Here is a 226694-nt window from a genome sequence, read left to right on the forward strand (position 1 = left end):
TAGAGGTTGTTGTCGATGGCGGCCAGCGCCGCCAGGAAGACGATGATCCCCCAGCCGGCCTCCTTCCACACCGCCTGGGAGGTGATCAGCAGCGCGAAGGTGTGCGGGTTGGTCATGAAGTCCCAGGTGCCCACGTTGTGCTGGCGCAGGAACTGGTTGAGCACGCCGGCGCCGCCGAGCATCTGCTGGAAGATGGTGACGGTCAGCACCCAGGAGAAGAAGTGCGGCAGGTAGACCACCGACTGCACGAAGTTGCGCAGCCGCTCGTTCATCACGGTGTTGAGCAGCAGCGCCAGCACCACCGGGATCGGGAAGAACAGCACCAGCTGGACCAGGCTGAGGAACAGCGTGTTGCGCAGCGCCCCCCAGAACAGCGGGTCCTGGAACAGCATCCGGAACTGGTCCAGGCCGGCCCAGCTGCTGTGCCAGACACCGACCAGCGGGTCGTAGTACTGGAAGGCCGTGACCAGGCCGAACAGTGGTGCGTAGTTGAAGACCAGCAGCAGCACCACAGCCGGGAGGGTCATCAGGATCAGGGACTTGTCACGCCTGAGCCTGATCCGCCAACTCAGTTTGGCGGACACCGGTCGGGTGCCGTCCTCCGCTGTCTTGCGCCGGCCCTTGCCGGGCTTGGTGGCGACTGTTGCTGCCACTGGCTCTTCCTCTCTCCGCCGGATCCGCCGGGTCCGCCGACTATTGCCCGGTTCCGTACTTCGCCATGACGTTGTCCGAGTACCACTGCACCAGCTGGGTGCCGCCGCTGGACTTCCAGGCGGAGATGGCGGCCTGCACGTCGGACACCTTCTTGATGCCGTGGTAGCAGTCCTTGATGGTGTCCTCGACGGCCTGGGCGGCGTCGGCGGTCGCGAAGCGCTGCGGCACGGTGATGTTCATGTTGAGGAACACCGGCTTGTACACGTGCTGGGAGGCGGCGGCCTGCCAGGCGGCGTAGTCCTTGGTGACCTGGTCCGCGCCCGGGTTGCTGATCACCGCGCGGCAGGTGGCCAGGAAGGGGTAGGTCTGCTGCTGGACGTACTTCTTGCCGTCGTCGGTGGCGGTGGGCACGCCGTTGACCATGGTGTAGTGGGTGCCCTCGACCCCGTAGTTGACCATGGTGTACTCGGCCGAACCGAACGGGGCGGCCAGGTAGTTGGCGACCGCGAGCAGCTCCTCGATCTGGTCCTTCTTCAGCTTGGCGTTGAAGTAGCTGACCTCGGCGGTGTTGGTGCCGAGGAACACGCCGGGGGTGGACTTGCCGTCCGCGGCGAAGACCCCGAAGGCGCCCCGGCGGTAGTTCTTGTTGGCGGCGACCCCGGCCTGGGCGTCGGTGAGGGACCAGGAGCCCATGCCGTCACCGGCGATCAGCGTCTTGCCGGCGTAGAAACGGGTCTTGCCGTCGTTGTTGTTGCCGGCCAGCGCGTCCGGGTGCATGGAGCCGGACTTGGCCAGCTTGTAGTGCCAGTCCAGCGCCTCCAGTATCTGCGGGGTGTCGTACTTGTGGACCAGCTTGCCGTCGGTGACGGTGAACTTGTTCGGCACCCCGAAGTAGGGGAACAGGTAGGTCCAGACGTCGTCGAAGGCCCAGACCCCGCCCTTGGCGTTGGTCAGCTCCTTGCCCAGGTTGAACAGGTCGTCGGCGGAGGTCACCTGGTCGGCGGTGATGCCCTTGGCCCCGAGGACGTCCTGGCGGAAGAAGGTGGTGCCGGCCAGCGCGAAGCCGCTGGAGAAGGACGGGATGCCGTAGATCTTGTCCTCCCAGGCCCCGTCGGCCCAGGCCCCGGTGGGGATGGCGGCGAGGTTGGGGTACTGCTTGATGTTGTCGCCGGACAGGTACGGCGTGAGGTCGGCCAGCTGGGTGCCGACCAGTTCGCCGACGTTGAAGTTGGGGTTCCACCAGGTGGGCAGCTGGATCCAGTCCGGGAGCTTCTTGGCCGCCGTCATGGTCGGGACGATGGTGGCGTAGTTGACGCCGTCGGCGGGCTTCATCGTCAGGGTGACGCCCAGGGCCTTGTTCATGGCCTGGTAGAAGGAGTTGCCGGGGTTGGGCACGGTGCCCCAGAGCGGGGTGACCGCGGTGTAGCTGCCGCCCTTGCCGGGGACGCCGGAGACCGTCCTGGTCTGGGTCGCCGGGTAGCTGAGGAAGCCGGGGTCGGTCGACGAACCCGCCGCGCCGTTGACCGAGGGGATGTCCGCCTTGAGCGAGTTGTTGGCGACATAGCTCGGCAGTGCGGCCTGCAGGCCGGTCTTGGTACTGGTCCCGCCCTTGCTGCTGGCGCTGCTGCTGCCGCAGGCGGTGAGCAGGGGGGCGGCTACCGCCGCACCGGCCACCGCGGCGGCGGAGCTGAGCAGGGATCTGCGGTTCATCTGGAAGCTCATGGTGGGGCGGCCCTTCGCCTTTGAGGTCCGATGCGTGATGGCTCGAAAAGTCTGCGAAGCCAGATGTTGAAGCGCTTCGACGTTGCCGTGAGACTAACGACGCGTTACCGATTGAACAAGGGGCTGAACAAACCTATTTTCGACGACCGCTGCGGCCTGCGAATGCTTCGTCAACTCACCATCACTGCAGGTCAGATGCGTAGTCCCAGCTCTCGCAGCAAGCTGTGCGCCGGCTGTCCGCGCCGACCGGAGAAAGTCCGGGCACCACAGTTGACACACGCCCGGCCTCGTGCCACTTTCGAAACGCTTCACCACTGCGGCCGTGCCGCCCCTCTCCCAGACACCTCCCAAGGGGTTCACCACGTGAGTTCCACGTCCCTGCCCACCGAGCCGCTGCCCGCCGCCGCACCCGACCGGTTCCCCTTCCGCGACCCGGCGCTCCCGGTCCGTGAACGGGTCGCGGACCTGCTGTCACGGCTCACCCTGGACGAGCGCGTCGCGATGCTGCACCAGTACTCCCCCGAGGTACCGCGCCTCGGCCTGGCCTCCTTCCGTACCGGCACCGAGACCCTGCACGGCGTCGCCTGGCTGGGCCCGGCCACCACCTTTCCGCAGGCCGTGGGTCTGGGAGCGACCTGGGACGAGGAGCTGGTGCACCAGGTGGCCACCGCCACCTCGATCGAGCAGCGGGCCTTCCACTACCACCGCCCGCCGGTCGTCGGCACCGGCCGCAACAGCCTGCAGGGCTGGGCCCCGGTGGTGAACCTGCTGCGCGATCCGCGCTGGGGCCGCAACGAGGAGGGCTACTCCGAGGACCCGGTGCACTCGGCCCGGCTCGGCGACGCCTTCTGCCGCGGCATGGCCGGCGACGATCCGACCTACCTGCGCACCGCCCCGATCCTCAAGCACTTCCTCGGCTACAACAACGAGGACGACCGCTACACCACCTCCTCCGGGCTGCGGCCCCGGGTGCTGCACGAGTACGACCTCGCCGCCTTCCGCCCGGCCGTCGCCAACGGCTCGGCCACCGGGGTGATGGTCGCCTACAACCTGGTCAACGGCCGTCCCTGCCACGTCAGTCCGCTGATCGAGGCGGAGCTGCGGCGCTGGGCCGAGCCGACCGGCCAGGAGCTGTTCGTCGTCAGCGACGCCGAGGCCCCCTCCAACCTGGTCGACCTCGAGCACTACTTCGAGGACCACGCCGAGTCGCACGCCGCCGCCCTCAAGGCCGGCATCGACAGCTTCACCGACCACGGCGAGGACACCGCGACCACCTTCGGACGGCTGAAGGAGGCCCTGCGGCGCGGCCTGATCAGCGAGGACGACGTGGACACTGCGGTCCGGCGGCAGCTGTCGATACGCTTCCGCCTGGGCGAGTTCGACCCGCAGCTGGACCCCTACGCCGGCATCGGCTGGGACGTCGTCGACGCCCCCGAGCACCGCGCGCTGGCGCTGCGCGCCGCCACCGAGTCGATCGTGCTGCTCAAGAACGGGGGCGCCGGTGAGCGCCCGCTGCTGCCGCTGACCGGGGACGGCGTCCGCCGCGTCGCCGTCATCGGCCCGCTGGCCGACACCCTCTTCGAGGACTGGTACAGCGGCACCATGCCCTACCAGGTCACCGTCGCCGCCGGGCTGAGCGCCGCGGTGGCCGCCCAGGGCGGCGAGGTGGTCCTGGTCGAGGGCGTGGACCGGATCGCGCTGCGCGCCGTGAGCACCGGCGCCCTGCTCGCGGCACCGCTGTTCGACCCCTCCGGGCCGCTGCAGGCCGCCGACACCGAGGCCCAGGAGCAGAGCGACGAGGCCGGGTTCGACCTGTTCGACTGGGGCAGCGGCGTCCTGACGCTGCGTAACGTCCGCACCGGACGCTACGTCAGCCTCAAGGACGAGGACCGCACCCTGGCCGCCGACCAGCTCCAGCCCAACGGCTGGGACGTGCACGAGACCTTCCGGCTGGAGCCGCAGCCGGACGGCACCGAGGTGCTGCGCAACATCCACAGCGGCCGGTACGCCGTCGTCGACGCGGCCACCGGCCGGGTCGTGCTCAGCGCCGACTCCCCGGAGCAGGCCGAGCGCTGGCGGCGCAGCACCGTCCGCGACGGCACCGCCGAGGCCGTGGCCGCCGCGGCCGCCGCCGACACCGCGGTCGTCGTCCTCGGCAACGACCCGCACATCAACGGCCGGGAGACCCAGGACCGCGAGGGCATCACCCTGCCCCCCGCCCAGGACGCCCTGCTGCGCGCCGTCGCCGCGGCCCGGCCGCAGACCGCGCTGCTGGTGATGAGCAGCTACCCCTACGCCGTGGACTGGGCCGAGGAGCAGCTGCCGGCCGTGGTGTGGACCTCGCACGGCGGCCAGGAGACCGGCCGGGCCGTCGCCTCGGTGCTGCTGGGCTCGGCCGAGCCGGCCGGACGGCTGCAGCAGACCTGGTACCGGGCCGAGGACGAGCTGCCCGGGCGGCTGGACTACGACATCATCAAGGCCGGCTGGACCTACCAGTACCACCGCGCCGCCCCGCTCTATCCCTTCGGCCACGGCCTGTCCTACACCAGCTTCGGCTACTCCGACCTGCGGCTGTCCGCCCCGGTCATGGAGCAGGACGGCTCTGTGGAGGTCGGCGTGACGCTGGCCAACACCGGGGGGCGCGACGGCACCGAGACGGTCCAGCTCTACGCCCGCGCCCTGGACGCCCGCTACCAGGCGCCCCGGCTGAAGCTGGTCGACTTCGCCAAGGTCCGGCTGGCGGCAGGGGAGAGCAGGGAACTGCGCTTCACCGTGCCGGCCTCGGCCCTGGCCCACTGGGACGTGGTCGGCGGCGGCTTCACCACCGACCCCGGCGGCTACGAGCTGCTGGTCGGCCACAGCGCCGAGGCCCTCGCGCTGACCGCGCCGCTCGCCGTGAGCGGCCCGGCCCCCGAGCCCCGCGTGGCCGTCGACCGGCGGATCCCGGCCGCCGACTTCGACGACTACGCGGACCTGGTCCTGGTGGACGCCGACCGCACCGACGGCGACGCGCTCACCCCCGCACCGGGCGGCACCGGAGAACTGGTCTTCCGGCGCACCGCGCTGGACGGGGCGACCGGTCTGCGGGTCGAGGTCTCCCGCACCGAGCCCGGCGAGGCGCTGCTGGAGCTGTGGGCCGGCGCCCCCGGTTCCGGCATCCTGCTGGCCTCCGTCCCGGTCCCCGCCACCGGCGGCCGCTACGCCTGGACCACGGTCGAGGTGCCGCTGCTCCGGCAGCTGGACGGGGTGCGCGACCTGCACCTGGTACTGACCGGCGAGCAGCGCCTGGCGGCCTTCACCCTGATCGGGTGACCCCTGGTTCCGGGAGCGGGGGAGGTGCCTCCCCCCGGTCCCGGCGGGCCGTCCGCCTCTGAGGGTGGGCGGGCGGCCCCTTCCCCCACCCACGCGTGACCGAATTCGAGGGAGAATTCATGCGCATCCCCACCCGCACCACCCGTACCAGCCGTAAGGGCCGCGCCGCCCGCGCCGGCCTGTCCCTGGCCGTGGCGGCCTCGGCGCTGATGCTGACGGCGACCGACGCCAGCGCGGCGACGTACACCTCCTCCGACCAGTGGGCCTCGTACACCAGCGGCAGCTACACCATCTACAACGACGAGTGGGGCAGCGGCTACGGCTCGCAGACCCTGTGGGCCAACTCCTACGCCGACTGGGGCGTCAGCTCCACCCAGCCGTCGACCTCCGGGGTGAAGTCCTACGCCAACGTCAGCCGCAGCTTCGGCACCGCGCTGAACTCGCTGTCCAGCGCCACCAGCACCTTCGCCACCACCCTGCCCAGCACCGGCAACTGGGAGTCGGCGTACGACATCTGGCTGAACGGCAGCTCGGTGGAGGTGATGCTGTGGATGGACAAGAACGGCGACGTGGGACCGCTCGGCTCCTCCGTCGGCAACCTCACCCTGGACGGGAAGACCTGGACCGTCTACGTCGGCAGCAACGGCACCAACCCGGTGTACTCGTTCGTGCTCTCCTCGAACGTGACCTCGGGGACGGTGAACATCCTCAACATCCTGAAGTGGATGCAGAACACCAAGGGCTACGTCAGCAACCCCACGCTGTCCACGGTCCAGTTCGGCTTCGAGATCAGCGGGACCGGCAACACCGCGCAGAACTTCGCCGTCACCAACTACTCGGCGACGGCCTCCTGACGCAACGGCAGGACTGAACGACTGAACGGGCGGGGCCGGGCTCTCGGGGGGAGTCCGGCCCCGCCGCCGTTCACAGCGCCACGTCGCGGCCCTTCCCGTCCACCGTCAACGCCGACTCCCGCACCGCGCCCGCGGCGTCGCGCCAGCGCAGCCGCAGCGCCGTCGGTCGCGGCGCGACCAGCCGTATCGCGACCGGCGCGCCGTCGCTCCAGCCGAGCCGTTGCACGGTGACGCCGCCGCGGGCGCGCAGTCCGTGGACCTCGCCGGAGGGCCAGGCCGGCGGCAGGGCCGGTAGCAGGTCGAGGGCGCCGTCGTGGGACTGCAGCAGCATCTCGGCGATCCCGGCGACCACGCCGAGGTTGCCGTCGATCTGGAACGGCGGGTGGGCGCACAGCAGCGACTCGTACACCCCGCCGGTCTCGCCCCGGTCCGCGCTCACCGGCCGCAGCATCACCCCGAGCAGCCGGTGGGCCGACGCACCGTCACCGAGCCTGGCCCACAGGGCGGTCTTCCAGGCGGTCGACCAGCCGGTGCTCTCGTCGCCGCGCTGCTCCAGGCTGCGGCGGGCGGCCTCGCGCAGGCCCGGAGCGGTGAGGCTGCGGCCCGGGTGGACGCCGAGCAGATGCGAGAGGTGGCGGTGGTGCGGCTCGGTCTCCTCCCGTTCGGTGTGCCACTCCAGCAGCCGGCCCCGGGCATCGGCGCGCAGCGGACGCAGCCGCGGCAGCGCGGTCCGGATCCGCTCCAGCAGGTCCGGATCGGCGCCGTCCCCGGCGGCCTGCGCCGACTCCAGCAGGAACCCGAAGAGCTCGCGCAGCAGGGTCCCGTCCATGGTGGTGGACAGGTCGACCGAGGCGGGTCCCTCGGGGGTGGCGAAGCGGTTCTCCGGGGAGGTGGCCGGAGCGGTGACCAGGAAGCCCTCCTCGTCCTCGGTCAGCAGGTCCAGGGCGAACCGGGCCGCGCCCGCCGCGACCGGCCAGCCGGTGCCGCGCAGGAACTCCTGGTCGCGGCCGAACTCCCAGTGCTCGGCCAGGTGCAGCGCCAGCCAGACCCCGCCCATCGGCCACTGCGACCACATCGGATCGCCGCTGCCCTCACCGACCGGCCAGCTGCCGCGCCAGAGGTCGGTGTTGTGGTGGCAGGCCCAGCCGTCCGCGCCGTAGAGGTCGGCGGCGACACCGCGGCCGGCCTCGGCGAGATCCGCGACCAGACGCAGCAGCGGCTCGTGGCACTCCGGCAGCGCCGCGGTCTCGGCGGCCCAGTAGTTCATCTGGGTGTTGATGTTGACCGTGTAGTCGCAGTTCCAGGGCGGGGTGACCTGGTCGTTCCAGAGCCCCTGCAGATGGGCCGGCTGGGCCAGCGGTCCGGGGCGGGAGCAGGCCAGCAGCAGGTAGCGGCCGAAGTCGAACAGCAGCGGGACGAGCTGCTCGTCCACCGCTCCGGACGCCCGGGCGTGCAGCCTGGCGTCGAGCGGGAGCGCGCTGTCCCCGGGGGCGTCCAGCCGCAGCCGCACCCGGTCCATCCGCTCCGCGTGCTCGGCGCAGTGCTCGGCGCGCAGCTGCTCCCAGGGGCGTGCGTAGGCGGCCGCGATCCCGGCCGCGGCCGCCGCCAGGCACTGCTCCTCGCTGCGCACCGGATCCCGGTCCCAGCCCTCGAAGCCGGTGCGCGCGTCGACGAACAGGGTCAGCGCCCGGACCCCGCGCAGCAGCAGCCGCTGCCCCTGCGGTTCGACCGTGCCATCACCCTCGACCCGCACCCGGGCCAGGGCGGCGGCGCGCAGCGCATGGTCCTCGTGCTCGACCAGCGGCCGGCCCTGGGCGTCCTGGCCGACCCGGGACGGCGCGGCCAGCAGCAATGCCAGCCCGTCGGCGCCCCAGGGCCGGACCGACTGCCGCAGCTGCGGGCTGTCCCAGCCCAACTCTCCGTTCAGACCGCCGGGTTCGTCGCTCTCCAGCCGGACCAGCAGCAGCCCGGTGCCGACGCTCGCCAGCACCTCCTGCCGCACCCGGCCCCAGCCCGCCCGGGCCACACCCTCACGGAGCATCAGCTCCCGGCCGTGGTACTCCCCCTGATCGTCCGTCAACCTCAGAACCAGGTCGCCGACCGGCTGGAAGGCCTCGGCCGACCGCCCCTGCACCGCCTGCAGCCGCCGTCCGGCATCGACGAAGCGTCCGGCCCGCAGGTCCGCCCTGACCGCGTCGAGCAGCCCGTCCGGCACCTGCGGCGGCTGCACCCGCCGGGGCCCGGACCAGAAGGTCTCCTCGTTGACGGACCAGCGGCACCCGCCGGGCTCCCCCCACACCATGGCGCCGAGCCGGCCGTTCCCCACCGGGAAGCCCTCGACCCAGCGCCGCGCCGGCCGCTCGAACCACATCGGCGAATCGCCGAACCGCCCCATGGACACACCTGTTCCCCAGCGTCAGCTCCCCAGCCGCCGACGATCATGCCACACCGGTCGGCCCCTCCGGCTCGGTCGGCTCCTCCTGGGACGCCTCCTGGGACGCCTCCTGCGGCGTCTCCTGCGCCGGGGCCGCGGCGGCGACGGCCGCGGTGCGGCGGTTGACCACCGCGGCGGCCGCGGTCGCGCTGGCGGCGAAGGCCAGCAGGACGGTCACCGAGCGGTCCAGCCGGTGCCGGGTGAGGTGGTCCACCGAGTAGCGCCCCGGACCGGCCAGTCCCAGCCCGGCCGCCACGAAGCCGAGGAAGGCCGGGTACTCGTAGCCGCCGCCGTGGGCGAAGAAGCCCGCGGGGGCGTGCACGGCCACCGCCCCCGCCATCGCCCCGGCCGCGGCCGCCCCCGCAGCGGGGGTGGACAGGCCCAGCGCCAGCAGCGCGCCGCCGCCGGCCTCGCCCAGACCGGCCGCGATCGCACTCGGCCGTCCGGGGGTGAAGCCCATGTGCTCCATGGCCTTGGAGGTGCCCTCGATCCCGCCGCCGCCGAACCAGCCGAGCAGCTTCTGCGAGCCGTGGGCGAAGAGCACGCCGCCGGTGCCCAGGCGCAGCACCAGCAGTCCGAGGTCCTTGCGGTCGATGAGGTGCATGGAACGGCCTTTCCGGGGACGGGTGGATTTCTCCCCAGTCTGCTGGGACCCGGCCGCCCGCGCGCGGCGTCGTACCTCCGGACGCGCTACGACGCTGCCGGCACCGCCGCCACGGCGATCGGCTTGGCCAGGCAGACGCTCAGCGGGCTGTCCCGGTAGAAGCCGAACTTCTCCGTGGGCAGGTAGCCCTCGGAGGCGTAGAGCGCCAGCGCCTCGGGCTGCTCGGTGCCGGTCTCCAGGACCAGCCGCAGCCGACCGGCCCGGCCGGCCTCCTGCTCCAGGAACCGCAGCATGGCCCTGGCCAGCCCGCGCCCCCGGGCGGAGGGCACCGTGTACATCCGCTTGAGCTCGGCGTCGCCGTCCGCGAGACCGGGCTCGCCGGCCTCGCGGGCCCGCCAGGCCCCCGTCCCCACCGGGGTGCCGTCGGCGTCGTACACCACCGCGAACAGGCCCTGCGGCGGGTCGAACTGGGCCGGGTCGACCGGGCTCAGGTCGACGTCGCCGTAGCGTCGCACGTACTCCTGCTGGACCTCCGCGATGAGGCGCTGGGCGTCGGGATGGGCGTAGCCCACGGCTCGAATGTCCATTCGGAAATGGTAATCGGGCCGCTCAGAGCGCTGTGAACCGCTCCACCAGGGCCGTGCGTCCGAACATCTCGGCGGTGGCGGCGGCCGAGGGCTGTCCCGCGTGCGGATCGGCTCCGCCGGCCAGCAGCGCCTCTATCACCGCGTCCTCGCCCTTGAACACGGCACCGGCCAGCGGGGTCTGCCCGCGGTCGTTGGCACGGTTGGCGTCCGCGCCCCGCTCCAGCAGGGTCCGCACCGCCTCGGCATGGCCGTGGTAGGCGGCGAGCATCACCAGGGTGTCGCCCCGGTCGTTGCAGAGGTCGGCGGGGGCTCCGGCGTCCACGTAGGCCGCCAGTGCGGGGGCGTCCCCCGCTCTGGCCGCGTCGAAGACCCGCGCGGCCAGCTCGACCAGCTCGGGGTCGACCGCGCCGCCGTCGGCAGTGCCACCGTCCACAGACTCGTTCATTCCGCTTCTCCTCGGTCGTCGCTCCGGACCCGCACGCACGACAGTGCGAGCGACGCCATTCTGCCGGGTCCGGGCGCTCCGCACGCCCCTCCCCGCGTCCCACGATGCGGTCGGATTCCGGGCTGCCGACACCCGAACGGGCGAACATCCAGCGCGCCGCACATAACCGGGCCGGAGCGGCGGACAGCATCAGCTCGGGAAGGCCAATGCGCAGCTCAGCGGGGTGCTTGGTTGCGGCTTCGAGAAGAATCCACCCATTTGCTCCTATCCATCATCTATTACTTTTTGTCACCATAAGGGTGCTGAATGTGATCGGATCCTGACTGACACCCGCCATCCCACGGCGTCGTCCCGACACCCGTCCCCGCACTTCGAGGAGCCCACCGTGATCCTCTCCATCTCCGGAGTCGTCCTGCTCGGCATCATCGCCTTCCTGTTCTTCCGCAAGGACGGCATGAAGATCTCGCATGCGCTGGTCTGCGCGTTGTTCGGCTTCTACCTGGCAGGGACCGCCATCGCCCCGAGCATCAAGGCCGGCGGCCAGAGCCTGGCCAGCCTGCTCGGCGGCATCAAGTTCTGACCGAGGCCCCGACCGCCCCCGCCGCCGAACCGCGCCCCTGCCTGCCCCTTGCCGGAGAGACACCGATGACCCTGAACGACCACCTCACCCGGGGGCGCGAGTTCGCACGCACCGCCGGCGACCACGCCGCCGACATGTTCGGTCCGCTGATCACCATCGGCCGCGGCCTGCGCGCACACGGGCGCTGGACCAAGAACTGGTGGGGCAATCTGCCCAAGGACCGCCGCGGTCCGGCCGTGCTGCTCGCCATCGCCGTCCTCGCCGCCGTCGCCCTGCTCCCCTACGGCCCGCTGCTGGCCCTGCTGACCCTGATGGGCAGCGCGGCCTGGGCGGGCCGCGACCGTTCCCCGGCCCCCGAACCGGCACCGGACACCAGCCAGCTGAAGCTGGGCGCCATCTACACCGCGCTCACCCCCTACCTGGTGCACGAGTCCGACCCCAGCCCGATGTACAGCCACGGCGGGGACTTCAAGGCCGCCTTCAACTCCTGGGAGTTCGACGGCGAGGGCCGGCTGGCCGCACTGGACCTGCGCTACCCCGCCTACTTCACCGACACCGAGCCGCACGCCAGGGCCCGTATCGAACACGTGGTGCACAGCAAGGCCGGCCGCAGCCGCGAATACCGCTTCACCTGGGACGAGGAGACCAACCACCTCCAGGTCGCCGCCCTGGCCCCGCTGCCCACCGACATCACCGCGCAGCCCTACGTCACCGCCAACGGCGAGATCGTGCTCGGGTTCACCGACACCACCAGCACCAACCGGATGATCCCGGTGCGCCAGGGCTCCGGCACCGCGCACCAGCCCCCGGTGCTCTGGCGCACCGGCCCCCGCTCCAGCGAGCCGCACCTGCTGGCGCTGGGCACCCACGGCCACGGCACCTCCACCCTGCTGCGCTCGCTGGCCCTGCAGGCGCTGCCGCACGGCGACATCGTGGTCATCGACGGCGCCGGCACCGGCGAGCACGCCTGCCTGGTGGGACGCCCCGGCGTGCACACCGTCGAGACCAGCCTGCACGGCGCACTGGCCGCCCTGGAGTGGGCCGTGCACGAGACCCAGCGCCGGCTGGACGCCCACAACCTGGCCAAGCGCACCGGCGAGGCGCCGCCCGCCGACACCGTCCGGCCGCTGTGGCTGCTGCTGGACCATCCGGCCGAGCTGAGCGAGCTGGCCCAGGCCGAGAACCGCCCGGACCCGCAGGACCTGCTGGAGTTCCCGCTGCGGCACGGCCGCACCGCCCACGTCACCGTGGTGGTCGCGGACCGCCTGGAGGCGCTGGACCGGATCAAGCCGACGGTGCGGTCGGCCACCCGCGCCCGGGTGGTGCTGGGCGCGCTCGACCCCGACCTCGCCCCGGAGGCCCTCGGCGTTCCGCTGGACATCACCCCCTCCAGCCACACCCCGGCCGGACGCGGCTACGCCAGGCTCGGCACCAATCCGCCGGTACGGATCCAGGTCCCGGCCGCGCCGGACCCGCTGGACGAGGAGACCCCGGCGGACCAGCGCGACGCGGTGATCGCCCTGCTGCCGCATGCCGACAGCCGCACCGAGGCCGCGGCGGCGCCGGTGCTGGCCAAGACGCCCCTCGACAGCACGCCGCCGCCGATCCCGGCCTCGCTGGACCAGGACCGCCCGGCCCCCGCAGCGGAGAGCCCCGAGGAGCGCACCGGCGAGATCACCCAGCCCATCACCACGGCGCTGCCACTGCTCTGACTGCTGCTCAAGAATTGCTGCTCAGGACTGCTGCTCACCCTTCGGGCCCCGGCCACGCCGGGGCCCGCCGCGTTCAGGCTGCCGCCATCCGCTCCTCGGCCCGCGCCGCGGCGGAGAGCGCCTGTATCGTCGCCGCCCAGTGGTGGTCCTCGATCGCGTCGACCATCAGCGGATGTTCACGGACGGCGCGCAGCGCCTGCTCGTGCGCCGCGCGCAGGCGGCGGTACTCCTCCTGCCGCGGCAGCGGCCACTGCGCCACCGGGCTGTCCGGCCCCGCCAGCACGAAGGCACGCGAAGCCGCCTCGCTGGCCCAGACCTGACGCTGGGCACGGAGGAGTTCCTGCGGGAACCTGCTCGCCGACATGGCACAGAGTCTCGCAGCAGGGACTGACAACCAGCCTTGAAGAGAATGAACGTCGGCTGAGGATCTGTCACCGGTCCCCTTACACGTGCTCCAGGCTGCATACTTCTCGCAGCTTCACCCCGGACCGATGGAGCGCCCGTGACCAGCCGCCGTCTGCCGCGCCACCCCTTCCTGGACCATCCGGGACCGCTCGCCTTCGCGCACCGGGGCGGCGCCCTCGGCGGTCCGGAGAACTCCATGGCGGCCTTCGCCCGCGCGGTCGCACTCGGCTACCGCTATCTGGAGACCGACGTCCACGCCACCGCCGACGGCGTCCTGGTCGCCTTCCACGACAGCCGCCTGGACCGGGTCACCGACAGCTCCGGCGCCGTCGCCGCGCTGCCCTGGCGCACCGTCTCGGCCGCGCGCATCGCCGGACGCGAGCCGATCCCGCGCCTGGACGAACTCCTCGCCGCCTTCCCCGAGGCCCGCTTCAGCATCGACGTCAAGGCGCCCGGTGCGGTCCGGCCGCTGGCCGACACCATCCGCAGGACCGCCGCCTGGGACCGGGTCTGCGTCGGCTCCTTCTCCGACGGCCGGCTCGCCGCGGTCCGCGCCGCCGCCGGACCCCGGCTGGCCGTGGCGCTCTCCCCGCGCGGGGTGCTGGGCCTGCGACTGCGCTCGCTCAGCGGCCCGGTCCCGGTGGACCGGCTGCTCGGGGCCGCCGCCCGCAGGCAGACGGTCTGCGTCCAGGTCCCGGTGCGCTGGCCGGCCTCCGGGGTGCCGGTGGTCGACCGCCCCTTCCTGCGCGCGGCCCACGGACTGGGCCTCCAGGTCCATGTCTGGACCGTCGACCGGGCCGAGGAGATGCACGAACTGCTGGACCTCGGCGTGGACGGGATCATGGCGGACCGGGTCGACGTCCTGCGCGACGTACTGATCGAGCGCGGTGCCTGGCCCGGGCAGCCCGGCCCGGTCCAGGTCGGCGGCGGCCGGTAGTGTACGCCGGGAAATCCACACCGGCACCGTGACGGCACGCAAAAAGTCGGCAACTGAGGGTGATATTCACGTTGAGATGTGACAATTCGGGCAGGTGTGGGTACAAACAGGGGCGGCACGACGGAAGACGTATCTCCCGAACGGGAATCTTCGACGGTTGCCGCACGTTGCACCAACCGACGAAGACAGCGACATCCAGTCCTGTGGGCCATAAGCCCGGGAGGCACGATTCATGAGTGAGCGAGCTCTCCGCGGCACGCGACTCGGGGCCACCAGCTACGAGACCGACCGCGGCATCGACCTGGCCCCGCGCCAGACCGTCGAGTACGCATGTACGAACGGGCACCGCTTCGAGGTCCCGTTCTCCGTAGAGGCCGAGATCCCGACCGTGTGGGAGTGCCGCTTCTGCGGCAGCGAGGCACTACTGCTCGACGGCGACGAACCAGAGGAAAAGAAGGCCAAGCCCGCCCGTACGCATTGGGACATGCTGATGGAGCGGCGTACCCGTGAGGAACTGGAGGAGGTGCTCGCCGAACGGCTCGCAGTCCTGCGGTCCGGCGGTATGAACATCGCCGTCCACCCCCGCGACAACCGCAAGTCCGCCTGACCCGTCCGGGGCGGCACGGCAGGGCCCGGGTCGCAGCGCCACCACCAGGTGCTGCGTCCCGGGCCCTGCCGTGTGTCCGGGTCCTGCAACTGAACCGCTGCGGGCAAGTTGCAGCACCCTAGGGGCGCGGGGAACTGCGCGACCAACCACCTACTGCCGGCACCTGAACCTAGTGCAGCTGATCCCGGGACCCGCCGTACCCGTAGGGATCGTCCCGCTTGCGCAGCGGATCCTCGGCCGGATCCACCACCTCGCCCTGCACCACCTTGCCGTCAGGCCGATGGATCCGGAGCTGCTCCTGGAGCCGGAAGGCGTCCCCCAGCGGAGTCCCGGGCCGCCGCAGCCACCGTTCCGGCAGCCTGCGCAGCACCCCCGCGGTGGGCGGGAAGAGACAGCCGAGGGCCAGCAGCTCGGAGAGGATCCCCGGGAGCACCAGCAGCAGCCCGCCGGCGATGGTGACCGCGGTGCGGGTCTCCTTGGCGATCGGGTCCCCGCCCTCGGCCGGGTACACCCCGCCCCGCAGCCCCGCCGTGGTGGCCCGCAACGCCTTCAGGCCGGCCCGCTTGATCACCCAGCCGCCCAGCAGCGCCGAGACCACCAGGTAGCAGAGCACCCCGAACCCGCCGATCACCCCGGCCAGCAGGATCAGCAGCCAGATCTCCAGCACCACCCAGGCCGCGACCGCCAGCGGCAGGTACCGGCGCAGCCCGCGCGGGCGGGGACGGACGATCCCGGGGTCGGGTCCTACCTGGCTCACGGCGCTGTCCATTCCTTCGGGCTCGCATGCTGATACACCCTGGTCAACGTACGGGCCCGGACGCTCGTTCCGCCGCAGCGCCGCGCCGCCCGCCCGCGCCGCACCCGGAGCTACGCCTCCCGGTCGGGGGTGGGGGCCGGGATCCGCCCCAGCCTGCTGTTGACGCCCCAGGAGGTGACCCGGCCCAGTGCCTCCACCACGATCTTGTTGCTCATCTTGCTGGCGCCGAACTCGCGCTCGACGAAGGTGATCGGCACCTCGGTGACCTTGAAGCCGGCCCGCACCGCGCGCCAGGCCAGGTCGACCTGGAAGCAGTAGCCCTGGGACGCGACCTCGCTCATGCCCAGGCCCAGCAGGGTCTGCTTGCGGAAGGCCCGGTAGCCGCCGGTGACGTCGCGGATCGGCACCCGCAGCATCAGCCGCGAGTAGAGGCTGCCGCCGCGGGAGAGGAACTCGCGGCTCTTCGGCCAGTTGACCACCTCGCCGCCGGTGACCCAGCGCGAGCCCAGCACCAGGTCGGCGCCGCGCAGCGCGGTCAGCAGCCGCGGCAGCTGCTCCGGCTGGTGCGAGCCGTCGGCGTCCATCTCCACCAGGACGTCGTAGCCGTTGTCGATGCCCCAGCGGAAGCCGGCCAGGTAGGCGGCGCCCAGGCCCTCCTTGCCCTTGCGGTGCAGCACCTGGAGGTTGGGGTCCGAGCCGGCCAGCTCGTCGGCGGCCCGGCCGGTCCCGTCCGGGCTGTTGTCGTCGGCCACCAGGATGTGCGCCTCGGGCACGGCGGCGCGCACCCGGGAGGTGATCCGCCCGATGTTCTCGATCTCGTTGTACGTCGGGATGATCACCAGGATCTTGCCCAGGTCACCGAAGGTCCGGTGGACCTCAGTGGTGCTGTCCGTCACGGACCGGCCCCTTTGTCAGCAGCGTCATTGGTTCGGTGTTCGTCAGTCGGTGCGGGTACTGCGGCGCCGGCGCGCGGTGGAGATGCCGACCGCGGCGCCGACCGCGAGCAGTCCCGCTATGGAGAGAACCCATTCCGGTGCCGCACCGACACGGTCCGCCACGGTGAGGGTGTCCCGGAGAGGCACGTCCGCCTCCAGTTCGGCCGCAGTCGCCAGCTCGCTCCGCTGCTCGACGCTGCCGTCCGGTTCGATCACCGCGCTGATCCCGCTGGTGGCGGCGATCACCACGGCCCGGCCGTGCTCGACGGCCCGCAGCCGCGACATGGCGAACTGCTGGTCGGGCTGGTCGGTGTGCTCGTAGGTGGCGTTGTTCGTCTGCACCACCAGGACCCGGCCGCCCTTGCTGACCGCGTCGTCGACGATGCCGTCGTAGGCCACCTCGAAGCAGATGACGTCGCCGATCCTGGCGGGGCCGACCTGGAGGATTCCGGTGCTGGTGCCCTTGGCGAAGTCACGGGCGACCCGCTGCAGCCGGGTGATGTACTTCGAGAGCACCGAGCGGAACGGCACGTACTCGCCGAAGGGCACCGGGTGCTGCTTGGTGTAGTGCGCACCGGGCCCCGGCACGGCCGCGGTCGACGGCGCCCAGACGATGCCCTCGTTCTGCACGTGCTGCGCGTCCGGACCGTCCACCAGGGCGCCGACCAGGATCGGGACCCCGATGGCGTCGACCGCCTGCTGGATGGCGGCGTAGGCCTCGGGGGTGGTGTAGGGGTTGACGTCGGAGGAGTTCTCCGGCCAGATCACCAGCTGCGGCTTGGCCTTCTTGCCCTCCGCCACCTGCTGCGCCAGCGCCAGGGTGGCCTGGACGTGGTTCTGCAGCACCTGCATCGGACGGCCCAGGAAGTCCATCCCGGCGTGCGGGACATTGCCCTGGATCACCGCGATCTCGGCGCTGGCCGGACCCCCGGCGGTGGTCCCCGCGGTCGGGATCGGCACCGCGTAGCCGACCACTCCGGCGGCCGCGCCCAGCGCCACCGCGGCCAGGGCCCGCAGCCGCCAGCGGCCGTCGGAGCCGCGCCGGGCCACCGCGAGCACCGCGGCGGCCAGCAGCGCCCCGCTCAGCGCCACCGCGAAGGTCACCAGCGGCGCCCCGCCGATGGCGGCGAGCGGGGTGTACGGGGAGGAGGTGTTGGCGAAGGCCAGCCGTCCCCAGGGGAAACCGCCCAGCGGCACCCGGTCCCTGGCCCACTCCTGGGTCACCCACAGGCAGGCGGTCCACAGCGGCCAGCCCGGCAGCCGGGAGGTGACCGCCTGGCCCGCGGCCATCGCCGCAAGGAACAGCGACTCGAACAGGGCCAGCAGCAGCCAGGCGTCCGGGCCGATGACATTGAGCCAGAACAGCAGCCAGATCAGGAAGGGCGCGCCGAAGGCGAACCCGGTCCAGGCGGCCTGCCGTGCGGTCCGCCGGTGCGTCAGCAGGGCCAGCCCGGCCACCGCGAGCAACGACAGCGGCCACAGTCCGTACGGCGGGAAGGACAGCGCCAGCAGCACACCGCAGAGCATGGCCAGCCCGGTGCGCGGCAGCCCGGCGCGGACGGCCGCCAGCCGGCGGCGGAGCCGGGACGGAGCAGCCGCGTCGGCGCCCTCGGCGGCCTCGGGCCGGTCCGGGACGGCGACAGCGCCTCCGGGGTCGACTGCTTGGGCCACGGGCGCCACACTCACTCACGCTCGGAGTTACGGTTTCGCGCCGTGCGTCGGAACACACGGCGTGCGACGACGGTACAGCGTGAAAACGGGCCGTCGGCGCCCAGGGCGACCCGTGGCGCCTCTTACCTACCCAAGTTGTTATCCGGCCTGCTCACTCGCCCTCCCAACGTGGCACCACATGCAGGGGTTCCACGCAGAGCACATTGACCGGGCCGGTCGCGCTGGTGCGCTGCAGCAGCGCGAACTCGCTGCCGGGCACATCGGCGCAGGCGTTCGGGTCGGTACTGGCCGGAAACGTCTGCACGACCGTGTAGCGGGCCTGCCCGGACCAGCAGTCGACCTGCCGCGCACCGCCGACGGTCGCCGGGACCACCTGGGCGGTCACGCAGTCGCCCCGCCCGGGGACGGCCATGGCCCCGTCGGCCGCCGGCGTGGTCCGGTCGGCGTTCAGATGGGTGCCGGCGTAGCTCAGCCCGGCCACCGCCAGGGCGCCCAGCAGCATTGCGATCACCACCCGGGCGGTGGTCCAGTAGCGGTCCTCGCCGTCCGGGGACGCAGCAGCGGACATCGCGGTCACCCCGTTCACATGGGCGTCTGTGCATCCCAGTGTCCCGCTCGACGGGGGCCGGCGCCCGGCACGGGGCATGCCGACGGGCGCGGCCCGAACGCTCTTCGGTCCGACCCGGGGCCCGCTGGATGCGGATCGACCGAAGGCCGTTGTCTACTGAGCGTCCGAGCCGTGCCCGGGTCGCACCTGCCGACCGGACCCGGTTGGCCTGCCGGCGCCCGCGCTCCCCGGACCTCGAGCCACTGGACCTGGCTGCCTGTCGGCATCCGGGGACGCCGCACTGTGGCCCAGTCGTGGTTCCGGGTTTTGCGTGGGGGGAGTTCCGATCGGTCGGTCCTGCGGAGGATTCCGGAAGGTGGACGCGGCCGAACCTACTCGCCGACGCCGGTCCGGTGTCAACCGCCCCCCGACCTGCCAAAACATGGTAAAGATGCAGGTCAGAGCGGATGAAACGGGGCCGCAGCGGCGCCCGGGACACCCGCCGTTCGGCGGTATCCGGACACCGGTGACCACTCGGACGGCGGAGCAGGACGGCTCAGCAGGGCCGGGGCGGAGTCCTCAGCCGGCCAGATGGGCGGTCCGGCCGCGCACCACGGTCGCCAGGCAGTGCGGCACCGGGCCGCCCGGGGTGAGGTCGGGCAGGCCAGGCACCCCCGAACGGGGGTCGGTGGACCAGTTGGCCACCCGCTCGTCGGGGGCCTGCACCACCAGGTCGGTCGGCGCCCAGACGGCGTAGCTGGCCGGCGCGCCCGGCACCAGCACCCCGGCGTCGTCGCGTCCCAGCGCCCGCCAGCCGCCGCGGGTATGCGCGGTGAAGGCGGCGCGCACCGAGACCCGGTGTTCGGGGGTGCGGTGGAAGGCGGCCGCGCGGACGGTGCCCCAGGGGTCCAGAGGGGTGACCGGGGCGTCCGAGCCGAAGGCCAGCGGCACCCCGGCCCTGACCATCGCCGCGAACGGGTTCATCGCCCGGGCCCGCTCGGCGCCCAGCCGGGTGGCGTACATCCCCTCCGCGCCGCCCCAGGCGGCGTCGAAGGCCGGCTGCACCGACGCGGTCAGGCCCAGGTCGGCGAAGGCCGCGACGGCGTCGGCGTCCAGCAGTTCGGCGTGCTCCACCCGGTGCCGCAGCGCCCGGACCGCGGCGATGCCGAGCTTGCCGGCCGCCGCGCGCACCCCCTCGACCACGGCCGCCAGCGCGGCGTCGCCGATGGCGTGGAAGCCGGCCTGCATCCCGGCCTCGGTGCAGGCGGTGACATGGCCGGCGATCTGATCGGCCGTCAGATAGGCGGCGCCGTCCAGGTCCGCGGCGTCGCTGTAGGGGTGGTGCAGGCAGGCGGTGTGCGAGCCGACCGCACCGTCCACGAAGAGGTCGCCGCCGGCGCCGACCGCGCCCAGCCGGCGGGCGGTGTCCACGGCGCCCAGCTCGCCCCAGTAGCCGAAGACCTCAGGGCGGGCCGCCGCTTCGGCACCGCCGCCGGCCAGGGCGAGCAGCGCGGTCAGGTCCTCGGGCGAGGAGATGTCGGGGCCGGCGCACTCGTGCACCGCGCCGATGCCGAGCTCGGCGGCCCGGCGCAGCATCGCCCGCTGCGCGGCGTCGCGCTGCTGCGGGGTCTGCCGGGCCAACGCGACCCGGCGCACGGCATGGTGCGCGGCACGGCTGAGCGGCGCGTCGGCGTCGTACCCGGCGTGCGCGGCCAGTTCCGCGCCGACGAGTGCTCTGAGCGCCGTGGAGGCCAGTGCGGAGTGGACGTCGGTGCGGGAGAGGTAGACGGCGGCGCCCTCGCAGGCGCGGTCCAGCTCGGCCAGGGTCGGCGGACGACCCTCCGGCCAGCCGGTCTCGTCCCAGCCGTGCCCCATCAGCACGCCGCGCTCGCGGTCCGCCGCGGGCTGGGCCCGGACGAAGGCGGTGATCCGGCGCAGCGCCTCGGCCAGGTCCGGGCAGCCGGTGAGGTCCAGCCCGGTCAGCGCCAACCCGGTGGCGGTGGCGTGCACATGGGCGTCCACGAAGGCCGGGGTGACCAGCGCGCCGTCCAGGTCCACCACCAGGTCCGCGTCCCTGGCGTAGCTCTCGGCCGCGCCGTCCGAGCCCACCCAGGCGACCTGCCCGTCCTGCACCAGCAGCGCACTGGCGAACGGGTCGGCCGGGCTGTAGACGTCGCCGCCGCGCAGCAGGACGGTGCGTACGGCGGGCTCTTCGGGGGCGGGGAGGGCGGGGGCTGGGTGCATGGCATCAGTCTGCCCGACCGGGATGTGCGGGTTTGCGCCACCCCGGCCCCGCCCTATCCCAGCCGCGGCGGACGGGCCTCGTACGGGGTGCTGAGCACCACGGTGGTACGGGTGGAGACGCCCGCGGCGGAGCGGATCCGGGCCAGCAGGTGCTCCAGGTCGCCGGGGGCGGAGACCCGGATCTTCAGGATGTAGTTCTCGTCACCGGCCACGCTGTGGCAGGCCTCGATCTCCTCCAGCGCGGCCAGCCGGTCCGGGACGTCGTCCGGTGCGCTGGGGTCGAAGGGCTTGACCGAGATGAACGCGGTCAGCGGCAGACCGACGGACTCCGGGTCGACGATCGCGGCGTAGCCGCGGATCACCCCGCGCTGCTCCAGGCGGCGCACCCGCTGGTGCACCGCCGAGGTGGACAGGCCGGTGGCCTTGCCCAGGTCGGTGTAGCTCATCCGCCCGTCGGCGACGAGCAGCTGCACGATCTGACGATCCAGTTCCTCCACGAGACGCGAGGCTATCCGAACCGGGGGGCGAACGCCGACGGGCTGGACCGCCCGGGTGTGACGAAGGCCACAGTGACCTGCACGAGGGAAGGTCCCCGGCAGGGTTAGCCGCATATCCCGCTGGGAAGTTCTGCCTGTGACTCCTCCGTGATTCCGTCGGTGCTCCGTCGTTGCGGCGCACCGGACGCGGGAGGGGTGCACCAGTCGGCGATCGGAGCCCCGCTCACAGCCGGGCCGTCGCCTTCCTTCATCGAGGGGGATCACATGTCTGCCACTGATGAGCTGACTCCTGCCGTCGATCCGGCGCCCGAGGCGCTGCCGGGCATCGACCCCGGAGACGGTGAGACCTGGGACATCCTGCGGCTCCGCTGCCCGGAGTGCGACCGCCCGATCGCCCTGCTCGGCGACGAGGAGCGGTTCCCCCAGCACGCGACGCTGCCGACCGCCTGGCACCCCTTCTCCCCCGCCGTCTGCGCCGGTTCGGGCCGTCCCGTGGACGACGCCGACGACCTCGAGGACGAGCCGGACTTCGACCCGGAGCCCTCGCTGGAGGCCCTGCTGGCGCTGCCGCCGGAGCTGGACTGGCGCCGCCAGCCGTTCTCCCACGTCGGCGGCCCCGGATCGCGGCCGGTACGGGTCAGGATCCCCGCCCAGCGGCAGCGCTGAGGGCCGGTCAGGCCCCGGTCAGCCTGCGTCCGATCACCATGCGCTGGATCTGGTTGGTGCCCTCCACGATCTGCAGCACCTTGGCCTCGCGCATGTAGCGCTCGACCGGGTGGTCGGCGGTGTAGCCGTAGCCGCCGAGCACCTGGACCGCGTCGGTGGTGACCCGCATCGCGGCGTCGGTGCAGAACAGCTTGGCCATCGCGGCCTCCTTGCCGAAGGCGAGTCCGGCGTCACGGCGCCGGGCCGCCGACAGGTAGAGCGCCCGGCCGGCCTCCACCGCCGTCGCCATGTCCGCGAGCATGAAGGACAGCCCCTGGAACTCGGCGATCGGGCGGCCGAACTGGGTCCTGGTCCTGGCGTACTCCACGGCGTAATCGAGTGCCGCCCTGGCGACGCCGACCGCGCAGGCGGCGATGCCCAGGCGGCCGGAGTCCAGCGCGGACAGGGCGATGGAGAAGCCCTGCCCCTCGTCGCCGATCAGCCGCTCGGCCGGCACCTCGGCCCCGTCGAAGTGCACCTGGGCGGTCGGCGACCCCTTGAGGCCCATCTTGCGCTCCGGGGCGTCGGCCGAGACACCGGCCGTGTCCGCGGGGATCAGCAGCACGCTGATGCCGGCCGCGCCCGGACCGCCGGTGCGGACCATGGTGCTGTAGAAGTCGGCGACCCCGCCGTGGGTGATCCAGGCCTTGGTCCCGGAGACCCGGTAGTGGTCGCCCTCGCGCACCGCCCGGGTGGTCAGCGCGGCGGCGTCGGAGCCGGACTGCGGCTCGGAGAGGCAGTAGGCGCCCAGCAGTTCGCCGCCCAGCAGGTCCGGCAGCCAGTCCTGCTTCTGCTGCTCGCTGCCGAAGGTGGCCAGCGCGTGGCAGGCGAGGGTGTGCACGCTGACGCCCATGCCGACGGTGAGCCGTCCGGCCGCCAGCTCCTCCAGCACCTGCAGGTACACCTCGTAGGGCTGCCCGCCGCCGCCGTACTCCTCGGGGTAGGGCAGGCCCAGCAGTCCGGACCGGCCCAGCAGCCGCACCGCCTCGCGCGGGAAGCGGCCCTCGGCCTCCTCCTCGGCGGCGGCCGGGGCCAGCTCGCGGTCGACCAGCTCACGGGTCAGCGCCAGCAGGTCGGCGGCCTCCTCGCTGGGGAGCTGACGGTCCATCGTCTTCACGGGACGGATCGGCTGACTCATGGTGGGATCGTGCCTCCTGCATCCTGCACTCCGCGACCGGAGCGCCGCCGGGATCGCGGGGCGTGCCGGCCGGTCGGGACGGCGTCCACCGGGTCTCAGTGAACGTGCGTTAACCTGCGCCGAGGTGAGTATGCCCCATTCCCGGCCCGGCGTCACCAGCACCGGACCTCGGCCCTCCAGCGGCCCTCCAGCGACCTTCCGCGTCGGCGGCGTCGACATGTCGCCACGACCCGACGGCGACCGGAAGCATGGCCGGACACATACCGCCCGGTCGGTAACGTTGGGTAATCATCCGAGCCGGGGGGCCATGACCTGACTCCCAGCCAATTCACCTGCGGTCCACCGGAGGCGTCGTCGGATCGGGCCGGAGGCACAGGCCCGACCCAGGGCCTCCATAGGCTCTTGACCTGCTGCCTCGACAGCAACTACGTTCTTCTCAACGCAGAGCGGAACTCGCCTGCGCCCCCTGAGAGTACCGGTCGGCCGTTGTTCCCACCACGGTCGCCAGGAGTGATCGCCAGCCCTGCTGGGTTGCTCGGAAGCCGTTCCCCCGTGGCTTCCGAGCAGCTCAGTAGGGTTGGCGATACTCATTCCCGGCCCCGGAACGGTCACCCGCCGTCACTCCGCCGCCCGGACCGCCGTACCGCCCGGCCGGGCCGCGTGAAGATCACTCAGAGTGATCCGGGGCCCCCGGTGCGAGCGTTTCCGGCCACGCATACCGCTCCCCCGCCCCTGCCGACCCTTCCGGCACCCTTCCGGATCAGCACCGCACCGGTACGATGCCCACAGGCGCGGATGCGACATCTACGCGCCGACGGATCGTCATGGAGCTTTGACCGTCCGGGTCTTCCAAAGGGGGGACGGCCCGCGGCCCGCGCTCGGTGACCGGCACAGCCGCGCACAGCAGGGGGACTGACCGGTGGGGACTGAGGACACTGAGGGCAGGCGAACCCGCAGCCTGGCCGACCGAGCCTGGCTTCGCGCCATGGACGCCTACATCGCGGGGGCCTACACCCGCGCCGAGGAGGAGTTCCGCTCCGCCGTGCGGATCGACCCGGGCATGGCCGACGCCTGGCTCGGGCTGCACGCCCTGCGCTCCGAGACCTCGGCCGCCCTGCTGGCCATGCACCGCCACCGGGACCGCTTCGGCGAGCAGCGCCGGCTCCACCGCCGTCCGCTGAGCTCCTGGTACTGGCTCGGCTGGTGGGTGCAGCCGGTGCTGGAGGACGCCAGGGACCTCGCCCTGGCGCACGCCTCGCACTGGCTCGACGGCCGGCACCTGACCGAGCTGGAGCAGGCGCTGGCCGACTGCCCGCCGCGCGAGCAGGACCGCTCGGTGCGGTTCCTGCACGCCTGCCGCTCCTATCTGCTGAAGGACTGGGAGCAGCTGATCCGGGACACCGACAGCCTGCTCGACGACCCGCTGCTGGGCATCGAGGCAGGGCTGTTCGGCGGCATGGCCAGGGTCCGCCTGGACATGTGCGGCCAGGCCGAGCTCCCGCTGGCCGGCTCGCTGGCGCGGTGCCGCTCGGAGCAGCCGCAGCGCAAGGAGCTGCGCTACTGGCTGGCCCGGGCCTACGAGGGCGGCGGGCGCAGCGCGGCGGCGCTGTCGCTGTACCGGGCGGTGCACCGGGTCGACCCCGGCTTCATGGACACCGCCGCCAGGCTGGCCGCGATCACCGCCGAGGACGGCGTGGACCCGGCGATGCTGGAGGCCCCGGCCCCGCCCACCCCGCAGCGCCCCCGCCACGCCAGCGGAGGCGGCCAGGGACAGCCGGACCCGCTGGGGTCGCCGGGCGGCGAGGGCCCGTTCGAACCCACCTTCTTCGACGCCTACGCCGAGGGCCCCGAGGTCGTCGCCGGGCTGGACGGCGACGGCGGCGACCCGCTCGACGGGCCGTACACCACGGGCCTGTTGGACGGGGACGAGAGCGGAGCCGAGGGCTTCGGCGAGGGCGACTTCGGCAGCGGCGAGCTCGGCGGCACGGACCTCGGCGACTTCGGCGGCGGAGCCGGTCCGCTGCCGGTCGATCCCGACGGCCCCCCGGGCCCCGAGCGGCGCGGGGAGGACCCCGAGGGGCGGGAGGACCGGGACACCGAGCTGAGCGCCGGCGCCCGGCACCGCGCGGCCCAGTCCGCGGCCCCGCTGCCGCCCGGGACGATGGCCCAGCCGGACCGGCCGCGGCTGGAGGCGGCGCTGGCCGAGCTGGACCGGATGGTCGGCATGGAACCGGTCAAACGCCAGGTGCTGGCGCTGTCCGCGCAGCTGCGGATGGCCCAGCTCCGCTCCGACCAGGGCCTGCCGGTGCAGCCGCCCAAGCGCCACTTCGTCTTCTCCGGGCCCTCCGGAACCGGTAAGACCACGGTGGCGCGGATCCTCGGCCGGGTCTTCTACGCGCTGGGGCTGCTCTCCGGCGACCATCTGGTGGAGGCCCAACGGGCGGACCTGGTCGGCGAGTTCCTCGGCCAGACCGCGGTCAAGGCCAATGAGCTGATCGACTCGGCGCTGGACGGGGTGCTGTTCATCGACGAGGCGTACAGCCTCGCCAACTCCGGCTACAGCAAGGGTGACGCCTACGGCGACGAGGCGCTGCAGGTGCTGCTGAAGCGCGCCGAGGACAACCGGGACCGGCTGGTGGTGATCCTGGCCGGCTACCCCGAGGGCATGAACCGGCTGCTGGCCGCCAACCCCGGGCTGAACTCCCGCTTCACCAGCCGGGTGGACTTCCCGAGCTACCGTCCGGTGGAGCTGGCGGCGATCGGCCAGGCGCTGGCCGAGGGCGACGGGGACTTCTGGGACGAGGAGGCCCTGGAGGAGCTGCGCTCCATCTGCACCCATGTGGTGCGGGAGGGCTGGATCGACGACCTGGGCAACGGCCGCTTCATGCGGACCCTCTACGAGAAGTCCTGCGCCTACCGCGATCTCCGCCTGTCGGTTCTGACCGATCCGCCGACCCGTCAGGACCTGGCCACATTGCGGCTTCCTGATGTGCTTCAGGCTTATGGGGAGCTCATTGAGGGGCGGAGCTAGGTTCGGCTTTCGGGTGCGGGAGGTGCGTGGTTGGTCGCGCAGTTCCCCGCGCCCCTGGGGGCTGCAACTGGCTCAGTTGCAAACGTGTAGGGGCGCGGGGAACTGCGCGACAAGCCATGCACCACCGCAGCTCCCCCGCCCCACAGAAACCACCCTCCGCGGGGGGCTCCGGCTACGCCGCCTTCAGGGCTTCCCGCAGCGGAATCCTCGCCCCGCTGCGCAGCACCGCATTGCGGTAGATGCGTCCGGCGAACCGCAGCAGCAGCACGCTGAAGGCGATCGCCAGCACCAGTGAGAGCAGCATCTGCCACAGCGGAGCGACCCCCATCGCGATCCGCATCGGCATCAGCACCGGCGCGCACGGCGGGACCATCGACAGCCACTCCACCAGCGAGCTCTCCGGGTTGGAGGGCACCACCGAGATGCCGACCACCCAGGCCAGGATCAGCGGTGCCGTCGCCGGCAGCACCAGCCCGCCGACGTCCTCCTGCCGGGACACCGTGGCCCCCAGCGCGGCGAACACCAGCGCGTAGAGCGCGAAGCCGACCCCGTACCAGACCAGCGCCCAGGCCACGGTGCCGACCGAACTCCCCAGGGACAGGTTGAGCGCCCCGGTGGCGAGGCCGACCCCCACCCCGAGCACCGCCGGGACCAGCATCTGGATCAGTCCCAGCAGCCCGGTGCCGAACACCTTGCCGGCCAGCAACTGCCAGGGGCGCAACGTGGAGAGCAGCAGCTCGACCACCCGGCTGGACTTCTCCTCGACCACGCCCTGGGCAACCGACTGCCCGACGAACATCAGCGTCATGTACAGCAGCAGCGCCGCGCCGATGGCGATGGTGAGCCGCTGCCCGTTCTGCGCCTTGGCCGGCTGCAGCTCGGTCACCTGGACCTTGGTGGAGGCCACCGCCTGGCCGACGGTGGCCGGGTTGCCACCCAGCTTGGTGATCTGGTCGTTCAGCGCCGTCTGCTGGTCCACCACCTGGAAGAGCTGGTTCAGCGGGGTGCTGAGTGTCTTCTTCACCGTGGCCTGGATCCCCTGCGGACCGCTCTCGGCCAGCACCGCCACGTCGCCGGACTTCACCTGGTCCACCCCGGTGGCATGGTCGGCGACCGTGCTGACGGTGACCTTCTGGCCCAGCTGCGCGGCGGTGGCCTGCAGCGTCGGGGCCAGCGCGGCGTCCTGCTGCACCACCGCGATCCTGGTGGGGCCGCTGGAGAGGTTGGCGTAGTGGGAGATCAGCGGGATGGCGACGGCAGCGGCCGCGGTGATCCCGAGCAGGATCAGAAAGGCCTTGCTGCGGATCCGGACGGTGATCTCGCGCACCGCCACCAGTCTGATCGCCTCGCGCGAGCCGATCCTGAGCTTGTCGGGCGTCATCATGCCGCCGCCTCCTCGGGCTTGTCCTGGGCGCTGACCACGTGCCGGAACAGCTCGGTCAGCGACGGCAGCCGCCGGGCGAACTCCCGTACCGGCCCGGTGGCCATCGCGGCGCGCAGCACCGCCTGGTCGTCCGCGTCCTGACCGAGGGTCAGCACGGTGCGGGCGCCCTCGTGGCGGACCACGGTGATGCCGGGCAGGCCGTCCGCCCAGCCCGGCGGCGCCTGCGGGGCCTCCACCACCAGTTCCTCGGTACCGCCGGCGCGCAGCTCGGCCACGGTGCCGACGGCGACCATGGAGCCGGCCCGGACGATGCCGACCCGGTCGGAGATCCGCTCGACCAGGTCCAGCTGGTGGCTGGAGAAGATGACCGGGACGCCGTCGGCGCACTTCTCCCGCAGCACCTCGCTCATCACGTCCACCGCGACCGGGTCCAGCCCGGAGAACGGCTCGTCCAGGACCAGGATCTCGGGGTGGTGCACCAGCGCCGCCGCGAGCTGCACCCGCTGCTGGTTGCCCAGGCTGAGCTTCTGCACCTCGTCGCCCATCCGCCCGGCCACGCCCAGCCGCTCGGTCCACTCGGCGGTGGCCCGTACCGCGTCCGCCTTGGTCAGGCCGTGCAGCCTGGCCAGGTACTGCAGCTGCTCGCCGACCTTCATCCGCGGGTAGAGGCCGCGCTCCTCCGGCATGTAGCCGATCCTGCTGCGGGTCTCCAGGGTCACCGGGACGCCGTCCCAGCGCACCTCGCCCGCGTCCGCCGCGAGCACGCCCAGTGCGATCCGCATGGTCGTGGTCTTGCCGGCGCCGTTGCTGCCGACAAAGCCGAAGATCTCCCCGGCCCGCACCTCGAAGGTCATCCCGCTCAGCGCGACGGTGTCCCCGTAGCGCTTGGAGACGCCGTCGACCTCCAGTCTTCGATCGCTCATACTGTTCCTCTCCCCCGTTCCTATGAACTGATCATCCACCAGCTGTGGGCCTGAGGATAGGACATTCGAGTGCCGGTCGAGCCGATGGGCCCGACCGTCAGACCCGGACCTCGCCGACCAGTTCCTCCAGCACGTCCTCCATGGTCACCAGGCCCAGCGGCAGCCCGTCCCGGCCGACCACGCCGGCCAGGTGGGAGGTGGCCCGGCGCATCGCGGCCAGGGCGTCGTCCAGCGGGGTGCTCTCCGGCAGGGTGATCAGCCGGCGCCACAGCTCCTGCGGGACCGGGGTCTCCCGGTCCTCCAGCTCCAGCACGTCCTTGACGTGCAGGTAGCCCAGGAAGGCGCCGTTGCCGCCGACCACCGGGAAGCGGGAGAAGCCGGTGCGCACCGCCAGCTCCTCCATCTGCCGGGCGGTGACCGAGGTGTCCACGCTGACCAGCCGGTCCGGCGCCATCAGCACCTCGCTGACCGGCCTCCGGCCCAGTTCCAGGGCGTCCTCCAGGCGCTCCTGCGCGGTGCTGCCGAGCAGCCCGGCCTCGCGCGAGTCCTGCAGCAGGTGGGCCAGTTGCTCACTGGTGAACGTCGACTCCACCTCGTCCCTGATCTCCACACCGAGCAGCCGCAGCAGCAGGTTGGCGAAGGCGTTCAGGAAGCGGATCACCGGACCCAGCACCCGGGCCAGTCCCGCCAGCGGCGGCCCCAGCCACAGCGCGGCCCGCTCGGGGCCGGCCAGGGCGATGTTCTTGGGCACCATCTCGCCCACCACCATGTGCAGGAACACCACCACGGCCAGGGCGATGACGTAGGCCAGCGGATGCGTCAGCTCCGTCGGCACGCCGAGCACGTGGAACGGCCCCTCCAGCAGATGGGCGATCACCGGTTCGGCCAGCGCGCCCAGCAGCAGCGAGCAGATGGTGATGCCGAGTTGGGCGGCGGCCATCATCGCCGAGACGTGCTCCAGCGCGTGCACCACGGTGCGGGCCCGGCGGTCGCCGGCCTCGGCCAGCGGCTGGACCTGGCTGCGGCGCACCGACACCAGGGCGAACTCGGCGCCGACGAAGAAGGCGTTGCCGAGCAGCAGCAGCACCGAGAAGCCGATCTGCAGTACCGCGCTCATCGCTGCTCCTCCCGCCTGCGGCCGGTCCACTCGCCGCCGTCGCCGGTGCGCACCAGCAGCACCGCCTCGGTCCGGTGCCGGTCCATGCCCAGCACGGTCAGCCGCCAGCCCGGCAGCTCCGCGCTGTCGCCCCGCTCCGGGAGCCGCCCGAGCAGGTCGGCGACCAGCCCGGCGATGGTCTCGTAGGGGCCGTCGGGGGCGTCCAGGCCGATCGCCTCCAGCTGGTCCACCCGGCAGCGGCCGTCGACCTCCCAGGCCGGGTGCCCGTCCACCGGCGGCAGCGGGCGCAGCTCCGGGTGCTCGCCGGTGTCGTGCTCGTCCAGCACCTCGCCGACCATCTCCTCGACCACGTCCTCCAGGGTGGCCACCCCGGCGGTGCCGCCGTACTCGTCGACCACCACCGCCATCGGGTGCTGCCGGCGCAGCAGTTCCAGCAGCCGCTCGGCCGGCAGCGTCTCCGGGACCAGCAGCGGATCCGACATCAGCACGGCCACCGTGGTGTCCGGGCGCCGTTCGGCCGGGACGGCCAGGGCGTCCTTGAGCGTGACGATGCCGGTGACCTCGTCGATGCTGTGCTGGTACACCGGGAAGCGGGACTGCCCGGTGACCCTGGTGAGGTTGAGCACGTCGGCGGCGGTGGCCGACTCCTGCAGCGCGGCGACGTCGACCCGGGGGGTCATCACGCTCTCCGCGGTCAGCTCGCCCAGGCCCAGGGTGCGCACGAACAGGTCGGCGGTGTCCTCCTCCAGGGCGCCCTCGCTGGCGGAGTGGCGGGCCAGTGCCACCAGCTCCTCGGCGCTGCGCGCGGAGGCCAGCTCCTCGGCCGGCTCCATGCCCAGCGCCCGGACCAGGCGGTTGGCGGCGCCGTTGAGCAGCAGGATGACGGGGCGGCAGACAGTGGAGAACAGCCGCTGCGGTCCGGCCACGGCCCGGGCGACCTGCACCGGACGGGAGATGGCCCAGTTCTTGGGGACCAGCTCGCCGACCACCATCTGCACCACCGTGGCCAGCAGCATGCCGACCACCACGGCGGTCGGGTGGACCGCTCCGCCGGGCAGGCCGATCGAGGTCAGCGGACCGTTGAGCAGCTTCGCCAGCGACGGGTTGGCGAGCATGCCGACCAGCAGCGAGGTGACGGTGATGCCGAGCTGGGCGCCGGACAGCTCGAAGGAGAGGGTGCGCAGCGAGCGCTGCACGCCCCGCGCCCTGCGGTCGCCGCCTGCGGCGGCCCGGGCGACCTCCCCGCGGTCCACGGTGACCAGGGCGAACTCGGCGGCGACGAAGAGGCCGTTGGCGAGGATCAGCAGCAGGGCCACGCCCAGCAGCAGCCAGGCGGAGGTCACAGCGTTGCGCCCCTTCGGTGGTCAACGGCCGTCGGGGCGTACGTACTGGGAGGTTCCATCGGGGAGCTATCGTCTCCAGGCTCGCGAGCGGTCACATGGTGTCCGTCAAGGATGCCCGATCGGGCGGCGGTCACCTATTCGACGCGGCGTGCGGTGCCGTAGAGGTCGACGCAGGCCCGCAGCTCCCGGGCCGCCCGCACGGCCTGCCGCAGCCCGGAGCCCGGCTGGATCGCCACCACCGCCAGGGTGCTGCCGTCGGAGAGGTCGAGCAGCACCCAGGGGTCGCCGCGGCGCAGGTTGACGCCCAGGATCTCGGCCCAGTCGAGCCGGCGCCTGCGGACGAAGTTCACCACGGTGAGCCCCTGCGGGTCCGCCCGCGCCGCCGGACGCGCCAGCACCACGAGCACCAGCGCGAACAGCAGTCCGCACACCGCGATCCCGACCCGGTCGTGGCGGTGCCAGTCGTCCGGGCCGAGCGCGGCGACGGTGCAGAAGAAGCCCAGGCTCAGCACCGCCAGCCCCAGCAGCACCACGCGGGTGAGCACCGGCCGCCAGACCGTGGGCAGTCGGGGCGGGATCGCCAGGGTGCGGCTGGGGTGGGCGGTCATGCGGACCCCCTGGATGCGGCTGGGTGGGGCTCGGGGACTAGAGCCGGCAGGCGTGGATGTTGGTGACCAGGATGGCGCGGGCACCGATGGCCCACAGGTCGTCCATGATGCGCTGAGCCTCCTTGCGGAGCACCATCGACCGCACGGCGACCCAGCCCTCGCTGTGCAGCGGCGAGACCGTGGGCGACTCCAGGCCGGGGGTGAGCGCGACCGCCTCCGCGACGCGCTCGGCACGGATGTCGTAGTCCATCATCACGTACCGACGGGCCACCAGCACACCCTGCAGACGCCGCAGGAACTGGTCGGCGCGGGGGTCGTCACCGGCGTCGGTGGGACGGATCACCACCGCGTCGGAGACCAGGATCGGCTCGCCGAAGACCTCCATCCCGGCGTTGCGCAGGCTGGTGCCGGTCTCCACCACGTCGGCGATCACATCGGCGACGCCGAGCTGCACCGCGGTCTCCACCGCGCCGTCCAACTTGGTGAGGGCGCCGGGGGTGACCCCGTTGTCGGCGAGGTGCTGGGCGACCAGGCCGGTGTAGGAGGTGGCGATCCGGCGGCCCTCCAGGTCCTTGACGCCGGTGGCCACCCCGGCCGGACCGGCGAAGCGGAAGGTGGACCCGGCGAAGCCCAGCGCCAGCACCTCCTCGGCGTCGGCGCCGGAGTCCAGCAGCAGGTCGCGGCCGGTGATGCCGATGTCGAGGCGGCCCGAACCGACGTAGATGGCGATGTCGCGGGGGCGCAGGAAGAAGAACTCGACCTGGTTCTCCGGGTCGACGAGGACGAGCTCCTTGGAGTCCTTGCGCTGCCGGTAGCCCGCCTCATGCAGCATCGCGGACGCCGGCTCGGAGAGGGACCCCTTGTTGGGAACGGCGATACGCAGCATGGGAACGGTGCCTTTCGGATCGGATCAGTGGATGCGGTTCGGGATGCGGTTCTGGATGCGGACATGAAAGGAGCGGGGCACCGGATGTGCTCGGTGCCCCGCTCCCGTACTGCTCAAGGGCGGGGGTTACAGATGGGCGTAGACGTCCTGCAGGGTGAGGCCGCGGGCGACCATCATCACCTGGAGGTGGTAGAGCAGCTGGGAGATCTCCTCAGCGGTCCGCTCGTCGGACTCGTGCTCGGCCGCCATCCACACCTCGGCGGCCTCTTCGACCACCTTCTTGCCGATCGCGTGCACGCCCAGGCCCACCAGCTCCGCGGTACGCGAGCCCGGCTCGCCGGATACGGCCTTCTGCTGGAGCTCGGTGAAGAGCTCCTCGAATGTCTTCTGCGCCATGATGGCTCCCACCCTACGGGGTCGGCCGACCGGTCCGCGTCGCCGTCCCAGGGAACGGACGGCCAACCCCGGGTACTCCAATCTTTCGGGGGGCGACCCCCCGCACCCCCACGTGAACAATTCAGTGCTTGATGGTCGCGATCTGCCGCAGCAGCACCGCCGTGGACAGCGCCGCGCTGGTGGCCTCGAAGCCCTTGTCCTCCTTGGAGCCGGGCAGCCCGGCGCGGTCCACCGCCTGCTGCTCGTCGTCGCAGGTCAGCAGGCCGAAGCCGATGGGGACGCCGGTGTCGACGGAGACCTGGGTGAGCCCCATGGTCGCCGCCTCGCACACATAGTCGAAGTGGGGGGTACCGCCCCTGATGACGACGCCGAGGGCGACCACGGCGTTGAAGCCGCGCGCCGCCAGGCCCCTGGCCACCACCGGCAGCTCGAAGCTGCCCGGGACCCGGAACAGCTCCGGCTCCTCGACGCCGTACTCCTTCAGGGCCCGCTGCGCGCCGTCGATCAGGCCGTCCATGACCTTCTCGTGCCACAGCGACGCGATCACCGCGACCCGCAGCCCCCGGCAGTCCTGCACGCTCAGTACGGGTGCGCCCTCGCCGCTCATCTTCCTGGTTCTCCTCTGTCGGTGTTCCGGTGGTGCGGGTTACGCGAGCCAGGGCAGCTCGTGCCCCATCCGGTCGCGCTTGGTGGTCAGGTACCGCAGGTTGTGCTCGCCGGCCTGGACCGCGACGGCCTCGCGGCCGCTGACGACCAGTCCGAAGCGCTCCAGCGCGGTGTGCTTCTCCGGGTTGTTGGTGAGCAGCCGCAGCGACTTCACCCCCAGGTCCTCCAGCATCCGCGCGGCGGCCTCGTAGTCGCGGGCGTCCGCCGGCAGGCCCAGGTCCAGGTTGGCGTCGACGGTGTCCCGTCCGGCCTCCTGGAGCTGGTAGGCGCGCAGCTTGGGCAGCAGCCCGATGCCGCGTCCCTCGTGGCCGCGCAGGTAGATCAGCACACCGCGGCCTTCGGCGCTTATCCGGTCCAGCGCGGCGTTCAGCTGCGGGCCGCAGTCGCAGCGCTGCGAGCCGAAGACGTCCCCGGTCAGGCACTCGGAGTGGACCCGGACCAGTACGTCCTCGCCGTCGGCGAGCCGTCCGTCACCGCCCAGGCCGCCGGCCACCAGGGCGATGTGCTCGATGCCGTCCGGCTCGCTGCGGTAGCCGAGCGCGGTGAAGGGGCCGTGGGCGGTGGGCAGGGCGGTGACCGAGTCGCGGGTGACCGACCGCTCGGTCCGCCGCCGGTAGGCGATCAGGTCCTCGATGGAGATGATCGCCAGGCCGTGCCGGCGGGCGAAGGGCACCAGGTCGGGCAGCCGGGCCATGGTGCCGTCGTCGTTGACCACCTCGGCGATGGCCCCGGCGGGCGCCAGCCCGGCCAGCCGGGCCAGGTCGACGGCGGCCTCGGTGTGGCCGGGGCGCTCCAGCACCCCGCCGTCCCTGGCGCGCAGCGGGAAGACGTGGCCGGGCCGGGTCAGGTCGCCGGGCTGGGTGCCGGCGGTGGCCAGCAGCCGCACGGTACGGGCCCGGTCGGCGGCGGAGATGCCGGTGCTGACCCCGTCGCGGGCGTCCACCGAGACGGCGTAGGCGGTGCCCTTGCGGTCCTCGTTGACGGCGGTCATCGGGGGCAGGTGCAGCCGGTCCAGCTCGTCGCCGGTCATCGGCACGCACACCACGCCGGAGCTGTAGCGGATGGTGAAGGCCATCACCTCGGGGGTGGCGGCGCCGGCCGCGAAGACGATGTCGCCCTCGTTCTCGCGGTCCTCGTCGTCGACGACCACGACCGGGCGGCCGGCGGCGATCTCCTTGATGGCGAACTCGACCGAGTCCAGGGTGAGGTCTTCGTAGAGCTCGCCGTGGTAGAGCGTCAGTTCGGTGGTGCCGCTCATGCTGTTGCCCCTTCCAGGACCGGGGTTCCCGGCTGCGGCGTGCGGGTGCGCAGCCACCAGGACCGCATCCCGGCGATCACCAGGACGAAGTAGACGATGTAGATCAGGCCCGAGAAGGCCAGTCCGCTGTTGAAGGCCAGCGGCACCCCGACCAGGTCGACGGCCAGCCAGGCGAACCAGAACTCCACCCAGCCCCGGCCCTGGGCGACCATCGCCGCCAGGGTGCCGGTGAACAGGTAGGCGTCCTGCCAGGGCGCCCAGGACAGGTTGTAGGCCTGGAACAGCAGCGCCACGCCGACGGTGCCGACGGCGGTGCCGACCACCAGCCAGGCCCGCTCGGTCCAGGTCGCGAAGCGGATCACCAGTTCGCCGTGGTCGCGGCGGCCGCGCTGCCACTGCAGCCAGCCCCACAGCGACACCACGATGACCACCACCTGCTTGCCGACGCCGCCGCTGAGGTGCGCCGAGGCGTAGGCGGCGACCAGCACCAGGCCGGACAGCAGCTGCACCGGCCAGCTCAGCACCGAGCGGCGCCAGCCCAGCGCCAGCGCGCCCAGGCCCAGCAGGTTGCCGATCATGTCGGACCACTTGATGTGCTCGCCGAACACCACGAACGCCTGGCTGTTGAGGTCGTCGACCAGGCTGCTCATGCGGGGTCACCCTGCGGCGCGACCCGGTCGCCCAGCAGCCGCTCCACGTACTTGGCGAGGACGTCCACCTCCAGGTTGACCGTCTCGCCGATCTGCTTGGCCCCCAGCGTGGTGTGGCTGAGCGTGGCCGGGATCAGGCTGACGGTGAAGCTGTCGGCGGCGGCCTCGACCACGGTCAGGCTGACCCCGTCCACGGTGATCGAACCCTTGTCCACCAGGTAGCGGGAGAGCGCGGCGGGGAGGCTGAAGCGCAGCACCTCCCACTGCGGGCCGCCGTCCGCGCCGAGCTCCCCGGGGCTGCGGGAGAGCAGCACCGCGGTGCCGTCCACATGGCCCTGGACCAGGTGGCCGCCCAGCCGGGCGCCCAGCGCCATGGCCCGCTCCAGGTTCACCCGGGAGCCGGGCGCCAGCGCCCCCAGGCTCGACCTGTGCAGCGTCTCGGCCATCACGTCAGCGCTGAACTCACCCGGTACGGAAGCGAGTTGGGCGTCGGTGTCGAGCACGGTGAGGCAGACGCCGTTGACCGCGATGGACTGGCCCTCGCGGGCGTCCTGGGTGGTCACCGGACCGCGCAGGCGAATGCGCGAGGAGTCCCCCAGGTCCTCGACCGAGAGGACCTCACCCAGCTCTTCGATGATTCCCGTGAACATTTCAGCTCTCCTCGACACGGACCGGCAGGCGCAGCGCGCGGACGTCCACGGAGAACAGCTGATCAACAGCTTCTGTTCCGACATCAAAAATGCCCACCGGGTCCTCCTCGCGCTGTCTGGCGCGGGCTCCGGGGGCACTGAGGGAGAGAATTGCGGGCGAAAAGCAACGGGCAGGGGCGGCGCGGGAGGCAGTGGAAGCGCCCGGGGAACCCGGAGGCCTGCACTGGTGCGCAGCACGAGCCCGACGCCCGCAGCGCACTGCCTCCCATCCGGACTTTCACCGTCGGTCCAGGAGTTTCACCTGGTCAACCGACCGCTGGAAGCGGCCGGGTCGCGGACTGTAACCGCCGGTTCGGAATTACACCGACCCCGGAGTGCGCAAACGTCGTAACTTGTGCTCTCAGTCTGCCACGGTCCGGCCACGTTTTGGCAAGACCGCCCGCTCCGCGGACATGTGGCCTCCGTCACCCCGACCTGGCGTTTCGTCTCGCGGCGGCTCAGCGCTCCCCGGGCCGGACCAGGCCGGACTCGTAGGCCAGCACCACGAGTTGGGCCCGGTCGCGGGCGCCCAGCTTCAGCAGGGCGCGGCTGACATGGGTCTTCACGGTGAGCGGGCTGACCGCCAGCTCCTCGGCGATGTCGTCGTTGGAACCGCCGCGGGCGACCAGGGCGACTATCTCCCGTTCCCGGTCGGTGAGCGCCGACAGGGTCGCCGGACTGGGGGTGGGCCTGCGGTCCGGCTGCTCCAGGAAGCGGGCGATCAGGCCCTGGGTGGCCACCGGGGAGAGCAGCGCCTCGCCCCTGGCCACCACCCGGATCGCGTCCAGCAGGTCCTCGGGTTCGGTGCCCTTGCCCAGGAAGCCGCTGGCCCCGGCCCGCAGCGCCTGGAAGACGTACTCGTTGACCTCGAAGGTGGTCAGCACCAGCACCCGGACCCCGGCCAGGTCCTCGTCGGCGGTGATGGCCTTGGTGGCGGCCAGGCCGTCCATGTCGGGCATCCGGATGTCCATCAGCACCACGTCGGCGCGGGCCTCCCGGGCCAGCGCCACGGCCTGCCGCCCGGTCGCGGCCTCGGCCACCACCTCCAGGTCGGGAGCCGAGTCGACCAGGACCTTGAGACCGGCCCTGACCAGGATCTGGTCGTCCGCGAGCAGTACCTTGATCGTCATTTTGCTCCATGTGCGGCAGGGCTCGGCTTCGGCTGTGCGGCGTCCACGGGTCCGGCCCCGTTCGCGGCGCGACGGCCGACGGCCGCACGGGGCAGCGGCAGGTCCACGCTCACCCGGAAACCGCCGGCCGGGCCGGGGCCGGCCAGGAAGCTGCCGCCCACCGAGGCGGCCCGCTCGCGCATGCCGATCAGGCCGTGACCGGTCCCGGGGCCGGGCTCGCCCGGTCCCGGGCCGTCGTCCTCGACCTCGATGTGCAGCAGGTCCCTGCGGTAGGCGAGGTGCAGCCGGGCCGCCGAGGTGCCGGCGTGCTTGCGGACGTTGGTCAGGGACTCCTGGACCACCCGGTAGGCGGTGAGGTCCACGGTGGCCGGCAGGCTGCGCGGCTGGCCCTCGTCCAGCCGGCTGACCCGCAGGCCGGCCCGGTCGAAGCTCTCCAGCAGCTCCGGCAGCCGGTCCAGCCCGGGCGTCGGCTCGTGCGGGGCGTCCTCGGCCTCGTCGCCCTGGCGCAGCACCGTCACGGTGGCGCTCAGCTCGGCCAGGGCGGACCGTCCGGCCTCCCTGACGTGCGCCAGCGCCTCACGGGCCTGGTCCGGGCTGCTGGTCAGCAGGTGCGAGGCGACCCCGGCCTGGACGTTGATCAGGGCGATGTGGTGCCCGACGATGTCGTGCAGCTCCCGGGCGATCCGCATCCGCTCCTCGGCGACCCGGCGGCGGGCCTCCTCCTCGCGGGTGTGCTCGGCCCTGCGGGCCCGCTCCTCTATCGCCGCGACGAACGCCCTGCGGTTGCGCACCGCCTCGCCGACGGCGATGGCCAGCGCGGTCCAGACGAAGGCTATGGCGTTGACCGGCTCGTCCCAGGCCTCCACCGAGAGCCGCATGCTGGTGCCGCCGAGGATGAGCACCGTGATCGCACCGATGGTCAGCGCCAGCCTGCGCTCCACCGCCGAGGAGACGGTGTAGACGGCGATGCCCGAGCCCAGCAGGATCGGGCCGCGGACCGGGCCCACCATCATGAAGCCGAGCGTGCCCAGGGCGCTGACGATCAGCACGCCCACCGGGTAGCGGCGCCGCCAGGCCAGCGGGGCGAAGACCGGGATCCCGGCGATCATCAGCACCAGGGAGGGGTCGAGGTCCGACCACTCCTCGGGGTGCTGGTTGGAGATCGGCCAGAGGATGGTGATCACGTACAGCACGACCGCCAGCACCCCGTCGGCCCAGTACGGGTGCCTGCGCACGAACGCGCGGCAGCGTCGGTAGGTGGTGTGCATGCACTCACGGTAGCCGGACGGACGGCAACGGGAGCACCCGCCGGGTTCCGTCAGCCCTCCCGGTGCCGGGCGATCGGGGCCGCGGCGGCCGAGGTGAGCGCCACCAGGTCGGCCGGCGCGAGCTCGACCTCCAGGCCGCGGCGCCCGGCCGAGACGTAGACGCTGTCGTGCGCCAGCGCGCTGCCGTCCACCACGGTGCGCAGTCGGCGGCGCTGCCCCAGCGGAGAGATCCCGCCGAGGACGTAGCCGGTGGCCCGCTCGGCGGCGGCCGGGTCGGCCATCGCCGCGTGCTTGCCGCCGACGGCGGCGGCCAGCGCCTTGAGGTCCAGTTTGGCGGCGACCGGGACGACGCCGACCGTCAGCACGCCGTCCACCTCGGCGAGCAGCGTCTTGAAGACCCGGTCCTGGCTCACCCCCATGGCCTCGGCGGCCTCCTCGCCGTAGGAGGCGGCGGCCGGATCGTGCTCGTAGGAGTGCACGGTGAAGGCCACCCCCGCCGCGTCCAGTGCCACCGTGGCCGGAGTGCCCTGGCCCCCGCGCTTCGGCTTCTTCGCCATGACCCGCCGCTCCCCTGACGATCTTTCCGCTGTCCTGGGGACGACCCTAGACTGCGGAGCATGACCCGACGAATCGCCACCAACACCGCGGTCGACCGCGAGGCCCTGCTGGAGTTCCTGCGGCCGCGCCACCGCGGTCTGCTGATCACCACCCGCACCGACGGGAGCCCGCAGGCCTCGCCGGTGTCCTGCGGGGTGGACCAGGAGGGCCGGATCGTGGTCTCCACCTATCCGCAGCGGGCCAAGGCGAAAAACGCCCGGCGCGACCCCAGGGTCTCGATCGTGGTGCTGTCCGAGGACTTCGACGGACCCTGGGTGCAGGTCGACGGCCGCGCCGAGGTGATCGACGCGACCGAGGACGTGGAGCCGCTGGTGGACTACTACCGCTGCATCGCGGGCGAGCACCCGGACTGGGACGAGTACCGGGGGGCCATGCTGAAGCAGGGCAAATCGCTGGTTCGGATCACTCCGGAGCGGTGGAGCCCTGTCGCTACCGGGGGGTTCCCGGCGGAGGTCGCTTAGCGGGTGCGGCGTGTGCCTGGTTGCTGTTCGCGCAGTTCCCCGCGCCCCTGAAGACCCCAGGGGCGCGGGGAACTGCGCGACAAACCACTGCGGACCCGCACCGTCAGTTCAATGCATCAGCCATCGCGACAACCACCGGCCCCAGCAAGGGAAGCACCACGTTGGAGAGGGCGTAGACGATCGTGTAGGCCATCAGCGGTGTGGTGTTCCCCGCCGCCTGCTGGATAGCAGTGATCGCCGGGGTGCTGCACTGCTGGCCGGCCACCGAGCCCAGGGCCAGCGGCGCCGGGAGCTTCATCAGCTTCCAGGCCACGAACATCGACACGCAGGCCGGGATCAGCGTCACCAGCAGACCGGCGATCGCCAGCGAGACCCCGTACTGCTTGATCAGGTCCACCGCCTGCGGGCCGGAGCTGAGGCCGACCGCGCAGATGAAGGTGGCCAGCCCCAGGTCCTTGACCACCTGCGCCGCCGCCGGGTGGTACTGGCCGAAGGTGGGCCTCCTGGCGCGGAGCCAGCCGAAGACCAGGCCGGTGAGCAGGCAGCCGCCGCCGGTCCCCAGTGACAGCGGCACGCTGCCCAGGGTGATGGTGATCTTCCCGATCAGCATGCCCAGCACGATGCCGACCGAGATGAAGACCAGGTCGGCCTTGACCCCCGGGTCGATCCTGAAGCCGACCCTGGGCACGAAGTCGGCCAGGTCCCGTTTGGTCCCGGACATGTGCAGGGTGTCGCCGGTGTTGATGGTGGTCCCCGGCTGGACCGGCAGCGGGTGGTCCATCCTGGTGATCCCGGTGAGGAAGACGCCGTGGCGCTCCTCCGGGGGGATCGCCGCGCGCAGTTCGCCGATGGTCCGGCCGGAGCCCTCCTTGGCGGTGAGGACGACGTCGGCGGTCTCCAGGTCCACGTCCACACCGGTCGGCGGGGCGACCTCGGGTCCGATCCTCCTGTCGCCGCCGACCAGGCGCTCGCGCGGGCCCACCAGCAGCACGATGTCGCCGAGCACCAGCTCGGTGTCCGGGGTCAGCTCGATCGCCTCGCCGCCGCGGCGGACCCGTTCCACGGTGACGTCCTCGCCCAGGGCCGCCTCGATGGCGCCGACGGTGCTGCCGTCCGCGTAGACCACCTGGTGCGCCCGGCCCACCAGGCCCGGCAGCGCGGGGGCGGTGCCCTCGGCGTCGGAGCCGCCGCCGAGCTTGATCCACAGCTTCTCCGCCTCCTCGCGGACGTTGATCCGCATCAGCGAGGGGAAGATCTGGCTGGTCATCAGCACGATGGTGATCAGGCCGACGATGTAGGAGATCGAGTAGGCGGTGCCCACGTTGGCCTGCAGCGTCTTGATCTGGTCGGCCGGCAGTTTGAGCTTGCCGATGGCGTCGGTGGCGGTGCCGACCACCGCCGACTCGGTGGCCCCGCCCGCCATCAGCCCGGCCGCGGTGCCCTGGTCCAGATTGAGCGAGACCGTGGCCACCGCGGTGACGGCGAGGACGGTGACCGCCTCGATCAGGGTGAAGACCCCGTAGCGCAGACTGGAGCGGTTCAGGCTGGCGAAGAAGGACGGGCCGCTCATGTAGCCGAGGGTGAAGATGAACAGCGCGAAGGCGATGTTCTTCACCTCGTCGTTGAGCGCGACCCCGATGGTGCCGATGAAGATGGCGACGATCAGGGTTCCGGCCACACCGCCCAGGGAGATCTTCCAGAGCTTGATCCGGCCGATGGCGAATCCCAGCGCCAGGCAGACGAACAGCTGGATCTCGGGGGTGTGCTTGAAAAGGTGCTTGATCCACTCCACCGCTGGAGTATTGCCGCAAAAGCGGACAAAAGGCGGGAGCCGCGCCGGTAGGCCCGCACCCGTCCCCCGCTAGCATGAGAGCGTGTTCGACTGGACGGAGTCCCCGCCACAGGAGTTGGGCGTGGCGCCGGAGCTGCTCGACGGCGCGCTGCGGCTGGTTCGGGAGCGCGGCGGGACCGCGCAGCTGGTGGTGCTGAAGGACGGCGCGGTCCTGCTCGACCGCACCTTCGGCTGCGCCCCCGACGACCTGTTCTGGACCTTCTCGGCGAGCAAGCCCTTCATCGCCCTGCTGGTCCATCTGCTGGCCCAGCGCGGCCGGTTGTCCCTGGACGATCCGGTGGCCCGCTCCTGGCCGGGCTTCGCCGCCCGGGGCAAGGACCAGGTGACCGTACGTCAGGTGCTGCAGCACCGCTCGGGGCTGTCCTCGGCCCGCGGCATGCTGGGCGACGCGCTGGCGATGGCGGACTGGGACCGTTCGCTGCGCGCGCTGGAGCGGGCCCGGCTGCAGCGGCCGCCCGGCAGCGCACCGGCCTACCAGGCCATCGCCTACGGCTTCATCCTGGGCGAGGTGGTCCGCCGGGTGAGCGGGACCCCGCCGGCCCAGCTGCTGCGCCGGGAGTTCCTGGACCCGCTCGGCCTCGACGACCTGCACCTGGGGCTGCCGGACGAGCTGTGGCACCGTCATGTTCCGCTGCGCGGCAGCGGTCCCGGCGGGCGGGCCACCCAGGGCATCGTCAACCGCAGGGCGACCCGCCGGGCGGTGATCCCGGCGGCCGGGGTCTCGGCGACCGCCCGCGACCTGGCCCGGTTCTACCAGGTGCTGCTGGACGGGGGCGTCGGCACCGGCGTCGGCGGACCCGCGGGCGTGCGGGTCCTGGCCGAGGAGACCGTGCTGGAGGCCCGGCGCCGCTCGACCGCCGAGGGCGAGATGGACCTGCGGATCAAGCGGCCGGTGCGCTGGGCCCAGGGCTTCCAGCTCGGCGGCTTCAGCGCGCATCCGGTGGGCCGACCGGTGATGGGACGGCTGAGCAGCGAGGCGGCCTTCGGCCACAACGGCAGCAGCTGCTGCATCGGCTGGGCCGATCCGAGCCGGGGCCTGGTCTTCGCCTACCTCACCGATGTGCTCCCCCGGCGCCGGGAGGGCGCCCGCCACTTCAGCACGGTCGCCGACGCGCTGCTGACCGCCTGCGACGCGGGCCGCGACGCGCACTGACCGGGCCCTCCGGACGGTTCAGCCGAGGTCGGTGCCCAGGACCGAGCCCAGCCCCTGCGCGTCGGGGCGGCGCGCCAGGCGACGGTCCAGCGCCTGGGTCCAGTGGGTGCGGGCGTGGGCGTCCATGGTGGCGAGCCGTTCCTGCAGGGCGGCGGCCTGCTCCGGGGTGCACAGCCAGGCGAGCCGCTCGAACAGGGCCCGCAGCCGGCGCTGCACCTGGATGGAGTCGGCGGCGAAGTGCCGGATCTCGTCGGTGCCGACGCAGACGTAGTCGGTCCAGGTGCGCACCGGATGGCAGAGCAGGGTGTCGCCGCTCAGGGCGACGTCGGTGGGGACCAGCGGGATCAGCATCACCAGCAGGTCCTCGATGTGGTCCAGCGCCTGCACGGCGCGGGCCGGATCGTTGATCGCCGGCGAGAGCGCCTTGAGCGCGATGTCGACCAGGGTGCGCAGCGCCCCGCCCGGGTCGGCGTCCGGGCTGTAGCACTCGGCGAACAGCAGGCAGTCCAGCAGTTGCCGCGGTCTGACCCGGTCCCTCGGCCCGTGCACCAGGAACACGGCGCTGCGCAGGGCCACGAAGTCGCCCGGGTAGGCGCACAGTTCCAGGCCGACGCCCCAGCGGGCGGCCAGTCTGCGCAGCCGGGGCCCGTTCCAGGCCAGCAGGATCTGGCCGGTGCGCGGAGCCGCCTCCAGGGCGATCTCCAGGGCGGCCGCCTGCGCCTCGGGGTCCTGCGGCGGCAGCGGGCCCGCGGTCGCGGGGGCCATCCGCCGCACCGCACGGTGTCCCTGCCGGCCGACCCAGCGCAGCAGCGCGTTGGAGTTGAGGATCAGCACGATCCTGGTGACCAGGACGAAGAACAGCCCGGCCGAGAGGATCGTCAGCCCGACCGCGAACAGGGTGGAGAGCACCGGCCGGTAGTCCTGCTGACGGACCGCCAGCCGGATGGCGATCAGCAGCGAGTACAGGAAGGTGGCCATGAAGGTGCCCATGGACCAGCGCATCACCCGGTCCTGCTGGAGCATCGGCACCACCCGTACCGAGAGCTGGGTGGCGCCGAACTGCATGGCCAGGGTGATCGCGGTGAACACCAGGCCGGTGAGGGTGATCATGCCGCCGGCGATGCTGCCCAGCAGCGTGGTCATGCTGCCGGTGTCCAGCACCGGGAAGAGCTTCTCGCCGTACTCGCGCTCGGCCTGGTGCACCGCGCGGTCCAGCGCGGGCAGTGCCCAGGACAGCACCAGCGCGGCGCCCAGCAGGCCCATCGGCACGCTCCAGATCCGGCGCTGGCGCAGCCGCCTGCGGGTCGCGCGCCAGCCGGCGCCGGTGCGCCGGGCCGTACCGGGCCGGTTCACCGCGGCTCGTCGTAGCCGGTGGTGCCCTCGTCCAGCAGGGCGTTCGACTCGGCCCGCAGATGGGCCGGGGCCAGGGCGCGCAGCACATGGAACCCGGTGAGCACCACGATGGTGCCCAGGGCGATACCGCCGAGCTCGAAGTTCTTGCTGATGTCCAGGGTGACTCCGCCGATGCCGACGATCACCCCGGCCGCGACCGGCACCAGGTTGACCGGGTTGGACAGGTCGATCCGGTTCCGGACCCAGATCTGCGCTCCCAGCAGCCCGATCATGCCGTAGAGCACCACGGTGATCCCGCCGAGCACCCCGCCCGGGATCGCGGCCACCACCGCCCCGAACTTGGGGCACAGTCCGAACAGCAGCGCGAAGCAGGCCGCGGCCCAGTAGGCGGCGGTGGAGTAGATCCGGGTGGCGGCCATGACGCCGATGTTCTCGGCGTAGGTGGTGGTGGCCGGGCCGCCCAGGGCGGTGGAGAGCACGGTGGCCGCGCCGTCGGCGGCGATGGCCGTCCCCAGCTCGTCGTCCAGCGGGTCGCCGGTCATCTCGCCGACCGCCTTCACATGCCCGGCGTTCTCGGCGATCAGCGCGATCACGACCGGCAGGGCCACCACGATCGCGGAGGCGCTGAAGCTGGGGCCGTGGAAGTGCGGCAGCCCGGCCCAGGAGGCCTTGCCGACGGCGGACAGGTCCAGCCGCCAATGGTCCGTCAGCTTCCCGGCGGAGTCCACCGAGTGGATCCTCCCGAAGATCCGGTCCAGGCTCCAGGAGAGCAGGTAGCCGAAGACCAGCCCCAGGAAGATGGCGATCCGCGACCAGAAGCCGCGCAGCGCCACCAGCGCGAACCCGGTGAACAGCATGGTCGCCAGCGCGGTCCACTGGTCCTGCGGCCAGTAGGTGCCCGCGGTCACCGGTGCCAGGTTGAAGCCGATCAGCATCACCACCGAGCCGGTCACCACCGGCGGCAGCACCGCGTGGATCACCCGCGCCCCCAGCGTCCGCACCACCAGGCCGCAGACCAGCAGCAGCGCGCCCACCGACAGCAGCGACCCGGTGACCGTCGCCGTGGAGCCGCCCTGCCCCCGGATCACCGCCGCCACCCCGACGAAGGACAGGCTGCTGCCCAGGTAGCTGGGCACCCGCCCCCGCGTGGCCAGCAGGAACAGCACGGTGGCGACGCCCGACATCATGATCGCCAGATTGGGGTCGAGCCCCATCAGCACCGGGGCGACGAAGCTGGCCCCGAACATGGCGACCACATGCTGCGCCCCGAGCCCGACCGTCCGCCCCCAGCTCAACCGCTCGTCCGGCTTCACCACGGCCCCCGGCAGCGGCGGCCGCCCGCCGTTGTGCAGCTTCCACCCGAGACCCACGTCCATCCCGCGCTCCCTGCACCCGTGCCGAACACACCCAGACCGCGCTCACGCTAGGCGCGCCGGGGCGGCGCCGCGGCGACCGTGACGGCGTGTCAGCGCAGGCGGAAGCCGATCGGCCCAAGCGCGGTCCGGCGCCCTACCCGGCAGCGGCCTCCCGCTCGGTGCGGGCCGCGGTGTAGACGACCGTCACCCGCGGGTCGTCGACCCGGCCGCCCTCGCTGTCGACGATCGCGGCGAGCCGGGTCAGGAACTCCTCGCGGGCCGGCGGGGCCAGTTCGGCGATGTTGGGGAACGTCGACCAGAGGTCGCGGGCGGACTGCGCGGTCAGGATCTGGCTCCACTCGACGACCTGGACGGCGACGTCCTCGAACCAGCCGCCGGCGGTCAGCTGCCGCCGCCAGCGGTCGGTGTCCAGGGCGTAGGAGCGGCTGTCGCGGTAGCCGGGTTCGGCCGGCAGCAGGTCGTGGTAGACGTCGTCCAGCCGGTCCCGGAACACCGTCGGCCGGCTGGTGTCGCCGAAGTCGGTCCACCAGGCGGCCAGCCATCCACCGGGCCGGACCAGCTCGCCGATCCTCCCGGTCGAGCCGACCGGGTCCAGCCAGTGCAGCGCCGACGCCACCACCGCCAGGTCGAAGCCGCCCGGCAGTTCGGCGGTCTCGAAGTCGGAGACCACCACCTCCAGCCGGTCGGACCCGTGGTCGGCGGTCAGGATCGCGGCCAGGCTCCGGCCCGGTTCGACCGCGACCACCTCCGCCCCGGCGGCCAGCAGCCGCCCGGTCGCCAGCCCGGCACCCGCGCCGATCTCCAGGACCCGCGCACCGGGCCGCAGCCCGCAACGCCCGCCCAGCAGCTCGAACACCGCCTCCGGATACGGCGGCCGCCCCCGCCGGTAGGTGCTCGCAGCGGCATTGAACGACATCCGGCGCCCCGCAGGCACCGCATCAGCTCCAGTCGACACCGCGTCAGTCTGCCACCCCTGCGGCGCACGGCAGCAGGGTCCGGCCGGCCGCCGACTCAACCGATCGGTTGAGTGGGTCAGCCGGGCGGTGGGGTGCGCGGATCAGCCGTGGGGACGGGTGATCGGTCGATGTGGGGGCGGGGGTGCCCGGGCCAGTCTGAAGGCATCCGATCGACACGCGATGGACGCCGAAACGAGGGACCGAGATGAACGCCACCGCACCCGCCCCCGACTCCGAACTGCTGGAGCACCCCGAGACCCGTACCGCGCTGCGCCGGCTGACGCTGCTGGTGCGCGGCTACCTGACCGTCAGCGTGGTCACCCTGGTCGCGATCGTGCTGCTGCGCAACCACAGCGGGGTGGTGAACTCGGCGGTCTGGATCCGGGGCACCATCGTGGTCGCCAGCGCGCTGGTCACCACCCTGCTCGCCGCCCGGGCCGCACGCGGCTCGCGCGGGGCCTACCGGCGGCTGCGGATCATCTCCGCGGTGATGGTGGTCGCCATCGTGGCGATCATCGCGGCGCCGGGGCCGTTCCCGCTGTGGATGAAGGCCGACCAGGCCATGTGCGGACTGGCCCTGATCGGGGTGGCCGTCGTCGCCAACGGTGCGCGGCTGCGCTCGCTGTTCGCGGACGGCGGCGCCGCCACCGCCCAGCGCGGTTAGATTGTTGCGGCAGCAGATGACCCAGAACCGGAGGGCCCGGATGACCAGTCGGACGACAGGCATCCGGGCCTATCCACGTGAGCCGCGCTGGTCCCCGGTGCTGACCGTGGTGCCCTATGTGCTGCTGGCCGTGCTGGCCGGGTTCCGGATCTTCGACGGACGGCCGCCGGCCGGGGTGCTGCGGATCGACCTGGCGCTGTGCGCCCTGGCTGCGGCCTGGATCCTGTGGATGTTCACCCTGCATCCGCGGTGGACCGGACGGCCCCGGATGATGGCGCTGTTCTTCACCGGGCTGGTGCTGGTCATGGGCGCCCTGGTGCTGCGGGACGCCTCCTTCGGGATCTTCGCCCTGGTCGGCTACCCGTACGCGTTCGTGCTGCTGCCCTGGCCCGGGCGGCTGGCCGGGGTGGCCGCGGTGGCGGTGCTGGCAGGTACCGCGCAGGCGGCCGGCATCCCAAGGTCCAGCGCGCTGGGCCTGACCGCCACCGGCCTGATCATCGCCGTGAACGTGCTGGCCATGTGCGGGCTGGCCTGGAGCGACCAGAGCAGCAGCGAGCAGTCCGAGCAGCGCCGCCAGGCCCTGGAGGAACTGGCGGCGGCCAACCGGAAGTTGGAGGCGACCCTGGCCGACAACGAGGGCCTGCACGCCCAACTGCTGGCGCGGGCACGGGAGACCGGGGTCCGCGACGAACGGCGGCGGATGGCCCGCGAGATCCACGACACGCTGGCCCAGGGCCTCACCGGCATCGTCACCCAGTTGCAGGCCGCCGAGCACGCCGAGAGCGACCCGGTGGCCCGCGCGCGGCACATCGCCGCCGCCAAGGGGCTGGCCAGGGAGAGCCTGTCCGAGGCCCGGCGCTCGGTGGACGCGCTGCGACCGGAGCCGCTGGAGACCGCGCGGCTCAGCGGGGCGCTGGCCGACGTGGCCGGCCGCTGGTCCGAGCTGAACGGCGTCAGGGTCGAAGTGACCACCACCGGGACGGCCCTGCCGCTGGCGCCGGAGACCGAGTTGACGCTGCTGCGCACCGCGCAGGAGGCGCTGGCCAACATCGCCAAGCACGCCCGCGCGGGCCGGGTCGGGGTGACCCTCTCCTACCTGGGCGAGCAGGTCGCCCTGGACGTGCGCGACGACGGCACCGGCTTCGACCCGGCCCGGCTCGACCTGGAGCCGGCCGAGACCCGGAACGGGGGCTTCGGACTGGTGGCCATGCGCCAGCGGATCGAGGCCCTGAACGGAACCCTGCAGATCGAGTCGGAACCGGGAGCGGGGACCGGCGTCTCCGCCTGCGTCCCCGTCGCACCCACCGAGGTGCCGGCATGAACGGAGATCCGAGGATGAACCGCACCGAGACCGGCGCCCCGATCCGGCTGCTGATCGTGGACGACCACCCGGTGGTCCGCGACGGCCTGATCGGCATGTTCGCCGCCGACCCCGGCTTCGAGGTGCTCGGCGAGGCCGGCGACGGCGCCGAGGCGGTGCGGCTGGCCCAGGAGCTGGGCCCCGACGTGGTCCTGATGGACCTTCGGATGCCCGGTACGGACGGCCTGACCGCGATCACCGAGCTGGCCCGGCGCGGCATCCCGGTCCGGGTCCTGGTCCTGACGACCTATGACACCGACAGCTACGTCCTGCCCGCCATCGAGGCCGGGGCCACCGGATACCTGCTCAAGGACGCCCCGCGGGAGGAACTGCTGCGTGCGGTCAGGGCGGCGGCGGCCGGTCAGGCCGTGCTCTCCCCCGCCGTGGCCGCCACCCTGATGAACCGGGTGCGCACCCCGGAGACCGGGCCGCTGAGCCAGCGGGAGCTGGAGGTGCTGCAACTGGTGGCGGCCGGACGGACCAACCGGCAGGCGGCGGCCGGGCTGTTCATCACCGAGGCCACCGTCAAGACCCATCTGCTGAACATCTACGCCAAGCTCGGCGTCGGCGACCGCGCCGCCGCGGTGGCCGAGGGCTACAACGGCGGTCTGCTCACCCCGACCCGTCCGGGCCGCTGATCGTCTCAGTTCGTGCAGGGACGCCGGTAGGGCCGGACCCCCACCCGGGGCCGACCCTACCGGTCTGCGCTGGGGCTCCCCCACCCGGGAGCCGCACAGGGCCACCGCAGTCGAGCGCCGTCCCCAGCCCCCTGAGCGAGGGTGAGGGACAGGACACGGCAGCTGCGGTCCAGCGACGACTGCGAGGGGTTCGGGAGCCGCTCCTCACTCCTCCGCCTGCCGCCGAGAACTACTCTGCACTGCGCCCGTTACGGGAAAGCTGCCAAAACATGTCGTACGCCTACCGATCGGGATCTACTCATGGCCGGCAGGTTTCGCGGCGCCGACGGATGCCGGCAGCCCCCGACACGCGATCCGTCGAGCTCAGCCGGGGAACGCCGTGCCGGTCAGCTTCTCGGACAGCTCCCAGAGCCGCCGGGCCAGCTCCGGGTCACGGGCCGCTTCGACGGGTTCCTCCTCGCGCGGACGCTCCCCGCTGCGCCCGCCGGGGCCGACGTAGCTGCCGCCGGGCAGGTCCTGGGTGGCGGCGTAGAGCGTGGGCAGCGCGCCGTACGCGGGTTCCCGCTGGCCGACCAGACGGATGCCCAGACCGATGAAGCCCGACTGCAGCCGGCCCATGGACCGGGTCAGCCCGGTGGCGGCCACGCCGGGGTGCGTGCTCAGGGCCAGCACCTCGCTGCCGGCGGCCGCCAGCCGGCGCTGGAGCTCCAGGGTGAACAGCAGGTTGGCCAGCTTGGACTGGCTGTAGGCGCGCCAGGGCCGGTAGGGCCGCCGCTCCCAGTTGAGGTCGTCCAGGTCGATCCGTCCGTTCCGGGCCAGCCCCGAGGAGACCGTGACGACCCGTCCGACGATGTGCGGCAGCAGCAGATTGGTGAGCGCGAAGTGGCCCAGGTGGTTGGTGCCGATCTGCAGTTCGAAGCCGTCGGCGGTACGGCCCTGCGGGACGGCCATGATCCCGGCGTTGTTGACCAGCAGGTCCAGCGGTCCGCTCCAGGCCCCGGCGAAGGCCCGGACCGAGGCCAGATCGCCGAGGTCCAGGGCGCGCACCTCGGTCTCGCCATCGATCCGGTCGGCGACCGCGCGGCCCTTCTCCGGATCGCGCACCGCCAGGACGACCTGGGCCCCGGCGGCTGCCAGACCACGGGCGGTGTCCGCGCCGAGTCCGCCGGAGGCCCCGGTCACCACGGCCGTTCGGCCGTAGAGGTCGGGCAGGTGGGCTGGGGTCCAGGTCTCGGTGGCCATGGGCGGGCTCCTTCACGAGCGGTTCGGCCGGGAGCGGTGCGGGGTGCGGCGGGGCGGTGACCGCCGCTGTTCCCACTATCGGCAGGTGTCGGCCCCGGCGGGAGGGGGCGCGCGACACTCGTGGATGTTCGGCCGCGAGCCCTGCGACGCCCGGCGGTCAGCGGCTAGCGCTCGGCCTCCGCCCGCTCGGCCCGCTCGGTGCGCTCGGCGCTCGCGCTGCCCAGCCCCAGCGGGCGCCCCAGCGCGAGGATGTTCTCGTCCAGCCGCTGCAGATGGCGCAGCACCCGGGCGGTCACCACCGCGTCCCGCGCGCCCTGGGGTCCCGGGGCGGCCGGATCCGCCGGGGGCGCGAACCTGGGTGCGGCGCTGCTCAGGCGGCCGCGGGTGCCGCCCTCGCTGCGGACGAAGTCGCTGAGGACGCCGAGGTTGGCGTCCAACTGCCCGCCGGCCTCGATCAGCCGGGGGTCGCCGGTCAGCACGGTGGGGACGAAGCCGGCCGTGGCCGCGAGGCTGCGGGCGTGGTAGGCGCAGGTCTCCAGCAGGCCGAGGACGTACCGGGCCTGGCGGCGGCGGTTGCGCAGCGGGCTGGCCGGATGGGTCAGCGGCTGCAGTGAGGCCCGCAGCTTGTCCAGGGCGGTGTCCAACTCCCGGGCCGCGTCCAGCAGGTCGTCCCCCGGCGGATGGCCGCCCAGCGCGGCGACGCTCAGCGCCAGCGAGGACCGCAGCCGCTCGAACACGTCCAGCAGCAGGTCGTCGGTGCGGCTGCGGGTGTCGGTGGGCAGGACGACCACCGCGGCGATCAGCCCGCAGGCCGCGCCGAGCAGTGTCTCCTCGATCCGTAGCAGCAGCACCGAGGCGCTGTAGGTGTGCAGCAGGGTGTAGAGCAGCCCGAGCATCGCCGTGACGAAGAACGACATCAGCATGTACGACAGCGGCGCGGTGAAGAACATCCCGAAGATGAACAGGATGACCAGCGCGAACGCGATCCAGGTGTTGCCGCCGACCAGCGCGGCCAGGCCGATGCCGGCCACCACCCCGCCGATGGTCCCGGCCAGCCTGCGGTAGCCCTTCACCAGGATCTCGCCGGTGGAGGAGGTGTTCAGGAACACCACCCAGCAGGTGAGCACGGCCCAGTACCAGCGCTGTGTGGAGAGCAGTTCGCCGCCCAGGATGGCCAGCGCGGAGCCCACGGTGACCTGGAAGGCGGTCCTGGTGCTGGGTCGGTCCAGGCCCACCCGCTCCTCGGAGCGGTCCTCGTCGGCCTGCAGCGAGACGTCCTCGGCCTCCAGTTCCTCGGTGGAGCGGGTGGTCTCCGGCTCGTCCTCGGGCTCGTCGGACGTGCCGAGGGCCAGCCGCAGCCCGAGCACGGCCCGGGCCAGTTCGCCCATGGCCCGGTGGACGTCCTGGTCGGCCGGGTCGGCGTCGGGCAGGCCGACGCCGTCGCGGTACTTCAGCAGCCGTTCGACGGAGGCGCCGGCCGACTCGTCCTGCGCGGCCGAGGTGGACCGGACCACCATGCGGCGCAGCGCCGCCAGGTCACGCACCATCGGGCGGGCCTCGTCGTCCGGCTCCGGACGCTCCGAGCCCTGCGGGCGCTCCGAGCGCTCCAAGCGCTCCGGGGCTCCCGGCAGCAGCGGTGCGGGCAGCGTCATCGGCAGGTGCAGCCCCAGGGTGATGTCCTGGGCCCGGGGCTGCTGCAGCAGTGCCTTGAGCAGCAGCACGCTCAGCCGTTCCCCGGCGATCTCGGCCTCGGCGATCCGGCGCTGGATCAGCGAGGCGGTGCGCGGGTCGGCGGCGCCGTTCTCCAGCCTGGCCTGGATCATCAGCGCGCACTGGTGCAGCCGCGCGGTCCGGGTGTGCAGCCGCTGCGCCGCCTGGGCCTCGGTGCGGGATCCCGGCGCGGCCCCGGCCACCTCGGTGAGCGCGTCCACCAGATCGGCCAGGCGCGCCCGGAAGGCCCGCCGCAACCGCTGCAGGGTGCGCTGCGGCGTGGCTCTGACCAGCCCGAACCTGACGCACGCGGAGGCGCAGAAGGCGACCGTCATCACCCCGTACATCCGCGGCAGCACGGCCGGGGTGACATGGGTGAACTGGGAGACGAAGAACAGTTGGAAGCCGATCAGCCCCATGCCGGTGCCCCGGGAGCCGAACCGGCGGATGTAGACGGCCGAGAAGATCAGGACCAGGAACACCAGGTCGGAGGCGACCCGGTAGCGGTAGAGCTCGGCGCCCAGGCCGACCACCACCAGTGCGGCCAGGTAGCCCAGCCCCAGGGTGACCGCCTGCTCCCTCGGGGTGGGGTCGCTGACCGCGAACGAGGCCACCATCCCGGTCAGCGCCCCGGCCACCAGCAGCGGGACCGGGGTGCCGAAGGCCGACAGCACCGCCAGCGTGAGCAGGATGGCCCCGACCGTGGTGAGCGCGTTGAGCAGCCGGATCAGGCCGGGATCGGAGGCGCTGTACCGGTCCCACAGCTCGTCCCACGCCCGGCGGGCCGCTCGCATACGATCCCCTGGATTGGTGTCGTGACCGTCTCCTGGATCATGGTGCTCTTCGTCGGGCAAAGCGGTCAAACCGCGGCCGCCGACGCAGCGCTCCGTCGGCGGCCGGTCCGTCAGAGCCGGGCCAGGCCGGTGTAGATGCCCAGCCGGTCGGCCGCAGCGTCCGGCGGGGTGTCCGGACGCCAGTGCGGGGCGATGACCAGGCCGGGGTCCAGCAGCGTCAGGCCGTCGAAGAAGCGGGCGACGTCGTCCCTGGTCCGCAGGTGGATACCGGCGGCGGCCGGGTCGTAGCTGCGTTCGGCGCGCTCGGCCTGCTCCGGGGTGACCAGGTCCCCGCTGCCGTGGCTGAGCACCAGCAGGCTCCCGACGGGCAGCGCCCCCACCAGCTGCTTGACGATGCCGTACGGGTCCTCGTCGTCGCTGATGAAGTGCAGGATCGCGACCAGCATCAGGGCGACCGGCTCGGTGAAGTCGAGCAGGTCGCGTACGCCGGGGGCGGCCAGCAGGGCCTCGGGGTCGCGCAGGTCGGCCCGGGTGACGCTGGTCGCGCCGTGGCCGCTCCCGCTCATCAGCGCGCGGGCGTGCGCCAGCACGATGGGGTCGTTGTCGACGTAGGCGACCCGGGCGGACGAATCGACGGCCTGGGCCACCTCGTGGGTGTTGCCGGCGGTCGGGATGCCGGTGCCGATGTCCAGGAACTGGCGGACCCCCAGGGCGGCCGCGGCGCGCACCGCCCGGCCCAGGAAGGCCCGGTTGGCCTTGGCCCCGGCGACCGTCTCCGGGACGGCCGCGCTCAGCTGTTCGGCCACCAGCCGGTCCGCGGCGAAGTTGTCCTTGCCGCCGATCAGTGCGTTGTAGATGCGCGCGGGGTGGGCTATCTCCGGGTGGAGTTCGGCCGAGGGCGCGCACTCCCCGGCCCCCGCCGTCATCCAGCTGCTGTCCTCGGCCACTGGGCTCCCCCACCTTTCGTGGTCACTCCGATCAGCGTACGACCTGACACCACTGGACAAAGTGACATCCCGTCATTTGAAGGAAGCTCTTATCCGTCGGCTCATCCGTTGATCCGTCGACGAACACCGCTCCTAGGATGACCACCATGGCTGATATCGCACTGCTCACCGGTCGGACCATGCCCCGCGAGGTGCCGGAGAACGGCCTGCTGGTCGCCGAGCTGGCCCGGCTGGGCCTCACTGTGGAGATCCACCCCTGGGACGAGCCCCTGGACTGGGGTCAGTACGGGCTCGCCGTGGTGCGCACGACCTGGGACTACTGGGCCCGGCGGGAGGAGTTCACCGCCTGGGCCGAGCGGACGGCGAAGCTGACCACCCTGCGCAATCCGGTCGAGGTGCTGCTCTGGAACAGCCACAAGGGCTACCTGGTGGAACTGGCGGCGGCCGGCGTACCGGTGCTGCCGACCCGGCTGGTGCCGCGGGGTGCCTCCGACACCGAGCGGGCCCGGGCGCTCGTCGCGTTCGGCGCCGGCGAGGTGGTGCTGAAGCCGGCCGTGTCGGCGGGTGCGCGCGGCGCCCTGCGGTCCTTCGCCGACGACCGGGCCGCGGCGGCCCACCTGGCCGAGCTGACCGGGCACGGCGACGCCCTGGTGCAGCCGTTCGCCGAGTCGGTGCTCGCCCGCGGGGAGACCTCGCTGGTCCACTTCGACGGCACCTTCAGCCACGCCGTCCGCAAGGTCCCCGCGGCCGGCGAGTACCGCATCCACCTGCACCACGGCGGATCGGTGCAGCCGCACACCCCGGACGCCGCCGAACTGGCCGTCGCCGCTGCTGCCCTCGCCGCGGCCCCGGCTGCAACCAGCTACGCCCGGGTCGACCTGGTCCAGCTGCCGGACGGCCCGGCGGTGATGGAGCTGGAGCTGATCGAGCCGGAACTGTTCCTGGCCGCGGACCCGGAGGCGGCGGGCCGCTACGCCGGGGTCCTGGCCGACCTGCTCGGGCGGGGCTGAACCGCTCGGGCGGGGACCACCGGACCATCCTCACCGGACTCCGCCGTCGTGTCGGACGCATCCGTCGGCATCCCGCACTACCGTGAAAGCATGCCGCATAGCGCCACATCCACCCGTTTGTCCGCCCTCGCCCACCGTCTCCGCCCGGTCACGGTCCGGGCGGCGGTCCGCGTCGCGATCCAGGGCGGGGCGCTCACAGCCGGTGCGGCACTGGTCCTGACCGGCTGCGGCGCCGGGGGCGGTGCCGGCCACCACATCAGTGCGGACTCCCGGGCCTCCGGATCAGCTTCGGCGGCCGGAAGCCCGAGCAGGACCGGAAGCCCGTCGCCGTCCGGGCCGACCGCCCGGCCGTCCAGGTCCGCCGCGGCCCCCGGAGCGTCCCCGGCCGCCCCGGCGTCCTCGGCCGCCGGCACCGCGGCGGCCTGCACCAACGCCTCGAAGCTCGCCGGCTGGTCCGACCGGCGGCTGGCCATGCTGACGATCGCGGTGCCGGCGTCCGAGGACGCCGTCGGCAGCGTCGCCCCGGAGGTGGCCGCCGGCGCCGGCGGCGTCCTGCTGTTCGGCTCCTCGGCCCCGTCCGGGCTGGGCGCCGACCTCACCGCGCTGAAGAAGCAGGTGCCCGGCGGGATCGGACTGCTGGTGATGACCGACGAGGAGGGCGGCGCCATCCAGCGGATGGACAACCTGGTCGGCTCGCTGCCCTGGCCCGGCTGGATGGGAGCGCACTGGACCCCCGACCAGATCCGGCAGGCGGCGGCGCGGGTCGGCGCCAGGATGGCGGCGGCCCAGGTCAACATGGACCTGGCCCCGGTCGCCGACGTCGACGGCAGCGGCGAGGTCCCCGGCCGGGGGAACCCGGACGGGCTGCGCTCCTTCAGCGGCGACCCCGCTGTGGCGGCCCGGGACACCGTCGCCTTCATGAACGGCCTGCGCTCGGCCGGCGTCGTCCCGGTCCTGAAGCACTTCCCCGGGCTCGGCGGCTCCACGGTCAACTCCGACTTCGCCCCGGCACACACCGTGCCCTGGTCCGCCGAGCTGAACGGCGGCCTGACCCCGTTCAGCACCGCGATCGCCGCGGGCGCCCCGGCGGTGATGATGTCCAACGACTCCGTCCCCGGTCTCACCACCCTGCCGGCCGGGCTCTCCGCCACCATGATCGGCACCGAACTTCGCGGACGGCTCGGCTTCCACGGGCTGGTCCTCACCGACTCGCTGAGCGCCGGTGCCGTCTCCGGAGCCGGCTACAGCATGCCGCAGGCGGCCGTGCAGGCGCTGCGGGCCGGAGCGGACATGGTGATGTTTGACCTCGGCCCCACGGTCCAGGCGCAGACCTCCGCCATCGCCTCGGCGGAGGTCGCGGCGGTGGCGGACGGGCGCCTGCCGCGCACCCGCCTGCTCGCCGCCGCGACCTCGGTTCTGGCGGCCCGTCAGGTCGACCTCTGCCGGGGCTGAGCACCGGGGCTCTCCGCCTCCGCCAGCCCGATCCGGTCGTGCAGCCGCCGCAGCGGGGCGGGTGCGTACCAGGCCCGGTCGCCGAGCAGCCGCAGCACCGCGGGGACCAGGACACCGCGCACCAGCACCGCGTCCAGCAGCACCGCCAGCCCGGTGCCGATGCCGAACATCTGCAGGAAGCTGATGCTGCTGGTCCCGAAGGCGAAGAAGCTGACGGCGAGCAGCCCGGCCGCCGTGGAGACGATCCGTCCGGTGCGGGACAGGCCCTCGGTGACGGCCTCGCCGGGGGCGGCGCCGGCGTCGTGCATCTCCTTGATCCGGCTGGTGACGAAGACCTCGTAGTCCATGGAGAGGCCGAAGGCGACGCAGAACATCAGCACCGTCATGGAGGTGTCCATGGGCTGGGCGGTGAAGCCCAGCAGCCCGGCGAGGTGGCCGTCCTGGAAGATCCACACCATCGCGCCGAGCGCGGCGCTGAGGCTGATCGCGTTGAGCAGCAGGGCGCGCAGCGGCTGCAGCACGCTCCCGGTGAACAGGAAGAGCAGCACGAAGGTGGTGGCCGCGACCATCCCGACGGCGTAGGGGAGGCGGCTGCCGATGGTGTGCTTGGCATCGACCAGGACGGCCGCGTCACCGCCGACGTAGCTGCGGACCCCGGCCACCGGCGCCGGCACCGCCCGCACCGCGTCGACCAGGTTCTGGGCCGCGGTCGAGTGCGGGTCGTCGGTGGTGGCGAGGGTGAGCCGCTGCGCGGAGGCGGTGCCGTAGCCGGCCGGGACCGGGACGCCGGCGACGGGCGCTCCGTCGTGGAAGGTCCCGGCGCTGGAGCTGACGCTGCCGACGCCGGGGAGCCGGGACAGCGTCCGGGCGTAGGCGTCCAGGTGGGCGCCGTCGACCGGGCCGTCGGTGACCACCTGCAGCGCGGTGGTGTCATTGCCGGGGAAGTGCGCCGCCAGTACGTCCGCGACCTGGCGGCTGGGCGCACTGGTCGGCAGGACCCTCTGGTCCGGGGTTCCGAACGCGACCCCAAGCAGCGGCGCGGCACCGAGCAGCAGCACCGCGAGCACCGGCAGCGCCCACCGGACCGGCCTGCGCATCACCGCGGCGGCCAGCCGCCCCCAGCGCGGTGAGGCCGCGCCCGGGGCGGTGCGGGGCCAGGGCAGCCGTCCGGCGTTGACGCGCGGACCGAGGACCGCGAGCAGCGCCGGGACCACGATCAGGGCGGCCAGTGCGGCGATGGCTACCACGCCGATGCCGGCGTAGGCGAAGGAGCGCAGGAAGAACGGCGGGAAGACCAGCAGCGCGGCGAGCGCGGTGGCCACCGTCGCGGCCGAGAAGAGGATGGTGCGCCCGGCCGTGCGCACCGTGGCGACCAGCGCCTCCGGGGTCTCCCGGCCCGCGGCCAGCTCCTCCCGGAAGCGGCTGACCAGCAGCAGCGCGTAGTCGATGCCGAGGCCCAGGCCGAGGGCGGTGGTGAGGTTGATGGCGAAGACGGACACACTGGTGACGCTGCCGAGCAGGTCCAGCTCGGCGAAGGTGCCCAGGATCGCGATCACGCCGATGACCAGCGGCAGCAGCGCGGCGACCAGGCTGCCGAAGGCCAGCACCAGGAGAAGCAGCGTCACCGGTACGGCGATGCCCTCGGCGAGCGCGAGGTCCTTGGTGACCTGGCTGGAGACGTCGTTGTTGACGCCCCGGTGACCGCCGGCCTGGACGCTGAGGCCGTCGTGGACCCCGGCGTAGCGGGAGATCAGGGCCTTGGCGGTCTTGGACGCCTGCTGTTCGCTGCCGTCGACGTGCGCGACGATCAGCGCTGCGGTGCCGTCGTCGCTGCGCAGCGCCGCGGTGGCGGCGGCCGTGCCGGGGCCCCAGTAGGACGCCAGATGGGTCAGCCCCGGCTCGGCCCGGAGCCGTTCGGTGAGCGCCCGGCCGGCCGCGGTGTCTGCGGGGGTGTCGACGCTGCCGCCGGCGCTGGGACGGACCAGCAGCACCAGGTCGGTGGTGCCGCCGAAGCGGGAGTCCAGCAGCTGCGCGGCGCGGCTGGAGGGGGAGGCGGGGTCGTCGAACCCGCCGTTCTGCAGCTTGCCGAAGGCCCCGACACCGAGCGCCCCGGCGGCGACCAGCGCGACGACGGCGAGGACCAGCAGCAGCCGGGCGCGCCGGTGCGCGAGGCCGGCGAGCCGGGCCAGCGGACCGCGCGGGCCCGGGGGGCCGGGCGGGCCGGCCGGGCCGGGCAGTGTGGGCGGTGTGGAAGCCGACTCTGCCGGTTCCACGGGTTCTGCGAGCTCTGCGTGGTCCGGCTGGACTGACGGTCCGTTCACTGGTTACCCCACCCCGGGTGTGCGCTCACGATAGATGTTTACGGCGTGAACATCCTAGCGCCACGGATGCTGACGGCGTCAACATGCGGCAGCATGGTCAGGTGCAGCACGAACGGACGACCTCGGAACGAACGCCCCCACGCGGCGCCTACCACCACGGCGACCTGCGCAACGCGCTGTCCGCCGCCGCGGCGGAACTCGCCAGGGAGGGCGGACCCGAAGCCGTCGTGCTGCGCGAGGCCGCCCGTCGCGTCGGGGTCTCCCCCACGGCCGCCTACCGGCACTTCGCCAACCACGCCGACCTGCTCAAGGCGGTCAAGCACGAGGCCCTGGCCGACCTCGCCGACGCCCTGGCGGCAGCGGTCGCCAAGGCCGACGCAGATGCTGACGACGCCGACGCCGACGCCGACCAGCACCGCTCACCCGGGGCGGCCGACGGCGGTGGCGGGCAGCAGCGGACGCGGGCACAGGCGCGCGCACGGCTGAGCGCCATCGGCCACGGCTACGTCGACTTCGCCCTCTCCGCCCCCGGCCTGTTCCGTACCGCCTTCTGCCACTCCGGGACCGCCGATGGGACGCCGACCGAGCCCGAGCCGTTCGACCTCGGCACCGAGCGCGCCTACCGGGTACTGGTGGACGTCCTGGACTCCATGCTCGCCGCCGGCCTGATCGCCCCGGCCCGCCGCCCCGGCTCGGAGATCACCGCCTGGGCGATGGTCCACGGCCTGACCACACTCCTGCTGGACGGCCCGATCCGCGACCTGCCCGAGGCGGACCGGCGCCGGATGGTCGACGACGCCACGGCGACCCTCGCCGCCGGCCTCGCCGCGAGCACCGGTTCCGGCGCCGGAACCGGAACCGGAACCGGGGCCTGACCGCGCTCCGACGGTCCGTCAGACAGCTTCTGCAGTCGTAGGGATGACCGCGAGGGCGTCGATCTGCGCCAGGAACCCCGGGTGCACCAGGCCGGCGACCTGGACCAGGGAGGAGGCCGGCAGGCGCTTCGGGTCGAGGAACTCGTCACGCGCCTGGCGGAAGGCCGGGAGGTCGCCCAGATCGGTGAGGAACACCGTGAGTTTCACGACGTGCTCCAGCCCGGCGCCGGCCGCTCCGAGCGCGGCCACCAGATTGCGGAACACCTGCCGGACCTGGGCTGCGGCGTCACCCTCCCCCACCAGCCGTCCCTCCGCGTCCAGCGGCACCTGCCCCGAGACGGCGACCACCGTCCCCGCCGCAGCCACCGCATGGCTGTAACCGTTCACCGGAGGCATCCCCTCGGGACGCTCGAAGTGCTGCACTGGTCCTCCCCTCCCTGGCACCCATCGATGACCCACCGACAGCGGGAGAGATCATGCCAGAGCGGCCTCGTCCGCCAGGTAAGCGAATCGCGGCCCCCGAGCGTATAGCGGGTGTGAAGCAGCTGGAGTTCAGCGAGTTCTACGAGGCCAGCCGGGACGCCTGCCTGAGGGCGGTGCTGGCCGGTGTGGGTGACCGGCAGTTGGCCGAGGACCTGGTCGCCGAAGCGTTCACCCGGGCCTGGACCTCCTGGCAGGTGGTGCGCGCGCATCCCGCGCCGCGCGCGTGGGTCGTCCGCACCGCCTTCAACACCAGGGTGTCCTGGTGGCGCAGGCGGCGCAGGGAGGTCGTCTGGGACGGCGCCGACGAGGCCGCGGACACCGCAGTGGCCGCGGTCGACCCATCCGGTCTGGACCCGGCCCTGCTGGCCGCGCTGCGCGCACTCCCGCAGCGGCAGCGGGAGGTGATCGCGTTCCGGGTCTTCCTGGACCTGGACACCCGAGCCACCGCCCAGGCCCTCGGCATCGCGCCGGGGACCGTCACCGCACATCTGGCACGCGCCGTGGCGACACTGCGCGACCACTTCGTCAGCGCAGGGAACCTGGCGGACGACTTGGCGCACAACCTGGCAGACAACCTGGAGGTCGGACCATGAACGAGGACACCCCCGGGACCACGGAGGTCCTGGAGACACTGAAGGCATCGCTGGCCGGGGTCGGCATGCCGACCCCGGTCGAGCAGATCGTGGCCGCGGGCCGCGCGCGCGGGCGCCGTCGGGGCCTGGCCAAGGTCACCGTGGTCGCCGCGGCGGCAGCGGGCCTGGCGCTGGGCGTGACGACCTACGGCAACCCGTCGACAGCGCCGCCCACGGCCGGCGGCAGCGGCTCCCAGACAGCCGCCGTGCACATCCACACCGCCGCCTACACCGTGGACAGCAACGCCGACGGCACCATCCACGTGACCTGGGACAAGGCCAAGTACTTCGAGGACAGCGCGGGCCTCCAGGCAGCCCTGGCCAGGGCCGGCTTCCCGGTGCTGGTGAAGACCGGGGAGTTCTGCCGGGGGCCGGCCGACCACGGGACGCTGGACCCCAGCGGCGTGGGGGCCGGGGTCGACAAGGTCATGAAGGGCGAGTCGCTGAGCGGCGGCAGGGTCGAGTTCGTCTTCGTCCCCTCGGCGATGCCCAAGGGCGAGCAGCTGTTCATCGGCTACCTGACGCCGGCTCAACTGGCGGTCACGCACGGGCGTCCCGGCTCGGTCGAGCGCCTGGTGCCGACCGGGGTACCGCTGGTCTGCAGCACCCAGGCGCCCGCTCCGAACCCCGGCAGCTAGCGCTCTCCGGGCTCAGACCCGGCGTGCGACGGTGACGATCTCGCGGCTGGTACCGGTGAGGGGGCCCCGGTGCCAGTCGCCGTACTGCGCCTCGATCGCGAAGCCGGCCTCGGCCAGGAAGCCCGCGAGCGTCGGGACGTCCAGGAAGCGCAGGCTGGTGCGGTCCACGCGCAGTACGGTGCCGTGCTCCTTGTCGGTGGTGGTCTCGGTGAAGGTCACCACGTCGCCGACGACCGACTCGACGTGGTGCGAGGAGCGCAGGACGCGCCCGGTCGGGTCCACGATGTCGTCGGCGTCGTCGACCGGGGCGGCTGGGTCGGTTTCCCAGGACTCCCAGGCGCGGGCCTGCGGGTGGCGCGTCTCGAAGGCGAACCGGCCGCCGTCGCGGAGGGCGGTGCGGACCGCCGCGAGCGAGGCGCGCAGCTCGTCGTCGCCGACCAGGCACTGGAACGCATGGCTGACCATGGTCGCCAGGTCGAACTCACCGTCCCAGGCGGCATCGGCGGCCACCCCGAGCACCCACTCGACGTCGGTGCGCCGCCGGGCCCGGTCCAGCGCCGCCCGGTCGGGGTCGATCCCGACGAGCCGGCCGGTGTGGCCGGACTCGCGGGCTCGGTGCAGCATGGCGCCGGTACCGCAGCCCACGTCCAGCACCGCGTCGGCGTCGCGGACCAGTCCGTCGTAGAAGGCGTCGCTGGGGAAGCGCTCCGGGTCCCAGGGGTTGAGCAGGTCGTAGAGGGCTGCGGCATCGGCGTCGGAGAACATCGCGACAGTGTAGATCGCGAGAGTGAAAATGGATCGACTGGAACCCGCGGCGAACCGTAATCTCGCGAGCATGGAACTGCTCTCGGTCAATGTCGGCCGGCCCCAGCCGAATCCGTGGAAGAGCGGTCCCGGTGACACCGGGATCGACAAGCGGCCGGTCGACGGCCCGGTGGCCGTCACCGCCCCGGGGCCGAAGGGCACCGGAGCGGTCGGCCTCGCCGGTGACCGCGTCTACGACGTGGACCATCACGGAGGCTACGACCAGGCCGTCTACGCCTATGCCCGGGAGGATCTCGACGGCTGGGAGGCCGAGTTGGGCCGACCCCTGCCCGGCGGCGCCTTCGGCGAGAACCTCACCACGCTCGGCCTGGACGTCACCGGCGCCCTGATCGGCGAGCGCTGGCACATCGGCCCGCAGGTGGTCCTGGAGGTGTCCTGCCCCCGCATCCCGTGCTCGACCTTCCAGGGGTGGCTGCGGCGCGAGGGCTGGATCAAGCGGTTCACCCAGGCCGCGGTGCCCGGCGCCTACCTGCGGGTGATCGAGCCGGGCGAGATCAGCGCCGGCGACCGCGTGGAGATCGGCCACCGGCCGGACCACGACGTCACCGTCGGGCTGGTCTTCCGCGCGGCGACGCTCGAACCCGAACTGCTGCCGAGGCTGCTGGTCGCCGACGCGCTGCCGGAGGAGGACAAGGAGCTGGTCCGCCGACGCCTGGCCAAGGGGTCCGGGCAGGAGTCCGGGTAGCGGGCGGGCGTCAGCTGCTCTCGCCCTCGTAGGCCTCCATGGTGCGGACGAAGACCGCCCGCTCGGCCGGGGTCAGCGGATCGAAGGCCGCACGCCAGGCACGGGCGCCGTTCGCCAGCCAGCGCTCGATCGCGGAGCGGGTCTCCGGGTCCTCGCTGAGGGCCACGATGGTCCGCCGCCGGTCCTCCGGATCGTCGCGCCGCTCCAGTACGCCCTGCTGGGTCAGGTCACTGACCATCAGGCTCACCGTGGTGGGCGCCACTTCGAGCCTGGCCGCCAGCTGACTGACCGGCATCGGCCCGTCGAAGAGCAGGTACGAGAGCAGCGACAGATGCCTGGGGGCCAACTTCATCGACTGGAGCCGCTCCGGCAGTGGGATCCGCTTGATCCGGGCTGCCACCCTGGGCATCAGCAGCAGCATGGCCCGGATCGCGTCGTCGGTGCTGAGACCGCTGCCCGGATCCGGAACGGGGTCCAGGCCGGGCTCCGTCGCCACTCCAGCACCCCTTCCCAGCCGGCTCAGCGCCCAGTGCGCGGCCTTCCCTGAGCCGCCAGATTATCCGACGTCGCCGCGCAGGGCGGGCAGCAGCTGCTCCTCCTCGTAGGCGAAGTGCTGCTCCAGATCGGCCACCACCCGTTCCAGCTCGGCACGGACCGACTCGACCTCGCCGTCGGCACCGCTGGGCGCGGCTTCCAGCAACTCTTCGAACTCCCTCAGGCCCTGCTCCACGACGGCGTGTTCCGCACGCAGCCGCGTGATCACCGGAACCAGGTGCGGGTACACCCGCTCGAACTCCGTGAAGGCACCGTCCTCGCGGGTGTGGTGCAGCTGCAGTCCGTAGCAGAAGGCCAGGCAGTGCCGGCGCAGCTGCGCGGCCGGTCCGAAACCTTCGGACACCGATGCGGACACCGATGCGGACGCCGACGCCGGGGCGAGGAGCGATGCGCGCAGCCGGGCGAGTTCGGCGCGCAGGTCCCGGTGGTGCGCCAGCAGCTGCTCCCCGATCAGCCGGGTCCGGGCCGGGTCCGCCGACAGGTCCAGGGGGTGCAGGGCGATCACCGGGATCTGCCGCGCGGTCTTCTCCTGGTACGCGCGAAAGGCCGGATCGAGAGCGCACTGCCGCTCCCACAGCCGGTCCCGTTCCTCACCCTGGAGGACGACCGCGCGGGTGGAGTAGGACCTCACCCGGCCCTCCTCGGTCCCGGTCTCCATCGTGACCTGCGCGGTGCCGAGGATGTTGCGGTACCAGTCCGGGTGCCGGTCCTTCCCCATGTTGGAGCCGAAGACCACCACCCGCCCGCCCTCCCGCAGACACACGACCGGGGTCGTGTGCGGCTTTCCGCTCCGCACCCCGGCCGTGGTGATCAGCACCAGCGGGACCCCCTCGAACATGCCGCCCACCCGGCCGTTGTTCTCCCGGAACTCGTTGATGATCTGGTCGTTCCAGCCCATGCCGACTCCTCCGTCCGGGCCCGCGCATCCGGCGGGAGCCCTCGCTATCTTTGCTTTGCAAGCAAATGTATTACAGCATCGGCGGACCGGCACACGCAACGGCGAACGGCGGGAGCCGCCCCCGGCGGCACCACCGCTGTTAGCATCAACCGTGCAGATTTCGGCCAAGGCGGACTACGCGGTACGGGCCATGCTCGAGCTGGCCGCCCATGGCCCTGAGCTGGTGAAGGCCAATGTCCTGATCGACCATCAGGGGCTGCCGCGGAAGTTCGTCGAGACGATCCTGGTCGAACTCCGCCACGCCGGGTTGGTCTGCAGCCACCGCGGCGCCGAGGGCGGCTACACCCTGGCGAAGCCGGCCACCGAGATCAGCCTGGGGTCGGTCATCCGCGCCGTCGACGGCCCGCTCGCCGAGGTCCGCGGCCTGCGCCCGCACGAGACCGCCTACGCCGGCGCCGCCGAACACCTCCCCGAGGTCTGGGTCGCCGCCCGAGCCAGCCTGCGCCGCGTCCTCGACGAGACGACCCTCGCCCAGGTCCTCAGCGGCCGACTCCCACCCCACGTCCGAAAAATGGCCGCCACCCCGGACGCCTGGCTCCCCCGCTGACATCTGCTGAATCCGCGAAAAAACATGGCTGGGGCCCGACCGGGAACAGGCCCTTGACGAAGCTGCACGGGGGTACGGCCGAGCGCGCGGGCGGGGCCCGGGGCCCAAGGCCCACCCCCTCCGCAACCACCGCCGGACGGCCCCACGCGACCTGCGGCCACCCGCCCTGAGCTGGCCCTTCGCCGAAACCGTCAGTAGCATCCGGTCATCGTCGAGGGGGGTCGTCGGTCGGATGGACCGGAACATGCGCACGGTCGAGGACATACTCAGGCTGCTGGACGACCTGTTCGCCCCCGAGGCGGACCGCTGGACGGCGGCCAACGGGGGCCCCTGGTGGGACGGCTTCTACGCGGACCGCTCCAGGGCGATCCCGTTCTTCGTCGCCAAGCCCGACGAGAACCTGGCCTCCTACCTGGACCGGGGCCTGGTCACACCGGGCCGGGCCCTCGACCTGGGCTGCGGCCCTGGCCGGAACGCGCTGTACCTGGCATCGCAGGGGTTCCAGGTGGACGCCGTCGACCTTTCCCCCGCCGCCATCGCCTGGGCCGAGGACCGGTCCCGCGACAGCGCAGCGGCGACGGCCGTCCGATTCCGCTGCGGCGACGCCCTCACCCTCACCACCACCGAACTCACCGGGCCCTACGACCTGATCTGTGACTCGGGCTGCTTCCACCACCTGCCGCCGCACCGCAGGATCAGCTACCTCGACCTCCTCGACCGAGTCCTGGCCCCGGGCGGCTACCTGGCCCTCACCTGCTTCGCGTCCGGCGCGATGGGCTCCGAACTCCCCGATGCCGACTTCTACCGCGAGGCCCGCCTCCACGGCGGCCTCGCCTACACTCCGGAGTCCCTGCGCTGGATCTTCTCCGGACTGATGGAAGTGGAACTGCGCCGCATGCGCGACGAGCCCCCCGAGTCCCCGCTGTTCGGCGAGCCGTTCCTCTGGACAGCCCTGTTCAAGCGCAAGACCGAGACCGAGACCGGGACCAGCGCCCGAACCGGGACCCTGTAGAGACCGAGCCCCCGTCCAGCGGCGGAGTGACCGGTGCGCGATTGCTCCCGCTGAACCACCGTCACCTCCATGGGGCACGATGCTCCGCGCCGGGCTGGGGTGGCTCGCTGTCGCTCGCGGCCAACTGCGCGGAGGGGGAGGGTGGTGGGGCGTGCGTTGCCGGGCGGCGGGTCGGTGCCCTTCCGAGCGGGGGCTGCGGAAACGTTCCTGCGTGGTGCCTGCGGCTGAACTGGGGTCACTTTTGGTACGTCGGGTCATTCTTGGTACGGGCAAGTGCGGATGAATCGGGCAAATGGGCAAGATCAAGTGACACCTTGTCCCGAAAGTGACCCCGGTTCGCCCGATCACCCGGGCTTTGGGGTCACTCGTCCGACACTTCCTGACCGGTATGTCCGAATTCGGTGACCCCAACGTAGGTCGAGTGACCCCAAAACGGCCCAGAACGGCGCACGCGCCCCAGCTCCACGCCCTCGCCGCACGCTCCGCGCCGGGCCCAGGCACCCCCTGCCCTTGTCGCGCGGCGAAGCCGCTTCTTTCCGGGCGCGAGCCCGGGAGACGGCGGCCGACTCGCGTCACCACACGCTGCCGTTGCAAACGTGGGGCGCTCCGAGCAACCCAGCGCTCACCCGTCCTGGCCGGCGAAGACCATGCGGGCGCCGCGGGCCGTGTCCATGTACTCGCGTACCCGGTGGATCAGTCCGTCGCGCAGCTCGAAGACGAAGCAGTAGTCGTTGCTGTAGCTGTTCCCGTTGGACAGCGTGGCCTCCATGGTCTCCTCCACCACGACGACGTCGCCGTCGGCGTGGAAGCCACGAAAGGTGACGGTGACGTCCTTGGTGAAGAGCCGGGGGAAGTCGACGGTCAGGAAGTGCACGATGGCTTCCCTCCCGACCATGTGGTTGGTCCCGCCGAGTGCGACGGCGGTCGCGTTGCCCGCCGGGGCCAGCCATTCCGCGTCCTCGGTGAAGACTGCCGAAACCTGCTCCGGGTCGCGGGATGCGAACGCCCGCCATGCGCCCTGGACGAGCTCACGGCTCTGCTGCGAAGTCATGGCCGCGAGCCTAGGCTCGCCCGTCCGCGCGGGCTAGCGGGTTCCCGCCATGGTCACTTGATGCACTGTCGGTGCCTGGCCGCGAGAGGGACCGAATCCGCCCCTCGCTCTCACATCGGCAGTGAGCGCAGCCGCACCGCCCCGGCAGGCCAGTAGGCGCCGTCGTGGAGCGGCGTCCACATGGTCCGCAGCGGCATGGTCACGGGCCCCTCCGGCTGCTCGACCTGGACACCCTGGTCAAGCAGGTGCCAGCCGAGTCGCTGGTAGAGCGGGACGAGCGGCGGTCGGCAGAACAGGAGCCCGAACCGGGGTCCCATCGTCCGTGCGTGGTCCAGGGCCGCGGAGACGACCGACCGTGCGAGTCCTTGCCCCCGTAGATCGGGCGCGACGGCCACTCCGCCGATGCCCACGACCTCCGTTTCGACAGCGCCGATCACGATGGGGAGTTGCAGCAGACCGGTATGGGCGACGAGGCGGCCGTCCTGCCTGATACCGAAGTGGTCCTTCTTGGGCAGCCACGTCAGTCCGGCGTCCGCCACTCCGAAGGGATCGGCGCCGTCGCCGAGGATCTCCGTCTGGTCGGCCTTCGTATACTCCGTGAGTCGCAACACGGTCCGCGATGTCGGGGCGAAGTGATCAGTCATCACGCCATGATCCTTGCCGGGTCGTCCTGCGGACAACCGGGATACGCGGATGTCCCGAGCGGTTCTCGCACCCGGAGGTGGTCCGCTGTGGCGCTCGGAGCGTTCGCCCTGCTCTGCGGGGTGGCCGGCCTGCTGGTCCTGGTGATCGGCGCGCGGGCGGTCCGTCGTAGGGTGCGGACGCGCCGGACCCTGAGTGACGGGCTGCCGGCGGACGGGCAGGTGCTGCACATCTACACCGTTCCCGGGGACCAGGGCCGCGACGGGGTGCAGCATGCGGTGGTGGCCTTCCGCACGGTGGACGGCCGAAGGATGCTGACCAACGACGAGTCCGGCCTGTCCCGGGCCGTCGGCGATCAGGTCCCGGTCCGCTACCTGCCGGAACGTCCGCAGGACGCGGTCCTCGCGGACCTGCCACCGAACCTGCCGGGCGCGGTACTGCTCGGACTGTGCGGCACCGGATTCGCGGTCGCCTGTCTGTCTGCCGCCGTACTGGCGATCGCCCGAATGCGGTGACCGTCCGCCCCGTCCCTCCGCAACCGCAGAGGGACGGGGCGGACGGCCCTGACGGCTGCTCAGGAGTTGGTGAGCGGGAGGCCGGGCGGGTTGACCAGGGAGGTCGGGACGGCCTCGTTGGCGAGGTTCCAGGCGGCCAGCCACTTGGCGTAGTCGCCGTTCTTGATGAGGTAGTTGATGGCGTCGGCGAGCGGCTTGGCCAGGCCGTCGCCCTTCTTGGTGGTGGCGGCGATCAGCCCCTGGAGGCTGGCGCCGGCGCCGGAGAACTTGCCGGCGCTCCGGGTCGGGTTGGGCGTCTTCGCGGTCTGGGTGATGTGGTAGGCGAGCTCGGGGTTGGGCTCGAAGTAGGTGTCGATCTTGCCCGAGTCCAGGGCCAGGTACGTGGTGTTGGCGTCGGGGTAGTACTTGATGGTGAGGGTCTTGCCCTCGGCCTTGAGGGTGGACTGCCACTTCTCCAGGATCTTCTCCTGGTTGGTGCCGGCGCCCACGGCGACGGTCTTCCCGGCGAGGCTCTCCGCCGTGCCGTCGAAGTTCCAGCTGTTGCTCTTGAGGACCTCGAAGCCGAGGTTGTCCTGCCGGTAGCTGGCGAAGTCGTACTTGGTCTTGCGCTGCTCGGTGTCGGTGATGTTGGAGAAGCCCACGTCGGTCTTCCCGCTGTCGATGCCGACGAAGAGGTTGTCCCAGGTCGCGTTGGCCAGCACCGGCTTGAGGCCGAGGACCGCGGCGACCAGGCGGCCGATGTCCGGCTCGGAGCCGGTGAGGGTCTTCTGGTCGGAGCCGGTGTAGCCCAGCGGCGCCGATCCGGCGGGCAGCAGGCCGAGGCCGATGGTGAGCTCGCCGCTGTCGCGTACCGACGCGGGCAGCTCGGCCCGGATCGAGTCGACCTGGGCGACGGTGAGGTCGACCTCGGTCGCGGCCCCGTTGGAGAGTGCGCCGACGGCGACGACGGTGCTCCCCGCCGGTGCGGCGGCGGCTGCCGTCTCGGTCTTGGCGGTGGTGCTGCTTCCGCAGGCGGTCAGGCCGATCGCGAGGGCGCTCAGAGCGGCGGTGGCGGGGATGAGGCGGACACGTCTGGACACGGCGCTGGACATGGTTCTCCTGGGACTTGGCTGTGCTTGCGAATGGGAAAGTGGTTGGGACGGGGTCAGCGGACGGGGGGTCAGAGGACCCTGCTGAGGAACTCCCTGGTGCGCGGGTGCTGCGGGTTGTCCAGCACCTCCGCCGGGCTGCCCTGTTCGAGGATGCGGCCGCCGTCGAGGAAGACGACCAGGTCGGCGACCTCGCGGGCGAAGCCGATCTCGTGGGTGACCACGATCAGGGTGGTGCCGCTGCCGGCCAGGTCCTTGATGACGGCCAGCACCTCGCCGACCAGTTCGGGGTCGAGGGCTGAGGTCGGCTCGTCGAACAGGATCAGTCCGGGCTTCTGCGCCAGCGCCCGGGCGATGGCGACCCGCTGCTGCTGCCCGCCGGACAGCTGGCGCGGGTAGGCGTCCGCCTTGTCGGCCAGGCCCACCCGTTCCAGCAGGTCGCGCGCGGTCGCCCGGGCCTCCTCCCGGGTCGCGCGCCCGGTCGCCACCGGTGCGGCGGCGATGTTCTCCAGTGCGGTGAGGTGCGGGAACAGGTTGAAGCCCTGGAACACGAAGCCGATTCCGGCGCGCTGGGCCAGGATCGCCCGTTCGCCCAGCTCCTTGAGCCGCTCCCCGTGGCGGCGGACCCCGATCAGCTCGCCGTTGACGCTGACGTGCCCGACGTCCAGCTGTTCGAGGTGGTTGATCGCCCGCAGCAGCGTGGACTTCCCCGAGCCGGACGGGCCGAGGATCACCGCGACCTGTCCGGGCTGGACGGTGAGGTCGACGCCGTCCAGGACCCGGTTGGCGCCGTACCACTTGTGCGCTCCGTGCACCTCGACGGCGGCGGCCGTGGCGGTCAGCGTGGTGGTGCCGGTCATGAGTTCACCGTGCTTCCGAAGTCGGCGCGTTCGCGCAGCTGCCGCAGGCTCGCCCGGAGCCGCTGCAGCGGTGTCGGCGGGACGGTGCGCAGCGCCCCGCGGGAGTAGTGGCGCTCCACGTAGAACTGCACGACGGAGACGACGCTGGTCAGGACCACGTACCAGACGGTGGCCACCAGCAGCAGCGGGACCACGTCGCCCGGGTAGGTGCTGCCCATGTTCTGGACCTCGCCGAACAGGTCGAGCAGCGAGACGTAGAACACCAGCGAGGTGCCCTTGATCAGGCCGATGAGCTGGTTGACGTAGGCGGGGACGATGGCTCGCAGCGCCTGCGGCAGGACGATGCGTCGGAACTGGTAGCCCCTGGGCAGTCCCAGCGCCGCGGCGGCCTCGTGCTGTCCCTGGTCGACCGAGAGGATGCCGGACCGGACCACCTCGGCGGCGTAGGCGGCCTCGTTGAGGCTGAGCCCGAGGGTCGCCACCACCAGGTCGGTGGCCAGCGCCGACTCGTTGAAGTGGACGAAGCCGGGCCCGAAGGGCACGCCCAGGCTGAGCGTCTTGTAGAGGGCGCTGAAGTTGTAGAGCACCAGCAGTACGACGATCAGCGGGACCGAGCGGAACAGCCAGACGTAGGTCCAGCTGACGGCCCGGAGGATCGGGTTCCTCGACTGCCTCATCAGGGCCAGCACGATGCCGCCGACCAGGCCGAGCACCGCGCTCAGCGCGGCGACCTCCAGGGTGATCAGCAGGCCCTGCAGGATCACCGGGCGGGCGAACCAGTACTGGAAGCGGCCCCACTGGTAGAACGGGTTGGTCACCAGGCCGTGCGCGAACTGGGCGACCAGGACCAGGACCACGGCGGTCGCGATCCAACGGCCAGGGTGCCGCAGCGGGATGACCCGCTGGCGGGACAACGGCGCATCGGACCGGGTGTCAGAGGGAGCGTCAGACGTCGCCGGGGCGGACGGGGTTCGGCTCGGCGGTCTGTCGGCGACCTCGAACGGTGGTGCGGGGATGGACTGTTCGGACATCGGAGGGGTCTCCTGCCGGCTCAGAAGGTGGTGGGCGGGTTGACGACCGAACGGGTGACGCCGGTACCCGGGACCCCCCATTTGGCGAAGATCTTCGCGTAGTCGCCGGTGGCGATGAGCTTGTTGACCGCGTCACTGAGCGCCTTGGCGATCGGCGACCCCTTCGCGGTGACGAAGCCGACCGGCGTGGTGCCGACCTGGCCGAGGTACTTGGTGCCGGGGATGTGCGCGGCGTCGTACTTCAGCCCCAGCGTGGGGCCGAAGTAGATGTCGACCTTTCCGTTGGCCAGGCCCAGGAAGATCGGCGCGGTGTCGGCGAAGTACTGCACCTTGTAGGGGCTCTTGCCGGCCGCGGCGCACTTGGACGCGCCGTCGGTGAGCAGCTGCTGGAAGGTGGTACCCGGGCTGGTGGCGACGTTGTAGCCGCACAGGTCGGTGATGCTGGTGGCGCTGTCGATCTTCAACCCGGCGGCACTGAGGAAGGACTGACCGTCGTTCAGGTAGGTCGTGAAGTCGACCACCTGCTCCCGGGCCTTGGTGGCGCCGAAGTTGGCCTGGCCGACGTCGTACTTCCCGTTCTGCACACCGGGGATGACGGTGGGGAAGGTGCCGAACTCGACGTTCCAGCTGACTCCCAGCACCTTGGCGACCGCATCGCGCAGATCGACGTCCAGGCCGACCTGCTTGCCGTCCGAGCCCTGGCCGCCGTGCGGCAGGTTGGAGCTGCCGACCGCCTTGACGGTGCCCAGGGTGAGGGTGCCGCTGCTGCGGACCGCCGCCGGGAGTTCGGCCTTCAGGGCCGGGTCGGCCTGGATCGAGGAGACGACGTCCTGGCTGGGTATCGCCGTCGACGCCGCCTGGGCGGAGCCTGCGGAGCCGCTGGACGCGCCGCCGCCGGCAGCCGGCGTCACCGCGGTGCCGGAGCTCGATCCGCAGGCGGTGAGCAGGGCAAGCGCGGCAGAGGCCGCGAGGGCGGCGTAGGCGGTGCGGGGGAGATGGCGATTCGGCACAGCGGTTCCTTTCGAAGGGCAGGCCGTGAAGGGCCGTGAGGTCCGGGACGAGGCAAGGGGGTGCCGTGGAGGCGGAGACGGGGGTGGGAACGGGGGTGGGTGCCGCTGCGCGACGCTGCGAGCGGTGTGCTGTTACAGGACCGCGGCGAGGAAGGCGCGGGCCCGGTCGTGGCCGGGGTTGTCGAGGACGTCGGCCGGGGCGCCGGACTCGATGACGCGTCCGCCGTCGAGGAACACCACGGAGTCGGCGACCTCGCGGGCGAAGCCGATCTCATGGGTGACCACGATCATCGTCATCCCGCTGAGGGCGAGGTCGCGCATCACCGCCAGTACCTCGCCGACGAGTTCGGGGTCCAGCGCACTGGTGGGCTCGTCGAACAGCAGCAGCCGGGGTTCCATGGCCAGCGCGCGGGCGATGGCCACCCGCTGCTGCTGTCCGCCGGACAGCTGCCGGGGATAGGCGCTCTCGCGCCCGTCCAGTCCCACCCGCTCCAGCAGTTCCCGGGCCTGGACCGCGGCGGACTTCCTGGTCAGGCCCCGGACGGCGACCGGGGCCTCGATGATGTTCTCCAGCACCGTCAGGTGCGGGAAGAGGTTGAACTGCTGGAACACCATGCCGACCGCGGCGCGCTGCCTGGTGATCGTACGGTGGCCCAACTCGTGCAGCCTGCTGCCGTGGTGGCGGTAGCCGATGATCTCGCCGCCCACCTCGACGAAGCCGGCGTCCGGCTTCTCCAGGTGGTTGATGCTGCGCAGCAGGGTGGACTTGCCCGAGCCCGAGGGGCCCAGCAGCACGGTCACCTCGCCCTCGCGCACATCCAGGTCGATGCCGTCCAGGACCAGGTTGGCGCCGAAGCTCTTGCGCAGTCCGCGGATCCGGACCAGGGGCTCCTGGGTCTGCTCAACGGCGCTCATGACAGGCCCGCCAGTTCGCGTCCGCTGCGGCCGCCGGCCGCACCGTTGGCGCCGAACAGCGGGATGTTGCCGCGGAAGAGCTGCCAGAAGCCGGTCCCTCCGCTGCCGCCGCGCCGGCTCCCGCGGGCGTAGTGGCGCTCGACGAAGAACTGGCCGATCGAGAGCAGCGTGGTGAGGATGATGTACCAGAGCGTCGCGACCAGTAGCAGAGGGATGATCAGGTAGTTCTGGTTGTAGATGAGTTGGGACGAGTAGAGCAGGTCCTGCACCGCGATCACGCTGACGATCGAGGTCGCCTTCAGCATCCCGATGAGCAGGTTGCCGGTGGCCGGGATGATCGCCGGCATCGCCTGCGGCAGCACGATCCTGCGGAAGATCCTGGCCCGGCCGAGGCCGAGCGCCTCGGCGGCCTCGGTCTGGCCGTGCTCCACGGAGAGGATGCCGCCCCTGACGATCTCGGAAGCGAAGGCCGCCACGTCCAGGGTCAGGCCGACGAAGGCAGCGAGGATCCCGCTGAACAGGTGGGCCGTCCGCACCGTCGCGAACTCGTGCCCGAACGGGATGCCGAGCGACAACTGCGGGTACAGCGAGGCGAGTTCGTACCAGAAGAGCAGCTGGACCAGCGGCGGGACCGAGCGGACCAGCCAGACGAAGCCGAAGCTGACCGAGCGCAGCACCGGATTGCCGGACAGCCTCATGACCGCCACGCCGATGCCGAGCAGATAGCCGGTCGCCATCACCGCCGCGGTCAACCACAGCGTCAGGACCAGGCCGTTCACGATCGAGCCGTTGAGGAAGTAACTGCCGACCACGTCCCACTGGAACCGCTTGTTGGTCAGCAGGGTGTGGACGAACATGGCCAGCAGGACGAGCAGGGCGAGAGCTGAGATCCACTGGCCGGGGCGGCGCAGCGGGACCAGCTTCGCGGCGAGCAGCTGCCCGTCCTCGGGGCGCTGGTGCAGCGGGCGGTCGTCGGTGACCGGAGGGGGAGGCTCGGGCGCGACGGCAGTGCGCGCAGAGGTGTCCGGACTGCTCATGGGGGTGTGGGTTCCGTCCCGTGAGAACGCCGCAGCGCGCCGTGGAGGCACGGCGGGAGGGCGTGAATGGGGTGACAGGTGCCGGGAATGAAGGCAGGGAGAGAAGGGTGCGGTCAGCGGACCGCGCACGTCCCCGGACACAGGGCACTGCTCACCCGCAGCAGATCGACGTGGCGACGCGAGTACGTTCCGGCTACTGCTCGACGCACTGCTCTCACCTCCGCTTTCGATCTCGCGCTTACAGGACTGTGGCGTCCCGTCGGGTCGTCACCTGGAGCACCCCGCCGCGTCGGAGGGTTGCCGGTCAGCCAGCCAGGGCTTGACGCTGACGCTCATAACCAGGGATCACGGTAACCCGTCCGGCGCATTTAGACAATGCCTATCGGTTCGGTGGAGATTCGCTGGAGGCTCGCTGGAGCGGCCCCGGGCCTCCCCCGGACCTCCGCGGACCTCCTCGGCCATCCCCAGTCGATCACTGGGGATTGTGTTCGACGCCCATCCGGAGTTAGCGTGTGAGCAGGTTACGAGCGTCAGCAACAAGCCCTGGCTGGCTGACCAGCAACCCTCCGACGCGGCGGGGTGCTCCAGGTGACGACCCGACAGGACGGCGCAGTCCTGTAAGCGCGCAAGCTGAACCGGAGGTGAGAGCAGTGCGTCAACCAGTGGGCACGTACTCGCGTCGCCATATCGATCTTCAGCGCATCGCCAGCGCCCTCTGTCCGGCCGCCTGAGCAGCACCCCCGCTCGACGGGCGCTGCGCCGCCGTACCTCCGGCCACCGCTCCGAAGCACCTCTCCCGCTGCAGCGGTCCTCTCGCTGAAGCACCCTCCCTCCCGCCGACTCCGCCCCGGGCCGCCCCGGCGCGGGTCCCCCTCGGCATGCCCGCCGCACCATCGGGCCCCAATCGAGCAGGAAGCGATCTCCCCCATGCCTCTCCCACACCCCGCCCTCCATCTGGCCGTCGCCCTCGACGGCACGGGTTGGCACCCCGCCGCCTGGCGGCTGCCCGACGCCCGGCCCGAGGGGCTCTTCACCGCGGCGTACTGGGCGGACCTCGTCGCCGAGGCCGAGCGCGGACTGCTGGACTTCGTCACCATCGAGGACTCCCTGGGCCTCCAGTCGGCCGAGACCTTCGCCCCGGACCGGCGCACCGACCAGGTCCGCGGGCGGCTGGACGCGGTGCTGACCGCCGCCCGGATCGCCCCGCTCAGCCGGCACATCGGCCTGGTGCCGACCGCCACGGTCACCCACACCGAGCCGTTCCACATCTCCAAGGCGATCGCCACCCTCGACTTCGTCAGCAGCGGACGCGGCGGGGTACGGGTCCAGGTGTCGGGACGCCCGCACGAGGCCGAGCTCTTCGGGCGCCGGACGCTGCCGCCGTTCACCTTCGAGGACTTCGAGCGCCCCGAGGTCCAGGCCCTGGTCGGCGAGCTGTTCGACGAGGCGGCCGACTACGTCGAGGTGCTGCGACGGCTCTGGGACAGCTGGGAGGACGACGCCGAGATCCGCGACGTCGCCACCGGCCGCTTCATCGACCGCGAGAAGCTGCACTACATCGACTTCGAGGGCAGCGCCTTCAGCGTGAAGGGGCCGTCGATCACCCCGCGCCCCCCGCAGGGGCAGCCGCTGGTCACCGCGCTGGCGCACCAGACCATCCCCTACCGACTGGTCGCCCGCTCCACCGACCTCGGCTTCACCACCCCGCACGACGCGGACGGCGCCCGGGGCATCGTCGCCGAGATCCGCGCCGAGCAGGCCGCGGCCGGGCGCGCCGACCAGACCGTGCACGTCTTCGGCGACCTGCTGGTCTTCCTGGACGAGGCCCCCGGCGCGGCCGCGGCCCGCCGGGACCGGCTGGACGAGCTGGCCGCCACCCCGCTGACCAGCGACGCCGAGGTCTTCGCCGGCACCGCCGCCGACCTCGCCGACCTGCTGCTGGAGTGGCAGCAGGCCGGGCTGACCGGCTTCCGGCTGCGCCCGGCCACCCTCCCCCACGACCTGGAGCAGATCACCCGCCGGCTGGTCCCCGAGCTGCAGCGCCGCGGAGCCTTCCGCACCGCCTACGAGGCCGACACCCTGCGCGGGCTGCTCGGCCTGCCCCGCCCGGAGAGCCGCTACGCCGACGCATCCGCCGCAACCTCCGCCGCCACCTCTGTCTGAGCGCTTGTTCCACCACCGAGACCTAAGGACGCCTGTCGCATGAGCAAGCCACTCAAGCAGATCCACCTCGCCGCGCACTTCCCCGGTGTGAACAACACCACGGTGTGGAGCGATCCGGCCGCCGGAAGCCAGATCGACTTCAGCTCCTTCGTCCACCTGGCGCGCACGGCGGAGCGCGCCAAGTTCGACTTCCTCTTCCTGGCCGAGGGGCTGCGGCTGCGCGAGCAGGGCGGACAGATCTACGACCTGGACGTGGTCGGCCGCCCGGACACCTTCGCCGTCCTGGCCGCGCTGGCCGCGGTCACCGACCGGCTCGGACTGGCCGGCACCATCAACTCCACCTTCAACGAGCCCTACGAGGTGGCCCGGCAGTTCGCCTCGCTGGACCACCTCTCCGCGGGCCGCGCCGCCTGGAACGTGGTCACCTCCTGGGACGAGTTCACCGGACAGAACTTCCGCCGCGGCGGCTTCCTGGCCCAGGAGGACCGCTACGAGCGGGCCAAGCAGTTCCTCACCGCCGCCCAGGTGCTCTTCGACTCCTGGCGGGGCGACGAGATCGTCGCCGACAAGGAGTCCGGCACCTTCCTGGCCGACCCCGACGCCGGACGCTTCCAGCACCGGGTGAGCCAGTTCGACATCGCCGGGCAGTTCAACGTCCCGCGCAGCCCGCAGGGACGGCCGGTGATCTTCCAGGCCGGCGACTCCGAGGAGGGCCGGGAGTTCGCCGCCTCCTCCGCCGACGCCATCTTCAGCCGGCACAGCACCCTGGAGGCCGGACGCGCCTTCTACACCGACGTCAAGGACCGACTGGACCGGTACGGGCGCGGCCGGGACGAGCTGCTGATCCTGCCCGCGGCCACCTTCGTCCTCGGCGACACCGACGCGGACGCCCAGGAGAAGGCCGCGCTGATCCGGCGCCAGCAGGTCAGCGGGCAGACCGCGATCAAGTTCCTGGAGCAGCTCTGGAACCGCGACCTCAGCGACCACGACCCGGACGGCCCGCTGCCCGAGGTCGACCCGCTGGTCGGCGAGAACACCATCGCCAAGGGGCGGGCCAGCGTCCGGATGCACCGCGACCCGCTGGACGTCGCCCGGCAGTGGCGGGAGCTGGCCGCCGCGAAGAACCTCTCCAGCCGGGAGGTGATCATCGAGGTGACGGGACGTCAGTCCTTCATCGGCACACCGTCGAAGGTCGCCGAGACGATCAACGAGTTCGTGCAGACCGACGCCAGCGACGGCTTCATCCTGGCCCCGCACCTGACCCCGGGCGGCATCGACGAGTTCGCCGACACCGTCGTCCCGCTGCTGCAGGAGCGCGGGGTGTTCCGCAGCGAGTACGAGGGCACCACGCTGCGCGACCACCTCGGCCTGGCCGCACCGCGGAGCCGGGACGAGAACCGGGGCGAGGACCGGAACCGGGCCACCGAGAGGGCTGCGTCGTGAAGTTCATCACCATCACCCTGATCGTCCACTCCCCCGACCCGGTCACCGGCCGGCAGCCGTCGACCCAGGAACGCTTCCGCCAGGTGGTCGACAGCGCGCTGCTCGCCGAGGAGCTCGGCTTCGACGGCTTCGGCGTCGGCGAACGGCACGAGCGCCCCTTCATCTCCTCCTCCCCACCGGTCGTGCTCAGCCACGTCGCCGCGCTGACCAAGCGGATCCGCCTGTTCACCGCGGTGACCACGCTCAGCCTGCTCGACCCGGTCCGCGCCTACGAGGACTACGCCACCCTGGACCACCTCTCCGGCGGCCGGCTGGAACTGATCATCGGCAAGGGCAACGGCGCCGCCCAGCGCGAGCTGTTCCAGGTCACCCCCGAGGACCAGTGGGACCGCAATGCCGAGTCCTACGAGCTGTTCCGGCAGATCTGGCGCAACGACAAGGTCACCGCCTCCCCCAAGTTCCGCCCGGAGCTGCTGGACGCGGAGGTCTGGCCGCGGCCGTTCCAGCAGCCGGTCCGGGTCTGGCACGGCAGTGCCACCAGTCGGGAGTCGGTGGACCTGGCCGCCCGCTACGGCGACCCGCTGTTCTCTGCCAACGTCACCAACCCGATCGAGCCCTACGCCGAACTGATCCGCTACTACCGCGAGCGCTGGGAGCACTATGGCCACGACCCGGCCCGCGCGGCCGTCGGCGCCGGCACGGCCGGCTTCTACGCCGCGCCGACCTCGCAGCAGGCGCTCGCCGACTACCGCCCGGTCTTCGAGGGGTACCTGGGCTTCCAGAAGCGGCTCGGCGTCGAGCCGGTGTTCCCCACCCTGGAGGACTTCGTCGAGCGCAGCTCGGCCCTGATCGGCAGCCCGCAGCAGATCGTCGACAAGGTGCACCGCTACCACCAGCGGTTCGGCCACAGCGTGCTCCATCTGCACGCCGAGGCAGGCGGGCTGACGGATGCTCAGCACCGGGACTCGCTGGAGCTGTTCCAGTCCGACATCGCACCGGAGCTGCGCCGGTCCATCCCCGACCCGCCCTGGGCCTGGGCCCCCGTCAACACTCCGGCACCAGCACCGGCCCCCGAAGGAGCCTGACCGCCATGTCCACCACCCCGCTCGCCGTCCTGGACCTGGTCCCGATCAGCTCCGGATCCACCGCCAGGCAGGCCCTGCACAACAGCATCGACCTGGCCCGGCAGACCGAACGCTTCGGCTACAGCCGCTACTGGTTCGCCGAACACCATCTCAACCCCGGCGTCGCCGGGACCTCGCCCGCCGTGGTGCTGGCCCTGACCGCCGCCGCGACCACCCGGATCCGGCTCGGCGCCGGAGCGGTCCAGCTGGGCCACCGCACCGCGCTGGCCACCGTCGAGGAGTTCGGCCTGCTGGACGCCCTGCACCCGGGCCGCTTCGACCTCGGCCTGGGCCGCTCCGGCGGCAAGCCGGCGCCGTCCCGCGAACCGGCCCTGGTCGGCGGCACCGCCGTGGTCGACGGCTACACCCCCAACGGACTGCGCATCCCGGCCAAGTTCGACTTCCGTCATCTGCTCAAGTCGCCACGGTTCGTCCTGCACAAGAAGCTGCTGCAGCAGCCGAACGCGGAGGCGCAGGACTACGCCGAGCAGGTCGACGACATCCTCGCGCTGATCGCCGGCAGCTACCGCACCGCGGACGGTGTGGAGGCCCATGTGGTGCCCGGCGAGGGTGCGGACCTGGAGGTGTGGATCCTCGGCAGCAGCGGCGGCACCAGCGCGGAGGTCGCCGGCGCCAACGGACTGCGCTTCGCCGCCAACTACCACGTCAGCCCGGCCACCGTGGTCGAGGCCGCCGAGGGCTACCGCGCCGCGTTCCGTCCCTCCGCGGTACTGGACCGCCCCTACGTCAGCGTCTCCGCCGACGTGGTGGTCGCCGAGGACGAGGCCACCGCGCGGGAACTGGCCACCGGCTACGGGCTGTGGGTGCGCAGCATCCGCAGCGGCGAGGGCGCGATCCAGTTCCCCACCCCGGACGAGGCCCGCGCGCACGTCTGGAGCGACCAGGACCGCGCACTGGTCCAGGACCGGGTGGAGACCCAGTTCACCGGAACCCCGCAGCAGGTCGCCGACCAGCTGGAGATCCTCCGCGACGCCACCGGCGCCGACGAGCTCGTGGTCACCACCATCACCCACGACCACGCCGACCGGGTCGCCTCCTACCGGCTGCTCGCCGAGGAATGGGCGCGCCGGTCATGACGGTTACAGCAACAGACCCTTTGCTTCGGAGGAGAACAGTGACCCAGGCTCAGGCCCAGAACGACGTGGCCCTGCACCCCGCCGAACTGCGCCGCGTCTTCGGCGCGTTCCCGACCGGGGTCACCGCGATCGCGGCACTGGTGGACGGGGCGCCGGTCGGCCTCGCCGCCAGCTCGTTCACCTCGGTCTCGCTCGACCCGCCGCTGGTCTCGGTCTGCGTCGCGCACAGCTCGACCACCTGGCCGGTGCTCAGCGGCAGCGCCCGACTGGGCGTCAGCGTGCTCAGCGCGCAGCAGGAACTGGCCTGCCGCCAGCTGGCCGCCCGGGACGGCGACCGCTTCGCCTCGCTCGACTGGCGGGCCACCGAGGACGGCGCGGTCCTGGTCGAGCAGGCCGCCGCCTGGCTGGACTGCAGCGTGGAGCAGCTGATCCGGGCCGGGGACCACGACATCGTGCTGCTCCGGGTCCACGAACTGGACGCCGACCCGGCGGTCCCCCCGCTGGTCTTCCACGCGAGCGGCTTCCGCCGCCTCGAAGCCGCCTGAGCCCGGGGGAGGGCCCGCGCGCGACCACCACGGCGGAAGAACGGTGAGTGCCGTTTCTTCCGCCGTGGGTTGCTTCGCCTCACTCGTCCGAGCGGCCGTCCCGCGCGGGCAGCGCCTCACCGCAACGGCTGCAGTAGCGCGCGGACGCCTCCGTCGCCAGCCGGCCGCACTCCGGGCAGACCCGGTCGAGCAGGCAGGGACCCTCACCGCCCTCGGCGACGGCGGCTCCGCCGAGATTGCCGATCCCGAGCGGCGGACGCCGCTGGTGCACCGTCAGGTAGGCCAGCCCGGCCGGACCCGCAGCCAGCGCACGGCGACTGCCGCGCGGCAGCCACACCACCCCTCGCGGCTCCAGCTCCAGTCTCCCCTCCGGCCCGTCCAACAGACCGCCGCCCTCCAGCACCACCAGCAGCACGTCCAGATCGTTCTCGGCATGCTCCCCCACCGTGGCCCCGGGGCCCAGCCGCACCAGATTGGAGTCCAACTGCCGCCCCGGCTCCGCCAACCGCCACAGCGCCCCACCACGGCCGGCCTCCACGCCGGCGGCGTACGCGGCCTCCAGGTCGACCAGCAGCAGGGGAACGGCAGGAACGGTGGGCATGGCGACCGCCTTCTTGTGCGCGGAGTGGAACCACCATCATCCCCCTCACCTCCTAGACTCCGGGCGATGATCGACCGCGCGTCCCGCGCGGCGGGTGGAAGCGGGGGCAGGGATGGCAGGCGAGAGTGTCGGTGCGGGGACTTCGCGGCGCAGACGGCTCTGGGCCGTCGGGGTGGTGCCGGCGGTGGCTGCGGTGCTGCTCGGCGTCTGGTTGGCGACGGACGGGTGGGCACGGGTTCAGGACGCTCTCGACGGCCCGGACGCATCGGAGCCGTCCTGTTCCTGGTCCGCCCGTGTCGAAGGCGCCAACGCGGACCAGGCCGGCTTGATCCGCTGCTACCTGCGCGCCCTCGCCCAGCACAGCGAGAGCGGGCTCCGCGCCGTGGTCCCGTCGCAGGACAACGAAGGCCCCACCGGATTCACCGCCGCGGACTTCACCCACAGCCGCGACGCCGCCGCCGGCCCCGCGACCGTGACGGTCAAGCCCAACGACTCGGACAGCGCCGACGCTTCGGTGACGATCAGTTACATCGACGGTGCACACGACCAGTTGGAGATCCACGGCGCGAACCCGGCGTCGGCCCATTCGTGGCGGTTCGTCAGCGTAGGCACCTACCCGAGCAACCCGAACGAGCCGTCCGCCGCAATCCCCTCGCGGTAGCGCGGCCCAGGCCGGCTGGATTCCTTCGGGCCATGCTGGACCGGGGCGCACGTCACGGGTACCGTCGCTCGCCATGACCCCCACCCTGCGCACCGAGCGCCTGCTTCTGGAGCCGTACACCCCCGCCGACGAAGAGGACTTCGTGGCACTGTTCCAGGACGAGCGGGTGTCCAGGTGGATGGGCGACGGCCCCGCCTCAGAGGCGGAGGACCGTGCGCTGTTCGGCCGGATCTTCACCAAGGTGTACGCCGTGAACCGGTTCGACGTCTGGGCCGTGCGGCGCGACGGCCGCCTGGTCGGCCATGCCGAGATCAAGCCGGCGACCGTCGTCGACGGCTACGAGATCATCTACGCGTTGGCCCCCGAGACCTGGGGCCAAGGCCTGGGCACCGAACTGGCGAACGCCATCGTCACCTACGCCTTCGACTCCATGGCCCTGACCGAAGTGCACGCCACCGTCGCCGAACCGAACCAGGCCTCCCTGACCCTGCTACGCAAGCTCGGGTTCCACCACGTCCGGAACATCAAGGAGGACGACGGCAGCACGACCTGCCTGCTCACCCGCGACATCGTCAAGGTCGACGTCGAGGCCGTTCCGGAGAAGGTGGCCTGGGTCCTGCTCCGTGACGGGCGGGTGCTCGTGGCGCGTAACCGCGGCGTCGACCTCTTCTACTTCCCCGGCGGCAAACGGGAACCAGGCGAATCCGACGCCGAGACCCTGACCCGCGAGATCGCCGAGGAACTCCAGTCCCGAATCGACACGGCCACGATGGTGCACGTCGGCACCTTCGAGACGCAGCGGGAATCCGACGGCCACACCGAGTTCCGGATGATCTGCTACACCGCCGAGCACTCCGGTCCCCTGCTCGCCTCGAACGAGATCGCCGAGACGGACTGGTTCAGCTACGCCGATCGCTCGCGGGTTTCGGCAGCCGACCAGATGGTGTTCGACATGCTCCACTCCTCCGGCCACCTACTGCTCTGACGCGGTTGAGTCCGGTTCAGCCCAACGCGAGCCAGTGCAGCCCCAGCCGTTCGATCTGGTCCGACTCCCAGGCGTCGAGCGGTGCTCGCCCTGTCGCCTTGCGCAGGAACGTTGGGCGGCTCCAGCCGAGTTCGTCCACCAGCTTCGCTCCCGAACCTGCCAGCAACTGGAGTAGCAGGTCTCCGGCCTCCTGCGTCAGCCACGGTTCACGGCCCAGGGCGTCGGCGAGGTCGAGCCCGTGGACGGCGACCTCGACCACCCGCGTGAGCATGAAGTCGGACAGGAGCATGGCGTCCCCGTGCCGGGTCACCACCGCCCGCTCCTCCGGCTCCTGCCGACACTGCCCGTCCACCCTGCGCCAGATCTCCCCGAAGCCCTCAGCCAGCGCAGCACCCGAGGCGTGCCCGGCGGAACACTCCTCCGCCAGGCGCAGACGAGCCGTGTTGGTCGCAACAGCAAAGCGATGGTCCGGGCGGTAGTACTCCCTCGCGGACACCTCGGCCCGTCGGGGTGAAGGCCCGACCAACATGCCCGGAACCCAGCCCAGCACCACGCACACATGCCCCAGCAGTTCGCGTGCCGACCAGGGTTCGCAGCGCGTGGGCCGCGTCCACTCGTCCTCACTGACCTGGGCAGCCCGGTGTGCGAGTTCCTCCGCCTCCGCCCGGAATGCGTCCATCACCTCAGCCAGATCCATGGCGATCAAGCTACCCGTAGGTGGTGATCTCACCGGCCCCCCTGGGCCGTGTGCGGGGGTTGTAACCGTGGGGCTGCGGTGGGGGACACCGGGGTGCAACAGCGGGTTTCTAGCGTTCCGGGTGGCGGGGTCGTCCTGCCGGTGTGGACGAGAGGGGCCGTGGGTGCCGGAGCTGGGGGTGGCGACCGAGCAGGTGCGTACGGTGTGCTCGTACTGCGGTGTGGGCTGCGGGATCGTGCTGGACGTGGGCCGGGACGCCGAGGGGCGGCGCAGCGTGCTGCGGGCGTCCGGGGACAAGGCGCATCCGGCGAACGGGGGGCGGCTCTGCACCAAGGGCGCGACCAGCGCCGAGATGCTGGCCGCGCCCGGACGGCTGGCGCAGGCGCTGGTGCGGGCCGAGCGCGGGGCGGCGCCGGAGCCGGTGGGGCTGGACGGGGCCGTCGCCGAGGCGGGACGCAGGCTGCGGGCGGTGCTGGACGAGCACGGCCCGGACGCCGTCGCCCTCTACGTCTCCGGCCAGATGTCGCTGGAGGCGCAGTACCTGGCGAACAAGCTGGCCAAGGGCTATGTCCGGACCAGCAGGATCGAGTCCAACTCACGGCTGTGCATGGCCAGCGCCGGCAGCGGTTACAAGCTGTCGCTCGGGGCGGACGGCCCGCCCGGCTCCTACCAGGACTTCGACCACGCGGACGCGTTCCTGGTCATCGGGTCCAACATGGCCGACTGCCACCCGATCCTGTTCCTGCGGCTGCTGGAACGCCGCAAGGCCGCCGGCGCGAAGCTGATCGTGGTGGATCCGCGCCGCAGTGCCACCGCCGACAAGGCCGACCTGTTCCTGCAGATCAAGCCGGGCACCGACCTGGCCCTGCTGAACGGCCTGCTGCACCTGCTGGTCGAGAACGGCGACGTCGACGAGGAGTTCGTCGCCGAGCACACCGAGGGCTGGGACGGCATGCCCGCTTTCCTGGCCGACTACCCGCCGGAGCACGTCGCCGAGGTGACCGGGATCCCGGAGGCGGACATCCGCCGGGCCGCCGATTGGATCGGGGCGGCCGGCGAGTGGATGAGCTGCTGGACGATGGGGCTGAACCAGTCCACGCACGGCACCTGGAACACCAACGCGCTGGTCAACCTGCACCTCGCCACCGGGGCGATCTGCCGTCCCGGCAGCGGCCCGTTCTCGCTGACCGGCCAGCCCAACGCCATGGGCGGCCGGGAGATGGGCTACATGGGCCCGGGCCTGCCCGGCCAGCGCTCGGCGCTCGACCCCGGCGACCGCGCGTTCACCGAGGCGCTGTGGTCGCTGCCGTCCGGCACCCTGCGCGCCGAGGCGGGCCAGGGCACCGTGGAGATGTTCGAGCGGATGGCGGCCGGGGAGATCAAGGCCTGCTGGATCATCTGCACCAACCCGGTCGCCTCGGTCGCCAACCGCCGGACGGTGATCGAGGGCCTGGAGGCGGCCGAGCTGGTGATCACCCAGGACGTGTTCGCCGACACCGAGACCAACGCCTACGCGGACATCGCCCTGCCCGCCGCGCTCTGGGCCGAGTCCGAGGGGGTGATGGTCAACTCGGAGCGCAATCTGACGCTGAGCCGGCGGGTCGTCGACCCGCCGGGCGAGGCACTGCCGGACTGGCAGCTGATCGCCCGGGTCGCCCGGGCCATGGGCTTCACCGAGGGTTTCGAGCACGGTTCCGCCGAGGAGGTCTTCGAGGAGATCAAGCGCGCCTGGAACCCGAAGACCGGCTGGGACCTGCGCGGAGTGGACTACGACCGGCTACGGGAGACCCCGGTGCAGTGGCCCAGCGCCGATCCGGCCGGTCCCGACCGCAATCCGGTCCGCTACCTCAACGACGGCGTCAGCCAGACCCTGCTGGTCCGCCCGGACGGCACCCGGCCCCGGCTGGCCTTCCCCACCGCCACCGGCCGCGCGGCCTTCTTCGCACGGCCGCACCTGCCGGCCGCCGAACTGCCGGACGATGACTACCCGTTCGTGCTCAACACCGGTCGGCTGCAGCACCAGTGGCACACCCTGACCAAGACCGGCAAGGTCGCCAAGCTCAACCGGCTCGACCCTGGCCCCTTCGTCGAACTGCACCCCGAGGACGCGGCCGCGCTCGGGGTGGTCGAGGGCGACGGGGTGGAGGTGGCCTCGCGGCGCGGGCGGGCGGTGCTCCCGGCTCGGATCAGCGACCGGGTCAGGCGCGGGGACTGCTTCGCACCGTTCCACTGGAACGACCTGTTCGGCGAGTACCTCAGCGTCAACGCGGTGACCAGCGACGCGGTCGACCCGATCTCCTTCCAGCCCGAGTTCAAGGTGTGCGCGGTCGCGCTGGCGAAGGTGTCGACCGCAGCAGCGGCGGCCGAGACGGTGCCGGAACCGGTCCGCGCGGCGGCGCCTGAGCTGGTAGCGGTGCCGGAGCTGGTGCCCGTGCTGGCCCACGCCCTGGGCGTCGAGACGGCTCCGCCGGCCCTCGACGAGAGCGCACGCCGCTACCTCTCCGGCTTCCTCGCCGGGCTGACGGCCAGGCCGCTCACCGACGGCGCGGTACCGGTGCTGCCGTCGGGTGCACCGCTGGAGCGCGGGGACGCCGAGTGGGTGGACGGGCTGCTCGCGGGGATGTTCTCGCGCTCCCCGGCCAACGACCCCGGCAGGAGGACCGGACCGACCGGGCCGACCGTTCCCACCCGGGAGGTCCTGGTGCTGTGGGCCTCGCAGACCGGCAACGCCGAGGAGGTCGCCACCGCAGTACGGGACCGGCTGACCCGCGCGGGCCGCACGGTTGCGCTGCAGGACATGGCCGGCGCCGCCCCGGAGAGCCTGGTCGACGGCGCCGATCTGCTGGTCGTCACCAGCACCTTCGGCGACGGCGACGCCCCGGACAACGGCTCAGGATTCTGGAAGTGGATCACCGACGCGGACGCGCCGAAGCTGGCCGGCGTCCGCTACAGCGTCCTGGCCCTCGGCGACTCCAGCTACGACGACTACTGCGGCCACGGCCGGCGGCTGGACGAGCGCCTGGACGAGCTGGGCGCGCAGCGGCTGCTGCCGCGCGTCGACTGCGAGCCGGACAGCTACCAGCAGGACGCCGAGCGGTGGCTGGAGCAGATCGTCGGCCTGCTCGAAGGCACGCCCGAAGCGACACCAACGGTCCCGTCCGTCCCCGCATCCGCCCCCGCCCGCACCGGCCAGGCGCCCTTCACCGCCCGGCTGTCCGGCAATCGCCTGCTCAGCCTCCCCGGCGCCGCCAAGGAGGTGCGCTCGTTCAGCTTCGACACCGGTGGCGCCCTCGCCTACGAGGCGGGCGACGCACTCGGCGTCCGCCCGCTCAACTGCCCGGACTTGGTCGCCGAATGGCTGGAGGCCACCGCGCTGGACCCGGGCGCCGAGGTGGCACTCGCCGACCGGGGCACCGTGCCGCTGCGCGAGGCGCTACTGCGGCATCTGGACATCACCCGGATCACCCCGGCCCTGCTCCGCTTCGCGTCCGAGCGCAGCGGCGACCGCGCGCTGCGGCGGCTGCTGCGTCCCGACAACAAGGGCGAGCTGGCCAAGTGGAGCTGGGGCCGGCAGGCCGTCGACCTGATCGGCGAGTTCTCGCTGGACATCACCGCACAGGAGTGGGCCGAGCTGCTCAAGGGACTGCAGCCGCGGCTGTACTCCATCTCCTCCAGCCCGCTGGCGCACCCGGACCAGCCCAGGATCACCGTCTCGGTGCTGCGCTACGACGGCCTGCACGGGCAGCGGCGCAAGGGCGTGGCCTCGACCTATCTGGCCGACCGCTCCCCCGGCGGCGAGGTGTCGGTCTTCGTCCGGCGGTCACCGCACTTCCGGCCGCCGGCCGACCCGGCCACCCCGATGATCATGGTCGGTCCCGGTACCGGGGTGGCGCCGTTCCTCGGCTTCCTGGAGGAGCGCCGGGCCCGCGGCCACTCCGGCCGCAACTGGCTCTTCTTCGGCGAGCAGCGCCGCGGCACCGACTTCTACTACCGCGAGGAGCTGGAGGAGTTCCACCGCCAGGGCGTACTGACCCGGCTGGACCTGGCCTTCTCCCGGGACCAGCGGGCCAAGGTCTACGTGCAGGACCGGATGCGCGAGCACGGCGCCCAGCTGTGGTCCTGGCTGCAGGAAGGCGCCCAGCTGTACGTCTGCGGCGACGCCAACCGGATGGCCAAGGACGTCCAGCAGACGCTGGTCGACATCGCCGCCGCCCACGGCGGACTCGGTCCGGCCGAGGCGGCGGCCTACGTCGAGCAGCTCGCCGCGGACCGCCGCTACCTCAGGGACGTCTACTGACGGACCGGCACCAGCGCGGGCGCCAGCGCCGGAACGCGGACCGACGCTCCGTCAGCCCGGCACCGCGAGTCGATATCCGCGCTTGGGCACCGTGCGGACCAGCGCCGCGTGCGGGCCCAGCGCGGTGCGCAGCCGGGCCACCGCGGCCTCGACGGCGTGCTCGTCGGCGCTGATGCCGACCCAGACCCGGCGCAGCAGTTCGGCCCGGCTGAGCACCCGTCCCGGCTGCTCGGCGAGCGCGCGCAGCAGGGCCGCCTGGGTGGGCGACAGCCACAGCGTGCCGTTGGGGGTGAGCACGGCGCTGCCCTGCAGCACCAGCCGGGCGCTGCCGAGCTGCAGCTCGCGGTTGCCGACCGGCAGGGCCTCGACGATGGTGCGCACCAGGGAGCCGAGCCGGCCCCGGTCGGGGTAGACCGGCCGCACGCCGTGCTCCTCCAGCGGACGGGCGCAGACCGGTCCGACGCACACCGGCAGCACCCCGTCCCGCAGCGCTTCCAGCACCTCCTCGTGCAGCCCCTGGGCGTGCGCGCAGTCCAGGAAGCCGGTGATGGCCGGTGCGCTGGTGAAGGCGATCGCCTGGATCTCCCGGCGGATCGTCTGCTCCACCAATCGGCGTACCGCCTCCGGGTCCTGCGGCGGGGCCCAGCGGTAGACGGGGACGGTGATGACCTCGGCGCCCCGTTCGCGCAGCGCCTCGGCGAAGGCGTCCAGGGGTGCGCCGTGCTCCTGCAGGGCGACCCGGCGTCCGCGCAGGTCGCGGGCGAGCAGCCAGGTGAGCAGCCCGTCGTTGGCCTCGTTCGGCGGGGCGTAGGCCTCGCCCAGTCCGCTGGCGCGCACCGCGCCGGTGGCCTTGGGGCCGCGGCTGATCACCACGGCGTTGCGGCAGGCCTCGCCCAGGCGCCGGCCCAGGCCCCAGCCGTCAGCGGCGCTCATCCAACCGCGCCAGCCGACGCCGGTGGTGGCCACCACGTAGTCCAGCGGCGCCGCCAGGCACAGCTCGGTGGCCTGGCGCAGGGCGTTGTCGTCCTCCAGCGGCACGATCCGCACGGTGGGGGCCTCGACGACTCTCGCCCCGCGCCGCTTCAGCAGCGCGACCAGTTCGTCGCGGCGGCGGGCGGCGGTGACCCCGACCGTGAATCCGGTCAGCGGTCCTGCGCCGGCCGCGCCCTCGTCGGGATCGGCGCCGTCGGTCGGCTCCGGGCCCTTCGGGAGGGCCGCGCTGCCGCCGGGCCCCGGGGACGCGGTGTCGGGTGTGGGAACTGTTGCCATGCTCCGCAGGCTCCAGCAGCGGTGTTTCGGCGTTGTTGCGCCACCGTCACGGGGCGGTGAGCGAAACAACCACCCGGCATACAGCAGATGACGCGTCGGTCACCAGGTCGGGGTGTCCGTGTGAGGGACACGTACCGCTGCGGCAACACCGGCGACCCATCCCGGAAACCGCCCCCGACCACGCTCGATGCCATGACCACCACCGGAGGAGAGAGCCCGTGACGCTGCGAGACCTGGTCCTGGTCGGCCATGGGATGGTCGGTCAGCGCTTCCTGGAGGCCCTGTTCGAGCGGCCGCACGACTGGCGCGTCACCGTGCTCGCCGAGGAGCCCCGCCCCGCCTACGACCGGGTCCATCTGACGTCCTGGTTCTCCGGTACGACGGCCGAGGAGCTGTCGCTGTGCCCGCCGTCCTTCGCCGAGGAGAACGGCATCGACCTGCGCCTCGGCGATCCGGCCGTGGCGGTCGACCGGGCCGCCCGCACCGTCACCACCCGCAGCGGCGCGGTGCTCGGCTACGACGCGCTGGTGCTGGCCACCGGCTCGTACCCGTTCGTCCCGCCGGTCCCCGGCCATGACGCCGAGGGCTGCCACGTCTACCGCACCATCGAGGACCTGGAGGCGATCCGGGCCGGCGCCGAACGCGCCAGGGTCGGCGCGGTGGTCGGCGGCGGGCTGCTCGGCCTGGAGGCCGCCGGGGCGCTGCGGGCGATGGGCCTGGAGACCCATGTGGTGGAGTTCGCCCCGCGACTGATGGCCCTTCAGGTCGATGACGGCGGCGGCAGGGTGCTGCGCCGCGCCATCGAGGAGCTGGGCGTGGTGGTGCACACCGGCGCCGGCACCCAGAGCATCGAGACCGGCGAGGACGGCGCGGTCCGCGGTATGGCCCTGTCCGACGGCAGCTCCGTGGAGGCGGACCTGGTGGTCTTCTCGGCCGGGGTGCGCCCCCGCGACCAGCTCGCCCGCGACTGCGGGCTGGCGGTCGGCGAGCGCGGCGGCATCGTCGTGGACGAGCAGTGCCGCAGCTCCGACCCGCGGATCTCCGCGATCGGCGAGTGCGCGCTGGCCGTCGACGGCCGCGTCTACGGCCTGGTCGCCCCCGGGTACGCGATGGCCGAGGTCGCCGCCGCCGAACTGACCGGCGCGGCCGGCTCGTTCACCGGCGCCGACACCTCCACCAAGCTCAAGCTGCTGGGCGTGGACGTGGCCAGCTTCGGCGACGCCCACGGCGCCACCCCGGGCGCCCTGGACGTGCTGTACTCCGACAGCAGGTCCGGCGTCTACAAGAAGCTGGTGGTGCACCCGGACGGAAGGCTGCTGGGCGGCGTCCTGGTCGGCGACGCCGAGTCCTTCGCCACCCTGCGCCCGCTGGCCATCGGCGGCGCGCCGCTGACCGTCCCCGCCGAGCAGCTGATCCTGCCCGCCTCCGAGGGCGGCGGCGCGGGCAAGCTGGAGCTGCCCGACGACGCCGTGGTCTGCTCCTGCCACAACGTCAGCAAGGGCGCGATCCGCGCGGCCGTCGCCGAGCAGGGCTGTGCGAGCATCCCCGAGGTCAAGAAGTGCACCAAGGCCGGTACCGGCTGCGGCAGTTGCCTCAAGCTGATGGGCGGCATCGTCAGCGCGGAGCTGCAGGCGGCCGGCGTCGAGGTGGCCAAGGGCCTGTGCGAGCACTTCGCCCACACCCGCTCCGAGCTCTACGAGATCGTCCGGGTCAAGGGCATCACCAGCTTCGCCCGGCTGCGGGACGAGCACGGCACCGGCCTGGGCTGCGAGATCTGCAAGCCGGCCGTCGCCTCCATCCTGGCCAGCCTGGGCAACGGCCACATCCTCGACGGCGAGCAGGGCGCACTGCAGGACACCAACGACCACCACCTGGCCAACCTCCAGCGCAACGGCTCCTACTCGGTGGTCCCCCGGGTCCCCGGCGGCGAGATCACCCCGCAGGGGCTGATCACCATCGGCGAGATCGCCCGTGACTTCGGCCTCTACACCAAGATCACCGGAGGCCAGCGGATCGACCTCTTCGGAGCCCGGGTGGACCAGCTGCCGGCCGTCTGGGCCCGGCTGGTGGACGCCGGCTTCGAGTCCGGGCACGCCTACGGAAAGGCCCTACGCACCGTCAAGTCCTGTGTGGGCGAGACCTGGTGCCGCTTCGGGGTGCAGGACTCGGTGGGCCTGGCGATCGAGCTGGAGCTGCGCTACCGGGGGCTGCGGGCCCCGCACAAGCTCAAGTCGGCGGTCTCCGGCTGCGCCCGCGAGTGCGCCGAGGCGCAGAGCAAGGACTTCGGCGTCATCGCCACCGCCGAGGGCTGGAACCTCTACGTCGGCGGCAACGGCGGCATGACGCCCCGTCATGCCGACCTGCTGGCCAAGGACCTGGACCGGGACACGCTGATCCGCACCATCGACCGGTTCCTGATGTTCTACATCCGCACCGCCGACCGGCTGGAGCGCACCGCGCCCTGGCTGGACCGGCTGGAGGGCGGCCTGGACCACCTGCGCCAGGTCGTACTGGAGGACTCGCTGGGCATCGCCGACGAGCTGGACCAGATGATGGCCCGTCATGTCGAGACCTACCAGGACGAGTGGGCGGCCGTGCTAGCCGACCCGCAGCGGCTGCGCCGCTTCGTCTCCTTCGTGAACGCGCCCGGCACCCCCGACCCCACCGTCCGCTTCGTCCCCGAACGCGACCAGATCCGCCCTGCCCGCCCCGACGAGGACGGTCACGTCCTGATCGGCGGCACCAGCCTGGAGGTACGCAGCCGATGACCGAGACCCTCACCTTCGACGCGGCCGTCGCGGTCGACGTCGACGTCGCCGAACCGGTGGCCGCCCGCACCCGGACCGCCGTGGAGATCCATGACGGCCAGCACTGGGTCCAGGTCTGCGAGTTGGACGAGCTGCTGCCGGGACGCGGAGTCGCCGTGCTGCTCGGCGCGGAGCAGGTGGCACTGTTCCGCGACCCGGCCGACGGCCTGCACGCGCTGGACAACCGCGACCCGTTCAGCGGCGCCCACGTCCTCTCCCGCGGCCTGCTGGGCAGCCGCGGACCGGTCCAGGTGCTGGTCTCGCCGATGCTGAAGCAGGCCTTCGACCTGGACACCGGCCGCTGCCTGGACGAGGACACCGCACCGGACGGCAGCAGCGCGACGCTGCGCCGCTGGCCGGTGCGCAGCCGTCCCTCACAAGCCCTCCCGGACGGTGTGCGGGAACCGTAGCGCGCTGGAACCGACAACGCGCAGGGCGTGAAACCTCGGCCCACCAGCATGGGAACCAATCAACGACTCCCCTCTACCTGAGGCTGGTTCACCCATGAGCGCAACAGTCGACAGCACCGTAGGAGCAGCCGCACCGCCCCGGTCCCGCGCCATCGCGGACTGGCGCCCCGAGGACGAGGCGTTCTGGGAGCGGACCGGGGCCGTGACCGCCCGGCGCAACCTGGTCTTCTCGATCCTCTCCGAACACATCGGCTTCTCGGTCTGGAGCCTGTGGTCGGTCCTGGTGCTCTTCCTGGGCCCGCAGTACCACATCGACGCGGCCGGCAAGTTCGTGCTCACCGCGGTCCCCACCGCCTGCGGCGCGCTGCTGCGGCTGCCCTACACCTTCGCCGTCGCCCGCTTCGGCGGCCGCAACTGGACCGTCTTCAGCGCCCTGCTGCTGCTGGTCCCCACCGTGTTCGCGGCGGTGGTGCTGCATCCCGGCGTGAGCTACTCCACGCTGCTGGTCGCCGCTGCGGTCGCCGGGGTGGGCGGCGGCAACTTCGCCTCCTCGATGGCCAACATCAACGCCTTCTACCCGCAGCGGCTCAAGGGCTGGGCGCTGGGCCTGAACGCCGGCGGCGGCAACCTGGGCGTACCGGTGGTCCAGCTGGTCGCGCTGCTGGTGCTGGCCACCGCCGGGGCCGCGCACCCCCGGCTGCTGGTGCTGGTCTACATCCCGCTGATCGTGCTGGCGGCCCTGGGCGCCGCCCTGCGCATGGACAACCTCACCATGCTCCGCAACGACCGCAGGGCCATGCGGGACGCCACCAGGGACCACCACACCTGGGTGGTCTCGGCGCTCTACATCGGCACCTTCGGCTCCTTCATCGGCTTCGGCTTCGCCTTCGGCCAGGTGCTCCAGGTCCAGTTCCACGCCCAGTTCGACACCCCGCTGAAGGCCGCCTACCTGACCTTCCTCGGCCCGCTGCTGGGCTCGCTCTCCCGTCCGCTGGGCGGGCTGCTCGCCGACCGCCTCGGCGGGGCCAGGATCACCCTGTGGACCTTCGCCGCGATGGCAGCGGCGACGATCGTGGTCCTGGTCGCCTCGCAGCAGCACTCGCTGGCGCTGTTCCTCGGCGGCTTCATCCTGCTCTTCGCGCTCAGCGGGATCGGCAACGGCTCGACCTACAAGATGATCCCGGCGATCTTCCGCACCAGGGCCGAGGTCGCGGTGGCCGAGGGCGCCGATCCGGAACAGGCCGAGCAGGCCTCGCGGCGCAGCGCCTCAGCGCTGATCGGCATCGCCGGCGCGATCGGCGCCTTCGGCGGGGTCCTGGTCAACATCGCCTTCCGGCAGTCGTTCCTGAGCTCCGCCAACGGCAACGCCGCCTACCTGGCCTTCCTCGGCTACTACGCGCTGTGCCTGGTGCTGACCCGGATCTTCTACACCAACCGGGTCTGACACACCTCCTGATGCCGCGTCAGCCGCGTCAGCTCTTGGTGGAGCGCAGCGCCGCCCAGGTGAGCGGGCCGACCTGGCCGTCGACCTCCAGGCCCTTGGCGGTCTGGAAGGCCTTCACCCCGGCCTCGGTGTCGGTCCCGAACTGGCCGTCCACGCCGGAGGAGCCGACCCCGTAGCCGCGGTTGACCAGCATGCACTGGACCTGGAGCACACGGCTGCCGGTGTCGCCGTACTGGGTCTGGGTGGTGCCGGAGTAGTAGGTGCAGTTCCTGATCCAGGCCGGGCTGGTCGGGGAGGCCGCGGGCGCGGTGGTCGGGGTGGACGCCTTGGTGGTGGCCGCCGCGGCCGTGGTCGCGGCCGCCGCGGCGGTGGTCGCCCCGGCCGCCTTGGTCGCCGTACCGGCGGTGCCGCCACCGGTGCCGGAGCCGGCCGCCGGTGAGGTCGCGCCGACGGCCGGAGCGCCGGCGGCAGTGCTGCTCGCCGAGGCCGAGGCGGCGCCGCTGCGCCCGGCGCTCGGCGAGGCGGTACCGCTCGCACTCGCCGCCGCGCTCGCGCTTCCGGTCCCGGTCCCCACCGCGACCGTCCCGGGCAGGGCCGACGCCGACACCGAAGTCCCGGAGGAGGCCGCCGCGTCCGCACCATGGGCACCGGAGCTGCCGCTGCCCAGCAGCACCCCGGCCACCGCGACCGCACCCACGGCGACTGCGCTGCCCGCGACGATCAGCACATTGCGCCGCCGCGAGGAGGACACGGCGGGCGGAGCCGACTGCGGCACGGTACGGGGCGGCAGCGGCGCGGCGACCACGTAGGCGGGCTGCTGCAGGGCCGGGACGGTCGGCGGGGTACGCGGCCCGGCGACCGGGGTGGGCGCCTCCGCGGAGGCCTGCCAGGGCACCGCCTGCGGGGTGGGCATCGGAGGCGTCGGCGTCGGCATCTGCGCGGGCCCGGGTATCTGCTCCGGCGGAAGCCCCGGCCCCGCAGCGACGGCGCCAGCCCCGGCCCCGGCGCCGGTGCCAGTCCCGAGCCCCGTCCCCGCGAACAGCTGGACGGTGTGCTGCGGCTGGTCGACCTCGGCCGGCCGGCCCACCTCAGGAAGCGTCAACTGCTGTGCCGCCAGGGCTATCTCCACCCGGCGGACGATCTCCGCGCTCAGCCCGGCCGACCAGGGCGCCAGCACCCGCCGGCTCGCCGCCTGCGCGGCGATGGACTCCGGATCCGGCCGCGCGGCGGGGTCCTTGTCCAGGCAGGACCGGACCAGCGCGGCGAGCCCGGGGTCCGCCTGCTCGACCCGGCCCAGCACCTCCTCCTTGGGCGGCTCGAAGGCCACGCTGTGCAGCACGTCGACGCTGGTGCCGTCGCCGAAGGGACCGTTCCCGGTGACCGAGTAGGCCAGCACCGACCCGAGCGCGAACACGTCCGAGGCCGTAGCCACGCCCTGGCCGCGCACCTGCTCCGGCGACATGTACGCCGGGGTGCCGACCTGCTGCCCGGTGGTGGTGATCGAGCTGGTGTCGGCGGCCTGCGAGATCCCGAAGTCGATGACCCGGCAACCGTCCGTCCCCAGCACCACGTTGGACGGCTTGACGTCCCGATGCACCACGCCGACCCGCTGCATCGCGGCCAGCGCCTGGGCCAGGTCCCCGGCCAGCCACCAGGCAGCCTCCGCGCTGAGCGGGCCGTGCGCGGCCACCGCCTCGGAGAGGTTGAGCCCGGGGATGTAGTCGGTGGCCATCCACAGCAGGTCGCCGTCCAGCCCGGTCCCGAGCAGCACCGCGGCCTGCTCGCCGCGGACCCGCCCCAGCGCCTCCGACTCCCGTTCGAACCGGCGTCGGAAGCCGTGGTCCTCGGCGTACTCCGGCCGGATCACCTTGACGGCGGCCAGCCCGGGGCTGCCGTCCAGCGGCCGGCCCAGGTAGATCCGCCCCATCCCGCCGCCGCCCAGAGCGGCCAGGACCGCGTACGGCCCCACCCGGCGCGGGTCGACGGCCCGCAGCGGCGTCGCCCCGAGTCGGTCCAGCCCCGTCCGCGCGAACACGCGCGGATCCGACAGCTCATCATGCTGCTGCGCCATGGTGCGGACTCGACTTCCCCGTTGCGGACATGACCGTGAGTGCTACCGGTACTACAGGTGCACAAGATGCATGGGGGAGATTACCGCTCCCGGCGCCCGCCGTCTCGGCCGGTCCGCCGACGAACGCCGTGGAGCGGACGGCGCCGGTCCTAGCGCAGGGCGGCATCGGCGATGCCGGTGATGAAACCGAAGTACGCGGCGTTCTCGTCGGTGGGTGTGAAGGCGTAGGCCAGCACCCGCTGCAGGTCGGCGGTGGCGAACACGCCGTCGGTGTAGCCGGGGCGCGAACCGGTCTTGCCCCACAGGGTCACCCCGTCGATGGTGACCCCCATCAGGCCCATCCCGAAGCAGGCCCGGCCCGGGTTGCCCAGCTGGCACTGGCTGGTGCCCAGGTAGGGCACGTCCGGAACGGTGGTCAGGTCCCGCTGCTCCGCGGCGGGCAGCAGCCGGCCGTCGAGCAGTGCGGTGAGCAGAGTGCTGAGGTCGGCGGTGGACGAGATCATGCCGCCCTCGGCCCACGGGTAGGGGCTCTGCTCGGTGACGTCCACCGGCTGCGAGCCCTGGTTAACCGTCAGATAGCCGTGCAGGTGCGGACCCTGGATCCGGTAGTCGGTCGCGGCGGGGACCGTGGTGTCGTGCAGCCGCAGCGGGCGCAGGATGCGCCGGCTGACCTCGTCGGCGTAGGAGTGCCCGGTGACCTTCTCGACGAGCAGGCCCAGCAGGTAGTAGTTCTCGCCGTTGTACTGCTGCTCGGTCCCGGGCGCGAAGCTCATCGGCTGCCCGGCCATGGACGCCACGACCTGCTCGGGCGTCGGGTGGCCGAAGCGCTCGGCGATGAACAGGGCCGGGTCGCCCTCCCCGTCGCCCGCCGTGCCGCCGGGCAGGCCGCTGGTGTGGTTCAGCAGTTCGGCGACCGTGATCGGCGGGAAGTCGGCCGGCAGCAGGCCCGGAAGGTAGTGCTGGACGGTGCCGTCCAAGGCGACCCGGTGCTCGGCCACCAGTTGCAGGACCACGGTGGCGGTGAACACCTTGGTGACGCTGCCGATCCGGAACCGCGCGTCGGCGCCGGCCGGACGCCCGGTCGCCAGGTCCGCCGTTCCGGAGGCGCCGCGCCAGCTGCCGCCGGAGCCGGAGACGTCGATCAGCGCGCTGACCACCTGCTGGTTCGGCAGTCCACTGATCGCCTGCCGCAGCGCGGCGGGGTTCACCGGCGGCAGCTGCGCGGTGCCGGCCTCGGCCGCCGCCGCTGGCAGGACCGCGGTCAGCGCCAGCGACCCGGCGGTGAGGGCCAGCAGGGCGCGCATCCGGGCGCGTCGTGGACGTGAGGCGACTGAGCTGGCTGTGCTGGCTGAAGTGGCATGCATGGGAATCCCCCTGGGTGCGGTGGCGCTCGCAGTCCGGTGCTGGTCGCGACCGGCTCACCACGAGTGTTCCGGGATCCACCGCGCCGATCACTGGCGCAGGCCACCGGACCCGGGGTGGTGCGCGGACCACCCCGCCGGTAATGCCAGGGCCCGCGCCGGCAGCGCTCAGTCGGCGGCGAGCCGCACCACGACCGCCTGCGGCGCGTGCGGGAGCTCGACCGTCAGCTCGCCGAGCTCGTCGTCCCAGTGCACCGACCCGGCCGTCGCCGCCGGGTGCACCACCTGGGCATGGACGCCCAGCCCGCTCAGGTGCGGGACGGCGAGGGTGCGGTGCCGGGCCGCCTGCGGTGCGGACCCCGGTGCACCGTCCGGCGCGGGGCGGCGCCAGACCGTCAGATAGGTAGCGCCGTCGCCGCGCAGGCCGAGGGCGAGCCATTCGTCCTCCCAACCGGGCAGGCCCAGCGGCCAGAAGGGCAGCGTTCCGGGCAGGTCGGCGCGGATGGCCTTGTAGGCGGCCACGCCCTCGGCAACCAGGGCCTGCTGATCCCCCGTCATACGGTCCAGGAATCCGGACAGGTGAATCCGGCCGAGCATCGCACCGGCCAGGACGAAGGCGTTCTCGTCGTCGCTGAACTCCGGTTGCGGATAGGCCCAGACCGCGCTCTGCTCAGGGGTGACCGCGGTGGGGGCGGCGGCCGCGATCGGCGGGTAGCACAGGAAGTTCTCCTGGTCGCTGGTGGACTGCAGCTGGGCGACCGCCAGTTGGGCGTAGTCCATGCGCAGTCCGCCGGAGCCGCAGTTCTCCAGCACCAGGCCGGGGTGACGGTCCAGCACGGACTCCAGCCAGGCCAGGTGGGCGCGGTGGTGGCCGAGCAGTCCGGCGCCCGGCGACTGGCCGTCAACGTCGGTACCGGGACCGGCGTTGATGTTGTAGTCGAACTTGAAGTAGCCGACGCCCCAGTCGTCGACGATCCGGTCCACCACCGCGTCCAGGTGGGCCCGGGCGGCCGGGTGGCGCAGGTCCAGGTGGTGCCGCCCGTGCTCGGTGACCCGGACCCCGCCGCGCTGGAAGAACGCCTCCTCGGGCAGCGACCGGGCGATCGGGCTGCGGACCCCGACCACCTCCGGCTCCAGCCACAGCCCCGGCACCATGCCGTGCGCCCGGATCGCGTCCAGCACCAGTTGCAGACCGCCCGGGAAGCGGCGCTCGGCCGCCTCCCAGGCTCCGACCGAGTCCCACCAGCCGAGGGCGTCGTCGTCGTACCAGCCGGCGTCGATGACGAAGTACTCGGCTCCGGCCCGCCCGGCCGCCTCGATCAGCGGCAGCAGCCGCTCGCTGCTGGGGTCGCCCATCAGGGTGTTCATGTAGTCGTTGTAGATCACCGGCAGCGCGTCCAGGTCCGGGTGCGGCCGGCGCAGCAGCCGACGGTAGCCGGTGAGGACGCCGAAGGCGGCCTCCGGGCCCCCGGACGGCACCACCGCAAGGGCGGCGGGGACGGTGGTGAACTCCTCCCCCGGCGCCAGCAGGCAGCTCCAGTGGTGCCGGGCGTCGTCGGGACCGCCGAGGACGAGGTAGGCGCTGCGCCGGCGCTCACCGAGCTCGTAGCGCCAGCCGACGCTGGACTCGACCTGCCAGGCCCAGGAACGGCCGGTGCCGCGCTCGGTCAGCACCCCCAGCGGCAGGCTGCCGGCCGTGGACCAGCTGCCCCGCGAGCTTCGCTCGAAGCAGCCGCGGCCGTCGTGGCCGCCCGCCGAGCGGTCCAGGTCGACCAGCTGCTCACGCAACGGCGCCTGCCGCCACCGCAGTTCGGCCAGCCAGTCGTTGTCGGCCCAGTGCAGGTCGAAGTCGGCGGGCGCGCCCAGGCCGCCGAGGGTGAGGGTGCTGACCGACTCGATCCGGAGCGCGGTCGTGCCGTCGTTGCGCAGCCGCACCCGGGAGCGCAGCACCGGCAGCTCGGCCCGAGTGCTCAGCTCCACCTCCGCCGACAGCCCGGTCAGCGGGTCGTCCAGCCGCACCCGCAGCCGGTCCCAACCGTCCTGACGGTCCAGTAGATGACCCTGGTGCCGCATCCGGGCGCCGATGGCGCTGTCGACGGACCGCTCCCCGGACCACTCGCGCCCGTGCCCGGTGGCGACCACCTCCACCAGCGGGACCAGTGAGTCCCACTCCGCTCCGGGCGCTCCGAGCCGGACGCCACCGCCCTCGGACAGCAGCACCTGAACGCCGAGCGCCTCGTGCGACCAGAGCACGGACCTCTCCCCCGTGCGAGCAACAGTTGTCAACGCGTGTTCTCCTTGCGTGCGTCCAGGACGGTCCTCGAGGCGTCCACGCCCCGCGTTGTGACCGCTAACAATCTTGGCTTGCCGACGACCGCTCACACAAGAGCCGGTGGTCCGTCGCCGTCCACGCCGCCGTGGCGGCGGATCCCGGCGTCATCATCGCCAGAGTCCGGGCGATCTGACAACACACCAGTTCAGCGTGGTTACAGCCGCTTCGGTTGGTACTCGCCCCCGGGCCGGGCAGCAAAACTCATAGTGTTCGAGCCCTTGACGGCCTTCTTCTGTTACCGATAACTATGTGCCTACGTCACGGCGATGTTAACGCACACATCAATTCCCCCAGGCCCGGGCGACCAGGGGAAACGCGTCTCGTACGCAGCCGCAGCCCACGCCACCATGCTCTGTCGCACGGCCGCAGGGAGTAGGAATTGTGACCACCAACAGCCCAGGTCTCGCCACCGCGGGACCGTCACTGTCGAAGCAGGACGCCCCCGCCCCCGCGGTGGCGGCGCCCGGCCGACGGCGGAGGCGGATCCGCACCACCGTCGAGGCCTACCTGCTCATCGCCCCCAGCCTGGCGGGATTCCTGCTCTTCCTGGTGCTCCCCATCATCGGGGTGTTCGTTCTGAGCCTGTTCAGCTGGGACCTGGTCAGCACCCCGGAGTTCGTCGGGCTCGCCAACTACCGCCGGCTGGCCGGCGACGGGGCGGCCTGGACGGCGGTCGGCAACACCGTCTACTACGTCGCCCTCAACATCCCGGCCCAGACCGTCCTCGCCCTGGCACTGGCGCTGGCGCTGAACCGGAAGATGCGCGGCGTCAAGGTGTTCCGGGTCCTGTTCGTGCTCCCCTGGATGGCCATGCCGGTCGCCCTGGGCATCATCTGGACCTGGGCCTTCGACCCGCGCCACGGCGCGGTCAACCACCTGCTGTCGCTGGTCGGCATCGTCGGCCCCAACTGGCTGACCTCCACCACCTGGGCGATGCCGGTCATCGCCTCGGTCAACGTCTGGCAGTACACCGGCTACACCATGCTGTTCCTGCTGGCCGGACTGCAGGCGATACCCGAGCAGATCTACGAGGCCGCCGCGGTGGACGGGGTCAACGCGGTGCAGCGCTTCTTCAAGATCACCCTGCCGCTGCTGCGCCCGTCGATGTTCTTCGTGCTGATCACCAATGTCATCGGCTCGTTCCAGCTGTTCGACACGGTCTTCGTGATGACCCAGGGCGGCCCGGGGACCTCGACCACCACCCTCAACTACTACATCTACCAGCAGGCGTTCCAGCTCTTCCACGCCGGCTACGCGGCCACCCTCGCGATCGTGCTGTTCGTCATGATCCTGCTGGTGACGGCCGGTCAGTTCCTGTACTTCCGCAAGCGCACCGTCTACGACTTCAGCTGAGGGACGATCACCATGTCAAGCACCGCTGTGCGTAGGACGCTGCTCTACCTGGCCCTGCTGGCCGGAGCGCTGGTCTCGGTCGCGCCCTACCTGATGACCCTGAACGCCTCCTTCAAGACCACGCAGGGGATGTTCTCCACCCAGGCCTGGACCCCGGCCCATCCGGCCACCTTCTCCAACTTCAGTTCGCTGTGGTCCAAGTACGACATGTCGGGCTTCATGGTGCACACCCTGATCGTGTCGGTCGCCATCACCATCGGCCAGGTGGTGTTCTGCTCGCTCAGCGCCTACGCCTTCGCCCGGATGGAGTTCCCCGGCCGGGACCTGCTGTTCTGGGGCTTCGTGGCCACCATGATGGTCCCTCAGATCGTGACCCTGGTACCGCTCTTCTTCATCATGAGCAAGCTCGAACTGGCGGACACCTACCGGGCGCTGATCCTGCCCTACGTGTTCGGCACGCCCTACGGCATCTTCCTGGTGCGCCAGTACTTCCGCACCATCCCGCCGGACCTGGAGGCGGCTGCGCGCATCGACGGCGCCGGCACCTGGACCATCCTGTGGCGGATCATCCTGCCGCTGAGCCGGCCCATCCTGGCGACCCTGGCCACGGTCACCTTCGTGAACAGCTGGAACAACCTGCTCTGGCCGCTGATGATCACCAGCAGCGAGCGCACCACGGTGATCACCGTCGGCATCTCGGCGCTCCAGGGGCAGTTCGCCTCCCAGTTCAACATCGTGCTGACCGCGGCCGCCGTCGCCCTGGTGCCGCTGATCGCCGTCTTCCTGCTCTTCCAGCGCCACATCGTCCGGTCGATCGCACTCACCGGACTGAAGTAGCCCCCGGCCGCCCCCGCGGCGGCCACCCCCGACCGTCGCCTCGGACGGTCCCCCCGAGCTGTCCCCTCACCCCACCGCGCAGCACCCCCGACCACAGAGAAGTGGATACCCCATGCTCAAGCCCACCACCAGGAGACTCGCGGCCACCGCCGCCTGCGCCGCCCTCGTCGGCCTCACCGCGGCATGCGGTGGCAGCAGCTCCGCCAAGGCCGGCGGAACCGTCACCCTCACCTACATGATCTGGCAGGACTCCGAGAAGGCCGCCTACCAGGCCTCGCTCAACGAGTTCGAGAAGGCGCACCCCAACATCAAGGTGAACCTGGAGCTCGTGGCCTGGGCGCAGTACTGGACCAAGCTGCAGACCGGTGCCGCCTCCCGGAACATGCCCGACGTGTTCTGGGACCACCTGGCCTACCTGCCGCAGCTGGCCAAGGAGGGGATCATCACCGACCTCAGCAGCAAGATCAAGGCCGCCAACCTGGACACCAGCATCTACAGCCCCAAGCTGCTGGCCCAGTGGCAGTCCGGCAGCGTGACCTACGGCCTGCCCAAGGACTGGGACACCATCGCCACCATCTACAACAAGTCGATGCTGGCCAAGGCCGGTCTGACCGCCGACCAGATGAACCACCTGACCTGGGACCCCAGCACCGGCGGCACCTTCGTCGCGGCGCTGCAGAAGCTCACCGTCGACGTCAACGGCAAGCACCCCAACCAGGCCGGCTTCGACTCCAAGCACGTCAAGACCTACGGCATCGCCCTGGAGGCCCCCAACGGCCAGCAGGACTGGTGGGACTTCGGCCTGGAGAACGGCTGCCAGCTGCAGGACAAGGCCTACGGCAAGTGGACCGTGAACACCCCCGCCTGCGTGCAGGCCATCCAGTTCGAGCAGGACCTGCGCGACAAGTGGCACGTCGCCGCGCCGGGCTCGATGACCAACACGCCCAACGCCGCCGACCTGCCGACGATCCTGTCCAAGGGCGACGCCGCGACCACCTTCGACGGCGACTGGGACCTGACCGCCTTCCAGTCCGCGATGCCCGCCGGCAGCTGGGGCGTGTCCGCGCTGCCCAGCGGCCCGGCCGGCACCGGCACCGTCTTCAACGGCCTGAGCGACGCCATCTACGCCCACACCAAGCACCCGGCCGAGGCCTGGGAGCTGGAGCAGTGGCTCGCCTCCGCCGCCTCCGAGAAGCTGGTCGCCGACAGCGGCACCGTCTGGCCCGGCATACCCACCCTGAACAGCGGGTTCGCGACGGCCTGGAAGGCCAAGGGGGTCGATGTGACCGCCTTCCAGACCGGCTCCGAGGGCAACACCATGGGCTACCCGCTGACCACCTCCAACACCACCTTCAACAACGTCGTGCTGCAGGACTTCAACCAGGTGTGGCTGGGCCAGATGACCCCGCAGGCCGCCGCCGACGACGTCAACACCAAGTCGAACGCGGCCATCACCAGCGGCAACTGACCGCAGCAGCACGGACGCCGGCGTCCGGCCTGCGAATTGACACCGCAGGCCGGCGCTTCCGAGAATGACCGATATGACTGGGAGCGGTAACAGCATGAGCACGGACACCTCCGCCGCACCGGGACCAGCGGCAGGCGCCCAGGCCACCAGCATCTGGGAGGTGGCCCGGGTCGCCGGGGTCTCGCACCAGACCGTCTCCCGGGTCATCAACGGCAAGCCGCACGTCAAGGACTCCACCCGGGCCCTGGTGCTGCGGACCATCGAGGAGCTCGGCTTCACCCCCAACCGCAGCGCCCAGGCTCTGGCCGGCGGCCTGGTCCGGTCCGTCACCGTGCTCACCGTCGACACCGCGCTCTACGGCTGCGCCGCCGCGCTGCGGGGCATCGAGGAGGAGGCCAGGGCGGCGGGGTTCACCGTCGGCATCAGCGTGCTGGAGCCGGACGCGGCCACCGGCACCCAGGACGTCGTGGAGCGGCTGGGCCGCCCCGGGGCCCCGGCCGTCGTCATCGCGTTCGAGACGGTCGGTGCCCGGGTGCTGGACGCGCTGCCCGCGGACCACCCGGTGGTGGGGCTGATGGAGCGGCCGGACAGCGGCCAGCAGCAGTCCGGACGGCCGCAGGTGTGGATCGACGACCGGGGCGCGGCCGCCCACGCCACCCGCTACCTGCTCAGCCTGGGCCACCGCACCGTGCACCACCTGTCCATCCCCTCCTCCACCAGCCGGCTGACCCAGCGCACCCACGGCTGGCAGGACGCGCTGCGCTCGGCGGGACGGCCGGTGCCGACCCTGCTGGACGCCGGCTGGACCCCGCGCTCCGGCTATCTCGCCGCCAGCACCCTGCTGGACGATCCGAGCGTCACCGCCATCCTCTGCGGCAACGACGACGTGGCCCTCGGCGTGCTCAGGGCCGCCCGCGAGGCCGGCCGGGACGTCCCCGGGGACCTCAGCGTCATCGGCTTCGACGACGCGCCCCAGTCCGCCTACCTCACCCCCTCGCTGACCACGGTCCGGCTCGACTTCGAGGGCCTGGGCCGGTCCGCCTTCGGCCTGCTGCACGCCCTGCTCGAACCGGACTCGGCACCGGCCCCCGGGCTGTGGGCCGAACCGGAACTGGTCGTCCGCGAAAGCAGCGGCCCGGCCCCCCGCTGAAGCCGTATCTGACTGAACTTCAGCTGCCGATCGTAGGTGGCTTGTCGCGCAGTTCCCCGCGCCCCTGACGGTGCTGCAACTTCCCTGCAGCGGTTCAGTTGCAGCACCCAGGGGCGCGGGGAACTGCGCGACAAGCCAGGCAGACGCCGCAGCCGAGTTCCGGCACCGAACACCCACCCACGCACTCACGGTCAGCCGCATCCCGGCTGCCCGTGCCGGTCCGACCTGCCGTCAATCTGTTATCGGTCACGGTCATCGGCCGCCGACGGCGCCCTCGGGCCCCACCCCACCCTGGATCCACCTCACCCAGTTGGAGCGATCCCACCATGAGATTCGCAAGCGCAGCCACGCGCTTGGCGTCCGCGATGCTTCTGCTCGCGGCCGCCACGGGGGCAAGTGCCGTATCCGTCCAGTCCGCCTCGGCGGCGACCTCCACCCTGACCGTGAACCTGGGCAGCAGCACCGGCTCGGTCCTGCACGGCGCCAACGGCGCGCTGTACGGGCTCTCCGACGCCGGCGTGCCCAGCGACAACCTGCTCACGCCGCTGGCCGTGACCACCATCGCGCAGAAGGCGCCGGGCGGCACCCAGCACCCCAACGGCGACGCGGCCAAGGTGGCCGGCACCTTCGTCAAGGACTCCAGCAACGGCAAGATCCTGATCTACATGCAGGACTACTACCCGGACTGGCCCTACGCGACCACCACGCTGTCCTCGTACCTCTCGGTGGTCGACACCATCGCCGCCACGGTGGTGGCCAGCCCGCAGCACTCCTCCTTCGAGTACGTCCCGGTGAACGAGCCGGACGGGATCTGGTTCGGCCTGGGCGTCAGCTCCACCTCCACCTACGACACCAACCGGGACACCTTCTTCACCTGGTGGGACGCGATCTACGCGGAGATCAAGAAGGACGACCCGACCGCGAAGATCGTCGGCCCCAACGAGGCCAACTTCGACAGCCGCTTCCTGCCCGACTTCCTGGCGCACGCCAAGAGCGCCGGCACCCTGCCCGACATGATGAGCTGGCACGAGCTGTCCTCCAGCTCCACCGCCAACTTCGCCTCCCACTACAGCACCTACCGTGCCGAGGAGACCGCCGCCGGGGTCAGCGCGCTGCCCATCGACATCACCGAGTACGGCGACCGCCGCGACCTGTCGGTGCCGGGCCAGCTGGTGCAGTGGATCTCGGCGTTCGAGAACGCCAAGGTCTACGGTGACATGGCCTACTGGGACATCGCCGGCAACTTCGACGACCTGACGACCGGCCAGAACACGCCGACTGGCGCCTACTGGCTCTACGACTGGTACGCGCGGATGACCGGCAACACGGTCTCGGTGACCCCGCCGTCCCCGAACACCACCGACACCCTCCAGGGCGTGGCCTCCTACGACACCACCAAGGACCAGGCCCAGGTCATCCTGGGCGGCTCCTCCGGAGCGGCGAACGTGGTGCTGAACGGGGTCTCCTCCAGCGTCTTCGGCTCCAATGTCGCCGCGACCGTCGAGGAGACCGACTGGTCCGGCTACGCGGGCGCCGGCGCGGCACCGCAGGTGATCTCCCGGGCGGTGTACTCGACCTCCTCCGGCAGCATCACCGTGCCGCTGACCGGCATGAAGGCCATGTCGGCCTACCGGATCGTGCTCACCCCCTCCAACGTCACCACCCCCACCGCGGCCAACGCCCCCTACAGCGCCTCCTACGAGGCCGAGGCCGCCGCCATCACCGGCGGCACCGTCTACACCCAGGGCACCGTGAGCAACGCCAACGGCTACGCCACCTCGGGCACCCAGGACGTCGGCTCGCTCAACACCTCCACCAGCGCGGTCACCTTCACCGTGACCGCACCGACGACCGGCTCCTACGACCTCGGCATCTACTACGGCAACCAGGGCGGCACCTACGCCCAGCAGGCACTGAGCGTGGACGGGACCGCCTCGCAGCTGGTGAACTACCCCGCCACGCTCAACTGGCTCTGGCGCAGCCGCAAGGACGTCACCCTCACGCTCTCGGCGGGCACCCACACCATCACCCTGGCCAAGTACAACGCGACCCTGGGCACCGCCATCGGCGAGGTGACCCTGGACAAGATCGACCTGACCGCGGTCTCCTCCGCCGCGACGGTCTACGAGGCGGCGCTCGGCCGCACCAGCGGCACCGTCAGCTACAACTACACCGCCTCCGACGGCACCGGTGAGGGCCGGGCCGTGCTCGCCTCCGGAGCCTCCTCGACCGCCGACGTCTACGCACCCAGCGACGGCTTCTACACCACCACCGTCCGCTACGCGACCAGCGGTTCGCTCACGCTGACCGCCAACGGCAACACCGTCACCGGCGGCACCCTGGCCTCCACCTCGGGGTCCATGTCCACCGCGACGGTCAGCCTCTACCTGCAGGCCGGGATGAACCCGGTGACGGTGACCGCCAGCGGCGCCGCCTCGGTGGAGAACGTCACCGTCGCCGCCACCGGCAGCACCAGCGGCGTCACCACCTACCAGGCCGAGAGCTCCGCCAACACCCTCGGCGGCACCGCCGTGGTCACCGCCGACACCTGGGCCTCCGGCGGCAGTTACGTCGGCTACATCGGCAACGGCTCCGCCAACACGCTCACCTTCAACGGCGTCACCGCGGCCCACGCCGGCACCTACATGCTCGCCATCCAGTACTCCAACGACGACACCTCGGGATCGGGCAACTACAACTCCAACATCGAGTCCCGCACCGCCTCCATCTCCGTCAACGGCGGGACGGCGACCACGGAGGTCTTCGCCAACACCTTCAGCTGGGACCAGTTCAACACGGTGGACATCCCGGTGACCCTGGCCGCCGGCAGCAACACCATCACCTTCTCCAACGCGTCCGCCTACGTCCCCAACATCGACTCCATCCGGATCGCCGCACAGTGACCATTCTCTGAGCGAACGTCAGAACCGAGGCGGAGGGTCCGGGGCGCAGCGCCCCGGACCCTCCGTCAGTGACGCGTGCTGCCCCTGCGCACCACGGACCAGGGCGCGGCCGTGGACACCGGCTTCTCCCCGAGCGCCAGGTACGCGCAGGCCGTCCCCTGGTCGCGCAGCGACTGGGCGACGGTGGTGAGCCCGAGTTCGGCGGCCACGGCGCCGTCGTCCCAGCCGGTGACAGCGAGGTCGTCGGGCAGCAGCAGTCCTGCGGCGCCCGCCGCCCGTACCACCCCGGCCGCCAACTGGTCGCTCATCGCGGCGACGGCGTCCGGCGGCTCGGGGGCCGCCAGCAGCGTCGCCGTCACCTGTTCGGCCTCGGCGGCATCGTTGCGCGCGCACACCGCGACCAGCACGTCCGCCCAGGCGATCCCGGCGGCCCCGGCGGCCTGCCGGTAGCCCTCCAGCCGCTCCCGGGTCACCGGGAACAGGACCCCGGCGGGGTCCGTGCCGCTGGAGACACTGCTGATCCGCTCCCGGGACAGCGGAAAGCTCAGCACTGCCGGGCGTTCCGCGCCCGCGAACGCGACCGCGCCCGCGGCCCGTGCCGCCGCCCGGTTGTCGATGCCCACCAGGGCCAGCCCCCGGACCGCCGGGCCGCCGTGCACCACGGCGGGGCGCTTCATCGCCCGGACCGCCTCCAGTACCGGATCGTCGTCGGAGGTGGTCCACACGATGAATCCGTCGACGGCCGCGGTCCTGATCCGTTCGGCGTCGTCCGCGGCGCCGGTGACCGGCAGGATCGTCATCCCGTAGCCGCGCCCGGCGCAGACCTCGGCGATGCCCGCCAGGAAGGACGCCGCCTGGGGGTCCTCGAAGGCGTAGTTCAGGTGCTCGCCCAGCACCACCCCGAGCGTGCGGGTGCTGCCGCGCCGCAGCGAGCGGGCACTGGGGTCTGGCCCGGCGTAACCCAGGCGGTCGGCGGCGGCGAGGACCTTGGCGCGGGCCTGCTCCGAGACCCGGCCTGGCCGGTTGTAGGTGTAGGAGGCGGTCATCACCGACACACCTGCCAGCTCGGCCACCTGAGCCAGGGTCACTCGTTTCGGGGCTGCGGGCGGTCTCATGCTGCCGAGTCTACGTGTGTATCGTTACACGCATGTCCGGGACGCCGAGCACCGCGCCGCGCAACCTGATCGTCTCCGCCCTCACCGCCTTCGCCGCCTTCGGCGCGTTCTGGGGTGTCTGGGGCGCCTCCGTGCCACGGGTCCAGCAGCAGGCCCACGTCACCGACGGCCGGCTCGGGATCGCACTGCTCTTCGTGGCCGCCGGCGCCCTTCCGGCGATGCTGGTGGTCGGCAGGGCCCTGGACCGATGGGGGCTGAGGACCGCGGCCCTGCTCGTCATGGCCCTGGGCACGGCAGGCGTCGCCATGGCCCTGACGGCACGGAACCTGCTGGGCCTGTGCATCGGGCTGTCCCTCGTCGGCGCCTGCAGCGGTGCGGCGGACGTGGCCATGAACGCGGTCGCCGGACGCGCCGAGGCGCTCTCCTGCCGCCCCGTCATCACCCGGGCCCACGGGGTCTTCTCCACCCTGGTCGTCCTCGCCGGCCTCGGCACCGGCCTGGTGTCCGCCGCATCACTGCCGCTCGCCGTGCCCTTCGTCTCGGTGGCCGCACTGTCGCTCGTGGCCGGGGCGACGATGCTCAGGACGCTGCCCTCCGGTCCCTGGCATCCGGGAGGCGCCGGCCATACGGCCACGGATGCCACACCTCCCGTCCGTCCACGGCTCCTCCCGCTCCTGCTCGTGGGGGCACTGGGCGCGCTCGCCTTCGCGACCGAGAACGCCCACCAGAGCTGGAGCGCGGTCTTCGCCCGCGACGAACTGCACGCGGGCCCCGGACTCGCCGCCGTCGCGCCCGCCGTCTTCGCGGGAACGGTCGCGGTCACGCGCTTCTCCATCGGCGGGCTGAAGGCCGCCCACGCCCGTACCGTCCTCCTTGCCGGAGCACTCGCCGCCACGACCGGCACCGTCGTCGTGGCCGCCGCACCGACGCTGCTCGTCGCCGCGCTGGGCCTGGTGGTGGCCGGCGCGGGCACCGCCGTGCTCTTCCCGACGCTGATCGGGATCGTCTCGCGCAACGTCGAGGAATCCCGCCGGGGCCGGGCGACGTCCACGGTCACCGGCGTCGCCTACCTCGGATACCTGCTCGGACCCGTCTACGTCGGACTGTGGGCCGACGCCGACGGGCTGCGTGCGGCCCTCGGTGCGGTCGCGGCCCTGGCCGCGGCCCTCCTCCTGCTGACCCAGCTGCTGCTACGGCTGACCGGATTCGACGCCTCGACGTACCGGGGCCGGGGGCGGTACCGCCGCCGGCCGACCGTCCTGCCGACCGCTCTTCCGTCCGCCGTGGCGCCCGAGCCGTGGCTGACCTCGGATAAGCTCGCCTCTCCGAGGTGCCAAAACGGACATGGCACCTCAACCGGGAGGGAACCTTCATGAGCTCCAATCGCAAGCAGGCCCCCGCCCTTCCCAACCTCGCCGATGCCTACCGGCTCGCCTCGGTGGCGGCGGTCGACAGCGAGTCCCGCGACGCCGCCGCGCAGGTCGCCGCCACCGAGCTGCGCCGCGCCTCGCACCCCGGCCGGGTCACCTGGGCCCCCACCGACCAGACCGAGCCCGACCCGACCCCGCAGACCGTGGTCGACGGCGACGGCGACCTGTGGCTGCGCACCCCCGCCACCGGCGCCTGGACCATGCCGAGTTTCGACCCCGCGCACGATGCGCCCCGCTGCGGCGACGCCCTCACCTGGCAGCAACTCGCCCACGAGTACGGGCCGTTGACCTCCCTCGCGGACGACCGCCGGGCCGGCGGTCGCCGGTGACCTCGGCCCTGCAACCGGTGGGCCAGGAGCGGACGGCCTAACGGGTCCGCTCCAGCCGATAACCGTCCTCCCTGGTCACGGCCGGATTGGCAGCCGCAGCCTGGAGCACCATCCGGTGCACCGGGGCGGCATTGGCCTTCTCCAGTGCCGAGGCGGTGGCCGCCGCCGGCCCGAGCACCACCGCGGCCGCCACCCCGGCGACCAGCCACGGCCCCCTGCTGAACCAGCCCCGCAGGCCGCCGCCGCTGTTCTCACTGCCCGTCATCTGCCCCTCCTCGCCCGCTGTCCCCCTGATCGACAGTTACGAGTCTCAACTGCCGTTCTGGAGATCGTCTTTGGCTTGTCTCGGAGCACGATGAGAACCACCGGCGGCTGGGCGCTGCGGCCTCACCCGCGGAGCAGGAGCCACTCCTGGAGCTCGACCAGGTTCCCCGCCGGGTCCATCAGGTGGGCGACGCGCATACGGTCCGTCATCGGGGCGGGGCCGTGCAGCAGCGCCGCTCCTCGCTCGGTGATCTCCCGGCAGTAGCCGTCGAGGTCGTCGACCCGCAGCACGACCAGGGACCGGTAGCCGGTCGGCTCGGCGGCGAGCTCACCCAGGACCTGGGCCATCTGCGCGCGGTCCTGCAGCGCCACACCGGCGACGCCGCCTTCGGGGGTGAGCTTGGCATAGGGGCCCTGCTCCGCCTCGAACTGCGGCTTCAGCCCCAGCACATCGCGGTAGAAGCGGTAACAGCTGGGGAAGTCCGCAACCAGCAGGCGGACCTGGGCGAGTTCCATCGACGTCCTCACACGACTACGCAGGCATATGACCCCGCCAACGTATCAACCGGGCAGGATGGCGGTATGCCTGATCCGTTCGACCTGCCCGAGCCCCGCCTGGTCCTGCCCGGGGAACACCCCGCCTGGGACGAGGCGCTGGCCCTGCTCAACCGCGATCTGGCGGCGACCCTGCCGGAACAGGGCCCGCTCCGGCTGCTCGCCCTGCCGCCGTTCGGCGCGGACGGCCCGGAGCACGTCCACGTCGCCCTGGACAACGGCGAGTGGCACGGCAACGCGCTCTGGCCGGAATCGGCGGAGCACCCGGCCGCCGCGCTGGCTAACGTCGCCGACGCCGCGCAGGAGACCGTCACCGAACGGCTCTGGCAGGCGTGGCCGCTCTGCCCCGAGCACGACCTCGGCATGCACCCGCGCGAGGCGGACGGACGGCTCGCCTGGTGGTGCGCGGGCGACCGCCGCCGACGCGGCCCGGCCCACGTCCGCGCGGCGGTGGGCGAACTCGACACCCTCCTCCGCCCGCACCGCCCCAACCGCAAACGCCGGCGCTAGGACAGGCCGACGCCGTTCCTACTCACCCCGGTACAGCCTTTCGAGGTCGACCAGGATCACCTCTCCCCTGCGGCCCGCAGCGACCAGCTCGGGGCTGAACCCACCGCCGCCGAAGCACGCCGGCCGGGCATGGGTCGTGTCCATCCCCCTGGCCCCGAGCAGGACCAGAATGTGCCGCAGTCGATCCAGATCGCGCACCCCCATCTCCCGGTGCCACTTCACCTCGCCCACCGACAGCAGGATGCCGGGATCCTGACCCACGATGCCGTGCACCACCACGTCCACCTCGTGGGAGGACCGCCCCTTCGGGTCGGCCACCACCCCGCTGCGCACCTCGGTCGGCAGTCCCCCGAAGGTCTCCGGCGCGGCGAAGGCGGAGACCCACTCCCGGCACATGGCCTCAAAGTGCGGCCCCAGGACCGAGCACTCGAACTGCCGCTGGTTCTGCTGCCAGGCGAGGCGCGGGCGACGCCGCTCGATATGGGTGAGCGAGGGCAGCATCACCGCATGATGGAAGGTCAGCAGCGGCTCCGCGATGCGGTAGGTGTTGCGGTTGCCTCGGAAGGCGTCGGGTTCGATCTGCAGCAGTCCGCAGTCCTCGAGCACCTTGAGTACATGGGTGAGGTCGGTGGCCGGGCGTCCCACGTAGCTGGTGACGCCGCTGCGGGTGTGGTTACCCGCCGCGATGGCGCTGAGAACGGCCGAGTAGAGTGCCCGGTCGCGCAGATCGGGCTCTTCGGCCAGCAGGTAGCGGGCCTCGCGGTAGAGGGAACTGCTGGGATTGAGCACAGCTCGTTCGAGCCAGGGTTCGAAGTCCGTCAGGGAGTCCGGGGCGTCACCGTTGACGAAGTCCCGATAAGCAGGGGTTCCGCCGACCACAGCGTGCGTGAGCACCGCGAGCCGGAGGTCGTCGATGCCCCAGAACTCGGCTGCCTGCCGGAAATCCAGCGAGTGCACCACCAGGTCCAACGACGCCCGGCCGCGCAGCGGGGCCGAGCCGGAGAGCAGCCCGCCCATGAAGGAGATCGCACTGCCGCAGAGCAGCAACCTGGTCCGCGAGGTCAGCCGCTGCGACCGTCGCGGCCCGTACGCGGCCTGGATGATCGAGGGCAGCGCGCTGTTCTGCCGGGCCAGGTAGGGGAATTCGTCGATCACCACGGGAAGGGAGCGGTCCGAGCCGAGCGCGAGCAGTTCGTCCACGGCCTCCTCCCAGGTCGCCAGCCTCAGCGGCCCGATCCCGCGATGGCGGCCGAGGGCCGTGCCCAGTGAGTGCAACGAGACGGTCTCGGTCGACTCCACCGCCTGGAAGTAGAAGCCGTCCGCCGCCTGGGCGAGCGAGTCGAGGAGGAAGGTCTTCCCCTGCCGACGCCGACCGGAGACAACGCCGAGGGTCGCCCCGGCCCGCTCCTGCGTGGCAAAGGCGACCAGATCGCTCCACTCCACCTCCCGATCGAACATCGCGGCAGGTCGGGGAATGTGTCCTGTGACCGGTCGCGGCATGAGGCCTCCTCCAGTGCCCGCAGATTTGTAGCAATACGTTTCTACTAACTACAAAGCTACAAAAAAGTCACTCCGGAGGGGCAGCGCACCGGGGCGGCGCCCGTGTGGCGCCGCCCCGGTGTGACGCCTTCTGGGCTCAGTTCAGTCGGCGCACCGTCCAGAGCTGGTCGGAGGAGTCGGACTCGGTCCAGGAGACGGACTTGGCCAGGTCGCTGGACGAGCCCTGGGCGATGGTGACGTAGCGGCCGGTGCCGGCGTTCTTCACCAGGTACTGGTTGCCGTGCGGGACCAGGGTCCAGACCTGGTTGCTGTTGCCGCTGACGGCGGCGGTCTGGGTGATGGCGTCGGTGGAGGCCGGGTAGGTGTCGGTGAGGACCAGCCCGGAGTTGACGTTGACGATCTGGTAGCCGCCGCTCACCGCGGCGAAGCGCCACAGGTGCCAGGACTGGTCGGCGTACCACCACTGGTCGGCCTGGGTGCCCGAGGCGGTGGAGCCGCCGGGGATCTCCAGGTACTCGCCGAAGTTGTTCTGGATCGAGTACTGGCCGGTGGTGAGGGCGGGCAGGGCGGTCTGGGTCAGCGTCCAGCGCTGGTTGGCGCCGCCGGTGTCCTCCCACTGGTCCACCGTCGAGCCGGAGCTCTTGGACCACTGGTAGTCGTCCAGCAGCAGGCCGCTCCTGCGGTTGGCGAGGGTGAAGCTGCCGTCCGACTGCTGGACCACCGACCACTCCTGGGCCGCGGACCCGGACGAGGCCGTGCGCAGTTCCGTGGTCGCACCATCGGCAGTGGACCCGCCGGTCACCGCCAGCAGCTTGCCCGCCGCCACATCGGTGAGGGTGAAGTAGCCGTCGGCCTGGCGGGTCAGCACCCACTGCTGCTGCGTGCTGGTGGCCGCCGCGGTCAGTTGGACGGCGGGGCTGCCGTCCGCGGTCGCGGTGGCGCCGAGGTTGAGGCCGGAGTAGCTGTTGGTCAGGGTGTAGGTCGCTCCGGCGGAGATCCCGGGGGCGATGTTGTCCAGGGCGAACTGCACCTGGTTGAGGTAGCTGCTGTCATGGTAGCCGCCGGTCAGCGTCATCACGGTGTTGCCGTCCGGCATCAGCATCAGCGAACGGCTGTAGCCGCCGGGCGCGTTGGAACCCTCGGACTTCCAGGAGCCCGCGGCGCCGCCCGCCGTGTTGACCGCGAGCGCGGTCTGCCCGCCGTCGCTGACCACGATGGTCCCGTTGGCACCGCCGCTGGGGGTCCACACGACGTAGGGCTGGCAGCAGGGCTTGCTGCCGTCGTTCAGCACGATCTGCTGGCCGGTGGCCGAGCCGAAGCTCTCCGGATCACTGGCGATCTTGTAGTAGACCGGGCAGCCGCCGGACGGGGCGTTGCAGTACTCGTACGTCATGATCCACTTACCGCCGCCGATCGCCGCCACCGTGGCCATCCCCGGACGCGCCGACTGGGCCGGGTAGACCACGTCGTCGACGACGGAGCCCCAGCTGGTGCCGTCGGTGCTGGTCTGGTGCACCAGCTTCTGCGAGTTGACCGAGTTCTCCCGCTGGTCCGAGTAGTAGACGTCCAGCCGGCCGTTGTTCATCAGCAGGAACGGCTCCCACACCGGGGTGTTGGGGTCCGCGGTCCAGGCCGCACCGCCCTTGGCCACCGAGCTGAGGAAGTGCCAGCTGGCGCCCTGGTCGGTGCTGTCGTAGAGCAGGATCTCGGTCGAGCTGCGGTCGGCGGGCACCGACAGCCCGGCCTCCAGCAGGGTGCCGGCCGGCAGGCTGCCCAGGGCCGCGGGCAGTTCGTAGATCTGCGGGTTCCAGCGCATCCCGTACCCGTTGACGGTGTCGGTGACCTGGGACAGGTAGCTCCAACTGGTGCCGCCGTCGGTGCTCCGGTAGACGGGGAAGTACGGCGTGCCGTTGGTGTACACCTCGAAGGTGGTGAGGATGGTCCCGTTGGCGTCGCCGGCGTGGTGCAGGGTGATCGAACGGGCGTACATCGCACCGGGGTTCACGTACCCGGCGGCGGAGGTGGGGGTGAAGACGGTCTGCACGGCGCTGGTCCGGGCCTGCGCCGCGGGGGCGCCGCCGAGGGCCAGGGCGACCGCGGCGCAGAACGCCAGCGCGACCGCCCACAGGGATCTTGCGGCTCTTGCCATGTTCCCTTCCTTCCAGGCAGGGCCGGCCGGGGCGGTTGCAGGGTGGTCGCCCCGGCCGGCCGAGAGGTGGGCCCGGCTCAGACCGGGGCGGGCCCTTCACCGCCGGTGGCGGCGAACACCCGCACGTCCCAGGCGCCGAGGTCCAGCACCGTTCCGGCGGGGACGGAGCTGCCGTCCAGGGCGTCGGTCAGCTCCACGGGAGCCACCGCGCGGGCGGGCTCCCAGCTCCAGTTGTGCAGGATGTGCACCCGGCGTCCGTCCGCCGAGGTACCGGTGCCGGCGGTGACCGAGGCCGGCAGTTCCTGCCAGCCGCTGACCGGGGCCGGGGCGAGCCAGACCGCCAGGGCCCGGGCCAGGTCGCGTCCGGGGACGGTGCCCACCACGGTCACCCGGCCCCCTTCGTGCTGCCGGGTGGTCACCGCCGGCCAGCGGCCGAAGTGCGGGTGCCGGTAGCCGGCCAGCACCTCGGCGTCGTCGACGGTCAGGCCGTCGGCCCAGCGGGTGGCGGTCGCCCCGTCCGGCAGTGCCAGCGGGCTCCCGGGCACCGGGCGCAGGTCGAGCGGGTTCGGGAGGTTGCTGAACTCCTCGTAGTGCACGCCCGCGGCCTTCGCCAGCCTCCCGGGGGCGGGCTCCTTGCGCGCCCGGGCCTCCTGGTCGGCGTAGCCGGTGCGCGGGCCGAGCACCAGATGGCCACCGGCCCGGGCGTAGGCCTCGAACCAGTCGAGCGTGCTGTCGGCGGCGAGATAGAGGCCGGGCACGACCAGGACGGGGTGGCGCCGCACCGCCTCCTCCGGACTCAGGCCGGCCCGTTCGCCGCTGGGGTCGTGCAGTTGGCGGGCGTGGACGATCCGCACCTGGCGGCCGGACTCGAAGGCGCCCCGGTAGAAGGGGTCGACGATGCGGTGGTAGGAGGCGGGGTCGGGTTCGCCGTCCGCGGTCGCCAGCGGCGGGTACTTCTGCATCAGCCACTTGCTCGGCGTCGAGTACACCAGGGTGATGTCGGCGTCCGGCTCGATCCCGGCCACCAGCGCCTCGGTGGCCTCGAACTCGGCTCCCAGCCGGGCGAGTTCGGCATAGGTACGACCGGGACGGCCGCTGTGCGGAAGGATGCCGCCCCAGTAGGTCTCGGCACCGAAGTGCAGCGACTGCCAGTGCCAGTACTCGATCATCTGCGCGCCGCGCGAGACCAGCGCCCAGGCGGCCTGCCGCCACTGCCCGTCGTAGGCCGGACGGTTGTCCCACGGGAAGCCGATGCTCGCCGCGTTGGTCTCGGTGACCAGGAACGGCGCCTGGCGCGAGGAGAACATCCAGTCGGCCGTCTGGTACAGCGCCCAGGTCCCGGTGGTCTTCCAGACCTGCTCGTGGTCCTCGGGCGTCGGGTCGGGCAGCAGCAGTCCGTCCTGCATGTCGTAGTACGGATTGCCGGTGGCCACGTCCAGGCTGTCGGTCAGCTCGTCGTCCTCCACCGCCCGCCGGGTGTAGGAGATGCAGGTGGTGACGAACTGCTCCGGGCGGGAGTACTCGCGGACGATGCCGGCCTGCCAGGCGATGAACTCGGTGGTCTGCCGGGCCTGGAACGCACGCCAGGCGACGTCGTACTGGGGCTGGAAGTTGCCGTCCGGCGTCCACAGGTCGGCCCAGGTGGAGAGCCGGTGCGACCAGTAGACCAGGCCCCACTCGCGGTTGAGCGTCTCCACGTCGCCGTAGCTGTTCCGCAGGTGGTCGGTGAAGCGCTGGAACACCCCGTGGTTGTGCAGGAGTTCCAGACCCGGCTCGTTGTCCACCTGGAAGCCGATGACGGCGGGGTGCAGTGCGTAGCGCTCCATGATCCTGCGGATCACCCGCTCGGCGTGGAACCGGAACGCCGGATGGGTGAAGTCGACCTCCTGACGGGCCCCCCAGCCGATCCGCTGCCCGGTGGCCCGCTCGCCGGTGATCTCCGGGTACTGCCGGGCCAGCCACGGGGGCACCGCGTAGGTGGGTGTGCCGAGGATGACGGATATCCCGCGCTGGTGGGCGCCGTCCAGCACCGGCTGCAGCCAGTCCAGGTCGAACCGCCCGTTCTCGGGCTCCCAGGTCGACCAGACCGACTCGCCGACCCGGATGACGCTGAACCTCGCCTCGGCCATCAGGTCCAGGTCGGACTTGAGCCGGTCGGCCGGCTGGTACTCGTGGTAGTAAGCGGCGCCGAAGAGGACGCGGGCGGGCAGGACCGCCATGAAGGCAACCTCCGGTAGAAGTGTGCTGTGGGGAACGTAGGCTGATGAGCCGTCACTGCTTGACGGCACCGCTTGCCAGACCGCTCTGCCAGTAGCGCTGCAGCAGCAGGAAGGCGACCACCAGCGGGATGATCGAGAGCAGCGACCCGGTGGTCACCAGCGCGAGCATGTTGCTGCTGGCGCCGGCCCCGCCGTTCTGGGCCTGGGCGGCCCAGGAGGACAGCCCGACCGTCACCGGGTACAGGCTCGGGTCGTTGAGCATGATCAGCGGCAGGAAGTAGTTGTTCCAGGTCGAGACCAGGGTGAACAGCACCACCGTGACCAGGCCCGGGGCCAGCAGCCGCAGGGCCAGCGTGAAGAAGATCCTGGCCTCGCCGGCCCCGTCGATCCGGGCCGCCTCGATCACGCTGTCCGGGACGGCGTCCTCGGCGTAGATGCGCATCAGGTAGAGGCCGAAGGGGTTGATCAACGACGGCAGGATCACCGCCCAGGGGGTGTTGACCAGGCCCACCTTGGCGAACAGCAGATAGGTGGGGATGGCCAGCGCGGTGGTGGGCACCATGATGGCGCCGAGCACCAGGTTGAACGAGGCGCCGTGGCCGCGGAAGCGGAACTTGGCGAAGCCGTAGCCGGCCGCGGCGGCCAGCATGGCCGCCCCCAGCGCGCTGACCCCGGCGTAGACCACCGTGTTGAGCAGCCAGCGCCCGAAGACGCCGTTGTCGTAGGTCAGCGTCTGCCGCACGTTGGTCCACAGCTGCGGGGCGTGCGAGAACCACAGCCCGAAGCTGTTGAACAGGTCCTGGGTGCTCTTGGTCGAGGCGATCACCAGCCAGAACAGCGGCAGCAGGAAGTAGGCCAGGGCCGCCAGCATGGCGATCGTCAGCGGGGTGCTGCGCCGGTGCGCCTGCGGCCTGCGCCGGCTGCGGACGCCGGGCGCGGTGCGGGCGGGTGCCCGGTCCGGGGCGGTCGTGGTGGTCACGAGGCCCTCCTGCGGTTCGCGGTGATGAGGACGGTGTAGGAGACGATCACGATCACCAGGCCCAGCAGGAAGGACACCGTGGCGGCGTAGTTGACCTGCTGGCTGGTGAAGGCCAGCGAGTAGCCGTAGAGGTTGGCGGTGTAGGCGCTGTCGATGACGTTGGGAGCGATCGTCTGCAACAGCTTGGGCTCGTTGAAGAGTTGGAAGCTGCCGATCACCGAGAACAGCAGGGTGAGCATCAACGCGGGCCGCAGCGCGGGCAGTTTGACCGACCAGGCGATCCGCCAGGCACCGGCCCCGTCCACCGCCGCCGCCTCGTAGAGCTCGCCGGGGATGGTCCGCAGCGCGGCATAGAGGATGATCATGTTGTACCCGACGAACTCCCAGGTCACGACGTTGGCGAGGCTGGCGAGCATCCAGCTGTCACTGAGGAAGTTCGGCACCGGGACGTGGAAGTGCCGGCCCAGCTGGGCGAACGGCCCGAAGGACGGCCCGTACAGGTACCCCCACATCAGGGTGGCGACCACGCTCGGCACCGCGTAGGGCACGAAGATGCCCAGCCGCACCACCCGCGCGAACCGCATCAGCCCGCTGTCCAGCGCGAGCGCGAACAGCAGCGCCAGCAGCAGCATCACCGGGACCTGGATCAGGAAGAACAGCGCGACCCGGGCGACCCCGTGCAGGAACAGCGGGTCCTTCAGCGCGGTGACGTAGTTCTGCAGGCCGACGAAGGTCGTCCCGCCGATCAGCTTGTGCTGGAACAGGCTCAGATAGGCGGCGTACCCGAGCGGCGTGAGGAACAGCAGCAGGAAGAGCACCATGAACGGGGCGACGAACAGCGGGCCGGCCGCACCGGGGCGCACGCCGCCGAGTCGGCGGCGCCGCTCCACCGGGCGGCGCGGGGCCTCGCGGGAGGCCGCGGTTGTGGCAGACATGAGCGGGCCTTTCTGGGAATTCGGAGCGGTCCGGGGAGCGGGGCCGTGCCCTGCCCGCGGGACGGGCCGGGCACGGCCCCCGGCCGTCAGGACTGGACGGTGAAGCCCTGGCCCTTGGCGTAGCTGGTGACCCGCGACTGCCACTGCGCGAGCGCGGCGACGGTGTCGGTCCTGTCCGCGAGCGACTTCCCGACCGTCTCGGTCCAGTCCGTGACCACCTGGTCCAGGAACGGCGGCCACTGGAAGGCGGTGGCCACGGTGGGGCCGATGTCGGCGAAGACCTGGTTGACCTGCTGCCCGCCGTAGAAGGCGGACGCCTGGCCGGCGAAGCCGGGGTCGGCCAGCAGCGCCTTGGTGGCCGGGAAGAAGGACTGCTTGGTCGCGAAGAGCTTGGCGCTGTCCGGGTCGCTGTTGAGGAACTGCGCGAACACCGCCGCCGCGATCGGGTTCCTGGTCGACTTGGTGACCGCGGTCGTCGAGCCGCCCCAGTTGCCCGAGCTGGGCGCGGAGGCGTCCCACTGCGGCAGCGGGGCCGCCCGCCACTTGCCGGTGGTGGACGCGGCCGAACCGGAGAGGAAGACCGGGCCCCAGGCCGCGGTGAGCCAGGTGGCGTACCGGCCCGAGTTGAACCCGGCGTACCAGGCGTCGGTGAAGTCCGGGTCGGAGCTGACCACGCCCTCCTTGGCCAGGCCGCCCCAGTACGCCCCCACCTTCTGCGAGACCGCGTCGTCCAGGTTGACGGTGACGGTGCTCTTGCCCGAGGTCGCGTACGGCTTGGCGCCCGCCTGCCACATCAGCCCGTGCCAGGCGGCGGGCTCGTTCGCCGACATGTTGGTCAGGTAGACGCTCGGGTCGGCCGCGTGCAGCTTGCGTGCGGCGGCCGCGAACTCGTCCCAGGTCTTGGGCACCGCGATGCCGTGCTTGTCGAAGATGTCCTGCCGGTAGAGCATCCCCATCGGGCCGGTGTCCTGCGGGATCGCCCAGACCTCGCCGTTGCCGCCGCTGACCTGGCCCCAGGTCCAGTCGACGAACTTGCTGCGCAGCGCCGAGGCGCCGTAGGGCCGCAGGTCCAGCAGGCTGTCCGTGATCGTGAAGGTCGGGATGTACTGGTACTCGATCTGGACCGCGTCCGGAGCGCCGGTGCCGGCCTGCAGCGCGGTGCGCAGCTTGGTGTACTGCGCCGCGCCCTGACCGGCGTTGACCACGTTGACCTTGATGGCCGGGTACTTCTTCTGGAACAGCGCGACCTCCTGGCTGATGTCGGGGACCCAGCTCCAGAAGGTGATCGTGGTGGGCGTCGACATGGCCTTGTCGATGTCGGCCTGGCTCACCGGCTGGGCCGCGGCGGCCGATCCGGTCTTGCCGCCACCGCTGCCGCTGCTGCCGCAGGCGGCCAGCGCCGCGCCTATGGACGCCGCACCGGCGATGGCCAGGAAGTTTCTCCGGTTCAGCTGGTTGGAGCCGGGGGTGATTCTGGGCATGGCGAACTCCGTTGTCTGCATGAAGGGTTGAGGGAACGTCAAATGAGGGCGGTCGGGAGGGGACACCGACGGCCGGGGTGGGGTGGTGTGAGGTGGGGTGGTGGTGACAGCTGCGGAGGTGGAGAAGAAAGGGCGGGCGGAGGCCCCACTGCCTGCTACCGGTCGCGCCCCGGGGTCGTCCGGCTGCGCGGCTGCGCCGTGGAGGCGCGGACGACGAGTTCGACCGGTGGGTCGTTCGCCGGCGGGAGGTCCTGCTCGGGTTTCTCGATGGCGTGGACCAGGAGCCGGAGACCCTCCTGCGCCACCGCGTCGAAGGGCTGACGCACCGTGGTGAGCGGCGGGGTGACGAAGGCGGCGACCGGGATGTCGTCGAAGCCGACCACGCTGACCTCCTCGGGCACCCCCCGGCCGGCCTCCGCCAGGGCCCGGATCAGGCCGATCGCCATGTCGTCGTTGGCGGCGAACACCGCGGTCACCCCGGGGTCGGCGGCGAGTTGACGACCCGCCGCATAGCCGGAGGCGGCGGACCAGTCGCCCTCGACGACGGCCGGCTCGCGCCTGCCGCGGGCCGCCAGCGCCGCCCGCCAGCCATCCAGACGGTCCCTGGCGGCGAACCAGCGCTGCGGTCCGGCGAGATGGTGCACGGTCTCGTGCCCCAGGTCCAGCAGGTGCTCGGTGGCCACCCGCGCCAGCAGGTCGGCACCGACCCCCGCGGTCACCGCGCGCGGGGCGACGAAGGACGGCGAGGCGCCGAGGACGATCACCGGTACGTCGACCTGGACCGCGACCGCGCCCTCGTCGATCGGCTCGGAGATGACGATGCCGTCCACGCCCTGGTCCAGCAGGGACTCCACCGCGCCGGTGACCCCGGCGGGGTCCCCCTCCAGGGTGTTCACCACCCGCAGCGCGTAGCCGGCGTCCCGGACCGCCCGCTCGATGCCCATGAGCAGCGAGGCCGGCCCGTACAGCGCCGTCCCCAGGGTCACCACGCCGACCGAGCGGGTCCGTCCGGAGGCCAGCGCCCGGGCCGCGCTGTTCAGCCGGTAGCCGAGCTCGTCGGCGGCCGCCATGACGCGCCGGCGGACGTCGGCGGAGACGTACGGCTCGTCGTTGAAGACCCGGGACACCGTCTTCTGCGAGACACCCGCGAGCCGGGCCACGTCCACGCTCCGGGGCGTGGACGCCCGCTCGCTCCGTGGCACCGACTGGGTCATGGCGTCTCCTCGTTGGGCGGCTGCTCGATCGTAGTGCGTCGCGATGTGACTGCGCAGACATGTCTACGCAGTCAGAGAGAGCGCGTCAATACTTCGCGCAACATGTCCGTCATCTGCCGCCCCGCCGCGGGGCTCCGGTCGGGGGTGGTGGTGTCGCACAGGCCCGCGAACGAGATATCTTGATGTCGAGAAACGTTGGAGACGTGAATCGGAGTAGCGGTGACTGACTCGACCATCATCTATACGCACACTGACGAGGCCCCGGCCCTGGCGACGTACTCGTTCCTGCCGGTGGTCCAGGCGTACGCCTCGACGGCGGGCGTCAAGGTGGAGACGCGCGACATCTCCCTGGCCGGGCGCATCATCGCCAGCTTCCCCGAGCGTCTGGAGGAGGGGCAGCGGATCTCCGACGCCCTCGCCGAGCTGGGCCTGCTCGCCAAGACCCCCGGCGCCAACATCATCAAGCTGCCGAACATCTCGGCCTCGGTCCCGCAGCTCAAGGCGGCCATCGCCGAGCTGCAGGGCCAGGGCTACGCCCTGCCGAACTACCCGGACGACCCGCAGACCGACGAGGACCGCGACGTCCGCGCCCGCTACGACAAGGTCAAGGGCAGCGCCGTCAACCCGGTGCTGCGCGAGGGCAACTCCGACCGCCGCGCCCCCGCCTCGGTGAAGAACTACGCCAAGGCCCACCCGCACCGCATGGGCGCCTGGACCCCCGAGTCGAAGACCAATGTGGCGCACATGGACGCCGAGGACTTCCGCTCCACCGAGAAGTCCGCGGTGATCGCCGCCGACGACAGCCTGCGCATCGAGCTGGTCGGCGCCGACGGCTCGGTCAAGGTGCTGCGCGAGTCGGTCCCGGTGCTGGCCGGCGAGGTCGTCGACGCCTCGGTGATGCACGTGGACGCGCTGCGCTCCTTCTTCACCGCCCAGGTCGCCCGGGCCAAGGCCGAGGGCGTGCTGTTCTCGGTGCACCTCAAGGCCACCATGATGAAGGTCTCCGACCCGATCATCTTCGGCCACGTGGTCCGCGCCTTCTTCCCGAAGACCTTCGCCCAGTACGGCGCGGTCCTCGCGGCGGCCGGTCTGAGCCCCAACGACGGCCTCGGCGGCATCCTCAAGGGCCTGGACGCGCTGCCCGAGGGCGCGGCGATCAAGGCCTCCTTCGACGCCGAACTGGCCGAGGGCCCGGCCCTGGCGATGGTCGACTCCGACAAGGGCATCACCAACCTGCACGTCCCCAGCGACGTCATCGTGGACGCCTCCATGCCCGCGATGATCCGCACCTCCGGCCACATGTGGGGCCCGGACGGCAAGGAGGCCGACACCCTCGCCGTCATCCCCGACAGCAGCTACGCCGGCGTCTACCAGGTCGTCATCGACGACTGCCGGGCCCACGGCGCCTACGACCCGTCGACCATGGGCTCGGTGCCCAACGTCGGCCTGATGGCGCAGGCGGCCGAGGAGTACGGCAGCCACGACAAGACCTTCGAGATCCCCGCCGACGGCACCGTCAAGGTGGTCGACACCGCCGGGAACACCGTGCTGGAGCAGCCGGTCGGCACCGGCGACATCTTCCGGATGTGCCAGACCAAGGACGTGCCGATCCGCGACTGGGTCAAGCTGGCCGTCACCCGCGCCCGCGCCACCGGCTCCCCCGCGGTGTTCTGGCTGGACGAGGGCCGCGCCCACGACGCCAACCTGATCGCCAAGGTCAAGGCCTACCTCCCGGAGCACGACACCACCGGGCTGCAGATCGAGATCCTCACCCCGGAGCAGGCCACCGCGTTCTCGCTGGAGCGGATCCGCCGCGGCGAGGACACCATCTCGGTGACCGGCAACGTGCTGCGCGACTACCTGACCGACCTGTTCCCCATCCTGGAGCTGGGCACCAGCGCCAAGATGCTCTCGGTGGTCCCGCTGATCAACGGCGGCGGCCTGTTCGAGACCGGCGCCGGCGGCTCCGCCCCCAAGCACGTCCAGCAGCTGCTCAAGGAGAACTACCTGCGCTGGGACAGCCTGGGCGAGTTCTTCGCGCTCGCGGCCAGCTTCGAGCACCTGGCCCAGAGCACGGACAACGCGCGGGCCCAGGTCCTCGCCGACACCCTGGACCGGGCCACCGGCACCTTCCTGGAGCAGGACAAGTCGCCCAGCCGCCGCCTGGGCGGCATCGACAACCGCGGCAGCCACTTCTACCTGGCCCTGTACTGGGCCCAGGAGCTGGCCGCGCAGACCGCCGACGCCGAGCTGGCCGAGGCCTTCGCGGCGCTCGCCAAGACGCTGACCGAGCAGGAGCAGGCCATCGTCGCCGAGCTGATCGCGGTCCAGGGCTCCCCGGTCGAGATCGGCGGCTACTACCAGCCCGACCCGGCCAAGGCCTCCACCGTGATGCGCCCCTCGGCCACCCTCAACGAGGCGCTGGCCACCCTCGGCTGACACCGTGTGAGGTAGCTGCACCAGGAGGTCCCCGGGTCGTCGACGACCCGGGGACCTCCTGCTCGTTCACACCTCGCCGGTGCCGCCGGCCCCGTCCAGGAACACCGCGATGGTCGCCGCGCTGGCCTGCTCGACGCCGAGTCCGCCCTGCGTGGCCATGGTGAAGGCCGCCTCCAGCAGCCCGGTGTACAGCGCGAGCAGCACCTCGGTAGGCAGGTCGCCACGCAGGGTGCCGTCCGCGGCGCCGCGGCGGAACAGCCCGCGGAGCGGCTCGCCGAGCTGCCGGTCCACCAGGGCTGGATCGACCGGCTTCTGCCCGGACCGCATAAAGGCCACGTACTTGCTGCCGGTGCCCACGAAGGCGCGGGTCAGCCGCGCGATCCCCTCTGCGACCGGGACGGTGTCCAGGCCGGCCTCGGCGACCCGGTCGCCCAACTCGTCCACCGCGGCCCGGGCCAGGGCCTGGAGCAGCACCTCGCGGTTGGGGAAGTAGCGGTACAGCGTGGCCCGTCCGACCCCGGCCGCGGCGGCGATGTCGGCCATGCTCGCCGCCTCGCCGCGCTCGGCCAGCACCGCTGCGGCGGCATCCAGGACGGTGGCCGCGATGTGGTCCCTCAATGCCGGATTCCTGCTCACCGGACCACCCTATCCCGCCGTCTCGAAGTGATACATTTGAGTCCAGAAGCGAGACACATCTGTCTCACCTGGAGGCGTCATGGAGACTTCCCGCGCGGTACTGGTGACCGGATGCTCCTCCGGGATCGGTCGGGCGTCGGCACTGGCTCTGGTCCGCGCCGGCCTGCCCACCTGGGCGTCGGCCCGGGACACCGCAGCGCTCACCGAACTGGAGGCCGAGGGCTGCCGGGTCCTCCGCCTGGACGTCACCGACGAGGAGTCCCGGGTCCGGGCCGTCCGTGCGGTGGAGGCCGAGCACGGCGTTGTCGGAGCCCTGGTCAACAACGCCGGGTACGCGCAGGTGGGGCCGGTTGAGGAGGTCCCGCTGGAGGCCCTGCGCCGCCAGTTCGAGACCAATGTCTTCGGCCTGGTGCGACTGTGCCAACTGGTGCTCCCCGGGATGCGCGCCCAGCGCAGCGGAACCATCGTCAACCTGGGATCCGGCGCCGGGCTGGTGACCCCGCCCGCGTCCAGCGCCTACGCGATGACCAAGTACGCGCTGGAATCGCTCAGCGACGCCCTGCGCCTGGAGACGCGCGCGTTCGGCATCCGGGTCGCCCTGCTGGAACCCGGCGCCGTGCGGACCGGGTTCGTGTCCGCCCTCACCGCCACCACCCCGCGCGGCGACTCCCCCGGCCCCTACGACACGCTCATGCGGAACGCGATCGCGCTGGCCGAGCGGGACGGCAACAGCGACCGCAGCCTCGCGCCGGAGGACGTGGCCAGGGCCGTGGTCCATGCCGTGACCTCGCGCCGCGCCCGGACCCGCTACCGGATCGGCAGCCAGGCCCGCCTGGCCCCGCCGGTCCGCCGTGCGCTGGGCGACCGGCTCTGGGACCGGCTGCTCGAGCAGGTCTGCCCGACGCAGTGAAGCCCCGGCCCGCCACTGAAGCGCTCGCCGCGCTCAGCAGCAGCCGGAGCGGCCCTCGGGGTCGAGTGAGCCGAACTTCTCGGCGAGGGCGGCGAACTGCTCCTCACCGAGCGGCGCGACGACCCGCTCGCGCAGTGAGGCGGCCAGGCTGAGGGCCGCCTTCATGGCCACCTCCACGCCCTGTTCGGTGAGCGCGGCGAAGACCACCCTGCGGTCGGTCGGCGAGGGTCGGCGTTCCAGCAGTCCGGCCTCGCTGAGCCGGTCGGCCACCTTGGTGGTGCCCGCGGTGGTGAAGCCCAGCGTGGCGGCGAGCCGGTTCATCGGCGCCGACTGCGACGGCGAGGTGAGCAGGAACCAGAGCACCTGGAAGGACGACGGCGCGATCCCGACCTTGTCGTCCACGTCCGCCAACATCTGCTCGGTGAGCCTGCGGAAGCCCGACTGCAGGGCGTTCCACTGTTCCAGCAGGGCCAGGTCCTCGGCGTCCGGGCAGCGGCGCGCGGCCTCCGCGCGCGTGGACTCCTCCACCGTGTGCACTCCTTCGTCTCCCCGTGCGTGCTTGCCCAGGGTATCAAAGCCAGTTATTGTCTAACTAGCTACTTATTATCTAGTTGCCTAAGCTGGAAGGCGCACCGCCATGTCATCACCCACTCCCGCCGCCGCGACCACTGCGCTCAGCGACCTGCCGACCGGCCGCTACCTGCTGGACCGCACCCGTTCGGAGGTCCGGATCCAGCACAAGACCATGTGGGGCCTGGTCACCGTCAAGGGCGGCTTCAGCGAGTTCTCCGGCGAGGGCGAGATCCCCGCCGACGGCTCCCCCGCGCGCGGGACGCTGACCGTGGACGCCGCCTCGCTCGACACCTCCCACGCCAAGCGGGACGCCCATCTGCGCTCCGACGACTTCTTCGCCACCGACCAGCACCCCACCCTGTCCTTCACCGCCGACCGGGCCGAGGCCAAGGCCGACGGCGCGGTGCAGGTCAGCGGCAGCCTGACGGTCCGCGGCCGTACCCAGCCGCTGGAGTTCACCGCCAGGCCGTCGGCGGTCGGCGCCGACTCGGTCACCCTCACCGCGGAGCTGACCGTCGACCGCGACGCCCACGGCCTGGGCTGGAACAAGCTCGGCATGCTCAAGGGCCTGACCGGCGTCACGGTGAACGCGACCTTCGTGCACCAGGCCTGACGCTCCGACCATTCGGGTGGGGCGGCGACCGACCGGTCACCGCCCCACCCGTCTGCGTTCACCGCCGCGCCCGGACGCCGTCCAGGGCGATGGTGAGGACCCGGTCTCGCTGCCCCTCCTCCGGGAAGGCGATCGAGGTGATGCCGGAGATCATCCGCACCAGGTCGTCGAAGCTCATGTCCTCGCGCACCTCGCCCGCCTGCTGGGCCCGGAGCAGCAGCGGGCCGCCCGCCTCGTAGAGGGACTCCCGGCAGGCCAGGAAGATGTCCGACTCGCCGTTGAGCGCGTCGCGGATGGCCTTCTTGGTGACGGTGTACTCCACGAAGCGGCGCAGCCAGGTGGTCAGCGCCGGCCAGGGCGGTTCGGCCGCCAGGTCCACCGCCACCTTGGCGAGGGCGTTGACCTCCTCGGCGTAGACGCTCTCGAAGAGGTGCCTGCGGGTGGGGAAGTTGCGGTAGAGGGTGCCGATGCCCACCCCCGCGCGCCGGGCGATGTCCTCCAGCGAGGCGTCGGCCCCGTGCTCGGCGAAGGCCTCCCGCGCCGCGGCCAGCAGCGCGTCGAAGTTGCGCGCGGCGTCCGCCCGACGAGGACGCTGCACCACGACGATCTCCGCCGCCGTCGCTGTCGCCGTGGACTCCGCCATCACGCTCTCCCTCGTCGATCGAACAAAGAACCGGACTTGTACCGGAGGCTACCCTCCACTATGGTGGAGGCATGCCTCCACTTTAACAGTCGAGTCATCGGTCCGCACCGACGCGGCCTCCCAGAACCTTTCCGTCCAACGGTCCCCGCTGTCCCTCCACGACACCCGGGACCGCTCTCCGCCATGCCTCAACGCCGTTCGCTCGAGAGAGAAACCATCATGAACCGGACGTCCAATCGGCTCACCTTCGCGGTCCTCGCGACCGGGGCCGGCGTCTTCTCGATGCTGCAGTCACTGATAGCCCCGGCGCTGCCCACCGTGCAGCACGCCATGCACACCTCCCAGTCCACGGTCACCTGGGTGATGACGGCCTATCTGCTGTCCGCCTCCGTCTTCACCCCGATCCTGGGACGCGTCGGCGACCTGGTGGGCAAGAAGCGCACCCTGGTCGCGGTCCTGGTCGCGCTGGTGCTCGGCTGCCTGCTGGCGGCGCTGGCGCCGAACATCACCGTGCTGATCGTCGCCCGCGTGATCCAGGGCATCGGCGGCGCACTGTTCCCGCTCTCCTTCGGCATCATCAGGGACGAGTTCCCGGCCGTCCGGGTCTCCCCCAGCATCAGCAACCTCTCCGCGGTGATCGCCGCCGGCGGCGGCTTCGGCATGGTGCTGGCCGGACCCATCGTCGGCGCGCTGGACTACCGCTGGCTGTTCTGGCTGCCGGTCGGCGTGGTGGCACTGGCGGCGCTGGCCGCACTGCGCTACGTCCCCGAGTCGCCCAACCGCGGTGAGGGCAGCGTCAACTGGCTCGGCGCCGGGCTGCTCTCGGCCTGGCTGGTCGCCCTGCTGCTGCCGATCAGCCAGGCCTCGGTCTGGGGCTGGGGCTCGATGCGGGTGAACCTGCTGCTGGTCGCCGCCGTGGTGCTGTTCGCGCTGTGGATCCGCTCCGAGAGCCGCTCCGCCAGCCCGCTGATCGACCTCAAGGTGATGCGGCTGCGGGCGGTGTGGACCACCAACACCGCCGCGCTGCTGTTCGGCGCCGGCATGTACGCGGTCTGGTCCTTCCTGCCCGGCTTCGCCCAGACCCCCTCCTCGGCCGGCTACGGCTTCGGCTCCAGCGTGACGGGGGCCGGCCTGCTGATGCTGCCGATGCTGGTGGCGATGTTCTGCTCCGGTGTGCTCAGCGGACGGCTGCAGCCGATCGTCGGCGCCAAGGCGCTGCTGGTGACCGGTGCCGCGCTGGGTGCGGCGGCGTGCGCGATCCTCGCCGGCTGGCACGGTCAGCAGTGGCAGATCGCCTTCGCCGCAGGGGTGTTCGGCCTGGGCATCGGCCTGGCCTTCGCCTCGATGGCGAACCTGATCGTGCACAGCGTGCCGGCCGAGCAGACCGGTGCCGCCACCGGGATGAACGCCAACATCCGCACCATCGGCGGGTCGCTGGGCGCGGCTGTGATGAGCAGCCTGGTCACCGGCAATCTGCAGGCCTCGGGCCTGCCCGCGGAGAGCGGCTACACCGAGGGGTTCGCGCTGCTCGCCGTCCTCTGCCTCGCCGCGTCGCTCGCTGCGCTGCTGGTCCCGGCTCGCAGTGCGGTTCGGCAGGCAACTGCTGTCTCGGAGGTTGCACAGCCCGCGCTGGTGTCGGAGAGGGTCGGGCGGTAAGCGCGGCCCTCTGCATGGCTTGTCGCGCAGTTCCCCGCGCCCCTGAAGTGCTGCAACTGACCCACTGCGGTTCAGTTGCAGCCCCCTAGGGGCGCGGGGAACTGCGCGACCAACCATCTACAGCCTCAGCGCCGCCCGCACGTCCCCCACCAGCTCCAACGCCGCAGTAACGGTCACTGACAGTTCGCCAGAAGACCTGCCCGGCGCAGCCATCAGCGCTCGCGCCCGCGCGCCGAACCCCGCAGGGGCCCCCGCGAGCGTCTCCGCGACCGCGAGCGCTCCCTTCTCGTTGAGGCACCAGCGCCGGTGCCAGGCGTACAGCGACTGGACCAGGATGCCGACAGCCCTCGACAGCGACAGCGACACCACCAGCCCGTCGCCCCGCCGCGCACCCTTCGCCGCGTTGGACATCAGGAACTCGGCCTCCCAGGAGGCCCCGACCAGTGCCGCCCGCAGCGGCTCCGGGTACTCGGCGGCAGCAGCCTGAAGCTCCGTCAACTCCTTGCGCGGATCCGCCAGTACCCGCCCCAGCGCGACCTCGCCGACGTAGCAGGGCGACCAGAACCCCAGCGGGTGCCCCGGCTGGGTGCCCACCTCGTACGTCCCGGCGGCGCAATCCGCCAGCACCCGGCCGACCCGGTCCACGTCCCGCAGGATCCAGTCGACGGCCACGCCGTCCACCCGCAGCCAGGCCCCGCCGTTGACCCAGGGGCCCCAACTGCCGGGCCCGGCCACCTCCACCGGCTCGCCGGTGCAGCGCTCGGCCAGCGCCCGCAGTTCGCCGAGGTCGGGCGCGCCCCGGTAGTACACCCCGAGGTCCCAGTCCGATTCGGGGGTGTGCTCGCCGCGGGCCCGGCTGCCGCCCAGCAGCACCCCGACCACTCCGGGCACCTGGGCCAGCCGCGACGCCATCACGTCCAGGTCGTCATCGTTCACCGCGGCATCCTCGCAGCCGGCTAACGGGCCGCGCCACGGCTTTCCGGCCGGGACAGGTCCTGCAGCCCCACCACGCGCAGCAGTTCCAGCCGCTCGGCGGTCTCGGTGCCAGGTCGCGCGGTGAAGACGATCAGGCGCTGCTCGTGGTTGGCGCTGAGCATCACCTCGCAGTCCAGTTCGAGCGCTCCCACCACCGGGTGAAGGATCGTCTTGGTGTCGGCGCGCCGCACCGCGACGTCGTGCTCGGCCCACACCTCGGCGAACTCCGGCGAGGCCGCCAGCAGCCGTCGCACCAGCGCCGCCGCCCGGGCGTCGTCGGGCCGGGCCGCGACCACCGAGCGCAGCTGCGCGGCGTGCACCCGTCCGAGCCGGTCGTGGTCGGCGGGGACGAACCGCTCCCTGGCCTCGGAGTCGGTGAACCAGCGCCAGATCATGTTGCGCTCACCCGGCGGCCGGGCGGTGCTGTCCCCGAACACCGCCATCGACAGCGCGTTCTGCGCCAGCACGTCACCGATGTCCGAGGTCACCTGGGCGGGGGTGTCGTAGAGCCGGTCCAGCACCAGCAGCAGTCCGGGGCGCACATGGTGGTCGGCACTCCTGGCCCGCGGCGGGGCCTGCCCGGCCAGGTGGTACAGGTGGTCGCGCTCGTCGTCGCTCAGCCGCAGCGCCCTGGCCAGCGCGCCCAGCAGCTGGGTCGAAGGGTGCGGTCCGCGCTGCTGCTCCAGCCGGGTGTAGTAGTCCACCGACATCCCCGCCAGCTGGGCGACCTCCTCGCGCCGCAGCCCCTGCGTACGCCGCCGCGCCCCCTCGGGCAGGCCCACGTCGGCGGGCGCCAGGCGGCTGCGGGAGCGGCGGAGGAAGTCGGCGAGCTGCGGTCGGTCCATGCCTCCAGCATCCCCCGGCCGCCGGCCGGTATCCAGGGATCGCCGGTCCCCCGATCGCCAGGTCTCTCCCGCCGCCGACCACCGGTCCGCACAGTGGAGTCAACGCCCCCCGAGGGGGCCCGCCGAGAGGACGAGGACGATGACGACGATTCTGGTGACCGGAGCGACCGGGCAGGTCGGCCGGCGGCTGGTGCCCAGGCTGATCCAGTGGGCGGCCGAGGGCGAACGGCTGCGGGTGCTGGTCCGCAGCGAGGCCGCGGCCGAGCGCTTCACCGCGCTGGGCGCCGAGGCGGTCCTCGGCGACCTGCGCGAGGAGAGCGACCGGGCCAAGGCCCTGCAGGGCGTGGACGACGTGGTCAACGTCGCCGCCGCCTTCCGCGGCGTCCCGGACGAGGAGGCGCTGGCGGTCAACCGCGACGCCGCCGTCGCGCTGGGCCGTCAGGCCCTGGAGGCCGGCGTCCGCCGCTTCGTGCAGACCAGCACCAACCTGGTCTACGGCTTCGGCCACGGCCGTCCGGCCCGCGCGGAGGACCCGCTGGAGCCCGTCCCCTGGGGTGTCTACCCGAGGTCCAAGGCCGAGGCAGACGCCGCGCTGGAAGAGCTGCGCACCGGGCAGGGCCTGCCGCTGGTGACCGTGCGGCTGGCCTTCGTCTACGGCGAGGGCGACCCGCACCTGCGCGATGCGGTCGACCGCTCCGCCGACTGGGCCGCGCACCAGCGGCTGCCCATGGTGCACCACGCCGACGTGGCCCAGGCGCTGCACCGGGCACTGCGCACCCCCGGCATCGAGGGCCGGATCTACCACGCCGCCGACGACGCCCCGGTGTCCGCCTATGACATCCACCGCCTGGCCGGACTGGCGCTCCCGCCGGAGGCCGCCGGGAAGCAGGACCCGAACCCGTGGATGGGCGTCACCGACAACCTCCCGCTCCGCGAGGAGCTGGGCTGGCGCCCGATCTACCCGTCGGTGTGGACCGCCCGCGACGCCGGCGCGCTGTAGCGCCGTGGCGGGCGGGGCGGGGCGGGGACGGGCCGTCGCCCGGACGGCGGCTCGCCGTACCGGCGACGAGCCGTCACCCTGGACCCCATGGCACCAGGAGCGACCCAGGCCGACCGGGCCGCGGACGTCGGGGCGGTCGTCGCCCGGCTGCGCGGACTGGTCGCCGCGCTGCCCGCGCAGGACGGCGTGGCGGCCTTCGCCGCCGCCTATCTGACCGTCACCGAGGCCCTAGCCGCGCACCTCGCGGCGGGCGGCTACTTCAAGAACCCCGACGGGGTCGCCCGGCTGGACGTGCTGTTCGCCGGACGCTTCCTGGACGCCCTCACCGCCCGCCGGCCCCCGGCCTGCTGGCGTCCGCTGCTGCAGCTGCGGCTGCACCCGGGGGTGCTGCCGGTGCAGTTCGCGCTGTGCGGGATGAACGCGCACATCGAGCACGACCTGCCGCTGGCGGTGGTGGACGCCTGCACCCTGCTGGGCTGCTCCCCCGACGAGCTCTCCGGAGACTTCCACCGCGTCAACGACCTGCTGGCGCAGGTCGAGGAGGAGGTCAGGGACCGGCTGATGCCGGTCGTCGACGGCGAGCTGGCGGTGGCCGAGCCGCTGCTGCACCTGCTCAGCGCCTGGAGCATCGAACGGGCCCGGGACGCCGCCTGGGCCTCGGCGGCCACGCTCTGGGAGCTGCGCGACCGCCCCGACGCCTACCGGGTGGCCGCCGAGGCCCTGGACGACGCGACCGGCCTGGTCTGCCGCTGCCTGCTCACCCCGCTGGGTCCCCTCGGCGGAGCCTGAGCAGGCAGCCGGCCCGACCGGCTACCAGCTGGCGTGCAGCGGCTTGCCCTCGGCGTAGCCGGAGGCGCTCTGCACGCCGACCACGGCGTTCTCGCGGAACTCCTCCAGCGAGTGCGCACCGGCGTAGGTGCAGGAGCTGCGGACGCCGGCGACGATCGCGTCGATCAGGTCCTCGACGCCGGGGCGGGCCGGGTCCAGGAACATCCGCGAGGTGGAGATGCCCTCCTCGAACAGCGCCTTGCGGGCCCGGTCGTAGGAGGACTCCTCAGAGGTCCGGTTGCGCACCGCGCGCGCCGAGGCCATGCCGAAGCTCTCCTTGTACTGCCGGCCGTCGGCGGCGGTCTGCAGGTCGCCGGGCGACTCGTAGGTCCCGGCGAACCAGGAGCCGATCATCACATTGGAGGCGCCGGCGGCCAGCGCCATCGCCACGTCGCGCGGGTGCCGCACCCCGCCGTCCGCCCAGACGTGCTTGCCCAGCCTGCGGGCCTCGGCGGCGCACTCCAGCACCGCGGAGAACTGCGGGCGGCCCACCCCGGTCATCATCCGGGTGGTGCACATGGCGCCGGGGCCGACACCGACCTTGAGGATGTCCGCGCCGGCCTCGACCAGGTCGCGCACGCCGGCGGCGGCGACCACGTTCCCGGCCACGATCGGCACCTGCGGGTCCAGGGCGCGCACCGCCTTCAGCGCGCTGATCATGGACTCCTGGTGCCCGTGCGCGGTGTCGACGATCAGCACGTCGGCGCCGGCCCCCAGCAGCGCCTCGGCCTTTCCGGCGACGTCGCCGTTGATGCCGACGGTGGCGGCGATCCGCAGCCGCCCGGCGGCGTCGACGGCCGGGCTGTAGAGGGTGGCCCGCAGCGCGTTCTTGCGGGTCAGGATGCCGACCAGCTGTCCCTTGCCGTCCACCACCGGGGCCAGCTTGCGGTGGGCGTTGGTGAGCCGGTCGAAGGCCTCGCGGGGTGCGATGCCCTCCTCCAGCAGCAGCAGGTCGGCCGACATCACCGCGGACAGGCTGGTGAAGCGGTCCACGCCCTGGCAGTCGGACTCGGTGACCACGCCGACCGGCCTGCCGTCCTCGACGACCACCAGCGCGCCGTGGGCCCGCTTGGGCAGCAGCGACAGCGCGTCGGCGACGGTGGCGCCCGGGGCCAGGGTGATGGGCGTGTCGTGCACCAGGTGGCGCTGCTTGACCCAGCCGATGACCTCGGAGACCACGTCCAGCGGGATGTCCTGCGGGATCGCCACCAGACCGCCGCGGCGGGCCACCGTCTCGGCCATCCGGCGTCCGGCGATGGCCGTCATATTGGCCACCACCAGCGGGATCGTGGTGCCGGTGCCGTCCTCCGAGGAGAGGTCCACGGCCTGCCGGGAGCCCACCGACGAACGGCTGGGCACCATGAACACGTCGTCGTAGGTCAGGTCGTACGGCGCCGACGGACGCTCGTCGTGACTGCCGGTCTGGGGGTTCAAGAAGCGCATCTGGGGGCTCTCTGCTGCGGCGGGGGTAGACCTCGGGTGCGGCGGGGAGCGCATCAGGGCGCCCTGCACCCAACGTTCGATTCTCGTACATCGGACGAGAAGGATCCAGCTCAGCGGCGTTTCCTGCGGTTCCGCACAGGTGGCGGCGGCGGGGCGGGAACCGGACTTGTAGCTTCCCACAAGCCCGGTCCCCATGCCCTCAGCGGCGGCACTCTCAGTGGCGGTGCACCCAGGGTGAGCCCTCGGCCGCCGCAGCCGCCTGCGCGCGCAGCCTGCGGACGGCCTCGGCCGGGTCCTCGGCCCCGTAGACGGCCGATCCGGCGACGAAGACGTCCGCGCCGGCGTCCGCGCAGCGCTCGATGGTCTCGGCGGAGACCCCGCCGTCGATCTGCAGCCACAGCTGCAGGCCGTGCCGGTTGATCAGCTCCCGGGTGCGGCGGATCTTGGGCAGCATGATGTCCAGGAAGGACTGGCCGCCGAAGCCCGGCTCCACCGTCATGATCAGCAGCATGTCCAGCTCGGACAGCAGGTCCTCGTAGGGCTCGATCGGCGTGGCAGGCTTCAGCGCCATCGAGGCCCGGGCGCCCAGCGAGCGGATCTCCCGCGCCAGCCGCACCGGCGCCGCCGCGGCCTCGACGTGGAAGGTCACCGACCCGGCCCCGGCCTCCGCGTACTGCGGGGCCCAGCGGTCCGGGTCCTCGATCATCAGATGGCAGTCGATCGGGATGTCGGTGGCCTTGCGCAGCGACTCGACCACCGGCAGGCCCAGGGTCAGGTTGGGCACGAAGTGGTTGTCCATGACGTCGACGTGCAGCCAGTCGGCGCCGCGGACGGCCTCCGCCTCGTCGGCGAGCCGCGCGAAGTCCGCGGCCAGGATGCTGGGGCTGATCTGAGGGCTCATGGCGCCGATTATCCCTGGTGGAACCGGTGGTCAGGACTTCTTGCGGAGCAGCGCCAGATACATGGCGTCGGTGCCGTGCAGATGCGGCCACAGCTGCACGTCCGGCCCCTCGCCCAGGTCGGGGACGCCGGGCAGCAGCGGCCTGGCGTCGACGTACTCCAGGTCCGAGCGTCCGCGCAGCACGTCCTGGACCACCACCCGGGTCTCGGCCAGGTGCGGGGAGCAGGTGGCGTAGCCGACCACGCCGCCCGGACGGGTGGCGTCGATCGCCGACTCCAGCAGGCCGCGCTGCAGCGGACCGAAATTGGCCACGTCCTCGGGACGGCGCCGCCAGCGCGACTCGGGCCGGCGCCGCAGCGCGCCCAGCCCGCTGCAGGGGACGTCCACCAGCACCCGGTCGAAGCTGCCCGGACGCCAGGCGGGCCGCAGCCCGTCCGCGGTGATCACGGCGTACGGGCCGGGGTTGCCGTGCAGGGCCTTGGCGACCAGCGCCGCGCGGTGCGGCTGCGACTCGGAGGCGACCAGTGCGGCGCCCCGCTGCGCGGCCAGCGCGGCCAGCAGCGCGGCCTTGCCGCCGGGTCCGGCGCAGCCGTCCAGCCACAGCTCGTCGCGGCCCTCCACCGGCGCCGCCGCCAGCGCGGCGGCGACCAGCTGGCTGCCCTCGTCCTGGACCCCGGCGCGGTTCTCGGCGACGGCCGGGACCACGGCCGGGTCGCCGCCCTCCACCAGCCGTACCGCGTAGGGGGACCAGCGCCCGGCCTCGCTCTCCTCCGCGGGCAGCGAGTCGCGCAGCTCCGCGGCGGTGGAGCGGCCCGGACGGGCCACCAGGGTCACCGCCGGGCGCTCGTTGTCGGCGGCCAGCAGCTCGGAGACGGCGGTACGGCCGCAGTGCTGCGGCTGCCAGACCCCCAGCGAGTCCCACAGCGCGGCGACCACCCAGCGCGGATGCGAGTACAGCACCGCGAGGTGGTCCTCGGCGTCCTCCTCGTACGGCGGCGCGACCTGCTCCAGCCAGGTGTCCAGGTCCTGGGTGGAGATCTTGCGCATCACCGCGTTGACGAACTTGGCCCGCCCGTCGCCGAGGACCACCCGGGCCAGCTCCACGGTGGCGGAGACCGCCGCGTGCGGGGGGATCCGGGTGCCCAGCAGCTGGTGCGCGCCCAGCGACAGCACGTCCAGCACATTGGGGTCGACCTTGCTCAGCGGCCGGTCGATGCAGGCCCCGATGATGGCGTCGTAGCTGCCGCGCATCCGCAGCGTGCCGTAGACCAGCTCGGTGGCGAAGGCCGCGTCACGGCGCTCGAAGCCCTCGTTCTTCTCCGCCTTGCGCAGCAGCGAGGGCAGGATCAGGTTGGCGTAGGCGTCGCGCTCGTCCACGGCCCGCAGCGCGGTGAAGGCGACCATCCGGGCCGGGTCCTTCTTGGGACGGCGGTGCGGACGCGGAGCTGACTTGGGGGCTGGGCCGGTCATGTGGTGCCTCGCAAAGGTGCTGACGTTGGTTATGGAGTACGGATACGGAGTACGCAGGGGATCGGCGGCGTGACTAGCCCAGGCGCTCGCCGGGCTCCAGACGCGATCCCCGCGCCCAGTCTCCCGCCTGCATCCGCTTCTTGCCCTGCGGCTGGACCTCGCCCAGCTCGATCTCATGGCTGCCGGTGCCGACCCGGACGGTGTTCTTGTTCACCGCGATCTCGCCGGGCGCCAGCTCCGAGCGGCCGGCCGCGAGCCGCACCGGCCCCAGCTTGAGCCGCTCGCCGCGGAACAGGGTCCAGGCACCGGGGGCCGGGGAGCAGCCGCGGACCACCCGGTCCACCCGCAGCGCCGGGGTGGACCAGTCGACCCTGGCGTCCTCGACGCTGATCTTGGGCGCCAGGCTGACCCCGTCGGCCGGCTGGGGGCGCGGGCTGAGCCTGCCCTCCTCGATGCCGTCCATGGTCGCCACCAGCAGCCGGGCGCCGGAGCGGGACAGCCGCTCCAGCAGGTCGCCGCTGGTGTCGCCGGGGCGCACCACCTCGGTGACCGTCCCGTACACCGGTCCGGTGTCCAGCCCCTGCTCGATCTCGAAGGTCGAGGCACCGGTGACCTCGTCTCCGGCCAGCACCGCGTGCTGCACCGGGGCGGCGCCGCGCCAGGCCGGCAGCAGCGAGAAGTGCAGGTTCACCCAGCCGTGGCGGGGGATCTCCAGGGCCGCCTTGGGCAGCAGCGCACCGTAGGCGACCACCGGGCAGCAGTCCGGGGCCAGCTGCGTCAGCCGCTCCAGGAACTCCGGGTCGCGCGGGCGCTCCGGCCTCAGCACCTCGATCCCGTGCTGCTCGGCCAACTGCGCCACCGGGCTGGCGACCAGCTTGCGGCCGCGGCCGGAGGGCGCGTCCGGGCGGGTGACCACCGCGGCCACCTCGTGCCGGGAGGCGATCAGCGCCTCCAGCGCGGGCAGGGCGGGCTCGGGCGTACCGGCGAATACGAGCTTCAAGGACGGGGGCCTTCCAGGATGGTGAAGCGGCAGGGGGAGGGTCAGAGCGCGCGGCCGAAGGTGCTGTGCGGGGAGACCTTCACCTGCGGCGCGGAGTCCCCGGCCCACTCGGCCTCGCGGACGGCCCGCAGCGCGGCCTTGCGCTGCTCGCGGTCCAGCCGGTCGATGAAGATGATGCCGTCGAGGTGGTCGGTCTCGTGCTGGATGCAGCGCGCCAGCAACTGGGTGCCCTCGACGGTGACCGGGTCGCCGTACTCGTTGAAGCCCTTGGCCACGACCCCGTAGGCCCGCTTGCAGTCGAAGGTGAGCCCGGGCAGCGACAGGCAGCCCTCCGGGCCGTCCTGCTCCTCCTCGGTGAGGTCCAGCCGCGGGTTGATCAGATGACCGACCACCCCGTCCACGTGGTAGGTGAACACCCGCAGCGAGACGCCGATCTGCGGGGCGGCCAGGCCCGAGCCCGGGGCGTCCTTCATGGTCTCGGTGAGATCGGCGACCAGGGTGCGCAGCTCCTTGTCGAAGACCGTCACCGGTTGGGCCGTCAGCCGGAGCACCGGGTCGCCGAAGATGCGGATGGGCTGAATCGCCACGGAACGGGCTCCCGTCGGTCAGGGTGGAGGCGTGCAGCAACAAGAAGTGCACAGACACGCCAGTCTACTGACGTGGCGGGGGCACCGACCCCCAGGTCGCACGCCTCCGCACGCACGCCGTTCGCATGCCTCCGCACGCCCCCGCCGTGACCAGTCGGGCACTTCGGCCGTTGGTCAAAGGAGATTGACCGCCGGTTCCGAGAGGCTCCCGAATACCATGGCCGACCACGCCACCCACGACGCCCGGGCAAGGGCCAGTCTGCACCTGCTGGTGCGGGACATCGAGCGGGTGCGGCGCCAGGTCGACGCGCTGCGTACGCTCACCGCACAGCTCGGCAACGTGTACCGCCCGCGCCGCCCCACCACCGCAGCCGGTTTCGTCGTCTACGGACGTGCCCCCGCGCCCACGGTACGGCTGGCGCAGGAGCTCAGGGACAGTGTGGAGGGCCTGGTCGCCGCCGCCGTCGAGTTCGACCGCTCGCTGGGCTTCTCCTGGGACGCCGTCGGCTCCGCACTGGGCGTCACCAAGCAGGCCGTGCACCGCAGGTACGGCGTGCGCCGCCCCGCGGACGGCACGGTGGCCGGCGTCCCCGAGCAGGGCAGCCGCAGCACTCCGGCCGAGGCCCTCGCCGAGGTGCTCGACACCCCCGCCGGGCAGAGTCTGGCACCCTCCGGCGGGGTGCAGATCCCCGGCGGCCTGTCCCGCGCGATCCCCGCTGCGCGGCGCGACCACGTCGTCCCTACCGAAGCGGCGGAGCAGGTGGAGAACGTCCGGCGCTGAGTGCGGCATGTGCATGGCTTGTCGCGCAGTTCCCCGCGCCCCCAGGGGGCTGCAACTGAGCCAGTTGCACTTGCATAGGGGCGCGGGGAACTGCGCGGCCAACCAGGCAGACGCCGCAGCCGAGGACCCGCCTCAGCCGATGTCCGGCGGATCGACCCGCACCCGCACCGGCTCGGCCGACCGCCGCACCAGCTGGGCGACCTGAGCCGCCTTCAGCGCCGCGGCCAGCGCCGCCCCCCGCCCCGGATCGACCCGCAGCAGCACCCGCTCCAACGGCTCCGCGCCCGGGCCGCCGGGAGCGCCCCCGCCCGCGGGCCGCCCCCGCACCGGCACCGGCCCCAGCACGTCGCCGCCCTCCGGCAGCCGCAGCAGCCCCAGCAGATCCTCGACCGAGGCGGCGCTGCCCGTCACCGAGGCCATCCGCGACACCGGCGGGAACCGCAGTTCGGCCCGCTCGCCCAGCTCCAGCGCCGCGAACCCGGCCGGGTCCCACCGCACCAGCGCCTGCACCGGCCGCAGCGTCTCCTCCGCGACGACCACCACCGTGCCGCCCTGCTCCCGCGGCCGCACCAGCGCGGCCGCGTTGGTCCAGCGCCGCAGCGCGTCCTCGCCGGCCCGCAGGTCGGCCCGGCCCAGCAGGGCCCAGCCGTCCAGCAGCAGCGCCGCCGCGTAACCGCCCTCGGCCACCGGCTCGGCCCCCGGTGTGGACACCACCAGCGCCGGGGCGTCCGGCACCGAGGCCAGCACCTCGGCCCGCCCCGAGGTGCGGACCGGGACCAGTGGAAAGGCCCGTCCCAGCTCCTCGGCGGTGCGCCTGGTCCCGACCACCTGGGCCCGCAGCCCGGTCCCGCCGCACTCCCGGCAGTGCCAGTCCGCCTCGGTCCGCCCGCACCAGGCGCAGGTGAGCACGCCGTCGGCGCCCGGCAGGGCCAGCGGCCCGGCGCAGTGGGCGCAGCGCGCGCCCTCCCGGCAGCGGGTGCAGGCCAGCCTCGGCACATAGCCGCGCCGCGGCACCTGCACCAGTACCGGACCGCGTTCCAGCGCCTCCCTGGCCACCCGCCAGGCGTGCGAGGGCAGCCGGGCCGCCCGGGCCGCCGCGTCGTCCGACTGGTCCCGGTCCGAGACCGTGCGGACCAGCGGGGCGCTGCGCCGCACCTGCTCCCGGTCCGCGGCCAGCGGTCTGGCCCAGCCGGTGTGCAGCAGCTGCGCCGCCTCCACCGTGGTGGTCAGCCCGCCGATCAGCACCGCGGCGCCGACCTCGGCGGCCCGCAGCAGCAGCACGTCGCGGGCGTGCGGGTAGGGGGCGCGTTCGTCGCTGTGCCGGTCGTCCCCGTCGTCCCACACCGCCAGCAGCCCCAGCTCGCGCACCGGCGCGAACATCGCGGCCCTGGTGCCCACCACGGCGCGGACCGAGCCGCGGCTGACGGCCAGCCAGCGGCGGTAGCGCTCCTCGGCGCCGTGCTCGGCGGTGAGCGCCACATGGTGCCCGGAGCCCAGCAGCTCCAGCAGCGCGGCGTCCAGCTGCGCCACCGAGCGGCCGTCCGGGAGCACCACCAGCGCGCCCCGTCCCGAGGCCAGCGCCGAGGCCACCGCCAATGCCAGCTCCGCAGCCCAGCTCCCGCCGGGCAGCGCCGTCCACACCGCCCTGGGCGCGCCGCCGGCCGCGAGCGCGGACAGGAAGGCCGGCCCCTGCGGATAGCGGCTCCAGGAGCCGGCGGGCGGCGGCGCCGGCGCCGGCAGCGGGTCGGGCAAGGGGGCCGCCTCGGCCCGGCCGTGCTTGGGCGGCACCGCCAGCTGCAGCACGTCCGCCAGCGTCCCGGCGTAGCGGTCCGCGACCGCCCGGCACAGCCGCAGCAGCTCCGGCGAGAGCACCGGCTCCGGCGACAGCACCTGGCTCAGCGGCGCCAGCGGTCCGGCGTAGTCGGACGCCGCCAGCCGCTCCACCACGAAGCCGTCGATCAGCGTGCCGCCCTCGCGCCGGCCCTTGACCACCCGCGCGCCGAACCGCACCCGGACCCGGACCCCGGGTTGGGCGGTCTCGTCCAGATCCACCGGAACGGAGTAGTCGAAGTACTGGTCGATCACCAGCACGCCCTTGTTGACGACCACTCGGGCGACCGGCAGCCGGCCGGTGGTCGCCTTGGGGTTGGTCCTGGGCTTCGCCCTGGCCCTGGCCTTCTTCAGCTCGGCACGGACCAGCTCCAGTTGCTCCCCCGCTCCCCCTTCGGAGGCGGGGGCACGGTCGGGGGAGCCGGTGCTGCCGTTCATGCCCCAAGTCCTACCAGAACCGACCGACACATCCCGATGCCGGGACGGCCCCGGGGCGGCAGAATGCGGGTCATGACGAATCTCGATGATTTCGGCGGGGGCCAGCACAGCACCGAGGTCCTGGTGGTCACCACCAACGACGTTCCCGGCCACCGGGTGGACCGGGTGATCGGCGAGGTGTTCGGCCTCACCGTCCGCTCCCGCAACATCGGCAGCCAGATCGGCGCCGGCTTCAAGTCGCTGGCCGGCGGCGAGCTGCGCGGGCTCACCAAGACCCTGGTGGAGAGCCGCAACCAGGCCATGGACCGGCTGGTGGAGCAGGCCAGGTCGCGCGGTGCCAACGCGGTGCTGGCCATGCGCTTCGACGTCACTGAGGCCGGCGGCAACGGCGCCGAGATCTGCGCCTACGGAACCGCCGCCGTGATCAGCCCGCTCGGCTGACGCTCCCTGGACCGCGCGGCGGACGGCGACGGCCCCTCCGGAGCGATCCGGAGGGGCCGTCGGCCGTTCTGGGCTGCTGTCAGGCCTCGACAGCGCGCTTCAGCGCCTCGGCGCGGTCGGTGCGCTCCCAGGTGAAGTCCGGCAGCTCACGGCCGAAGTGGCCGTAGGCGGCGGTCTGGGAGTAGATCGGGCGCAGCAGGTCCAGGTCGCGGATGATCGCGGCCGGACGCAGGTCGAAGACCTGGGTGACGGCTTCCTGGATCTTCAGCACCGGGGCGGTCTCGGTGCCGAAGGTCTCCACGAACAGACCCACCGGCTCGGCCTTGCCGATCGCGTAGGCGACCTGGACCTCGGCGCGCCGGGCCAGGCCCGCGGCGACGATGTTCTTGGCGACCCAGCGCATCGCGTACGCGGCGGAGCGGTCGACCTTGGACGGGTCCTTGCCGGAGAACGCGCCGCCACCGTGACGGGCCATGCCGCCGTAGGTGTCGATGATGATCTTGCGGCCGGTCAGGCCGGCGTCGCCCATCGGGCCGCCGATCTCGAAGCGGCCGGTCGGGTTCACCAGCAGCCGGTAGCCCTCGGTGACCAGGGTGATGCCCTCGTCGGCCAGCGCCTTCAGCTCCGGCTCCACCACGAACTCGCGGATGTCGGGGGCGAGCAGCGAGTCCAGGTCGATGTCGGACGCGTGCTGCGAGGAGACCACCACGGTGTCCAGGCGCACGGCCGTGTCGCCGTCGTACTCGATGGTGACCTGGGTCTTGCCGTCGGGGCGCAGGTACGGGATGGTCCCGTTCTTGCGCACCTCGGACAGGCGCTTGGCCAGGCGGTGCGCCAGGGTGATCGGCAGCGGCATCAGCTCGGGCGTGTCGTCGCACGCGTACCCGAACATCAGGCCCTGGTCGCCGGCACCCTGCTTGTCGAGCTCGTCGTCGTCGCCCTCGACGCGGTTCTCGTAGGCGTCGTCGACGCCCTGGGCGATGTCGGGCGACTGGGCGCCGATGGACACCGACACGCCGCAGGAGGCGCCGTCGAAGCCCTTCTTGGACGAGTCATAGCCGATCTCCAGGATCTTCTCCCGGACCAGCTGCGCGATCGGCGCGTAGGCCTTGGTGGTGACCTCACCGGCGACGTGGACCTGGCCGGTGGTGATCAGCGTCTCCACGGCGACCCGCGAGGTGGGGTCGTCCTTGAGGAGGGCGTCGAGAATGGTGTCGCTGATCTGGTCAGCGATCTTGTCGGGGTGACCCTCGGTCACGGACTCCGAAGTGAACAGGCGGCGAGACACAGCGCTCCCTGAGTTGCAGCGGCTGCTGACTGAACCGGCGGATTGGTGGGAACCCCGCCGGTCCGGAAAGACTTATGGAGGACTACTGCGGGGAGTGTAACCAAAGGTTCCCGCATCTGACTCACAGGGTCTCATTCTTTGGATCCGCACAGGGTCGTTTCTGCTGGCCGGACGGGCTCAGCGGAGCCGCTCCGCGACCAGGTCCCACAGCAGATCGGCCAGTGCCGCCTTGGGTCCGAAGGGCACGGCCGTCTCCGAGCCGTCCCTCGAAAGGATGACCGCCTCGTTGTCGGCGCTGCCGAAGGCCCGGCCCCCGCCCACCTCGTTGACCACCAGCAGGTCACAGCCCTTGCGGGCCAGCTTGGCCCGGCCGTTGGCGAGCACGTCGTCGGTCTCGGCCGCGAAACCCACCACGACCTGGCCCGGGGCCTGCCGCTGCTGCGAGATCTCGGCCAGCACGTCGGGGTTGCGCACCAGCTCCACCGGCGCGGGCAGCTCGCCCTCCACCTTCTTGATCTTCACATGCTTGTAATGAGCCGGCCGGAAGTCGGCCACCGCGGCCGCCATCACCACCGCGTCCGCGTCGGCCGCGGCGGCCAGCACCGCCTCCCGCAACTCCGCCGCGGTGCCGACCCGGACCAGGTCCACCCCGGCCGGGTCCGGCAGGTCGGTGTTGGCCGCGACCAGGGTGACCCGGGCCCCGCGGGCGGCGGCGACCGCGGCCAGCGCGTAGCCCTGGCGTCCGGTGGAGAGGTTGCCCAGGAAGCGCACCGGGTCCAACGGCTCGCGGGTGCCCCCGGCGGAGACCACCAGATGACGGCCGGCCAGGTCGGCCTGGCCGGCGTCCGCACCGCGGGTCAGCACCCGCCGGCACAGCTCGAAGATCGCGTCCGGGTCGGGGAAGCGGCCCTTGCCGGTGTCCACGCCGGTCAGCCGGCCAACGGCGGGCTCGATCACCACCGCGCCGCGGCGGCGCAGCGTGGCGACGTTCTCCTGGGTGGCCGGGTGCTCCCACATCTCGGTGTGCATCGCCGGGGCGAAGACCACCGGGCAGCGGGCCGTCAGCAGGGTGTTGGTGAGCAGGTCGTCGGCGATGCCGTGGGCGGCCTTGGCCATGATGTCGGCCGTCGCCGGGGCGATCACCAGTAGGTCGGCGTGCTGCCCGATCCGCACGTGCGGGACCTCGTGCACGCCCTCCCAGACCTCGGTGGCGACCGGCTTGCCCGACAGTGCCGACCAGGTCGCGGCGCCGACGAAGTGCAGCGCGGACGCGGTCGGCACCACCCGCACGTCATGGCCGGACTCCGAGAAGCGCCGCAGCAGCTCGCACGCCTTGTAGGCGGCGATGCCCCCGCTGACACCCAGGACGACGTTCACTCGTGGACCACTCCCTGCTCAATCCGTTGCGCGGGCACGCAAAAGCCGCGGCCCGAGCATGCTACGGGCCGCGGCAGGACGCTGCTGTGCGAGGTGCGCCGCCTACTGGGCGTCGATCGCCTCGGCGGTCAGCATGCCGGCGTTGATCTCGCGCAGCGCGATCGACAGCGGCTTCTCGTGGACGTGGGTGTCGACCAGCGGGCCGACGTACTCCAGCAGGCCCTCGCCGAGCTGCGAGTAGTAGGCGTTGATCTGACGCGCGCGCTTGGCCGCGTAGATCACCAGGCTGTACTTGGAGTCGGTGGCCTCGAGCAGCTCATCGATCGGCGGGTTGATGATGCCTTCGGGCGCTGTCATCGAAGAGGACACGCGGGAACCTTCCGGAGAAAATGATCAGACTACGTTGAGCAAGGCTAGCAGTTCTGCCGCTACACCCTCGACCGAGTGGTTGACCAGAGTGGTGTCGAATTCGCTTTCGGCGGCGAGTTCCACCTTGGCGCTGCGCAGCCGTTCGTCGATGACCTCCTGCGGCTCGGTGCCGCGGCCGGTGAGGCGGCGGACCAGCTCCTCCCAGGAGGGCGGGGCCAGGAAGACGGACTGGGCCTCGGGCATGGACTCGCGCACCTGGCGGGCGCCCTGGAGATCGATCTCCAGCAGCACCGGCTCGCCGCGCTCCAGCTTGTCCAGGACGGGCTTGCGGGGCGTGCCGTAGTGGTTGCCGGCGAACACCGCCCACTCCAGCAGCTCGCCGTTGGCCACCATCTTGGCGAACTCGTCCTCGTCGACGAAGTAGTACTGCACACCGTGCTTCTCGCCCGGCCGCGGCTTGCGGGTGGTCGCGGACACGGAGAGCCATACTTCGGGGTGCTTTGCTCGCATAAAGCTGACGACCGTGCTCTTGCCGACCCCTGAGGGGCCGGAGAGCACGGTCAGCCGCGGACGTTCACTCATGTACCGATTATCCAGGAACCGGGACGGTTCTCGAACCATCGGCACGGATCAGGCCGGAGCGCCGCCGAACTCGCGCTCCAGGGAAGCGATCTGGTTGGTACCGAGACCGCGCACGCGACGGCTCTCGGAGATGCCGAGCCGCTCCATGATCTGCTTGGCCCGGACCTTGCCGACGCCCGGGAGCGACTCCAGGAGAGCACTGACCTTCATCTTGCCGATGACGTCGTTCTCCTGGCCGGCCTTGATGACCTCGTGGAGCGAAGCGCCGCTGTGCTTGAGCCGGTTCTTGATCTCGGCGCGCTCCCGGCGAGCCTCAGCTGCCTTGGCGAGCGCAGCGGTGCGCTGCTCAGGGGTAAGGGGCGGAAGTGCCACGCCGTTCACCTCAGTGATTCGAACGAATAGGACAGGACTGGTTGTCAGCCGCTGAGGAACCTAGTAGCTCTGACCTGCAAGAGCAACGTGGAACACGCCCCTCAGTGGACTTACCGCCGGACACTACCCCTCTGCGCGGTCCACGTCAGGAAAAAGCACAGAAAAGTCCTGGTCAGCCTCGCTCGGGCAGGACTTTTCCGGACATATCCCCCGGTTTTCGAGGGGTGGCGACCCGACTCGTCGGCCCACCCCGCCACCGAGGCCCCTGCTCGGATCAAATCCGCTGATCAGGAGCACACAAGGTGTTCACGAAAGCATCACACGAACGAGCGATCCGGCGGGCCGTCAGCCGATCGCGCTACGCACCTCGTCCACAAAACGAGCAGACACCTCGCGCAGCGCCGCGACCGAGGGGCCGTGCTTCAGTACGTCGCGGCTGACGCTCGGCAGCACATTGGCCGCCGCCGCGCCGAAGACCGCGGGGATGTCCGCCGGGGTCGCGCCCTGGGCGCCGACCCCGGGGGCCAGCAGCGCGCCGTTGATCTCCAGGTCCTCCCCGATGTCCCTGAGGGTGGCGCCGACGACCGCGCCGAAGCTGCCCAGCGGGCTCGCGTCGGCGTTCTCCGCGGCGAGCTGCCGCAGCACCGACTGCGCGACCGTGAGGCCGTCCTCCCCCACCGCGCGCTGCACCTCGTGCCCCTCCGGGTTGGAGGTCAGCGCCAGCGCGAAGAGGCCGGAACCGCTCGCCCGCGCCGCGTCGACGGCCGGCCGCAGCGAGCCGAAGCCCAGATAGGGCGAGACCGTCACCGCGTCGGAGAACAGCGGGCTGGTCGGTGCCAGGAAGGCGTCCGCGTACGCGGCCATGGTCGAGCCGATGTCGCCGCGCTTGGCGTCCATCAGCACCAGCGCACCCGCCGACCGGGCGTCCGCGACGGTCTGCTCCAGCACCGCGATGCCCCTGCTGCCGAAGCGCTCGAAGAAGGCGCTCTGCGGCTTGAGCACGGCCACCTCGCCCGCCAGCGCCTCCACCACCGTCCGCGAGAACCGCTCCAGGCCGGCGACGTCGTCGCCCAGCCCCCACGCCTCCAGCAGCGCCGCGTGCGGGTCGATGCCCACGCAGAGCGGGCCACGCTTGTCCATGGCCTGGCGCAGACGGGTGCCGAACGGGGGTGTCATGGCTGAACTCCTTGGTGGTGGTGGGCGAAGCCGATGGCGTCGGTGAACTTGGCGAACCCGCGTTCGGCCAGCGCCTGGCGCAGCTCGGTGAGGACCCGCAGCGGGGCCGAGGGGTCGTTGAAGACGGTGGTGCCGACCGCTATGCCGGAGGCGCCCGCCAGGACGAACTCCAGGGCGTCCAGACCGGTCCTGATACCGCCCATGCCGAAGATCGGCACTACCGGCATGGTCCCGGCCCGCATCGCGGCGTGCACCTGGTAGACGCAGCGCACCGCCACCGGGCGGACCGCAGGACCGGACAGGCCGCCGCTCAGCCCCGCCAGCACCGGGCGCATGGTGGTGGTGTCGATGGCCATGCCCAGCAGGGTGTTGATCATCGACAGGCCGTCGGCGCCGGCCCGGACGCAGGCCGCGGCGATCTCGGTGATGGAGGTGACGTCCGGCGTGAGCTTGGCGTAGACCGGCAGCGCCGGGTCGACCACCTCGCGGACCGCCGCCATCACGTCGTACGAGGTGGCCGGGTTGCCGCCGAAGACCAGGCCGCGGTTGGCGACGTTGGGGCAGCAGAGGTTGGCCTCGATGCCGACCACCCCGGGCCGGCCGTTCAGCGCCTGCGCCGTCTCGGCGAACTCCTCGACCCGCTCCCCCGCGATCGAGACCAGCACCCGCGCGCCGCGCTCGGCCAGCCAGGGCAGCTCGTGCTCGACGAAGTACCCGATGCCCGCGCCCGGCAGGCCGACCGAGTTGAGCATCCCGCTCGGCGTCTCCGCCATCCGCGGCGTCGGCTGCCCGGCCCGCGGATACGGCATGATCGTCTTGGTGGTGATCGATCCCAGCTCCACCAGCGGCTGGAACCGGGCCAGCTCCCGGCCGTAGCCGGCGCAGCCGGAGGCCGTGGTCACCGGATTGGGCAGGGTGCCGTTGCCGAACGGCGCGGTGAGGTCGACGTCGTGGGCTTCCACCTTCAGTGCACTCCCATCGCAGCGGCACCGTCCAGGTCCGCGGGGATCGTACCGATGTCGTCCCAGCGGACCCGGGTGCCGTCGAAGCAGGGCCCGTCGACGCAGGAGCGGACGAAGCGGCTGACCCCGTCCTCGCCGACCACCGGCAGCACGCAGGTGTTGCACACCCCGACCCCGCAGGCCATGTCCTCCTCGACGGCGCAGAAGCAGCGCGCCCCCTCGGCCGTGGCCACCTCGGTGACCGCCCGCAGCATGGCCCTGGGACCGCAGCAGTAGACCGCCTCAGCCCCGATCGCCTTGATCGCCTCCGCCAGCGGCAGGATCACCCGGCCCTTTATGCCGGCCGAGCCGTCGTTGGTGGTGACCAGCACGTCCGGGGTGAGCGCACGGGCCGCGTCGACGCCGAAGAGCTGGTCCGCGGTACCGGCGCCGAGGATGAAGCCGACTCCCCCGCCCTGCGCCGCGATCTGCTCGGCCAGCGGGAACAGCGGCGCGCTGCCGTAGCCCGCGCCCACGAACAGCGCCGTCATCGGCCCGGCCGGCTGCGGGAAGGCCGTCCCCAGCGGCGCGACCAGGTCGACCGCCGCACCGACCCGGGTGCGCAGCAGCTCCCTGGTGCCCCGGCCGCGTTCGGCGACCACCAGCGAGACGGTCTCGGCCGCGGGGTCGGCCCGGTGGATCCAGAAGGCCCGCCGCAGCAGCATGGACGACTCCGACCCGCCCACCGCCAGCGCGGCGAAATGTCCGGGGCGCACCCGTGACGCGACACCGGGGGCGTGCAGCAGCACCTGCCGCCAGGCCCCGACCGGTGTGATGCCGAGGACCTCCGCCCGGATCTGGAGGGGGTGCGCCATGCGATCACCTTCCGTTGGACGCGCCGACTGCTTCGCTCAGAGTGGCATGTCCACTTGCGCGGAGTCGTGCTGCCAGGCCCCGGTGCAGCTTGCGGCACCAGAAGGGTCCTTCGTAGATGAAGGCACTGTAGCCCTGGATCAGCGTGGCTCCGGCGGTGATCCGCTCCCAGGCGTCGTCGGCGGTCTCGATCCCGCCGACGGACACCAGCGTCAGCCGGTCCCCGGTACGGGCGTACAGCCGGCGCAGCACCTCCAGCGAGCGCGCCTTGAGCGGCGCACCGGACAGGCCGCCGGCTCCGGCCGCCTCGACCTTGGCGGGGTCAGTGCGCAGGCCCTCGCGGCCGATGGTGGTGTTGGTGGCGATGATGCCGTCCAGACCGAGCTCCAGCGCGAGGTCGGCGACGTCGTCGATGTCGGCGTCGGCGAGGTCGGGCGCGATCTTGACGAGGAGCGGGATGTGCCCCTGCGGGGACTTGGCGTCCAGGGTCTGGCGTACCGCGGTGAGCAGCGGCCGGAGCTGGTCCACCGCTTGCAGGTTGCGCAGCCCGGGTGTGTTGGGCGAGCTGACGTTGACAACGAAGTAGTCGGCGTGCCGGGCCAGCCGCTCGGTGCTGGTGACGTAGTCCGCGACGGCCTCGGCCTCCGGCACCACCTTGGTCTTGCCGATGTTGACGCCGACGACCGCCTTGGAGCGGAGCGGCCGGGCCGCGAGCCGGGCCGCGACGGCGGCGGAGCCCTCATTGTTGAACCCCATCCGGTTGACCAGCGCGCGGTCGTCGATCAGACGGAACAGCCGGGGCGCGGGGTTGCCCGGCTGCGGCTGGGCGGTGACCGTCCCGATCTCCACGTAGTCGAAGCCGAGCATCGACAGTCCGTCGATCCCCACCGCGTTCTTGTCGAACCCGGCGGCGAGCCCGAACGGACCGGGCAGGTCCAGCCCCAGGGCCTTTATCCGCAGCGCGGGGTCCTGTGGAGCGAGGATCTTGCCCACCAGCGTGCGGAGGCCCGGAACAGAGGAGGCCAGGCGGATCCAGAAGAACGCCATGTGATGCGCCTTCTCGGGATCGAGCCGCTTGAAGACGAGGTTGAAGAACAACCGGTACAAAGCAACAGACCTTGTCTCTTCAGGGGCGCGGGGAACTGCGCGACCAGCCCTCTACGAAGGTGCCTGGTTGGCAGCGCAGTTCCCCGCGCCCCTCAATGGCTGATGTCAGCGCGAAGCGTTCAGCTGGGCGGCGTGTTCCTGGAGGGAACGGACGGTGATGTCGCCGCGGAGCAGGGAGTCGATGCCCTGGACCGCCGCGCCCATCGCCTGAACCGTCGTCAGGCACGGCACCGACCGCGCGACCGCAGCCGTGCGGATCTCGTAGCCGTCGAGCCTGCTGCCGGTCCCGTACGGGGTGTTGATGATGAGGTCGACCTCGCCGTCGTGGATCAGCTGCACGATGGTGCGCTCGCCGTCCGCCCCAGGACCTTCGCTGTGCTTGCGCACCACCGTCGCGTCGATCCCGTTGCGGCGCAGGATCTCCGCGGTGCCGGAGGTGGCCAGCACCTCGAAGCCCAGGCCGACCAGCGCCCGGGCCGGGAAGACCAGGTTGCGCTTGTCGCGGTTGGCGACCGAGACGAAGACCCGCCCCTTGGTCGGCAGCGCGCCGTACGCGCCCGCCTGCGACTTGGCGTAGGCGGTGCCGAAGGTGGTGTCGATGCCCATCACCTCGCCGGTGGAGCGCATCTCCGGGCCGAGGACGGTGTCGACGCCGCGGCCGTGGATGTCGCGGAAGCGGCTCCAGGGCATCACTGCCTCCTTGACCGCGATCGGGGAGTCGATCGGCAGCGTGCCGCCGTCGCCCTCCTTGGGCAGCATGCCCTCGTCGCGCAGGCCGGCGATGGTCGCGCCGAGCGAGATCCGGGCCGCGGCCTTGGCCAGCGGCACCGCCGTCGCCTTGGAGGTGAACGGCACGGTCCGGGAGGCGCGCGGGTTGGCCTCCAGCACGTAGAGGATGTCCCCGGCCATGGCGAACTGGATGTTGATCAGCCCGCGCACGCCCACGCCCCGGGCGATGGCCTCGGTCGAGGCCCGCAGCCGCTTGATGTCGAAGCCGCCCAGGGTGATCGGCGGCAGCGCGCAGGCGGAGTCGCCGGAGTGGATGCCGGCCTCCTCGATGTGCTCCATCACGCCGCCGAGGTAGAGCTCCTCGCCGTCGAACAGGGCGTCGACGTCGATCTCGATGGCGTCGTCCAGGAAGCGGTCGATCAGCACCGGGTGCTCGGAGATCAGCCCGGCGTGGCGCTTCAGGTAGTCGGCCAGCGAGGGCTCGTCGTAGACGATCTCCATGCCGCGGCCGCCCAGCACGTACGACGGGCGGGCCAGCACCGGGTAGCCGATCTCGTCGGCGATGGCCTTGGCCTCCTCGAAGGAGAAGGCGGTGCCGTGCTTGGGCGCCGGAAGGCCGGCGTCCCGCAGGACGCGGCCGAAGGCGCCGCGCTCCTCGGCCAGGTCGATGGCCTCGGGCTGGGTGCCGACGATGGGGACCCCGTTGTCCTTGAGCGCCTGCGCCAGCCCCAGCGGGGTCTGCCCGCCGAGCTGCACGATGACGCCCGCGACCGGCCCGGCCTGGGTCTCCGCGTGGACGATCTCCAGCACGTCCTCCAGGGTGAGCGGCTCGAAGTAGAGCCGGTCGGAGGTGTCGTAGTCGGTGGAGACGGTCTCCGGGTTGCAGTTGACCATCACGGTCTCGTAGCCGGCGTCGCTGAGGGCGAAGGAGGCGTGGACGCAGGAGTAGTCGAACTCGATGCCCTGGCCGATGCGGTTGGGGCCGGAGCCGAGGATCAGCACGGCCGGCTTGGTGCGCGGGGCGACCTCGCTCTCCTCGTCGTAGGAGGAGTAGAAGTACGGCGTCTTGGCGGCGAACTCGGCGGCGCAGGTGTCCACGGTCTTGAACACCGGGCGGATGCCCAGCGCGTGCCGGACCTCGCGGACCACGTCCGAGCTCAGGCCGCGGATCTCGCCGATCTGCAGGTCGGAGAAGCCGTGCCGCTTGGCGTGGCGCAGCAGTTCGGGGTCGAGCCGCTCGGCCCCGGCCAGTTCCTCGGCGATCTCGTGGATCAGGAAGAGCTGGTCCACGAACCAGGGGTCGATCCTGGTGGCGTCGAACACCTCGCGCTGGGTGGCACCGGCGCGGATGGCGTCCATGACGGTGTTGATCCGGCCGTCGGTGGGGATCCGCGCCTTCGCCAGCAGCTCGTCCTTCTCCCCCGGTGCGCCGACGAAGTTGAACTGCGAGCCCTTCTTCTCCAGCGAGCGCAGCGCCTTGTTCAGCGCCTCGGGGAAGTTGCGGCCCAGGGCCATGGCCTCGCCCACCGACTTCATGGTGGTGGTGAGGGTGGCGTCGGCCGAGGGGAACTTCTCGAAGGCGAACCGGGGCACCTTCACCACGACGTAGTCGAGCGTCGGCTCGAAGGAGGCCGGGGTCTTCTCGGTGATGTCGTTGGGGATCTCGTCCAGGGTGTAGCCGACCGCGAGCTTGGCGGCGATCTTGGCGATCGGGAAGCCGGTCGCCTTGGAGGCCAGCGCCGAGGAGCGGGAGACCCGCGGGTTCATCTCGATGACGATGACCCGGCCGTCGTCGGGGTTGATCGCGAACTGGATGTTGCAGCCGCCGGTGTCGACGCCGACCTCGCGGATGATGGCGATGCCGATGTCGCGCAGCCGCTGGTACTCGCGGTCGGTGAGGGTCATCGCCGGGGCGACGGTGATGGAGTCGCCGGTGTGCACGCCCATCGGGTCGAAGTTCTCGATCGAGCAGACGACCACGACGTTGTCGTTCTTGTCGCGCATCAGCTCCAGCTCGTACTCCTTCCAGCCGAGGATGGACTCCTCCAGGAGCACCTCGGTGGTCGGCGAGAGGGTCAGGCCCTGGCCGGCGATGCGGCGCAGGTCCTCCTCGTCGTGGGCGAAGCCGGAGCCGGCGCCGCCCATGGTGAAGGAGGGGCGGACCACGACCGGGTAGCCGCCGAGGGTCTCGACGCCGGCGAGGACGTCCTCCATCGAGTGGCAGATGACCGAGCGGGCGGACTCGCCGTAGCCGATCTTCTGCTTGACCGCCTCGACCACGCCCTTGAACAGCTGGCGGTCCTCGCCCTTGTTGATGGCCTCGACGTTGGCGCCGATGAGCTCGACGCCGTACTTGTCGAGGGTGCCGTCGGCGTGCAGCGAGATGGCGGTGTTGAGCGCGGTCTGGCCGCCCAGGGTGGGCAGCAGGACGTCGGGGCGCTCCTTGGCGATGATCTTCTCGACGTACTCGGGGGTGATCGGCTCGACGTAGGTGGCGTCGGCGATCTCCGGGTCGGTCATGATCGTGGCCGGGTTGGAGTTGACCAGGATCACCCGCAGGCCCTCGGCCTTGAGTACCCGGCAGGCCTGGGTCCCGGAGTAGTCGAACTCGGCCGCCTGGCCGATGACGATCGGGCCGGAACCGATGACCAGGACGGACTGGATGTCGGTGCGCTTAGGCACGCTGGCCCTCCATGAGCTCTACGAAGCGGTCGAACAGGTAGGCGGCGTCGTGCGGACCGGCCGCCGCCTCCGGGTGGTACTGGACGCTGAAGGCGGGCTGGTCCAGGCACTGCAGGCCCTCGACCACATCGTCGTTGAGGCAGACATGAGAAACCTCTACCCGCCCGTAGGGGGTGTCGCTGACCCGGTCCAGCGGGGCGTCCACGGCGAAGCCGTGGTTGTGCGCGGTGACCTCGACCTTGCCGGTGGTGCGGTCCTGCACCGGCTGGTTGATGCCGCGGTGGCCGTATTTGAGCTTGTAGGTGCCGAAGCCCAGGGCGCGGCCGAGCAGTTGGTTGCCGAAGCAGATGCCGAAGAAGGGGGTCTTCCGGCCCAGCACCTCGCGCAGCACCGCGACCTGGCCGTCGGCGGTGGCCGGGTCGCCCGGGCCGTTGGAGAAGAACACGCCGTCGGGGGCGACCGCGTAGACGTCCTCGGCGGTGGCGTTGGCGGGCAGCACATGCACCTCGATGCCGCGCTCGGCCATCCGGTGCGGGGTCATCCCCTTGATACCCAGGTCCAGGGCGGCCACGGTGAAGCGCTTGGTTCCTATGGCGGGGACGACATAGGTCTCGTCGGTGGCGACCTCGCCGCACAGGTCGGCGCCCTCCATCTGCGGCGCCCGGCGGACCCGCTCCAGCAGGGTGGCGTCGTCGGCGACGGCCGGACCGGAGAAGATGCCGCAGCGCATGGCTCCGCGCTCGCGCAGGTGGCGGGTGAGCGCGCGGGTGTCGATGCCGCTGATCCCGACGATGCCCTGCTTGACCAGCTCCTCGTCCAGCGAGCGCTGCGAGCGCCAGTTGGAGGGCACCCGGGCGGGGTCGCGGACCACGTAGCCGGCCACCCAGATCCTGGACGACTCCGGGTCCTCGTCGTTGACGCCGGTGTTGCCGATCTGCGGGGCCGTCATGGCGACCACCTGGCGGTGGTAGGACGGGTCGGTCAGGGTCTCCTGATAGCCCGTCATACCGGTGTTGAAGACGGCCTCGCCGAAGGTCTCGCCGATGGCGCCGTATGCCTGGCCGCGGAAGATCCGTCCGTCCTCCAGGACGTAGACGGCCGGCTTCCTCTCCGTACGTGCGGTCATCATGCGCCTTCCTTCTGTGCTTCGGCCTGCGGTGCTTCGGCCGGCTTTACTTCGGACTGCTGCCCGGCCACCTTCGCGTGCGCCTTGAGCAGCACCTCGACGGCGGTGACCCAGTTGTCGTGCTCGGCCGGGTGGTCGGCCCGGAACCCGGAGTCCAGCAGCTTGCCGCCGTGCTCCCAGGTGACCACCAGCAGACCGCCCTCGGGGACGACCTTCCCGGCGATGCCCTTGTCGGTGCGGGCCGCGCGCAGCGCCGCGATCGGGATGAAGAAGCTCGCCGAGGCGGGACGGACCACGTCCAGCCCGTCGGGCCGCAGGGTCAGCTCCACCAGGCTGCGCTCGCCCAGGTGGTGGGCCACCACCCGGTCCAGCCAGTTCCCGGCCGAGGTGGAGCCGAAGTAGCGGCCCTCCAGTTCCAGGATCGACTCGGTGGTCGCCTTCGGCGCGACGGGCAGCGCGGGCAGGCCCGACTGCTGCGTCCTGCGCCAGTTCCAGCCCTGCCGCATCAGCCAGTAGACCAGGCCGATCACCACCAGCAGCCCGACCGTCCAGCCGATCAGATCGCCCACGTGGGTGACCGGGGCGGAGTGCGGAGCTTCGGCCAGACTCAGCGCGGGGCTCATACGAGCTCTCCGTCCAGGACGGTCGCGCGGCCCCTGAGGAAGGTGGCGACGACGCGTCCGGGCAGGTCACGGCCTCGGTACGGGGTGTTGCGGCTGCGGGTGGCGAAGCTGTCGGGGTTCACCGCTCCACGGTACGCGGGGTCGACCAGCACGAGGTTGGCCGGTTCGTCCACCGAGACGGGACGGCCCTGCCCGGTGAGACCGCCGATGGCGGCGGGGCGGCGGGACATCCGGTCGGCGACGTCGGCCCAGCCCATCAGGCCGGTCTCCACCATGGTCTGCTGCACCACGGACAGCGCGGTCTCCAGGCCGACCATGCCCATCGCGGCCGCGGCCCACTCGCAGTCCTTGTCCTCGGACGGGTGCGGGGCGTGGTCGGTGGCGACGGCGTCGATGGTGCCGTCGGCCAGGGCCTCGCGCAGGGCCAGCACGTCGGCCTCGGTGCGCAGCGGCGGGTTGACCTTGTAGACCGGGTCGTAGGAGCGGACCAGCTCGTCGGTCAGCAGCAGGTGGTGCGGGGTGACCTCGGCGGTGACGTCCCAGCCCTTGGACTTGGCCCAGCGGATGATCTCCACCGAGCCGGCCGTGGAGACGTGGCAGACGTGCAGCCGCGAGCCGACGTGCGCCGCCAGCAGCACGTCCCTGGCGATGATCGACTCCTCGGCCACGGCCGGCCAGCCGCGCAGGCCCAGCTCGCCGGAGACGGTGCCCTCGTTCATCTGGGCACCCTCGGTCAGCCGGGGCTCCTGGGCGTGCTGGGCGATGACGCCGCCGAAGGCCTTCACGTACTCCAGCGCCCGGCGCATGATCACGGCGTCGTCCACGCACTTGCCGTCGTCGGAGAAGACCCGGACGGCTGCGGCGGAGTCGGCCATGGTGCCCAGCTCGGCGAGCTGCTTGCCCTCCAGGCCGATGGTGACCGCGCCGACCGGCTGCACGTCGCAGTAGCCGGACTCCTTGCCCAGCCGCCAGACCTGCTCGACCACGCCGGCGGTGTCGGCCACCGGGAAGGTGTTGGCCATCGCGTGGACGGCGGTGAAGCCGCCCTTGGCCGCGGCGCGGGTCCCGGTGAGGACGGTCTCGGCGTCCTCCCGGCCGGGCTCGCGCAGATGGGTGTGCAGGTCGACCAGGCCAGGCAGGGCGATCAGGCCCTCGGCGTCGATCACTGTGGCGCCGTCGTCAGCGAGGTCGGTGCCGATCTCCGCGATCACGCCGTCCTTCAGGCGCAGATCCTGCGGCTCCCCGCCGAGGACGCGGGCGTTCTTGATCAGGTAGCTGGTCACTTGCTGTGCTCCTCGGTGGTGCGGGGTTCGGCGGGGCGTGCGGGGGAAAGCGCGGGCTCGGAGCCGCCGAGCAGGAGGTAGAGGACCGCCATCCGGATGGAGACGCCGTTGGTGACCTGCTCGACGATGGTGGAGCGGGCCGAGTCGGCGATCTCCGAGGCGATCTCCATGCCGCGGACCATCGGGCCCGGGTGCATCACGATGGCGTGCTCGGGCAGGGCCGCGGCGCGCTTGGCGTCCAGCCCGTAGCGGAGCGAGTACTCGCGCTGGGTGGGGAAGAAGGCGGCGTTCATCCGCTCGCGCTGGACCCGCAGCATCATCACCGCGTCGCTCTTGGGCAGCACCGCGTCCAGGTCGTAGGAGACCGCGCAGGGCCAGCTCTCGACGCCGTAGGGCACCAGCGTCGGCGGGGCGACCAGGGTCACCTCGGCGCCCAGGGTGTGCAGCAGGTGCACGTTGGAGCGGGCCACCCGGCTGTGCAGCACGTCGCCGACGATGGTGATCCGGCGCCCGTTCAGGTCCCGGCCCAGGCCAGGGTTGAGGTGGCGGCGCATGGTGAAGGCGTCCAGCAGCGCCTGGGTGGGGTGCTCGTGGGTGCCGTCGCCGGCGTTGACCACGCTGCCGTGCAGCCAGTCCGACTCGGCCAGCCGCTGCGGGGCGCCGGAGGCGCCGTGCCGGATGACCACCGCGTCGGCGCCCATGGCCTGCAGGGTGAGCGCGGTGTCCTTGAGGGTCTCGCCCTTGGAGACCGAGGAGCCCTTGGCGGAGAAGTTGATCACGTCGGCGGACAGCCGCTTCTCGGCCACCTCGAAGGAGGTGCGGGTCCGGGTGGAGTCCTCGAAGAAGAGGTTGACCACGGTGCGGCCGCGCAGCGTCGGCAGCTTCTTCACCGCACGGGTGGAGACCTGGGCCATCTCCTCGGCGGTGTCCAGGATCAGCAGCGCGTCGTCGAGGGTGAGGTCGGCGGTGGAGACGAGGTGTCGCTTCATCGGGCGCTCCCGTTGGCGTCGCTGCTGCTGGTGGAGTCGTCGCGGTCGCCGATCAGCACGGCGTCCAGGCCGTCCTCCTCGACCAGCTTCACCTTCACGGCCTCGCGCAGCGAGGTGGGCAGGTTCTTGCCGACGTAGTCGGCGCGGATCGGCAGTTCCCGGTGGCCGCGGTCGACCAGGACCGCGAGCTGGACGGCGCGGGGGCGGCCCAGGTCGCCGAGGGCGTCCAGGGCGGCGCGGACGGTACGGCCGGAGAACAGCACGTCGTCGACCAGCACGACCAGCTTGCCGTCCAGGCCGCCGGGCGGGATCTCGGTGTGCTCCAGCGCGCGGGCCGGCTTCAGCCGCAGGTCGTCCCGGTACATGGTGATGTCCAGGGTCCCGAACGGGATCTCCCGGCCGGTGATCTGCGCCAGCCTGGCGTGCAGCCGGCGGGCCAGCAGGATGCCGCGGGTGGGGATGCCGAGCAGGACGACGTCCTCCGCGCCCTTGGCGCGTTCCACGATCTCGTGGGCGATACGGGTCAGCGAACGGGCGATGTCGCTCTCGTCCAGGACCTGCCGGGCGTTGCCCGGGCTGTTCTTGGCAGTGCTGCTACTACTGCTGTTCTCATTACTGCGGGCAGATGTGGTCATGCCGAAGCCGACCTCCTTCCCCGCCTCACCGGACGGGCCTTAAAGGATGTCTCTGGGACGGCCCCCACCGGGCGTGGCGGTGGCCGCCGTCCACCCTACCAGGGCGATCATGCGCCCCCGGCGACGCCGCAGGCGGGGCGGCGTCCGGGCATTCGCACGACTGCCCCATTCAGCTTGACCAATCCATATCACTCTGCGTAATCTCACAGTGAGTTACGGCCGGACGACGGAGGTCCACCAAAGCACCCTTCCGGTGCCTCTCGGACGAGCCGTCGCAGGGCAGTCACAGCGTCACGCCACATCTCGTCCGGGGAGACCATTTGTCCAGCGACTACGCGAAGCAGCTTGGCGGCAAGCTGCGAGCGATCCGCACCCAGCAGGGCTTGTCACTGCACGGCGTCGAGGAGAAGTCCCAGGGCCGCTGGAAGGCCGTGGTCGTCGGCTCGTACGAGCGCGGGGACCGCGCCGTCACGGTGCAGCGCCTGGCCGAGCTGGCCGAGTTCTACGGGGTTCCGGTGCAGGAACTGCTGCCCGGCAGCACCCCGGGCGGTGCGGCCGAGCCGCCGCCGCGCCTGGTGCTCGACCTGGAGCGACTCTCCCAGGTCCCGTCCGAGAAGGCCGGCCCGCTGCAGCGCTACGCGGCGACCATCCAGAGCCAGCGCGGCGACTACAACGGCAAGGTGCTGTCGATCCGCCAGGACGACCTGCGCACCCTGGCCGTGATCTACGACCAGCCGGCCTCGCTGCTCGTCGACCAGCTGATCAGCTGGGGCGTGCTCGACCCGGACGCCCGCCGCGCGGTGCGGGAGGACGACGCGATCTGACGGCGCCCCGGGGGAGCCTGAAGAAACGTCACAGCAGTAGCACAGCCAAGGGCCGACCGGTCCCCCTCGGGGGCCGGCCGGCCCTCTGTGCTCGCTCGACGCTCTTTCTCAATGCGGCTGCTCAACCCACCAGATGACGGTGCATCAGCGCCTCCACGCCGTCCAGGTCCCGGGCCAGCATCAACTCGACCAGCTGCTCGTGCCCGGCCGCCGCCCCGCCGCAGCGCGCACCCCGGCTCCGGAGCTCGCCGACCAGCACCACCAGGTGCCGGTTCCCGGCCAGCGTCAGCAGGGCCTCGTGGAAGCCGCGGTCGCCCCCGGTACGGGCCGGGCCGAGCAGCGACTCCAACTGGGCCCGGCTCGCACTGCGGGCCACCTGGACCGCGCTGGGGGCCTCCAACAGGGCGCGGATCTCCAGCAGTTCGGCCAGGTCCCGCTCGGTGACCTCGACGACCCGGAAGCCCTTGTTGGGCACCGCCCGCACCAGGCCCTCCTTGGCCAGGTCGAGCATCGCCTCACGGACCGGCGTCGCCGACACGCCGAACCGCGCCGCGAGCACCGGCGCCGAGTAGACGGCGCCGGGCACCAGCTCGCCCGCCGCCAGGGCGGCCCGCAGCGCCTGGTTGACCTGGTCGCGCAGGCTGCGGCGCTCCGCGGGCACGGCCGGGGCCCTCAGCGCCGGTCGAGGCGGCGGCCGGCCCGGGAGGACAGTCCGGCCAACGCCTCCAGCGGCGCCTTGCGGGCGGCGGCGACCAGCGCCTTGTAGCGGCCGGAGGGGATGCTGACGGTCCGTCCGCGAGCCAGGTCGCGCATCGCGTCGTCCACCACCCGGTCGGCGTCCAGCCACATCCACCCGCCGACGTCCTTCATGTCGACCTGGGCCCGCTGGTGGAACTCGGTGTGGGTGAACCCGGGGCAGAGCGCGAGCACCCGCACCCCGGTGCCGGTCAGGTCGCGGGAGACGGACTGGCTGAACTGGACCACCCACGCCTTGCTCGCCCCGTAGGTGCCGCGCGGCACGAAGGCCGCGACGGAGGCGACATTGATCACGTAGCCGCGCCCGCGCTCGCGCATCCCGGGCAGCGCGGCCGTGGTGAGCCGCAGCACCGCCTCGATGTGCAGCTTCACCATCGCCAGCTCGTCGGCCAGCGGCACCACCAGGAACGGGTCCTTGAGCCCGAACCCGGCATTGTTCACCAACAGGTCCACCGGCTTCCCGGCATCGCCCAGCCTGGCCTCGACGGCGGCGATGCCCTCGTCGGTCGCCAGATCGGCGACGAGGGTCTCCACCCCGACGCCGTACTGCTTGCCCAGCACGTCCGCGCTCTCGTCCAACCGACCCCCGTCCCGAGCAACCAGAACCAGATCCAGCCCGTCCTTCGCCAGACGCCGCGCAAACGCCGCCCCGATTCCGGCCGTCGCGCCGGTGATGAGTGCTGTAGGCATGATGCGAACCATACCCCTGAGCCTTCCGACAACGCCTGACCTGCGACTCCTGCGGGCCCCGTCCTGCCCGAACCGCAGCCGACCCGAGCACGTCATGCGATGGTCCGGCTGGAGACACCCCCACCAGCGCCTGGCCTGACTGTCAGTGTGCGTAGACCGAGATGCAGTTCCGGCTGGCTGCTGTGAACGGTTCGCGCTGCCAGCCGCCCCAGCGCTCCTTGAGTCGTAGCCCGGCGATGCGGGCCATGAGGTCCAGCTCGCTCGGCCAGACGTAGCGGCAGACGACAGGGAAGAGCTTGACTCCCTGACCGGACAGGTGGATATGGCTCTCGTCGAGCATCTGGGCGACCGGGTCATGCCGCCCGACGTCGAGCTTGACCCGTGCCCCGTCGATCCGTTCGGCGTCCACGTACTGGTCGTCGCGGAGCCGGTGGAGATAGCCGGGAGTGAATCCCTCGACGACGAACACCCCGTCATCGCTGAGGTGCCGGGCCGCGCTCTGGAAGCAGCGGACCTGCTGGTCCTGCGTGAGCAGGTTGAACAGGGTGTTGAAGATCAGGTAGACCAACGAGTACTCGCCCTCGACCGGTGGATCGGAGATGTCACCCATGACCACCCGCAGGTTCGTGCCACCGGGCTTGCCCCGCAGCTGAGCGACCATCTCAGGGGAGAGATCGACACCGTCGACGCGCACACCCCGGGCCGTCAGCGGCAGTGCGATCCGCCCGGTCCCGATCGCGAGTTCCAACGCGGGTCCGCCACCGGCCAGCTCTGCCAGGAAGGCGACGGTCTGCTCCTCATCGCCGCGCATGGTGTCGTCGTAGTCCGCGGCACCTTCGGCACCAAAGCTGTCCATCGGCACGTAGTCCTTCATGCCGGCAGTGGTCTCACGGACCGTCAGTACGCCGCAACGCATTTACCCTGAGCGGCCCCAGCGCCGGTGGGACAGGTCCACCGGCTTCCCTGCGTGGCCGAGATCGCCGACGGCCTCCGACCTGTCTCCTACGAGCCCTTCACGGGCCCGCTCAATCTCCTCGACATCCCTGACCAACACACCAACATGCCTACCCTGGGGCAGGCCTGCGGCATAGGGGTGTCCCGCAGAAATGCCGTTGCTGCGCCGAGCCGGGGACCGCGATGATCCCGGTCATGGCAGACGGGCTCGTTAGGGATCAACTTCGCAGACGCCTTCGCGAGCTCTTCGCCTGGCGAGGAGGCCTCGCGGACATGTCCGCGTGGTGGGCGGATCCTCAGATACTCGCCTTATTGGGACCTGCCCTGGCAGACCTGCACGTTCTGCCTTCCTCCTCGCTCGTGATCTCACCTTCCGCCACTGGATTCCTACTCGGACCACTGACAGCGATTCCGCTCAACGCCGGCTTCGTGGAGATGCGCAGGGACGCGGCGAACGAGAAGACCAACGAGGACGCGTTCCTGCTTCGCAGCACGCCCCCCGACTACCTGTCCCGCACGATCACCTGGCAAGTACGACGGCGGGCTCTTCGCCCAGGCGTACCGGTCCTCTTCGTCGACGACTGGGTGGAAACCGCCGCCACGGCACGCACTGCGCGCCGACTGGTTGTCGACTCCGGAGCTGTATGGGCCGGTGCCGCAGCCATCGTCGACGCCACGTCCGGTCAGACACGCCACGAATTGCGACTCCGCACCTTGTTGCACCACCGTGAGCTGGGCTGACGCGGCGCCAGCCAGGCCTACACAGACCAGTCCCTGACGTGATCGTCTGGACGTTGGAGATGGATGACGGGTGAGCCGGGCTCAGCGGTTCCAGCACAGCGAGAGGCCGCTGAGGGTCCAGCAGGTCGGGTCGGTGGTGGGGGGCGTGGAGGTGGGGGTCGTGGCGGGGGTGGAGGGTGATGCTGCCGCTGTGCTGGGGGTGGGCGTGGGGGTGGGCGTGGGGGTGGCCACGGTGGGTGATGGGGATTCGGACGGGCTGGTCGGCGTGGTGGACGGGGTGGGGGATGCCGTCGTCGGGGAGGGGGGTGTCGAGGTCGGGCTTGCCGCAGGGGGCGTGGATGACGGCGATGGTTGGGCGGCCGGGGTCGTTGCGGTTGCTTCGGGCGTCTGGGTGGTTGCTGCTGCGCTGGGGCTGCCGACTGCGGTACTCGGGCTCGGGCTGGTGACGGCCGCCTGGTTCGGGGCGGTGGTGGTTGCCGGGGGTGTGGAGGTGGACGCCGATGAGGAGGCAGGCGTGCTCGCCGGAGTCGGTGATGCGGGCGTGGTGGTGCTCTGCTGGGTGGCGGCTAGTGCGGCCGGTTGTGGGGAGGCGTGCGAGCCGGTGAGGGTGAAGGCGGCTACCGCGCCTGCGGCGGCGAGGACGAGGCCGCCCGCTACGGCGAGGGTGCCCGCTCCTACCGAGCCGGAGGCCGGGCCGGATTTGGCGGCGGCGTGGCCGCTGACCCGGACGGCGCCATGCCCCGCCCCGTGGGCCCGCGCTGCTGCTCGGGCGCCGGCGGTCGGGATCAGGTAGCGTGCGGCGCCGCCGCCGGCGAAGGCCAGCAGGAGTGCCGGGCCGACCAGCGCGGGCAGGCGGTGGTTGGCGCGCTCCAGCAGGGCTATTCGGGCGCGGCAGTCGGCGCAGCCCTCGGCGTGGGCGCGCAGCGCGCGGTCCTGGCGGGCCGAGCTGGTGCCGCGGACATGGGCCGGGATCCGCTCCCAGTGCTCGGCGCAGCTCGCCTCGTCCGGTGCGCCCGGCTGCGCGCGCAGGAAGGCCTGGCGCAGCCCCTCGCGGGCGCGGTGCAGCAGCACCGCAGTGGCGTTGCGGTTGGTGCCCAGGTCGTCGCCGACCGCTTCGAGGCTCCAGTCCTCGACCTCGGTCAGCCACAGTGCCCGGACCCAGCGGTGCGGAAGCTGCTTCAGCGCCCCCGCGAGCATGACGGCGTAGGCGCCCTCCTGGGGGACGGGCGTCGTGGCCGGCTCCGCCGGGTGCAGCCGTTCCAGCTGGTCGCCCTGCGGGAGTTCCTTGGGCGCGTGGCCGAGGTCGACGGCGAGGTTGCGGATGGTCGCGGCCAGGTAGCCGGGGATGTGGTCCACCTGGTGACCCGCCGAGATCCGTCGCCAGACGCGGAAGTGGGCCTCCGCGGTCAGGTCCTCGGCCAGCCATGCGTCGCCGGTGAGCGTGCGGGCGTAGGCGACCAGCCGGGAGTGGTGCTCCTGGTAGGTGCGGGTGTACGCCTCGATGGCCGTCTCTTCGCCGGGGCCGGGCACGGCGGTCTCACCGGTGGTGCTCACGGAAGCCTTTCATCGGTACATGCGACAGATACGACTAAAAGGGCAAAGCGCCGATTTGCCTATGGTGCAGGTCACAGCAGATTCCCCGGTTTCCGCGTAATCGCGGCGGGGTCGATCGGGTCCTTCTCCTGTACACGCCGCACCGCAGCGAGGAGCCGCCCCCATGGTCACCGCCGTCGAGCAGACCGTCCACGCCCGCCTGATCGTCACCGCCGACCTGAGCTGCGACTTCGTCGCCCGCCTCGGCTACCGTCCCGAGGACCCCTTCGCCGTACGGCTGACCTTCCCCGCCGAGATCAGCCTGGACGGTACCGAACAGACCTGGACCTTCGCCAGGGACCTGCTCGGCGAGGGGATGCTCGCCCCCGCCGGCGCCGGCGACGTCCATGTCTGGCCCTGCGGTCCGCACCGGACCATGGTCGAGCTGCACGGCCCCGAGGGCGCGGCGATGCTCCGGCTGCGCAGCGCCGAGGTGCGGGCGTTCCTGGCCCGCAGCTACGCGGCCGTCCCCGAGGGGGCCGAGGACCCCCGGGCCGACCTCGCGAGTCTGCTGGCGACGCTGGTCGGAGGGGTCTGACCGATGACGACCGGCCCACGCCTCAGCAGACCCGCACGCCCGACCGCCCTGTTCGCCGACCGGCTGCTGCAGCGGCCGCTGCGCCGCCTCGCCCTGCTCGGCGAGGACTCCGCCGCCGCCCAGCAGGCGGCGCTGGCTCCTCACCCCGCCAGCAACAGCAACGCCGCCGTGACCGCCGAGGTCGGACCGCTCTCGGTCGCGGCCCGCTACCTTGCGGCGGACCCGGACACCGGCATCGGCGGCGACTTCTATGCGGTGCAGCAGACCCCGCACGGGATCCGCCTGCTCATCGGCGACGTCCGCGGCAAGGGGCCGGGGGCCGGCGGGGTCGCCGCGATCCTGCTGAGCGCCTTCCGCCGGGCCGCCCAGCACGCCGCCACCGTCGAGGAGGTCGCCGCCCGGCTGGACCGCACCATGGAGCGCGCCGCCAGCCTGCGCTTCCGCGCCGACGCCGACGAGGACTTCGCCACCGCCCTGGTCGTCGAGATCAGCACCGACCTGTCGGTGCTGCGCCTGGTCAACTGCGGCCACATCCCGCCGCTGCTGCTGACCGGCCGCCGCAGCTGGACCCTCGAACCGGGCCGCCGCCGGCCGCCGCTGGGCCTGGCCACCACCCTGGGCACCGCGGACACCCCGGCGGACCTGGTCCGGCTGCCCCGGGGCGCCACCCTGCTGCTGCTCACCGACGGGGTGACCGAGGCCCGCTCGCCGGAGGGCGAGTTCTACGACCCGCTCACGGCCCTCGCCACGGCGCGGCCCGGCAGCCCGGGCCCACTGCTGGACACCCTCTGCCGCGAGGTGCTCCGCCACAGCGGCGGGCCGGCCCGGGACGACATCGCCATGCTCGCGGTCCACCGCCCGCCCGCGGCGGAGCGGACGGACGGGCGCGGCACCCCGGCCTGAACCGCCCTAGGCGACCAGCGCGGTGAGCTTCCGCAGCGACTCGGTGAGGGCGGCCGTGGTGGCGTCCTTGACCCGGTTGGCCATCATGTTCACCGCCGCGCCCTTGAACTCGCTCTGCACCGTCAGCAGGGTGCCCTCGCCCTCGCTGCTCAGCTGGTAGTGCTGGCGCAGGGTGATCCCCATCGGGGCCTTGCCCTCCAGCACCCAGGACTTGCCGGGTTCGACCTCCGCCACGGTCCAGGCGGCCTCGGTCGGCATCCCCATCAGGGTCATCTTCTCGGCGTACTGGGCGCCGACGGCGAGCTCGGCCGGGGCGCCGTTGGGGAACGCGGTGTGGATGGTGTTCCACTCGCCGAAGCGGTCGAAATCGGTGATCACGGCCCACACCTTGTCCGCGGGGGCGGGCAGGGAAGCGCTGACGGAAACCTCGGGCATGACAGCTCCTCTCCGGCGCGGCCACGCGTGGGGCGGCCGTTCGGACACCGGTTTCCGCGAGGCTAACCAGAATCTGACGAACCATCAATAAATGCGACGCAGCTGGGGTTGAGCGGTTTCCGGGGCCCGCACGGGTAGCGTACGGACGTGCAGATCCCGACCGAAGAGCGCAGGGCCCGGCTGGCGACCCGTCATCTCCTCTCCCCCGCGACCCGGGCCGCCACCCCCGAGGAGGCGGCCGACGCGATGGTGGGGCTGCATGCCACCGATCCGGCGACGGTGTTCCTGGCGGTCGCCGCGCGGATGGGCTCCGCCACCCCGGCGCTGTTGGAGCAGGCGCTGTACCAGGACCTGACGCTGACACGGCTGCTGTGCATGCGCCGCACCATGTTCGTGGTGGGGCGGGACCTCGCCCCGGTGGTCGACTCGTCCACGGCGCGGGCGATCGCCGCCAGGGAACGCACCAAGCTGCTCGCCTTCCTGAAGGAGGGCGGCGGCTGGGACGAGAAGTGGCTCGCGGCTACGGAGCGGGCGGTCCTCGCCGAGCTGGCCGCGAGCGGGCCGCTGACCGGCGCCGAGCTGGGCACCCGGGTGCCGGCACTGCGGGAGCAGGTGACGGTCGCGGTCGGCAAGCCCTACGAGGCCACCCAGGCCGTCGCCAGCCGGATCCTGCGGACCATGGCGGCCGAGAACCGGCTGCGCCGCGACCGTCCGCGCGGGAGCTGGATCTCCAGCCAGTTCCGCTGGCTGCCGGGCGAGCCGTTCCCGCAGCTGCCGGCCGCCGAGGCGCGGGCCGAACTGGCGCGGCGCTGGCTGGCATCGTACGGGCCGGGAACGGTGGCCGACCTGAAGTGGTGGACCGGCTGGAACCTGGGCGACGTCCGCAAGGCGCTGGTCGCGGTGGGCGCCGAGGAGGTGGCGCTGGAGGGGCAGGAGCCCGGCTACGTCCTGCCCGGGGACACCGGCCCGACGGCTGCCGGCGCGCCGTACGCCGCGCTGCTGCCGGCGCTGGACCCCACGGGGATGGGCTGGGCGCAGCGGGACTGGTACCTCCCGCCCGAGCACACCGCCGAGTTGTTCGACCGGACCGGCAACATCGGGCCGACGGTCTGGTGGGACGGCCGGATCGTCGGCGGCTGGGCCCAGCGGCCGGACGGGGAACTGGTCTGGCGGCTGCTGGACGATGTGGGCGGGGAGGCGGAGGCCGCGGTCGCGGCCGAGGCCGGGCGGATGGCGGAGTTCATCGGCGGGCAGCGGATCACACCGCGGTTCCGCACGCCGCTGGAACGTGCTCTCGCCGGGACCTGAACTTCGGCTGCGGGCCGTTGGTGGCTGTGCGCGCACGCTGTTGAAACAGCGTGCGCGACAAGCCATGCACAATGCCGCAGCCGGGAACGCTAGGCGCGTCCCGCCGACTTCTGGGTGCGGCGGGAGAGCGAGTCGATGATGACCGCGGCCAGCAGCACCGCGCCGGTGATCATGTACTGGATCGAGTTGGCCAGGCCGAGCATGTAGAGCCCGGCGTTGATCGACTCGATCACCAGCATGCCGAGCAGCGCCGACCAGACCATGCCGCGTCCACCGAAGAGGCTGGTGCCGCCGATGACCGCGGCCGCGATGGCCAGCATCAGGTTGTTCGGGTCGGAGCCGGCCTGGTTCGCCGAGGAGATCTGCCCGGCGATGGTCAGCCCGCCCAGCGCGGCGAAGAAACCGGAGATGGAGAACACCGTGATCCGGACCATCGCCACGCTGATACCGGCGCGACGGCTGGCCTCGATGTTGCCACCGACCGCGAACACCTTCCGGCCGTAGGTGGTGCGGCGCAGCACGAAGTTGGTGACGATCAGCGCGACCGAGAACAGCACCAGCGCATTGGGCACGCCCTTCTGGTCGTTCAGGATCATCGCGGTGCCGAAGGACCCGATGGCCAGGATCACCGTCCGCAGCGCCAGCTCGGTGGTGGGGCGGTACGGCACCCCGGCCTGCCGGCGCCGCCGCTGCAGCCCGAACGCGCTGAACACGTACGCGGCGACACCCAGCCCGGCGAGGATGTAGCCGCCGGCGATGTCACCGCCCATGAAGAACGAGTTGCCGGACAGGTAGCGCATCGGCCCGCTGTCGGTCGGCAGGTTGATGGTGCCGGTCGAGCCCAGCAGCCAGAGCATGAAGCCCTGCCAGCCCATGAACCCGGCCAGGGTGACCACGAAGGCCGGGACGCCGATCTTGGCGAACACGAAGCCGTGCAGCGCGCCGATGGCCGCGCCGGTGAGCAGTGTGATCACCATGGCGAACCAGGGGTTGAGGCCGTGGCTCACCGAGAGCACCGCGAACACCGCTGCGGCCAGACCGCTGACCGAGCCGACCGACAGGTCGATCTCGCCCAGCAGCAGCACGAACACCAGGCCGATGGAGAGCAGCCCGATGCCCACCATGTAGTAGGCGATGTACTCGAAGTTGGCCGAGGTCAGGTAGTTGCTGTCCTGGACGCTGAAGACGATCCAGATGATCACCAGCCCGACGATCACCGGCAGCGAGCCGAGGTCGCCGCCGCGGATCTTGCGCTGGAACTCGGTCAGATAGCCCTTGAGCCCCTCCTCGCGCACCAGCAGCCTGGGGTCGACGGGGGGCGGGACCGCCGGCGGCGGGGTGACGTTGGGGTCGATCTCGCTCATCTGTCGCCCTCCGCCGTACGCGCCTGACGCCGGGTCACCGCGTTGTCGGTGGCCCCGGTGATCGCGGCGATGATGGTCTCCTGGGTGGTCTGCTGCACCGGGAAGGTGCCGTTGTTCTTGCCCAGCCGCAGCACCGCCACCCGGTCCGCGACCGCGCGGACGTCGGCCATGTTGTGGCTGATCAGGATCACCGCGAGACCGCGCTCGCGCAGCCGCTCGACCAGGTCGAGGACCTGGGCGGTCTGCTCGACGCCGAGGGCGGCGGTCGGTTCGTCCAGGATGACGACCTTCGGCTCGCCGATCAGCGAACGGGCGATGGCCACCACCTGGCGCTGGCCGCCGGAGAGGCTGGCGACCGGGATCCGCACGCTGGGGATCCGGATCGCCAGCGTGGACAGCAGCTCCTGCGCCTTCTTCTCCATCGCGACCTCGTCCAGCAGCCCGCGCAGCTTCAGCTCGCGGCCCAGGTAGAGGTTGCCGACCACGTCGAGGTTGTCGCACAGGGCGAGGTCCTGGTAGACGGTGGCCACGCCGAGGTGCTGGGCGTCCTGCGGCCGGTTGATGGAGACCGGCCTGCCCTCCCACTCGATGACGCCGTCGTCGATCGGGTGCACCCCGGCGATGGTCTTGACCAGGGTGGACTTGCCCGCGCCGTTGTCACCGACCAGGGCCAGCACCTCGCCCGGGCGCACCTCCAGCTCGACGTCGGTCAGCGCCTGGACGGCGCCGAACCGTTTGGAGATGCCGCGCAGGGCGAGGACCGGTTCACCCGCGCCGGCACCGGCGCCGGTGCCGGCGGTCGCGAACGGGCTGCTCATGAGAGTCCGTTGGCCTTGCAGCCGGCCGCGTAGGCGGAGGTGCAGATCTGGGCGACCGTGTACAGGCCGTCCTTGACCACGGTGTCCTTGACGTTGTCGGCCTTGACCAGCACCGGCGTCAGCAGGTCGGAGGGCACCTTGTTGCCGGAGCCGTTGGTCTTGGTGGTGGTGGCCAGGCTGCTGATGCTGTTGCCGGACATCAGGTCCACCGCGAGCTGCGCCGCGGCGTCGGCCTCCGGCTGGTACGCCTTGTAGATGGTGAAGCTCTGGGTGCCCACCATGATCCGCTGGATGGCGTCGAGCTGGGCGTCCTGGCCGGTGAGCGGCAGGTTGGAGATGCCCGCGTTCTTCATCGAGGTGGCGATACCGGCGGCCATGCCGTCGTTGGCCGAGTAGAAGGCGGCGATGTTGCCGGCGCCCAGCTGGTTGATCGCGGCCGCGGCCTTCTGCGCCGCGACGTCGGCCTTCCACAGTCCGGAGGCGTCGTAGGCAAGGTCGACCTTGCCCTTGACGACGCCCTGGAAGCCGGACTTGAAGTCGGCGGCGTTGGGGTCGGCCGAGTCGCCGTCGATCTCGACGACCTTGGCGGTCGGGGTGGCCTTGGAGCCGAGGACGTTGAGCAGCCCCTGGCCCTGCAGCTGGCCGACCTTGATGTTGTCGAAAGAGACGTAGGCGTCGGCCGGCCCCTGGGAGAGGCGGTCGTAGCTGACCACCTTGATCCCCTTGGTACTGGCGGCGACCACCGACGCCTTGATGGCGGCCGCGTCGACCGGGTCCACCACCAGGACCTTGACCCCCGCGTTGATCATGGTGGTGACCTGCTGGGCCTGGGTGGCGGCGCTGCCGGCCGCGTTCGCGTAGTCCACGGTCACGCTCGGCGCCAGCTCCTTCATCTTGGCTTCGAAGAAGGGCTTGTCGAACTTCTCGTACCGGGTGGTCTGGTTCTCCGGGAGCAGCAGCCCCACCTTGCCGGAGAGGGAGCTCGCCGCCACGGAGCCGGAGGCGGAGGAGCTCGACGAGGAGCTGCCGGCCTTTCCGCAGGCGGCGGCGGTCAGCGCCAGGGACATGGCAGCGGCCGAGACAAGAAGGGTGCGTGAGATCTGGCTCATGGGAGGTTGGACGCCTTTCGTACAGGGACGCTGACGCAGCGCTCACTCCATACGACAGCCAGTGACCGGATCGGGCCCGTCGGAATAGGCCAGGCAGGGGAACGGAATCACTCCTGCGATACTCCCGGGCGACCGCTGACCCGCGGTCAGAACAGTTCGGCGAGTTCCCCGCGCGAGGCGACGCCGAGCTTGGGGTAGGCCTTGTAGAGGTGGTATCCGACGGTCCGTGAGCTGAGGAACAGCTGGGCGGCGATGTCCCGGTTGGACAGCCCCTGCGCCGCCAGCCGGACGATCTGCGACTCCTGCGGGGTGAGCGAGGCCAGCGGCCCGGACCCGGCCCGGCCCTGCGGGGCGGCGGTTCCGGTGGCGCCCAGCTCCGAGCGGGCCCGCTCGGCCCAGGGCACGGCGCCGAGCTGGTCGAACGCCGACTGGGCGGCCAGCAGCGGACCCCGGGCCTCGGCCTTGCGGCGGCCGCGACGCAACCACTCGCCGTACAGCAGGGCGGTGCGGGCCCGGTCCCAGGGGCGGTCCTGCTCCTCGTGCCGGCGCAGCGCGGCGGTGAAGCGCTGCTCGGCGTCGGCGTCCTCGCCCAGCAGCGCCTCGCAGCGCAGCACCAGGGCCTCCGTCCAGGGCTGCCCGGTCCGGGCGGCCCAGCGGCGGAAGTAGTCGAACGGCCCGGCGGCGCGCTCCGGCTCACGCAGCCGCACTGCCGCCTCGACCAGGTCGGGGACGGCGCGCAGACCGGCCACATGGTGCCGCTGCGGGCCGTGGACCAGCGGCTCCAGCCGGCCCAGGCACTCCTCGGCCCGGCCCAGGCCCAGGTCGAGCAGCCCCAGCGACCACTGGGTCCAGGGACGCCCGGCCAGGCCGGCCGCGTGGGCGGCATCGGCGCTGCGCCGGGTTGACGCCTCGTCACCGCGCAGGGCCGCCAGCTGCGCCAGGAAACTGTGCAACTGCCCGGCCCAGTGCGGCTGCCCGGTGTCCTCGGCGATCCGCAGCGCCTCGCTGGCGTGGGCCAGCGCCTCGGCGGGACGGCCCTGGAACAGCTCGCCCTCGGCCAGGAAGAACAGCAGCGTCGGCAGCGCCCCGACCGCGCCCACCGCACGGGCCTCGGCCACCAGCTCCTCGGCCAGGCGCAGCGTCTCGTCGTCGCGCCCCATGATCAGCGTCGCCCCGCAGACCGTCACCAGGTCCACCGGTACGGCGGCCCCGGCGGCGCGGGCCCGGGCCACGGTGTCGGCGACCGGTGGTACCGGCTGCGTGCTGCGGCCCAGCAGCGAGCGGACCACCTGCACCAGATAGCCGGCCTGGGCGGCGGTGGGATGGGACCCGGGGCCGGAGTCGGGGCCCGCTCCGGCCACGGTCCCGGCGGCGGGCGGTTCCGCCAGGGCACCGAGCCGGTCGCAGACCACGCCCACCTGCTCCTCCCCCAGGTACCAGGCGACATGGAAGGCCTGCATCAGCACCCGGGCCAGGTGCTCGGGCGCCACGTCGGCGGCGAGGTCCGCGGTGCGCAGCAGCAGATCGAACGCGCCCTGGTCGGAGCCGCGCCAGAACTGGGCGGTGGCCTGCACCAGCAGCAGCTGGGCCCGTCTCAGCCGGTCGTCCGACCCGCCGTCAGCCCCGCCCGCGGTGCTGCCCTCGGGGTCCAGCCGGCGCAGGGTGCGGACCGCCAGCTCGGCGGCACGGTCGGTCTCGCCCGCCTCGATCGCGGCCTCCGCCGCATAGGTGTAGCGGCGGGTGGCCGTCGCCCGCTCCGGGGTGAGCCGGGCCGAGCGCTCATAGGCGGAGGCGGCGCCGGCGTGCCCGCCGCGCCGGGCGGCCTGCACGGCGGCCCGTTCCAGCGCCGCCGCCGTGGGTTCGTCGGGGCCGGTCGCGGCCAGGGCCAGGTGCCAGGCCCGTCGGCCCTCGGCGTCCGGGACCGGCAGCGCGGCCAGCGCCTCGGCCAGGGCCCGGTGCGCGGCCAGCCGCTGGGCCAGCGGGGCCCGCTGGAGCACGGCCGAGCGCAGCAGCGGGTGCCGGAACACCAGCCGCTGCCCGGCCTCCGACGGCGCGGTCCGGACCAGCTCGGCCTGCTCGGCGGCCCGCAGGTCCTCCGCGGCTGCGCCGAGCACGGCGGCGGCGCGCAGGACCACGTCCAGGTCGCCGGTCTCCTCGGCCGCCGCGACCAGCAGCAGGGTCTGCGTGGCCGCGGGCAGCCTGCTGACCTGCCCGTGGTAGGCGAGCTGCAGCTGGCCGGCCAGCGGGACGGCACCGGCGGCTTCGACACCGGCGCCGGCGCCGGCGACGGGGCCCTCCGGCCCAGGAGCGGCCGGCAGTTCGCTCAGGGCCAGCGGATTGCCGTGCGCCTGCGCCAGCACCCGGCTCCTGGCGTGGTCGCTCAGACCTGCGGCGCGCTCGGCCAGCAGGGTGCGGGCCGCCTCGGCGGGGAGCGCCCCGAGCCGCAGCTCGGGCAGCCCGGGAGCGGACCAGGCGCCCTCGCCGTCCCGTGCGCCGAAGAGCAGCACCACGCCCTCGGCCTGCAACCGCCGGGCCGCGAGCAGCAGCGCCCCGGCCGAGGCGTGGTCCAGCCACTGCGCGTCGTCGACCACGCACAGCAGCGGCTGCTTCTCGGCCAGGTCGGCGAGCAGGGTGAGGGTGGCCAGGCCGGCCAGCAGCCGGTCCGGGGCGGCCGTCGGGGCCGCGGGTTCGTCGCTGAGGCCGAAGGCGCGTTCCAGCGCCCGGCGCTGCGGGGCCGGCAGCCCGGGCAGCCGGTCCAGGGCGGGTGACAGCAGCAGGTTCAGCCCGGCGAAGGGCAGATCGGCCTCGTACTCGACGCCGGTGGCGCGCACCACCCGGAAGTCCGGGGCAGCCGCCTCGACGGCGTGCTCCAGCAGCGCGGTCTTGCCGATCCCCGGCTCGCCGCGCAGCACCAGCACACCGCTGCGCCCGGCCCGCGCACCCGCCAGCAGCGCCTCGACCGCGGCCTGTTCACCCTCGCGTCCGTACAGCAACCCGGGATCCCCCTTCCCTCTGCACGCACCCTACCTGCCACCCCTGACAACCCCCCTGCGGAAAGTACCTAAGCGCGACAGATTCGACGGTCTCCCGTCCTGCGTAGCTTTTTGACCTGCAAGGACGACCGGACAACCGGACGACGGCGACAGACGGACCGTCAGGACAGCAGGGAGAACCCGATCATGAGCGACCTTCAGGACCTCGCCGAGCGCTACCTCGCCACCTGGAACGAGACCGACCCCGCGGCCCGCCGCCGCCTGGTCGACGAGGTGTGGGCCGAGGACGGCAGCTACACCGACCCGCTGGTGGCCGCGGAGGGCAGGGACGCCATCGACGCCACCCTGGGCGCCGTGCAGGCCCAGTTCCCCGGGCTGGTGTTCACCCTCGGCGGCGCCGTCGACGCGCACCACGACATCGCCCGCTTCACCTGGGAGCTCGGCCCGCAGGGCGCCGAGGCCCTGGTCGTCGGCTTCGACGTGCTGGTCGCCGACGCCGGGGGGCGGATCAAGCAGGTCCACGGCTTCCTCGACAAGGTGCCCTCGGCCTGACGGCATCCGCCAGGCCTGACGCACCCCCAAGAACTCCGTCCGGGGCCGCTCCCACAGCCCCGGGCGGGGCCCGACCCCTCCCCGCAGCACCCCTACGCAATCAGGAGCACGCTGATGACCACCTCCACCGTCCCCGCCCCGGCCGCCGCGGCCGACGCCGGGACCACACCCCGGGGCCTGCTCCCGGTGATGCTGACCGCGACCTTCATGACCGCCCTGGACTTCTTCATCGTCAATGTGGCGATCCCCTCCATGCAGTCGGACCTGGGCGCCGGCGCCTCCGCGATCCAGTGGATCGTCGCCGCCTTCGGCCTGGCCCTGGCCACCGCGCTGATCACCGCGGGCCGGATCGGCGACATCGCCGGACGCCGCCGGATCTTCGCGCTCGGCCTGACCCTGTTCACGCTGTCCTCAGCGGCCTGCGGCCTGGCCCCCACCGTCGGCGTGCTGATCGCCGCCCGCGCCGTACAGGGGCTGTCGGCGGCGCTGATGGGACCGCAGGTACTGGTCATCCTGCAGACCGCCTACCGCGGCGCGGCCCAGGCCAAGGCCTTCGCGATGTACGGGCTCACGATGGGCATCGGCGCGGTGTTCGGCCAGCTCATCGGCGGGGTGCTGATCCGCGCCGACCTCTTCGGCCTGGACTGGCGGTCCTGCTTCCTGATCAACGTCCCGGTCGGCGTCGCCACCCTGGTGCTGGTCCCCCGGGTGGTCCCGGAGTCCCGAGCGCCGCAGCGGCCCAGGCTGGACCTGGCCGGCGTCACCCTGGTCACCGCCGCCCTGGTCACCCTGGTGCTGCCGCTGATCCAGGGCCGGGCGCAGGGCTGGCCGGCCTGGACCTGGGTCTGCCTGGCCGGCTCCGCCGTCCTTTTCGCCGTCTTCGGCGTGCACCAGCACCGGGCCAGCGCCCGCGGCGGACTGCCGCTGGTCCACACCGGGCTGTTCCGGGAGCGCGTCTTCAGCGCCGGATCGCTGGCACAGCTCACCTTCTGGCTCGGCCAGGGCTCCTTCTTCCTGATCCTGGCGCTCTACCTGCAGCAGGGCCGCGGCCTGGACGCGCTGGCCTCGGGCGTGGTGTTCACCGTGATCGGCGGCGGCTATCTGGCCACCTCGATGACTGCACACCTGCTCGCGGCCCGGATGGGGCGTCACGTGCTGACCGTCGGCGCCCTGCTGATGGCCCTGGGCCTGGGGCTGCTCTGGCTGGCCGTCGGCCTGCTGGGCACCGGCGGCGGCACCGCCGGGGCCGCCTGGCTGGCACCGGGCCTGCTGGTCGACGGCCTGGGCATGGGGATGGTCATCGCCCCGCTGACCGGCACCGTGCTCAGCCGGGTCAAGCCGCAGCTGGCCGGCTCCGCCTCGGGGGTGCTGGCCACCACCCAGCAGGTGGCCGGCGCGCTGGGGATCGCGCTGATCGGCATCGTCTTCTACGGAGCCCTCGGCAACGCCGCCCCGGACCGCTTCCCGCACGCCTTCCAGCTCGGGCTGGCCTCGCTGGCCGGGGTGGAGCTGGTGCTGGCCGGCCTGGTCCAGCTGCTCCCCCGCCGCAACGCCTGAACCCGACAGCCCGTCGGCGCCGCCCCCGGTTCTCTCCGGGGGCGGCGCCGTCGCGTGCCGAGCCGTGCTGATCCGGCGTCAGCCCAGGCTGATCTCCCCGAGCGCGAAGCCCGGGACGGACTCGGTTCCCGGCAGGCAGACCGCGATCCAGGACACCGCCGGTACCGACAGGTCCAGCAGCACATCGGCGGCGTTGCGCGGCACGAAGCCACCGTCGTCCAGCTCCCAGCCCCAGGCCACCGAGCCGCGGGTACGGCACATCCCGGACAGCACCACCCCGCCGGGCATGCCCAGCGCGAAGCCGGTGCACAGCAGCGAGCAGAGCAGGTCCAGGTCGGCCTCCTCGATCCGCAGCACGCTGCCGCCGTCGTCGCCCGCCTCCAGCAGCAGGTCGGCCCAGGCCTCCACCGGCCCCTCCGGCGACCGCAGCGAGCAGACCAGCCGGAACCGGCCCTGGCCGGCGCCGACCAGGACCCGGCGCAGCGCGTCGGCGCCCTCGGTGTAGGCGGCGCGCAGCGGCTCCTCCGGGAACTCCCCGCCGGTCGCCGCCGCCTCCGCGGTCTCGGCCAGCATCCTGGCCAGCCGACGGTGCACCAGGCCCCGCTCGCGGGCCCGCGCCAGCCGGGCGGTGAACTCCGCCAGCGGCTCGCCCTCGTAGAGCACCCACTCGTCCTCGGCCTCCGGGTCGGCCGTGTAGGCGGTGTGGCTCTCCGGGTCCGCGAGCGAGAGGCCCTCGCGGTGGCAGAAGTCGACCAGGTCACCGGGGTGGAAGGCCCGGCCCCTGACCACGCCGCCGGACCCGGTCAGCCGTCCCAGCAGTTCCTCGATGTCCGCGAGGTACTCGGTGTAGCCGGTGTACTCGGTGCCTCCGTCCCGGCGCAGCGCCTCGAAGTCCTCGCGGCAGGTGACCACGCCGAGCAGGGTGGGCGCCGGCGGCCGGGCCGCACGGCTCCGGGTCCCGGGGCGGGCGACGGCGCGGGCGCCTCGCCGGCAGGGTGCGGGTGCCGCGGTCCGCGCGGTGGACGGGCGGCGGGTGCGTGCGTGCCTGGCGGCCATGGGAACTCCTCGGGGGCGGAAGGGCTCGGCGGGTGCGGCCCCGACGGCCGCTACCTGCGTCCTCCCCGACCACCGGCGCCCCATGCGCACCCTGTGTCACAGAACTGTCACCATCGGTGACGCACGGTGAACGACGGAAGGCCCGGCACCGTCCCCGTCCGGGGTGGTGCCGGGCCTGCGGCGGATCGCTCCGAACGCTCCGTCAGTCGCGCGAGGCGCGCAGCGACGGCTTGAGCTCCAGCAGTCGGGCCAGCAGTCCGTTGACGAACGCCGGGGACTCGTCGGTGGAGAACTCCTTGGCGATCTCGACCGACTCGTCCAGGACGACCGCGTCCGGGACGCCGTCCTCCCAGATCAGCTCGTACGCGCCCAGGCGCAGCACATTGCGGTCCACGATGGGCATCCGGTCCAGCGTCCAGCCCACCGCGTAGGTGGCGAGCAGGTCGTCGATCCGGGCGGCGTGCTGGCTGTAGCCCTCGACCAGCTCCATCGTGTACTCGCTGACCTGCGGCGTTCCCTCGTCCGGGGTGCGCGCCCGGCGCACCCAGTCCGCGAGCACGGACTGCGGGGTGACACCCCGGTGGTCCGCCTCGAAGAGGATCTGGAAGGCTCGCGTGCGGGCCTTGTTGCGTGCGGTGGACACGGTTAGGAGTTCACCCGGCCGAGGTAGTCGCCGGTGCGGGTGTCGACCTTGATCTTCTCACCGGTGGTGATGAAGAGCGGGACGCCGATCTCGTGGCCGGTCTCCAGGCGCGCGGGCTTGGTGCCGCCGGTGGAGCGGTCGCCCTGGACGCCGGGCTCGGTGTACTCGATGACCAGCTCGACCGAGGCGGGCAGCTCGACGTAGAGGGGGGCGCCCTCGTACATCGCGACGGTGGCCTCGTTGCCCTCGAGCAGGTAGTGGGCGTTGTCGCCGAGGACGGCCGGGCTGATCTGGATCTGGTCGTAGGTGTCCATGTCCATGAACACGAAGTCCTCGCCGTCCTTGTACGAGAACTGCATCCCGCGCTTGTCGACGCTGGCCGTCTCGACCTTCACGCCGGCGTTGAAGGTCTTGTCGACCACCTTGCCGGACAGCACGTGCTTCAGCTTGGTGCGCACGAAGGCCGGGCCCTTGCCGGGCTTGACGTGCTGGAACTCGACGACGGACCACAGCTGGTCGTTGTCGAGCTTGAGCACCATGCCGTTCTTGAGGTCGTTGGTGGAAGCCACGGTCGCACTAACTCCTGAGATATCGCGGTATGTCAAGCATCAGAACCAAGCGGCGGTGTCCGCGGACCCGGGCGGGTCACAGGGCGAGGAGCTCCTTGGTCGTGATGGTGAGCAGCTCGGGACCGCCGTCCTCGGACGGACGGACCACGAGCGTGTCCTCGATCCGGACCCCGCCGCGACCCGGGATGCAGACCCCGACGCCGACGGTTACCGGCACACGGTTGTCAAGCTTACCCAACTCCAGAGGTCCGAGACGCGGCTCCTCCCCGATCTCCAGCCCCACCCCTGCTCCGACGCCCTCGCGGGCAGCCGGTTCGGCCTCGTCGGGGGCCGGCTGCCCGGCGGCACCGAGCACCCGGCGGGCGGCACGGTCCGCCTCGTCGTACCCGCCGCCGACGGTCAGCGCCTCGCGAGCGGCGCGCTGGGCGGCGAAGACCTGCCGGTGCAGGTCCGACTGCCAGTCGGCGGGGCTGAGGCCGACCACGAAGGTACGGGTGGCGGCGGTGCGGTAGCCGCGGTAGCAGGCGCCCAGCGCGACGGTGAGGAAGTCGCCGTCCTCGACCCTGCGGTCCCCGGAGCTGTGGTCGGCGCGTCCGGAGTGGTCGCCGGAGCCGACCCGGGTCGGGAAGGCCGCGGAGTCGGCGCCGTGGTCGATCATGCGGCGCTCCAGCTCCATCGCCAGATGCCGTTCGGTGCGGCCGACCAGGATCGACTCCAGCAGCTCGCCCAGCGCCTGGTCGGCGATCTCCCCGGCGATGCGCAGGCAGGAGATCTCCTCCTCGTCCTTGACCGTGCGCAGTTGCTCCACCGCGCGGCCCAGGTCCCGGAGCTGCTCCATGCCCGGCGCCGCGGCGGCGACGGCCCGGTGCCGGGCCACGGTGAGGTCGTGCTCCTCGACGCCGAGGGTGCGGGCCCGGCAGCGGGCGGCCAGCAGCACGGCCGGGTCGGTGCCGGCGGGCACGGGCAGCACGGTGCAGCCGCCGTCGGACTCCGGGGGGCCGGTGGGACCGGCGGCAGCCGCTTCGGCGCCGTCACGGGTGAGCAGCAGCGCGGCCACGGAGTCGGATCCGGTGAGCCAGCGGACGTTGGCGGGTCTGGTGACCAGCGCCGCGTCGAGCCCTGCGGCGCTGGACCGCTCCCGCATCCGGTCGCGGCGTTCCGCGTGCACTTCGGCCATGCCCTGAGCGTAGGCACGGGGGCGCGGGGGCGCTCGGCGGGTTGGTCCAGGTGCGGCGTGTGCCTGGTTGCCGTTCGCGCAGTTCCCCGCGCCCCTAGCAAGTGCAACTGAGCCAGTTGCAGACCCCTAGGGGCGCGGGGAACTGCGCGACAAGCCAGGCACACGCCGCAGCCGAAAACGACTACCGATGCATCGCTCTGGTCAGTACCTGTTCCAGCGCCGCCACGGTCCCCGGGACGTCCAGCCTGGAGTTGTCGATGATGGGCAGCCCGGACCCGTACCAGCCGGCCATCCGGCCGTGGATCCGGGCGACCTCCTCGTCGTCCAGCCGCCGCACCCCGCTGCGCTGCGCATTGCGGGCGAGCACCACGTCGAGCCCGGGGAGCAGCACCACCGGCACCAGGTCGGGGCCGACGTGCCGCTTCCAGCCGCCCAGGCCGATCGCGGGGCGGTCCGGGAAGACGGCGTCGTCGATGATGCAGGAGATGCCGTTGGCGAGGTAGTTGCGGGCGGCGAAGCCGCAGGTCCGGCGGGCCAGCCGGTACTGGGCCTCGGACTGGTCGTTCCAGCCGGACTGGGGATTGGCGAAGCCGGAGCGGACCCACTCGCGGACGTCGTCCAGACTGATGTGCGCGGTCGGCGTGGTGCGGCTCTCGGCCCACTGCCGGGCCACCGAGGTCTTGCCGGCCCCGGCCGGACCGATCAGCAGCACCGCCACCGGCCCCCGCGCATGCGGGTGCGCGGGCGCCGTCCCCGGGGGCAGTCCCACCGGCATGACGAAGTGTCCGGTGGACGACTGCCCGGCGGCCGACTCCGGCACGGCGCGCAACTGCAGCGTCGCCCGCGGCGGTCCCGGCGTGGGCTCGGGCAGGCTGCCCTGGTAGTGCCCGTCGCTCACCGCTCCACCTCCTGCGTCACTCCCGTCCGACGGCTGCGACGATACCGCGCCGCAGCCGCCCCCACAGCTGCGTCTTTCCGGCCTGACCCGGTGTCATGCCAACGAGCGGGAACGGCCCCGGGTTTCGTACCTACCCGAGTGTTCCGGCCAGTGAGCGCAGGGCCAGCTCGTAGGAGCCGATGCCGAAGCCGGCGATGGTGCCGGAGGCGACCGCGGAGATGACCGAGGTGTGCCGGAACTCCTCGCGGGCGTGCGGGTTGGAGATGTGCACCTCGATCAGCGGGGCGGTGCGCTGCGAGGCGGCGTCCCGCATTCCGTAGGAGTAGTGGGTGAACGCACCGGGGTTGATCACCACCGGGAGCTTCCCGTCGGCGGCCTCGTGCAGCCAGCGGATCATCTCGCCCTCGTCGTTGGTCTCCCGGACCTCGACGTCCAGGCCCAGCTCCTTGCCCAGCGCGGTGCAGCGCTCGACCAGGCCGGCGTAGGAGGTGGAGCCGTAGACGTCGGGCTCACGGCTGCCCAGCCGGCCCAGGTTGGGGCCGTTGAGGACCAGGACCCGCTGGGTCATTTGGCCACCTCGGCGTAGGCGGCGACCAGCAGGGTCGGGTCCGGGGCCTCCAGCACGGTGGGCTTGCCCAGGCCGTCCAGGACGATGAAGCGCAGCATGTCCGCGCGGGACTTCTTGTCCAGCTTCATGGTCTCCAGCAGCTTGGGCCAGGCGTCCGCCTGGTAGGTCAGCGGCAGGCCGACCGAGGCCAGGACGGCGCGGTGCCGGTCGGCCGTGGCGTCGTCCAGCCGTCCGGCCAGGCGGCCGAGTTCGGCGGCGTAGACCATGCCGACGCTGACCGCGGCGCCGTGCCGCCACTTGTAGCGCTCGTTGCGCTCGATGGCGTGGGCCAGGGTGTGGCCGTAGTTGAGGATCTCCCGGCGGCCGGCCTCCTTGAGGTCGCCGGAGACCACCTCGGCCTTGACCTTGATGGAGCGCTCGATCAGCTCGGCGGTGTGCGGGCCCTCGGGGGTGGTCGCGGCCTGCGGGTCGGACTCCACCAGGTCCAGGATCACCGGGTCGGCGATGAAGCCGGTCTTGATGACCTCGGCCAGGCCGCTGATGTAGTCGTTGCGCGGCAGCGTCTCCAGGGTGGCCAGGTCCGCGAGCACCCCGGCGGGCGGGTGGAAGGCGCCGACCAGGTTCTTGCCCTCGGCGATGTTGATGCCGGTCTTGCCGCCGACCGCCGCGTCGACCATGCCCAGCAGGGTGGTCGGCATGGCGATCCAGCGGATCCCGCGCAGCCAGGAGGCGGCGACGAAGCCGGCCAGGTCGGTGGTGGACCCGCCGCCCACCGCCACGATCGCGTCGGTGCGGGTGAAACCGGTCTGCGCCAGCACCGACCAGCAGTACGCAGCCACCTCGGCGCTCTTGGCCTCCTCGGCGTTGGGCACCTGCAGCGCGATGGCCTCGTACCCCTGCGCGGCCAGGTCGTCCCGGATCGCCTCGCCGGTGGCGGACAGCGCCTCGGGGTGCACCACGGCCACGCGCTGGGCCGCGGAACCGATCAACCCGCCCAGCTCGCCCAGCAGCTGACGGCCCACCAGCACGTCGTAGGGGGCACTGCCGGCGTTGCCGCCGACCCGAATCCGAGTGACTTCCTGAGACTCCGTCATGCCTTCTCCAGCTGAAGCGCGTTGAGGACGGCGTCGGCCACCTGGTCGGGCGTCAGACCGTCGGTGGCCACCACGGCGCGGGCGACCTCGGTGTACAGGGGGCGGCGCTGCTCCATGAGCTCGCGCCAGCGGGCCCGCGGGTTGCCGATCAGCAGCGGGCGCGGGGCGTCCAGGCCGACCCGCTTGACCGCGTCGTGCAGGGACACGTCCAGGAAGACCACGGCGTGGCCCGACAGCAGTTCCCGGGTCCGCTCGCGCATGATCGCGCCACCGCCCAGCGCCAGCACGCCGTCGTGCTCGGCCAGCGCGGTGCGCACGGCCTCCGCCTCCAGCTCGCGGAAGTGCGCCTCGCCGTGGTCCACGAAGAGGTCGGCGATCGGCTGACCGGCGGCGGCCACCACGTCGGCGTCGGTGTCCCGCAGGCCGACGCCCAGCCGTGCGGCCACCGCGGCACCCACGGTGGACTTGCCCGATCCCGGCGGTCCGACGAGCACCACCACCGGGGCGACCGTCGGGCCGCTCATCGGACGATCAGGTTGTCGAGGTACCCCTGGACATTGCGGCGGGTCTCGCTGACGCTGTCGCCGCCGAACTTCTCGTCCACGGCGTCCGCCAGCACCAGCGCGACCATCGCCTCGGCGACGATCCCGGCGGCGGGCACGGCGCACACGTCGGAGCGCTGGTGGTGCGCCCGGGCGACCTCGCCGGTGCGCACGTCGATGGTGGCCAGCGCACGCGGCACGGTCGCGATGGGCTTCATCGCGGCGCGCACCCGCAGCACCTCACCGGTGGACATGCCGCCCTCGGTGCCGCCGGAGCGGTCGGAGGCCCGGCGCACCCCGTCCGGACCAGGCACGATCTCGTCGTGGGCCTGCGAGCCCGGGACGCGGGCCAGTTCGAAGCCGTCGCCGACCTCGACGCCCTTGATGGCCTGGATGCCCATCAGCGCGCCGGCCAGCCTGGCGTCCAGCCTGCGGTCCCAGTGCACGTGCGAGCCCAGGCCCGGCGGCAGGCCGTAGGCCAGCACCTCGACGACCCCGCCGAGGGTGTCGCCGTCCTTGTGGGCCTGGTCGATCTCGGCGACCATCCGCTTCGCGGCGTCGGCGTCCAGGCAGCGCACCGGGTCCTCGTCCAGCCGGGCCTCGTCGGCCGGGACCGGGACCACGCCGGCCGGGGCCTTGGCCGCGCCCAGCTCCACCACATGGGAGACCAGCTCGATGCCGCAGACCTCCTTGAGGTAGGCGCGGGCGACCGCGCCCAGCGCGACGCGGGCGGCGGTCTCCCGGGCGCTGGCGCGCTCCAGCACCGGTCGGGCCTCGTCCAGGTGGTACTTCTGCATCCCGACCAGGTCGGCGTGGCCGGGGCGGGGGCGGGTCAGCGCCTCGTTGCGGGCCAGGCCGGCCAGGATCTCCGGGTCGACCGGGTCGGCCGACATCACCTGCTCCCACTTGGGCCACTCGGTGTTGCCGACCATGATCGCGACCGGGCTGCCCATGGTCAGCCCGTGCCGGACGCCGCCGAGGAAGGTGACCTGGTCCTGCTCGAACTTCATCCGGGCACCGCGTCCGTAGCCGAGCCGACGGCGTGCCAGCGCGTCCACGATCACCTCGGAGGTGACCGGGACACCGGCGGGCAGGCCCTCCAGCGTCGCCACGAGTGCGGGGCCGTGCGACTCCCCCGCCGTCAGCCAGCGCAAGGTACCCAACGGTGCTCCTCAAAGATCCGGACGTGCGTCGTCTCCGATCCTCCCACGAGACCCTCCGGAGCTCAGAATCCGTCCAGATCCTGGCTGCGGGCCGTGCATGGTTGTTCGCGCAGTTCCCCGCGCCCCTGAGCAAGTGCAACTGAGCCAGTTGCAGACCCCTAGGGGTGCAGGGAACTGCGCGACAAACCAGGCAGACGCCGCACCCGAGATCCCTCAGAGACCACCGAGGGCCGCCTCGCCCGCGGCCCGCATCGCGGCCAGCGGAGCGGGGGTGATGCCGGTGAACATCTCGCACTGCAGCACCGCCTGGTGCACCAGCAGGTCCAGCCCGCCCAGCACACTGCCCCCGCGCTGCGACCAGGCGGCGGCCAGCGCCGTGGGCCAGGGGTGGTAAAGCACGTCGAACAGCACGCCCGGCGCCTGCGGCACCGCCGCGGCCAGGTGGTCGGTCGCCCCGACCGGCGTCGTGGAGACCGTCAGCGGCGCGCCGAACGCCTCCGCCGCGCGCTCCCACGCCGCGGTCCGCACCTTCACCTGCAGCCGCTCCCCCAGCGCCAGCATCTGCGCGGCCCGCTCGGGACCCCGGACGTAGGCGGTGACCTCGCCGGTGCAGATCCGCCCCAGCGCGGCCAGCGTGGACGAGGCGGTGGCGCCGGCGCCCAGCACCGAGGCGGACTCCACCGAGGTCACCCCGCGCTCGCGCAGCGCCGCGACCAGACCGGGGACGTCGGTGTTGTCGCCGGTGCGGCGTCCGTCCGCGGTGAACACCACGGTGTTCACCGCGTCCACCGCCAGCGCCGTTTCGCTGATCTCGTCCAGCAGGGGTATCACCACCCGCTTCAGCGGCATGGTCAGCGACAGCCCGGCCCAGCCCTCGCCCTCGACGTCGAGCGCGGCCAGGAAGCCGGGCAGCCCGGCCTCGTCCACCTCGAAGCGGCCGTAGTGACGGTCGGTCAGCCCCAGCGCCGCGTAGGCGGCGTTGTGCAGCACCGGGGAGAGCGAGTGCGCGATCGGCGAGCCCAGCACCGCGGCCCGGGTGGCGGTCCGCATCAGTCGCACTGCCCGGCGACGGCGTCGAAGCCCTGGTTGTGGGCCGTGCAGTACTGCTTCACCAGCACCTTGAAGTCCGTGAAGGTGTCGGCGAACTGGGTGTTGGTCGGGGTCATCGCGATGAAGTAGAGCCAGTTGCCCGGCGCCGGGTTGAGCACCGCGTTGATGGCGTCCATACCCGGGTTGCTGATCGGGCCCGGGGGCAGTCCCTTCACCAGGTAGGTGTTGTAGCCGCCGGCCTGGTCGCCGTTCTTCTGGGCGTTGGTGAACTTGGTGGAGTTCAGCGCGTACTGCAGCGTGGTGTCCAGCTGCAGCTGGCCGTGGGTCTCACCGTCGGTCTCGTTGATGCGGTTGCTGAGCACCCGGGCGATCTTGCTGAAGTCGGCCGTCTTACCCTCGGCCTGGAGGATGCTCGCCTCGATGAGGACCTGGTAGCCGTTCTTCAGCTTGACCCCCGGAGCCTTCGTGTCCAGGTCAAGGGCCTGGTACTGGGCGACAGCATTGGCGACCATCTGCTTCAGCAGGTCGGCCGGTTTCATGCCCTTGCTGACCGAGTAGCGGGTCGGCCAGAGGAAACCTTCGATGTCACCGTTCGCGTAGGACGGCAGACCAAGTCCCGAGATGTTGTCCTTGGCTGCCTTCGCCGTGGTCCCGGCCGGCAGGCCGAGCTTGGCGTCGATCTTGGTGTAGATCGCGCTGGCACGCATGCCCTCGGTGACGGTCATCACATCACCGCCGTTGTCTGCGATCAACAAGGCGACAGCATCAGCGCCGGACATCTGCTGTTTGAGCGTGTATGAACCAGGCTGGATGCTGCTCGCCTTGACGTTCTTGTTGTAGGCATTCACGAACGCCTGGCCGCTGGCTACCACGCCGTCAGCCTTCAGGACGTTGGCCATGGCCCAGCCGTCGGCGCCGCTGGGGATGGTGATCGTCACCGCGCCGGTGCCGCCGCCCACGTAGTCGGCGGGCGGCCCGAAGTGGGACTTGTAGAAGCCGTAGCCGTAGTAGCCGCCGGCCCCGATGCTGGCGACCAGCAGCAGCGACATGCCCAGGCAGGCCACCCCGCTGCGCTTGCGCTGGGTGCGGCCGGCCTGCTTGCGCTTGCGCTCGCCGTGCCGGCTGTCGTCCTCCTCGGCGAGGAAGGGCTGGTAGTCGTCCTCGTCGTCGTAGCCCTCGACGTGCTCGTCCTGGTACTCCTCGACCAGTTCCTCGTCCTCGGCCTGCAGCTCCTCGACCGGCGGCGCCAGCTCCTCGGCGTCCAGGGCCGCGGCCTCGGCCTCCCAGTCGATGCCGTCCGGGCCCAGCACCGGGGCGGCGGGCTGGACCGGCTGCGGCCGGGGCGGCTGGCGGTAGGGCTGCTGCGGCCGGACCTGCTGGGGCTGCTGCGGGTAACCCGGCTGCTGGTAGCCGGGCTGCTGCGGATACCCGGGCTGCTGCGGCTGGGGGTAGCCGGGCTGCTGCGGGTAGCCCGGCTGCTGCACGGGGTACTGCCCGGTGCCGTACGGGTCCTGTGCCTGCGGGTCGCCCCAGCCGTTCGTCGGCTGCTGCGGGTAGCCCACAGATCCGGCATAGGGGCTGCCCTGATTCGGGTCCCCGTGGCCCCACGGTGCGGTGCCGTAGCCCCGGCCCTGGTCGGTCATGCTTCCCCTTGGACGACGTGGCGACCGGCATCCTCTCCGGTCGGACGGGACCTCCCCGCCGACGATCGAACCGGCGTGCCAAAGCGCGCCGTGAAGCGGAACGTTACCCTAGGCGCTCAGGAGCCGGTGCCGCAGCGTTAGCCATCATCCGCTCACGAATCGCGCGCAGAACGTCCCCCACGCCGTTCATATGACCGTCATCCCTCACTCGGAGCAGCGGTTTCGTCCGGTTCGACCAGCTGTCCCGGCGGCCTTCCGCTCGTCTTCTCCCCCTCCAGCGCGCTCTGCAGGATCACCACAGCGGCGGCCTGGTCGATCACGGAGCGTCCCTTTTTCGACTTCACCCCCGAGGCCCGCAGCCCCTGCGCGGCGGTGACGGTGGACATCCGCTCGTCCACCAGCCGCACCGGCACCCCGGCCGGGGCGAGCCGCGCCGCCAGCTCCCCCGCGTAGCGGCGGACCTTGGCGGCGGCCGGGCCCTCGCCGCCGTTCAGCGAGCGCGGCAGCCCCAGCACCACCTCGACGGCCTGGTACTCCTCGGCGAGGGCCACCAGCCGGGCCTGCGAGCCGGGGCCGGCGGGGACGGTCTCGACCGGGGTGGCGAGCATCCCGTCGGGGTCGCTCGAAGCGACCCCGATCCGGGCGTCCCCCACGTCCACGCCGATCCGCCGTCCCCGCCGGAACGCACCGTCGGTCATGCGCCCTGGACCTCGCGGCGCACCGCGGCGATGGCCTGGTCGACGGCGGCCGGGTCGGTGCCGCCGCCCTGGGCGACGTCGTCCTTGCCGCCACCGCCGCCGCCGAGGGTCTTGGCGGCGACGCGGACCAGCGCACCGGCCTTGACCCCGCGCTCGCGGGCGGCCTCGTTGGTGGCGATCACCGTCAGCGGACGGCCGCCGACCACGCTGAACGCCGCGACCACGGCCGGACGGCCGCCGGTCACGCGTGCGCGCACATCCAGAACGAGCTTGCGAAGGTCGTCGGCTGTCGTCCCGTCAGGAACCCGGGCAGCGACCAGCGCCAGGCCGTTGACGTCCTCGGCCCCGTCGGCGAGTCCGGCCGCGGCCTGCAGCACCTTCTCCGCGCGGAAGCGCTCGATCTCCTTCTCGGCCTCCTTGAGCTTGCCCAGCATGCCGGCGATCTTCTCCGGCAGCTCGTCCGGGCGGCCCTTGACCAGCTCGGTGAGCTGGGAGACCACGGTGTGCTCGCGGGCCAGGAAGCGGTAGGCGTCCACGCCGACCAGCGCCTCGACCCGGCGCACCCCGGAGCCGATGGAGGACTCGCCGAGCAGCTTCACCAGGCCCAGCTGGGCGGTGTTGCCGACATGGGTGCCGCCGCACAGCTCCTTGGAGAAGTCGCCGATGGTGACCACCCGGACCCGCTCGCCGTACTTCTCGCCGAACTCGGCGATGGCGCCCTGCTTGCGGGCCTCGTCGATGCCCATGATCTCGGCGGTGACGTCCAGCTCCCGGGCCAGCACCTCGTTGATCTTCTGCTCCACGTCCGACAGCACCGTGCCGGGCACCGCGTTGGGAGAGCCGAAGTCGAAGCGGAAGCGGCCGGGCGAGTTCTCCGAACCGGCCTGGGCCGCGGTGGGGCCGAGCGCGTCGCGCAGCGCCTGGTGGGTCAGGTGGGTGGCGCTGTGGGCGCGGGCGATGGCCCGGCGCCGGGCCACGTCGATCACGGCGTGCGCGGCGGAGCCGAGCACCACCTCGCCCACCATCACGCTGCCCTTGTGGACGTACACGCCGGGCACCGGCTGCTGCACGTCGCGGACCTCGACCACGGCGCCGGAGTCCAGTCGCAGCCGGCCCTGGTCGGCGAGCTGGCCGCCGCCCTCGGCGTAGAAGGGGGTGCGGTCCAGCACCACCTCGACCTCGTCGCCCTCCTGGGCGGCGGGGGCCGGGACGCCGTCGACCAGCAGGCCCACCACGGTCGCCTCGGTCTCGTTGCTGGTGTAGCCGAGGAAGTCGGTGGCCCCGGCGCGGTCGGCGACCTCGCGGTAGGCCGAGACGTCGGCGTGGCCCATCTTCTTGGCCTTGGCGTCGGCCTTGGCCCGGTCCCGCTGCTCCTTCATCAGGCGGCGGAAGCCGTCCTCGTCGACGGTGACGCCCTGCTCGGCGGCCATCTCCAGGGTGAGGTCGATCGGGAAGCCGTAGGTGTCGTGCAGCTGGAAGGCCTTGTCCCCGGGCAGCACCGCGCTGCCGGCGGCCTTGGTCTCGCCGACGGCGGTGTCCAGGATGTTGGTGCCCGCGCGCAGGGTCTTCAGGAAGGCGGCCTCCTCGGCCAGCGCGACCGTCTCGATCCGCTTGCGGTCGGTCTCCAGCTCCGGGTACTGCAGGCCCATGGTGCTGATCACGGTGTCGACCAGCCGGGCGACCACCGGCTCGGTGGCGCCCATCAGCCGCATGTTGCGGATGGCGCGGCGCATGATCCGGCGCAGCACGTAGCCGCGGCCCTCGTTGCCGGGGGTCACCCCGTCGCCGATCAGCATCACCGAGGTGCGCATGTGGTCGGCGACCACGCGCAGCGAGACGTCGGTGTTGTGCGCGGTGCCGTAGCGGACACCGGTCAGCTCGGTGGCGGTGTCCATGACGACGCGCAGGGTGTCCGTCTCGTACATGTTCTGCACGCCCTGCAGGATCATCGCGAGGCGTTCCAGGCCGAGGCCGGTGTCGATGTTCTTGGCGGGGAGGTCGCCCAGGATCGGGAAGTCCTCCTTGCCGTCGCCGGCGCCGCGCTCGTACTGCATGAAGACCAGGTTCCAGATCTCCACGTAGCGCTCGTCGTTGACGGCCGGGCCGCCCTCGGCGCCGAACTCCGGGCCGCGGTCGTAGTTGATCTCCGAGCAGGGGCCGCAGGGGCCGGGGACGCCCATGGACCAGAAGTTGTCCTTCTTGCCCAACCGCTGGATCCGCTCGGCCGGTACGCCGATCTTCTCCCGCCAGATGCTCTCGGCCTCGTCGTCGTCCAGGTAGACGGTGATCCACAGCCGCTCCGGGTCCAGCCCGTAGCCGCCGGCCTCCTGCGAGGAGGTCAGCAGCTCCCACGCGTAGCGGATCGCCCCCTCCTTGAAGTAGTCGCCGAAGGAGAAGTTGCCGCACATCTGGAAGAAGGTGCCGTGCCGGGTGGTCTTGCCGACCTCCTCGATGTCCGGGGTGCGGACGCACTTCTGCACGCTGGTGGCGGTGGCGAAGGGCGGCTTGACCTCGCCGAGGAAGTAGGGCTTGAACGGCACCATGCCGGCCGGGACGAGCAGCAGCGTCGGGTCGTCTGCGATCAGCGACGCCGAGGGCACGACGGTGTGGCCGCGCTCCTCGAAGAATCGCAGCCAGCGGCGGCGGATCTCAGCCGACTCCATTAGTTGTCCTCATTCCGGTCGTACGGGGTGATGTCAGTAGAAGTAGACGTTCCAGCAGGGGAAATCTCGAACGGTTTTGCACTGCTCGCGGTACCGCGCAGCACCGGCCCGCCCTGCGGGCCCGGCAGCGCCAGCACGCTGCCGTCCAGGCCCAGCTGCCGGTTGAGCTCCAGTTCGCGCTGGAGCATTCCGGCGCGGACCTCGCCCGCGAAGGAGCGTACGGCCCCGCCGAGCTCCACCGCGCCCTGGGCCGCGGTGTCGGCGAGGCTGCCGGGGGTGATGCTGCGGGCCAGGCGGTTGGCCTTGTTGACGGTCCACACGGTCGCACCCGCGCCCACGGCCATCCAGAAGATCCGGCGCACCGTCTCAACCCCTCCTGAGCATGCGGGCGAACACGCCGCGACGGGCGGTCGCCGAGCGCACCTCGGCCCTGACCATGCGGGCGATCAGCTCGCGCTCGGTCTGCTGCGGGACGTGGCGCTCCGGCTGCCCGGCCGAGCGCTGCCGGGCCACCGCACTGCGCACGCCGTAGCTGAAGGCGGAGAGCTTCACCAGCGGGCCGCCCAGGGTCGCCGCCATGGTGGAGGACAGCGCGTTGGCGTTGGCCGCGGCGTCCTGCACGTTGGCGGTGATCTCGTCCACCCGCACCAGCTGGTCGTTGGCGGCGCGCAGGGTCTCGGCGGCCTCGTCCAGCAGCGGTACGGTGCGTTCGGTGACGGCGGCGACCAGCACGGTGGCCTGCCGCAGCGCGCCGGCCAGCCGGACCAGGACCACGGCCAGCAGGGTCACCAGCACCGCCCAGAACACGGCGACCACGAGGCCCGCGACCTCTCCACCGGACACCTTGGCGCTCCCTCGCTCATTCGTCGCTCGTCCAAACCGCGGGCGTGCGGAAACCCTATCGCGCCGGACCCGGCATTCCCGACCGCGTGACCCCCGGCCCGTTCGATCGTTGAACCGAACGGGGGAGCGCCCTCGGCACGCCCACTGGGGGATCCAAAGGGGGATCCGATGATCAGCGACACCGCGGGGAACCTCCCCGCCGAAACCACCGGCTTCGTCGGCCGGTCGGCCGAACTGGCCGAGGCCGTAAGGCTACTGACGACCGCTCGGCTGGTCACCGTGGTCGGCCCGGGCGGGGTGGGCAAGAGCCGCCTCGCCCTGCGCGCCGCCGCCGCGGGCGCTGCCACGGGCGCTGCCGACCCGTCCCGCGACGGGGCCTGGGTGGTCGAGTGCTCACTCGTCCGGGATCCCGAACTGCTGGTCCACGCCGTCGCCGAGGCGCTGCGGGTGACCGACGGGACGGCGCGCCCCCCGGTCGACATCCTGATCGCGCACCTGCGCGGGCGCAGCCTGCTGCTGGTCCTCGACGGCTGCGAGCACCTGGTGGACGGCTGCGCGGCGCTGGTGGCCAGGCTGCTCGCGGAGGCCCCCGGGCTGCGGATCCTGGCCACCAGCCGGCAGCCCCTGGGCGTCGGCGGGGAGCACCTGCTGCAGGTGCCGCCACTGTCCACCGAGGGCCCCGGCCCGGAGGCCGTGGAGCTCTTCGTGCAGCGGGCCGCCGCGGTGCTGCCGGGCTTCACCCTCACCGACGCCAACCGGGAGGCGGTGACCGCGCTCTGCCACCGGCTCGACGGCATCCCGCTGGCGCTGGAGCTGGCCGCGGGCCGGCTGCGGGTGCTCGGCGTCGAGCAGATCACCGAGCGGCTCAACGACCGGTTCCGGGTGCTCACCGGCGGCTCCCGCACGGCCCTGCCCCGGCACCAGACGCTGCGCACCGCCATCGGCTGGAGCCATGAGCTGTGCACCCCGGCCGAACGGCTGCTCTGGGCCAGGGTCTCGGTCTTCGCCGGCAGCTTCGACCTGGACGCCGCCGAGTACGTCTGCGCCGGCGACGGGCTGCGCGCCGACGAGGTGCTGGACCTGCTCTCCGAGCTGGTGGCCAAGTCCATCGTGCTGCGCGAGGAGGACGCCCCGGACCGTGACCCGTCCCGCGCGGCGCGCTACCGGCTGCTGGACACCCTGCGCGAGTACGGCGCCCGCTGGCTCGGCGACACCGGCACCGAGCCGCTGCTGCGGCGGCGCCACCGCGACTGGTACCTCGGGCTGGCCACCTGGGGCGAGATCGAGTGGTTCAGCGCCCGGCAGGTGCAGACCCGGGACCGCACCCATCTGGCCCAGGCCAACATCCGCGCCGCGCTGGACTACTGCCTGGCCGAGCCCGGCGAGGAGCAGATCGCCCAGTTCCTGACCGGGACGCTCTGGTACTTCTGGGTCGGCTGCGGGCACCTGGCCGAGGGCCGGCACTGGCTGGAGCGCGCCCTGGCGCTGTCCGACGAGCCCACCGAGGCGCGGGCCAAGGCGCTGTGGGTGACCGGCTACATGGCGACGCTCCAGGGCGACCTGGCCGCGGCCCGTCCGCTGCTGGAGGAGTGCCACCGGCAGGCCCTGGAGACCGGCGACGACCGGGCGCTGGCCTACGCGGTGCACCGGCAGGGCTGCGCGGCGCTGATCGGCGACGACCTGGCCCGCGCCGCCGAGCTGCTGGAGGAGGCGATCTGGCACTACGAGAAGCTGGGCGAGCTCAACAGCAACGTGGTGATGGCCATGTTCGAGCTCGGGCTGGCGATGATCTTCCAGGGCGACACCTCGCGCGGCGAGTCCTGGATGGCCAAGGTGATGGACGTCTGCGAGGAGTTCGGCGAGCAGTGGGCCCACGCCTACGGCCTGTTCGCCTCCGCCTACTCGGAATGGCTGCTCGGCGACCTGCGCACGGCCCGGACCCGGGCCCGGGAGTGCCTGCGGATCAGCTACGGCTTCCGCGACCTGGTCGGCGTGGTGCTCGGCATGGAGGTGCTGGCGCTGCTGGCGACCGAGCCGGACGAGGACGGCGCCCCGGGGGACCTGGCCGAGGCCCGGCTGCTGCAGGGCGCGGCCAACGTCATCTGGCGCAAGGTCGGCGTCCCGCTGTTCGGCTCGCGCAGCTTCAACGCCGCGCACGCCGCCTGCGAGGCGCGGGTGCTGGGCGCGCTCAGCGAGGAGCAGGCCGCCGCGTCGTTCCACCAGGGCACCCTGCTCGACCTGGACGCCGCGGTCGAGCGCGCCCTGCGCGGCGGCTCCGGCTCCAGCGGGGGCGGTCCGCCCGGCGGCGAGGTCCCCGGCCCGCGCCCGGTGCCCACGGCCCCGCGCAGTCCGGCGCCCGCGGACGCATGAGCGCCGGGTCGGTCCCCCTCGCGGGAGACCGGCCCGGCGCTCGTTACTGCACGTCCAACGGGTACCGCTCGCGGATCAGCGCGAGTAGTACTCGACGACCAGCTGCTCGTCGCAGATGACCGGGACCTCGCGACGCTGCGGCGCGCGGTCCAGACGGAAGGCCAGGGCCTTCAGGTTGACCTCGAGGTACTTCGGGGTCTGACCCTCGCCCGCGTTGCCACCCTCACGGGCGACCAGGAACGGGGTCTTCTCCTTGGAACGCTCGCGGACCGTCACCACGAAGCCGGGCTTCAGCTGGAACGACGGACGGTTGACCTTGCCGCCGTTGACCTCGATGTGGCCGTGGACGACCATCTGGCGGGCCTGGTAGATGGTGCGGGCGATGCCCGAACGCAGCACCAGGGAGTCCAGCCGGGTCTCCAGCTCGCTGATCAGCGCCTCACCGGTCTTGCCCTCGACCTTGCGGGCACGGTCGAACGCACGGGCCATCTGGGTCTCGCTCAGGTCGTACTGAGCGCGCAGGCGCTGCTTCTCGACCAGACGGACCTTGTAGTCCGAGTTCTGCTTGCGGCCACGGCCGTGCTGGCCGGGCGGGTAGGGGCGCGCCTCGAAGTACTTGACGGACTTCGGGGTCAGCGGAATGCCCAGGGCGCGGGCAATCTTGACCTTGGGACGCTTCTGGTTCGCCATGAACCAAACCTCATCTCACTGTACGAATCGGCTCACCACTGTTGAAGGAGGTCGCATCTCGCGGTCCGGGACAGCCAGTCACCGGAACCGGGCACAATGTGCAGCACACGACAGGCCCACCATCCCTGGAGGGATAGTGGGCTGCACGCGACACCCGAAGGGTGCGCAACGCTCCTGGAACCGCTCCTCGCGGTGCGGTTCCCTGTATGACGTCCCGCTGGTGACGCCGGGCTCTCACCCGGGCGACGGGACATCTCGCTCGGGCCAGTCTAACGGACCCGTACCGGTGCTCCTGACCAGCGCTACCGACCGGCGCTACTGACCGGCGCTACTGACCGGCCAGCTTCTTGCGCACCCAGTCCACCACGTCCGCGTAGCGGGCCTCGGCGCCGTGCCGGCCCGGCACGTAGTAGTGCTTGCCGGCGATGGCGTCCGGTGCGTACTGCTGCGCGGCCACCCCGTCCGGCAGGTCGTGCGGGTAGACGTAGCCCTGGGCGTGGCCCAGCTTCTTCGCCCCCGCGTAGTGGCCGTCCCGCAGATGCGGCGGCACCGGTCCGGCCAGCCCCTTGCGGACGTCCTCCAGGGCGGCGGAGATGGCCAGCGTCGCCGAGTTGGACTTGGGCGCCAGCGCGAGCGCGATCACCGCGTGCGACAGCGTGAGCGAGGCCTCCGGGAAACCGATCATCGCCACCGCCTGGGCGGCCGCCACCGCGATCGGCAGCGCATTGGGGTCCGCCAGGCCGATGTCCTCGCTCGCCGAGATCATCAGCCGCCGGGCGATGAACCTGGGGTCCTCGCCCGCCTCGATCATCCGGGCCAGGTAGTGCAGCGCGGCGTCGACGTCGCTGCCCCGGATCGACTTGATCAGCGCGCTGGCGACGTCGTAGTGCTGGTCGCCGTCCCGGTCGTAGCGGACCGCCGCCTTGTCGACGGCCTGCTCGACCGTCTCCAGCCGGATCTCCGCCTCGCCCAGCGCCAGCGCCGTGCCCGCGGCCGCCTCCAGCGCGGTCAGCGCCTTGCGGGCGTCGCCGCCGGCGATCCGCACCAGGTGGTCCTCGGCGTCCGCGGCCAGCGCCAGCGCGCCGCCCAGCCCGCGCTCGTCGGTCACCGCCCGGTGCAGCAGCTCGCGGATGTCGTCGTCGGTCAGCGACTCCAGGGTGAGCAGCAGCGAACGCGACAGCAGCGGCGAGATCACCGAGAAGAAGGGGTTCTCGGTGGTGGCCGCGATCAGCGTGACCCACTGGTTCTCCACCGCCGGCAGCAGGCTGTCCTGCTGGGCCTTGGAGAAGCGGTGGATCTCGTCGAGGAAGAGCACGGTCTCCCGACCCGACATGCCCACCTCGCGCCGCGCCGACTCGATGACCGCGCGGACCTCCTTCACCCCCGCGGTGATCGCCGACAGCTCCACGAAGCGCTTCTCGGTGGCCTGGCTGATCACATAGGCGAGGGTGGTCTTGCCGGTCCCCGGCGGGCCGTGCAGGATCACCGACGACGAGGCCGCGGGCCCGCCGGCGCGCTCCACCAGCCGCCGCAGCGGCGACCCCGGGTTCAGCAGCCGGCGCTGCCCGGCCACCTCGTCCAGGTTCCGCGGCCGCATCCGCACGGCCAGCGGCGAGCGGGCCGGCTCGGCGGCCTTGCGCTCCTCGGCGGCGGCGGTGAACAGGTCAGGTTCCACGCAACGACCCTACTGCCTGGCTCCGACACCCCGGCCTGGTCACCGCGGCCTGGTCACCGCGGCCTGGTCACCGCGGCCGGTAGCAGAGCTCGGGTCTGCCCACGTTGCCGTACTGCGGCTCGCGGACCGCACGGCCGGTCTCGACCAGGTACTCCAGGTAGCGGCGCGCGGTGATCCTGGAGACCCCGGCCGCGGTGCCGACCGCGGCGGCCGCCAGCCCGACGTCCGACTGGCGCAGGACCGCGGCGACGGCCTCCAGGGTCGCGCCGGTCAGCCCCTTGGGCAGGGTGCTGCGGTCGGCCGAGCGCAGTTCGGCGAAGGCCTGGTCCACCTCGTCCTGGCCCAGCGCCTCGCCGTCCCGGGCCAGCGAGGCCCGGTAGCGGGCGTAGTGCTCCAGCTTGCTGCGCAGCGAGGCCGCGGCGAAGGGCTTCAGCAGGTACTGGACCACCCCGACGGACACCGCCTGACGCACCGTCGCCAGGTCCCGGGCCGAGGTGACGGCGATGATGTCGGCGCCGTGCCCGGCCGCCCGCAGCCGTCCGACCAGTTCCAGGCCGTGGCCGTCCGGCAGGTAGAGGTCGAGCAGCAGCAGCGCCACCGGGTCGCCCTCGGCGCGGCGCCGCTCCAGGAAACGCAGCGCCGCCCCCACACTGTGCACCGCGCCGACGCAGCGGAAGCCGGGGGCGCGTCCCACGTAGAGCGCATGCGCGTCCGCGGCGACCGGATCGTCCTCGACCACCAGCACGTCGATCGTCATCGCGGCACCACTCCCGCGTGCCGCAACGGGATCCGGACGGTGAGCACCGCGCCGGTCCCGGCCGGGCTGTCGGCGACCACGGTGCCGCCGTTGCGGCGCGCCGTCTGCGCCACCAGGGCCAGGCCGAGCCCGCGTCCCGGCTGCTTGGTGGACCAGCCGCGGCGGAACACCTTCTCCACCGCGTCGGGGTCGATGCCGCGTCCGGTGTCGGCGACCCGGAGCAGCAGCTCGCCGGAGGCGTTGCGGGCGGTGACGGTGACCTCGGGCGGCCGCGGGCTCCCGGCGGCGCCCTCGATGGCGGCGTCCATGGCGTTGTCGATCAGGTTGCCCAGCAGGGTGACCAGGTCGCGGGCGCCGACCGCGCCGGCCAGCGAGTCGTCGATCAGGCTGTCCTCGGTGATGGTGAGCTCGACCCCGCGTTCGGCGGCCTGCGCCGCCTTCCCCAGCAGCAGCGCGGCCAGCACCGGCTCGCTGACGGCGCCGACGACCCGGTCGGTGAGCTGCTGGGCCAGTTCCAGCTCGGCGGTGGCGAACTCCACCGCCTGCCGGTGCCGGCCCAGTTCGATCAGCGAGACCACCGCGTGCAGCCGGTTGGCTGCCTCGTGCGCCTGGGCGCCGAGCGCGTCGGCGAATCCGCGCACCGAGTCGAGTTCGCCGGACAGCGCCTGCAGTTCGGTGTGGTCGCGCAGGGTCACCACGGTGCCCAGGGCGGGTCCGTCGCCGATGGCGGAGGTGTTGACGACGACCACGCGCTCGGCGGTGAGCTGCACCTCGTCGCGCAGTGCGTCCTGGCCAGCGATCGCCGTGCACAACGGCTCAGGGAGGCCCAGGTCCCCCAGCGGACGGCCCTCCACCTCCCCTTCCAGGGCCAGGAGTTCGCGGGCGGCGTCGTTGCACAGCAGCACCGTGCCGTCGCGGTCCAGCAGCAGCAGTCCCTCCCGGACCGAGTGCAGCGTGGCCTGGTGGTACTCGTAGAGGTGGCTGAGCTCGGCCGGGCCCATTCCGTGGGTGTGCCGGCGCAGCCGGCGGTTGGCCAGCCAGCTGCCCAGCGCGCCCAGCAGCAGCGCCGCCACCGCGACCAGGACCAGTGCCGTGACCGGGCCCCGGAGCTGCTCGGACACGGACTGCACCTTGATCCCGACGCTGACCAGGGCGACCACCTTGCCCCGGTCGTCCAGGACCGGGGTGACCGCCCGCACCGAGGAGCCGAGGGTCCCGGTGTAGGTCTCGGTGAAGGTCCGTCCGGCCAGGGCGGGGGCGATGTGCCCGAGGAAGGGCTTGCCTATCTCCGCGGGGTTGGGATGCGTCCAGCGGATGCCGTGGGTGTCCATGATGGTGACGAAGTCGACGGCGGCCTCGCTGTCCCGCCAGACCCGGTCGGCGTAGGGCTGCAGCACCGCGGTGGGGTCCGCCGAGAGCACCCCCGAGCGCACCGTCGGCGAGTCGGCGACCGCCCGGGCCACCGCGGTGACCTGGCGTTCGGCGGACTGCTCGGTGCGGTCGCTGGTGAGCCAGTAGGTCAGCACCGCGCCGGCGGCCACGACCAGCGCCACGATCAGCACCTGGACCGCGAAGAGCTGTCCGGCGAGGCTCCGCGCGGGACGGGGGCGCTGACGTCGTGGCGGGGACGGACGTCGTGGCGGGGACATGAGCCAAAGTGTGCCCGCTCGCCGGACGGCTGCGAACCCCCGGCGGCCGTGAACAGTATGAACGCAAACGTGACCCGCGCCACGCCCGCGCCGATAGTCGTCGGAACCGGCCCACCACCCGGGACGGACCGTATGACCGGCAAAGGAGCCGCAGCATGACCTCCGAGGCAACCGCAGCAGCGCCGCCCGCGGGCAGACGTCCGGGCGGCCGCACCCACATCCTGTACCTGCTGGTGATCGCGGCCGTGCTGGCCGGGATCGTGGTGGGCCTGGCCGCGCCCTCGTTCGCGGTGGACCTGAAGCCGATCGGCACCGGCTTCGTGAACCTGATCAAGATGATGATCAGTCCGATCATCTTCACCACGATCGTGCTGGGCATCGGTTCGGTGACCAAGGCCGCCAAGGTGGGCAAGGTCGGCGGCCTGGCCCTGGGCTACTTCCTGGTCATGTCGACGGTGGCGCTGGCCCTCGGCCTGGTCGTCGGCAACCTGCTGGAGCCCGGCAGCGGGCTGCACCTGACCGAGGCCCTGGCCAAGTCCGGCCACGCCCAGGCGGCCGCGGGCGGCTCGGAGAGCACCAGCGACTTCCTGCTCGGCATCATCCCGACCACCCTGGTCTCGGCGCTGACGGGCGGTCAGGTACTGCAGACGCTCCTGGTGGCGCTGCTGGTGGGCTTCGCCCTGCAGTCGCTGGGCCCGGTCGGCGCCCCGGTGCTGCGCGGGCTCGAACACATCCAGGCCCTGGTGTTCAAGGTCATGTCGATGATCATGTGGGTGGCCCCGGTGGGCGCCTTCGGCGCGATGGCCGCGGTGGTCGGCGCCACCGGCGTGGACGCACTGAAGAGCCTGGCCGTCATCATGCTGGGCTTCTACCTGACCTGCGCGATCTTCGTCCTGGTGGTGCTCGGCGCGCTGCTGCGGCTGGCCGCCGGGGTCAACATCCTCCAACTGCTGCGCTACCTGGGCCGGGAGTTCCTGCTGATCCTGTCCACGTCCTCGTCCGAGAGCGCGCTGCCGCGGCTGATCGCCAAGATGGAGCACCTCGGTGTGAGCCGCCCGGTCGCCGGGATCACCGTCCCGGCCGGCTACAGCTTCAACCTCGACGGCACCGCGATCTACCTGACCATGTCGTCGATCTTCATCGCCCAGGCCATGGACAGGCCGCTGTCGCTGGGCGAGCAGATCTCACTGCTGCTGTTCATGGTGATCGCCAGCAAGGGCGCTGCCGGGGTCACCGGCGCCGGGCTGGCCACCCTGGCCGGCGGCCTGCAGTCGCACCAGCCGGCCCTGGTGGACGGCGTCGGACTGATCGTGGGCATCGACCGCTTCATGTCCGAGGCCCGCGCCCTGACCAACTTCGCCGGCAACGCCGTGGCCACCGTGCTGATCGGGCACTGGACCAAGGAGCTCGACCACGCCCGGCTCGACAAGGTGCTGAGCGGCGAGCTGCCGTTCGACGAGAGCAGCCCGGTGGCCCAGCCGCTACCGGCCGACCAACCGGGCCATGCGCTCGAACCCGGTCTGGTGAAGGCCAGTTGACGTAACTGGTCCGAGAACGCCAGTGCCCCGCCCGGTCGCTTCGACCGGGCGGGGCACTGGCGTCGGGGCCGTCAGGCCTCGGGCTGCTCGCTCTTCGGCTTGGCGTCGACGCCCGCTTCCTTGCGCTGCTGCGCGGTGATCGGGGTCGGGGCGCCGGTGAGCGGGTCGCCGCCGGTGCTGGTCTTCGGGAAGGCCATCACGTCGCGGATGGTGTCGTAGCCGCCGAGCAGGGCGACCAGACGGTCCAGGCCCAGGGCGATGCCACCGTGCGGCGGGGGGCCGAAGTCGAAGGCGTTGAGCAGGAAGCCGAACTGGGACTGGGCCTCCTCCTCGCTCAGGCCGATCGCGTCGAAGGCACGCTTCTGCACGTCCTTCTGGTGGATACGGATCGAGCCGCCGCCGATCTCGCTGCCGTTGAGCACCAGGTCGTAGGCGTTGGAGAGGGCGTTGCCGGGGTCCTTGTCGAAGGTGTCCAGGGACTCGGCGGTGGGCGCGGTGAAGGGGTGGTGCACCGCGTGCCAGCCCTGGAACTCGCCCTTGTCGTCCTCGATCGGCTCGAACATCGGGAAGTCGACCACCCAGAGGAAGGCCCACGCCGACTCGTCGATCAGCTCGCAGCGGCGGCCGATCTCCAGCCGGGCGGCGCCCAGCAGCTCCTGCGAGGCGGTGCGCTTGCCCGCGGCGAAGAACACCGCGTCGCCGGGCTTGGCACCGGCCGCCTCGGCCAGCCCGGCCAGGTGCGCCTCGGAGAGGTTCTTGGCGACCGGGCCGCGCAGCGAGCCGTCCTCGTCCACCAGCACGTAGGCCAGGCCGCGGGCGCCGCGGGCCTTGGCCCAGTCCTGCCAGGCGTCGAGCTGCTTGCGCGGCTGCGAGGCGCCGCCGGGCATCACCACGGCGCCCACGTAGGGGGCCTGGAAGACGCGGAACTCGGTGCCGGCGAAGTACTCGGTCAGGTCGGTCAGCTCGTTGCCGAAGCGGACGTCGGGCTTGTCCGAGCCGTAGCGGGACATCGCCTCCGCGTAGGTCAGCCGGGGCAGCGGGGTGGGCACGTCGTAGCCGTGCACCTCGCTCCAGATCCGGGTGACCAGCTTCTCGCCCAGCTCCAGGATGTCCTCCTGGTCCACGAACGAGGCCTCGACGTCGAGCTGGGTGAACTCCGGCTGGCGGTCCGCGCGGAAGTCCTCGTCCCGGAAGCAGCGGGCGATCTGGTAGTACCGCTCCATGCCGGCCACCATCAGCAGCTGCTTGAACAGCTGCGGCGACTGCGGCAGGGCGTACCAGTGGCCGGGCTGCAGCCGGACCGGGACCAGGAAGTCGCGGGCGCCCTCGGGGGTGGAGCGGGTCAGGTACGGCGTCTCGATGTCGAGGTAGCCGTTCTCCTCCATCACCGTGCGGATCAGGTGCGTGGCGCGCGAGCGCAGCCGCAGCGCCTTGGCCGGGCCCTCGCGGCGCAGGTCGAGGTAGCGGTAGCGGAGCCGCACCTCCTCGTTGACCGAACCCGGCTCGTACTCGGCGACCTGGAACGGCAGCGGGGCGGCCTCGGAGAGCACCGTCAACTCGCTGACCACGACCTCGACCTCGCCGGTCGGGATCTCGGTGTTGGCGTTGCCCTCGGGGCGGATCCGGACGTCGCCGACGACCTTGACGCACCACTCGGAGCGCAGCTCGGACACCGCCTCCAGGTCGCGGACCACGACCTGGACGGTGCCGGATGCGTCACGCAGATCGATGAAGGCGACACCGCCGTGGTCGCGGCGGCGGGCGACCCAGCCTGCGAGGGTCACGGTGGTGCCGGCGTGCTCCGGGCGGAGCGTGCCGGCTTCATGGCTGCGGATCACGAGAGCTTCTCCTTGAGGGTGGTGACGAGAGCGTCCAGGGCGACCGGGGTCTGGTCACCGGTGGTGAGGTCCTTGAGCTGTACCAGGTTCTCGGCGAGATCACGGTCCCCGGCGACCAGCGCGTAGCGCGCGCCGGAGCGGTCGGCGGCCTTCATCGCGGCCTTGAGCCCCTTGCCGCCGAAGACGATGTCAGCGCTGACGCCGGCCCGGCGCAGCTCGGTGACGGTCCGGAACAGGACCGTACGCGCCTGCTCGCCGAGCGGCACGGCGAAGACGTCGGAGGCCGCAGCGCCCGGCAGTTCGATGCCCTCGGCCTCCAGCGCGAGCACGGTGCGGTCCACGCCCAGCGCCCAGCCGACGGAGGGCAGCGCGGGTCCGCCGATCATCTCGGACAGCCCGTCGTAGCGCCCGCCGCCGCCGACCGCGGACTGCGAGCCCAGGCCGTCGTGGACGAACTCGAAGGTGGTGCGGGTGTAGTAGTCCAGTCCGCGGACCAGCTTGGTGTCGTCCTCGAAGGCGACGCCGGCGTCGGTGAGGACCGCCCGGACCTGCTCGTGGTAGGCCTTGCAGTCCTCGCACAGGTAGTCGACCAGCATCGGCGCGCCGACCAGCTGCTTCTGCACCTCGGGCCGCTTGTCGTCGAGCACCCGCAGCGGGTTGATCTCGGCCCGGCGGACCGTGTCGGCGTCCAGGTCGAGCCCGCGCAGGAACTCCTGCAGGGCGGCGCGGTAGACCGGCCGGCACTGCTTGTCGCCGAGGCTGTTCAGCAGGATCCGGAAGTCGCGCAGACCGAGCGAGCGGTAGGCGTCATTGGCGAGAATGATCAGCTCGGCGTCGAGCGCCGGGTCCTCCGCGCCGATGGCCTCCGCCCCCACCTGCCAGAACTGACGGTAACGCCCCTTCTGCGGCTGCTCGTAGCGGTACTGCGAGCCGCTGTACCAGAGCTTGACCGGCAGGTTGCCGATCCGGTGGAGGTTGGCTTCCAGGGTGGCTCGCAGCACCGAGGCGGTGCCCTCTGGGCGCAGCGCCAGCTCCTCCTTGCCACGCTTGGTGAGGGTGAACATCTCCTTGCTGACGATGTCGGTGGACTCGCCGACGCCGCGAGAGAAGAGCTTGATGTCCTCGAAGACGGGTGTCTCGATGTAGCCGTAGCCAGCCCGACGCAACGGGGCGGCGATGGCCTCACGCACGGCCAGCACGGTCGGGGCCGTGGCGGGCAGGATGTCGTAGGTGCCCTTCGGGGCCTGGAAAGAGCTGCTCACGTCTCGTCTCGAATCAGATGCCCCGGCGCGCTGCGCCGGGCTCGGCGGCGTCCGCGCCCGCTACCTGGAGCAGGTAGGGGTTGCTCGCGCGCTCGCGGCCGATGGTGGTCTGGGGGCCGTGTCCGGAGAGCACCACGGTCTCGTCCTGGAGCGGCAGGCACACGCGGGCCAGCGACTCCAGGAGGGCGTCGTGGTCGCCTCCGGGGAGATCGGTACGTCCTACCGAGCCGGCGAACAGCAGGTCACCCGAGAACAGCACCGGAGGCAGCTCCGGAGCGGCGGGGGTCCTGAAGGTCACCGACCCCCCGGTATGGCCCGGGGCGTGGTCGACGGTGAGCCGCAGCCCGGCGAGCTCCAGCACACTGCCGTCCTCCAGGATCCGCAGGTCGTCCGGTTCGCCGACGGTCAGCTCGCCCATCAGCTGCGCGCCGAAGGAGCGGCCGAGGGCCCGCTCCGGGTCGGCCAGCATGTAGCGGTCCTCGGGGTGGATCCAGGCCGGGATGCCGCGTGCGCCGCAGATGGGCATCACCGAGGCGACGTGGTCGATGTGTCCGTGCGTGAGCACCACCGCGACCGGCTTGAGCCCGTGCTCGCGGACGGCCTCCTCGACCCCGGCGGTGGCCTGGTGCCCCGGGTCGACGATCACGCACTCCTCGCCGGCCGCGGGGGCGACCAGGTAGCAGTTGGTGCCCCAGGCCCCTGCGGGGAAACCGGCGATGAACACGTGAGTCCTTGTTTGTCCTGGCTGAGCACGGTAGAAGTCTGTGCGCAGCCTACCGGCGGGGCAGGGACGATCGCGAACCCGTTGTTCGCCGCGGGCCCTCGGGAACAGCTTGTAGGGACCTGACACCACGTTTACAGATTCCATCCCTACACTGAGCGGCCAACGGGTACGAAGATCCCCCGCACGGGCTGCGGCGGACGCGAAGGAGTGACGGTCGGTGGCACCCAACGACAGGCCAAGCAAGCCCCTGCCCAAGGACAAGGAGAAGCGGCGGCGGGAGCTGGAGCGGCTCAAGTACGAACGCCAGGTGGCGCGGCGTCGGGCGTCGGTGAAGAAGACCCGCAGGAACAGCGCGATCGTGGGCGTGTCGGTGCTCGCGGTGGCCGGGATCGCGGGCGGCGCCTGGGCGGCGACCGGGGCGGGCGACAAGCCCAAGAAGGCCGTGACCGCGAAGGCCTCGGCGACCGCGACGGCCAGCGCGAGTGCGACCGCGGCTGCGGCCGGTTCCGCCCATGTCGCGGGCTGCACCACCCCGGCTGCGGGCAAGGCGACCACCAAGCAGTGGAAGACCGAGCCGGCCCTGACCATCGACACCCAGTCGACCTACACCGCCACGATCAGCACCAACTGCGGCCCGATCACCATCAAGCTGGACGCCGCGGCCGCGCCGCACACCGTCAACTCCTTCGTCTACCTGGCGAGTCAGCACTTCTTCGACCACGTCACCTGCCACCGGCTGACCACCGCCGGGATCTACGTGCTGCAGTGCGGCGACCCGACCGGCACCGGCTCCGGCGGCCCTGGCTACAAGTTCAAGGACGAGAACCTGACCGCCTCCTCGATCAAGGGCGGCACCTATCCGGCCGGCACCGTGGCGATGGCGAACTCCGGCGCCAACACCAACGGCAGCCAGTTCTTCCTGGTCTACAAGGACAGCACGCTGTCCGCGAGCTACACCCCGTTCGGGACCATCACCGGGGGCCTGAGCACCCTCCAGAAGATCGCCGCGGCGGGCACCAACAACGCCAACGGCACCGGTGACGGCAACCCGCTGCAGACCGTCACGATGAACACCGTGACGACCAAGAAGAGCTGACGGCGCGCGGGACAGTTTTCGCCGCCGGGATACGGACAGCACCGGTGCCGGTCGCCTATGTTGGCGTCTTGTAGGGTGCGTGGTCCCGGCGGCGGACTGTTGGTTGATGGGCCGGCCGGGCAATGAACTGTGGACGGTGGCCCTCCCCCAGGGCGAAGGGTCACCATATGGAGGAGGCGCTGTGACCAGCGACCCGTGGGGCCGTGTCGACGACGAGGGGACCGTCTACGTGCGGACGGCCGATGGCGAACGCGTCGTCGGTTCGTGGCAGGCAGGCTCCCCCGACGAGGCTCTCGCCTACTTCACCCGGAAGTACGAGGGCATCGCCGTCGAGATCGGTCTGCTGGAGCGCCGGGTCCGGACCACGGACCTGGCGACCAAGGACGCCATGACCGCCATCGAGCACCTGCAGGCGCAGGTGGCCGAGGGGCATGCGGTCGGCGACCTGGAGGCCCTCGCCAAGCGCCTGCAGGCGCTGGTGGGCGAGGTGGACAGCCGCCGCGAGGAGCGCAAGGCGGCTCGGGCCAAGGCCCAGGAGGAGGCCAGGACCGCCAAGGACGCGCTGGTCGCCGAGGCGGAGCAGCTGGCGGAGTCGACGCAGTGGCGCGACGCCGGGGACCGGCTGCGCGCGCTGGTGGACACCTGGAAGGGCCTGCCGCGGCTGGACCGCAAGTCGGACGACGAGCTCTGGCACCGCTTCTCGCACGCCCGCTCGACGTTCTCCAAGCGCCGCAAGGCCCACTTCGCGACGCTGGACCAGCAGCGGGACGAGGCCCGCCAGGCCAAGGAGAAGCTGGCCAAGGAGGCCGAGTCGCTGTCGTCCTCGACCGACTGGGGAGCGACGGCGGCTCGCTACCGCGAGCTGATGACCGAGTGGAAGGCGGCGGGGCGCGCCCAGCGCGAGGCCGAGGACGAACTGTGGGCCCGGTTCCGGGGCGCGCAGGACGTCTTCTTCCAGGCCAGGTCGGCGGTGTTCGACGAGCGTGACGCCGGCGAGCGCGAGAATCTCGTGCTCAAGGAGGCGCTGGTGGTCGAGGCCGAGACGCTGCTGCCGGTGGGCGACCTCAAGGCGGCCAAGGCGACCTACCGGTCGGTGGCCGAGCGGTGGGAGGAGATCGGCCATGTGCCGCGCGACGCCCGGCCGAAGCTGGAGGGGCGGCTGCACACGGTGGAGCGCGCGATCCGCGAGGCCGAGGAGGCCGAGTGGCAGCGCAGCAACCCCGAGGCGAGGGCTCGTGCCGAGGGCATGACGGGTCTGCTGCAGGCGGCTGTCGACAAGCTGCAGCAGCAGATCGCCGCCGCCCAGGCCCGCAACGACTCCTCCCGGGTGGCCAAGCTCGAGAAGGAGCTGGCCGGCCGCCAGGAGCTGCTGGACCAGGCCCGCAAGGGCCTCCAGGAGTTCGGCGGCTAGCCTTTCCCGCAGACGCCCGGTTGCACTATCAGGGGCGCGGGGAACTGTCTCAACGAGGGTGCACCGAGGTGCATGGCTTGTCGCGCAGTTCCCCGCGCCCCTGGACGTTTGCAACTGGCCCGGTTGCAGCCCCCTAGGGGCGCGGGGAACTGCGCGACAAGCCCACCACGACCCGCACCTTTAGCGCGACCTCGCCGAGGTGACGCGGTAGACGTCGTACACGCCTTCGACGCCGCGGACGGCCTTGAGCACGTGGCCGAGGTGTTTGGGGTCGCCCATCTCGAAGGTGAAGCGGCTCATGGCGACCCGGTCGCGGGAGGTCTGGACCGCCGCCGACAGGATGTTCACGTGCTGGTCCGAGAGGACCCGGGTGACGTCCGAGAGCAGCCGGGACCGGTCCAGTGCCTCGACCTGGATCGCGACCAGGAAGACCGAGGACTGGGTCGGCGCCCACTCCACCTCGACCATGCGCTCCTGCTGCTGCGCCAGCGCGTCCACGTTGACACAGTCCGCGCGGTGCACCGAGACGCCGTTGCCGCGGGTCACGAAGCCGACGATGGGGTCGCCGGGAACGGGCGTGCAGCAGCGGGAGAGCTTGACCCAGACGTCGGCGACGCCCTTGACGACCACACCCGGGTCGGCCGCGCTGCGGCGACTGCGGCGGCCGGTGCTCGGCGACGGCGTCGTGGTCTCGGCGATGTCCTCGGTCGCGCCCTCCTCCCCGCCCAGGGCCTGGACCAGCTTCTGCACGATGGTCTGCGCGGAGACATGGCCCTCGCCGATCGCGGCGTAGAGCGAGGAGATGTCCGGGTAGCGCATCTCGTGCGCCAGGGTGACCAGCGAGTCGCCGGTGAGGATCCGCTGCAGCGGCAGGCCCTGCTTGCGCATGGCCCGGGTGATGGCCTCCTTGCCCTGCTCGATCGCCTCCTCGCGGCGCTCCTTGGAGAACCAGGCGCGGATCTTGTTGCGGGCCCGGGGCGACTTGACGAAGCCCAGCCAGTCGCGCGACGGCGCGGCGTTGGCGGCCTTGGAGGTGAAGACCTCGACCAGGTCGCCGTTGTCCAGGGTGGACTCCAGCGGCACCAGCCGGCCGTTGACGCGTGCGCCTATGGTGCGGTGACCGACCTCGGTGTGCACGGCGTAGGCGAAGTCCACCGGGGTGGCCCCGGCGGGCAGCGCTATCACGTCGCCCTTGGGCGTGAAGACGAAGACCTCGTTGTTGGACAGGTCGAAGCGCAGCGACTCCAGGAACTCGCTGGGGTCCTCGGTCTCCTTCTGCCAGTCCAGCAGCTGCCGCAGCCAGGCCATCTCGTTGACGGTGTCGGCCTTGGCGCCCTTGCCGGTGGGGGTGTCGGTGCGCACCTTGGAGGCGCCGGCGACGGCCTGCTGCTTGTACTTCCAGTGCGCGGCGATGCCGTACTCGGCGCGGCGGTGCATGTCGAAGGTGCGGATCTGCAGCTCGACCGGCTTGCCGCCGGGGCCGATCACCGTGGTGTGCAGCGACTGGTACATGTTGAACTTGGGCATGGCGATGTAGTCCTTGAACCGCCCCGGCACCGGGTTCCACCGCGCGTGGATGGTGCCCAGCGCCGCGTAGCAGTCGCGGACCGAGTCGACCAGGACCCGGATGCCCACCAGGTCGTAGATCTCGGCGAAGTCGCGGCCGCGCACGATCATCTTCTGGTAGACGCTGTAGTAGTGCTTGGGGCGTCCGGTGACCGTGGCCTTGATCCTGGCCGCCCTGAAGTCGCCGACGACCTGGTCGGTGACGGTGGTCAGGTACTCGTCGCGCTTGGGGGCGCGTTCGGCGACCAGCCGGACGATCTCGTCGTACATCTTGGGGTAGAGGATCGCGAAGGCGAGGTCCTCCAGCTCCCACTTGATGGTGTTCATGCCCAGCCGGTGCGCCAGCGGGGCGTAGATCTCCAGGGTCTCGCGGGCCTTCTTCTCCTGCTTCTCCCGCTTGAGGTAGCGCATGGTGCGCATGTTGTGCAGCCGGTCGGCCAGCTTGATGACCAGGACACGCGGGTCCTTGGCCATGGCGACGACCATCTTGCGGACCGTCTCGGCCTGGGCGGCCTCGCCGAACTTGACCTTGTCCAGCTTGGTGACGCCGTCGACCAGCATGGCCACGGTGTCGCCGAAGTCGCGGCGCAGCGTCTCCAGGCCGTAGTCGGTGTCCTCGACGGTGTCGTGCAGCAGCCCGGCCATCAGGGTCGGGGTGTCCATGCCCAGCTCGGCCAGGATGGTGGCGACGGCGAGCGGGTGGGTGATGTACGGGTCGCCGCTCTTGCGCTTCTGGCCGCGGTGCCAGCGCTCGGCGATCTGGTAGGCGCGCTCCAGGGTGACCAGGTCGGCCTTGGGGTCGTTGCCGCGCACGATCCGGAAGAGCGGCTCCAGGACCGGGTTGAAGGCGCTGCTGCGCTGCCCGCCGAGACGGGCCAGACGGGCCCGTACGCGGCTCGGGGAAGGCGTGGCGGGGCGCAGTGCCTGCGGCCCCTCCTTCGTCGTCTCCCGGACGGCTGGAGTGGTGGCGGGGGCACCGTCCTGCGCGCTGGCAGTGGTGGGCACGACCTCTTCCGGCAAGTGCACTCCTCGAGCGTGGGCCCCACGCGTTCAGTGGCGGGGACTCCTCATGGTACCGAGCGCGGGCGGGCCACCGTTTGTTCCGGTGACCCGCCCGCGTCGGTCCTGCTGTACTCCGGCCTTTCGGGGCGCGACGCCCCGTACCCCTGCGCGCAGACCGCCTGCTACAGCGCGATGATCGCTTCCAGGGGGGCTTCGCCCAGGTGGGGCTGCAGGCGCTCACGGCCGCCGAGGAAGCCGAGCTCCATCAGCACCGCCACTCCGGCCAGCTCCGCCCCGGCCCGGCGGACCAGGTCCAGCGAGGCCTCGACGGTGCCGCCGGTGGCCAGCACGTCGTCGACCACCAGCACCCGCTCACCGGGGACGAAGGCGTCGCACTGGACCTCTATCACCGCCGAGCCGTACTCCAGGTCGTAGGCCTGGCTGAAGCAGGGGCCGGGCAGCTTGCCCTCCTTGCGGACCGGGACGAAGCCCGCGCCCGCGGCGTAGGCGGCCGGGGCCGCCAGGATGAAGCCGCGCGCCTCGAGGCCGACGACCTTGGTCGCGCCCAGGGCCTTGGCCCGTGCCGCCAGGTGGTCGACCAGGGCGGCGAAGGCCACCGCGTCGTCCAGCAGCGGCGCGATGTCCTTGAAGACCACTCCGGGCTTGGGGTAGTCCGGGACGTCGCGGATCCGGGAGGCCAGCAGTGCGGCCAGGTCGTCGGTGCTCATGTGGTGCTACTTCCTCTTGCCGGGGGCCCGGCGGTCGTTGCGGCTGCGGTTGACCGGCTGGCGCCGGGGACCCGTGCTGCCGCCGGCGCCGCTGCCGCTGCTGACCGGGACGTTGCCCTCGGCGGCCTCGTCGTCCTGGCCCGCGCGGTCGGCCTGGTCCAGGACCACGCCCTCCGCCGCGGCCTTGGCCTCGGCGGCCCGGCGCTGCCTGACCTTCTTGGCCAGCGCGATGTTCTCCGGCTGCTTCTCCTTGAGCCAGGCCACCATCGGGGTGGCGACGCAGATCGAGGAGTAGGCACCGGCGCTCAGGCCGACGAACAGCGCCAGCGAGATGTCGTTCAGGGTGCCGGCGCCGAGCAGGCCGCCGCCGATGAACAGCAGCGCCGCGACCGGCAGCAGCGCCAGGATGGTGGTGTTGATGGACCGCACCAGGGTGCTGTTCAGCGACTGGTTGGCGGCGTCGCTGTAGTTCAGCCTGGACTGGGTGCCCAGCTTCTTGGTGGCGTCCTTGAGGCCGTCGAACACCACGACGGTGTCGTAGAGCGAGTAGCCGAGGACGGTCAGGAAGCCGATCACCGTGCCCGAGGTGACGGTGAAGCCCAGCAGGGCGTAGACGCCGACGGTGATCACCATGTCGTGCAGCAGCGCGACCAGGGCGCCCACCGCGAGCCGCCACTCGAAGGCGACGGCGAGGTAGAGCGTCACCAGCACCATGAAGGCGATGATCCCGTACAGGGCCTTCTTGCTGATGTCCTGGCCCCAGCTGGCACCGATCATCTGGGTGCTGACCTGGTTGGCCGGGACGCCCAGCTGGGAGGTGATCTCGGTGATCGCCTTCTCCGTGGTGACGTTCTCGGCGGCGCTGATCTGGATGGTGATCTGCTTGCCGGAACTGCTGGAGGAGGACTGCACCACCGAGGAGTTGTCGCCGGTGATCTTGTTGGCGACGTCCTGGGCCTGGCTGACGGTGACCCCGGGCTTGGAGATCGTGTAGATCTCGCCGCCCTTGAACTCGATGCCGAGGTTCAGGCCGCGCAGGCTGAGGCCGAGGATCGCCGCGAGCACGATCACCCCGGAGAGGGCGACCCAGAGCTTGCGCCGACCGACGAAGTCGAAGCTGAGTTCGCCGGTGAAGAGCCGGTGGCCGATGTTGCCGAAGCGGGACATCTGGTCAGGCCTCCTTGGTCTCGGCGGGACGGCGGCCGCCGCGCAGCGGGGGCCTCACGCCCAGCCGCTTGGGGTCGAGCCCGGACATGGGATGGCCCTCGGCGAAGAACTTCCGGCGGGCCAGCAGGGTGATCAGCGGCTTGGTGAACAGGAAGATCACCACGACGTCGAGCAGGGTGGTCAGACCCAGGGTGAACGCGAAGCCCTGGACCTTGCCCACCGTGAAGAAGTACAGCACCGCGGCGGCCAGGAAGGACACGAAGTCGGCGACCAGGATGGTGCGCCGGGCCTTGGGCCAGGCCCGCTGCACCGCGGGGCGCAGCGAGGAGCCGTGCCGCAGTTCGTCGCGGATTCTCTCGAAGTAGACGACGAAGGAGTCCGCGGTGATACCGATGGCCACGATGGCGCCGCAGACCGCCGGCAGGTTCAGCGCGAACCCGATCGTCGCTCCGAGCAGGCACATGATCGCGTAGGTCAGCACGGCGGAGACCGCCAGACCGGCGATGGCCACCAGGCCGAGGCCCCGGTAGTAGAGCAGCGAGTAGAGGATCACCAGTGCCAGACCGATGGCGCCGGAGACCAGGCCCGCGGTGAGCTGGCTGCTGCCGAGCTCGGGCGAGACGGTGGTCACGTCCTGCTTGCTGAAGTCCAGCGGGAGCGCGCCGTAGCTCAGCACGTTGGCGAGGCTGGTCGCCTCCTCCTGGGTGAAGCTGCCGGTGATCTGCGCCTGGCCGCCGGTGATCGCCGAGGAGACCGAGGGGGCGGACTGCACCTTGCCGTCCAGGACGATCGCGAACTGGTTCGCCGGGGTGGTGTTCTTGGCCAGCGCGGTGGTGACCGTGGTGAACTTCGAGCCACCGCTGCTGGTGAAGTTCAGGTTGACCTGCCAGCCGCCGTTCTGGGTGCTGATGCCGGCCGAGGCGCTGCTGATGTCGGTGCCGGGGACGGCCACCGGACCCAGGGCGTACTTGATGTAGTAGCCGGCGCTGGCGTCCGAGGAGCAGGCCACCGCGTCCTTGGTGGTGTCGGTCTGGTGGTCCACCCGCTGGGCGGCCTTGGAGCAGTCCAGGTTGGCGAACTGCGTCGTCAGGTCGGCCGGGACGGTGCCGGTGGTGAGCGAGGCGGCAGCGGCTGCGGAACTCGATGCGGCTGCTGCTGCGGTGCCGGTGGCGGCGGGGGTGGTGCTCGCCTTGGCCGTGGCACTGGCACTGGCCGTCGCCGAGGCCTTGGTGAGGTCACCGGTGACCGCGTCGCCCTGCGTCTTGGTCGCGGACGGGGAAGCGGAGGCCGAACCCGAGGGGGCGTTGGCCTGGGTGCTCGCCGAGGCGGAGGCGGAGGCGGTTCCCGAGGCACTGGCGCTGGCACTGGCCGAGGAGGTGACGGTGACACCCGACGGGGCCTCGGCGAGGACCGGACGGAAGTACAGCTTCGCGGTCGTACCGACCTCGTTCTCGATCTGCTGGGTGTTGTTCCCCTTGGGGATCGTCACCACGATCGTGTCGCTGCCCTCGGTCTGCACGGTGGCTTCGGAGACGCCCATCCCGTTGACGCGCTGCTGCAGGATCGAGACGGCCTCGTTCATGCTGGTGCTGTTGACAGCGCCGGGGTTGTTCTTGGGCGCGACCGCCTTGAGCGTGACGGTGGTGCCACCTGCAAGGTCGACGCCGAGGCGGGGGGTCGTGTTCCCGGTGGCGAACATGATGGCCACCAGGGCCACCGCGACCGCCAGGATCAGGCCCATCGCGCGCCCCGGGTATCCGTCACGGGGACGGGATTTGGGTGATGCCACCTTCTCGTTTCTCTCTGTCCATGCCGTGGGTGGGTCGCGCCGTCACCGCCGGGGGTCCGGCGGACAGGGGATGGCGCGGCCACGACGCAGCGGTCCGTTGGGGCCGTCCGGGGTTGGGTGGCCCCGGCGTGTCTGCCGTATGGGGCAGGCTACTTGGCGGCTACGCCCTTGTCAGCGGCGGGCTCTGCGTCATCCTCCACCCCGGCATCGGCCTTCTCCAGCGAAGGCGCCTTGTCCAGCTCGACCGGGGCCTCGTCGGCGACGACCGTCTGCGCGTCGTCCTCGATCTCCTCGGCCTCGTCCTCGACCTCGTCGCCGTGGACGATGCGGTTGTACTCCGCTCCGTCCATCACGACGGCGATGGCGTTCTTGGCGTAGATGGCGTGGACGCCGGGGGCGACCTCAAGCTCGACGGAGTCCTCGTTCACGGCCTTCACCAGGGCGTACATACCGCCGATGGTGCGGATACCGGAACCGGGCTCCATCTTGTTGCGCATCTCCGCGGCCTGCGCCTGCTTCTTCTTGGCAGAGCGGGTCATCAGGTACATCGCGCCCATCATGACGACGATGATGACGAGGAAAGAGGAATTCACGGCTGACAGGTCCTTTGCGAGGCCGCAAGGGAAGCGGCCGGTCTTTTCGGTGGCGGGCCGTCCGAAAGGGAGCGGCAACGGCGGAGTCTAGGCGACCCGCCTTGGAGGGACAACGTCAAGCATGTCATCCCGGTTCCGACGAAAGCGAGTAGCAGGGCCTTCTTCGCTGTGAGTCAGCCCTCAGCGGCGTCGCCGAAGAGGTCCTGCTGGGCCGGGAGGGAGGTGTGCGGCGGGGCGGGCGGTGGCGTGAGACCCAGGTGCTGCCAGGCGGCGGCGGTGGCGATCCGGCCCCTGGGGGTACGGGCCAGCAGGCCCTCGCGCACCAGGAACGGCTCGGCGACCTCCTCCACCGTCTCGCTCTCCTCCCCCACCGCGACGGCCAGCGTGGACAGGCCCACCGGGCCGCCGCCGAAGAGCTTCAGCAGCGCCTGCAGCACCGCGCGGTCCAGCCGGTCCAGCCCGCGCTCGTCCACCTCGTACACCCCGAGGGCGGCGGCGGCGATCTCCCTGGTGACCTCGCCGTCATGCCTGACCTGCGCGAAGTCCCGGACCCGGCGCAGCAGCCGGTTGGCGATCCGGGGCGTGCCCCGGGAGCGCCCGGCGATCTCCGCCGCGCCCGCGGTGTCGATCCGGACGTCGAGCAGGCGGGCCGAGCGGTGGATCACCCGCTCCAGTTCGACCGGGGCGTAGAACTCCATGTGGCCGGTGAAGCCGAAGCGGTCGCGCAGCGGCGGGGGCAGCAGCCCGGCCCTGGTGGTGGCGCCGACCAGGGTGAACGGCGGCAGTTCCAGCGGGATGGCGGTGGCGCCGGGGCCCTTGCCGACGATCACGTCGACCCGGAAGTCCTCCATCGCCATGTAGAGCATCTCCTCGGCCGGACGGGACATCCGGTGGATCTCGTCCAGGAACAGCACCTCGCCCTCGGTCAGCGAGGAGAGGATCGCGGCGAGGTCGCCGGCGTGCTGGATGGCCGGGCCCGAGGTGATCCGGATCGGGGCGTTCATCTCCGCCGCGATGATCATCGACAGGGTGGTCTTGCCCAGCCCGGGAGGGCCGCTGAGCAGCACGTGGTCCGGGGTGGCCGCACGGTGCCGGGCCGCCTGGAGCACCAGCGACAGCTGCTCGCGGACCCGCTCCTGGCCGATGAACTCGCCCAGGTCCTTGGGGCGCAGCGCGGCCTCGACGGCGCGGTCCTCGCCGTCGGCGGAGGAGGAGACGGCCGAGGTGGTCTCGTCGTAGGGGCTCATCGAGCTGCTCCTCAGCGGGTGCGGTTGCGGGTACGGAGCGCGCTGCGGAGCAGGGCGGAGACGTCGGTCCGCTCCTGGGCCTCGGCCTCGGGGGTGACCGCCGCGACCGCGTCCTCGGCCTCACGCGGGGCGAACCCCAGCCCGACCAGGGCGGCGTGCAGCTGGTCCTGCCAGGGGGCGGGGCCGGAGGACAGCACGGCGTGCTGCTGGGCCGGCACCGCGCCGGTGGGCGCGCCCAGCTTGTCCTTGAGCTCGATCAGCAGCTTCTGCGCGCCCTTGGGCCCGATCCCCGGGACGGCGGTGAGGGTCTTGGCGTCGCCGCGCTGGACCGCGATCCGCAGCGCGTCGGGACGGTGCACCGCGAGCATCGCCTGGGCGACCTTGGGGCCGATGCCGCTGGCGGTCTGCAGCAGCTCGAAGGTGGTGCGCTCGTCGTCGTCGGCGAAGCCGTAGAGGGTGAGCGAGTCCTCGCGGACCACCAGCGAGGTGGCCAGCCGGCCGGGCTCGCCGACCTTCAGCCCGGCCAGCACCGAGGGGGCGCACTGGACCAGCATGCCCACGCCGCCGACCTCGATGACGGCCGAGGCCGGGCCGAGGGCGGCCACCGGTCCACTGACGAAGGCGATCATCGGCGGTACTCCTTGGGACGGGCGGCCGCGACGGCGGCGGCGATGCGGTCGGTGGCGGCTCCGCGCCAGATGTGGCAGATGGCCAGGGCCAGGGCGTCCGCGGCGTCGGCCGGCTTGGGCGGCGCGTCCAGCCGCAGCAGCCGGGTGACCATGGCCCCGACCTGGGCCTTGTCGGCGCGGCCGTTGCCGCTGATGGCGGCCTTGACCTCGCTGGGGGTGTGCAGGGTGACCGGGATGCCGCGGCGGGTGGCGCAGAGCATCGCCACCGCGCTGGCCTGCGCGGTGCCCATCACGGTGCGGACGTTGTGCTGGGCGAACACCCGCTCCACCGCGACCAGTTCGGGCTGGTGCCGGTCGAACCAGAGCTCCAGCCCCTCCTCGATCTGCAGCAGCCGGTGCGCCACGTCCAGCTCGGCCGGGGTGCGCACCACCCCGCAGGCGACCATGCGCAGCGGACGCCCGGGCGCGCCGTCGACCACGCCGACGCCGCAGCGGGTCAGCCCCGGATCCACGCCGAGCACGCGCACGGTTGTCGCCCTTCGCCTCGAACGGATGGTTGCCTGGTGAGGCTATCGGTTGCCACCGACACAACAGCCCCGGACATGCCCGCGCAAACAAGGCAGCGCAGACAAGACGCCGCCCGGCTACCCGCAGTGGGCGCCGGGCGGCGGAGGCAGCTTCCGGTAGGACTACTCGTCCTCGTCGAGCTCGGCGACGACCTCGGCGGAGAGGTCGAAGTTGGCGAAGACGTTCTGCACGTCGTCGCTGTCCTCCAGCGCGTCGATCAGCTTGAAGATCTTGCGGGCGCCGTCGGCGTCCAGCTCGACCTGGACGCTGGGGACGAAGTTGGCGTCGGCCGAGTCGTAGTCGATGCCGGCGTCCTGCAGCGCGGTGCGCACCGCGACCATGTCGGTGGCCTCGCTGAGCACCTCGAAGGTGTCACCGAGGTCGTTGACCTCCTCGGCGCCGGCGTCGAGCACGGCCTCCATCACGGTGTCCTCGTCGAGCTTGTCGCCCTTGGGGACCACCACGACGCCCTTGCGGTTGAACATGTACGACACCGAGCCCGGGTCGGCCATCGAGCCGCCGTTGCGGGTCATCGCCACGCGCACGTCGGAGGCGGCGCGGTTGCGGTTGTCGGTGAGGCACTCGATCAGCACGGCGACGCCGTTGGGGCCGTAGCCCTCGTACATGATGGTGGAGTAGTCGGCCCCGCCGGCCTCGGCGCCCGAGCCGCGCTTGACGGCGCGGTTGATGTTGTCGATCGGCACCGAGCTCTTCTTGGCCTTCTGGATGGCGTCGTAGAGCGTGGGGTTGCCGGCCGGGTCACCGCCGCCGGTGCGGGCCGCCACCTCGATGTTCTTGATCATCTTCGCGAAGAGCTTGCCGCGCTTCGCGTCGATGGCGGCCTTCTTGTGCTTGGTGGTAGCCCACTTGGAGTGGCCGGACATCGAGTAGCTCCTTAAGACAACACCAGAGAAACGAACAACAGACGAGATCCTACCGTCACCTGCCGTTACGCCCGGGCACGGACCATGTCCACGAAGAACCGGTGGATGCGGTGGTCACCGGTCAGTTCCGGGTGGAACGAGGTGGCCAGCAGACTACCCTGACGCACCGCCACGATCCGCTCGTGGTCCAGCGCGGCGAGCACCTCGACGCCCTCGCCCACCGACTCGACCCAGGGCGCCCGGATGAACACGCCGTGCACCGGGCCGCCGTCCAGCCCGCGCACCTCGATGGCCTGCTCGAAGGACTCGTTCTGGCGGCCGAAGGCGTTGCGCCGCACCACCATGTCGATGCCGCCGACGGTCTCCTGGTCGTCCCGGCCGTCCAGGATCTTGTCGGCCAGCATGATCATGCCTGCGCAGGAGCCGTAGACCGGCATCCCGGCCGCGACCCGCTCCCGCAGCGGCTGCATCAGCCCGAACAGCAGCGCCAGCTTGGACATGGTGGTGGACTCGCCGCCGGGGATGACCAGGGCGTCGACCTCGGCCAGCTCCTCGGGGCGGCGGATCGGCCGGGCCACCGCGTCCGCCTCGGCCAGGGCCATGGCGTGCTCGCGCACGTCGCCCTGGAGGGCGAGGACGCCGACTACGGGGGAACTGGTCACTGTGGGGAACCTCTTCGCGAAGGATGGGAAACAAGGGGGAGCGCGGACCGTTCGGTCCGCGCTCCCCACCGAACCTGCGGACTACCAGCCGCGGTTGGCGTAGCGCTCGGGCTCGGGCAGGGTGTCGCAGTTGATGCCGACCATGGCCTCGCCCAGGTTGCGGGAGGCGTCCGCGATGATCTTCGGGTCGTCGAAGAAGGTGGTGGCCTTGACGATGGCGGCGGCGCGCTTGGCCGGGTCGCCGGACTTGAAGATGCCGGAGCCGACGAAGACGCCCTCGGCGCCGAGCTGGCGCATCAGCGCGGCGTCGGCCGGGGTGGCCACACCACCGGCGGAGAACAGCACCACCGGGAGCTTGCCGAGCTCGGCGACCTCCTTGACCAGCTCGTACGGGGCGCGCAGGTCCTTGGCGGCGGCGTAGAGCTCGTTGCTGTCGTAGCCGCGCAGCCGGGCGATCTCGTTCTTGATCTGGCGCAGGTGGCGGACGGCCTCGACCACGTTGCCGGTACCGGCCTCGCCCTTGGAGCGGATCATGGCCGCGCCCTCGGCGATCCGGCGCAGCGCCTCACCGAGGTTGGTGGCGCCGCAGACGAAGGGGGTGGTGAAGGCGAACTTGTCGGAGTGGTTCACCTCGTCGGCCGGGGTCAGCACCTCGGACTCGTCGATGTAGTCGACGCCGAGCGCCTGCAACACCTGGGCCTCGACGAAGTGGCCGATCCGGGACTTGGCCATGACCGGGATGGAGACCGCCTCGATGATCTCCTCGATCATGTTGGGGTCGGACATCCGGGCGACGCCGCCGTCCTTGCGGATGTCGGCCGGGACCCGCTCCAGCGCCATCACCGCGACGGCACCGGCGTCCTCGGCGATCTTCGCCTGCTCGGCGTTGACGACGTCCATGATCACGCCGCCCTTGAGCTGCTCGGCCATGCCCCGCTTGACGCGGGCGGTGCCGACCGAGGGCTGGTCGGTGGGGGCGGGAGTGTTGGTGGACACGAAAGACCTCACTGAAGAATGCGGAGCAGTGGTGCGACAAGCCCATGGTAGGCCCGCTCCGACCCTAACCGATTGCTCCACCGGGTCCATCGGACGCAGATCACACACTCCGCCGTGGCACTCGCGGGTCGGCCGTACCGGCGCCGCTCAGGCCGGGGCGACCAGTACCGGCGGCGCCTCGTCGTCGATCTCGACGGTCTGCGGGAAGGGCGCGTAGCCGGCCAGCCGGAAGATCCGCACGATCCGGTGCCGCCGCACCGCCCGGGCGGCCCGGACCGAGTCGTTGTGGAAGGTGCGGGCCATCGGCACCCGGCGCACCGCCGAGCTGAGCTCGACCACGTACTCCTCGCCGCCGACCAGTGCGCGCAACTCCCTGACCTGCTCGGGCTCGGCGAAGACCGCCCGCAGGGCCTGGCTCAGCTCGCTCTCGGCGAGCTCCCGGCCCTCCTCGGACGCGGTCCGCGCGCCGTGCGCCGCCTGGTAGAGCACCACCGAGGCGGCCGGGTCCAGCAGCGTGGAGGTGGAGAGCTCCAGCGTCGCCGAGGCGCGGCGCAGCAGCTGCGCGTCCAGGCCGGCCCGGGCGGCGTCGATGCGCGCGTGCAGGCGGTCCAGCCGCCCCGCGGTCCAGCTGAGGTAGAGGCCGACGAGGACAACGGCGAAGGCGACCCAGATCCAGATGCTCACGAAGGGTCACTGTAGAGGTTCGGACCGGTCGCCCGGTCCGCTCCCCGGCTCCTCAGTCCCGGGCCAGGCCCAGCCGGGCCCGCCAGCCGCCGCCCGGGTCCTCGCCGACTATCGCGGCGGCACCGGTGGTGACCGTCTCGTAGACGGAGAGGATGTCGGCCGCGACGGTCTCCCAGTCGAAGCGGCGGACGTGCCGTGAGCCGGCCTCGCGCAGCTCGGCGAGCCGCTCCGGGTCGCCCAGCAGCCGGACCGCAGCGTCCGCCAGCGCCTCGGCGTCCTCGACCGGGAACAGCTCCCCGGCCGCGCCGCCGTCCAGCACCTGCCGGAACGCGTCCAGATCGCTGGCCAGCACCGGCGCGTTCGCGGACATCGCCTCGACCAGGATGATGCCGAAGCTCTCGCCGCCGGTGTTGGGCGCGACGTAGAGGTCCACGCTGCGCAGCAGCGCCGCCTTCTCCTCGTCGCTGACCATGCCGAGGAACTCGATCCTGGCCCGGACCTCGGCGGGCAGGCCCTTGACCGCCTCCTCCTCGTCGCCCCGGCCGGCCACCAGCAGCCGCACCCCGGGGCGGGCCGCCAGGATCCGGGGCAGCGCCTCCAGCAGCGTCGGCAGGCCCTTGCGCGGCTCGTTGATCCGGCCCACGAAGCCGATGGTGCCGCCGTCGGGGACGTCCGCGCCGCTCCACTCGGGACGCGGCTCGGCGCGGGCGAAGAAGCCGACGTCGACGCCGTTGGGGATGACCACGGCGTCCCCGCCGAAGTGCTCGACCAGGGTGCGCCGGGCGTACTCGCTGACCGCGATTCGGGCGCTGATCTTCTCCAGCGCCGGCTGCACGATCGGCTCGGCGGCGACCATCACCCGGGACCGCGGGTTGGAGGTGTGGAAGGTCGCCACGATCGGACCGCTGGCGGCCCAGCAGGCCAGCAGCGACAGGCTCGGCGCCACCGGCTCGTGGATGTGCAGCACGTCGAAGGCGCCCTCGTGCAGCCAGCGGCGGACCCGGGCGGCGGAGAGGAAGCCGAAGGTCAGCCGGGCCACCGAGCCGTTGTAGGGGACCGGGACGGCGCGTCCGGCCGGGACCACGTACGGCGGCACCGGGGTGTCGTCGTCGGCCGGGGCCAGCACCGAGACCTCGTGGCCCAGCCGGATCAGGTGCTCGGCCAGGTCCCTGACGTGGAACTGCACCCCGCCGGGGACGTCCCAGGCGTAGGGGCAGACGATTCCGATCCTCACCGGGAAGCCTCCGCCGTCGGCTGCCCGACCGCGGCCGGGGCCCGGTCCGGGTCGAGGTCCGCCAGCCAGAAGCGCTGCAGCATGTGCCAGTCCCCCGGGTGCTCGCGCACCCCCTCGGACCACACGTCCGCGAGCGCCTGCGTCATCGCCGCGGCCTTCTCCCGCTTGCTGCCCTCCGCCGGGACCGGCACCTCCTCGTGCACCCGGCCCTTCATCACCGGGGTGCCGTCGTACCAGAGGGTCACCGGCAGCAGCGCCGCCCCGGTCTGCGCCGCCAGCACCGCGGGACCGGCCGGCATCCGCGCCGCCTCGCCCAGGAAGCTGACGTCGACGCCGGAGGCGGACAGGTCGCGGTCGCCGACCAGGCACACCAGACCGCCGGCCCGCAGCCGCTTGGCCAGCGTGGCCAGGGTGTTGGCGCCGCCGGTCAGCGGCAGCACCTCCATCCCCAGGCCCTCGCGGTAGGCCACGAAGCGGTCGTACAGCTTCTCCGGCTTCAGCCGCTCGGCGACGGTGCTGAACGGGTAGCCGCGCACCACCACCCAGGCCCCGGCCAGGTCCCAGTTGCCCATGTGCGGCAGCGCCAGCACCGCCCCGCGGCCGGACGCCATGGCCTCGTCCAGCCGCTCGACGAACTCCGGCTCGAAGGAGGCGGCGATCCGCTCCCGGCTCCACACCGGCATCCGGAACGACTCGCACCAGTAGCGCAGGTAGTTGCGCATCCCCAGCCGGCCCAGCTCGGCGATCTCGGCCTCGGTCGCCTCCGGGCGGACCCGGCGCAGATTGGACTCCAGCCGCAGCACGCCCTTGCCGCGGCGCTTCCAGGCCAGTTCCGCGATCCGCCGGAACAGCCCGTTCGCCACCGACTCGGGCAACCGCTTCACCGCCCCCCAGCCCGCGGCGTAGGCGCCGTACGTCACCTGGTCGCTGAGTCCGCTCACAACTGCCCTCCCCCGGCCGCGATCGCCTCGGCGGCCTCGCGGCGCACCGTCAGGATGCGCTGCAGTGCGGTGATCAGACTACCCACCGCGATCAGCCACAGGGCGATCGGAAGCAGCCAGTCGATGTAGGGCACCCCGAAGCCGTGCAGCCCGGCGAGCCCGGCCGCGACCAGGGTCACCACCAGCCGCTCGGCCCGCTCGACCAGGCCCGAGACGTCGCACTTCAGGCCCAGGCTCTCGGCCCGCGCCTTGGTGTAGGACACCACCTGCCCGCTGGCCAGGCAGAACAGCGCCACCGAGCAGAGCAGCAGGTTGTCCCCGCCGCCGGCGTACCACAGGGCGATTCCGGCGAAGACCGCCGAGTCCGCGACCCGGTCCAGGGTGGAGTCCAGGAACGCGCCCCAGACGCTGGAGCTGCCCGCCTGGCGGGCCATGTTGCCGTCGACCAGGTCGGAGAAGACAAAGGCGGTGATCACGATGGTGCCCCAGAAGAAGCTGCCCTGGGGGAAGAACACCAGCGCTCCGGCGACCACCCCGGCCGTGCCCACCAGGGTGACCATGTCCGGGCTGACACCGATGCGCAGCAGGAACGACGCAAAGGGGGTGAGCACCCGCGTGAAGAAAGCTCGCGCGTATTTGTTGAGCATGGGCCTTCCGACCGCTCCGATCTGACTGAAGTTCCGGCTCTGGTCCGGCGCTGGTCCGGCCGGTGTCCGGCCGTTCCGGGACGGCGCTCTCACCGCGGCCCCCGGCGGGCTGGCCCATGCTATCCGGGCGCGGTCCGCGCGCTGGGCGCGGGCACGCCGCCCGTGCGGGAGCTATGGACCTCGGCCGGTTGCGGTGCCAAGCTCACCATCACCGCGGGTGACCCTCAGTCAACGCAACGCGGTGCCCGCGGCAGGTACTTCCAGGAGGTCACGTCCAGCAACTGGCACGTCCGGCGTTAGGAGAGCGCGATGGGTGACAGGACGACAGCGGCACCGGGAGGCCCCGGCAGGGGTACGGCGGCCGACCAGTACCAGCGCAGCCGGCCGGATCTGATCCGCAACGTCGTGCTGGTCGGCCACAGCGGGGCCGGGAAGACCACCCTCGCCGAGACCCTCGCCCTCGCCACCGGCGCGCTGACCCGCGCAGGACGCGTCCAGGACGGCACCACCGTCTCCGACTACGACGAGATCGAGCACCGCCAGCAGCGCTCGGTCCAGCTCTCGCTGGTCCCACTGGTGCACGCCGGAGTGCGGATCAACCTGCTGGACACCCCCGGCTACGCCGACTTCGTCGGCGAGCTGCGGGCCGGGCTGCGGGCCGCCGACGCCGCCCTGTTCGTCGTCCCCGCCACCGACGGCATCGACGGCGCCACCAGGATGCTGTGGGAGGAGTGCGCCGCCGTCGCCATGCCCCGTGCCCTGGTCGTCACCAAGCTGGACGCCCCGCAGGCCGACTTCAACGCCACCGTCGAGCTGTGCCGGGAGGCCTTCGGCGGGGACAACCCGGAGGCGGTGCTGCCGCTCTACCTGCCGCTGAACCGGGGCCCGGCCGGCCCCGACGGCAACCCCAGGATCTCCGGACTGCTCGGCCTGCTCAGCGGCAGCTGCTACGACTACGGCAGCGGACAGCGCACCGAGCACACCCCCGACCGGGCCCTGGTCGAGACCGCCGCCGAGGCAAGGGACCGGCTGATCGAGGCCGTCATCGCGGAGAGTGAGGACGAGGCCCTGATGGACCGCTACCTCTCCGGCGAGACGGTGGACACCAAGACCCTGATCGACGACCTGGAGCGGGCCGTCGCCCGCGGCGCCTTCCACCCCGTGCTGGCCTCCGCCCTGCCGGTCGAGGGCTCCCGGGCCGGTCTGGGCAGCGCCGAGCTGCTGGAGCTCGTCAGCTCCGCCTTCCCCTCCCCTGCCGAGCACCTGCCGCCGCCGGCCACCACCCCCGAGGGCCGCCCGCGTCCGGCGCTGGCCTGCGACCCGGAGGGCCCGCTGGCGGCCGAGGTGGTCAAGACCAGCGGCGACCCCTACGTCGGTAGGCTCAGCCTGGTCCGGGTCTTCTCCGGCACGCTGCGCCCGGACCAGCCGGTGCACGTCTCCGGCCACGGCCAGGCCGACCGGGGCACCGACGACCATGACGCCGACGAGCGGGTGGGGTCGCTCTCCTCCCCCTTCGGCCGCACCCAGCGCAGCGTCGACCAGGCCGTCGCCGGGGACATCGTCTGCATCGCCAAACTCGGCTCGGCGCAGACCGGCGACACCCTCTCCGCCCCCGCCGACCCGCTGCTGGTGGCGCCCTGGGCGATGCCCGACCCGCTGCTGCCGGTCGCGGTGGAGGCGCACAGCAAGGCCGACGAGGACAAGCTCTCGCAGAGCCTGGGCCGGATCACCGCCGAGGACCCCACCCTGCGGCTCGAACAGAACCCGGACACCCACCAGTTGGTGCTGTGGTGCCTCGGCGAGGCCCACGCCGACGTGCTGCTGGAGCGGCTGCGCAGCCGCTACGGCGTCCAGGTCGACCCGGTCCCCTACACCGTCCCGCTGCGGGAGACCTTCGCCGGGACCGGCCACGGCCGCGGACGGCACGTCAAGCAGTCCGGCGGCCACGGCCAGTTCGCCATCTGCGAGATCGACGTGGAGCCGCTGCCGCCGGGCAGCGGCTTCGAGTTCGTCGACCGGGTCGTCGGCGGCGCGGTGCCGCGGCAGTTCATCCCCTCGGTGGAGAAGGGCGTCCGGGCCCAACTGCTGCGCGGGGTAAGCGCCGGCTTCCCGGTCGTCGACGTCAGGGTCACCCTGGTCGACGGCAAGGCGCACTCGGTGGACTCCTCCGACGCCGCCTTCCAGACCGCCGGCGCGCTCGCGCTGCGCGAGGCCGCCGGCACCGCCGGCGTGCGGCTGCTGGAACCCGTCGCCGAGGTCCGGGTGCTGGTCCCGGACGAGTACGTGGGCGCGGTGCTCAGCGACCTCTCCAGCCGCCGTGGCCGGGTCCAGGGCACCGAGCCGGTGGGCACCGGACGGACCCTGGTACGGGCCGAGGTACCGGAGTTGGAGATCGTCAGGTACGCCGTGGACCTGCGCTCGCTCTCCCACGGCGCGGGCGACTTCACCCGCGCCTACGTCCGCCACGAGGCCATGCCGGAGGCGGTGGCGGCCAGGGCGCTGGCCGAGTCGCAGGGGTGATCCGCAAAGGCCTGACGGGCGATGATCGGCGACGATACGCTGACAGCCGGGCCTGCTGACATCCGCTCAGAGGATGGACGGATGATCAGTCGGGCTCGGGGAACACTGGTTGATACGGCTGTCGGGAGGGGACCACAGTGCCGGACGTCCCGCGCGAATCGCTCAACTTCGCGGCCACCGAGTCACTCTCGTCCCTCGCGTACCGGGACGGGCCGCTCACCGGCCTGACCGACAGCGTGGAGAGCGTCAGCCACAAGGAAGGGCGGCACGGGCTCTTCGTCCCCACCATAGGCGAGGCCTTCTGCCGCGCGGTGGTCAAGCGCACCACCGGCAAGGGCCGCAAACCCCTGGTCCCCTCCTACGGCGCCGACCCGCGCCGGGTGGTCGAGCACTGCCTGGAGGCGGAGAAGATCCGTCATGAACGCGACCGCAGGCTCACCGGGGTCGCGGTGGTGTTCGGGCTGCTCTTCCTGCCCGGCACGCTGATCTGGCTGGCGGCCTTCAAGATCCGAGACCTCAGCACCCCCGAGCGGCGCTCCCTCTACGGCGGCGTCGCCCTCACCGTGGCCGCGCTGCTCGCCGTCCTGCTGCTGCTCCGGCCGTTCGCCTCCGGCTGGGTCGGGCTCTACGTCCGGGTGATGATGCTGGTCCCGGTGCTCGGCTGGTTCGTCGCCTTCCGGATCTGCCGACGCACCGCCGACCAGCTGCGGCTGCGCTGGAACGAGGTGCTGGACGGCAGCGGCCTGGGCCCGGTGGTCCCGGAGATCGTGCCGATGGGCCCGCAGGACACCAGGGCCGAGGAGCTCAAGAAGGCCCTGGAGCTGCTGGAGGCCGAGCAGGAGACCAACGTGCTGCAGTACGCCGGGACCAAGGGCATCCTCGGCCTGGGCAAGCGCTGGGGCTCCTGGCACATGGCCGAGCAGATCGACCCGGCGGAGGGCATCGCCGAGATCCGCACCTTCCACCCCTGGGACGTGCTGCGGCGGATCGAGGACCGGCTCAGGGAGATGTCCAGGTCGACCATGCCGGCCGAGAACGGCATCCCGGACATGCGGGTCACCCACTGGATGGTCATGTCGATACCGGAGGGCGCCGACGAGATCAGCCGCCCCTCCAACGCCGACATGGACGGCTACCGTTACCGCAACTCGGCCATGACCAGCCTCGCCAACAAGCAGCAGTTCGGCCGCGGGCCCCGGCACTACCTGGGCACCCAGTTCGTGCTGTGGGGCGGTCAGTTGGTGGTGACGCTGCTGGTCACCGTCACCCTGCTGCACCACACCCTGCGGGTCGAGGTCACCGGCCACGCGCTGGGCCCGATGGCGCCGATGTTCAACAAGAAGGCCTCCCGGGCCGAGATCCAGGTGCCCAGGCCCGGCCGGCCCTGGGAGGAACGCACCAAGCAGCTGCCGATAGTCGCCGCCGACGAGGTGGTCCGGCTCACCCTGCGCGCCCCGTTCACCTGGCCCTGGGGCGAGCCGATCCTGGACTGGCTCGGCGGCACCCTCAAACTCCCGGAGCCCTTCGGCCTGCGGCACGCCTGGGCGGTCCGCCCGTGGAGCGACCGCTTCATGGCCGACGACGCCCTCCGGGTCGCCACCCCGGTGCTGCGCACCGTGCACAAGGCGACCATGGAGTTCCTGGAGGACCACGACGTCGAGGTGGAGCGCTTCGGCAACCGGGCCGGCATGCTCGGCGGCGAGGTCCAGGGCGCGAGGGCCTCCAAGGCCGACGTCTACGACGCCGACTGACCGCCGCCCGCCGTTCCCGTCCCCCGGGTCAGTCCTCCGGCCAGGCGTCGGCGATCACCTTCCGGGTGTCCGCGAGGAGTTGCGGCAGCACCCGGGTCTGGCCGATCACCGGCATGAAGTTGGTGTCCCCGCCCCAGCGGGGCACCACGTGCTGGTGCAGGTGCGCGGCGATGCCGGCGCCGGCCACCGAGCCCTGGTTCATGCCCAGGTTGAAACCGTGCGCGCCGGAGGCGGCCCGCAGCGCGGTCATCGCCTGCTTGGTGAGCGCGGCGACGTCCGTGGTCTCCTCCGGCGTGAGGTCCGTGTAGTCGGCGACGTGCCGGTACGGCACCGCCATCAGATGGCCGGAGTTGTACGGGTACAGGTTCAGCACCGCGTAGGCGTGGTCCATCCGACGCAGGATCAGCCCGTCCTCGTCCGACATCGCCGGGATCGCGCAGAACGGGCAGCCGTCGGCGGGCTCGGGGCCGGTCGGCTTGTTCTCACCCTTGATGTAGGCCATCCGGTGAGGGGTCCACAGGCGGCCGAAAGCGTCCGGCTCGCCCGCCCCGTTCTGCTGCTCCGGCTCCGTCGTCATAGCGATCAGCATAGGCGCTGACGCGCAGGTGCCGGGGGGCGGGCTCACCCTGAACACGCCCCCCGGCACAGGCTCACACCTGGATCCGGCGCTCCACCGCGTCGAGGATCTCGGCCAGTGCCTCAGCGCGCGGGATGCCGTTCTTCTGCTCGCCGTTGCGGTAGCGGAAGGAGACGGTGCCGGCGGCCATGTCGTCGTCACCGACGATCACCATGAAGGGGACCTTCAGCTTCTGCTGGTTGCGGATCTTCTTCTGCATCCGGTCGCTGGAGGCGTCCACCTCGACCCGCAGCCCCTTGGCCCTCGCCTCGGCGGCGAACTCCTCGAGGTACTCGACATGCGCGTCGCCGATCGGGATGCCGACCGCCTGGACCGGCGCCAGCCACGCCGGGAACGCGCCGGCGTAGTGCTCCAGCAGCACTCCGAAGAAGCGCTCGATGCTGCCGAACAGCGCCCGGTGGATCATCACCGGCTGCTGCCGCGAACCGTCCGCGGCGGTGTACTCCAGGCCGAACCGCTTCGGCTGCTGGAAGTCGACCTGGATGGTCGACATCTGCCAGGACCGGCCGATGGCGTCCTTGACCTGGACCGAGATCTTCGGCCCGTAGTAGGCCGCGCCACCGGGGTCGGCGACCAGCGGAAGGCCCTGCTTCTCGGCGGCCACCCGCAGCGCCTCGGTGGCCTCCTCCCACTCCGCGTCCTCGCCGATGAACTTGTCGGACTCGGGGTCGCGGGTGGACAGCTCCAGCTCGAAGTCGGTCAGCCCGTAGTCGCGCAGCAGGTCCAGCACGAAGGTGAGGAGCGAGTCGAGCTCCCCGGGCATCTGGTCCTTGGTGCAGTAGATGTGCGAGTCGTCCTGGGTGAAGCCGCGCGAGCGGGTCAGCCCGTGCACCACACCGGACTTCTCGTACCGGTACACCGTCCCGAACTCGAAGAGCCGCAGCGGCAGTTCACGGTAGGAACGGCCCCGGGCCTTGAAGATCAGGTTGTGCATCGGGCAGTTCATGGCCTTGAGGCGGTAGTTCTGCCCGTCGAACTCCATGGGCGGGAACATCCCGTCCGCGTAGTTCGGCAGGTGCCCCGAGGTCTCGAAGAGGTGCTCCTTGGAGATGTGCGGGGTGTTCACGAACTCGTAGCCGGAGTCCTCGTGCCGCCGGCGCGAGTACTGCTCCATCTCCTTGCGGATCACCCCGCCCCTGGGGTGGAAGACCGCGAGGCCGGGGCCCAGCTCGTCGGGGAAGGAGAAGAGGTCCAGCTCGGCGCCGAGCTTGCGGTGGTCCCGCTTCTCGGCCTCGACCAGGAAGTCGAGGTACGCCTTGAGCTCGTCCTTGGTCGGCCAGGCGGTGCCGTAGATCCGCTGCAGCTGCGGGTTCTTCTCGCTGCCGCGCCAGTAGGCGGCGGCCGAGCGCATCAGCTTGAACGCCGGGATGTTCCGGGTGCTGGGCAGGTGCGGACCGCGGCAGAGGTCCTTCCAGCACAGCTCGCCGGTCTTGGCGTCCAGGTTGTCGTAGATCGTCAGCTCGCCGGAGCCCACCTCGGCGTCGGCGCCGTCGGCGGCCTGCGCGGCACTGCCCTTGAGGCCGATCAGCTCCAGCTTGTACGGCTCGTCGGCCAGCTCCACCCGGGCGGACTCGTCGTCGGTGACCCGGCGCGAGAACAGCTGCCCGCGCTTCTGGATCTCCTGCATCTTCTTCTCGACGGCCTTGAGGTCCTCCGGGGTGAACGGCCTCTCGACGTCGAAGTCGTAGTAGAAGCCGTCCTTGACCGGCGGGCCGATGCCGAGCTTGGCCTCGGGGAAGATCTCCTGCACGGCCTGGGCCATGACGTGCGCGGTGGAGTGGCGCAGGATCGACAGGCCGTCCGGGCTGTCGATGGTGACCGGCTCCACCTCGTCGCCGTCGGCCAGCACCTGGGCCAGGTCGCGCAGCTCGCCGCCG

At 72.1% G+C, this 226694-nt stretch carries 202 protein-coding genes, 1 pseudogene and 3 riboswitches (2 of these 206 running past the window's edge); of the genes and pseudogenes, 64 read left to right on the plus strand and 139 right to left on the minus strand.

Features of this window, described 5'->3' with window-relative positions:
- Nucleotides 1-653, minus strand: the 5' portion of a protein-coding gene (locus ABUW04_RS16515) for an ABC transporter permease (protein ID WP_232241996.1). Its footprint begins 334 nt before the window's first position; only the first 653 of its 987 coding nucleotides appear in the window; it begins with the start codon at nucleotides 651-653; its stop codon lies off the left edge, out of view.
- Nucleotides 654-693: 40 nt separating this feature from the next.
- Nucleotides 694-2364, minus strand: coding sequence for a type 2 periplasmic-binding domain-containing protein (locus ABUW04_RS16520; protein ID WP_030249150.1), 1671 nt, complete (start codon nucleotides 2362-2364; stop codon nucleotides 694-696).
- Nucleotides 2365-2739: 375 nt separating this feature from the next.
- Here ABUW04_RS16520 and ABUW04_RS16525 point away from each other — a divergent pair, with 375 nt between their 5' ends.
- Nucleotides 2740-5688 (plus strand): glycoside hydrolase family 3 C-terminal domain-containing protein, encoded by a 2949-nt coding sequence (locus ABUW04_RS16525; protein ID WP_380565491.1) that lies wholly within the window; start codon nucleotides 2740-2742, stop codon nucleotides 5686-5688.
- Nucleotides 5689-5807: 119 nt separating this feature from the next.
- The gene (locus ABUW04_RS16530; protein WP_380565493.1) at nucleotides 5808-6542 is read left to right on the plus strand and encodes a GH12 family glycosyl hydrolase domain-containing protein; all 735 of its coding nucleotides are present in this window, start codon (nucleotides 5808-5810) and stop codon (nucleotides 6540-6542) included.
- Nucleotides 6543-6612: 70 nt separating this feature from the next.
- Here the strand turns inward: ABUW04_RS16530 and ABUW04_RS16535 are convergent, their stop codons facing one another.
- The 4 genes from ABUW04_RS16535 to ABUW04_RS16550 form a co-directional block, all read right to left on the minus strand.
- The gene (locus ABUW04_RS16535) at nucleotides 6613-8937 is read right to left on the minus strand and encodes a glycosyl hydrolase family 95 catalytic domain-containing protein (RefSeq protein WP_380565648.1); all 2325 of its coding nucleotides are present in this window, start codon (nucleotides 8935-8937) and stop codon (nucleotides 6613-6615) included.
- Between the two features lie 43 nt (nucleotides 8938-8980).
- Nucleotides 8981-9580, minus strand: a complete 600-nt coding sequence (locus tag ABUW04_RS16540) for a DoxX family protein (RefSeq protein ID WP_380565495.1) — start codon at nucleotides 9578-9580, stop codon at nucleotides 8981-8983.
- Between the two features lie 86 nt (nucleotides 9581-9666).
- Entirely contained in the window at nucleotides 9667-10167 is a 501-nt protein-coding gene (locus ABUW04_RS16545) for a GNAT family N-acetyltransferase (RefSeq protein ID WP_030249130.1), read from the minus strand.
- 22 nt (nucleotides 10168-10189) lie between these two features.
- Nucleotides 10190-10612 carry an ankyrin repeat domain-containing protein gene (locus ABUW04_RS16550; protein ID WP_051724814.1) on the minus strand — a complete coding sequence of 141 codons (423 nt, stop codon included), beginning with the start codon at nucleotides 10610-10612 and terminating at the stop codon, nucleotides 10190-10192.
- Between the two features lie 385 nt (nucleotides 10613-10997).
- Here ABUW04_RS16550 and ABUW04_RS16555 point away from each other — a divergent pair, with 385 nt between their 5' ends.
- Together ABUW04_RS16555 and ABUW04_RS16560 are read left to right on the plus strand one after the other, a co-directional pair.
- On the plus strand, nucleotides 10998-11192 hold the full coding sequence (locus ABUW04_RS16555; protein ID WP_030249126.1) for a hypothetical protein: 195 nt from the start codon (nucleotides 10998-11000) through the stop codon (nucleotides 11190-11192).
- A gap of 65 nt (nucleotides 11193-11257) precedes the next feature.
- Nucleotides 11258-12904 carry a hypothetical protein gene (locus ABUW04_RS16560; protein ID WP_380565496.1) on the plus strand — a complete coding sequence of 549 codons (1647 nt, stop codon included), beginning with the start codon at nucleotides 11258-11260 and terminating at the stop codon, nucleotides 12902-12904.
- A 73-nt stretch (nucleotides 12905-12977) separates the two neighbouring features.
- On the opposite strand, the gene ABUW04_RS16565 is transcribed toward ABUW04_RS16560, so the two are convergent.
- A complete protein-coding gene (locus ABUW04_RS16565; RefSeq protein WP_030249121.1) occupies nucleotides 12978-13268 on the minus strand; it encodes a hypothetical protein in 291 nt (96 codons plus the stop codon).
- A gap of 153 nt (nucleotides 13269-13421) precedes the next feature.
- Between ABUW04_RS16565 and ABUW04_RS16570 the strand changes: the two genes are divergently transcribed.
- Both ABUW04_RS16570 and ABUW04_RS16575 read left to right on the plus strand, forming a co-directional pair.
- Nucleotides 13422-14246, plus strand: coding sequence for a glycerophosphodiester phosphodiesterase (locus ABUW04_RS16570; protein ID WP_380565649.1), 825 nt, complete (start codon nucleotides 13422-13424; stop codon nucleotides 14244-14246).
- A gap of 232 nt (nucleotides 14247-14478) precedes the next feature.
- Nucleotides 14479-14853: an RNA polymerase-binding protein RbpA gene (locus ABUW04_RS16575; RefSeq protein WP_030249115.1), complete on the plus strand. Its 375-nt coding sequence runs from the start codon at nucleotides 14479-14481 to the stop codon at nucleotides 14851-14853.
- 169 nt (nucleotides 14854-15022) lie between these two features.
- Here ABUW04_RS16575 and fxsA read toward each other — a convergent pair whose 3' ends face one another.
- The 6 genes from fxsA to ABUW04_RS16605 form a co-directional block, all read right to left on the minus strand.
- Complete coding sequence (gene fxsA / locus ABUW04_RS16580) at nucleotides 15023-15610, minus strand: FxsA family membrane protein (RefSeq protein ID WP_380565498.1); 588 nt, start codon at nucleotides 15608-15610, stop codon at nucleotides 15023-15025.
- Between the two features lie 110 nt (nucleotides 15611-15720).
- Nucleotides 15721-16506 (minus strand): polyprenol monophosphomannose synthase, encoded by a 786-nt coding sequence (locus tag ABUW04_RS16585; RefSeq protein WP_380565500.1) that lies wholly within the window; start codon nucleotides 16504-16506, stop codon nucleotides 15721-15723.
- A 42-nt stretch (nucleotides 16507-16548) separates the two neighbouring features.
- A complete protein-coding gene (gene lnt / locus ABUW04_RS16590) occupies nucleotides 16549-18216 on the minus strand; it encodes an apolipoprotein N-acyltransferase (RefSeq protein WP_380565502.1) in 1668 nt (555 codons plus the stop codon).
- Between the two features lie 151 nt (nucleotides 18217-18367).
- Nucleotides 18368-18784, minus strand: a complete 417-nt coding sequence (locus ABUW04_RS16595; RefSeq protein ID WP_380565503.1) for an LppU/SCO3897 family protein — start codon at nucleotides 18782-18784, stop codon at nucleotides 18368-18370.
- Nucleotides 18785-19342: 558 nt separating this feature from the next.
- Entirely contained in the window at nucleotides 19343-21007 is a 1665-nt protein-coding gene (locus tag ABUW04_RS16600; RefSeq protein ID WP_380565504.1) for an amidohydrolase, read from the minus strand.
- 53 nt (nucleotides 21008-21060) lie between these two features.
- Nucleotides 21061-21504 carry an Lrp/AsnC family transcriptional regulator gene (locus ABUW04_RS16605; protein ID WP_030249102.1) on the minus strand — a complete coding sequence of 148 codons (444 nt, stop codon included), beginning with the start codon at nucleotides 21502-21504 and terminating at the stop codon, nucleotides 21061-21063.
- Nucleotides 21505-21768: 264 nt separating this feature from the next.
- Here ABUW04_RS16605 and ABUW04_RS16610 point away from each other — a divergent pair, with 264 nt between their 5' ends.
- A complete protein-coding gene (locus ABUW04_RS16610) occupies nucleotides 21769-22170 on the plus strand; it encodes a hypothetical protein (RefSeq protein ID WP_037594112.1) in 402 nt (133 codons plus the stop codon).
- A 7-nt stretch (nucleotides 22171-22177) separates the two neighbouring features.
- Here ABUW04_RS16610 and ABUW04_RS16615 read toward each other — a convergent pair whose 3' ends face one another.
- Entirely contained in the window at nucleotides 22178-23347 is a 1170-nt protein-coding gene (locus tag ABUW04_RS16615) for an acyl-CoA dehydrogenase family protein (RefSeq protein ID WP_380565506.1), read from the minus strand.
- Nucleotides 23348-24332: 985 nt separating this feature from the next.
- Here ABUW04_RS16615 and ABUW04_RS16620 point away from each other — a divergent pair.
- Nucleotides 24333-26378: an AAA family ATPase gene (locus ABUW04_RS16620; RefSeq protein WP_380565508.1), complete on the plus strand. Its 2046-nt coding sequence runs from the start codon at nucleotides 24333-24335 to the stop codon at nucleotides 26376-26378.
- A gap of 172 nt (nucleotides 26379-26550) precedes the next feature.
- Here ABUW04_RS16620 and ABUW04_RS16625 read toward each other — a convergent pair whose 3' ends face one another.
- The 14 genes from ABUW04_RS16625 to ybaK form a co-directional block, all read right to left on the minus strand.
- Nucleotides 26551-27762 (minus strand): ABC transporter permease, encoded by a 1212-nt coding sequence (locus ABUW04_RS16625; RefSeq protein ID WP_380565509.1) that lies wholly within the window; start codon nucleotides 27760-27762, stop codon nucleotides 26551-26553.
- The gene (locus ABUW04_RS16630; RefSeq protein ID WP_380565510.1) at nucleotides 27759-28685 is read right to left on the minus strand and encodes an ABC transporter ATP-binding protein; all 927 of its coding nucleotides are present in this window, start codon (nucleotides 28683-28685) and stop codon (nucleotides 27759-27761) included. The genes ABUW04_RS16625 and ABUW04_RS16630 overlap by 4 nt, the downstream gene beginning before the upstream one ends.
- A 97-nt stretch (nucleotides 28686-28782) precedes the next feature.
- Entirely contained in the window at nucleotides 28783-29802 is a 1020-nt protein-coding gene (locus ABUW04_RS16635) for a hemolysin family protein (protein ID WP_380565512.1), read from the minus strand.
- A complete protein-coding gene (locus ABUW04_RS16640) occupies nucleotides 29799-31145 on the minus strand; it encodes a hemolysin family protein (RefSeq protein WP_030249085.1) in 1347 nt (448 codons plus the stop codon). The genes ABUW04_RS16635 and ABUW04_RS16640 overlap by 4 nt, the downstream gene beginning before the upstream one ends.
- Nucleotides 31146-31279: 134 nt before the next feature.
- Complete coding sequence (locus ABUW04_RS16645) at nucleotides 31280-31753, minus strand: PH domain-containing protein (protein ID WP_051724810.1); 474 nt, start codon at nucleotides 31751-31753, stop codon at nucleotides 31280-31282.
- A gap of 37 nt (nucleotides 31754-31790) precedes the next feature.
- Nucleotides 31791-32639 (minus strand): ATP phosphoribosyltransferase, encoded by an 849-nt coding sequence (gene hisG / locus ABUW04_RS16650; protein WP_030249080.1) that lies wholly within the window; start codon nucleotides 32637-32639, stop codon nucleotides 31791-31793.
- 126 nt (nucleotides 32640-32765) lie between these two features.
- Entirely contained in the window at nucleotides 32766-33035 is a 270-nt protein-coding gene (locus tag ABUW04_RS16655; RefSeq protein ID WP_030249077.1) for a phosphoribosyl-ATP diphosphatase, read from the minus strand.
- 121 nt (nucleotides 33036-33156) lie between these two features.
- Complete coding sequence (gene ribH / locus ABUW04_RS16660; protein WP_030249074.1) at nucleotides 33157-33642, minus strand: 6,7-dimethyl-8-ribityllumazine synthase; 486 nt, start codon at nucleotides 33640-33642, stop codon at nucleotides 33157-33159.
- Nucleotides 33643-33681: 39 nt separating this feature from the next.
- A complete protein-coding gene (locus tag ABUW04_RS16665; RefSeq protein ID WP_380565514.1) occupies nucleotides 33682-34959 on the minus strand; it encodes a bifunctional 3,4-dihydroxy-2-butanone-4-phosphate synthase/GTP cyclohydrolase II in 1278 nt (425 codons plus the stop codon).
- A complete protein-coding gene (locus tag ABUW04_RS16670) occupies nucleotides 34956-35609 on the minus strand; it encodes a nicotinamide mononucleotide transporter family protein (RefSeq protein WP_030249070.1) in 654 nt (217 codons plus the stop codon). Before ABUW04_RS16670 ends, ABUW04_RS16665 begins: the two co-directional genes overlap by 4 nt.
- The gene (locus tag ABUW04_RS16675; RefSeq protein ID WP_030249068.1) at nucleotides 35606-36259 is read right to left on the minus strand and encodes a riboflavin synthase; all 654 of its coding nucleotides are present in this window, start codon (nucleotides 36257-36259) and stop codon (nucleotides 35606-35608) included. The genes ABUW04_RS16670 and ABUW04_RS16675 overlap by 4 nt, the downstream gene beginning before the upstream one ends.
- A 251-nt stretch (nucleotides 36260-36510) precedes the next feature.
- Nucleotides 36511-36641: riboswitch (FMN riboswitch) on the minus strand.
- A gap of 115 nt (nucleotides 36642-36756) precedes the next feature.
- Nucleotides 36757-37428, minus strand: coding sequence for a response regulator (locus ABUW04_RS16680; protein ID WP_030249065.1), 672 nt, complete (start codon nucleotides 37426-37428; stop codon nucleotides 36757-36759).
- Nucleotides 37425-38696, minus strand: coding sequence for a sensor histidine kinase (locus ABUW04_RS16685; protein ID WP_063757414.1), 1272 nt, complete (start codon nucleotides 38694-38696; stop codon nucleotides 37425-37427). Before ABUW04_RS16685 ends, ABUW04_RS16680 begins: the two co-directional genes overlap by 4 nt.
- Nucleotides 38697-38746: 50 nt before the next feature.
- On the minus strand, nucleotides 38747-39253 hold the full coding sequence (ybaK, locus tag ABUW04_RS16690; RefSeq protein WP_030249060.1) for a Cys-tRNA(Pro) deacylase: 507 nt from the start codon (nucleotides 39251-39253) through the stop codon (nucleotides 38747-38749).
- 60 nt (nucleotides 39254-39313) lie between these two features.
- Here ybaK and ABUW04_RS16695 point away from each other — a divergent pair, with 60 nt between their 5' ends.
- Complete coding sequence (locus tag ABUW04_RS16695) at nucleotides 39314-39775, plus strand: PPOX class F420-dependent oxidoreductase (protein WP_030249059.1); 462 nt, start codon at nucleotides 39314-39316, stop codon at nucleotides 39773-39775.
- A gap of 103 nt (nucleotides 39776-39878) precedes the next feature.
- Here the strand turns inward: ABUW04_RS16695 and aspT are convergent, their stop codons facing one another.
- On the minus strand, nucleotides 39879-41567 hold the full coding sequence (gene aspT / locus ABUW04_RS16700) for an aspartate-alanine antiporter (protein ID WP_030249055.1): 1689 nt from the start codon (nucleotides 41565-41567) through the stop codon (nucleotides 39879-39881).
- A gap of 82 nt (nucleotides 41568-41649) precedes the next feature.
- Here aspT and ABUW04_RS16705 point away from each other — a divergent pair, with 82 nt between their 5' ends.
- On the plus strand, nucleotides 41650-42780 hold the full coding sequence (locus tag ABUW04_RS16705) for a serine hydrolase domain-containing protein (RefSeq protein ID WP_380565516.1): 1131 nt from the start codon (nucleotides 41650-41652) through the stop codon (nucleotides 42778-42780).
- Between the two features lie 18 nt (nucleotides 42781-42798).
- Here the strand turns inward: ABUW04_RS16705 and ABUW04_RS16710 are convergent, their stop codons facing one another.
- The 3 genes from ABUW04_RS16710 to ABUW04_RS16720 form a co-directional block, all read right to left on the minus strand.
- On the minus strand, nucleotides 42799-44133 hold the full coding sequence (locus ABUW04_RS16710; protein WP_380565518.1) for a DUF2254 domain-containing protein: 1335 nt from the start codon (nucleotides 44131-44133) through the stop codon (nucleotides 42799-42801).
- Nucleotides 44130-45509 carry a uracil-xanthine permease family protein gene (locus ABUW04_RS16715; protein ID WP_380565520.1) on the minus strand — a complete coding sequence of 460 codons (1380 nt, stop codon included), beginning with the start codon at nucleotides 45507-45509 and terminating at the stop codon, nucleotides 44130-44132. The genes ABUW04_RS16710 and ABUW04_RS16715 overlap by 4 nt, the downstream gene beginning before the upstream one ends.
- Before the next feature lie 133 nt (nucleotides 45510-45642).
- Nucleotides 45643-46425: a class I SAM-dependent methyltransferase gene (locus tag ABUW04_RS16720; protein WP_380565522.1), complete on the minus strand. Its 783-nt coding sequence runs from the start codon at nucleotides 46423-46425 to the stop codon at nucleotides 45643-45645.
- A gap of 245 nt (nucleotides 46426-46670) precedes the next feature.
- Between ABUW04_RS16720 and ABUW04_RS16725 the strand changes: the two genes are divergently transcribed.
- The 3 genes from ABUW04_RS16725 to ABUW04_RS16735 are packed head-to-tail and all read left to right on the plus strand — an operon-like array spanning nucleotide 46671 to nucleotide 49127.
- Nucleotides 46671-47129, plus strand: coding sequence for a hypothetical protein (locus ABUW04_RS16725; RefSeq protein WP_380565524.1), 459 nt, complete (start codon nucleotides 46671-46673; stop codon nucleotides 47127-47129).
- A gap of 40 nt (nucleotides 47130-47169) precedes the next feature.
- Nucleotides 47170-48450, plus strand: coding sequence for a sensor histidine kinase (locus ABUW04_RS16730; protein WP_380565526.1), 1281 nt, complete (start codon nucleotides 47170-47172; stop codon nucleotides 48448-48450).
- Between the two features lie 14 nt (nucleotides 48451-48464).
- Nucleotides 48465-49127: a response regulator gene (locus ABUW04_RS16735; protein WP_380565528.1), complete on the plus strand. Its 663-nt coding sequence runs from the start codon at nucleotides 48465-48467 to the stop codon at nucleotides 49125-49127.
- A gap of 363 nt (nucleotides 49128-49490) precedes the next feature.
- Here ABUW04_RS16735 and ABUW04_RS16740 read toward each other — a convergent pair whose 3' ends face one another.
- The 3 genes from ABUW04_RS16740 to ABUW04_RS16750 form a co-directional block, all read right to left on the minus strand.
- The gene (locus ABUW04_RS16740) at nucleotides 49491-50369 is read right to left on the minus strand and encodes an oxidoreductase (RefSeq protein WP_380565530.1); all 879 of its coding nucleotides are present in this window, start codon (nucleotides 50367-50369) and stop codon (nucleotides 49491-49493) included.
- A gap of 164 nt (nucleotides 50370-50533) precedes the next feature.
- Nucleotides 50534-52873: an FUSC family protein gene (locus ABUW04_RS16745; RefSeq protein WP_380565532.1), complete on the minus strand. Its 2340-nt coding sequence runs from the start codon at nucleotides 52871-52873 to the stop codon at nucleotides 50534-50536.
- Between the two features lie 110 nt (nucleotides 52874-52983).
- Nucleotides 52984-53820 carry an SAM-dependent methyltransferase gene (locus ABUW04_RS16750; protein ID WP_380565533.1) on the minus strand — a complete coding sequence of 279 codons (837 nt, stop codon included), beginning with the start codon at nucleotides 53818-53820 and terminating at the stop codon, nucleotides 52984-52986.
- 146 nt (nucleotides 53821-53966) lie between these two features.
- Here ABUW04_RS16750 and ABUW04_RS16755 point away from each other — a divergent pair, with 146 nt between their 5' ends.
- Nucleotides 53967-54830, plus strand: a complete 864-nt coding sequence (locus ABUW04_RS16755; RefSeq protein ID WP_380565534.1) for an ATP-grasp domain-containing protein — start codon at nucleotides 53967-53969, stop codon at nucleotides 54828-54830.
- A 117-nt stretch (nucleotides 54831-54947) separates the two neighbouring features.
- Nucleotides 54948-56282, plus strand: coding sequence for a glycoside hydrolase family 3 N-terminal domain-containing protein (locus tag ABUW04_RS16760; protein ID WP_380565535.1), 1335 nt, complete (start codon nucleotides 54948-54950; stop codon nucleotides 56280-56282).
- On the opposite strand, the gene ABUW04_RS16765 is transcribed toward ABUW04_RS16760, so the two are convergent.
- Entirely contained in the window at nucleotides 56258-58471 is a 2214-nt protein-coding gene (locus tag ABUW04_RS16765) for an MMPL family transporter (RefSeq protein ID WP_380565650.1), read from the minus strand. The genes ABUW04_RS16760 and ABUW04_RS16765 overlap by 25 nt on opposite strands.
- A gap of 233 nt (nucleotides 58472-58704) precedes the next feature.
- On the opposite strand from ABUW04_RS16765, the gene ABUW04_RS16770 reads away from it, so the two are divergent.
- The gene (locus ABUW04_RS16770) at nucleotides 58705-59478 is read left to right on the plus strand and encodes a TetR/AcrR family transcriptional regulator (protein WP_380565536.1); all 774 of its coding nucleotides are present in this window, start codon (nucleotides 58705-58707) and stop codon (nucleotides 59476-59478) included.
- Nucleotides 59479-59496: 18 nt separating this feature from the next.
- On the opposite strand, the gene ABUW04_RS16775 is transcribed toward ABUW04_RS16770, so the two are convergent.
- On the minus strand, nucleotides 59497-59874 hold the full coding sequence (locus ABUW04_RS16775; protein ID WP_380565651.1) for a RidA family protein: 378 nt from the start codon (nucleotides 59872-59874) through the stop codon (nucleotides 59497-59499).
- Between the two features lie 140 nt (nucleotides 59875-60014).
- On the opposite strand from ABUW04_RS16775, the gene ABUW04_RS16780 reads away from it, so the two are divergent.
- Complete coding sequence (locus ABUW04_RS16780; protein WP_380565537.1) at nucleotides 60015-60554, plus strand: sigma-70 family RNA polymerase sigma factor; 540 nt, start codon at nucleotides 60015-60017, stop codon at nucleotides 60552-60554.
- On the plus strand, nucleotides 60551-61231 hold the full coding sequence (locus ABUW04_RS16785) for a hypothetical protein (protein WP_380565538.1): 681 nt from the start codon (nucleotides 60551-60553) through the stop codon (nucleotides 61229-61231). The genes ABUW04_RS16780 and ABUW04_RS16785 overlap by 4 nt, the downstream gene beginning before the upstream one ends.
- A 12-nt stretch (nucleotides 61232-61243) precedes the next feature.
- Here the strand turns inward: ABUW04_RS16785 and ABUW04_RS16790 are convergent, their stop codons facing one another.
- A complete protein-coding gene (locus tag ABUW04_RS16790; protein ID WP_380565539.1) occupies nucleotides 61244-61996 on the minus strand; it encodes a class I SAM-dependent methyltransferase in 753 nt (250 codons plus the stop codon).
- A 70-nt stretch (nucleotides 61997-62066) separates the two neighbouring features.
- On the opposite strand from ABUW04_RS16790, the gene ABUW04_RS16795 reads away from it, so the two are divergent.
- On the plus strand, nucleotides 62067-62741 hold the full coding sequence (locus tag ABUW04_RS16795; RefSeq protein ID WP_380565540.1) for an MOSC domain-containing protein: 675 nt from the start codon (nucleotides 62067-62069) through the stop codon (nucleotides 62739-62741).
- Nucleotides 62742-62751: 10 nt separating this feature from the next.
- Here the strand turns inward: ABUW04_RS16795 and ABUW04_RS16800 are convergent, their stop codons facing one another.
- Both ABUW04_RS16800 and ABUW04_RS16805 read right to left on the minus strand, forming a co-directional pair.
- On the minus strand, nucleotides 62752-63162 hold the full coding sequence (locus ABUW04_RS16800) for a MarR family winged helix-turn-helix transcriptional regulator (protein WP_037594199.1): 411 nt from the start codon (nucleotides 63160-63162) through the stop codon (nucleotides 62752-62754).
- 135 nt (nucleotides 63163-63297) lie between these two features.
- Nucleotides 63298-64194 carry a nitroreductase/quinone reductase family protein gene (locus ABUW04_RS16805; protein ID WP_380565541.1) on the minus strand — a complete coding sequence of 299 codons (897 nt, stop codon included), beginning with the start codon at nucleotides 64192-64194 and terminating at the stop codon, nucleotides 63298-63300.
- Nucleotides 64195-64345: 151 nt separating this feature from the next.
- Here ABUW04_RS16805 and ABUW04_RS16810 point away from each other — a divergent pair, with 151 nt between their 5' ends.
- Both ABUW04_RS16810 and ABUW04_RS16815 read left to right on the plus strand, forming a co-directional pair.
- On the plus strand, nucleotides 64346-64801 hold the full coding sequence (locus ABUW04_RS16810; protein ID WP_030248996.1) for an RrF2 family transcriptional regulator: 456 nt from the start codon (nucleotides 64346-64348) through the stop codon (nucleotides 64799-64801).
- A 232-nt stretch (nucleotides 64802-65033) separates the two neighbouring features.
- The gene (locus ABUW04_RS16815) at nucleotides 65034-65813 is read left to right on the plus strand and encodes a class I SAM-dependent methyltransferase (protein ID WP_380565542.1); all 780 of its coding nucleotides are present in this window, start codon (nucleotides 65034-65036) and stop codon (nucleotides 65811-65813) included.
- 622 nt (nucleotides 65814-66435) lie between these two features.
- On the opposite strand, the gene ABUW04_RS16820 is transcribed toward ABUW04_RS16815, so the two are convergent.
- Nucleotides 66436-66864, minus strand: a complete 429-nt coding sequence (locus tag ABUW04_RS16820) for a nuclear transport factor 2 family protein (RefSeq protein WP_380565543.1) — start codon at nucleotides 66862-66864, stop codon at nucleotides 66436-66438.
- A gap of 110 nt (nucleotides 66865-66974) precedes the next feature.
- Nucleotides 66975-67508 (minus strand): GNAT family N-acetyltransferase, encoded by a 534-nt coding sequence (locus ABUW04_RS16825; protein ID WP_380565544.1) that lies wholly within the window; start codon nucleotides 67506-67508, stop codon nucleotides 66975-66977.
- 87 nt (nucleotides 67509-67595) lie between these two features.
- Here ABUW04_RS16825 and ABUW04_RS16830 point away from each other — a divergent pair, with 87 nt between their 5' ends.
- Complete coding sequence (locus ABUW04_RS16830; protein ID WP_380565545.1) at nucleotides 67596-68021, plus strand: DUF3592 domain-containing protein; 426 nt, start codon at nucleotides 67596-67598, stop codon at nucleotides 68019-68021.
- 59 nt (nucleotides 68022-68080) lie between these two features.
- On the opposite strand, the gene ABUW04_RS16835 is transcribed toward ABUW04_RS16830, so the two are convergent.
- From ABUW04_RS16835 to ABUW04_RS16865, 7 genes are all read right to left on the minus strand, one after another.
- Nucleotides 68081-69112: a transporter substrate-binding domain-containing protein gene (locus tag ABUW04_RS16835; protein ID WP_380565546.1), complete on the minus strand. Its 1032-nt coding sequence runs from the start codon at nucleotides 69110-69112 to the stop codon at nucleotides 68081-68083.
- 68 nt (nucleotides 69113-69180) lie between these two features.
- Nucleotides 69181-69969, minus strand: coding sequence for an amino acid ABC transporter ATP-binding protein (locus ABUW04_RS16840; RefSeq protein ID WP_030248977.1), 789 nt, complete (start codon nucleotides 69967-69969; stop codon nucleotides 69181-69183).
- Nucleotides 69966-71000 (minus strand): amino acid ABC transporter permease, encoded by a 1035-nt coding sequence (locus tag ABUW04_RS16845; RefSeq protein ID WP_380565547.1) that lies wholly within the window; start codon nucleotides 70998-71000, stop codon nucleotides 69966-69968. Before ABUW04_RS16845 ends, ABUW04_RS16840 begins: the two co-directional genes overlap by 4 nt.
- A 20-nt stretch (nucleotides 71001-71020) precedes the next feature.
- Nucleotides 71021-72010 carry a transporter substrate-binding domain-containing protein gene (locus ABUW04_RS16850; protein ID WP_380565548.1) on the minus strand — a complete coding sequence of 330 codons (990 nt, stop codon included), beginning with the start codon at nucleotides 72008-72010 and terminating at the stop codon, nucleotides 71021-71023.
- Nucleotides 72011-72142: 132 nt separating this feature from the next.
- Entirely contained in the window at nucleotides 72143-72895 is a 753-nt protein-coding gene (locus ABUW04_RS16855) for an amino acid ABC transporter ATP-binding protein (RefSeq protein WP_198037259.1), read from the minus strand.
- Nucleotides 72896-72921: 26 nt separating this feature from the next.
- Nucleotides 72922-73962, minus strand: a complete 1041-nt coding sequence (locus ABUW04_RS16860; RefSeq protein ID WP_380565549.1) for an amino acid ABC transporter permease — start codon at nucleotides 73960-73962, stop codon at nucleotides 72922-72924.
- Nucleotides 73963-74075: 113 nt separating this feature from the next.
- Nucleotides 74076-74180 (minus strand): putative leader peptide, encoded by a 105-nt coding sequence (locus tag ABUW04_RS16865; protein ID WP_380565550.1) that lies wholly within the window; start codon nucleotides 74178-74180, stop codon nucleotides 74076-74078.
- Between the two features lie 11 nt (nucleotides 74181-74191).
- Nucleotides 74192-74302, minus strand: a riboswitch (SAM riboswitch).
- Between the two features lie 179 nt (nucleotides 74303-74481).
- Nucleotides 74482-74592, plus strand: a riboswitch (SAM riboswitch).
- 32 nt (nucleotides 74593-74624) lie between these two features.
- Between ABUW04_RS16865 and ABUW04_RS16870 the strand changes: the two genes are divergently transcribed.
- The 6 genes from ABUW04_RS16870 to ABUW04_RS16895 all read left to right on the plus strand — a co-directional run bounded on the left by ABUW04_RS16870 (nucleotide 74625) and on the right by ABUW04_RS16895 (nucleotide 80334).
- A complete protein-coding gene (locus ABUW04_RS16870) occupies nucleotides 74625-74693 on the plus strand; it encodes a putative leader peptide (RefSeq protein ID WP_347879463.1) in 69 nt (22 codons plus the stop codon).
- Nucleotides 74694-74889: 196 nt separating this feature from the next.
- Nucleotides 74890-76125 (plus strand): LLM class flavin-dependent oxidoreductase, encoded by a 1236-nt coding sequence (locus ABUW04_RS16875; RefSeq protein WP_380565551.1) that lies wholly within the window; start codon nucleotides 74890-74892, stop codon nucleotides 76123-76125.
- A gap of 39 nt (nucleotides 76126-76164) precedes the next feature.
- Nucleotides 76165-77568: an NtaA/DmoA family FMN-dependent monooxygenase gene (locus ABUW04_RS16880; protein WP_380565552.1), complete on the plus strand. Its 1404-nt coding sequence runs from the start codon at nucleotides 76165-76167 to the stop codon at nucleotides 77566-77568.
- Nucleotides 77565-78653 carry an LLM class flavin-dependent oxidoreductase gene (locus ABUW04_RS16885; RefSeq protein WP_380565553.1) on the plus strand — a complete coding sequence of 363 codons (1089 nt, stop codon included), beginning with the start codon at nucleotides 77565-77567 and terminating at the stop codon, nucleotides 78651-78653. Before ABUW04_RS16880 ends, ABUW04_RS16885 begins: the two co-directional genes overlap by 4 nt.
- A 5-nt stretch (nucleotides 78654-78658) precedes the next feature.
- A complete protein-coding gene (locus ABUW04_RS16890; protein WP_030248955.1) occupies nucleotides 78659-79789 on the plus strand; it encodes an LLM class flavin-dependent oxidoreductase in 1131 nt (376 codons plus the stop codon).
- Nucleotides 79790-79827: 38 nt separating this feature from the next.
- Entirely contained in the window at nucleotides 79828-80334 is a 507-nt protein-coding gene (locus tag ABUW04_RS16895; RefSeq protein ID WP_232241994.1) for a flavin reductase family protein, read from the plus strand.
- A 79-nt stretch (nucleotides 80335-80413) separates the two neighbouring features.
- Here ABUW04_RS16895 and ABUW04_RS16900 read toward each other — a convergent pair whose 3' ends face one another.
- Entirely contained in the window at nucleotides 80414-80935 is a 522-nt protein-coding gene (locus ABUW04_RS16900) for a hypothetical protein (protein ID WP_380565554.1), read from the minus strand.
- 112 nt (nucleotides 80936-81047) lie between these two features.
- Here ABUW04_RS16900 and ABUW04_RS16905 point away from each other — a divergent pair, with 112 nt between their 5' ends.
- From ABUW04_RS16905 to ABUW04_RS16915, 3 genes and pseudogenes are all read left to right on the plus strand, one after another.
- Nucleotides 81048-81596, plus strand: coding sequence for a hypothetical protein (locus ABUW04_RS16905; protein ID WP_380565555.1), 549 nt, complete (start codon nucleotides 81048-81050; stop codon nucleotides 81594-81596).
- 73 nt (nucleotides 81597-81669) lie between these two features.
- Nucleotides 81670-82158: pseudogene (locus ABUW04_RS16910) on the plus strand (GNAT family N-acetyltransferase); the annotation flags it as partial.
- Between the two features lie 42 nt (nucleotides 82159-82200).
- Entirely contained in the window at nucleotides 82201-82581 is a 381-nt protein-coding gene (locus ABUW04_RS16915) for an NUDIX hydrolase (protein ID WP_380565652.1), read from the plus strand.
- A gap of 16 nt (nucleotides 82582-82597) precedes the next feature.
- On the opposite strand, the gene ABUW04_RS16920 is transcribed toward ABUW04_RS16915, so the two are convergent.
- Nucleotides 82598-83278, minus strand: a complete 681-nt coding sequence (locus ABUW04_RS16920) for a maleylpyruvate isomerase N-terminal domain-containing protein (RefSeq protein WP_380565556.1) — start codon at nucleotides 83276-83278, stop codon at nucleotides 82598-82600.
- A 163-nt stretch (nucleotides 83279-83441) separates the two neighbouring features.
- On the opposite strand from ABUW04_RS16920, the gene ABUW04_RS16925 reads away from it, so the two are divergent.
- A complete protein-coding gene (locus ABUW04_RS16925; protein ID WP_380565557.1) occupies nucleotides 83442-87575 on the plus strand; it encodes a molybdopterin-dependent oxidoreductase in 4134 nt (1377 codons plus the stop codon).
- Nucleotides 87576-87626: 51 nt separating this feature from the next.
- On the opposite strand, the gene ABUW04_RS16930 is transcribed toward ABUW04_RS16925, so the two are convergent.
- Nucleotides 87627-88844, minus strand: coding sequence for a uroporphyrinogen-III synthase (locus ABUW04_RS16930; protein WP_380565558.1), 1218 nt, complete (start codon nucleotides 88842-88844; stop codon nucleotides 87627-87629).
- Between the two features lie 254 nt (nucleotides 88845-89098).
- On the opposite strand from ABUW04_RS16930, the gene nirB reads away from it, so the two are divergent.
- The 3 genes from nirB (at nucleotide 89099) to ABUW04_RS16945 (ending at nucleotide 93505) form a co-directional block, all read left to right on the plus strand.
- Entirely contained in the window at nucleotides 89099-91612 is a 2514-nt protein-coding gene (gene nirB / locus ABUW04_RS16935; protein WP_380565653.1) for a nitrite reductase large subunit NirB, read from the plus strand.
- Nucleotides 91609-92061 carry a nitrite reductase small subunit NirD gene (gene nirD / locus ABUW04_RS16940; protein ID WP_084713404.1) on the plus strand — a complete coding sequence of 151 codons (453 nt, stop codon included), beginning with the start codon at nucleotides 91609-91611 and terminating at the stop codon, nucleotides 92059-92061. Before nirB ends, nirD begins: the two co-directional genes overlap by 4 nt.
- Before the next feature lie 94 nt (nucleotides 92062-92155).
- Nucleotides 92156-93505: an MFS transporter gene (locus tag ABUW04_RS16945; RefSeq protein WP_380565559.1), complete on the plus strand. Its 1350-nt coding sequence runs from the start codon at nucleotides 92156-92158 to the stop codon at nucleotides 93503-93505.
- Between the two features lie 28 nt (nucleotides 93506-93533).
- Here the strand turns inward: ABUW04_RS16945 and ABUW04_RS16950 are convergent, their stop codons facing one another.
- From ABUW04_RS16950 to ABUW04_RS16960, 3 genes are all read right to left on the minus strand, one after another.
- Complete coding sequence (locus ABUW04_RS16950; protein WP_380565560.1) at nucleotides 93534-95576, minus strand: protein kinase domain-containing protein; 2043 nt, start codon at nucleotides 95574-95576, stop codon at nucleotides 93534-93536.
- A 149-nt stretch (nucleotides 95577-95725) separates the two neighbouring features.
- Nucleotides 95726-96880 (minus strand): serine hydrolase domain-containing protein, encoded by a 1155-nt coding sequence (locus ABUW04_RS16955; protein ID WP_380565561.1) that lies wholly within the window; start codon nucleotides 96878-96880, stop codon nucleotides 95726-95728.
- Nucleotides 96881-97105: 225 nt separating this feature from the next.
- A complete protein-coding gene (locus ABUW04_RS16960) occupies nucleotides 97106-99190 on the minus strand; it encodes a glycoside hydrolase family 36 protein (RefSeq protein WP_380565562.1) in 2085 nt (694 codons plus the stop codon).
- A gap of 460 nt (nucleotides 99191-99650) precedes the next feature.
- On the opposite strand from ABUW04_RS16960, the gene ABUW04_RS16965 reads away from it, so the two are divergent.
- The 5 genes from ABUW04_RS16965 (at nucleotide 99651) to ABUW04_RS16985 (ending at nucleotide 106980) form a co-directional block, all read left to right on the plus strand.
- A complete protein-coding gene (locus ABUW04_RS16965) occupies nucleotides 99651-100622 on the plus strand; it encodes a carbohydrate ABC transporter permease (protein ID WP_232241992.1) in 972 nt (323 codons plus the stop codon).
- A gap of 12 nt (nucleotides 100623-100634) precedes the next feature.
- Complete coding sequence (locus ABUW04_RS16970; RefSeq protein WP_030248916.1) at nucleotides 100635-101459, plus strand: carbohydrate ABC transporter permease; 825 nt, start codon at nucleotides 100635-100637, stop codon at nucleotides 101457-101459.
- Nucleotides 101460-101571: 112 nt separating this feature from the next.
- Nucleotides 101572-102927 (plus strand): ABC transporter substrate-binding protein, encoded by a 1356-nt coding sequence (locus ABUW04_RS16975; RefSeq protein ID WP_380565563.1) that lies wholly within the window; start codon nucleotides 101572-101574, stop codon nucleotides 102925-102927.
- Nucleotides 102928-103021: 94 nt separating this feature from the next.
- On the plus strand, nucleotides 103022-104077 hold the full coding sequence (locus tag ABUW04_RS16980; RefSeq protein ID WP_051724801.1) for a LacI family DNA-binding transcriptional regulator: 1056 nt from the start codon (nucleotides 103022-103024) through the stop codon (nucleotides 104075-104077).
- 365 nt (nucleotides 104078-104442) lie between these two features.
- A complete protein-coding gene (locus ABUW04_RS16985) occupies nucleotides 104443-106980 on the plus strand; it encodes a CBM35 domain-containing protein (protein ID WP_380565564.1) in 2538 nt (845 codons plus the stop codon).
- Nucleotides 106981-107045: 65 nt separating this feature from the next.
- Here the strand turns inward: ABUW04_RS16985 and ABUW04_RS16990 are convergent, their stop codons facing one another.
- Entirely contained in the window at nucleotides 107046-108095 is a 1050-nt protein-coding gene (locus tag ABUW04_RS16990) for a substrate-binding domain-containing protein (RefSeq protein WP_380565565.1), read from the minus strand.
- 32 nt (nucleotides 108096-108127) lie between these two features.
- Between ABUW04_RS16990 and ABUW04_RS16995 the strand changes: the two genes are divergently transcribed.
- Both ABUW04_RS16995 and ABUW04_RS17000 read left to right on the plus strand, forming a co-directional pair.
- A complete protein-coding gene (locus ABUW04_RS16995; RefSeq protein ID WP_380565566.1) occupies nucleotides 108128-109471 on the plus strand; it encodes an MFS transporter in 1344 nt (447 codons plus the stop codon).
- Complete coding sequence (locus ABUW04_RS17000) at nucleotides 109468-109854, plus strand: hypothetical protein (protein ID WP_380565567.1); 387 nt, start codon at nucleotides 109468-109470, stop codon at nucleotides 109852-109854. Before ABUW04_RS16995 ends, ABUW04_RS17000 begins: the two co-directional genes overlap by 4 nt.
- Before the next feature lie 37 nt (nucleotides 109855-109891).
- Here the strand turns inward: ABUW04_RS17000 and ABUW04_RS17005 are convergent, their stop codons facing one another.
- Both ABUW04_RS17005 and ABUW04_RS17010 read right to left on the minus strand, forming a co-directional pair.
- The gene (locus ABUW04_RS17005; protein ID WP_380565568.1) at nucleotides 109892-110119 is read right to left on the minus strand and encodes a hypothetical protein; all 228 of its coding nucleotides are present in this window, start codon (nucleotides 110117-110119) and stop codon (nucleotides 109892-109894) included.
- Between the two features lie 122 nt (nucleotides 110120-110241).
- Nucleotides 110242-110634 carry a VOC family protein gene (locus tag ABUW04_RS17010; RefSeq protein ID WP_030248894.1) on the minus strand — a complete coding sequence of 131 codons (393 nt, stop codon included), beginning with the start codon at nucleotides 110632-110634 and terminating at the stop codon, nucleotides 110242-110244.
- Nucleotides 110635-110700: 66 nt separating this feature from the next.
- On the opposite strand from ABUW04_RS17010, the gene ABUW04_RS17015 reads away from it, so the two are divergent.
- Nucleotides 110701-111183, plus strand: a complete 483-nt coding sequence (locus ABUW04_RS17015; RefSeq protein ID WP_380565569.1) for a hypothetical protein — start codon at nucleotides 110701-110703, stop codon at nucleotides 111181-111183.
- Nucleotides 111184-111201: 18 nt separating this feature from the next.
- On the opposite strand, the gene ABUW04_RS17020 is transcribed toward ABUW04_RS17015, so the two are convergent.
- The 7 genes from ABUW04_RS17020 to ABUW04_RS17050 all read right to left on the minus strand — a co-directional run bounded on the left by ABUW04_RS17020 (nucleotide 111202) and on the right by ABUW04_RS17050 (nucleotide 121660).
- Nucleotides 111202-112641, minus strand: coding sequence for an AAA family ATPase (locus tag ABUW04_RS17020; RefSeq protein ID WP_380565570.1), 1440 nt, complete (start codon nucleotides 112639-112641; stop codon nucleotides 111202-111204).
- Nucleotides 112642-112819: 178 nt separating this feature from the next.
- A complete protein-coding gene (locus ABUW04_RS17025; RefSeq protein WP_380565571.1) occupies nucleotides 112820-114832 on the minus strand; it encodes an RICIN domain-containing protein in 2013 nt (670 codons plus the stop codon).
- A 77-nt stretch (nucleotides 114833-114909) separates the two neighbouring features.
- On the minus strand, nucleotides 114910-117051 hold the full coding sequence (locus tag ABUW04_RS17030) for a beta-galactosidase (protein WP_380565572.1): 2142 nt from the start codon (nucleotides 117049-117051) through the stop codon (nucleotides 114910-114912).
- Nucleotides 117052-117103: 52 nt separating this feature from the next.
- Nucleotides 117104-118030: a carbohydrate ABC transporter permease gene (locus ABUW04_RS17035; protein ID WP_380565573.1), complete on the minus strand. Its 927-nt coding sequence runs from the start codon at nucleotides 118028-118030 to the stop codon at nucleotides 117104-117106.
- Nucleotides 118027-118965, minus strand: a complete 939-nt coding sequence (locus ABUW04_RS17040) for a carbohydrate ABC transporter permease (protein ID WP_380565574.1) — start codon at nucleotides 118963-118965, stop codon at nucleotides 118027-118029. Before ABUW04_RS17040 ends, ABUW04_RS17035 begins: the two co-directional genes overlap by 4 nt.
- A gap of 86 nt (nucleotides 118966-119051) precedes the next feature.
- Nucleotides 119052-120446, minus strand: coding sequence for an extracellular solute-binding protein (locus ABUW04_RS17045; RefSeq protein ID WP_380565575.1), 1395 nt, complete (start codon nucleotides 120444-120446; stop codon nucleotides 119052-119054).
- Nucleotides 120447-120601: 155 nt separating this feature from the next.
- Nucleotides 120602-121660 carry a LacI family DNA-binding transcriptional regulator gene (locus tag ABUW04_RS17050; protein ID WP_380565576.1) on the minus strand — a complete coding sequence of 353 codons (1059 nt, stop codon included), beginning with the start codon at nucleotides 121658-121660 and terminating at the stop codon, nucleotides 120602-120604.
- Nucleotides 121661-121879: 219 nt separating this feature from the next.
- Here ABUW04_RS17050 and ABUW04_RS17055 point away from each other — a divergent pair, with 219 nt between their 5' ends.
- Nucleotides 121880-124099, plus strand: coding sequence for an NADP-dependent isocitrate dehydrogenase (locus tag ABUW04_RS17055; RefSeq protein WP_030248873.1), 2220 nt, complete (start codon nucleotides 121880-121882; stop codon nucleotides 124097-124099).
- Between the two features lie 66 nt (nucleotides 124100-124165).
- Here the strand turns inward: ABUW04_RS17055 and ABUW04_RS17060 are convergent, their stop codons facing one another.
- Nucleotides 124166-124735, minus strand: coding sequence for a TetR/AcrR family transcriptional regulator (locus ABUW04_RS17060; protein ID WP_380565577.1), 570 nt, complete (start codon nucleotides 124733-124735; stop codon nucleotides 124166-124168).
- 79 nt (nucleotides 124736-124814) lie between these two features.
- On the opposite strand from ABUW04_RS17060, the gene ABUW04_RS17065 reads away from it, so the two are divergent.
- Nucleotides 124815-125645: an SDR family NAD(P)-dependent oxidoreductase gene (locus tag ABUW04_RS17065; RefSeq protein ID WP_380565578.1), complete on the plus strand. Its 831-nt coding sequence runs from the start codon at nucleotides 124815-124817 to the stop codon at nucleotides 125643-125645.
- 33 nt (nucleotides 125646-125678) lie between these two features.
- Here ABUW04_RS17065 and ABUW04_RS17070 read toward each other — a convergent pair whose 3' ends face one another.
- The gene (locus ABUW04_RS17070; protein WP_063757411.1) at nucleotides 125679-126173 is read right to left on the minus strand and encodes a MarR family winged helix-turn-helix transcriptional regulator; all 495 of its coding nucleotides are present in this window, start codon (nucleotides 126171-126173) and stop codon (nucleotides 125679-125681) included.
- Nucleotides 126174-126282: 109 nt separating this feature from the next.
- Between ABUW04_RS17070 and ABUW04_RS17075 the strand changes: the two genes are divergently transcribed.
- Entirely contained in the window at nucleotides 126283-126831 is a 549-nt protein-coding gene (locus ABUW04_RS17075; RefSeq protein ID WP_051724796.1) for a YceI family protein, read from the plus strand.
- Between the two features lie 58 nt (nucleotides 126832-126889).
- Here the strand turns inward: ABUW04_RS17075 and ABUW04_RS17080 are convergent, their stop codons facing one another.
- Nucleotides 126890-127474 carry a TetR/AcrR family transcriptional regulator gene (locus ABUW04_RS17080; RefSeq protein WP_380565579.1) on the minus strand — a complete coding sequence of 195 codons (585 nt, stop codon included), beginning with the start codon at nucleotides 127472-127474 and terminating at the stop codon, nucleotides 126890-126892.
- 219 nt (nucleotides 127475-127693) lie between these two features.
- Here ABUW04_RS17080 and ABUW04_RS17085 point away from each other — a divergent pair, with 219 nt between their 5' ends.
- Complete coding sequence (locus ABUW04_RS17085) at nucleotides 127694-129130, plus strand: MFS transporter (protein WP_380565580.1); 1437 nt, start codon at nucleotides 127694-127696, stop codon at nucleotides 129128-129130.
- A 117-nt stretch (nucleotides 129131-129247) separates the two neighbouring features.
- On the opposite strand, the gene ABUW04_RS17090 is transcribed toward ABUW04_RS17085, so the two are convergent.
- Both ABUW04_RS17090 and ABUW04_RS17095 read right to left on the minus strand, forming a co-directional pair.
- On the minus strand, nucleotides 129248-130042 hold the full coding sequence (locus tag ABUW04_RS17090) for a nucleotidyltransferase domain-containing protein (protein WP_380565654.1): 795 nt from the start codon (nucleotides 130040-130042) through the stop codon (nucleotides 129248-129250).
- Nucleotides 130043-130086: 44 nt separating this feature from the next.
- Complete coding sequence (locus ABUW04_RS17095) at nucleotides 130087-130950, minus strand: helix-turn-helix transcriptional regulator (protein WP_037594099.1); 864 nt, start codon at nucleotides 130948-130950, stop codon at nucleotides 130087-130089.
- Nucleotides 130951-131089: 139 nt separating this feature from the next.
- Here ABUW04_RS17095 and ABUW04_RS17100 point away from each other — a divergent pair, with 139 nt between their 5' ends.
- Nucleotides 131090-131950, plus strand: a complete 861-nt coding sequence (locus tag ABUW04_RS17100) for an NAD-dependent epimerase/dehydratase family protein (RefSeq protein WP_380565581.1) — start codon at nucleotides 131090-131092, stop codon at nucleotides 131948-131950.
- An 87-nt stretch (nucleotides 131951-132037) separates the two neighbouring features.
- The gene (locus ABUW04_RS17105) at nucleotides 132038-132739 is read left to right on the plus strand and encodes a DUF5995 family protein (protein WP_380565582.1); all 702 of its coding nucleotides are present in this window, start codon (nucleotides 132038-132040) and stop codon (nucleotides 132737-132739) included.
- 21 nt (nucleotides 132740-132760) lie between these two features.
- Here ABUW04_RS17105 and ABUW04_RS17110 read toward each other — a convergent pair whose 3' ends face one another.
- The 5 genes from ABUW04_RS17110 to def form a co-directional block, all read right to left on the minus strand.
- The gene (locus ABUW04_RS17110) at nucleotides 132761-134221 is read right to left on the minus strand and encodes a GuaB1 family IMP dehydrogenase-related protein (protein WP_030248848.1); all 1461 of its coding nucleotides are present in this window, start codon (nucleotides 134219-134221) and stop codon (nucleotides 132761-132763) included.
- 214 nt (nucleotides 134222-134435) lie between these two features.
- On the minus strand, nucleotides 134436-135122 hold the full coding sequence (rpe, locus tag ABUW04_RS17115; RefSeq protein ID WP_380565583.1) for a ribulose-phosphate 3-epimerase: 687 nt from the start codon (nucleotides 135120-135122) through the stop codon (nucleotides 134436-134438).
- 30 nt (nucleotides 135123-135152) lie between these two features.
- Nucleotides 135153-136592, minus strand: coding sequence for an RsmB/NOP family class I SAM-dependent RNA methyltransferase (locus ABUW04_RS17120; RefSeq protein ID WP_380565584.1), 1440 nt, complete (start codon nucleotides 136590-136592; stop codon nucleotides 135153-135155).
- A gap of 73 nt (nucleotides 136593-136665) precedes the next feature.
- Nucleotides 136666-137592 carry a methionyl-tRNA formyltransferase gene (fmt, locus tag ABUW04_RS17125; protein WP_380565585.1) on the minus strand — a complete coding sequence of 309 codons (927 nt, stop codon included), beginning with the start codon at nucleotides 137590-137592 and terminating at the stop codon, nucleotides 136666-136668.
- Between the two features lie 41 nt (nucleotides 137593-137633).
- A complete protein-coding gene (gene def / locus ABUW04_RS17130; RefSeq protein WP_030248841.1) occupies nucleotides 137634-138179 on the minus strand; it encodes a peptide deformylase in 546 nt (181 codons plus the stop codon).
- Nucleotides 138180-138396: 217 nt separating this feature from the next.
- Here def and ABUW04_RS17135 point away from each other — a divergent pair, with 217 nt between their 5' ends.
- Nucleotides 138397-138960 (plus strand): hypothetical protein, encoded by a 564-nt coding sequence (locus tag ABUW04_RS17135; protein ID WP_030248839.1) that lies wholly within the window; start codon nucleotides 138397-138399, stop codon nucleotides 138958-138960.
- A gap of 132 nt (nucleotides 138961-139092) precedes the next feature.
- On the opposite strand, the gene ABUW04_RS17140 is transcribed toward ABUW04_RS17135, so the two are convergent.
- Nucleotides 139093-141228: a primosomal protein N' gene (locus tag ABUW04_RS17140; protein ID WP_380565586.1), complete on the minus strand. Its 2136-nt coding sequence runs from the start codon at nucleotides 141226-141228 to the stop codon at nucleotides 139093-139095.
- Between the two features lie 72 nt (nucleotides 141229-141300).
- Here ABUW04_RS17140 and ABUW04_RS17145 point away from each other — a divergent pair, with 72 nt between their 5' ends.
- Nucleotides 141301-141669 (plus strand): YbjQ family protein, encoded by a 369-nt coding sequence (locus ABUW04_RS17145; RefSeq protein ID WP_030248836.1) that lies wholly within the window; start codon nucleotides 141301-141303, stop codon nucleotides 141667-141669.
- 79 nt (nucleotides 141670-141748) lie between these two features.
- On the opposite strand, the gene metK is transcribed toward ABUW04_RS17145, so the two are convergent.
- From metK to pyrR, 15 genes are all read right to left on the minus strand, one after another.
- A complete protein-coding gene (metK, locus tag ABUW04_RS17150) occupies nucleotides 141749-142957 on the minus strand; it encodes a methionine adenosyltransferase (protein ID WP_380565587.1) in 1209 nt (402 codons plus the stop codon).
- Nucleotides 142958-143134: 177 nt separating this feature from the next.
- The gene (gene coaBC, locus ABUW04_RS17155; RefSeq protein ID WP_380565588.1) at nucleotides 143135-144334 is read right to left on the minus strand and encodes a bifunctional phosphopantothenoylcysteine decarboxylase/phosphopantothenate--cysteine ligase CoaBC; all 1200 of its coding nucleotides are present in this window, start codon (nucleotides 144332-144334) and stop codon (nucleotides 143135-143137) included.
- Between the two features lie 102 nt (nucleotides 144335-144436).
- Nucleotides 144437-144703: a DNA-directed RNA polymerase subunit omega gene (gene rpoZ / locus ABUW04_RS17160; protein ID WP_030248832.1), complete on the minus strand. Its 267-nt coding sequence runs from the start codon at nucleotides 144701-144703 to the stop codon at nucleotides 144437-144439.
- Nucleotides 144704-144727: 24 nt separating this feature from the next.
- Nucleotides 144728-145285, minus strand: a complete 558-nt coding sequence (gene gmk, locus ABUW04_RS17165; protein WP_030248830.1) for a guanylate kinase — start codon at nucleotides 145283-145285, stop codon at nucleotides 144728-144730.
- 48 nt (nucleotides 145286-145333) lie between these two features.
- On the minus strand, nucleotides 145334-145657 hold the full coding sequence (locus ABUW04_RS17170) for an integration host factor (RefSeq protein WP_030248828.1): 324 nt from the start codon (nucleotides 145655-145657) through the stop codon (nucleotides 145334-145336).
- 345 nt (nucleotides 145658-146002) lie between these two features.
- Nucleotides 146003-146833 carry an orotidine-5'-phosphate decarboxylase gene (gene pyrF, locus ABUW04_RS17175; RefSeq protein ID WP_380565589.1) on the minus strand — a complete coding sequence of 277 codons (831 nt, stop codon included), beginning with the start codon at nucleotides 146831-146833 and terminating at the stop codon, nucleotides 146003-146005.
- On the minus strand, nucleotides 146830-147795 hold the full coding sequence (locus ABUW04_RS17180) for a dihydroorotate dehydrogenase (protein WP_030248825.1): 966 nt from the start codon (nucleotides 147793-147795) through the stop codon (nucleotides 146830-146832). The genes pyrF and ABUW04_RS17180 overlap by 4 nt, the downstream gene beginning before the upstream one ends.
- A 2-nt stretch (nucleotides 147796-147797) precedes the next feature.
- Entirely contained in the window at nucleotides 147798-148649 is an 852-nt protein-coding gene (locus ABUW04_RS17185; RefSeq protein WP_030248823.1) for a dihydroorotate dehydrogenase electron transfer subunit, read from the minus strand.
- A 4-nt stretch (nucleotides 148650-148653) separates the two neighbouring features.
- Entirely contained in the window at nucleotides 148654-149754 is a 1101-nt protein-coding gene (locus ABUW04_RS17190; protein ID WP_380565590.1) for a quinone-dependent dihydroorotate dehydrogenase, read from the minus strand.
- A 105-nt stretch (nucleotides 149755-149859) separates the two neighbouring features.
- Nucleotides 149860-153165, minus strand: coding sequence for a carbamoyl-phosphate synthase large subunit (gene carB / locus ABUW04_RS17195; RefSeq protein WP_380565591.1), 3306 nt, complete (start codon nucleotides 153163-153165; stop codon nucleotides 149860-149862).
- A complete protein-coding gene (carA, locus tag ABUW04_RS17200; protein WP_380565592.1) occupies nucleotides 153158-154294 on the minus strand; it encodes a glutamine-hydrolyzing carbamoyl-phosphate synthase small subunit in 1137 nt (378 codons plus the stop codon). The genes carB and carA overlap by 8 nt, the downstream gene beginning before the upstream one ends.
- Nucleotides 154291-154914 (minus strand): PH-like domain-containing protein, encoded by a 624-nt coding sequence (locus ABUW04_RS17205; RefSeq protein ID WP_380565593.1) that lies wholly within the window; start codon nucleotides 154912-154914, stop codon nucleotides 154291-154293. The genes carA and ABUW04_RS17205 overlap by 4 nt, the downstream gene beginning before the upstream one ends.
- Nucleotides 154911-156197, minus strand: a complete 1287-nt coding sequence (locus ABUW04_RS17210; protein WP_380565594.1) for a dihydroorotase — start codon at nucleotides 156195-156197, stop codon at nucleotides 154911-154913. Before ABUW04_RS17210 ends, ABUW04_RS17205 begins: the two co-directional genes overlap by 4 nt.
- Nucleotides 156194-157186, minus strand: a complete 993-nt coding sequence (locus ABUW04_RS17215; protein WP_380565595.1) for an aspartate carbamoyltransferase catalytic subunit — start codon at nucleotides 157184-157186, stop codon at nucleotides 156194-156196. The genes ABUW04_RS17210 and ABUW04_RS17215 overlap by 4 nt, the downstream gene beginning before the upstream one ends.
- Nucleotides 157183-157821: a bifunctional pyr operon transcriptional regulator/uracil phosphoribosyltransferase PyrR gene (gene pyrR / locus ABUW04_RS17220; RefSeq protein WP_051724794.1), complete on the minus strand. Its 639-nt coding sequence runs from the start codon at nucleotides 157819-157821 to the stop codon at nucleotides 157183-157185. The genes ABUW04_RS17215 and pyrR overlap by 4 nt, the downstream gene beginning before the upstream one ends.
- 320 nt (nucleotides 157822-158141) lie before the next feature.
- Between pyrR and bldD the strand changes: the two genes are divergently transcribed.
- Nucleotides 158142-158645, plus strand: coding sequence for a transcriptional regulator BldD (gene bldD, locus ABUW04_RS17225; RefSeq protein ID WP_030248810.1), 504 nt, complete (start codon nucleotides 158142-158144; stop codon nucleotides 158643-158645).
- A 121-nt stretch (nucleotides 158646-158766) separates the two neighbouring features.
- Here the strand turns inward: bldD and ABUW04_RS17230 are convergent, their stop codons facing one another.
- From ABUW04_RS17230 to ABUW04_RS17240, 3 genes are all read right to left on the minus strand, one after another.
- Nucleotides 158767-159306 (minus strand): GntR family transcriptional regulator, encoded by a 540-nt coding sequence (locus tag ABUW04_RS17230; protein ID WP_232241991.1) that lies wholly within the window; start codon nucleotides 159304-159306, stop codon nucleotides 158767-158769.
- A gap of 11 nt (nucleotides 159307-159317) precedes the next feature.
- Nucleotides 159318-160091: an SDR family NAD(P)-dependent oxidoreductase gene (locus tag ABUW04_RS17235; protein ID WP_380565596.1), complete on the minus strand. Its 774-nt coding sequence runs from the start codon at nucleotides 160089-160091 to the stop codon at nucleotides 159318-159320.
- Between the two features lie 142 nt (nucleotides 160092-160233).
- Nucleotides 160234-160947, minus strand: a complete 714-nt coding sequence (locus ABUW04_RS17240) for a class I SAM-dependent DNA methyltransferase (protein ID WP_380565597.1) — start codon at nucleotides 160945-160947, stop codon at nucleotides 160234-160236.
- 371 nt (nucleotides 160948-161318) lie between these two features.
- Between ABUW04_RS17240 and ABUW04_RS17245 the strand changes: the two genes are divergently transcribed.
- On the plus strand, nucleotides 161319-161786 hold the full coding sequence (locus ABUW04_RS17245) for an adenine phosphoribosyltransferase (RefSeq protein ID WP_380565598.1): 468 nt from the start codon (nucleotides 161319-161321) through the stop codon (nucleotides 161784-161786).
- Nucleotides 161787-161867: 81 nt separating this feature from the next.
- On the opposite strand, the gene ABUW04_RS17250 is transcribed toward ABUW04_RS17245, so the two are convergent.
- Nucleotides 161868-163340: a sigma factor gene (locus ABUW04_RS17250; RefSeq protein ID WP_380565599.1), complete on the minus strand. Its 1473-nt coding sequence runs from the start codon at nucleotides 163338-163340 to the stop codon at nucleotides 161868-161870.
- A gap of 163 nt (nucleotides 163341-163503) precedes the next feature.
- Here ABUW04_RS17250 and ABUW04_RS17255 point away from each other — a divergent pair, with 163 nt between their 5' ends.
- Together ABUW04_RS17255 and ABUW04_RS17260 are read left to right on the plus strand one after the other, a co-directional pair.
- A complete protein-coding gene (locus ABUW04_RS17255; protein ID WP_380565600.1) occupies nucleotides 163504-163917 on the plus strand; it encodes an SsgA family sporulation/cell division regulator in 414 nt (137 codons plus the stop codon).
- A 3-nt stretch (nucleotides 163918-163920) separates the two neighbouring features.
- The gene (locus ABUW04_RS17260; protein WP_380565601.1) at nucleotides 163921-164820 is read left to right on the plus strand and encodes a PP2C family protein-serine/threonine phosphatase; all 900 of its coding nucleotides are present in this window, start codon (nucleotides 163921-163923) and stop codon (nucleotides 164818-164820) included.
- A 6-nt stretch (nucleotides 164821-164826) separates the two neighbouring features.
- Here the strand turns inward: ABUW04_RS17260 and ABUW04_RS17265 are convergent, their stop codons facing one another.
- A complete protein-coding gene (locus tag ABUW04_RS17265; RefSeq protein WP_030248796.1) occupies nucleotides 164827-165255 on the minus strand; it encodes a type II toxin-antitoxin system Rv0910 family toxin in 429 nt (142 codons plus the stop codon).
- Between the two features lie 147 nt (nucleotides 165256-165402).
- Between ABUW04_RS17265 and ABUW04_RS17270 the strand changes: the two genes are divergently transcribed.
- Entirely contained in the window at nucleotides 165403-166563 is a 1161-nt protein-coding gene (locus tag ABUW04_RS17270) for a winged helix DNA-binding domain-containing protein (protein WP_380565602.1), read from the plus strand.
- 89 nt (nucleotides 166564-166652) lie between these two features.
- Here ABUW04_RS17270 and ABUW04_RS17275 read toward each other — a convergent pair whose 3' ends face one another.
- From ABUW04_RS17275 to ABUW04_RS17290, 4 genes are all read right to left on the minus strand, one after another.
- On the minus strand, nucleotides 166653-167927 hold the full coding sequence (locus ABUW04_RS17275; protein ID WP_051724791.1) for a sugar ABC transporter permease: 1275 nt from the start codon (nucleotides 167925-167927) through the stop codon (nucleotides 166653-166655).
- Nucleotides 167924-168745, minus strand: coding sequence for an ATP-binding cassette domain-containing protein (locus ABUW04_RS17280; RefSeq protein WP_051724790.1), 822 nt, complete (start codon nucleotides 168743-168745; stop codon nucleotides 167924-167926). The genes ABUW04_RS17275 and ABUW04_RS17280 overlap by 4 nt, the downstream gene beginning before the upstream one ends.
- Nucleotides 168742-169854, minus strand: a complete 1113-nt coding sequence (locus ABUW04_RS17285; protein ID WP_030248790.1) for a substrate-binding domain-containing protein — start codon at nucleotides 169852-169854, stop codon at nucleotides 168742-168744. Before ABUW04_RS17285 ends, ABUW04_RS17280 begins: the two co-directional genes overlap by 4 nt.
- A gap of 146 nt (nucleotides 169855-170000) precedes the next feature.
- Complete coding sequence (locus tag ABUW04_RS17290; RefSeq protein ID WP_380565603.1) at nucleotides 170001-172847, minus strand: ATP-binding protein; 2847 nt, start codon at nucleotides 172845-172847, stop codon at nucleotides 170001-170003.
- 186 nt (nucleotides 172848-173033) lie between these two features.
- On the opposite strand from ABUW04_RS17290, the gene ABUW04_RS17295 reads away from it, so the two are divergent.
- Nucleotides 173034-173399: a nuclear transport factor 2 family protein gene (locus ABUW04_RS17295; RefSeq protein ID WP_380565604.1), complete on the plus strand. Its 366-nt coding sequence runs from the start codon at nucleotides 173034-173036 to the stop codon at nucleotides 173397-173399.
- A 114-nt stretch (nucleotides 173400-173513) separates the two neighbouring features.
- On the plus strand, nucleotides 173514-174956 hold the full coding sequence (locus tag ABUW04_RS17300; RefSeq protein ID WP_380565605.1) for an MFS transporter: 1443 nt from the start codon (nucleotides 173514-173516) through the stop codon (nucleotides 174954-174956).
- Between the two features lie 78 nt (nucleotides 174957-175034).
- On the opposite strand, the gene ABUW04_RS17305 is transcribed toward ABUW04_RS17300, so the two are convergent.
- The 15 genes from ABUW04_RS17305 to ABUW04_RS17375 all read right to left on the minus strand — a co-directional run bounded on the left by ABUW04_RS17305 (nucleotide 175035) and on the right by ABUW04_RS17375 (nucleotide 189563).
- Nucleotides 175035-176012, minus strand: a complete 978-nt coding sequence (locus tag ABUW04_RS17305) for a hypothetical protein (protein ID WP_380565606.1) — start codon at nucleotides 176010-176012, stop codon at nucleotides 175035-175037.
- 202 nt (nucleotides 176013-176214) lie between these two features.
- Nucleotides 176215-176655, minus strand: a complete 441-nt coding sequence (gene nusB / locus ABUW04_RS17310; protein ID WP_030248781.1) for a transcription antitermination factor NusB — start codon at nucleotides 176653-176655, stop codon at nucleotides 176215-176217.
- Between the two features lie 2 nt (nucleotides 176656-176657).
- Complete coding sequence (gene efp / locus ABUW04_RS17315; protein WP_030248780.1) at nucleotides 176658-177224, minus strand: elongation factor P; 567 nt, start codon at nucleotides 177222-177224, stop codon at nucleotides 176658-176660.
- A gap of 76 nt (nucleotides 177225-177300) precedes the next feature.
- On the minus strand, nucleotides 177301-178401 hold the full coding sequence (locus ABUW04_RS17320; RefSeq protein ID WP_380565607.1) for a M24 family metallopeptidase: 1101 nt from the start codon (nucleotides 178399-178401) through the stop codon (nucleotides 177301-177303).
- Nucleotides 178402-178582: 181 nt separating this feature from the next.
- Nucleotides 178583-179299: an AAA family ATPase gene (locus ABUW04_RS17325; protein ID WP_051724789.1), complete on the minus strand. Its 717-nt coding sequence runs from the start codon at nucleotides 179297-179299 to the stop codon at nucleotides 178583-178585.
- 130 nt (nucleotides 179300-179429) lie between these two features.
- The gene (gene aroQ / locus ABUW04_RS17330; RefSeq protein ID WP_380565608.1) at nucleotides 179430-179867 is read right to left on the minus strand and encodes a type II 3-dehydroquinate dehydratase; all 438 of its coding nucleotides are present in this window, start codon (nucleotides 179865-179867) and stop codon (nucleotides 179430-179432) included.
- Entirely contained in the window at nucleotides 179864-180961 is a 1098-nt protein-coding gene (gene aroB / locus ABUW04_RS17335; RefSeq protein WP_380565609.1) for a 3-dehydroquinate synthase, read from the minus strand. Before aroB ends, aroQ begins: the two co-directional genes overlap by 4 nt.
- The gene (locus ABUW04_RS17340; protein WP_030248772.1) at nucleotides 180958-181485 is read right to left on the minus strand and encodes a shikimate kinase; all 528 of its coding nucleotides are present in this window, start codon (nucleotides 181483-181485) and stop codon (nucleotides 180958-180960) included. The genes aroB and ABUW04_RS17340 overlap by 4 nt, the downstream gene beginning before the upstream one ends.
- Nucleotides 181482-182666, minus strand: a complete 1185-nt coding sequence (gene aroC / locus ABUW04_RS17345) for a chorismate synthase (protein ID WP_037594093.1) — start codon at nucleotides 182664-182666, stop codon at nucleotides 181482-181484. The genes ABUW04_RS17340 and aroC overlap by 4 nt, the downstream gene beginning before the upstream one ends.
- Before the next feature lie 213 nt (nucleotides 182667-182879).
- Nucleotides 182880-183716, minus strand: coding sequence for a shikimate dehydrogenase (locus ABUW04_RS17350; RefSeq protein WP_380565610.1), 837 nt, complete (start codon nucleotides 183714-183716; stop codon nucleotides 182880-182882).
- Nucleotides 183716-185359: an endolytic transglycosylase MltG gene (mltG, locus tag ABUW04_RS17355; RefSeq protein WP_380565611.1), complete on the minus strand. Its 1644-nt coding sequence runs from the start codon at nucleotides 185357-185359 to the stop codon at nucleotides 183716-183718. Before mltG ends, ABUW04_RS17350 begins: the two co-directional genes overlap by 1 nt.
- 197 nt (nucleotides 185360-185556) lie before the next feature.
- Nucleotides 185557-186057, minus strand: a complete 501-nt coding sequence (gene ruvX / locus ABUW04_RS17360; RefSeq protein WP_030248764.1) for a Holliday junction resolvase RuvX — start codon at nucleotides 186055-186057, stop codon at nucleotides 185557-185559.
- A complete protein-coding gene (gene alaS / locus ABUW04_RS17365; RefSeq protein ID WP_030248763.1) occupies nucleotides 186054-188720 on the minus strand; it encodes an alanine--tRNA ligase in 2667 nt (888 codons plus the stop codon). The genes ruvX and alaS overlap by 4 nt, the downstream gene beginning before the upstream one ends.
- Nucleotides 188720-189082, minus strand: a complete 363-nt coding sequence (locus tag ABUW04_RS17370) for a DUF6167 family protein (protein WP_380565612.1) — start codon at nucleotides 189080-189082, stop codon at nucleotides 188720-188722. Before ABUW04_RS17370 ends, alaS begins: the two co-directional genes overlap by 1 nt.
- A 4-nt stretch (nucleotides 189083-189086) precedes the next feature.
- Entirely contained in the window at nucleotides 189087-189563 is a 477-nt protein-coding gene (locus tag ABUW04_RS17375) for a DUF948 domain-containing protein (RefSeq protein WP_030248760.1), read from the minus strand.
- A 168-nt stretch (nucleotides 189564-189731) separates the two neighbouring features.
- Here ABUW04_RS17375 and ABUW04_RS17380 point away from each other — a divergent pair, with 168 nt between their 5' ends.
- Nucleotides 189732-191933 (plus strand): ATP-binding protein, encoded by a 2202-nt coding sequence (locus ABUW04_RS17380; protein ID WP_380565613.1) that lies wholly within the window; start codon nucleotides 189732-189734, stop codon nucleotides 191931-191933.
- A gap of 75 nt (nucleotides 191934-192008) precedes the next feature.
- On the opposite strand, the gene rpsD is transcribed toward ABUW04_RS17380, so the two are convergent.
- The 4 genes from rpsD to ABUW04_RS17400 all read right to left on the minus strand — a co-directional run bounded on the left by rpsD (nucleotide 192009) and on the right by ABUW04_RS17400 (nucleotide 196704).
- Nucleotides 192009-192623 (minus strand): 30S ribosomal protein S4, encoded by a 615-nt coding sequence (rpsD, locus tag ABUW04_RS17385; protein ID WP_030248757.1) that lies wholly within the window; start codon nucleotides 192621-192623, stop codon nucleotides 192009-192011.
- Between the two features lie 328 nt (nucleotides 192624-192951).
- Nucleotides 192952-194298 carry a replication-associated recombination protein A gene (locus tag ABUW04_RS17390; protein ID WP_030248756.1) on the minus strand — a complete coding sequence of 449 codons (1347 nt, stop codon included), beginning with the start codon at nucleotides 194296-194298 and terminating at the stop codon, nucleotides 192952-192954.
- Between the two features lie 67 nt (nucleotides 194299-194365).
- Nucleotides 194366-195055 (minus strand): response regulator, encoded by a 690-nt coding sequence (locus tag ABUW04_RS17395; protein ID WP_380565614.1) that lies wholly within the window; start codon nucleotides 195053-195055, stop codon nucleotides 194366-194368.
- The gene (locus ABUW04_RS17400) at nucleotides 195052-196704 is read right to left on the minus strand and encodes an ATP-binding protein (RefSeq protein WP_380565615.1); all 1653 of its coding nucleotides are present in this window, start codon (nucleotides 196702-196704) and stop codon (nucleotides 195052-195054) included. Before ABUW04_RS17400 ends, ABUW04_RS17395 begins: the two co-directional genes overlap by 4 nt.
- 155 nt (nucleotides 196705-196859) lie before the next feature.
- Between ABUW04_RS17400 and ABUW04_RS17405 the strand changes: the two genes are divergently transcribed.
- Nucleotides 196860-198242 carry a cation:dicarboxylate symporter family transporter gene (locus ABUW04_RS17405; RefSeq protein ID WP_030248751.1) on the plus strand — a complete coding sequence of 461 codons (1383 nt, stop codon included), beginning with the start codon at nucleotides 196860-196862 and terminating at the stop codon, nucleotides 198240-198242.
- A gap of 71 nt (nucleotides 198243-198313) precedes the next feature.
- Here the strand turns inward: ABUW04_RS17405 and aspS are convergent, their stop codons facing one another.
- Genes aspS through ABUW04_RS17420 form a run of 3 tightly spaced genes read right to left on the minus strand, consistent with a single transcriptional unit; the run spans nucleotide 198314 to nucleotide 202066 of the window.
- Nucleotides 198314-200080, minus strand: a complete 1767-nt coding sequence (aspS, locus tag ABUW04_RS17410; RefSeq protein ID WP_030248749.1) for an aspartate--tRNA ligase — start codon at nucleotides 200078-200080, stop codon at nucleotides 198314-198316.
- The gene (gene hisS, locus ABUW04_RS17415; RefSeq protein ID WP_380565616.1) at nucleotides 200077-201342 is read right to left on the minus strand and encodes a histidine--tRNA ligase; all 1266 of its coding nucleotides are present in this window, start codon (nucleotides 201340-201342) and stop codon (nucleotides 200077-200079) included. The genes aspS and hisS overlap by 4 nt, the downstream gene beginning before the upstream one ends.
- Nucleotides 201343-201355: 13 nt before the next feature.
- Nucleotides 201356-202066: an MBL fold metallo-hydrolase gene (locus tag ABUW04_RS17420; protein ID WP_030248745.1), complete on the minus strand. Its 711-nt coding sequence runs from the start codon at nucleotides 202064-202066 to the stop codon at nucleotides 201356-201358.
- Nucleotides 202067-202283: 217 nt separating this feature from the next.
- Here ABUW04_RS17420 and ABUW04_RS17425 point away from each other — a divergent pair, with 217 nt between their 5' ends.
- Nucleotides 202284-203162: a peptidylprolyl isomerase gene (locus tag ABUW04_RS17425; RefSeq protein WP_380565617.1), complete on the plus strand. Its 879-nt coding sequence runs from the start codon at nucleotides 202284-202286 to the stop codon at nucleotides 203160-203162.
- Between the two features lie 181 nt (nucleotides 203163-203343).
- Entirely contained in the window at nucleotides 203344-204573 is a 1230-nt protein-coding gene (locus ABUW04_RS17430) for a DUF349 domain-containing protein (protein WP_030248742.1), read from the plus strand.
- A 180-nt stretch (nucleotides 204574-204753) separates the two neighbouring features.
- Here the strand turns inward: ABUW04_RS17430 and ABUW04_RS17435 are convergent, their stop codons facing one another.
- The 15 genes from ABUW04_RS17435 to pgsA form a co-directional block, all read right to left on the minus strand.
- The gene (locus tag ABUW04_RS17435; protein ID WP_380523722.1) at nucleotides 204754-207165 is read right to left on the minus strand and encodes a RelA/SpoT family protein; all 2412 of its coding nucleotides are present in this window, start codon (nucleotides 207163-207165) and stop codon (nucleotides 204754-204756) included.
- A 158-nt stretch (nucleotides 207166-207323) separates the two neighbouring features.
- The gene (locus tag ABUW04_RS17440) at nucleotides 207324-207869 is read right to left on the minus strand and encodes an adenine phosphoribosyltransferase (RefSeq protein WP_030248738.1); all 546 of its coding nucleotides are present in this window, start codon (nucleotides 207867-207869) and stop codon (nucleotides 207324-207326) included.
- A 6-nt stretch (nucleotides 207870-207875) separates the two neighbouring features.
- The gene (gene secF / locus ABUW04_RS17445) at nucleotides 207876-209036 is read right to left on the minus strand and encodes a protein translocase subunit SecF (RefSeq protein WP_030248736.1); all 1161 of its coding nucleotides are present in this window, start codon (nucleotides 209034-209036) and stop codon (nucleotides 207876-207878) included.
- A gap of 4 nt (nucleotides 209037-209040) precedes the next feature.
- Nucleotides 209041-210777, minus strand: a complete 1737-nt coding sequence (gene secD / locus ABUW04_RS17450; RefSeq protein ID WP_380565618.1) for a protein translocase subunit SecD — start codon at nucleotides 210775-210777, stop codon at nucleotides 209041-209043.
- 197 nt (nucleotides 210778-210974) lie between these two features.
- Entirely contained in the window at nucleotides 210975-211418 is a 444-nt protein-coding gene (yajC, locus tag ABUW04_RS17455; protein WP_030248732.1) for a preprotein translocase subunit YajC, read from the minus strand.
- A 173-nt stretch (nucleotides 211419-211591) separates the two neighbouring features.
- Entirely contained in the window at nucleotides 211592-212665 is a 1074-nt protein-coding gene (gene ruvB, locus ABUW04_RS17460) for a Holliday junction branch migration DNA helicase RuvB (protein ID WP_030248730.1), read from the minus strand.
- Nucleotides 212666-212676: 11 nt separating this feature from the next.
- Nucleotides 212677-213294, minus strand: a complete 618-nt coding sequence (ruvA, locus tag ABUW04_RS17465; RefSeq protein WP_030248729.1) for a Holliday junction branch migration protein RuvA — start codon at nucleotides 213292-213294, stop codon at nucleotides 212677-212679.
- On the minus strand, nucleotides 213291-213821 hold the full coding sequence (gene ruvC / locus ABUW04_RS17470; RefSeq protein ID WP_030248727.1) for a crossover junction endodeoxyribonuclease RuvC: 531 nt from the start codon (nucleotides 213819-213821) through the stop codon (nucleotides 213291-213293). The genes ruvA and ruvC overlap by 4 nt, the downstream gene beginning before the upstream one ends.
- Nucleotides 213822-213983: 162 nt before the next feature.
- A complete protein-coding gene (locus tag ABUW04_RS17475; RefSeq protein WP_030248725.1) occupies nucleotides 213984-214745 on the minus strand; it encodes a YebC/PmpR family DNA-binding transcriptional regulator in 762 nt (253 codons plus the stop codon).
- Nucleotides 214746-214810: 65 nt separating this feature from the next.
- The gene (gene pdxT / locus ABUW04_RS17480) at nucleotides 214811-215407 is read right to left on the minus strand and encodes a pyridoxal 5'-phosphate synthase glutaminase subunit PdxT (protein WP_030248723.1); all 597 of its coding nucleotides are present in this window, start codon (nucleotides 215405-215407) and stop codon (nucleotides 214811-214813) included.
- Between the two features lie 81 nt (nucleotides 215408-215488).
- On the minus strand, nucleotides 215489-216403 hold the full coding sequence (gene pdxS / locus ABUW04_RS17485) for a pyridoxal 5'-phosphate synthase lyase subunit PdxS (RefSeq protein WP_380565619.1): 915 nt from the start codon (nucleotides 216401-216403) through the stop codon (nucleotides 215489-215491).
- A 147-nt stretch (nucleotides 216404-216550) separates the two neighbouring features.
- Nucleotides 216551-217087 carry a hypothetical protein gene (locus tag ABUW04_RS17490; RefSeq protein WP_380565620.1) on the minus strand — a complete coding sequence of 179 codons (537 nt, stop codon included), beginning with the start codon at nucleotides 217085-217087 and terminating at the stop codon, nucleotides 216551-216553.
- Nucleotides 217088-217139: 52 nt separating this feature from the next.
- Nucleotides 217140-218321 (minus strand): glycosyltransferase family 4 protein, encoded by a 1182-nt coding sequence (locus ABUW04_RS17495; RefSeq protein WP_030248719.1) that lies wholly within the window; start codon nucleotides 218319-218321, stop codon nucleotides 217140-217142.
- Nucleotides 218318-219262: a phosphatidylinositol mannoside acyltransferase gene (locus tag ABUW04_RS17500; protein ID WP_380565621.1), complete on the minus strand. Its 945-nt coding sequence runs from the start codon at nucleotides 219260-219262 to the stop codon at nucleotides 218318-218320. The genes ABUW04_RS17495 and ABUW04_RS17500 overlap by 4 nt, the downstream gene beginning before the upstream one ends.
- Complete coding sequence (pgsA, locus tag ABUW04_RS17505; protein WP_030248717.1) at nucleotides 219259-219909, minus strand: phosphatidylinositol phosphate synthase; 651 nt, start codon at nucleotides 219907-219909, stop codon at nucleotides 219259-219261. Before pgsA ends, ABUW04_RS17500 begins: the two co-directional genes overlap by 4 nt.
- A 309-nt stretch (nucleotides 219910-220218) precedes the next feature.
- Between pgsA and ABUW04_RS17510 the strand changes: the two genes are divergently transcribed.
- Entirely contained in the window at nucleotides 220219-222429 is a 2211-nt protein-coding gene (locus ABUW04_RS17510; protein WP_380565622.1) for an elongation factor G-like protein EF-G2, read from the plus strand.
- 137 nt (nucleotides 222430-222566) lie between these two features.
- Nucleotides 222567-224180, plus strand: a complete 1614-nt coding sequence (locus ABUW04_RS17515; protein ID WP_380565623.1) for a hypothetical protein — start codon at nucleotides 222567-222569, stop codon at nucleotides 224178-224180.
- 28 nt (nucleotides 224181-224208) lie between these two features.
- Here the strand turns inward: ABUW04_RS17515 and ABUW04_RS17520 are convergent, their stop codons facing one another.
- Together ABUW04_RS17520 and thrS are read right to left on the minus strand one after the other, a co-directional pair.
- The gene (locus ABUW04_RS17520) at nucleotides 224209-224769 is read right to left on the minus strand and encodes an HIT family protein (RefSeq protein ID WP_380565624.1); all 561 of its coding nucleotides are present in this window, start codon (nucleotides 224767-224769) and stop codon (nucleotides 224209-224211) included.
- Nucleotides 224770-224830: 61 nt separating this feature from the next.
- Nucleotides 224831-226694: the 3' portion of a threonine--tRNA ligase gene (gene thrS, locus ABUW04_RS17525; RefSeq protein ID WP_030248711.1), read on the minus strand. 119 nt of this gene lie beyond the right edge of the window; the window shows 1864 of its 1983 coding nt (coding positions 120-1983); the start codon falls outside the window, past its right edge; the stop codon is at nucleotides 224831-224833.

It is taken from the genome of Streptacidiphilus jeojiensis, from assembly GCF_042510965.1.
GTDB classification, from domain to species: domain Bacteria; phylum Actinomycetota; class Actinomycetes; order Streptomycetales; family Streptomycetaceae; genus Streptacidiphilus; species Streptacidiphilus jeojiensis.

Excerpts from the sequence above, each read along its gene's own strand:
- ABUW04_RS16520 (WP_030249150.1), bottom strand. The coding sequence starts at position 2,364 with ATGAACCGCAGATCCCTGCTCAGCTCCGCCGCCGCGGTGGCCGGTGCG.
- ABUW04_RS16530 (WP_380565493.1), top strand. The coding sequence starts at position 5,808 with ATGCGCATCCCCACCCGCACCACCCGTACCAGCCGTAAGGGCCGCGCC.
- ABUW04_RS16535 (WP_380565648.1), bottom strand. The coding sequence starts at position 8,937 with ATGGGGCGGTTCGGCGATTCGCCGATGTGGTTCGAGCGGCCGGCGCGG.
- ABUW04_RS16540 (WP_380565495.1), bottom strand. The coding sequence starts at position 9,580 with ATGCACCTCATCGACCGCAAGGACCTCGGACTGCTGGTGCTGCGCCTG.
- ABUW04_RS16545 (WP_030249130.1), bottom strand. The coding sequence starts at position 10,167 with ATGGACATTCGAGCCGTGGGCTACGCCCATCCCGACGCCCAGCGCCTC.
- ABUW04_RS16550 (WP_051724814.1), bottom strand. The coding sequence starts at position 10,612 with ATGAACGAGTCTGTGGACGGTGGCACTGCCGACGGCGGCGCGGTCGAC.
- ABUW04_RS16560 (WP_380565496.1), top strand. The coding sequence starts at position 11,258 with ATGACCCTGAACGACCACCTCACCCGGGGGCGCGAGTTCGCACGCACC.
- ABUW04_RS16565 (WP_030249121.1), bottom strand. The coding sequence starts at position 13,268 with ATGTCGGCGAGCAGGTTCCCGCAGGAACTCCTCCGTGCCCAGCGTCAG.
- ABUW04_RS16575 (WP_030249115.1), top strand. The coding sequence starts at position 14,479 with ATGAGTGAGCGAGCTCTCCGCGGCACGCGACTCGGGGCCACCAGCTAC.
- ABUW04_RS16595 (WP_380565503.1), bottom strand. The coding sequence starts at position 18,784 with ATGTCCGCTGCTGCGTCCCCGGACGGCGAGGACCGCTACTGGACCACC.
- ABUW04_RS16600 (WP_380565504.1), bottom strand. The coding sequence starts at position 21,007 with ATGCACCCAGCCCCCGCCCTCCCCGCCCCCGAAGAGCCCGCCGTACGC.
- ABUW04_RS16610 (WP_037594112.1), top strand. The coding sequence starts at position 21,769 with ATGTCTGCCACTGATGAGCTGACTCCTGCCGTCGATCCGGCGCCCGAG.
- ABUW04_RS16615 (WP_380565506.1), bottom strand. The coding sequence starts at position 23,347 with ATGAGTCAGCCGATCCGTCCCGTGAAGACGATGGACCGTCAGCTCCCC.
- ABUW04_RS16620 (WP_380565508.1), top strand. The coding sequence starts at position 24,333 with ATGGACGCCTACATCGCGGGGGCCTACACCCGCGCCGAGGAGGAGTTC.
- ABUW04_RS16625 (WP_380565509.1), bottom strand. The coding sequence starts at position 27,762 with ATGATGACGCCCGACAAGCTCAGGATCGGCTCGCGCGAGGCGATCAGA.
- ABUW04_RS16630 (WP_380565510.1), bottom strand. The coding sequence starts at position 28,685 with ATGAGCGATCGAAGACTGGAGGTCGACGGCGTCTCCAAGCGCTACGGG.
- ABUW04_RS16635 (WP_380565512.1), bottom strand. The coding sequence starts at position 29,802 with ATGAGCGCGGTACTGCAGATCGGCTTCTCGGTGCTGCTGCTGCTCGGC.
- ABUW04_RS16645 (WP_051724810.1), bottom strand. The coding sequence starts at position 31,753 with ATGACCGCCCACCCCAGCCGCACCCTGGCGATCCCGCCCCGACTGCCC.
- hisG (WP_030249080.1), bottom strand. The coding sequence starts at position 32,639 with ATGCTGCGTATCGCCGTTCCCAACAAGGGGTCCCTCTCCGAGCCGGCG.
- ABUW04_RS16655 (WP_030249077.1), bottom strand. The coding sequence starts at position 33,035 with ATGGCGCAGAAGACATTCGAGGAGCTCTTCACCGAGCTCCAGCAGAAG.
- ribH (WP_030249074.1), bottom strand. The coding sequence starts at position 33,642 with ATGAGCGGCGAGGGCGCACCCGTACTGAGCGTGCAGGACTGCCGGGGG.
- ABUW04_RS16665 (WP_380565514.1), bottom strand. The coding sequence starts at position 34,959 with ATGAGCGGCACCACCGAACTGACGCTCTACCACGGCGAGCTCTACGAA.
- ABUW04_RS16670 (WP_030249070.1), bottom strand. The coding sequence starts at position 35,609 with ATGAGCAGCCTGGTCGACGACCTCAACAGCCAGGCGTTCGTGGTGTTC.
- ABUW04_RS16675 (WP_030249068.1), bottom strand. The coding sequence starts at position 36,259 with ATGTTCACGGGAATCATCGAAGAGCTGGGTGAGGTCCTCTCGGTCGAG.
- ABUW04_RS16680 (WP_030249065.1), bottom strand. The coding sequence starts at position 37,428 with ATGACGATCAAGGTACTGCTCGCGGACGACCAGATCCTGGTCAGGGCC.
- ABUW04_RS16685 (WP_063757414.1), bottom strand. The coding sequence starts at position 38,696 with ATGCACACCACCTACCGACGCTGCCGCGCGTTCGTGCGCAGGCACCCG.
- ybaK (WP_030249060.1), bottom strand. The coding sequence starts at position 39,253 with ATGGCGAAGAAGCCGAAGCGCGGGGGCCAGGGCACTCCGGCCACGGTG.
- ABUW04_RS16695 (WP_030249059.1), top strand. The coding sequence starts at position 39,314 with ATGACCCGACGAATCGCCACCAACACCGCGGTCGACCGCGAGGCCCTG.
- ABUW04_RS16715 (WP_380565520.1), bottom strand. The coding sequence starts at position 45,509 with ATGGACGTGGGTCTCGGGTGGAAGCTGCACAACGGCGGGCGGCCGCCG.
- ABUW04_RS16720 (WP_380565522.1), bottom strand. The coding sequence starts at position 46,425 with ATGTCGTTCAATGCCGCTGCGAGCACCTACCGGCGGGGGCGGCCGCCG.
- ABUW04_RS16725 (WP_380565524.1), top strand. The coding sequence starts at position 46,671 with ATGAACGCCACCGCACCCGCCCCCGACTCCGAACTGCTGGAGCACCCC.
- ABUW04_RS16730 (WP_380565526.1), top strand. The coding sequence starts at position 47,170 with ATGACCAGTCGGACGACAGGCATCCGGGCCTATCCACGTGAGCCGCGC.
- ABUW04_RS16735 (WP_380565528.1), top strand. The coding sequence starts at position 48,465 with ATGAACCGCACCGAGACCGGCGCCCCGATCCGGCTGCTGATCGTGGAC.
- ABUW04_RS16740 (WP_380565530.1), bottom strand. The coding sequence starts at position 50,369 with ATGGCCACCGAGACCTGGACCCCAGCCCACCTGCCCGACCTCTACGGC.
- ABUW04_RS16745 (WP_380565532.1), bottom strand. The coding sequence starts at position 52,873 with ATGCGAGCGGCCCGCCGGGCGTGGGACGAGCTGTGGGACCGGTACAGC.
- ABUW04_RS16755 (WP_380565534.1), top strand. The coding sequence starts at position 53,967 with ATGGCTGATATCGCACTGCTCACCGGTCGGACCATGCCCCGCGAGGTG.
- ABUW04_RS16775 (WP_380565651.1), bottom strand. The coding sequence starts at position 59,874 with ATGCCTCCGGTGAACGGTTACAGCCATGCGGTGGCTGCGGCGGGGACG.
- ABUW04_RS16785 (WP_380565538.1), top strand. The coding sequence starts at position 60,551 with ATGAACGAGGACACCCCCGGGACCACGGAGGTCCTGGAGACACTGAAG.
- ABUW04_RS16790 (WP_380565539.1), bottom strand. The coding sequence starts at position 61,996 with ATGTTCTCCGACGCCGATGCCGCAGCCCTCTACGACCTGCTCAACCCC.
- ABUW04_RS16795 (WP_380565540.1), top strand. The coding sequence starts at position 62,067 with ATGGAACTGCTCTCGGTCAATGTCGGCCGGCCCCAGCCGAATCCGTGG.
- ABUW04_RS16800 (WP_037594199.1), bottom strand. The coding sequence starts at position 63,162 with ATGCTGCTGCTGATGCCCAGGGTGGCAGCCCGGATCAAGCGGATCCCA.
- ABUW04_RS16805 (WP_380565541.1), bottom strand. The coding sequence starts at position 64,194 with ATGGGCTGGAACGACCAGATCATCAACGAGTTCCGGGAGAACAACGGC.
- ABUW04_RS16815 (WP_380565542.1), top strand. The coding sequence starts at position 65,034 with ATGGACCGGAACATGCGCACGGTCGAGGACATACTCAGGCTGCTGGAC.
- ABUW04_RS16820 (WP_380565543.1), bottom strand. The coding sequence starts at position 66,864 with ATGACTTCGCAGCAGAGCCGTGAGCTCGTCCAGGGCGCATGGCGGGCG.
- ABUW04_RS16825 (WP_380565544.1), bottom strand. The coding sequence starts at position 67,508 with ATGACTGATCACTTCGCCCCGACATCGCGGACCGTGTTGCGACTCACG.
- ABUW04_RS16835 (WP_380565546.1), bottom strand. The coding sequence starts at position 69,112 with ATGTCCAGCGCCGTGTCCAGACGTGTCCGCCTCATCCCCGCCACCGCC.
- ABUW04_RS16840 (WP_030248977.1), bottom strand. The coding sequence starts at position 69,969 with ATGACCGGCACCACCACGCTGACCGCCACGGCCGCCGCCGTCGAGGTG.
- ABUW04_RS16845 (WP_380565547.1), bottom strand. The coding sequence starts at position 71,000 with ATGTCCGAACAGTCCATCCCCGCACCACCGTTCGAGGTCGCCGACAGA.
- ABUW04_RS16860 (WP_380565549.1), bottom strand. The coding sequence starts at position 73,962 with ATGAGCAGTCCGGACACCTCTGCGCGCACTGCCGTCGCGCCCGAGCCT.
- ABUW04_RS16875 (WP_380565551.1), top strand. The coding sequence starts at position 74,890 with ATGCCTCTCCCACACCCCGCCCTCCATCTGGCCGTCGCCCTCGACGGC.
- ABUW04_RS16880 (WP_380565552.1), top strand. The coding sequence starts at position 76,165 with ATGAGCAAGCCACTCAAGCAGATCCACCTCGCCGCGCACTTCCCCGGT.
- ABUW04_RS16890 (WP_030248955.1), top strand. The coding sequence starts at position 78,659 with ATGTCCACCACCCCGCTCGCCGTCCTGGACCTGGTCCCGATCAGCTCC.
- ABUW04_RS16900 (WP_380565554.1), bottom strand. The coding sequence starts at position 80,935 with ATGCCCACCGTTCCTGCCGTTCCCCTGCTGCTGGTCGACCTGGAGGCC.
- ABUW04_RS16905 (WP_380565555.1), top strand. The coding sequence starts at position 81,048 with ATGGCAGGCGAGAGTGTCGGTGCGGGGACTTCGCGGCGCAGACGGCTC.
- ABUW04_RS16920 (WP_380565556.1), bottom strand. The coding sequence starts at position 83,278 with ATGGATCTGGCTGAGGTGATGGACGCATTCCGGGCGGAGGCGGAGGAA.
- ABUW04_RS16930 (WP_380565558.1), bottom strand. The coding sequence starts at position 88,844 with ATGGCAACAGTTCCCACACCCGACACCGCGTCCCCGGGGCCCGGCGGC.
- nirB (WP_380565653.1), top strand. The coding sequence starts at position 89,099 with ATGGTCGGTCAGCGCTTCCTGGAGGCCCTGTTCGAGCGGCCGCACGAC.
- nirD (WP_084713404.1), top strand. The coding sequence starts at position 91,609 with ATGACCGAGACCCTCACCTTCGACGCGGCCGTCGCGGTCGACGTCGAC.
- ABUW04_RS16945 (WP_380565559.1), top strand. The coding sequence starts at position 92,156 with ATGAGCGCAACAGTCGACAGCACCGTAGGAGCAGCCGCACCGCCCCGG.
- ABUW04_RS16950 (WP_380565560.1), bottom strand. The coding sequence starts at position 95,576 with ATGGCGCAGCAGCATGATGAGCTGTCGGATCCGCGCGTGTTCGCGCGG.
- ABUW04_RS16955 (WP_380565561.1), bottom strand. The coding sequence starts at position 96,880 with ATGCGCGCCCTGCTGGCCCTCACCGCCGGGTCGCTGGCGCTGACCGCG.
- ABUW04_RS16970 (WP_030248916.1), top strand. The coding sequence starts at position 100,635 with ATGTCAAGCACCGCTGTGCGTAGGACGCTGCTCTACCTGGCCCTGCTG.
- ABUW04_RS16975 (WP_380565563.1), top strand. The coding sequence starts at position 101,572 with ATGCTCAAGCCCACCACCAGGAGACTCGCGGCCACCGCCGCCTGCGCC.
- ABUW04_RS16980 (WP_051724801.1), top strand. The coding sequence starts at position 103,022 with ATGAGCACGGACACCTCCGCCGCACCGGGACCAGCGGCAGGCGCCCAG.
- ABUW04_RS16985 (WP_380565564.1), top strand. The coding sequence starts at position 104,443 with ATGCTTCTGCTCGCGGCCGCCACGGGGGCAAGTGCCGTATCCGTCCAG.
- ABUW04_RS16990 (WP_380565565.1), bottom strand. The coding sequence starts at position 108,095 with ATGAGACCGCCCGCAGCCCCGAAACGAGTGACCCTGGCTCAGGTGGCC.
- ABUW04_RS16995 (WP_380565566.1), top strand. The coding sequence starts at position 108,128 with ATGTCCGGGACGCCGAGCACCGCGCCGCGCAACCTGATCGTCTCCGCC.
- ABUW04_RS17000 (WP_380565567.1), top strand. The coding sequence starts at position 109,468 with ATGAGCTCCAATCGCAAGCAGGCCCCCGCCCTTCCCAACCTCGCCGAT.
- ABUW04_RS17005 (WP_380565568.1), bottom strand. The coding sequence starts at position 110,119 with ATGACGGGCAGTGAGAACAGCGGCGGCGGCCTGCGGGGCTGGTTCAGC.
- ABUW04_RS17010 (WP_030248894.1), bottom strand. The coding sequence starts at position 110,634 with ATGGAACTCGCCCAGGTCCGCCTGCTGGTTGCGGACTTCCCCAGCTGT.
- ABUW04_RS17015 (WP_380565569.1), top strand. The coding sequence starts at position 110,701 with ATGCCTGATCCGTTCGACCTGCCCGAGCCCCGCCTGGTCCTGCCCGGG.
- ABUW04_RS17020 (WP_380565570.1), bottom strand. The coding sequence starts at position 112,641 with ATGTTCGATCGGGAGGTGGAGTGGAGCGATCTGGTCGCCTTTGCCACG.
- ABUW04_RS17025 (WP_380565571.1), bottom strand. The coding sequence starts at position 114,832 with ATGGCAAGAGCCGCAAGATCCCTGTGGGCGGTCGCGCTGGCGTTCTGC.
- ABUW04_RS17030 (WP_380565572.1), bottom strand. The coding sequence starts at position 117,051 with ATGGCGGTCCTGCCCGCCCGCGTCCTCTTCGGCGCCGCTTACTACCAC.
- ABUW04_RS17040 (WP_380565574.1), bottom strand. The coding sequence starts at position 118,965 with ATGTCTGCCACAACCGCGGCCTCCCGCGAGGCCCCGCGCCGCCCGGTG.
- ABUW04_RS17045 (WP_380565575.1), bottom strand. The coding sequence starts at position 120,446 with ATGCCCAGAATCACCCCCGGCTCCAACCAGCTGAACCGGAGAAACTTC.
- ABUW04_RS17050 (WP_380565576.1), bottom strand. The coding sequence starts at position 121,660 with ATGACCCAGTCGGTGCCACGGAGCGAGCGGGCGTCCACGCCCCGGAGC.
- ABUW04_RS17065 (WP_380565578.1), top strand. The coding sequence starts at position 124,815 with ATGGAGACTTCCCGCGCGGTACTGGTGACCGGATGCTCCTCCGGGATC.
- ABUW04_RS17075 (WP_051724796.1), top strand. The coding sequence starts at position 126,283 with ATGTCATCACCCACTCCCGCCGCCGCGACCACTGCGCTCAGCGACCTG.
- ABUW04_RS17080 (WP_380565579.1), bottom strand. The coding sequence starts at position 127,474 with ATGGCGGAGTCCACGGCGACAGCGACGGCGGCGGAGATCGTCGTGGTG.
- ABUW04_RS17085 (WP_380565580.1), top strand. The coding sequence starts at position 127,694 with ATGAACCGGACGTCCAATCGGCTCACCTTCGCGGTCCTCGCGACCGGG.
- ABUW04_RS17090 (WP_380565654.1), bottom strand. The coding sequence starts at position 130,042 with ATGGCGTCGCGGCTGGCCCAGGTGCCCGGAGTGGTCGGGGTGCTGCTG.
- ABUW04_RS17095 (WP_037594099.1), bottom strand. The coding sequence starts at position 130,950 with ATGGACCGACCGCAGCTCGCCGACTTCCTCCGCCGCTCCCGCAGCCGC.
- ABUW04_RS17100 (WP_380565581.1), top strand. The coding sequence starts at position 131,090 with ATGACGACGATTCTGGTGACCGGAGCGACCGGGCAGGTCGGCCGGCGG.
- ABUW04_RS17105 (WP_380565582.1), top strand. The coding sequence starts at position 132,038 with ATGGCACCAGGAGCGACCCAGGCCGACCGGGCCGCGGACGTCGGGGCG.
- ABUW04_RS17110 (WP_030248848.1), bottom strand. The coding sequence starts at position 134,221 with ATGCGCTTCTTGAACCCCCAGACCGGCAGTCACGACGAGCGTCCGTCG.
- rpe (WP_380565583.1), bottom strand. The coding sequence starts at position 135,122 with ATGAGCCCTCAGATCAGCCCCAGCATCCTGGCCGCGGACTTCGCGCGG.
- ABUW04_RS17120 (WP_380565584.1), bottom strand. The coding sequence starts at position 136,592 with ATGACCGGCCCAGCCCCCAAGTCAGCTCCGCGTCCGCACCGCCGTCCC.
- ABUW04_RS17135 (WP_030248839.1), top strand. The coding sequence starts at position 138,397 with ATGGCCGACCACGCCACCCACGACGCCCGGGCAAGGGCCAGTCTGCAC.
- ABUW04_RS17140 (WP_380565586.1), bottom strand. The coding sequence starts at position 141,228 with ATGAACGGCAGCACCGGCTCCCCCGACCGTGCCCCCGCCTCCGAAGGG.
- ABUW04_RS17145 (WP_030248836.1), top strand. The coding sequence starts at position 141,301 with ATGACGAATCTCGATGATTTCGGCGGGGGCCAGCACAGCACCGAGGTC.
- gmk (WP_030248830.1), bottom strand. The coding sequence starts at position 145,285 with ATGAGTGAACGTCCGCGGCTGACCGTGCTCTCCGGCCCCTCAGGGGTC.
- pyrF (WP_380565589.1), bottom strand. The coding sequence starts at position 146,833 with ATGACACCCCCGTTCGGCACCCGTCTGCGCCAGGCCATGGACAAGCGT.
- ABUW04_RS17185 (WP_030248823.1), bottom strand. The coding sequence starts at position 148,649 with ATGGCGCACCCCCTCCAGATCCGGGCGGAGGTCCTCGGCATCACACCG.
- carA (WP_380565592.1), bottom strand. The coding sequence starts at position 154,294 with ATGATGACCGCACGTACGGAGAGGAAGCCGGCCGTCTACGTCCTGGAG.
- ABUW04_RS17205 (WP_380565593.1), bottom strand. The coding sequence starts at position 154,914 with ATGAGCCCCGCGCTGAGTCTGGCCGAAGCTCCGCACTCCGCCCCGGTC.
- ABUW04_RS17215 (WP_380565595.1), bottom strand. The coding sequence starts at position 157,186 with ATGAAGCGACACCTCGTCTCCACCGCCGACCTCACCCTCGACGACGCG.
- pyrR (WP_051724794.1), bottom strand. The coding sequence starts at position 157,821 with ATGACCACATCTGCCCGCAGTAATGAGAACAGCAGTAGTAGCAGCACT.
- ABUW04_RS17235 (WP_380565596.1), bottom strand. The coding sequence starts at position 160,091 with ATGCCTACAGCACTCATCACCGGCGCGACGGCCGGAATCGGGGCGGCG.
- ABUW04_RS17240 (WP_380565597.1), bottom strand. The coding sequence starts at position 160,947 with ATGGACAGCTTTGGTGCCGAAGGTGCCGCGGACTACGACGACACCATG.
- ABUW04_RS17245 (WP_380565598.1), top strand. The coding sequence starts at position 161,319 with ATGTCCGCGTGGTGGGCGGATCCTCAGATACTCGCCTTATTGGGACCT.
- ABUW04_RS17255 (WP_380565600.1), top strand. The coding sequence starts at position 163,504 with ATGGTCACCGCCGTCGAGCAGACCGTCCACGCCCGCCTGATCGTCACC.
- ABUW04_RS17260 (WP_380565601.1), top strand. The coding sequence starts at position 163,921 with ATGACGACCGGCCCACGCCTCAGCAGACCCGCACGCCCGACCGCCCTG.
- ABUW04_RS17265 (WP_030248796.1), bottom strand. The coding sequence starts at position 165,255 with ATGCCCGAGGTTTCCGTCAGCGCTTCCCTGCCCGCCCCCGCGGACAAG.
- ABUW04_RS17275 (WP_051724791.1), bottom strand. The coding sequence starts at position 167,927 with ATGAGCGAGATCGACCCCAACGTCACCCCGCCGCCGGCGGTCCCGCCC.
- ABUW04_RS17280 (WP_051724790.1), bottom strand. The coding sequence starts at position 168,745 with ATGAGCAGCCCGTTCGCGACCGCCGGCACCGGCGCCGGTGCCGGCGCG.
- ABUW04_RS17285 (WP_030248790.1), bottom strand. The coding sequence starts at position 169,854 with ATGAGCCAGATCTCACGCACCCTTCTTGTCTCGGCCGCTGCCATGTCC.
- ABUW04_RS17295 (WP_380565604.1), top strand. The coding sequence starts at position 173,034 with ATGAGCGACCTTCAGGACCTCGCCGAGCGCTACCTCGCCACCTGGAAC.
- ABUW04_RS17300 (WP_380565605.1), top strand. The coding sequence starts at position 173,514 with ATGACCACCTCCACCGTCCCCGCCCCGGCCGCCGCGGCCGACGCCGGG.
- ABUW04_RS17305 (WP_380565606.1), bottom strand. The coding sequence starts at position 176,012 with ATGGCCGCCAGGCACGCACGCACCCGCCGCCCGTCCACCGCGCGGACC.
- ABUW04_RS17320 (WP_380565607.1), bottom strand. The coding sequence starts at position 178,401 with ATGGCCGAAGTGCACGCGGAACGCCGCGACCGGATGCGGGAGCGGTCC.
- aroQ (WP_380565608.1), bottom strand. The coding sequence starts at position 179,867 with ATGACCCAGCGGGTCCTGGTCCTCAACGGCCCCAACCTGGGCCGGCTG.
- aroB (WP_380565609.1), bottom strand. The coding sequence starts at position 180,961 with ATGACGGAGTCTCAGGAAGTCACTCGGATTCGGGTCGGCGGCAACGCC.
- ABUW04_RS17340 (WP_030248772.1), bottom strand. The coding sequence starts at position 181,485 with ATGAGCGGCCCGACGGTCGCCCCGGTGGTGGTGCTCGTCGGACCGCCG.
- ABUW04_RS17350 (WP_380565610.1), bottom strand. The coding sequence starts at position 183,716 with ATGCGGACCGCCACCCGGGCCGCGGTGCTGGGCTCGCCGATCGCGCAC.
- mltG (WP_380565611.1), bottom strand. The coding sequence starts at position 185,359 with ATGACCGACCAGGGCCGGGGCTACGGCACCGCACCGTGGGGCCACGGG.
- ruvX (WP_030248764.1), bottom strand. The coding sequence starts at position 186,057 with ATGACCGACGGTGCGTTCCGGCGGGGACGGCGGATCGGCGTGGACGTG.
- alaS (WP_030248763.1), bottom strand. The coding sequence starts at position 188,720 with ATGGAGTCGGCTGAGATCCGCCGCCGCTGGCTGCGATTCTTCGAGGAG.
- ABUW04_RS17380 (WP_380565613.1), top strand. The coding sequence starts at position 189,732 with ATGATCAGCGACACCGCGGGGAACCTCCCCGCCGAAACCACCGGCTTC.
- rpsD (WP_030248757.1), bottom strand. The coding sequence starts at position 192,623 with ATGGCGAACCAGAAGCGTCCCAAGGTCAAGATTGCCCGCGCCCTGGGC.
- ABUW04_RS17395 (WP_380565614.1), bottom strand. The coding sequence starts at position 195,055 with ATGACGATCGACGTGCTGGTGGTCGAGGACGATCCGGTCGCCGCGGAC.
- ABUW04_RS17400 (WP_380565615.1), bottom strand. The coding sequence starts at position 196,704 with ATGTCCCCGCCACGACGTCCGTCCCCGCCACGACGTCAGCGCCCCCGT.
- ABUW04_RS17405 (WP_030248751.1), top strand. The coding sequence starts at position 196,860 with ATGACCTCCGAGGCAACCGCAGCAGCGCCGCCCGCGGGCAGACGTCCG.
- ABUW04_RS17440 (WP_030248738.1), bottom strand. The coding sequence starts at position 207,869 with ATGAGCACCGACGACCTGGCCGCACTGCTGGCCTCCCGGATCCGCGAC.
- secF (WP_030248736.1), bottom strand. The coding sequence starts at position 209,036 with ATGTCCCGCTTCGGCAACATCGGCCACCGGCTCTTCACCGGCGAACTC.
- secD (WP_380565618.1), bottom strand. The coding sequence starts at position 210,777 with ATGGGCCTGATCCTGGCGGTCGCGGTGGCCCTGGTGGCCATCATGTTC.
- ruvB (WP_030248730.1), bottom strand. The coding sequence starts at position 212,665 with ATGAGCCCCTACGACGAGACCACCTCGGCCGTCTCCTCCTCCGCCGAC.
- ruvA (WP_030248729.1), bottom strand. The coding sequence starts at position 213,294 with ATGATCGCCTTCGTCAGTGGACCGGTGGCCGCCCTCGGCCCGGCCTCG.
- ABUW04_RS17475 (WP_030248725.1), bottom strand. The coding sequence starts at position 214,745 with ATGTCCGGCCACTCCAAGTGGGCTACCACCAAGCACAAGAAGGCCGCC.
- pgsA (WP_030248717.1), bottom strand. The coding sequence starts at position 219,909 with ATGCTCAACAAATACGCGCGAGCTTTCTTCACGCGGGTGCTCACCCCC.
- ABUW04_RS17510 (WP_380565622.1), top strand. The coding sequence starts at position 220,219 with ATGGGTGACAGGACGACAGCGGCACCGGGAGGCCCCGGCAGGGGTACG.
- ABUW04_RS17520 (WP_380565624.1), bottom strand. The coding sequence starts at position 224,769 with ATGCTGATCGCTATGACGACGGAGCCGGAGCAGCAGAACGGGGCGGGC.